Source organism: Pseudomonas sp. GW821-FHT03E01 (assembly GCF_059420765.1).
Map to the genome: position 1 here is coordinate 398,193 of NZ_JBWKUI010000001.1, position 230,686 is coordinate 628,878.

The window sequence follows — 230,686 nt, forward strand, 5'->3', positions numbered from 1 at the left end:
CATCGAAGCGCATGCGACAACCGGCCAGATCGGCCAGTTGGGTTTCCGGGCGCAAGTGATAACCCAACGCCACAGCATCACAATCCACCGTTAACGTCTCACCGCGCGCGGTACGCACCCGCACACCACTGACCCCGCTGGCTGCATCGCCTTGCACCTGAAGCGGCGAAATCCCCAGATGCACCGGAATTTTCGCCCGGTACAACTGCGCCAGTAACTTCATCCCGGTGAACAGCAATCCCGGACGCGCCATCAGCTTCGGCACTGCCGCGATGCGCTTGCTGAGGGGTGAAGTGTCGAGCACCGCCGCCACATTCGCGCCTGCTTTGACGTATTGGCTGGCGACCAGATACAGCAACGGCCCGCTGCCCATGAACACCACGCGGTGGCCGATGGAAACCGCCTGGGACTTGAGCGCGATTTGCGCCCCGCCAAGGCTGTAGGTGCCTGCCAACTGCCAGCCTTCGATCGGCATCAAGCGGTCGGTGGCACCGGTGCAGAGGATCAGCGCATCGTAATCCACCGTCGAGTGCTTGCCCTGGCTGACGCAGCACAATTGCCCTGGCGTCAGGTTCCACACCAGCGTGTCGGGGCGGTAGTCGATTTGCCCGCGCAATCGGTCGAAACTCTGGTGCAGATTCTTGGCCTTGGCCGCTTCGGTGCCATACAGGGTGGCGTAGTCCCGGGTAAAACCTTCGGGCTGGCGACGGTAGATCTGCCCGCCATCCCGGCGATTCTCATCGATCAGGATCGGTTTCAAGCCAGCCGCCAGCAGCGTTTCGGCACAGCGAATGCCGGCCGGCCCGGCGCCGACAATAACCACTCGTTGAGCGCTCAGCCGTGCAGTGGCCATATTGCCTCCGGTTGTGTGGTGACGATGTCCAGCCCTTCGCGGACTTCATTGGAACAGGCGCGCAGGCGCTCGCCGCTGCGGGTCCAGACCCAGCAATCCTGGCAAGCGCCCATCAGGCAGAAACCGGCGCGGCGGCCCGAGTCGAATTCCGATTGGCGCAGCGCCGAGCCCTGGGTCAGCAACGCGACCATTAATGTGTCGCCCTGCAACGCCTCAATGGGCGAACCGTCCACCGTCAGCTTGACGGTCGGCCGGCCCTGCTCGGCCAGCCTCACAAAACGCCCTTTCATGCATAAGCTCCCAGGCTCATGGTGGATAAACCCTGCTGTGTTTTCAGCAACTCGGCACTGTCGTGATGACAAAGAATTTCGCTACCGCCGTCGATGATCCGCCGGTTCGGCGCGGTGCGATTGCACAGGCCGTCGACCCGCACCGGGCAGCGACTGAGAAAGGTGCACAGCTCTGGCACATTGGCCTTGGCGCCAATCGGCGGTAGCGTGCCGCAGGTGGTGCCGCAGTTTTCCAGCCAGCCCTGACGCAGTTCCGGCACCGAATGGATCAACAGGTCGGTGTAGGGATGGAACGGTGCCTGGGCAAACGCCTGCCGGCTGCCGGCCTGAACCTTGTGGCCGCTGTACATCACCACAATGTCGTCGCACAGCGCGCGTACCGTGGAAATGTCATGGCTGATGAACAGATACGACACGCCCAGTTGCTGACGCAGGTCGCGCAGCAGTTCGAGAATCGCCGCGCCGACCACGGTGTCCAGCGCCGAGGTCACCTCGTCGCAGAGGATCAGGTCCGGTTTGGCCGCCAGGGCACGGGCCAGGTTGACCCGCTGTTTTTGCCCGCCGGAGAGTTCATTCGGACGGCGTTCGGCCATGGCGCGGGGCAAGCGCACCAGGTCCAGCAGTTCGCCGATGCGCTCGCGCAGCGCGGCGCCCTTGAGGCCGAAGTACATTTTCAGCGGACGGCTCAGAATAGTGCTGACGCTGTGCATCGGGTTGAGCGCGGTGTCGGCATTCTGGAACACCATCTGAATCCGGCGGAACTGCTCATCGGTGCGCTCGGACAGGCTGCCGCCCAGTGGCTGGCCATCGAAGGTCAGGCCGCCCAAGGCCGGCGTCAGCAACCCGGCCACCACCCGCGCCAGCGTCGACTTGCCGGAACCCGACTCACCGATCACGCCAATGGCCTGGCCCCGGCGCACGGTCAGGTCGATGTCTTCCAGCACGCGAATCGACGGCATGCCTTGCAGGTTCTTGTTGCCGTAACCGGCGGTCAGCCCCTGGATGGTCAGCAGCGGTGTTTCTTCAGCGATGCCGCAAGGTGGGCGGATCGTCGTGTCCGGGCGGGCCGCCAGCAGCAGGCTGCGGGTGTATTCGTGGGCCGGGGCCTTGAGCAGCGGCGCGGTGGCGCTCTGCTCGAAAATCTGTCCGCCGTTGAGCACGACGATCTGATCGGCCATTTGCGCGACGACCGCCAAATCATGGGACACATAGACCGCCGTCGCCCCACGTTCGCGGACCACCCGCTTGAAAGCGCGCAGCACGTCGATCTGCGTCGTCACGTCGAGGGCGGTGGTCGGCTCGTCGAGCACCACCAGCAGCGGATCGCTGATCAGCGCCATGGCCGCCATTACCCGTTGCAACTGCCCGCCGGATACTTGGTGCGGGTAACGCTGGCCAATGTGATCGGGATCCGGCAAGGCCAGATCGCGGAACAGTTCGATGGCTTTGGCTTCCAGCACGGCCCGGCTACCCAGGCCGTGAATCAATGCGCCCTCCACCACTTGATCGATCAGTTTTTTCGCCGGGTTGAACGCAGCGGCGGCGCTCTGGGCAATGTACGACACCCGATTGCCGCGCAGGCCTTGCAGTTCGCTTTCGCTCAACGCCAGCATGTCGTGTTCGCCGACTTGCACCACGCCGGACGCCAATCGACAACCGCGTCGGGCATAGCCGAGCAACGCCAGCGCTATGGTGGTCTTGCCGGAGCCGGACTCACCGATCAACGCCAGCACTTCACCTTTGGCCAGGGAGAAGCTCACGCCTTTGACGATCTCCACTTCGCCACGCTCGCCGCAAGCGACCACGCGCAGGTCTTCGACTCGAATCAAATCACTCATTTCAATGACCTCCCGTACGTCGACTACGCCGTGACGACAGTCGGTCGATGAACAGATTCACGCCGATGGTCAGGGTGCCGATGGCCAGCGCCGGAATCACGATGGCTGGCGCGCCCTGATTGAGGCCGCCGATGTTCTCGCGCACCAGCGAACCGAGGTCGGCATCCGGCGGTTGCACACCGAGGCCAAGGAAGCTCATGCCACTGAGCAGCAGCACGATGAAGCCGAAGCGCAGCCCCAGATCGGTCAGCACCGGGTTGAGCATGTTCGGCAGGATTTCCACACAGGCGATGTACAACCGGCGCTCGCCACGGGTGCGGGCGACTTGCACGTATTCCAGCGCTTCGATGTTCACCGCCATGCTGCGGGCGATGCGGAACGCGCCTGGGGTGAAGCTCAGCACAGCGGTGCAAATCAGCAACAGCACCGAAGAACCGAACGCCGAGACCATGATCAACGCCAGCATCTTGCTCGGGATGGATATAAAGGCATCCATCAAACGGCTGATCACTTCGTCCAGCCATTTCGGCGACACCACCGACAGCAGCGCACATCCGGTCCCCAGCGTGCTAGCCAACACCGCTGAAATCAGCGCCAGGCCCACGGTGAACCGCGCGCCGACGAGAATGCGGCTGAGCATGTCGCGGCCCAGGTAATCGGTGCCCAACGGGTAAGCCGCGCTGAGGCTGTCGAACACGTTATCGGAGACCACTTCACCCACCGGGTGCGGCGCCAGCCACGGACCGAAGATAGCCACCAGCAGCCAGATCACACACATCGCCGCCCCGACCAGGCCAAGCCACGACGGTCCATGGGCAACCTTGCCCAATGCCAGCTCGGGCCCGGCAGGCGCCGATTTCGCCATGAGATCGTTCATTGGTTTCTCAGCCTCGGATTGGAAAGAATCGCGCACAGGTCGGCAATCAGCACCAACCCCAGGTACGCCGTACAAAACAGCATGGTGCAGGCCTGAACCAGCGCCATGTCACGGTTGGTCACGGCATCGACCATCAGGCTGGCGATGCCGGGGTAGTTGAAGATCGTCTCGACGATCACCACCCCGCCCAGCAGGTACGACAGGCTCAGGGCGATGGCATTGGCAATCGGCCCGATGGCGTTGGGCAAGGCATGGCGCAACACGATCCGTACCGGGCTCACGCCCTTGAGCCGGGCCATTTCCACATAGGCGCTGTCGAGCTGATCGATCACTGCCGCCCGGGTCATGCGCGCCATTTGCGCGACAATCACGCAGCACAGAGTCATCACCGGCAAGGCGTAGGTGCGCATGAATTGCCAAGGTGAGGTGATGTCGCTGGCATAGGACAGCGCCGACAGCCAGCCCAGGTTCACCGCAAAGATCAGCACTGCCAGGGTCGCCACCAGAAACTCCGGCACGGCGACCAGGGCCAGGGTGATGAAGCTGAGGACACTGTCCATGCGCCCGCCCCGGCCCATGGCCGAGCCGATGCCGATGATCAGCGCCACCGGCACCGACACCAGCGCCGTGACGGCCGCCAGCATCAGTGTGTTGGGCACCCGCCCGGCCATCAGCTCGCTGACCGGCAAGGCATTGGACACCGATTGCCCCATGTCGCCGCTCAGCAGGTTCATCAACCAATGCAGGTAACGCACCACACCGGGTTGATCCAGCCCCAGTTTCAGGCGCAAGGCCGCCACCTGTTCCGGCGTGGCGAATTGCCCGAGTGCCTGTTGCGCCGCGTCCCCCGGCAATACCGCCGTGATCGCAAACACGACCATGGACACGATCAACAAAGTCACGATCGCCGCGCCCAGGCGCCGGCCGATCAACCACAGTGTGTTGCTATTCATCGCCCTACCCTCATGCAATAGCCCCGCTGACGCCCGTGTGCGGCCGATCAGGCATCGAGCCAGACCTGTTCGGCGAACATGTAGCCCATGAAACCGCCGAGGGGGTTGCTGCCGTAGCCCTTGATGCGCTGGTCGACACCGTCGATGTTGCTAATGAACACCGGCACGCCGATGCCACAGTGTTCATGCACCAGGGCCTGCATGTCGGCGTACATCTTGCTGCGCTTGGCGTCGTCGGTTTCACCGCGGGCGAGCATCAGCAGTTGGTCGAACTGATCGTTCTTCCAGCCCGACTCGTTCCATGGCGCGCTGGACTGGAAGAACTGCGAGAACATCACGTCGGCGTTCGGCCGAGGGTTGATGTTGCCGAAGCTCAGCGGGTGCTTCATCCAGTGGTTGGACCAGTAGCCGTCGCTGGGCAGGCGGTTGACGTCGAGCTTGAGCCCGGCCTGTTTCGCCGATTGCTGCAACAGCACGGCGATGTCCACCGAACCGGTCGCGGCAGGCGATGCCACCAGCGGCATGCTGATGCTTTCCATGCCGGCCTTCTTCAGCAGGAATTTGGCTTTTTCCGGGTCGTAGGCCCGCTGCGGCAGGTCGGCGTTGTAGTAGCGCGAGCCAGGGGAAATCGGATGGTCGTTACCGACGACGGCAAAGCCACGGAACACCGCGGACTTCACTTGCTCACGGTCCAGCAAATACTTCATCGCCTGAGTGAATTCGGCGCTTTTACCCGGCATCTGGTCCTGACGGATGATCAGGTCGGTGTAGTTGCCCGACGGCGCATCGACGACCCGGTGTTTGGCGCTGGCCTTGATCCGTGTGGTCGAGCGTGGGTTGACCTCGTTGATCATGTGCACGTCGCCCGACAGCAGCGCGTTGACCCGTGACGGTTCGTCGGCAATCGCGATGAATTCGATCTCGTCCAGGTACGGCAGGCCCGGTTTCCAGTAGCCGGTGTTGCGCGCGGCAATCGAGCGTACGCCCGGTTTGAATTCCTTGACCGTGAACGGCCCGGTGCCGATGCCCTGGTTGAAGTCGGTGGTGCCTTCGGGAACGATCAACAAGTGCGACACGGCGAGGATCGACGGCAGCTCGGCGTTCGGCGCGCTCAGGCGGATCTGCACTTCGTGGGTGCCGGTGGCCTTGATCTCTTCGAACTGCGCCATCAGCGGCATGACCTTGGAACCGGTCAGCGGGTCTTTGTGGCGCGACAGCGAGAACACCACGTCGGCGGCGCTCAGGGTCTTGCCGTTGTGGAAGGTCACGTCCTTGCGCAGGGTGATGATCCACAGCGTCGCATCGGTGTTATCGATGCGCTCGGCCAGTTCCAGTTGCGGCACCAGGTGGCTGTCGAAACGGGTCAGGCCATTGTAGAACATGAAGTGACGCACGTAGTCGGTAGACAGCGCGCCCTTGGCCGGGTCCAGGGTGTCGGCGGTGGAGCTGGACATGCCGGCGACGCGAATCCGCCCGCCCGGCTTGCCTTTGCCCGGGGTCGCCGCTTCTTCGGCGAACAGTTTGCCGGCGGCGCCGAACAGGCTGCCGGCACCCGCTGCGGCAACACCCGCCACGCCGAGCATCTGCAAGGCGTGGCGGCGTGACATGCCACGATTGAGGCCTTCGAATACCCGCAGGCTGTCCTGGCCGGAAATCAGTTTCGAGTCGATCTTGTTGTCAGTCATATCAGTTGTACCTGTCGAAAATCAGAAGATTCGAGTGCTCCGGTTGACCGGAACGTCCTGGAAACGCAAACGACGGTGACGCCACAACATCAACTCAATGCAAATAGTCCTGGAGGCGGTAGTAAGCGCCCACGAACGGCAAGAACCACGGCTTGCCGAAATGCCCGGGAATCGCCGGCCAGTCGAGTTCGCGCCAGGGATTGGCCTCGACTTTGCCGGCCATCACCTCGGCCATCACCTGGCCCATGTGCACCGACATCTGCACCCCATGGCCGCTGTAGCCCATGGAGTGATAAACCCCGCCATGCTGGCCGGCGCGAGGCAAACGGTCGGAGGTCATGTCCACCAGCCCGCCCCAGCAATAGTCGATTTTCACCTTGGCCAACTGCGGGAACATCTGCACCATCGCCGCTTGCAGCACCTTGCCGCTCTTGGCGTCGGACACGCTGTCGGACATCGCGAACCGCGCACGTCCGCCGAACAGCAAGCGGTTGTCCGGGGTCAGGCGAAAGTAGTTACCGATCATGCGACTGGTGACATAGGCACGCCGACCGGGCAGCAACTGATCGATGAGGAACTGCGGCAGCACCTCAGTGGCGATCACGAAACTGCCGACCGGCACGATCCGCCGCCGATACCAGCCCAGGCCACCGTGCTGACAAGCGCCGGTCGCCAGCAATACTTGCCCGGCGTGCAAAGAACCCTTCGCGGTGTTGACCCGATAACCGCCGGCCTGGGCCTTCCAGTCCGTCACCGACGTACCTTGATAGATCAGCGCGCCGTGACGCGCCGCAGCCTCTGCCAGACCGACGCCGAAACGCCCGACATGCATCTGCACACCGTTGCGCTGCAGCAAGCCGCCATGGAACTGGGCCGAATTCACTTCGGCGCGGGTCTGTTCGGCGTTCAGCAACTCGACCTCGGCATCGACCTCCTTGCGAATCAATTCGCAGGTGCGCGCCAGGCCTTCGTAGTGCAGCGGTTTGGCCGCCAGTTTGAGCTTACCGTTGCGCTTGAGGTCGCAAGCGATCTGCTCCTGCTCCACCAGGGACACAACGCTCTGCACCGCGCTTTCATAGGCCTGGTAATAAGCCCGCGCCTTGTCGGCACCGAGGCTGGCACTCAGCCCGGCATAGTCCTGGGCAACGCCGGTGTTGCATTGGCCGCCGTTGCGCCCGGAGGCTTCGCCGATCACTCTCCCGGCTTCCAGCACCACCACACTGGCGCCCTTCAAGGCCAGCGCGCGAGCCGCCGCCAGGCCGGTGAAACCGCCACCGACGATGGCCACGTCGACCTCCCCGGGCAATGCGCCGAGCTGAGCACCGGTAAACGCCGGTGCGGTGTCGAGCCAGTAGGATTCACTGCCCATGTCTAACCCCTTATTCCGTGAAGAGCGCCGTTACCGTTCAACTCAGAGACCGACCAGCGCCGCCAGTCCACCGATGTCGGTGATCTGCTGGTAGCCGTAGAACGCATTGCCCGGAACCTCGTGACCGCGGGCGACGAAGGCCTTGTTCTTGATCTTCATGTCGTGGGCCGGCATCAGGTCGTAACGGAAACTGGAAGACACATGCAAGATGTCTTCCGGGCCGCAGTTGAGGTTGTCGAGCATGTACTCGAACGCGGCCAGGCGCGGCTTGTAGGCCTGGGCCTGTTCGGCGGTGAAGACTTTGTGAAACGGTGCGCCGAGCTTGTCGACGTTGGACATGATCTGGCTGTTGCTGGCGTTGGAGAAAATCACCAGGGGGATCTTGTCGGCGATTTTCGACAGACCGGCCGGCACGTCCGGGTGCGGGCCCCAGGTCGGCACGGCGTCGTAATACAGCTGGCCTTCGCCACGGTATTCGACACCCCAACGCTTGCAGACCCGCGCCAGGGAGGTCTTGAGGATTTCGTCATACGGCATCCAGTCACCCATGACCTGGTCCAGGCGATAGGCCGAGAAGTCCTTGACGAACTGATCCATCTGCTCGGGCGCCACGCGGTCGGCGAACAGTTCGCGAGTCATCGTGCCCATGTGGAAATTGGTCAGCGTACCGTAGCAGTCGAACGTAATGAATTTGGGGCGTAGAAAGCTCATTGAGTGCGGTCCTGAAGTTCGTTGAGGTCATGGCGCGACAGGTATTCGCTGCGTTTCGGGAGCGGCGATGCAACGCTGCAGCACACCGTCATTACAACACCGTGAAATCAGCAGATGGCGTTAAAAGCGACCTCTGCTTGATACAAACCACCGTTTTAGCCTGCCCCCTCAGCAGACTTTGCGGCTCGCTCCAGCCTTGGGCAACCCCCGTATTTATGCGCTCTTATGGACCTTCATGGCTACGCGAGGCTGACGAACGCCCCCATTCACGGCAGAACCTGCGCCGGGCTGAACGAAAACGGGCGCTTCCCTGAGGAAGCGCCCGTTTGGGTGCGGTTTGAACCTTCTCTTGATGACTACCCGGTGTAGCAGCTGCCGAGCCTGCGAGGCTGCGTTCGGCGGCGAAGCCGTCGTGAAATCAGCTATTGCGGTGTGTCATGAAAACCTTGCAAATCGGGTTTACGACGGCTTCGCCGCCGAACGCCGCCTCGCGCTGCTCGGCAGCTGCTACGGGGGCCGTGTTATTGGACGATATCGATCAGCACGCTCTTGAAGCGCAAGTTGGCTTCGAAGGCTTCGCGCCCCAGGTCCTTGCCGATGCCGGAGCGTTTGTAGCCACCGGTCGGCAGGATGTAGTCGTTGCTGCGTCCATAGCGGTTGACCCACACCGTGCCCGCCTCCAGCCGCCGGACCAGTCGCAGGGCGCGGTTGATGTCGGCGGTGTGCACGCCCGCCGCCAGGCCGTAGGTGGCGTGCGCGGCCAGGCTCAGTGCCTGCTGTTCGTCATCGAACGCCTGCACCGTCAGCACCGGGCCGAAGATTTCTTCACAGATCGCCGGGTTCTGATTGTCCAGGCCAGCCAGCAAGGTCGGCTGGTAATAGGCACCGCCCAGCCCTTCAAACAAACCACCGCCAGTCAGCACTTCGGCCCCGGCCTGGCGCGAACGCTGGACGATGCCGTCGATACGGCTGGCCTGCAACCGGGAAATGATCGGCGACAGCGTGCTCTCGGACGACCAGGTCGGCCCCGGGCGCAATTCCTCGAAGTACGCCTGCAAGTGCGCAACGAACGGTTCCATGATCGAGCGCTCAATCAACAACCGCGAACCAGACACGCACACCTGCCCGGCATTGCCGGTGATGGCCAGCGCCACGGTGCGTGCGGTTTTCGCGATATCCGGCACGTCAGCGAACACCAGTTGCGGGCTCTTGCCGCCCAGCTCCAGGGTTACCGGTTTCGGCCCCACCAATGCGCAAGTGGACATGATGCTCGAGCCGGTCGCCGTGGAGCCGGTAAAGGTTACCTTGCCCACCCGTGGATGACGGCACAAGGCGTCGCCAGTGACGCGGCCATCGCCCTGAACCACGTTGAAAATCCCGGCAGGAATGCCCGCCTGCACCGCCAGTTCGGCAAAGCGCAGGCTGGAAAACGGCGTCAGCTCCGACGGTTTGAGCACCACGGCATTGCCGGCAGCCAGCGCCGGCGCGACTTTCCATGAAGCCATGCTCAAGGGGAAATTCCACGGCGCGATGGCGGCGATCACGCCGTACGGTTCAGCGATCTGCATGCCCAGGCGATCGGTCTGGGTCGCCGCGACTTGGCCGCCGTGCTTGTCCGCCAGTTCGGCAAAGAAACGAATGCCCTCGGCGACATAAGGAATGTCCCAGGCGATCACATCTTTATGCGGACGGGTCGAGCCCACCGCTTCCAGCGGCGCCAGCACGGCGACATCGGCTTCGATCAGATCGGCCCAGCGACGCATGACCCGTGCCCGCTCCCGGGGCGGACGGCTGGCCCAATCGCTGCGGTTAAACGCCTGCCAGGCATCGTTGACCGCCTCATCCACCAGGTCGGCATCGGCGATCGGCAACTGGGCATAGGCCTGACCGTCTGAAGGGCGAACCACCTCCAGCCCCGGTTGGGCGTCGCGGTATTTGCCAGCAATAAAGTGAGCGCTGCGCACAGCGATAAGGCGAGGATCGAAGCTATCCATGGAGCACTCCAGAAAGGGACGGCGAGGCGTTTACTCAGGCCTCCATCGTAGAAAAAAAGCCCAAGCATTTGCTGCCGACCTTATGGGGCAATTAAGTAGTAAGTGTGGTCTGCAGGCCTTTGATGTGAGGAATCTGCCGAATCCTTCCGCCCCCCTTGTCAGGCCTTCACACAGATGGGATACAGGCATCCTCGCGCCGGAAAACCGGTTGATCGCGCACACTGTAAAACGGAGATTCATCATGTCCGCCTCGCACCCTTCCGCTTATGTCTATCGGCCGATGACCGCTGCTGATTTGCCTTCGGCCCATGCCTTGTCTGTTGAGTTGAAGTGGCCTCATCGCCTGGAAGACTGGGCGATGTTGCAGCGGGTCAGCGAAGGTTTCGTGGTGCTCGATGGCCCGCGTTTAATCGGTACCGCATTCGCCTGCCGGCAAGGCGACTTCGCCACCATCGGCCTGGTGATTGTCAGTGACGACTATCAGGGCAAGGGCATCGGCCGTCGATTGATGGAGCACGCACTGGAGGCCTGCCAGTCGCGCACGCCGATGCTCAATGCGACCCTCGCCGGTGCGCCGCTTTATGCCAGCCAGGGGTTTGTCGAGTACGGACGAATTCAGCAGCATCAAGGCCTGGCCCAGGTGCCCGCGCTTGAACCACTGGCGGACGGTGAGGAATGCCGCCCGTTACAGGCGACGGATCGGGCTCCTCAACTGGCACTGGCCAACGCCGGCAGTGGTCTGGACCGGCAAGCGGTGCTCACGGAGCTGTTTGCGGTGGCCGAGCATTCGGTAGGCATCGAGCGCGACGGTCAGTTGCGTGCCTTCGCCCTGCTGCGCCCGTTTGGTCGCGGTCGTTGCCTCGGCCCGGTCATCGCCGAAAATCTTGAACAGGCCAAACACCTGATCGCCGTGTTGCTGGCCCAGGTGCCGGACGCTTTCGTGCGAATCGACATTCCAGCGGACAGTGGTTTGAGCGAGTGGCTGGAGCTGGCCGGTCTCAAACAGGTCGACACCGTGGCGCAAATGGCACGGGGTACACCGCCGCAAGCGGCCAACGGCGTACGCCAATTTGCCCTCGTCACCCAAGCCATCGGCTGATCCCGGCGCGCGATGAAGCGAGCGCCTTCCATCACTTTCTACCCCCCATTTGCAGGGAGCGTCACCCGCATGTCTCAACCCACCATTGTGCTGTTGGCCCGCGCCGACGGCAGCCGCGTTTCTACGTCTTTCAAGGCAGCGCCCTTGAGTTCCATCGATCCGTTCATGGACGGTCGTCAGATCGCCTACATTGGGTCCGACGGCGTCTCGGCGGGCCTTGTTCACACCAGCAAAACCGTCGATATCGAGCACTTCCCGCACACCGAAGTGATCGTGGTCCATGCCGGGCACGTCGTGCTGCAATCCGGGGAACAGGTGCTGGAACTGGGCATCGGTGCCAGCGCGGTGATCGGTCGCGGCACAGCGCTCAGGTTTGAGGCACAACCCGATACGTGCTGGGCCTTCTGCGCCGTCACCAGCCCCAGCGCCGAACAGAAACCGGGGCTGACAGCGCTCGACCCGCTGGCGATGCTGTCCCCTTCCGCGGCACCGGAACCGCAGATACTGATCGGGCCTACGCCGCAGTGTCGCTCGCGCAATGCCTTCGAAGATGACGCCACTGATCTGCGCGTCGGCGTGTGGGATTCGACGCCTTACACCCGCCATGGCCGAGCGCACAAACTCAACGAGCTGATGCACCTGCTCGAAGGCAGCGTGACTTTGCAGGCGCCGGATGGAACCAGCGTAACGGTCAACCCCGGTGACACCGTGTTCGTGCCGCAAGGCGCACCGTGCGCCTGGAGCAGTACGCGGTATGTGCGCAAGGTGTATGCCGTCAAATAGGGAACTGTGGGAGCGCCGTATCGCCGCTCCCACAGGTATTTGTGCTGAATTCAGCAAGATCTTTGAATCAGAGGTATTTGAGAATCGCGATGTCGCGACGGCGCTGCTTGAGGTTGGCGAACCAGCGCGTCGGGAAGAACAGCAGCACCCCGAGAATCACGCTCCACAGCCAGACCATGGGCAGGTTATCGAAGCCGTAATAGGTGCCCTGATTGGCGCCCCAGATGGCAACGGCCACCAGGTACATGGCCTTGAGCACATACAGGTGCAACAAGTAGAAGAACATCGGCGCACCACCGTAGACCGCCAGGGTCGCGGTGGACCAGCGATTCTGGGCCTTCTCGAACAGCGCCAGAAGGATCAGCCCCAGGCCGAGGGTCGGCATCAGGAACATCAGTGACGGCGGGTACTTCTTCGCGCTCATGAAACTCATGAAGGTGCGCAGCGAATCACCGGTCTGCACCCAGGGTTTCTCGCCGTAAACGTTCAGATAGCGGATGAACACAAACGCCGCCAGCAGGCCGAAGCCGACTTTGAGCAAGCGGGAAATCCGCTCTGCCGGGTCCATGTCCTTGCCGAACCACGGCCCGATGGCCCAGCCCAGCAGGATTACGCCGATCCACGGCAACACCGGGTACGTGGTGCGAGCCCGGGTGAACTCGGTGATGTCGATGAATACGCGCTGATGCAGGATCGACCACGGCACGAAGAACGGCGACTCCGGCCCCACGGTCACGCCATCGAGCAGGTTGTGCCCGGCGACAATGGCCACCCCGAGCACGATCAGCCAACCGCGCTTGAAGTGCAGCAACCCGGCAAGCACGATCATGCAAATGCCAATGCACCAGATCACTTGCAGCCACAGCGTCTTGGGCGGGAACTCGGCGTTCCAGGCAAAGCACACGAATGTGAGCTCCAGAAACACCAGGAACAGCCCGCGCTTGAGCAGGAACACCGAGGTTTCACTGGCCGTGTGTTTCTGGCTGTAGAGCCAGGCCGACAACCCGGTGAGGAAGATGAACACCGGGGCGCAAAGGGTGCTCAGCAGGCGGGTGAAAAACAGGTCCGGGGTCACACTCAACGCATCGATCGGGTCGGTGACCTGACGGTGCAGCAGAAAGGTTTCGCGCACATGGTCGATGAGCATCAACAGCATGACGAAGCCGCGCAAGGCATCGATGGCCAACATCCGGGTGTTGGTTTTGGCAACGCTGGTGGCCAGCGCAGGGGAAACACTTCCCGCCTGCCCTGCCACGCTTGTAGATAGGGTCATATCAGTCACTCATGTCTTGGTCAGTGGACTACCGCTGGCTCAGCCCTGTTTCTTCAGCCTGGCAACTTCCGATGCCGGCAGCTGCGACGGCGCCCGCGGCAAGGGTACCTGACCTTCCTTTCGATAGAACGACAGTGTTGAACTGAAGCCGTGCAACGACCTGCCCCTCTCTCTGAACGCATTACAACGCAGGCGATTTTGCGCTTTGTTCCGAATTCATCGCCCGTAACGCAAACGAAGACTGTTTTCACCGCGTAAACAGCGGTTTATACGGCCTGCGCCAGCATGAAGCGTGTTGAAGCGGTTGTGCTGCCCCGATGTCCGATTGAGGTGCATGCCCAAACCGAATTCTCCGTAGCAGCTGTCGAACAGCGCGAGGCGGCATTCGGCGGCGAAGCAGCCGCAAAATCAGTCACTGCGATCCGTCAGGTACACCGTGCATTCAGGGTTTACGACTGCTACGCAGCCGAACGCCACCTCGCGCTGCTCGGCAGCTGCTACACAGAGCCCGTCGCGCGCCTCTTTCGAAGGCGCGGCAGGCTGCAAGGGAATGGGGGGATGTGGAGTCAGCTTCAGTGCCGCAACAATTTGCGCAGCGGCACGCCGTCCTTCAGTACGGGTGACTTGATGACGATGTAGCTGAAATACTTGGAGATGCCGATGTTCTTGTCCAGCAGGCTTTCGACCACTTCCTGATAATGCTGGATGCTGCGTGTCATGAAGCGCACCAGGTAATCGTAGCCACCGCTGATCAGGTGGCATTCGAGCACTTCGTCGACCAGACGGATATTGGACTCGAACTTGGCGAAGTCTTCGCGCTTGTGGTCGCTCAAGGTGATCTCGGTGAACACCGTGACCGAGTCGGTGATCTTGGCCAGGTTCAGGTGAGCCTTGTAGCTGGAAATATACCCGGCCGACTCCAGCCGCTTGACCCGTTGCAGGCAGGGGCTGGCCGACAAGCCCACGGCATCGGCCAGGCTGACGTTGGTCATGCGCCCGTCCTTTTGCAGCTCAACCAGGATGCTGATGTCGATTCGGTCCAGTTTTACTAAACCTTCCATTGCGTACCTCTTGACTGCCGTTTGTAAGACAATCTTCTAGCAAAATCAGCGCCGTAAAGACAGCTGATGCTGAGCCACCAGATCCGCCATGCTGTTAATGCAGTAATCCGCCGCGCACGGCGACGGTTGTCTGGCCCGGCCGCGACAGATCAGGCAGACCGCCCCCGCCCCCGGTTGCCGGGCGCCAGGCCGGGTTACCTGGAGGATGGTGTTGGCATCAAGGTCATTGGCCGCCAGCCAGTCATGGTCCTGCAATGGGTCGCTTGCCAGGGAAATAAAATCGTCGGGCATAATCCCCAGGCGTTCGCACAGCAGGCCGCGATCTTCGGCGTCACGGTCGCCATGCACCAGCAGGCGATAGAACTTGCGCAAGTACAGCATGGCGCCGGGTGCATCCTCGAACAACGACCAGCCGACGACGGACCGGGCGAAGCTCATGCCCTCCTCCCAACTGGCTTTCAACGCCCAGCGCTCGGCCAATTGACGGTGGGCGAAACACAGCAAACCACTGAAGCCCAACTCGCCGAAACGCGGGTACAGCGCCCGCACCACCTCGCTGAATTCGGCCAGCACCTGTGCCTTGTCCGGGTGACCGCCACGGCTGTCGAGCAGCGGCTGCAACGCCGCCCAGACTCCGGAATCGCGATCCACCAGCACCTCATCGCAATCGATCAGCAACGCTCGATAATCAGTCAGCCCCATGGTGTGTAAAGCCTCCGATGATGCATTCCATCAATCCATGCTCCATAAATGCTCACGGGCGATGCCGTGTGGCAGCGCCCGTGAGCTGGCGTGAGCTCAGTTCAAGACTCGTGCCAGTGCCGCGTCGAGAATCTGCAACGCTTCATCGATCTGTGCTTCGCTGGTCACCAGTGGCGCGAGGAAGCGCAACACGTTGCGTTGCACGCCGCACTTGATTACCAACAGGCCACCGGCCCGGGCTTCATCGATCAGTCGTTGGTTGAGGTCGGCATCCGCGGTTCGTGCCTCGTCATCCTTGATCAGCTCGATCGCCAGCATGAAGCCGCTGCCGCGCACGTCGCCGATCCGCGGGTAACGGGCCTGCAAGCGCAACAGTCCCTGACGCAGACGCTCGCCCAACGCTTCGCCACGGGCCAGCAACTGCTCTTGCTCGTAGGCTTCGATCACCGCCAGCGCCGCCGCGCACGACAGCGCGTTGCCGCCGTAAGTACCGCCGAGGCCGCCTGGCAATGGCGCGTCCATGATCTCGGCTTTGCCGACCACACCGGACAGCGGCAAACCGCCGGCCAGGCTCTTGGCCACGGTGACCAGATCCGGCTGAATCCCGGCGTGCTGGAAACCGAACCATTTGCCGGTACGCCCGAAACCGGTCTGGATCTCATCGAGGATCAGCACGATGCCGTGCTTTTCAGTCAGCGCGCGCAGGGCCTGTAGAAACTCCGCCGGTGCCGCAAGGAAACCGCCATCGCCCTGCACCGGTTCGATGATGATCGCCGCGACCCGCTCAGGCGCCACTTGGGTCGCCAACAACTCGTCCAGTGCCTTGAGCGCCATGTCGCTGGTGACACCGCGATAGGCATTCGGATACGGGGTGTGGAAGACCTCCGGCGCGAACGGCCCGAAGTTCTGTTTATACGGCTGGCTCATGCCGGTCAGCGTGGTGCCGAGCAAGGTCCGGCCATGGAACCCACCACGAAAGGCGATCACCGCCGAGCGGTTGGTGTGGGCGCGGGCAATCTTCACCGCGTTTTCCACCGCTTCGGCGCCGGAGGTGAAGAACGCTGCTTTATAAGCGTCCTGGCCGCCGATCATTTCGCACAGGCGCTGGGCCAGGTCGAGATAGGGCTTGTAAGCCACCACCTGGAAGCAGGCGTGGGAGACTTTCTGCAACTGCGCCTGCACCGCCGCGACCACCTTCGGGTGATTGTGACCGATGTTAAGCACACCGATACCGCCGACAAAGTCCAGGTAGCGCTTGCCGTCCACGTCCCACAATTCTGAACCCTGGGCCCGATCGATCACCAACGGATGCGCGGTAACCAGGCCACGTGGCACGAATTGATCGCGCTGACGGAGCAAATGAGGGGTTTCGTCGACTTTGCTATTCATGGCATTTCCCATCGTGAGTCCGGCAACCGGGAAGTGGTTGCGATGGTGTTCAGGTTAAGGCTTGCGCGAAACGAACTACGCCGAACTTGCCCCCTGAGAAATTCGGATCGACTGTTTTCACCCCGCCAAACGGCAGATTCCTTCAGCCCGCCGAATCTGCCGATGCCGGGTCGATACAAGATCACACAACCCGTTAAAGCCGCTGCTTTCGACAGATCCTGCGCTGGTATTGCGCGATGATGGGCAGCCCCTTCACCTTTCAGGAAATGCCCATGGCCCTGCTGTATAAAGCTGACCCTGTGCGCGGCAAACAGTGGCAAGCGCTGTTTGCCGAACACGCCCCGGATATTGAATGGCGCGCCTGGCCGGACATCGGCGACCCGAAGGACATTCAATACCTGGCCGCGTGGCAGGCACCTGACGATCTCGACGTTGTGCTGCCGAATCTGCAAGTGCTGTTTGCCTTGTCCGCCGGCGTCGATCAACTCGACCTCGGTCGCTTGCCGGCGAGCTTGCCGGTGGTGCGTCTGCTGGATCCGGGCATCACCCGTGGCATGTGCGAATACGCGACTTTTGCCGTACTCAGCCTGCACCGCGACATGCTGCGCTACCGCCAGCAACAAATGGCCCGCTGCTGGCAGGCGCACTTGCTGCAACCGGCGGCCAAACGTCGGGTCGGGGTCATGGGGCTCGGTGCCCAGGCGCAGCAGATTCTGGCGACCTTGCAACCGCTGGGCTTTGCCTTGTCTGGCTGGGCGCGCAGTGCCCATCACATTCCGGGGGTCGATTGCTATGCCGGCAACGCGCAACTGTCGGCGTTCCTCAGCCAGTGCGACATTCTGTTGTGTGTGTTGCCGCTGACCGAACAGACCCAGGGCATTCTTGATCGCAACCTGTTTGAGCAACTGCCCAAGGGCGCGGCGCTGATCAACATGGGCCGTGGTGGGCATTTGATCGAAGAGGATCTGCTGGAAGCGCTGGGCAGCGGGCATTTGAGCGGCGCGGTACTTGATGTGCTGCAGCAGGAACCGGCACAGGAGGATCATCCGTTCTGGCACCACCCGCAGATTCTGCTGACACCGCACATCGCCGCGATCACCCAGCCGGAAAGCGCGTTCGGGGTGTTGCTGGAGAACATCCGCCGGCATCAACGGGGTGAGCCGATGCTCGGCAAGATCGATCGCGCGCAGGGTTATTGAACGCCGATGCAGTAACGGGCGCTCAGGGGCTAATGCCGGTCAGTTCAGCCGCAACGCACTCTTTGTGCGTTCGCCGTAGCAGCTGTCGAGCTTGCGAGGCTGCGTTCGGCTGCAGAGCAGTCGTAAAACCAGACATTGCGGTGCATCAGGCAGACCGCGTTAGCCGGATTCACGACTGCTTCGCAGCCGAACGCAGCCTCGCAAGCTCGACAGCTGCTACAGATCGCATTACGGCTTAATTGTCCGGCATTAATAGGTTTAGTGGGTGCCCGGAATGCTGTTATCGCAGGAAATGTATTGCCCGCCACGCCGAAGCAGTTGTTCCTGCATCCGCTGGCAGCGCTCCTGTTCCTGCTGCATCGAACGATCAATGCTGATGTTGCCGGTCTTCTCCGGTTGTTTGCCATCGCCCAGGCGCAACGTCACCCAGGGCTGTTCCGGCTGGAGCTGGAAGCGGCTTTTTTCTTCGATGGGCTTGGCGGTTTCGGTTGCTGGCGGTTTCGGCAGTTGATCGGAGGTGACCCCGTAACGGGTCAGAATCGAGCTCTGAGGCAGTTCTGCGGCGGCGGCTGCCGATAACAAGGCCAGCGCCAGACCGAAGGTGTACCTCTTGCTGTTACTCACGTTACTAAATCTCCTGTACTCAATGGCGGCATGCAGCACCGGCGTCATAAGGATAACGCGTGGATGGGCTGATGCTTTAGGGCCAGTTGCTGTTGAGGCAGGTATTCGAGTCCGGGAGTGGCCAGTGAGTCACGGGGACAGGCAGGATTACCGCGTTATCGTTCTTCGCGGGCAAGCCTCGCTCCTACAGGGGAAATGGATTCCAATGTAGGAGCGAAGCTTGCTCGCGAAGAGGCCCTTACCGGCGCCGCCTCACCCTCAGGCGATCACAATCGCGCTACTGGACAAACTGTCCAGCCCAACGCCTACCAGGGTCACCGAATCACTGCCAAACGTCAGCAGCGTATCCTGCCCCACCGCCGTGGCATGGGCGCGGAAGTCGTCGTTTGGCGCACCCCCCTGAACCCCGAGGAACACCAGTTTGTCGTTGGCCTGGTAGCCCACCACCCGGTCCTGGCCAAACGCGCCGCTGAACAGGAAAGTATCAATCCCGCCGCCCGACTCGATCAGGTCATTACCCGCCCCGCCGACAAACACATCGTTGCCGGCGCTGCCGATCAAGTGGTCATTGCCGTCCAGGCCAAACAACCAGTCGCCCGTTGCATGGGCCTTGAGGGTGTCGGTGCCGGTGGTGCCCTTCACGCTCGAGGCGTACTGGGTCAGGTTGCTGCCGACGGTGAGGCCATTGGCGGTGACGCTGTGGGTCACGTCATCCTTGAACAGGCCCCAGAGCAACCCCGGCTCCTTGGTGACGATGCTGCCGATGTCGCGGGTGATGCTGATGCCGCCATTGGCGTCGCGCACGTACAGGTTGCCGACACCGTCATTGGCGAAGACGAAGTTCTTCACCGACTGTTGCAGGTCCAGCACGTTGCTGCCCTTGCCGCCCAACAGGATGTTGTAGCCACCACTGTCGCGGAAGGTGTCGTTACCGTCGCGGCCTTCGATGTAGTCGTTGCCCTTGCCGCCCTGGATCAGGTCATTGCCGTCGCTGCCGATGATGAAGGTGCTGCCTTTGTGGGTTTCGGCGTGGCGGTTCAAGTCCTGGACCCAGGTGTTGGCTCGCGCCGGGTCCGAGAGGTTGGCGACGATGATCGTCGAGTCCTTGCTGGTCAGGTCGTAGAACTTGGACTCCAGCACCCGGGTCATGCCGTCGCCGTAACCGGTGGGCAAGTGTGAAATCCAGGTGGCGATGTTGGTGATGGAATACGGCAACACATTCCACGCCGTCGAGGCGTAATGGTCGTTGAAGCTGACGATGTTATCGGTCGCTGAATCCTTGGGAGCATCGTGCACGCCCACCGAAGCCAGGTTGAACGACGAGCCATCGAGCGCGCGGAACACCGGGTCGTTCTCATAACCGATGTTCAGCACTTTGTCGCTGCTGCTTTGGGTCGGTGAGGCGTAGGCGATGTAGTTGGAATCCTGATAGAATCCGGACCATTTTTCGCTGCTCAAGTCCGCCAGGCTGTTGACCGCCAACCCGCCGAGGCTGTGGCCGCTGACCAGCACGTCCTTGCCCGCAAGGCCATTGGCCTGGGCAAACGCCGCGACTTTGCCGAGCAAATTGCCGAAGGCTTCGCCCGCGTAGTTTTTCGCGTAATCCTTGGGGCCGAGCGCCGCCAGCAGATCGTTGATCACATCACCGATGGAATCGCCGATCTGGATTTCCCTTGGGCCGCTGGTGCCACGAAAGGCAATGCCGATTTCCGTGAGATGACCCTGGGCGTCGTACTTGCCGAGGATCTCCACTTGCGCGCTGGTGTAACCGGCCTTCTCGCCGAAGAAGGTTCCGCGAGCGTCGGTCTTGCCGCCATAGCCCAGTTGCGTGGCCGTGATCGGGGTCCAGCCGGCCTTTTGCACGGCGTCGAGCGCGGCCTTTTCCGAATCTGGGTTCCAGGGAATGCCGGGAATCACGCCCTGGGAGTCGGTGCCGCCGATCAGCGCGGTCACGAGGGTGGCCGGCAAGCCCAGGCCGAAACCGTTTTGCTGGTAACCGGTGGCGAAACCGTTGTCGAGGTTGTGATAGGAATACAGCGTGATCGCCATGGCGTCGCTGAACAACGCCTTGGAGTCTGCTGCGTCGAAGTTCTTGTAGTCATACACACCCATTGGTATTGCCTCTCTCTTTGTTGGAATTGTCAGAGATAGCTCACAGCCAGGACGCCTCGATCACGAGGCGCCCCGGAGCCTCTAGTGCATGCCGCCTTTACGCAAACGTAATTCCCGAAGCCGACAGGTTATCCAGTCCCACCCCCACCAGCGTCACGGCGTAATCGCCAATCTTCAGCACCGTGTCGTTGCCGGCCTGTGAAGCGTGCTGGGTGTAGTCATAGCCCTGCCCCGCGCCCTGGACGCCCATGAACACCAGTTTGTCGCTGCCCTGGTAGCCATTGATCGCGTCGAAACCGAAGGCGCCGCTGAACAAAAAGGTGTTGCCGCCGCCCGAGGCATGCATCACGTCATTGCCCGTGCCGCCGACGAAGGTCACATGGCTTTTATCGCTGCGCAGCAGGTCGTCGCCGGCATTGCCGAACAGCCAGTCACCGTCGACGCTGGCCACCAGCGTGTTGCTGAAGGCATCGCCGTTGAGCGAATGGTTGTAGTGGGTCAGTTCCGTGCCATTGAGCAAGCCATTGGCGGTGACGTTGTAGGTCACCTCCTTGCTGCCCCACCACGAGCCCGATTCCTTGCTCACCAGCGCGCCGATGTCGCGGGTCATGCTGATGCCGCCGTAGGCGTCGCGCACATACAGGGTGCCGTCGCCGTCATGGGCAAAGCTGAAGTTCTGCAACGGCTTCTGCAGCTCGAAGGTGTTGCTGCCCTTGCCGCCCAGCAGCAGGTTGTAGCCGCCGTCATCGCGGAACCGGTCGTTACCGTCTCGACCTTCGATGAAGTCATTGCCGGCGCCGCCCTTGAGCCAGTCATTACTGTCGGTGCCGATGATGAACGTGCTGCCGGTGTGGGGCTCGCCGCTGCGGCCCAGGTCCTCGACCCAGGTGGTGCCTCGGGACGACTCCGACAGGTTGGACACGATCAGCGTCGAGTCCTTGTCGGTGAGGTCGTAGAAGCGCGAGTCGATCACCCGGTTCAAGCCGTCGGCATAGCCCAACGAGCCATGGGCCGACCAGTTCAGCGGGTTGAGGATGCTGAACGGCACCAGGTTCTGCGCGGTGGACGCGTACTGGTCATTGAAGTTGACGATGTTGTTGGTCGCCGAATCCTGATGACCGTCGTGCTTGCCCAGCGAGCCACTGCTGAAAGTGGTGCCGTCGAGCACGCGAAACACCGGGTCGTTCTCGTAACCGATGTTCAGCACGTTGTTGCCGGTGGCGCTTTGGGTCGGCGAGGCAAAGGCGATGTAGTTGGCGTCCTTGAAGAAACCACCCCAGTTATTGCCGCTCAACTCCGCTAGGCTGTTGACCCCCAGCCCACCGAGACTGTGCCCGCTGACCAGCACGTCCGTTGCGCTCAGGCCGTGGGCGATGGCAAACGCGGCGACGCTTTTGAGCAAGGTATCGAAGGCGTTTTTCGCGTAGTTGCTCGCGTAATCCGCCGGTCCGACCGCGGCCAGCAGGTTGTTTTTCATGTCGCCGAAGGTGTCGCTGTAACCCAGGCCGCCAGTGCCACGGAACGCAATGCCGAGGCCGATCAGCTGCCCTGCCCCGTCGTATTTACCGAGGATTTCGGCTTCGGCGCTGGTGAAACCGTCCTTCTCGCCATAGAAGGTGCCTTGAGGCCCCACCTTGCCCTGATAGCCCAGGGCTGCCGCGCCAATCGGCGCCCAAGCGGTCGCTGGCAGTGGCTGGCCGGTGGGCGTGTACGCGTAGAGCGTCAGCGCGATCGCGTCGGAGTACAACGCCTTGCCGGCCGCACTGCCAGCATTTTTGTAATCAAACAGTCCCATGTTGTGACTTCCTTTGCGTCAAATCAGAACTGCCAGTCCAGGGTCAGGCCCACACCGTGGTCTTTTTCCCGGGAGCCGAGCAGCCCGTTGTAATCCAGGTTCAAACGGGTATCGCGGCCCAGCGCCAGTCCGGCACGGGCGCCGACCACCGCGGCATCGCGGTCCATGGACACGCTTTGCACGCTGAACGCGGTGTTGCCGTTGACGAAGGCCAGGTGGTCTTCGGAACGGGTGCTGCTCAGGTTGTGCTGCCAGCCGAGCGTGCCGGACAGTTCCAACTGATGCTGGTCGGACAGCGCAATGGCTTTGCTCGCCCGCAGACCGAGGGTCGAGAGCACCGCATCGCGGTTGTTTTCACCGCCCTTGAGTGCGGCGGCATCACCTTTTTCGCTGAAGCTGTCGCTGTTCAAATGCACGTAGGCCAGGTTGGCGAACGGCTCCAGTGCCAGCGGTTGCAGGTCCAGGCGATAGGCCGCTTCGGTGAACAGTTGTGCGGTGGTCGCATCGCGTTTGGATTTCTGCTTGCCGCTGACGTCACCGAATTGCAGGTCGCGTTTGACGTCGATGCGATGCCAGCTGTAAGCGCCGCCGACACTCAGGCGCAGCGCGTCGATCTCATGGCCCAGGTAGGCGCCCAAGTGATAGCTGTCGACCGAAGCTGAAGAGTGCGTGCCATCGCCCATGCTCAATGAGCTGTCGCTGTAACCAGTGACGAAACCCAAGCGCGTATGTTCAGTGATCAAGCCATCGACACCGGCCAGCAGCCCGCCGATGGAGCTGTTGGAACTGGCGTTGTCATGCCCGCCATCGCTCTTGCCCCAGGCGCCGAGCACTTTGAGCCAGGCATTGCTGCGGTCATCGGTCGGTGCGCCGGCGTCGAACAGATCATGCTCGCGCAAACGTTCGCCGACGGCATCGCGCAGGTAGTGGCTGTCGTTGATCAGCAGCGTGCCGATCGCCGGATGAATCTCGCCAGACAGCTGCTGGAACGCCTGTTGCGCGACAGCGGCGGTCGGCGACAGCAGCAGGGTTTCGTACAGCGGATTGCCTGCGCCCAGTTGCTCGGCGGCAGCGGCCACGGCGCGTTGGTTCGGGGTTTGGCCAACGCTGGTGAAGGACGTCGCGTTACGCTCGACGGCCAGTTGAATGCCGTTGGCCGCGTAGTCGAGGGTGCCACCGATAAACAGGTAATCCGGCAGCACTGCTCCGAAGCGCCCTTCGATTCCGCCGGCCGCTTGCAGGATGTTGTACTGATTGCCGAGCAGGGTTTTCGCCTCGCCGGTGGTCAGCAGCGTCGGGCTGTTTTCCAGCGACAGGCTGACCGTTGCGCCGTCAATGATCGCCTTGCCGCCGGCGATGATCCGGTCGCTGCTGGTGGGCGACAGTTCTACGGCGTAGGTCGAACCAGGTTCGAAGGTCACGTCGCCCGCCACCTGCAAGGTGCCGATGGAATTGCCGGGGGCTACAGTACCGCCGCTTTTCGCGGTCAGTGCCGCGATGCTGCCGTTACCGCCAAGGATGCCGCTGTTGTTGACGGTGACGGCCGACAGCAGCGAACCGTTGATCGCCAATCGGCCCTGATTGACCAGGGTCGGGCCGGTGTAGGTGTTGGCGCCGGTCAGCACCAGCGTGCCGATGCCCTGCTTGGTCAGGCCGCCATGGCCGGAAATGTCGTTACGCCAATAGTCGAGCCCGCAATGCACGTCATTGCACACACGCTCGGTGGGTTTGCCAGCGTCGATGATCGCGCCGATACCCGGCAAGTCCGCGACAAACTGGCTGGAGCCGTAGGCGCCGTTGATGCGGAACTCCTCGGGAATGTCCTGCTCGGTGACGAACATCGCCGGGCCATCGATGCCTTTGCGCAGGTTGATCATGCCCCAGCCGTACAGTGCGTCGACGCCGGGTGCGCCGAGGTCGGTGGCGGTGGTGCGCAGCACGCTGGCAACTTGCGCGCCGGTCATGTACGGGAAGCGTTCCATCAACACTGCCACCGAGCCGGCAACGTGCGGCGCCGCCATCGAGGTGCCGTTGTAGTTGGCGTAGCCGGTGGTCAGGTTATCGGCATTGGTGCCACTGATGATCGAGCTATAGATGCGGCTGCCCGGTGCCGACACGCAGAAACTCGCGGTGTAGCCGCAGCGCGACGAGAAGGTGCTGATGGTGTAGAGGTCGGGGCTGTTGATGTCCGGGTTCTTCTGCAACGCGGCGACGGTCATCCAGTTCGGCGCGATCTGGGGGACGAAGTAACCGAGGCCGGCGATAGCGTCCGGGTTGTTGAGGTTGTAATCGTTGCCGGCGGCGAAGATCGTGACGATGCCGCTGCGGGCCGCCGCAATGGCGCCGTCGTAGGCACCGCCGGGTTTGGTCCCGAGCAAGGTCTGGATTTCGTTGAATTGCAGCTGCGCGTCCTGCACGGTGAAGTGCGGGTATGCCGGGTCCCGGCCTCCGAGGTCGAAGCGGTCGGTGATGCCGATGCCCCAGCTGTTGTTGATGATCCGCGCGCCGCTGGCGATCAGGGCGTCCCAGCCGGCCTTGTACACCGCGCCGTCGTTGCCACGGATGATGCCGTCTTCCGGGCCTGGGTCGCCGTTGTCAGCGCTGATGATTTGCGCGCCAAAGGCGACGCCGTGCATCGGTCCGCCATCGCGACTGCCCGCGGCGATCCCGCCAACGTGGGTGCCGTGGGCGCCGAGTTTGCCGTTGGAACCTACTGAAGGCGAACCGTCATAGAGAAAGGCGTCCCCGGCTTTGACCGGAATGTACGGATCGGTGTACTCGCGGATGCCGCTGGTGACCAGGGTTATTACCTTGTTGGCCCCGGAAAACTCCGGGTGCAAGGCGTAGACCGGCTGGTCGAAGATCCCCAGTTTCACCCCTTTGCCGGTGTAACCGGCCGCATAGGCATCCTGAGCGTTGATCGCCCCCAGCCCCCAGTCGGCGTTGAACTCCGCGCTGCGCCAACTGTTCGGGTCACCGCCCCTGCCGTTTTCCACGTAGGGTGCCGCGTGTGCGGTGCCCAGGGTTGCCAGTGCACAGAGCAAGGCAAGTTTGTTGTACTTGTTATCCATCAAGCTACCGTCCTTAGTTGTGTTGCAAAGATCCTTGGGCCTTCAAAGGCGTGTCTTGTCCTGCTACTAAAACTGCCAATTGAGACTCAGCCCTACTCCATGGCTCTTCTCGCGGCTGGCCAGTTGGCCGGTGTAATCGAGGTTCAACCGAATATCCCGACTCAAGACCAGGCTGGCATGGGCGCCCACCAGCGCCGCATCACGAACCAGCGGCGAGCTCTGCACCGCGAACGGTGCGCCACCGCTGGCAAACGCCAGGTGTTCTTCGGAATCGGTGTTGCTCAGGTTGTGCTGCCAACCGAGGCTGCCGCTCAGGTCCAGCTGTGAAGTAGCGCGGGTCGGGGTTGGGACCGAACAGGAAACTGTCGTTCTTGTTGGTGTTGCCGACGTAGATTTGTGCGTTGTACGCCACGCCGTGCATGCCGCTGCCATCCCGGGAAGCGCCCATGGTGCCGATGACGTGGGTGCCGTGGGAGTCGTTGTTGGCGTTGAGCGTGCCGTCGACGTTGAACGCCGAGCCATCGACATAGCTGCCGCTGGCCGTCACGGCGTGATAACGGTCGGCGGCGAATTCGGGATGGCTGGAATCGAAACCGGAATCCAGCGCGCCGATTTTCACGCCTTTGCCGGTGATGTCGGCGGCATAGGCTTGATCGGCCTGCATCCGCCCCAGGCCCCAATCGCGCTGGAACTCCGCCGAACGCCAACTGGCCGGGTCACCGAGGGTGCCGGTTTCCAGGTACTGCGCCAGGGCCGAACCCGGCGCTGATGAAATCAAGAGCAGCAGCGTGCCGACCGACATCGGCTTGATCTGTACGTCCATGTGCATGAAATCTCGCTTTCTTGGCGTTTTTAGAGTTCTAGGCCCCGGTCCCAGGGGCGACGTGTTGCTGTGATTCTGTGGCGAGGGAGCTTGCTCCCGTTCGGTTGCGCAGCAACCGCCATTGGGTCTGCTTCGCAGCCCAGCGGGAGCAAGCTCCCTCGCCACACTGTTTTCTAACGGCTACTGTGCCCTCGCGCCCTGGCCGAACGCCTCATCCACCTTGGCCAAGTCCTGTTCGTTCAAGGTGCCGGCGTAGTAATGCAATTTGGTCCAGGCCATCAGATAGTCGTAGCGTGCCTGTGCCAGATCCCGGCGGGTGGTGAATAGTTGTTGTTCGGCATTCAATGCGTCGAGGTTGACCCGTTCACCACCCAGAATGCTTTGTTTGGTCGAGACCACCAGCGCTTCGGCCGAGGTCAGGGCCTTCTGATAAGCGCGCAGCTTGTTGACCCCCGACAGGCAGGCGCTGAACTGGCGGCGCAGCTGGATCAAGGTTTCCCGGGTCTTGCCGTCCAGCTCGTACTCAGCCTGTTCCATGTTGCGGCTGGCCTGCCGGGTCGAGGCCGAGACGCCACCACCGGCGTACAGCGGCATATTGACTTCAATACCGATGGTGTTGGTGTCGTAGCGCTGGTTGTAGGTGTTGCCGCTTTCCGATTCGTTCTGGCGCATCGAGGCGTAGGCGCTGACTTTCGGCAGGTGCCCGGCGCGGTTGCGTTCGACTTCATAGCGCGCCACTTCCACCGCCTGGCGCTGGGAAGCCAGGTTCGGGTTATTGGCCACCGCCATCTCGTGCCAGGTGTCGTAGTTGGCCGGTTGCAGGGTGAAGGTCTGGAAGTTCTGATCCAGTGGCGTCAGGTCGCCAATGTCGATGGCGGCTACACCCACCAGGGCGCCCAGTTCCCGCAGAGCCGCATCCTGTTCGTCCCGCGCCTCGATTTCCTCGGCGGTCGCCAGCTCGTAACGTGACTCGGCTTCGAGGATGTCGGTGCGCGTGCCTTCCCCTTGGCGGAACATCTGCTCGTTCTGCTGGAACTGCTCCTCGAAGGCTTTTTTCTTCGCGCGCGCGATGTCGATCTGGTCCTGGGCGAACAGCGCCTTGGTGTAATTCTCCAGCACGCGAACCAGCAGTTCCTGGCTCTTGCCACGGAAGTTTTCATCGGCGAACAGCGATTGCGCCACGCCTTTGCGATACGCAGCGTAAGCCTCGTAATCGAGCAACGGCTGTTGCAGGGTCAGGGTCGAGCCGTAACTGCTGTAGTTGCGATCTTCACTCTGGCTGTTACCGCGGGCATTCAGATTGGTGGCCTTGGAGGAGTTACGCCCCTTGTTGTAGTTGTAACCCAGCCTCGGCAACAGCCCGGCGCGGCCGATGTCGCGGTTTTCGAGGCCGGCATCGCGCTCCTTGATGGCACCGAGGAACACCGGATCATTGCGTAACGCTTGCTCGTAGATGTCGAACGGCCCCATGGCCATTGCGCTGTTGCACGTCAGCAACGCCAGGGTCGCTGCGAGCAGGGAAAGCTTATTCATACAACCGAACATCCTTATTCCTCGGTCAACGCGGAGCCTGCCCGGTCGAGCAGCGGTTTGAACAGATAGTTGAGGAGTGAACGTTCACCGGTGCGCACGAACATTTCTGCCGGCATGCCAGGCTTGATCACCAGGCCGTTGAGTTTTTCCATCGCCTGATCGCTGACGCTGCTGCGCAGCACGTAATACGGCGCACCGGTTTTCTCATCGACCATCTGGTCGGCGGAGATCAGGCTGACTTCGCCCGGCACTCGCGGGGTGCGACTCTGGTTGAACGCGGTGAACAGAATGTCCACCGGCAAGTGCGTGCCGACCTTGTCGATCAAGTTGATCGGCAAGTGCCCCTCCACTTCCAGGCTGGTGCCTTGCGGGACAATCTCCAGCAGGTTTTCGCCCTGGCGTACTACCGCGCCTTCGGTATGAACCCCAAGGTTGACCGCAATGCCATCGGCGGTGGCGACGATTTCGCTGTGTTGCAGGTCGAAGCCGGCGGAAGTCAGCTGCTCTTCCAGGGTCACGCTTTTGAGCTGCGCGTCGGCCAGTTGGCTGCGGACTTCCTTCTGGTATTCCTCACTGTGCTGTTGCAGCTTCAGTCGGGACTCGAGGATGCCCTGCTCCACCCGGCCGCTTTCGCCGGTGTTCTCTGCCAGTTGTTGCTGCACTTGCGACAGCTGACGCTGGTACTCCATCAAGCGGTTGCGCGGGATGTAGCCGTTGTCTGCCAAGGGCTGCAGATTGCTCAACTGTTGTTGCAGGGAACTGGCCTGGGCTGTCAGGTCCGTGCGCGCGCGGCGCATGCCGGCCAGTTGCGCGCTGGCGCCTTCGATGTTCGCGCGCAAAGCGCCTTGCTCACGGGAAAACGCTTCGCGGCGGCTGCTGAACAATTGCCGTTGGCCTTCAAGCACCAGCGCCAGGCGCGGATCGGGATCGTTGCTCAGTTCAGCGGGGAAATTCACCTGCTTGAGGTTGTCCCGTTCACTCTGCCAGCGCGCCAGGCTGGCCCACGCCATGCGGTATTGCGCTTGCAGCGATTGCACGTCGGCCGCGACCTGGGTCTGGTCGAGGCGGAACAGCGGCTGGCCTTGTTTCACCACTTGGCCTTCACGCACCAGAATCTGGCTGATCACGCCATTGCTCATCGATTGCACGGCCTTGCGCTTGCCCGAGACCACCACGGTGCCCTGCACCGGGATGCCTTGATCGAGTGGCGCGAGGCTCGCCCAAGTGAAAAAACTGCCGGCGCCGACAATCGCCAGAATCCAACCCATGCGGGCGAAGAAACGGGCATCGCGCTCAGGGCGTTCGGCAATGTAATCGTGTTCCATCGTCGCTTCGCTGTCGTGGTTCATGCGTGTGCTGCTCATACACCCGAATTCCTGGTCGTGGGCTGATACTGCCGGCTCATGCTGAGCCCGCCCGGTGCCTGCGCGGCTTTTTCACGTGATTGTTCCTGGGTAGCCGACGGGTTGCCGGCAAGCGCCTTGAGCACGTCCTGGCTTGGGCCGAAGGCTTGCAAGCGACCTTCGTTGAGCACCAGCAACTTGTCGGCCTGGGCCAGGGCCGAAGAACGATGGGTGACCAGAATCACGCTGGTGCCCCGGGCCTTCATGTGTGCGATGGCGCCGGCCAGTGCCGCTTCGCCGACGGTATCGAGGTTGGAGTTCGGTTCATCCAGTACCACCAGGCTCGGATGACCGTACAACGCACGAGCCAGGGCCACCCGTTGCTTCTGGCCACCGGATAAACCGCTGCCGTCTTCGCCGAGCACGGTGTCGTAGCCCTGGGGCATGCGCAGAATCAATTCATGGACGCCAGCCTGTTGCGCGGCTTCGACGACTTTTTGCGGGTCTGCCTCACGGAATCGGGCGATGTTTTCGGCGATGCTGCCGCTGAACAATTCGATGTCCTGAGGCAGATAGCCGATGTAAGGGCCGAGGTCGTCGCGGTTCCAGCGATGAATGTCCGCGCCATCGAGGCGCACCGTGCCGCCCAGCGTCGGCCAGACGCCGACCAGCACCCGTGCCAGGGTCGACTTACCGGAGCCGGAAGCCCCGAGCACGCCCAGCACTTCGCCGGCGCTGAGGTTGAAATTGACCATGTGCAAGGTCGCTGCCCGCTGCCCCGGCGGGCCGGCGCTGACTTGCTCGAACGTGATCTGGCCTTTCGGCGCCGGCAGCGCCATGGCCTCGTCACTCGCAGGAAAGGCTTGCAGCAAGGCGTCGAGGCGGCGGTACGCGAGTTTGGCGCCGCTCCACTGTTTCCACACGGCAATCAACTGATCGATAGGGCTCAGCACCCGGCCCATCAAAATGGAGCCGGCGATCATCATCCCGGCGGTCATGTCGCCCTTGATCACCAGCAAGGCGCCCAACCCCAAGACCAGGGATTGCAGGCACAGGCGCAGGGTTTTGCTCAAGGAACTGATGACCGCGCCGGTATCGCTGGCCTGATTCTGCAGGCCGAGAAAACGCGAGTGCACCCCGAACCAGCGCTTGCGCAATGCACCAAGCATGCCCATGGCTTGAATGGTTTCGGCGTTATGCAGATGACTGGTGGCCAGTTGGCTGGATTTCTGGGAAAACCCTGCCGCTTCGCCCAAAGGCTTTTTGGTCATGGCCTCGTTGAGGCAGGCCAGCCCGATCAGCAGCACCGCCCCTGCGGTGGCCAATACGCCGAGCCAGACGTTAAACAGGAAAATCACAAACAGATAGACCGGAAACCATGGCGCATCGAAGAAGGCAAACAGCGCCGGACCGGTGACAAACTGGCGAATATGGGTCAAGTCGCCCAGGGATTGCCCGGCGTTGCCCTCACCCTTGAACAGGTTGCGCTCGAAAGCAGCCTGATACACCCGCAGGTTGAAACGGCGCTCCAGTTGGCTGCCGATACGGATGACGATGAAACTGCGCACAGTCTCCAGCAACCCGATGAAGGCGAAGAACCCGACCACCATCAGCGACAACATCGCCAGTGTGGTTTCGTTTTGCGACGACAGCACCCGGTCATAAACCTGGAGCATATAAATCGACGGGACCAACATCAGAACGTTGATCAATGCGGTAAAGCAGCCGACGCTGATCAAGATGCTCTTATAGTCGCCCAGTGCCTTGAATAACGGTGCGGTGGCCGGGCTCTTCGCCATCTTCATTGGTTTTTCCTGAGGTATTAAACCTCGCCTCACTTGGCAAGGTTCCAATTAACTGTCCGCACACGGGTCGAGACATTCTTTTGCCGGTTATTGCTGACAGATTAATAACAACTCTTTGTGGACTTTAAAGAGTCTTGGTTATTGATCTGCTGCTTATAACTGCAACAACGGTCTTTATATTCAGTACCTGTCGTCGGTCCGACGCCTTTCGCTTATTGCGCTGCGCGCGTGAGCGTAATAATCAGCCCCGACTTCAAGGTGCTTTTATAAAGCCCCTCATGCTGTCGGCTGAAAAACACAATTCTTGAGCCTTCTTCCCCGGTCACGGCAATGCCGTCCGGCTCCGGGAACCAGCCCATCGCCGATTTGTTCAGCCAGGCACTGAAGCAATCGGCCCCCTCACCCAGGGTCTGGTCCGATTTAAGCTCTATCGTGCAGACATTCGACGGTTTGTCCTGCAGCGCCTGGGACTCGGGCGAGTCTTGCGCGGTATTCAAAATGGCTTGCCATTTGCCGGCGAGCTCCGACGGATCGGCTAATTTCAGACTGCTTGCCATGGCTACTTCTCCAAGAAACATCATCAGCGTCGCTAACAGCCACGCGGTTGTTTTGCAGGTAAAAGCGTTCTGGGTCATAGGGCGTTTTACTCTGGATCGGGGCAGAGAACGACGCGTAAAGCGCCGCCCTCCTTTATGCCTTGAATCAGGCCACGATGTCCGAGAACGCCGCCTGGCCAACGGTGCTGACCAGGAAATCAGCCACGCCGTGCCCGGAGAAGTCCACCGACAACAGGCTGTTGCCGCCCGAAGTGGTCAACACTGCATCGCCTGCCGCACCGGTGAACGAGTTCACGAAATGCAGGCCCGCGCCTTTGGTGATGCCGGTCAGGTCGATCTTGTCCAGGCCGCTGACAAAATCGAGGATCTGGTCGACCGCGCCTGGCTTGGAGTCGCTGCTGGCCGCGAACACGAAGGTGTCCGAACCCGAGCCGCCCCACAGTTTGTCTGCACCGCCCGCGCCGAAGAGGATGTCGTTGCCGGCACCGCCCTTCAGTTCGTTGGACACACTGTTACCGATCAACAGGTCGCTACCCGAGCCGCCAATCGCGTTCTCGATCGTGACGCCTTTGGCGATGGACACGTTGCCCACCAGGCCGCCAACGTCGGAGAACGAGGCTTCATTGAGGTTGATCTTCTGGTTCTGGGTAAAGCCGGAGAAATCCAGGGTGTCCTTGCCGCCCGCATCCCACACCGAAAACACGACTTTGTCCGACGAGGAAGATGCGCTCAAGAAGTCGCGACCGGCGTTGGAGTTGAAGCCGTAGGTGGTGTCACCGGTACGGGTGGTGGTGTTGGCACCGTAGAGCTTCTGGATGGCCGCGATATCGTCCATCAGCGGGCCGGAAGAATACGCTTCCACACCGCCCTTGCTGAAGTTTTGATCGGTATTGCTTTCACTCCAGTAACTCATGACGCTGTAACCGCGGGTGTCTTGCCCGTAAGTCGCGTCATTGTAGGTCGGTGCACCTTCACCGGCGTTGTAATCGCCAGGGTGGGCCAGCCCCAGAGTATGACCGATTTCGTGGGTCAGGGTCTGACGGCCGTAGTTGTTCAGGTCCGGCGTCTTGTTCGGCGTATAGCTGCTGTTGGTCAGGTACCACGAAGTGCCGTCATAACCGGCGCCCGTGCCAGGCAGATAAGCGAATGCCGCTGCGCCATCCTGACCACCGCTGTAGTTGCCGAAGGTCATGTGACCGTCACCACCGGAGGACTTCTCGGTGAAGGTGACGTTGGCCACGTCGGCCCAGGATTGCATGGCGAGCACGGCCTGGGCTTTCTGTTGCGTATTGAACTGGCTGAACCCGGTAATGCCGTGCTTGTTCATGGTGCTCGACGAGGCCGAGGTCAGGAACGTGTAGGTAAGTTCGATTTTGCCACTGCCGTCCTTGTCCTGGTAGGCAGCGCCGTCACGCAGCAGCTGGGTAGCGGCCTGGTCGACGGAGAAGGAGGGTTTGCCATTGACCGTGAGATTGCCACCCCGATCATACTGATGGCTGAAACTATCGATCTGGTTGTAGGCAGAACTGGCGGCAGCCAATGGTGCAAAGGCCTGTTCGGCAAGATCAATAGCGTTGTCTTTTACTTTCGACATAAACACACTTCCTTGTTTAGCAATGGAACAGTTTTTGTCCGATACGACAATCTCTGGCGAGATCGTCCTATCACTCGCCCAATGAAGGCATATGAAAACTGACACAATTCGAAATCAAACGTCTACATTTTTTTTGACGTCAAATTGAACTGTTTCATAGAACTCCAGCAAACATTGCTTGTGCTGTCGAAAGATTATTCTTAGTACAGGGTTTCAGCCGGATTGTCCGACAATTTCATATTTAAATATTAAATATTGGTAAGTTGTTTTTTTGTTGATTGGCTCTCTTTTTTTGGACTTATTAGTATCAGTGCCAGTGTATTGACATCAATCAAATTAAACGTCCAGTTAGTTGCCGCAGTGGACAACGACAGGGCTCCGACGACCCGTTAATCCCGGCACCGCCCTCAGACCATGCTCGTGATTGCGGCCTGCTAGACTGATTACGCTCTGGCTTGCCAGGCCACCGCATCCGAACGGCCAAAGTCCCTGTCTCCTGATCTGGAGGTATCCCATGAGCAACAGTACCGAACTCACAACTTTTACCGGCTGGGCCGCAACATCGGCAGGCGCGCCGCTGGAGCGCTATAGCTACGACCCCGGTCCATTGGGCGCCGAGGAGGTGGAAGTCGCCGTGGAGTATTGCGGCGTCTGTCACTCCGACCAGTCGATGATCGATAACGAATGGGGCCTGAGCCACTACCCGTTTATCCCTGGCCACGAAGTAGTCGGCAGTATCGTGCGAGTGGGCGCACAGGTACGCGGTCTCGAAGTGGGGCAACGGGTGGGCATTGGTTGGTACAAGGGCAGTTGCATGCATTGCTCCTCGTGCATCGGAGGCTCCCACAATCTGTGCAGCACAGTCCAACCCACCATCGTTGGCAGCAATGGAGGCTTCGCCGATCGCCTGCGTTCGCACTGGGCCTGGGCGCTTGCGATACCGGACGGACTTGACCCGGCCATGGCCGGACCGCTGTTCTGCGCAGGCTCGACGGTGTTCAACCCGCTCGTGGAATTCGACGTCAAGCCCACTGACCGGGTCGGTGTCGTGGGAATCGGCGGCCTCGGTCATCTGGCACTGCGCTTTCTCAACGCCTGGGGCTGCGAGGTCACGGCCTTTACCTCGTCGTTGAGCAAGCAGGACGAAGCCAGGCGCCTGGGCGCGCACAACGTGCTCGCCTCTACCGACAGCAACGCGCTGAAATCCATTGCCGGCACCCTGGATTTTCTCCTGGTCACCGCCAACGCCGACCTCGACTGGCCGGCCATGCTCGGCACGCTGCGCGGCAAGGGTCGCCTGCACTTTGTCGGCGTCGTGCCTGGCGCTATTCCAGTGCACGTATTCAACCTGCTGCCCCAACAAAAGAGTGTGTCCGCCTCGCCGGTTGGCTCGCCCAGTACCACGGCAACCATGCTTGAGTTCTGCGCCCGGCATCAGATCTTGCCGCAGGTCGAACACTTTCCCATGAGCCGGATCAACGACGCCATTGATCACCTACGCAGTGGCAAGGCGCGTTACCGCGTCGTGCTGGACGCCAGCAAATGACAGACTGGCGCGTCGGGTAATACCGCACGCGCCTTTTGCCATCGCTACGTAAGGCGATCCTGGAAGCAAGCGATGTTGACCTGGTCGCTTCTGGGTGCCCCAGTTGCCCCCGGACACCTGTTCGTTTCCAAAAGAGGTACCAACCCTATGAAGGACACGACTGCTGCGCAGCCGAACGCAGCCTTCGGCAGCTGCTACGGGTCCGCGCACGCCACGGCTTTTGTAGCAGCTGGCGCAGCCTGCGTTCGGCTGCGCAGCAGTCGTAAATCATCACAGCCAACACGCATCCCACAGCGGATAATCATGAACACGTATCACCAGTCCCGCCCGAACAGGATTGGCAACGACATATCGGGCAAGACCTTTCACGTCCTCCTCTTTCCGAACCGCTCGATCGTGATAGCCCTTCTGCCACAAACGCCCGCTTCGCCCTAGCGCCTGATTAACGGCCAGACTACTTCGGGACTTGATTCGACACATCAGCTCGGCCAGTGTTTTATCCCGAAGTTCTACCAAACAGTGCATATGATCTGGCATCACCACCCACGTCAAAAACTCTACCCAATGCTCCTCCTGAGCCTGATGTAATTGTTGGGCAACCAGCCTACCTAAGCGCCAATCGGTAAAAATTGGCTGCCGATCGTGAACCACAGCTGTTAACAAGTAGATGCGCCCAGGCTCCGAGTACCGCCCAATGCGTAGATGACCAGCTTTCGAACAAACAGGCATTCCATTGCCTCCCACTTACTGAAAGAGACATGGAATCTAACTCATTGCAGTCAACCCAACCGTAGCCATTGGCCACAAAAGATGACCGATCAGCTACCGGTCCTGATCTTGTTCCACACCCGCGTCCGCACCCGGTCGATGTTCAACGGCATCGCCTCAAGGGCAAACAATTTGCCCATCATTTCCGGGCTCGGATACACCTTGGTGTCGTTCTTGATCGCCGGATCGATCAGGCGGTCGGCCTGTTCGTTGCCGTTGGCGTAGTGCACGTAGTTGCTGATGCCGGCCATGACGTCGGGACGCAGCAGGTAGTTCATGAACGCGTAACCGGCTTTCTCGTCCGGGGCGTCGGCGGGCATGGCGACCATGTCGAACCAGATGGCCGCGCCTTCCTTGGGAATCGAATAGCCGATGTCCACGCCGTTCCCGGCTTCCTTGACGCGGTTTTCCGCCTGGAGAATGTCGCCAGAGAAGCCGACGGCCACGCAGATATCGCCGTTGGCCAGGTCGCTGGTGTATTTGGACGAGTGGAAATAGCTGACATAGGGCCGGACTTTCATCAGCAGCGCTTCGGCCTTTTTATAGTCTTCGGGGTTCTTGCTGTGATGCGGCAGCCCCAGGTAATTCAACGCCGCCGGCAACAGTTCGGGCCCGTTGTCGAGGATCGCCACGCCGCACTTTTGCAGTTTTGCCATGTTCTCGGGTTTGAAGATCAGGTCCCAGGAATCCACCGGCGCGTTGTCGCCCAGCACCGCCTTGACCTTGGCCACGTTGTAGCCGATGCCGGTGCTGCCCCATAAATACGGGAAGCCATGCTCGTTGCCCGGGTCGTTGGCTTGTAACGTCTTGAGCAACACCGGATTGAGGTTTTTCCAGTTCGGCAGCTGGCTCTTGTCGAGTTTCTTCAGGGCCCCGCCCTCAATCTGTCGGGCCATGAAGTGGTTGGACGGGAATACCACGTCATACCCGGATGTGCCGGTCATCAATTTGCCATCCAGGGTTTCGTTGCTGTCGAAGACGTCGTAACTGAAGGCGATACCGGTTTCTTTCTGGAAGTTTTTTGTGGTGTCCGGGGCGATGTAGTCCGACCAGTTGTAGATTTTCACGGTCTCGGCGGCCTGACTGAGGGTCGCGACGAGCGCAAGTGGAGCAAGCGTCAGTGTCTTTCGGATCATGGGTCGATTCCTGTATGGGTTGTTTTCTTTTTATTGGAGAACTGGCAGGCAATCAGAGATCAAAAAATCAAAACGTAGGTCTTGCGCACGGTTTCCTGGATGTCCCAGATGCCGAGGCTGTTGGCTGGCAACATCAGTGCATCGCCGTTCAGCGCATGAAACCTTCCATGAACCCCGCGACCCGGCAGGCCAGTTTGCGACGCCAGGGCGCGGTGGACGGATTGGCCAGGGTCTGGTCTTCGTGAACGAAGCTGCGGATGATTGCGTTGTAGCCCAGCCAGCGGCAGGGCTCCGGCTCCCAGGCCTTGAGCGCGTCGAGACCGCCCTCCGTAATCACCCACGGCTGGCGCACCAACTCGGTATCGCGCCGAAGAATCAGATCGGCCAGCGTCCGCCCGCCGAGGTTGCTGGCACCCACGCCTTCCCCGCCATAACCGCCCGACAAGGCGATGCCGCTGGCCTGATCGCAGAGCATGTGCGGCTTGAAGCGCCGGGACATCCCCAGGTTTCCGCCCCAGGCGTGGGTGATTCGCACGTTCTTGAGCTGCGGGAAGAGTTCACCGAACAGGTAGCGTCGTAACTGCACTTCGCTGGCGCTCAGCTCGAAGTCATGGCGCAACTTGCCGGCAAACTGATAGCCGCCACGGGCGCCAAACACCAGACGGTTGTCGGCCGTGCGCTGGCCGTAGGTGACCTGGCGGCTGCTTTCGCTGAACGCCTGACCATGGCTGAGGCCGATGTCGTCCCAGGTCGCGGCGGACAGCGGTTCGGTCGCCACCAGTAAACTCTGCACGGGCAATTGATAACGACCCAGCGGCGGCAACGTGACCGCGTAACCTTCTACCGCCGGCACGATCCAGCGGTTGCGAACCTGCGCGCGGGCGGTACGCAAACTGCCCGACTGCCACTGGGTGACCGGGCTGTTTTCATAAATGTTGACCCCCATGAGCTCCACCGTCCGTGCCAGACCTCGCACCAACTTTGCCGGGTGAATGGTCGCCACGTGCGGTGCATAGATACCGCCATAAGGTTTGGCAATTCGGATCTGTTGCGCCAATTGCTCGGGGCTGAGCCAGCGATAGTCGGCCTCGGTCAGCCCTTGGCGGTAGAGCGCGTCCAGATAATCGCGCAGGCTGGCTTCCTGCTCCGGGTAACGCGCCGCACAGTAAAGCGCCCCGCCCTTGCGGTAATCGCAGTCAATGCCTTCTCGTTCGAGGACGATCTCTACTTCATCAGGGATGCTGTGCAACAGATCGAAAGAGGCGCGACGTTGTTCCGCCGGTAGTCCGGCGAGCAAGCGGTCTTCACCCAGCAGATTGCCCATCAACCAGCCGCCGTTACGGCCCGACGCACCAAACCCCGCAGTTTGGGCTTCGACGATGGCGATGTTCAGTCCCGGCGCCAGGCGTTTGAGGTAGTACGCCGTCCAGAGCCCGGTGTACCCGGCGCCAATGATGGCCACGTCGACGTCCAGGTCCTGTTCCAGCGCCGGGCGCGCCAGCATCGGCTCGTCGAGTTGATCCATCCACAAACTGATCGTTCGCCACGCTGCCATGCAAGACTCCGCCACTCAATACTTCGATGGCGTCGATCCTAGTGCGTGGGCTCAGGGGCCGTCTTGCGCGCGTGCACGCAAAGAAATTTGTTTGACGTAAGCCTTGGGCGACAGACCGGTGTGCTGGCGGAAACAGCTGTAAAACGCCGACAACGAATTGAAGCCTGCGGCAAAGGCCAGCTCATCGATACGCAGTGGTGGAGTGGCGCTGTCCAGTGCCGCGAGCAAATGCCGCAACCGCGCCTGATTGACGTAACGGTAGAAGCTTTGGCCGAGCACCTGGTTCAACAGGTAGGAAATCTGATTGCGGCTGTATCCGCACTCCTTCGCCACCCGTTGCAGGTCGAGTTCGGGATCCAGGTACGGCTGCTGTCCCTGGAAATACTGCTGCAAGTCTTCGGCCATGAAGCTCAGCTGTCGCGGTGACAACCCGAGCCGACTGACCGCCGGGCGCAGGTTGCGGGCGGCTTTGCCGGATGTTTGTTCATGTACAAGGGTGGCGTATTCATTGACCCGCCAGATCAGCCCGTCACGTACGGTGATCGCCTCGCTGGTCCGAAACGACACCAGCCCTTCACCGCCGCGAAGGGTGATGCGGTATTGAATGAACGCCGTGTTGCCATCCAGTCGAATACGGTCCGAGTGCTCCAGCGCCTCATCCGGATCCCGGGGCATACTGTCGCGCACGTAGTCGCGCAACGCATCCAGCCCCATCACGCGGTTCTGGAAAAAGTCGTTGTACTGAATGTCCGGGTGATAAAGCGCCATCACACCATCCAGATCCCGGTGCTTCCAGCGCAGGTGGTAACGCATGACCGTGTCGCCCGTGGCCTGGGTTTGCGACGGACCATCATCATCGGCGTGCATAGAGGACTCGACGAGAAAAAACCGAGCTTGCCGAAGTTCTGTCCGGGCTTCAATGACCAATGGGATGCCCGGCCCGGCAATGCTGGCCCTTGGCCGAGATGCCCGTATCTCATGACCTGCATCAAAAAAACTGAACCAATCGCTGAACGGTCTGAAAAATTCCACATGATTTTCACATCCGGGTGCTACTTTTAAAGACAGTCACCGGTTGAGCCATTGAAGGCTCTTCCCTCCTAACATGAGCTAAAGGAAGCGCTCGATGAAGAAGGTGGGCAACACATGAATCAAGGTTCATTCAGCAAGGTTACTTTTCCAAATGCCTGCCAGCTGATGCGCTGGCATTTTCATCCCATGGGTTTCGAGGCGACCATGGATGCACCGGGCAGCATGGTTGCTCGCCTGTTCGACCGAGCCAGCGGCGAAACCATGATCGCCATTGCCGGCATTCCTTGTGCAACGGTCATGAACGCTGCCGATGTAGAGCGGATTATCGAAGCGGTCGAGGATGAGCTGGAAGCGTTCATTCCTCCGCAGACGCTCAGGAGTTATGCCTGACAGCCAACACCCGACAAAAAGCCCGCTTATCGATTTAGCGGGCTTTTTGTAGCAGTTGCCGAGCCCGATCGGCTTGTAGCAGCTGTCGAGCCTGCGAGGCAGCTGCTACAAGGAATGCGTCGCCGCAACTTGCATCAGCGCCTGGGCCAGATCGGCGCGTAGGTCTTCGACATCCTCCACCCCCACAGACAAACGCACCAGCGCATCGCTGATACCTAGCTGTGCGCGTGTTTCTGCGGGAATGGTGGCGTGAGTCATGATCGCCGGGTGCTCGATCAGGCTTTCCACCCCGCCCAGGCTCTCGGCCAAGGCAAAGATCCGCACACTCTCGAGAAAACGTCTGGCGCCCGTCAGGTCGCTGTTCAGCTCGACGGAAATCATACCGCCGAACCCGCGCATCTGCCGCCGCGCCAATTCGTGCTGCGGGTGCGATGGCAGGCCCGGATAATACACGCGTGCCACTTGCGGCTGACGTTCCAGCCATTGCGCCAACTCCAGCGCGTTGCTGCAATGACGTTCCATGCGCAGCGCCAGGGTCTTCACCCCGCGCAAGGTGAGGAACGCGTCGAACGGCCCGGCGATCGCCCCCACTGCGTTCTGCAGAAAGCCCAGGCGCTCGGCCAGTTCTGCATTCTGCCCGACCACTGCGATGCCGCCGATCACGTCGGAATGACCGTTGAGGTACTTGGTCGTCGAGTGCAGCACGATATCAAAGCCCAATTCCAGAGGACGCTGGATCCACGGGCTGGCGAAGGTGTTGTCCGCCACGCAGATGATGCCGCGCTCGCGACAGATGCGTGCGACGGCGGCGAGGTCAGTGAGGCTGAGCAAAGGATTGCTCGGCGTCTCGACCCAGACCATCCGCGTGTCATGCTGCAGCGCCGCTTCGAAGGCCGCCAGGTTCGTCAGATCGACGAAGCTGAAGCGATGCCCCGCGCTGCGCCGGCGCACCCGTTCGAACAGACGGAAAGTCCCGCCGTACAAATCATTGCCAGAAACGATGTGCGCACCCGCGTCGAGCAATTCGAGCACAGTGGCGATCGCCGCCAGCCCGGAGGCGAAAGCGAACGCCTGGGTGCCGCCCTCAAGGTCCGCCACGCAACGCTCCAGGGCAAAGCGTGTCGGGTTGTGCGAACGCCCGTAATCGAAGCCCTTGTGCACACCGGGGCTCTGCTGCGCATAGGTGGAGTTGGCGTAAATCGGCGGCATCAGCGCCCCGGTGGTCGGGTCCGGCGTCTGTCCGGCATGGATCACACGGGTGGCAAAGCCCCGTGGCGCGGTGCTTTCATCGTGCTGACTCATGCCAGTGATCTCCGCAAGTGATTGAGCATGTCGACGCGGGTAATCAGGCCGTGGAAGCCCGAGGTGTCGGCGATGATCGCCACCAGCCCACGGTCGAGCACCGCCTCCAGTTCAGCAAGACTGGCGCCGGGAGGCAGGGTTTCGAGTTTGTCGGTCATCGCGCTGGTCACGGTCATGCGAAAGTGCGTGGCGTCTTCATGCACGCCAAACAGAATATCGGACTCGTCGATGACCCCGACCAGCCGCTGCCCGTCCACCAGCACCGGCAGTTGCGACACATCCGCCAGGCGCATGCGCTGGAAGGCGGTGAGTAAGGTATCGTCCGGGCCGACGCTGACCACCCGGCCATCCTCGAAACGCCGCGCGATCAGGTCACGCAAATCGCCGTAGCGTTTGCGCGCAAGCAGGCCCTGATCGTTCATCCACTGGTCGTTGTAGATCTTCGACAGATAACGGGTGCCGGTGTCGCAAACGAAACTGACCACCCGCTTCGGCTCGGTTTGCTCGCGGCAATAGCGCAATGCCGCCGCCAGCAAGGTGCCCGTCGAAGAGCCGCCGAGAATGCCTTCGGCGCGCAGCAGCTGGCGGGCATGATCGAAGCTTTCCTCGTCGCTGATCGAATAGGCCTTGCGCACGCTGGAAAGGTCGGCAATCGACGGAATGAAGTCCTCGCCGATGCCCTCCACCGCCCAGGAGCCGGGCGTACCAAGGGTGCCGCTGCGGCTGTATTCCGCCATCACCGAGCCGACCGGGTCGGCCAGCACCATTTCCAGATTCGGTTGTACGCGCTGAAAGAAACGAGTCAGCCCGGTCAGCGTGCCGGCCGAACCGACACCAACCACGATGGCATCCACATCATGCTGAGTCTGCGCCCAGATCTCCGGCGCGGTGCTGCACTCGTGGGCCAGCGGGTTGGCCGGGTTGTTGAACTGATCGGCGAAGAAGGCGTCGGGAATGTCCTTGGCCAGCCGCGCAGCGACGTCCTGGTAATAATCGGGATGGCCCTTGCCGACGTCGGAGCGGGTGATATGCACCTCGGCGCCCATCGCTTTGAGGTGAAGGACTTTCTCGGTGGACATCTTGTCCGGCACCACCAGTACCACCCGATAGCCCTTGGCGCGACCGACCAGTGCCAGCCCCAGGCCAGTGTTGCCGGCCGTGGCCTCGACGATGGTACCGCCGGGGCGCAGGCGACCGTCGCGCTCGGCGGCGTCGATCATCGCCAGGCCGATGCGATCCTTGATCGAACCACCGGGGTTCTGCGATTCAAGCTTGAGGAACAGTGTGCATGGGCCGGTATCGAAGCGGCTGATACGCACCAGCGGCGTATTGCCGATCAGTTCGAGCACGGCGGGACGGGAGTTGTTCGGCATGTCGTCACCTCGCTACGGGTATCCGCACTGGATGGACAGCGACCTGAAGCGTGTCGAGCGCCTCGTCGCAATCAAAGCCTCGCTTGGACCATAGGCCGGGATCGCGCCCCTCGCAACTTTTGTGGCGAGCGAGCTTGTTGTGGCGAGGGAGCTTGCTCCCGCTTGAGTGCGCAGCGCTCACAAAAATCGGCAATGCTTGTCGCATTTTTGGGGCCGCTACGCAGCCCAGCGGGAGCAAGCTCCCTCGCCACAGGTTTTTGACTCAAGACTCTCTTGAGGTTCAGGCCTGCACTTTTCCCTGACGGTGATCGGCAAAAAACGCCTTGCCCTTGCCGATCCGGTCGGAGGCCTTGGGCATATTCGCCGCCTGGGTATCCTGGCCATCGACATACCAGTAGCAATGGCTCACCGCCCGGGTGATGCCCACGTAGGCCAGACGCAGGATCTCGTCTTTCTGTGCGCTGTCGTAGGACTCGCTGTCGCCGGCCTTGCCGAGCCCGGCCATGCGATAGACCTGGTTCTTGTAAGGCGAACTGGTCAGATGCTGGCAATCACCCAGCAGGAACACCGCATCAGCTTGCAGGCCCTTGGCGCTGTGATAGGTCAGTTGCTTGAGCCGTCGCGCGTCGTACGGCAAGCTAGAATCAACATTAACTACAGACTGAATATGCTCTTCTATCAATGACTTATCGCTACTTTTTCGATAAAGCATCAAGATTGAATCGCCTTTTCTGTAGTGCTCGATCAGGCGCTGGGCCATGCCCTGGTCATCCCGATCGAGGACGTTCACCGGCAGCAACGCCTTGGGTTCTCCGCTGGCCTTGGCCTTCTTGCCGGCGATGGCCGGTGCGGCGCGGACGATGTGCTCCGCCGCGTCGATGATGTGCTGATGGCTGCGGTAATTGTCGCTGAGCATCACCTTGGTCGTGCTCGGCGACGGGAACTCCTTGTTGAACTCCATGAAGTAGCTCGGCGAGCTGCCACGCCAGCCGTAAATCGATTGCCAGTCGTCCCCCACACACAGCAATGACGAACGTTGCGCCCCGCGCCCTACGTGCATGGCCGGGCCACGACTACGGATTTCGGCCAGGCTGGCGCGAATCCAGGAAACGATCTGCGGCGACACGTCCTGGAACTCATCGATCATCAAGTGCGACATTGGCCTGAGCAGTTCATCGCCGAGCAACTTGAGATTCTCCGGTGAATGCTCGCTGAACAGGGCAAACATCCGGTTGTAGGTCATCACGGGTGGCGATTGATCCAGCAGATGATCTTCCAGCGCTCGCCAGAACAGGCTCAAGGCCTCGAAGAAGAATCGGTCCGGGTCATCTTTGGCGAAACTCATCTGGCCCACGGCATTGGGCACATCCAGGCCGAGGTTTTCGATAAACCCGGCTGCCGCGACAAAACAGTCCAGCAACGGCGCGGAAGCCAGCTCGCCCTTGACCTTGTAATCGAAGCCCGGCCCGGCGCTGGCGTCACCGGCAAGCGACGCCAAAACACGTTTTGAAGATTCGTAACTATCGAGCCATATCAATGGTTTACGACAGAAAGCTTGAAACAAGGTGCGCTTTACAGCCCATTCCGCACGCACGGTCAGCTTGGCATTCGGGCGGCTGACCTGGGGATTTTCCCGAGGATCGAAACCCAGCACCACCCAGGCATCCAGCGCCGGAATGTAACCGTGGCAATGGAAGGTCGAACCGTTGATGTCGAAGGCCTGACGATTCGGCTCGATGCCCTTGATCGGCCAAGCGCCGGCGCGAAACCACAGGTCCTCGATGGTGTCGCACAGCTCTTCATCGCGCTTGGCCGCCAGTTCAGTCACCGCCATGCGCTTTTGCACGTCCGGGTGATCGCGCTCCAGTTCCTTGAGCTGCAAGGCGTGACGAGACAACGGCTTGATCAATTCGCGGAAACGCTCATCGCGGGTATACAGGCTGTGATAGCAGGCGTTGAGTTGTTGGCGCTGGGCATCGTTGACTCGCAGGTCGAAGGGGTTGCTGTCGACCTCCTCATCGCTGCCCTGCACGCGAAAGCTGAGGTTTTCGAAGGCTTGCAGTCGTTCGAAACCCGGCAGGCTGCGCACCATTGGCAGGATCCGCGAATGAAAAGTACGCACCAGGTCCCGCGCTTCTTTGAAGCTGAGCGCCCGGCCCCACACGGTAAACAGTTCGATCAGCTTATTGATGAAATCCTTGCGCGACTCGCGGGTGAAGGTCACCACGGTCATCGAGCTCAGCTCAAACCCCAGGTAATGACTGAGCAGCAGGATACGCAACACCAGGGTGGTCGACTTGCCCGCGCCCGCGCCGGCGATCACCGAAGTCGACGGTGTGTCACTGAAGATCATTTTCCATTGGGCAGCGCTCGGCTGGGCATGCGCAGGCAGCAGTCGCGCCACGTCGGCCTTCATGCGCTTCTTCAGCTCGGCGCTCAATGGCAGGCGCCAATCGTCGAACAGGTTGTCATCGACGTTGGGCGGTCGATGCTCGGTGGAGCGCGAGTCGCGGATCAGCAGCACTTGCCGGCCTTCTTCCAGACCCTCGAGCTTGCCTTCCTTATAGCCGTATTCCACGCCAGCGCTGTGACCGCTGCGAAAACCGTCGGCTTGCCCGTGCAGCCAGGACGCACGGTGTTGCGCGCGCAAGCGGGTCAGGCCGTGGCCAAAGAACCGGGCGGCCAGACGTTTGAGCAAAGGCATCTCGGCCAAGGGACGAAGTTCGGGCGGAAGATCGGGTGTGTGTTGCGGCACGCAGGCGGACTCCAGTGTGTGAGGCTGTCGGGGGCTATGGTGTCTGCATTTGCCGTTGAGTTCTAGTGAAATGCTTACAGGTCATTGGCTTATGCGATGAAGTGAAGGCTGGATGAGAAAAATTCGAGATTATTTGGTATCAAATAATTCGATTGTATTGAGGCATTTTTTACGCTTTTTATCGATGGGTACCTGATGGATGATACTGACCATCAACCACCGGTTCTCGTTTGTGGCTCAGACGTTCTGCCCCCATGACGAACCTTTTTCAGGAGACGATCATGCTTGAACTCAGACCTTTCAACTCCCTGGGCGGCGCGCACCATGGCTGGCTGGATGCCCATCACCACTTTTCGTTCGCCGAGTACTACGACCCCAAACGCATGAACTGGGGCAACCTGCGGGTGTGGAACGATGATGTGATTGCCCCCGGCACCGGGTTCCCGCAACACCCGCACCGGGACATGGAAATCATCACCTACGTTCGTGAAGGCGCGATTACCCACCAGGACAACCTGGGCAACAAGGGCCGTACCGAAGCCGGTGATGTGCAGGTCATGAGCGCCGGCACCGGGATCGCCCACAGTGAATACAATCTGGAAGCGACCGAGACCCGGATCTTTCAGATCTGGATCATCCCCAACGAAACCGGTCTGGCACCGTCGTGGGGCGCCAAGCCCTTCCCCAAAGGCCAACGCGAAGGCTTCGTGACCCTGGCCAGTGGCAAGGCCGGCGACGATCAAAGCCTGCGGATTCGCGCCGATGCGCGTCTGGTGGCGGCCAACCTGAAAGCCGGGGAAACGGCTGAATATCGTCTGGACAGTGGCCGTCGCGCTTATCTGGTGCCGGCGACAGGAGCGATTGAAGTCAATGGCTTGCGCGCACAAGCTCGAGACGGGGTCGCGGTTGCCGATGAGCAAGTGTTGCGGGTGACTGCGATCGAAGACAGCGAAATCGTCTTGGTAGATGTGGCTTGAGGCGGTAAATGCGCGGCAAAAAAAGGGCGACCGTTGATGGTCGCCCCTTTTTTTGGCTGAAGTCCTGTGTGACTGTATTGACGCTTTCGCGGGCAAGCCTCGCTCCTACAGGATTAGCGTCGATCGGCGCCGACCTTCTGTAGGAGCGAGGCTTGCCCGCGAAGGGGCCTTCAATCACTTCGCAGAAATTGCGCCATCTACCAGTGTCTGGGCCTCGGCCACCAGTTGTTTCAGGTGGTCATCACTGACAAAGCTTTCCGCGTAAATCTTGTAGATGTCCTCGGTGCCCGACGGCCGCGCCGCGAACCAGCCGTTCTCGGTCATGACTTTCAGACCGCCGATGGCCTGGTCGTTGCCCGGTGCATGGCTGAGGATGCTCTGGATCGCTTCGCCCGCCAGTTGAGTCGAAGTGACCTGGTCCGGCGACAATTTGCTCAGCAGTGCTTTCTGTTCAGGGTTGGCCTTGGCATCAACGCGTACCGAGAACGGCTCACCCAGTTCATCGGTCAACGCGCGATAGGCCTGGCTTGGATCACGGCCCGTGCGAGCGGTCATTTCAGCGGCCAGCAGCGCCGGAATCAAACCGTCCTTGTCGGTACTCCAGACACTGCCGTCCTTGCGCAGGAACGACGCACCGGCGCTTTCTTCACCGCCAAAACCCAGGGAGCCGTCGAACAGACCGTCGGCAAACCATTTGAAACCGACCGGCACTTCGTACAGACGACGGCCCAGGCGTTTGGCGACGCGATCGATCAAGCCGCTGCTGACCACGGTCTTACCCACGGCCGCATCGGCGCGCCACAGTGGACGGTTCTGGAACAGGTAGTCGATCGAGACCGCGAGGTAGTTGTTCGGCGCCAGCAAACCACCGGACGGGGTCACGATGCCATGACGGTCGTGGTCCGGGTCGCAGGCAAACGCCACGTCGAAACGCTCTTTCAGGCCGATCAGGCCTTGCATGGCATAGCTGGACGATGGGTCCATGCGGATCTGCCCGTCCCAGTCGACGGTCATGAAACGGAACGTTGCATCAACCTGTTTATTCACCACTTCCAGGTCCAGGCGGTAGTGCTCGGCAATCGCCGACCAGTAGCGCACCCCTGCTCCGCCCAGCGGATCGACACCCAGACGCAGCTTCGCATCGCGGATGGCGTCGAAGTCGATCACGTTGATCAGGTCAGCGACATAGGTGTTGAGGTAATCGTGACGATGGGTAGTGCTGGCCTTCAGGGCCTGCTCGTAGCTGATGCGTTTGACGCCGGCGAGCCTGGCTGCCAGCAACTCGTTGGCCTTGGCTTCGATCCACTTGGTGATGTGGGTATCGGCCGGGCCGCCGTTGGTTGGGTTGTACTTGTAGCCACCGCTTTGCGGCGGGTTGTGGGACGGCGTGATGACGATGCCGTCCGCCAGGCCTGAAGTGCGCCCGCGGTTGTAGCAAAGAATCGCATGGGAAATGGCCGGCGTCGGGGTGTACTCGTCGCCTTCGGCGATCATCACCGTGACACCGTTCGCCGCCAACACTTCCAGGGCACTGGCACCGGCCGGCGTGGACAGCGCGTGGGTGTCGATCCCGACGAACAGCGGGCCATCGATGCCCTGGGCCTCGCGATACAGGCAGATCGCCTGGCTGATGGCCAGGACATGCCATTCGTTGAAACTCAAGTCGAACGAGCTACCTCGGTGTCCGGACGTGCCGAAGGCGACGCGCTGGGTAGAAATGGCTGCATCGGGCTGGCCGGTGTAATAGGCCGTTACCAGTCGCGGGATGTCGACCAACAGTTCTGCCGGTGCCGGTTTGCCCGCAAAAGGACTGAGTGTCATGCAAAACCTCTGAGAGAGAGTGGTTCGGGATAGGAGCGCAGTTTACTGACAGTTTGGCCGTTGCGCGACGTTATCGAATGTCAGGTTCCGAGGAGCTCTGCCACCTCGGCTCAATCGATCGATTCCAGACGCAAGGCATCCCCCAGTAGCCCCAGTGCAGCGACGAGCTCGTGGTCGCCACCGAACGTATGACTCAGGCGCAAGTGCTGCGCGTGCAGGCCCTGCAAACTGAACAACTCCCCCGGTGCGATGACCACTTGCTGCTTGAGCAGTCTCTGGAACACTCGATGTACATTGACCTGGCGCAACGAGCGAATCCACACCGTCGCCCCGCCCTGGGGCTCGACGAAATGCAGCGATTCCGGCAGACGCTCCTGGAGCAGTTGGGTCATCAGCACCATGCGTTCCTTGAGCAGTCGACGCAACACCAGCAGGTGTTGATCGATGCGTCCGTTGCTGTACAGCCGCGCGATGGCTTTCTGACGAATCAGCGACAAACGGAATGCCCGCAGCAGAAAGTGCCGTTGCAGTTCGGCACGCAGTTGTCGCGAAAGCAGGTAACCAAAGGGTGCCTCCGAGCCGATGATTTTCTCGAAAGTGGAAAACACGATCAGCCGATCAGGGTCAACCAGGTCGCGAAACCGCAAGCCGCTCGGCTCGAATTCGAGCTCGCCGTAACAATCGTTTTCCAACACCCAACAGCCATGCCGTCCCAGCAGTTGCGCAGTGGACTGCCGGTTGTCGTCAGGCGCCACGCTCCCGCGCGGCATGTTCAGTCCTGATGAAAGCATCATCAGTCGCACCCGCCCGGTCTCGAGCAGCTCTCTCAGCTGTTCGAGATCCAGGCCACCACAGGCTTGCAGCGGCAGCTCGACAACCTGCACGTCGGCGTCCTGGAACAAGCGCAGAATCACCCAGTCGCACGGCGACTCGACCACCACCACCGAATCTTTGAGCTCAAGAACGGCGATCAATATTTCAAGTACGCCGCGCATATCTGCGCCGATATAGACATCATCGGCATGCCAGCAGCGTGTCGGCGAAGTGGTGTAGCGTGCCGCAAGGGCCGTGCGCAGTTCCAGCTCGCCGCAGGGTTGTGAAGACGGTTGTGGCTGGCGCGGATACTGGCGCAGCAATTCTCTCTCCAGCAACAACAACGGGCTGTCCAGGGGTTGTAACAACGCCGGTTCATCGGCGCTCAACACCAGCATGCCGGGGCGCCTGGCGTTGACATAGACCGTTTCGAGCAGGTCTTTACCGCTGCCGGGAAGACCGATAGAAGACACCGGCAGTGCGTAATAGCCTGACTTGGCAACCGAATAGATGCGTCCTTCCTTCTCCAGCAGCGAATAGGCGTATTGAATGGTCGAGATCGACACACTCAAACGATCCGCCAACTGCCGCAATGAGGGCAGGCGCACTCGCACGTCACTGCCCGGCTCATTGATCAGATTGTTCAGGTAGCGGTACACCGCCTGGTACGCGAAATCGGAATCTCGTGATCCTTTCATGGGTGATGACCGAACACGCTACGAACGTCATGACGCACTTTTGATGCATCCGCCAAACCAGGAACATTCACTGGCCCATCGACCATTCGCCAGTCACTGCTGTTTCATTCTCGGGGTCCATGTCTTCGACTTGCACGCCCGCGTCGCCGCTTTCCGTGCCTGGCACCCTACCCTCATCCCGAACCACCGGCCTCATGCGGTAAAGCGTACCGATCAGGCTGACTGGCAACCCGCTGACATCCACCATCCACTGCAGAACCTGCTCGGGTGCCGGACCTCCCTGCATCGCCCGGTGCAATTCCGGCAGCGCTACCAGCATGCCGGGATGGCATTGACGAAGAAAATGCTCCAGGGCCGCGCCGTTATCGACAAACGGGGCGAACAGCAGGCACACCAGTTGGGCTTCACTCAAACCGAGATTTTTTTGTGCCTCGGCTGTCGCCAATCCGCGCTGATCGGCCATGGTCAGCGGATTGCCGAAGGTCTCCACTGCCTGCTCGCAAAAGCGCTCGGGCAATTGTTTACGACGCATCATCACCAACGCCCGCTGCAGGTATTCGCTGACCCCCTCTTCGTAGGTGCGACCGTGTACAAAGCGCGCTTGCAAGCCGCGAAGGTGCGCGGATATCGACGGACTGACATGGTCGTTATCACTGAATTGAGCCGTCAGTTCATCAGGTTGGAAGCCGAGGAAGTCAGTGAGCAGCGGCCAGCGCTCTTCCAGGTTGCTGACCAGCATGTCGTGGATGTCGATGAAGGTCGTGCGACGGCAGGCCTCAAAGCGCTCGGCAGGACGCCACGCAGCCTGAGCAGAGTCGGGATAAAACTCGCGATAGCAGTCGCTGCCCAGTTCATCGAGCCGCGCGAACAATCCCTCGTAGCCCGTTTCATGGCGGCTCGTCGGCGCAAGCCCGGCCTTGGCTGCGGCACGGTTCAAACCCTCGATAAACTGAGCCTGCCGACGGGGTGAATCGCTGCTGACCATGACATCGACGCCGTTGTCCCAGCGGGCAATTTGTCCATAAAAATCACCTGTGGCCAGGTACCCGTCGTCCCACAACTCAAGCGGCCCGTTCCAGGCCCGACGGTGCCCGACCATCAGCAGGTTGAGCCGATTCGACTCGCGGCCGGCATCGGAGATTGGCGCCAAGTGATTGAACGGCAGGACCTCACGATTATCGACCATCAACATTTCGACCCGGGGATCGTCGTATAGAAACAATGCACTGCTGCTGCGATGGATGTTTTCCAGTGCTGTCGCAGCCGTACCACTCAAGCGCAAAGTGGCCACTCGCAGCTGAAACGTCGCCGGTGCCCGACCGGCGATACTCAGTTGCGCGGCGCGCAGCAGCGCCAGTGTGTAGCAGCTGTCACGGGACCCGGACTGGATCGCCAACACCTTGTAATCGCCGATACGCTCCATACCTCCAGCCGACACCACCAGGCGCTGAATCATCAGTTGCAATGCCGTGCGCTCGGCGCGAGAGAAAAAGCTCAGCAAGCGCTGCAGTACTTGTTGATAAACATAATTCATTGCCTGTTCATGGGTATGGGTCATCATTGTTTACCTGTTACTCATAAGTTCGACGCCACGCAAACAATTACATGCACTGCGCGACGGATTGCCTGTCATGAATGGGGTGCCGGGGTTGTTATCAAATGCTAGCACTTAAGCATTTTGTAATTATTTGAAATGGTTGCATGTCTCGAGAACCCCAAGCAGGGCAATACCGCCGCAACGCCAGGCAGGACGGGTGTTTTTCGGCCCCGAGCGATGTCCTAGGAAATTTCCGACAACATCCCACAGACGTGTAATACAAGAAATAAAGAAAGAAATTGCCAATAAATGTATGACCGCCGAGCGGCGTCGAATTATTTGTTGAGCATGTATTGCCGATGCGCGTTGAAAAGTTTCAACCTGATACCCAGCCATGACTCTTTCCTTGAGATGAAATAATCATTCAATTATCAGGGCTTACATAATGATTAGAAGATACAGATCGAGAGCAAAAACCAGTTCAGTTGCTGAACCGCCCCACCGAGGGATCGATGGGATGTCTCATTTTGGAGGTTTTGACAGCGGAAAAGTCCGTGCCTGCACGGACCTTTCCAGAGGGGTTTATACAAGGGGGCTCGTACGAAGAGCTCAGACAGGCTCGACCTCAAGGGCGACCCGTTCGCGGCATGGGCATTCGTCCATGTAGCGGTGTGCTTCGACAAACTGGGAGAACGGGAATACCCGAGTCTTGAGTGGCAGCAGCACATGGTCTGCGGTCAACTGGTTGATGTCGCGCAGGGCACGTTGCAGTGCGGCCTGATCCTGGAGGATGCCCAGCTCCGGCTTGCCGGTGAAGTTGCCGATGCAGTGCACGAAGAACTGAATGTTCTTCTGGAACGCCGCACAGGCCGGAAATGGCGTCTGGTTACCACCCTGCAGGCCATAGAGCACCAGGCTGCCGCGAGGCGCGAGCACATCGCCGAGCAGCGACATCTGCGGGCCGCCCAGGCCATCGAACACCACATCGACGCCACGGTTGTCGGTAATTTTGTTGATCCGCATCAGCAGATCTTCTTCTTCGGTGACGATGACTTTTTCGGCACCCAGCGACAGCAGGTATTCACGCTCGTCCGCGGTTTTGGTCGCAGCGATTACTCGCACACCAAGGGCTTTGCCCAGCTGTACGAACGACGGCCCGGCGCAGTGACTGGCGTCGGTCACCAGAGCGAATTGCCCGGGCTTGACGCGCGCCAGATCGGTGTAGCCAAAATAGGCGACCAATAGCGGCGTGTAATGCACGCTGGCTTCGACCGGACTGAGCACGTCCGGGTAGCGGGTCAGCGCCGTGCGCGGCAGAACGATCTGTTCGCCGTAGACCGGATAATCGTTGGGGCTTTCGGCCGGGAAGCTGGCGACCTTGTCACCGATAGCGAGGTCATCGACCCCCTCGCCGAGCGCCGTGACCACGCCGGCCATTTCATGACCCAGGCCTGAAGGCAGGCGAGCATGGGACGAGGCCAGGTTCTGGCGCCAGAGAATGTCGTACCAGCTGATGCCTATCGCCTCGACACGCACCTGCACTTCGCCCGGCGCAGGCAGAGCGGCCGCATGCTCTTCGCATTTGAGCACCTCGGCTGGACCAAACTTGTGAAAACGGATCGTGCGGGACATCGCAAACCTCGTCAAAGTAACCTCTAATGCCCTGAACTCTATCTGGGCTTTCTACCCAAGACCATCAGTGGCTATTAATAGTCGACATGCCTGTCATTGATTCCGCAGCGACGGCGACATCATCCAATGCCGTAAAAACCGAAGCAGCCTTTCAGGGAAAACTGAATTACCCTGTGCAGAGTACCAGCCTTTCCCCGTAAGATTCACGCCGGCCATTGTTCTCATATGGTCGCTCACGTCAAGTTTGCTGAATCTGCCAGGACCCCAGATGAATCGTAATGACCTGCGTCGTGTCGACCTGAACCTGTTGATCGTTTTCGAAACACTGATGCACGAGCGCAGTGTGACCCGCGCTGCGGAGAAATTGTTCCTCGGCCAGCCGGCCATCAGTGCGGCGCTCTCGCGCCTGCGCGGGCTGTTCGATGACCCGTTGTTCGTGCGCACCGGCCGCAGCATGGAACCTTCCGCCCGAGCGGTGGAAATCTTCGCCCTGCTCTCGCCGGCCCTGGATTCGATTTCCACCGCGGTCAGTCGCGCGGCGGAATTCGATCCGGCCACCAGCACCGCGGTGTTCCGCATCGGCCTGTCGGACGATGTCGAGTTCGCGTTGCTGCCGATGCTGCTCAAGCGGTTGCGCGCCGAGGCACCGGGCATCGTGCTGGTGGTGCGTCGGGCCAACTACATCCTGATGCCGAACCTGTTGGCCTCGGGCGAAATTTCCATTGGCGTCAGCTACACCGCCGACCTGCCGGCCAACGCCAAGCGCAAAGTACTGCGCCGCAGCATGCCGAAACTGTTGCGAGCCGACTCCGTGCCGGGGCCGTTGAGCCTGGATGACTTCTGCGCCCGCCCCCACGCGCTGGTGTCGTTCGCGGGCGACCTGAGCGGCTTTATAGATGAAGAGCTGGAGAAGCTGGGGCGCAAACGGCACGTGGTGCTGGCGGTGCCGCAGTTCAACGGGCTGAGCACACTGATCAGCGGCACCGACATCGTGGCCACCGTCCCGGACTACACCGCCGAAGCGTTGACCGCCGCCGGTGGTGTTCGGGCGGAAGATCCACCGTTGCCGGTGCGCAGCTTTGAATTGCACATGGCCTGGCGCGGGTCGCAGGATAATGATCCGGGTGAGCGGTGGTTGAGGTCGCGGATTCAGATGTTTTTCGGGGACCCTGAGAGTCTTTGAATCAAACCAGCGTAGCGCCTGATCGCTGGCAACCGGGCGCTATCCACAGCGGTCATGCATGGCGATTGTCCGTACCGTCCACGGTGCGACGGGCCGTGGAGGCGCCGGCACCGAAGATCGGCCAAGCGGCACGGTCTTGCGGGTTGACGACGGTGGTAAAGGCTTCCGCTCCGATCAGCAGGAGGTTTCTCGCCGAGCCCTACATCACTTCCTGATGCGGGGCGCGGCCCAGCGACCAACCGAAGTTCATGCCCGCAGCCGCCAACAGGATGGCGCTCGCGCCAATTACTTGCAGGGCGCTGAGCGGGTGGGCGAAGGCAACCCAGTCGACCAGGATGGCGACGATCGGATAGATGAACGACAGCGCCCCGACCAACGCCGTGGGGATTTTCTGGATGGCGCTGTACAGCAGGGTCGACATGAGCCCGGTATGGACCACGCCGATAATGATCAGGTATGTCCAGGCGCCCTCGACCGTATCGCCCCTGCTGAAATCCACGAACGGTGCCAGGACCAGCACGCCTACCACCATCTGGATCAGCACGATCAGGTGCGCGGGCAAGTCCTTGAGGCGCTTGGTGATCGCCGCCGCCACTGCGTAGAAGAAGGCTGAAGCCAGGGCCAGGCAAACGCCCAGCAGGTAGTCGGCGCCAGTGCCCTGCCCGCTGCCTTTGGCGGACACGATCAGCATCAGACCGGCGAAGGCCAACAGCAACCAGCCGACCTTGGCGGTGCTGAGACGCTCGGCGAAGAACAGCACACCCAGACCGACCAGCATGAACGGCTGAACGTGGTAGACCACCGTGGCAATGGCGATAGAGGAATGTTTGTAGGCACTGAACAGCAGCACCCAGTTGAGGATCAGCGCCACCCCGCCCAGGCACACCAGAATGAACTGCCGGGCGTTGATCAGGGAGCGGCGCAGCACCCCAAGCACCAGGCATGTGACCAGCATCGCCATGGCGCCGAACAAGCAACGCCAGAACACCACGGCCTCCGGGCTCTGCCCCGACATGATGACAAACCAGCCCACCGTGCCGGAGATCACCATGGCCGAAATCATTTCGAGCGTCCCACGGGTTTGCGACTTCATCACTCACTGCTTCCTTGCTGCCGGCATTGCCGTAACCTAAGCCGCCATTCGCGGGGGTTGGTTCGGCAAATAGAACTTTATAATGAACTAACGCTCACTATACTGAACAAGACGCGCTGGGAGCGTCAACTCATTTCAGGATGATTTAAAAAACGAATGACCAATATAACGAACAACCTGCTGAGAAATAACCCGAGCCGAATCGATCTGCTGGCCCTTTCAATCAAACGCGAGCGCCTGGCCGCCGGGCTTTCCTTGACCGAGCTGGCCAAGCGCGCCGGGGTGGCGAAGTCGACCTTGTCTCAATTGGAGTCGGGAATCGGTAACCCCAGCATCGAAACCTTGTGGTCGCTGGCGATGGCAATGGGCTTGCAAGTCACTCGGTTCTTCGAGCAACCCCAGCAGACCCTGCGGGTGATTCGCGCCAACGAGGGTATGACGACCTATGCCGAGACTGCCAATTATGCAGCGACACTGCTTGCCGATTGCCCGGCGGGAGTACAACGTGATATCTACCGGCTCAAAGTGCAGCCCGGCGAAGTTCGGCTGTCTCAGCCTCACCCACCGGGAACCGTAGAGCACGTGGTGTTGTGCAGCGGCAGCGCCCATATCGGCCCGGCGACTGGACCTGTATTGCTGAACGCTGGCGACTACATCAGCTACCTGGCGAATGTGCCTCACGTGTTCGAAGCACTCGAGGCGGACACCACTGCGGTGATGGTGATAGAGCATTCCTGAGGTGGGTGCCATCGACACGGTGAATCACCCTGAATTTTCTAGACGCCCTGACAGCTGCGCACGATGCCCCTGACTCTAATAGTGAGTGGGGGTAAAAGTGGGGGCATCGCCAGTTTTTTATCACCTGAAACCACCGCCCTGGAGTCAAGTCAAAATATTCTTTGGGGACCCGGATAGTCTGGCCTGATCCTGATGTTGTATTGAGGCTGATGGCCTCTTCGTGGGCAAGCCTCGCTCCTGGACCGGATCAACGATACACAAATCCCCAGTGGGAGCGAGGCTTGCCCGCGAAGGCCGCTACACGGTTTCAAGCCAAACCTTTGCATTCCCCGCAACACACAATTGTCATCATTTCATTTGATAGCCCGCTAACGAAAGGTGCATGCTAGAGGGCTTGCTTCTGGCTTATATCATTCCGAATGATAGTTACCTTTGCCTCGTTCGATTCGTTTGATACCGCCCCGCCAAGCATTATCCGCCCATCTCAATACATTGGCGGATGCATCCATGGAACAGTCACTCAAACATTTGCGCTTCCCCTTGGCCCTGTTGGCCGTGATGGTGATGAGCGCCTGCGGCAAGACTCCGGACGCTGCCGCCACCATGCCCGCGGCCAAAGTCAGCGTGGCCAAGGTGCTGGAGCAACCGGTCAACGAGTGGGACGAATTCACCGGGCGCCTGGAAGCGCCGGAAACGGTAGAGATTCGTCCACGGGTCTCCGGCCAGATCGATGACGTAACCTTCACCGAAGGCGCATTGGTCAAGAAAGGCGATCTGTTGTTCCAGATCGACCCGCGTCCGTTCCAGGCTGAGGTCCGCCGCCTCGAAGCCCTGGTTGCGCAAGCTCGCGCCACAGCCACCCGCAGTGAAAACGAAGCCCAACGCGGCGAACGTCTGCGCACCAGCAACGCGATTTCCGCCGAACTCGCCGACTCGCGCACCAGTGCCGCTCAAGAGGCTCGCGCCGCCGTCGGTGCACTCCAGGCGCAACTGGACCTGGCCAAACTGAACCTGAGCTTCACCCGCGTGACGTCCCCAATCAGCGGTCGTGTCAGCCGTGCGGAAATCACCGCCGGCAACCTGGTGACCGCCGACACCACCGCGCTGACCAGCGTAGTGTCCACCGACAAGGTTTACGCCTACTTCGACGCCGACGAGCGTGTGTTCCTCAAGTACAACCAGCTCGCCCGCCAGGGTCAACGCGGCGCCACTACCCCGGTTTACATGGGCCTGTCCAATGAAGACGGCAACCCGCACCAGGGCCAGATGAACTTCGTCGACAACCAAGTCAACCCGAAGACCGGCACCATCCGCGGTCGTGCGGTGTTCGACAACAGAGACGGCAGCTACACCCCGGGTCTTTATGCACGCCTGAAACTGGTGGGCAGCGGCACCTACTCCGCGGTGTTGATCAACGACGAAGCGGTCGGTACCGACCTGGGTAAAAAGTTCGTGCTGGTGATGGATGCCGACAACAAAACGGCTTATCGCCCCGTCGAGCTGGGTCCGAAAATCGAAGGTTTGCGCATCGTGCGCAGCGGCCTGAACAAAGACGACACCATCATCGTCAAGGGTTTGCAACGGGTTCGCCCTGGTTCGCCGGTCAGCCCTGAAGTGATCCCGATGGCCAGCAAGGAAACCCTCGCGGCCCTTGCTCAACAACGACAAGCGCTGGAAGCCAGCAACCTGCCCCAAGTCGCACCTGCCAAGGTCGCGCCGGGTACGGTTGTGAAACTGGCTGCTGCGACTCCACGCGGTTAAGGGGCAATTACTCCGATGAATTTCTCCCAATTCTTCATTTCACGGCCGATCTTCGCAGCGGTACTGTCGCTGCTGATCCTGATCGCCGGTGCTATCTCGCTGTTCCAGTTGCCGATCAGCGAATACCCGGAAGTGGTGCCACCAACCGTGGTGGTCCGTGCCAACTTCCCCGGCGCCAACCCTAAAGTCATCGGTGAAACCGTGGCCGCTCCTCTGGAGCAAGCCATCACCGGCGTCGAGAACATGCTGTACATGTCCTCGCAATCCACCGCTGACGGCAAGATCACCCTGACCATCACCTTCGCCCTGGGCACCGACCTGGACAACGCGCAGGTGCAGGTGCAGAACCGCGTGACGCGTTCCGAGCCGAAACTTCCCGAGGAAGTGACGCGCATCGGTATCACCGTCGACAAGGCGTCGCCCGACCTGACCATGGTTGTGCACTTGACCTCGCCGGACAAACGCTACGACATGCTCTACCTGTCCAACTACGCCTTGCTCAACATCAAGGATGAGCTGGCGCGTCTGGGCGGTGTCGGTGATGTGCAGCTGTTCGGCATGGGCGATTACTCGCTGCGGGTGTGGCTCGATCCGAACAAGACCGCTTCGCGCAACCTGACCGCCACCGATGTGGTCACCGCGATTCGTGAACAGAACCGTCAAGTGGCGGCCGGTGCCCTGGGTGCTCCGCCTGCACCGAATGCCACCGCGTTCCAGCTGTCGGTCAATACCCAAGGCCGTCTGGTGTCCGAGGAAGAGTTCGAGAACATCATCATTCGCTCTGGCGAAAATGGTGAAATCACTCGCCTCAAAGACATCGCTCGTGTCGAACTCGGCTCCAGCCAATACGCCCTGCGCTCCTTGCTGAACAACCAACCGGCGGTGGCGATCCCGATCTTCCAGCGCCCAGGCTCCAACGCGATCCAGATCTCCAACGACGTTCGGGCGAAAATGGCCGAGCTGAAAAAGAACTTCCCGGAAGGCATGGACTTCAGCATCGTCTATGACCCGACGATCTTCGTGCGCGGTTCCATCGAGGCGGTGGTTCACACCCTCTTCGAAGCACTGATCCTGGTTGTGCTGGTGGTGATCCTCTTCCTGCAAACCTGGCGCGCCTCGATCATCCCGTTGGTGGCGGTGCCGGTTTCGCTGATCGGTACGTTTGCCGTGATGCACCTGTTCGGCTTCTCGCTGAACGCCCTATCGCTGTTCGGACTGGTATTGGCCATCGGTATCGTGGTCGACGATGCGATCGTGGTGGTGGAGAACGTCGAGCGAAACATCGGGCTCGGGTTAACCCCCGTGGAAGCCACCAAGCGTGCGATGCGTGAAGTGACCGGCCCGATCATCGCGACGGCGCTGGTGCTGTGTGCGGTGTTCATCCCGGCCGCGTTCATCTCCGGCTTGACCGGTCAGTTCTACAAACAGTTCGCTCTGACGATTGCGATTTCGACCGTGATCTCGGCTTTCAACTCGCTGACCTTGTCGCCAGCGCTGGCCGCTGTGTTGCTCAAGAGCCATGACGCGCCAAAAGACCGCTTCTCCAAGGTGCTGGACAAGATATTCGGTGGCTGGTTGTTCCGTCCGTTCAACCGTTTCTTTGACAAGGCCAGCCATGGCTATGTCGGCACCGTGGGCCGGGTAATCCGCAGCAGCGGTATCGCCCTGCTGCTGTACGCAGGCTTGATGGTGTTGACCTTCTTCGGTTTCTCCAACACCCCGACCGGTTTCGTACCTGGTCAGGACAAGCAATACCTGGTGGCCTTCGCACAACTGCCGGATGCCGCGAGCCTGGACCGTACCGAAGATGTGATCAAGCGCATGTCCGACCTGGCCCTGAAACAGCCTGGCGTGGAAAGCGCGGTGGCCTTCCCCGGCCTGTCGATCAACGGTTTCACCAACAGCCCGAACGCCGGCATCGTGTTCGTCACCCTGAAGCCTTTCGACGAGCGTAAGGATCCGAGCATGTCCGCCGGTGCGATTGCCGGCGCGTTGAACGGCCAGTACGCCGGGATTCAGGAAGCCTACATGGCGATCTTCCCGCCACCGCCGGTACAAGGCCTGGGGACCATTGGCGGTTTCCGCCTGCAGATCGAAGACCGGGGCAACCTGGGCTATGACGAGCTGTACAAAGAAACCATGAACATCATCGCCAAGAGCCGCAGCGTGCCGGAACTGGCCGGTCTGTTCACCAGCTACACCGTGAACGTGCCGCAGGTCGATGCCGCCATCGACCGGGAAAAAGCCAAGACCCACGGCGTGGCCGTCAGCGACATCTTCGACACCCTGCAGATCTACCTGGGTTCGCTGTATGCCAACGACTTCAACCGCTTCGGTCGCACCTATCAGGTCAACGTTCAGGCCGAGCAACAGTTCCGCCTCGAATCGGATCAGATCGGTCAGCTGAAAGTGCGTAACAACCGTGGCGAGATGATCCCGCTGGCGACCTTCATCAAGGTCAGCGACACCTCCGGGCCAGACCGCGTAATGCACTACAACGGCTTCATCACCGCTGAAATCAACGGTGCGGCAGCCCCAGGCTACAGCTCCGGCCAGGCCGAGAAAGCCATCGAGAAACTGCTCAAGGATGAACTTCCGAACGGCATGACCTACGAGTGGACCGACCTGACCTACCAGCAGATTTTGTCCGGCAACACTGCGCTGTTCGTGTTCCCGCTCTGCGTACTGCTGGCGTTCCTGGTGCTCGCTGCTCAATACGAAAGCTGGAGCCTGCCACTGGCGGTGATCCTGATCGTACCGATGACTCTGCTGTCGGCCATTACCGGGGTGATTGCCTCGGGCGGCGACAACAACATCTTTACCCAGATCGGCTTGATCGTACTGGTGGGACTGGCCTGTAAGAACGCGATTCTGATCGTCGAGTTTGCCAAGGATAAGCAGGAAGAAGGTCTCGGCCCGCTGGCAGCGGTACTGGAAGCTTGCCGTCTGCGTCTGCGGCCGATCCTGATGACCTCCTTCGCGTTCATCATGGGTGTTGTGCCACTGGTTTTCTCCAGCGGTGCGGGTGCCGAAATGCGTCATGCCATGGGTGTGGCGGTGTTCTCCGGGATGCTCGGGGTGACCTTCTTCGGTCTGTTGCTGACGCCGGTGTTCTACGTACTGATTCGCAACTTTGTGGAGCGCGGTGAGCAACGCAAAGCGGCCAAGGCACTGAAATTGGAAAAGCAACTGGAGGCGCAACAATGAGCCTGAAAGCCTTCCTGCCGAGCCTGCTGGTACTGGCGCTGAGCGCCTGTGCCGTCGGCCCGGACTATAAAACCCCAGCCACCGAGGCGGCCAACATCACGGCCGCCAACGATGGCAGCGCCGGTCAGAAGAACTTTGACCGCGCCCGTTTCGAAGGCATCTGGTGGCAGCAATTCGACGATCCGACCCTCAACCAGTTGGTGAAGCAATCCTTGCAGGGCAACCGTGATTTGCGTGTGGCTTTTGCCCGTTGGAAAGCGGCCCGGGCGATTCGCGATGACGCCAGCAATGACGCCATGCCGACCATCACCAGCCGCGCGAGCAGCGATCTGGGCAAAGGGCAAATTCCGGGTCAGACCACCAAACGGGTCAACAGCGAACGCTATGACCTGGGCCTGGACATGGCCTGGGAACTGGACTTGTTCGGTCGCATCCAGCGCAACCTGGAATCCAGCGACGCTGAGCAGCAAGCGGCCGAAGCCGATCTTTACCAACTGCAAGTCACCATGATTGCCGAACTGGTGGACGCCTATGGCCAACTGCGCGGCGCGCAACTGCGAGAAAAAATCGCGCTGGCCAACCTGAACAATCAGCAGGAGTCACGCAAGATCACCGAAAGCCTGCGTGACGCCGGTGTTGGCGATCAGCTGGACGTGGTTCGTGCCGATGCGCGCCTGGCGTCTGTCGAAGCCAGCGTGCCGCAACTGCAAGCCGAACAGGTTCGTCAGCGCAACCGCATCGCCACCCTACTGGGTGAACGTCCAGACAAGCTGACCGTCGACCTGAGTCCAAAAGACTTGCCGGCGATCGCCAAGGCCCTGCCCATCGGCGATCCGGGTGAACTGCTGCAACGTCGTCCGGACATCCGCAGCGCCGAACGCAAACTGGCGGCTGCCACTGCGCGTATCGGCGTGGCCAAGGCTGATTTGTTCCCTCGGGTGAGCCTCAGCGGTTTTCTTGGCTGGACTGCCGGGCGCGGTTCGCAAATCGGCTCGTCGGCGGCCAATGCCTGGGCACTGGGCCCGAGCATCACCTGGGCGGCGTTCGACCTGGGCAGCGTGCGCGCCCGTTTGCGCGGTGCCGATGCTGAAGCCGAAGGCGCCCTGGCGACCTATGAGCAGCACGTATTGCTGGCACTGGAAGAATCGGAGAACGCCTTCAGTGATTACGGCAAACGCCAGCAGCGCCTGATTTCGCTGATTCGTCAAAGCGAATCAAGCCGCGCCGCTGCGGACCTCGCCGAAATTCGCTACCGCGAAGGCACCGTGGACTTCCTCGTCCTGCTCGATGCCCAGCGTGAGCGTCTTGCAGCCGAAGACACCCAGGCCCAGGCCGAAGTCGATTTGTATCGCGGCATCGTCGCGATCTACAAAGCCCTCGGCGGCGGCTGGCAGCCAGAGACGGTCGCCAGCAAGTAATGCTTTAACGTGCCCCTTTGGTTGGCCGCAACCCAACCAAATTCTTTGCCCCGCGCCTCATTCGGTCGCGGGGCTTTTTTTTGTCGGTCTTTAATTCAACGCATATCCCTGTGGGAGCGAGCCTTTGCGGCGAGGGGGCTTGCCCCCGTTGGGTCGCGAAGCGGCCCCAATCTACGACTGCTGCGCAGCCGAACGGGGGCAAGCCCCCTCGCCACATAAGCCCGTCCCCATATGGGGTTAGTGGGTTGCCTGATTATCCCGGTTTTCCATGACGGTCACCGTGGCCGTGGTCCCGGCACGCAGGCTGTTTTTGGCGATATAGTCGGCGTCGATCTGAATCCGCACCGGCACTCGTTGCGCCAGTTTGACCCAAGTATAGCTGGGGTTGATGTTGGCCAGCAGGCGACTGCCGGGGGAGTTCTCACGGTCGGCGATAGCAAAAGCGATGCTTTGTACGGTGCCGCCGAAAGTCTCGCCGCTCATCAACTCGATCCTGACCCGATCACCCTCCTCGATTCGCGGCAACTTGGTTTCTTCGAAGTAGCCACTAACATAAAAGGATTGACTGTCAACCAACGCCAACAGCGCACCGCCACCACTAGCGAAGTCACCCTCGCGGGTCAGCAGATTCGTCACATAGCCACTGACCGGCGCCACCACCCGGGTTCGTTGTAAATCCAGCTCGGCCTGGGTCAAGGCCGCAATAGCCAGCTGCACATTGGCTTGCGCCAAGCCAAGGTTGGCCTGGTTTCTCAACAGGTCCGCCTGAGCTACCGCCACTTCGGTACTGGACTTTTCCCACTCTTCGCCGGAGATCGCGAAACGCTGCTTGAGCGTCCTTCGCCTCTGCTCTTCGCTCTGGCGTTGTTTGAGTAAGGCCTCACTGGAAATGATTGATGCCTTCGACTGGCCCTCAGTGGCTTTCGCCACTTCGACTGAGCGCTTCGCGTGTTCGACCGCCAGTGCGTAACGCGCCGGGTCGATTTCCAGCAGCAACTGGCCCTTCTGCACATGCTGGTTGTCCTGCACCTGCAAGCTAATGATGCGTCCCGAGACCTCGGCTGATAGCGTCACCACATCGGCACGCACTCGCGCATCACGAGTCCAGGGTGATCGAGTGTAATGATCCCAAGCAAACCAACCGAGCAGCACCGCCAACCCGACTACGGCCAAAGTCACCAGTTGTGCAACGGTTTTCTTCAGACTCATGAGATACCCATCACCAAAATCACCACCGCACACACGCAAGCGTAGACGGTCATTTTCACTGAGATTTGAATATTTTCAGATAGGTTGTAATGGGCAGATGAGATTGCACAGCCAGCACAACGCGTCCGTCTCGTAGCACCGTACCGCCCCACAGCGAGCCACTGGCGCCGGTAAAAAGGAGGCTTTTCTCTCGGCATCGTCAGAAAAAGAGACGATCACACCCTTGCTTTAACCGATTCTCCAGCCCGTACCGATGGGATCAAGCTCAGATCACAGCCAAAAGGACAATCAGACTGCTTTTTCAATACTGCCTCAGACTGAGTCTCGATAAACTCGAGATAGGGTGTACCATCAGGCTCTGTCCATCAGATATTAGTCCGTCATGCCCACGCTAAGCGAAGAGAGCCGCCAGATCGTAGCTTCTCTGGCGCACCGTGTTGGTCCCGACGCGGACATTGCGAGGGTCGCCCAGGCGATCGTTTCAACCTTGCAGGATATGGACGCAGCCCTCACGCCCATCATTGGGCCGCAAGGGGTTGCCGCGCTTTACCGCCGTAGCCTCCAGCTTTGCACTTGCGCTCATCCGCGCCTGGCCGGTACCTATGACCGCGTGCAGGCCGCGCTGGATCTGGCTGCCCTCAAATCCGTACTCGTTGAACAAAGCGAAGCCGATGCGTTGTTTTTCGGTGAAGTGATGCTGATCACCTTCTACGAACTGCTGACCACGCTGATCGGGCCCTCGCTCACCGCACGGTTGCTTCGTGACGTGTGGGAACCTTCTTTGAGCGACACCCCATCGCAGGAAAATTCGCCATGAGCACCAAAGTGACTATCAACCGCTTGGCCACCGGCGTGCCAGGATTGGACGAAGTGCTGGGCGGAGGTTTGCCGGAGTTTTCGTTCAACTTGATCGCCGGCCCTCCCGGCTGCGGCAAGACTACCCTCGCTCACCAGATGATGTTTGCCCTGGCGACGCCCGAACGTCCGGCGCTGTTCTTTACGGTGCTTGGCGAGCCGCCGCTGAAGATGCTGCGCTATCAACAGCAATTCGATTTTTTCGACAGTGAAGCGATCAACCATTCGATTCGCTATATCAACCTGGCCAACGACACCCTCGCCGGAAATCTGGACGAAGTGCTGCGGCGCATCGTCAGCGAGGTGGAGGCGCACTCTCCGTCGCTGGTGTTCGTCGACTCGTTCCGTTCGGTGGTGCTGGCCAGCCAAACCCAGGACAACCCCAACAACAACCTGCCGCAGTTCATTCAGCAACTGGGCATGTTGATGACCACCTGGCAGGCGACGACCTTCCTGATCGGTGAATATTTCACCGAAACCGACACCAACCCGATTTTCACCGTGGCCGATGGCCTGATCTGGCTGCGTCAAAGCGTTCAGCGCAATTCCATGGTGCGCAAGATGGAAATCATGAAGATGCGCGGCCAACCGACACTGCCGGGGCTGCATACCTTCCGCATCGCGACGTCGGGGATCAAGGTCTTTGCGCCAACGGCCCCCAACCCGGTTGAAGCGCCGCTGGAGTTCCCTATCAAGCGCCTGAAGATGGGCGTGCCGCAGCTCGACGAGATGCTCGGCGGCGGTCTGCCCCGTGGTTATTCCTTGCTGGTAGCCGGGCCTTCGGGCTCGGGCAAAAGCATTCTGGCCGCGACATTTCTCGCTGAAGGCGCGCGCAATGGCGAAACCGGCGTGATCGCGGTGTTCGAACAGCGGCCCAATCACTCCCAGAATGCCACCCTCGCTGGCCTGATCCAGAGTGGCCAGGTCGGTCTGGTGGACAGCCGGGCCCCGGACCTCTCCATCGACGAAATCGTGCAGTTGCTGTTGAGCGAGATCACCCGGCTGAAAGCCACCCGCGTGGTCATCGATTCGCTGTCGGGCTTCGAACTGGCGCTGGCGCCGACCTTCCGCGATGACTTCCGCGAGTCGCTGTCACGCATGGTCACCGCGCTGACCGGCGCCGGGGTCAGTGTGTTGATGACCTCCGAGCTGGAAGACCGCTACACCGATCTGCGTTTCAGTCCTTACGGCACCGCCTTTCTCACCGATGCGATCATCGTTCAACGCTATATTGAAGTAGAGAGCCGCTTGTTGCGGATCATGGCCGTGGTCAAGGTCCGAGCCAGCGCCCATTCAGATCAGTTGCGCCAGTACCACATCGACGATAACGGCCTCCAGATCGGCGAAATGCTGCCGGACCAGGAGGGGCTGCTCGGTGGTCGACCGACAAAACAGAGTTCAGGAGCGGTACGTACGGGAGATAAAAATGTTTGAGCCCGACTCATGAGTAAAGCCGGTGGCAAGAAGGAACGTGAGATGGCCAATGCTGCTCACGAACTCTTCCTGCTTGGACAAAAAACTGTTGAAGCGCGCGCCGTACTGGCAGCACTGCAAAAACAGTTGAGCGACGCCAGCAGCCGGTTGGCAGATACCCAGCAGGTCGAGCAAGTGATCGAGGCCAATCAGCAGCTGGTACTGGCGATACTCTTGGCGCAATCAGACGCTGTAACCCCCCCTCGTCTGGAGGAGCAGCGTTTGTACCAGCAATTGCGCGAGGCTAATGCGCAGCTGGTAATGGCTGCGCTCAGCGCTCAAGACCTTCAGGCTACAGCCGAGCGCGCATTGAACCAGCAGAAAAACGTACTGGCGATGGTGGCCCATGAGCTGCGAAATCCGTTAACACCTATCAGCATGATTGCAGAGCGTATGGTTCGACTGCCCAGCGACCAACTACCGCGAATGCGTGAGTTGATTGAGAGTCAAGTACAGCATATTTCACAGCTGGTCGACGATCTGCTCGACGTCTCCCGCGCCAGCACGGGCAAGCTGCGAATCAATCGCCGCGATGTCGACATGATGCAAATTCTGATTGAGGCTGTTGATGCGTGTGGTCCTGTGATGATCGCCCAACAGCAGCAGTTCGATGTCCATCTTCCAGATGGCACCTTGATGGTGAATGGTGATTCAGGACGCCTCGCTCAGATTCTTCACAATCTACTGGCGAATGCGGCCAAGTACACTCCGGCCGAAGGCAGAATCAAGCTGTCTGCCACGGTAGAGGCCGACGTTCTGAAGATAAGTATTTCCGACAATGGAATCGGCGTTTCGGCTAAAGCACTCCCTTTTATTTTTGACCCTTATGTTCAAGACGAACACGCCATAGGTTTCAACGGCTCCGGTTTGGGCATCGGGTTGACCGTCGTTCGGGAGCTGGTCGAAGCGCACGGTGGCAAGGTCACCGCCACGAGCGAGGGTAATGGTAAGGGAAGTGAGTTCGTGGTGATGTTGCCGCTGGTGAGCCATTGACGCTTCTTTGCACTTAATAGCACTCACGCCTGATCGAAGCGCTCGCATCGTCTTCCTCCGTTACGCCGCTCTTCAAAGGCCTGAAAGATGACAAGGAGCCTATGGAGCCGCCAATCCTCGACGGCCGTCCAAGGGCCTGGCCCGAATTGAATGTGCCGGCAAAACCGACGGACGGCCCCATATGGCAGCGTACGGCGTGCGCCATGGATTAATCTTTAGGTATTGGAAGTCTCAACCTCGGATGCTGGCTGATATGTTTGATACACCCAAGCCACAACAGAACCATCTTCTGGCGGCCCTTCCTGCACAATCGAGGGAGCGCTTGTTGCCCTACTTCGAACTGATCACCCTGCCGCTCGGCAAGGTGCTCTACGAATCCGGGGATGTCCTGCGGCACGTCTACTTCCCCACCGACGCCATCGTGTCCTTACTGTATGTGATGGAAAACGGCGCATCGGCGGAAATTTCAGTGGTAGGCAATGAAGGCTTGATCGACATCGCCGTCTTCATGGGTGGTGAAAGCACACCAAGCCGGGCGATCGTACAGAGCGCCGGGCATGCCTTTCGGTTACCCAGCCAGCGACTCAAGGATGAGTTCAATCGCCACGGGGAGATGCTCCTGCTGATGTTGCGCTACACCCAGGCGTTGATCACCCAGATGGCGCAGACCGCCGCGTGCAACCGCCACCACTCGATCGATCAACAATTGTGCCGCTGGTTGCTGCTGTCTCTCGATCGCCTGCAAGACAATCAACTGATCATGACCCAGGAGTTGATCGCCAACATGCTCGGCGTACGCCGTGAAGGCGTGACCGATGCCGCTGGCAAACTGCAACGCCTGGGCGTCATCGAATACAGCCGTGGCCATATCAAGGTGCTGGACAGGGCCGCACTTGAGCAACTGAGTTGCGAGTGCTACGCCGTCGTCAGAAAAGAAACCGAGCGCCTGTTGCCCTATGTTCCGTTAAAACCGTCTTGCTGACCCGCACCTGCGTGTTCTAGCGAACAGACCACCCCGACGGCGTCCCTCACACTCCAGCTATGAGACGGTTCAACACTCGCCCTTCCCGAGTCCACCGTCTTCACTGGAGTCATCATGCTATCCACGCTTGAGTTGCGTCACATCATCGAGTCAGCACTCCGTCCCCTGTCCTGCGAGTGCCGAGTCGATCAAAGCGGATCACTGCAAGCTCTGATATTCGAGCCTGTCTCTGGTCGAGTAGAGCTGTTGGTTACGGGAATTAGTACAGCCAGCCTCAATTGCAATCGAGCGATAGGCAAGTTTATAGCTGAAATTCAGGAGGACCTCGAAACGACTCATGGGCAGAGGCCAACGCTCAGGATTGGGTAGAGGCTGAACGAGAAATCCCGGCGCATTGGCGGGCATTTTTTATCTGCTGGTGGAATACACGACATACCTGATGAGCGTTGGATCAAAGCGGGAACCGCGAGTAAAGGGACGTGAACCCGATGATGGATGTGGACCACAACCGAAACACCCGCGACGCGCTGAGTCCCCTTTACCTCACCAAGAGACCATCATGACCAGCAAACTCGACCAGCAATGCATCGATACCCTACGCTTCCTCTCGCTCGACATGGTGCAAAAAGCCGATAGCGGCCACCCCGGTCTGCCGCTCGGTGCCGCGCCAATGGCCTATGTGTTGTGGACGCGCTGGTTAAAGTTCAACCCGCGCAACCCGCAGTGGCCCGACCGCGACCGTTTCGTGCTCTCCGCCGGACACGGCTCGGCGCTGCTCTATAGTCTGCTGCACCTCAGTGGCTACGAGCTTGCGCTGGAGGAGATCAAGCGTTTCCGCCAATGGGGTAGCAAGACGCCAGGGCATCCCGAGCGCGGACACACGCCCGGCGTGGAGACCACTACCGGGCCGCTTGGTCAGGGCCTGGCCAACGCGGTCGGCATGGCGATGGCCGAGGCGCAACTGTCCGCGCGCTACAACCGTCCCGGTCATGCGGTCGTCGACCACCATACCTACGCCCTCGTCAGCGACGGCGACCTGATGGAAGGCGTGGCAAGCGAGGCCGCCTCGCTCGCCGGCCATCTCGGGTTGGGCAAGCTCACCTGCCTGTACGACGACAATGCCGTTACTCTGGCCGCCGGCACCGCCATGACCTTCTCCGAGGATCGTGCGCGGCGATTTGAGGCCTACGGCTGGCACACAGTGTCGGTGGCAGATGGCAATAACCTATTGGCGATAGATGCCGCGCTGCAGGCGGCACGGGCGCAAAGCACGCGGCCATCGTTAATTCTCGTTCGTACACATATCGGCTACGGCTCACCCGAGCAGGACACCTTCAAGGCCCACGGCTCGCCGCTCAGCGTGGAAGAGGTGCGCAAGACCAAGGAGAAGCTGGGCTGGCCCACCGAGCCGGACTTCCTGATACCCGACGCTGCCTTGGCGCATTTCCGCAAGGCCGTGGAACACGGGGTGCGGAGCGAGGCTGCCTGGCACATGCGCATGGACGTCTACACCAAGGCCTTTGCAGAACTGTCCCATGAATTGGAGCAGCGCCTGAACGGGGAACTGCCGCCGGGCTGGGATGCAGACATTCCGGTGTTTCCCACCGATGCCAAGGGGTTGGCCACACGCGACGCCAGCGCCATGGTGATCAATGCCATCGCGCCCCGTCTGCCAGCATTGAGCGGAGGCTCCGCCGACCTCGATCCCTCAACGAAAACCGCGCTCAAGGGCCTTGGCGACTTCAACCCGCCGCCTACCACGGGCACGGATCAACAAGGCTCTGACGTGGGCGGCTGGAGCAAAGCGGGTCGCAACTTGCACTTCGGCGTGCGCGAACATGCAATGGGCGCCATCGTCAACGGCCTTGCCGCACACGGCGGCTTCATTGCCTTTGGTGCGACCTTCTTGATCTTCTCTGACTACATGCGCCCACCGCTACGCCTCGCGGCACTGATGGGCCTGCACGTGGTGCATGTGTTCACCCACGACAGCCTGGCGCTCGGCGAGGACGGCCCTACCCATCAGCCTGTCGAACAACTGGCGAGCCTGCGCGCCATCCCGAATCTGGTGCTGATCCGCCCCGCCGACGCCAATGAAGCCGCAGTCGCCTGGCAGGTTGCGGTGACCACCCGTGACCGCCCTGTGCTGCTGGTCTTGACCCGGCAATCGTTGCCAACCCAGGATCGCAACCGCTATGCCCCGGCAGATGGATTGCGTCGCGGCGCCTATGTGCTGAGCGATGCGGCGAACAGCGAGCCCGAACTGATCCTGCTCGCCAGTGGCTCGGAAGTCGCCTTGATCCTGGCGGCGGGCGAGCGCCTGGAACGCGAAGGCATTGCCGTGCGCTGTGTCTCGATGCCCAGTTGGGAGTTGTTCGAGGCCCTGCCGCAGGCCGAGCGCGACGCGGTACTGCCGCCGTCAGTCGGCGCGCGGCTGGCGGTCGAGTTGGGTGTGCGGCAAGGCTGGGAGCGCTACATTGGCGCGCGGGGGGACATGCTCGGGGTAGAACACTTCGGCGCCTCGGCACCGGCCGACGTACTGCTGCGCGAATACGGCTTCAGCATCGACAATGTCTGTGCACGCGCCAAGGCGCTGCTGGGACGGCTTCAGGCTACTGACTCAGCGCTCCATCCAACGCGCCAAACGTGACCTGACGCGAGGAGGCAAGCGGGTACGATTGTAGGCATCGGCGGCCTTGCGGATCGCCTCCGCCTGCGTGGGATAGGCATGGATCACCAGGGCCAATGTGCGCAAGCCGACGCCCGCCACCATGGCCAGGGTGATTTCGTTGATCATGTCGCCGGCATGGCGAGCGACGATGGTGGCACCGAGAATCTGGTCCGTGCGCTCCCTGACGTGGATTTTCACGAAACCCTCCTCCTCACTGTCAGTGACCGCACGATCGACCTGATGCATGGGAATGGTGAAGGTTTTCACCGGAATATCCCGACGGTTGGCCTCACGCACATACAAACCGACGTGAGCAATCTCCGGATCGGTGTAGGTACACCAGGGGATTACCAGCCGGCTCATCCGCTCGCGACCGCGCAGCAGGGCGTTCTGCACGACAATGCGGGCTGAAGCCAGGGCGGTATGGGTGTACTTGTGCTCAAGGCAGACATCCCCGGCAGCGTAGATAAGCGGATTGCTGGTGCGCAGGAAGTCATCGACACGGATTCCCTCACTGGCGTCGTAGTCGACACCGGCGGCTTCCAGGTTCAGGCCCTGGACATTCGGCGAGAGGCCGATGCCGGCGAGGATCGCATCGACGGCAACCGTACTGCGGTAATCGTCGCTGACCAGGTCGACCAGTTTCTGCCCACCCTCTACGCGCACGGCAACGACCTGGGTGTTCAGACGGACCTCGATGCCGTCGCGAGCGAAGGCATCCGAGAGCAGTTGCGCGGCGTCCCGTTCCTCGTTGCCGAGGAACAGCGGCATGTCTTGCACGATGGTGGTTTGTGCGCCAAGCCGGGAGAAGGCCTGGGCCAGTTCACAGCCAAGGGGGCCACCACCAATCACCAGCAGGCGGCGCGGCAACTCGGTCAGATCGAAAACGTTTTCATTGGTTAGGTAACCGGCTTGCGCGAGACCGGGAATCAGCGGGATATTCGGGGCCGCGCCAGTCGCAATCAAGGCTTTGCGAAAGCGCAGGGTCTGCCCATCGACGGTCAGCGAATCAGCCCCCGTGAAGCGCACTTCGCCGAAGAACATATCCACGCCAATTGCGCTCAATCGTGCCGCCGAATCGCCGCCGCTGAGGTGACTGCGGATACGCCGTACGCGCTCCATCGCGGCAGCGAAGTCGACCTGAATGTCGCTCGGCACTTGCGCGCCATAGTGCCGGGCATCGCGCATTTCGGCATACAACTGCGCCGTCCGGATAATCACCTTCGACGGTACACAACCATTGTTCAGACAATCGCCGCCGATCAACCTGCATTCAATCAACGCCACCCTGGCGCCGAGCGCTACAGCGGTTTTCGCGGCGCCCAGACCCGCAGGCCCCGCACCGACTATCACCAAGTGGTAGCGCTCGGCAGCGTGCGGATTGACCCAGCGCGGCGGATGCACACTGGCCAGGCGTTGACGCTCATAAGCATCCTGCGGCGTGGTGATCGACCCATCGTAGTCTTGCGTCATCAGCCTGCTCCCGCAAATGGCGGTTGCTGCAACCAGCCGCCGTGGAACCCGGCGCGCTGCAAACCGTCGCGGATGTAGGGGCAGGCGCGCATCAGCTCCCAAATCCGTTGGCTACGATGGTTCTCGATCATCATCAGTACAATGCCCTGATCGAGCCCGTAGTGCCCTGGGGACACCCAGGCGCGCCCGTTGGCATCGGCGAGGCTCGGATTGAAGCTGCTGGAAAAGCGCCCTTCGACGCACATTTCCGGGTAGCGCTCCATCATATGCCGCACCGCGTCGAGGACAATTTCCGGCGCAAACGGCAACGACGCCACCACCGAGGGGGCGCACAGTGTGCCGTCATCCGGCCCGTACGGTACGCCACGAGCGGCATAACCGAACAATCGCCGCGGCTCATTGGACAGCTGCGGCTGCTCATCGCTCGGCCCATCGCAAGCGGACAAGCCCCAGCAATTTTCAGCGTAGCCGGCGAACTCTTGCGGGTTACGCCGCGCGTACTCACGCTGGATGTAAGCGGCGCGTCGGCTGTTCTGGAAGTAGTCCGAGCACTTCTCACGCATGAAACCATCGTGGATGCCGCGAAAATCTATCCATGCATGGGAGAAATGGTGGACAAACAGCGGCCCGGCATAGAGATAGTCATGGTCGTAGAGGTTTTCCCACTGATAGGTGGAGGTCCATGCCCGGTAGCAGTCGCCCACGATGGCACAGCTTGGCGAGCCGAGCGCCAACACATACAGCAGGATGGCCTCGCTGTAGCCCTCCCAGCCGTAATGCAGGAACCCGCATTCGGGTTTCCAACCCTGCCTTATCGTCTCACCACTGTCCTGTGCCCAGCGCCAGTCGATGCGCCGATAAAGAAAGTCGGCCAGGCCCCGCAACTCGTTCTCGTCAGCGGTATCCGCGCAAAAATACAGGCTTGCTGTCAACACGCCGGCGATCAGCAAAGCGGTGTCGATCATCGACAGTTCCGAGCGCCAAACCCGCACACCCGTATGGATATCAAGGAAGTGATAATAAAACCCTTTATATCCTGTCGCCCCGGGGCTACCGCTTTGATCGCTGGCCTGGAAGAAACGCAGTGCGGCGAGGCTGAACCGCAGCGCGTCGGCCCGTGTCAACCAGCCCCGATCTACGGCCAGCGGATACACTGACAGGGCGAATCCGACCACCGCGATACTGACGGGCGAACCGGGACGCGAGGTATCGGCCACCAGTCCGTTAAACGGATTCAATGTCTGCAGGAAATAACCCAAGGCGGCACGCTGCAGGCGATCGAAAAGCGCTTCATCGGCGAGTGTGGACTGTACTGTCCGCGAGCGGCGCTCAACCCTGTTCATCGGCAGGACCGAAGAGGCTTATGAGCGCCTGCTCTGAAAGAAACTGACCGCCAGCAAAATCAGCGCCACGATCAACAGGACATGAATGAAGCCGCCCAGGCTGTACGACGTTACCAGCCCAAGTAACCACAGGACGATCAGGACGACCACGATTGTTTGTAGCATGACGATTCTCCGATTGTGATCCAGGACTTTCTGAACACCTCCAGATTGAACGCATCGGCAACGTAGTTCTGTGCGCCAGCGTACCCATTAGAGAACAAGCTCAAGACGATGCGCACATCCGTCCAGCGGCACGCGAACGGCCCCTTGCTCGCAGGTCTGCGGTACACCATCGAGCAGCGCCTGCTCGAGGTCCCGGCAACGTCGTCCCGCCGACTTCAGGCTGATCGTGTAGTCGCTGCCGTCCAGCCTCAGACGGGCTTCAAAACCTGGCCAGTGACGCGGGATGCAGGGATCGACAACGAGAAACGCCCCCTCTCGGCGCAACCCCAGAATCCCCTCTACGCCGGCGCGGTACATCCAGCCGGCCGAGCCGGTGTACCAGGTCCAGCCACCCCGGCCTATATGCGGCGCAACGGAGTAGACATCCGCGGCGATCACATAAGGTTCGACCTTGTAGCGCTCGACCTGCTCTGGCGTGCGCGCATGGTTGATCGGATTGAGCAGCGCGAACAGTTCGACGGCCTTGTCGCCCTCCCCGAGTCGGGTCAACGCCAGGATCGTCCACATCGCCGCATGGCTGTACTGCCCGCCATTCTCGCGCAGGCCTGGCGGGTAGCCTTTGATATAGCCGGGGTCGAGCGAAGTGTGCGCGAACGGGGGTGCGAACAGTAACGCCAGGTTGTCGTCGCGGCGGATCAGCAGACGCTCCAGCGAGGCCATCGCCAGCCTCGCGCGGGCGGGATCGGCGCCACCTGAGAGTACCGCCCAGGACTGCGCAATGGAGTCGATCCGACATTCCTCGCACGCCGCCGAGCCGAGCCACGTACCATCGTCGAACGTCGCCCGGCGATACCAGTCGCCATCCCAGGCCTCACGCTCCAACGCTTTGCGCAGCAACCCCGCATGCGCCCGCCACCGCTTGGCACGCTGATCGTCGCGGCCGTCGGCCAAAGGCGCAAAACTGTTCAAGGTGCTCAACAGCAACCAGCCGAGCCAGACACTCTCGCCCTGCCCGCCCACGCCAACCCGGTTCATACCGTCGTTCCAGTCGCCGCTGCCGATCAGCGGCAAGCCGTGGGCACCGGTCAGCGTCAGACACTGGTCGAGACCGCGGGCGCAATGTTCGAACAGCGAAGCCGACTCGTCCGCGGGCATCGGCTGGAAGAACGCGTCGCTTTCGCTGGGGAGCAACTGCCGCCCTTCGATGAACGGCACGCTCTCGTCCAGCACCCCGGCATCCCCGGAAGACGTGACATAGGTGGCGCAGGCAAAGGCCAGCCAGACACGATCATCGGAAATCCGCGTACGGACCCCCTGCCCCGAATGCGGTAACCACCAGTGCTGCACATCGCCCTCGACGAACTGCCGGGCGGCAGCACGCAGCAGATGAGACCGGGTTTGCGCTGGGTGTGCGAATGCCAGTGCCATGCAGTCTTGCAACTGGTCACGGAAACCATAGGCACCGCTGGCCTGGTAGAACGCCGAACGAGCCCAGATGCGGCAAGCCAGAGTCTGGTAGAGCAGCCAACCGTTAAGCAGGATATCCAGGGCGCGGTCGGGCGTGCGTACCTGCACTGCACCGAGCACTTCGTCCCAGTGCCGTTTGACCGCTGCAAGTACCTCGTCCAGGTCACGCTCGCGGTAACGCATAACCATCTCCCGGGCAGCATCGGTCGATACGGCCTGCCCCAGCAAAACCAGCACCTCGACAGACTCGCCGGGGGCCAGCTCGACGACGCACTGAAGCGCCGCGCATGGGTCCAGACCGGCACCGCAGGCCGCGGACAACGGAGCTCTACCAAGCAGCGCCCGAGGCGCCGCCGGCCCGCCATGGCGACCGAGGAATTCGCGGCGGTCGGCGGTCCAGGCGCTTTGCCGGCCGCCGAGATCAGCAAATGCCACACGGCCCGGGAAGGCGATACTCCATGGGTTGTGCGCCAGCAGCATGCCGCTGGCGGCGTCGATCTCCGTTTGGATGAACGGCCCGTTGGTCCCGCGCGAGGTGCCGAGCACCCATTCCATATAGGCCGTCACCGACAGTTGACGCGACCGCCCGGACAGATTGCGCAGGGTCAGTCGGGAGATTTTCAATGGGTCGTCCAGCGGCACATACTGCAGCAATTGCGTGTGAATGCCGTGTGCCGAATGGTTGAAGCGGCTGTAGCCGAAGCCGTGCGCAGCGCGGTAGACGCCGTCGTCGCGGATCGGCTGCGCGGTAGGGCTCCAAAGCTGGTGACTCTCCTCGTCGCGGATATACAGCGCCTCGCCCCCCGGGTCAGCGACCGGGTCATTGGACCAGGGGGTGAGTTGGTTTTCACGGCTGTTCTCGGCCCAAGTGTAGCCACTGCCGTGCTCCGAGACCTGGAAGCCGAACGCCGGGTTAGCGATCACATTGATCCACGGCGCGGGCGTCGTCTGGTCGCGCTCAAGCGTGATCAGGTATTCCCGCCCGTTGCGATCAAAGCCGCCCAGGCCATTGAAAAACTCCAGGCCGTCATCCCCGACCGGTGCCTCCGGCAACGGCCACACTGGCATTGACGGAGGCTGGCGGGCGGCAAGCCAGTTGCGCGGCGCAGGCTTTGGCAGGCGCTCGAGCTGGTCTGCAATGGAACCACGATGGGCGATCAACTCGACTCGCGCCACGGCCTGCAGCAACGCCCGTGTTTCTACGGTCATGAGGTCGGTGCGCAATGTGTAGACCGCACCGCGCCTGCGCTCCTCGCCAAAGTGCAGGCGAGACTGAGTGCTGCGTACTGCGGTTTCTATCGCCTCCTGCAGGTCCTGCACATAGGACGACGCCCGTTCGTTGAGGATGACCAGGTCGACGTGCAGGCCCTTTATCCGCCAGTATTCACGGGCACGCAGCAACTGACGGACCTGGGCGAGGTCCTCGACCTCGTCGATGCGCAAGAGAACCAACGGCAGATCACCAGAAATCCCCAGCGGCCATAGCCCCGACTGGCACCCCGCCCCTCGTATGATGGCCGGCGCCGAAGCGCGAAAACGTGGGTCAACATAGAGAATCGGCGCGGCCAGGCGCTGGAAGTCCGCCGCCTCCTCGGAGTCGATGCCAAGGTCGCGCAATTGCACCTGGGCCTGGGTCCAGGCCAGGGTCTTGGCGCGCTCGAAGGCATTGCGTTCATGGTGCTTGTCGATCAGATCCAGTAATTCCTCTCGCGAGCTTGCGACCACCGTCCAGAAGGCTACCCGCGCAACTTTGCCGGGCCCAACCCGCAGACGTTGACGCAAGGAAAAGATCGGATCGAGGACCGTCCCCTGGCTGTTCGACAGCGCCCGATGCCCGGTGATCGCCAGCGCCTCGCGCACGCTACGGTTGCGGCCAAGGAAACGCGCGCGGTCGGACTCGTATTGCGGATCAGCGATCAGCTCACCTTCCACCACCACGAAGTGCGCCGCCCATACCGGCGTTTCCTCCGGTCCACGCGGGCGGCGAGTGGCGACCAGTGCCGTGAACTCGGCAAGGTATTCAGTCTGCACGAACATTCGCGAGAACACTGGATGCGCGCTGTCAGCGGCCCGAGTCGCCAGGACCACCTCGGCATAGGAGGTCAGTTCGATGTCGCGTGGCCTGCGCCCGTTGTTGACCAGCGAAACTCGCCGCACTTCGCCGTTGTCCTCGCCGGACACCAGTACTTCCAGGCTGGTGACCAGCGAGCCTTGGCGATGAATGAACTCGGCCTGATCCTCGTGGAACAGCACCTCGCCGTTTTCAACGTCGCGGCCACTGGGCTGCAGCGTCGCCGACCAGGCTTCCCCACTTTGGGTGTCACGCAGGAAGATGAAGCTGCCCCAGTCATCGCGGGTGGCATCCTCACGCCAGCGCGTCACGTCGATATCCCCCCAGCGACTGTAACCGCCGCCTGCCGAGGTGAGCATCAGCGCGTAGCGGCCATTGGAGAGCAGATGGGTGATCGGCGCGCCGCCTCCCGCATCGATGCGCCGCAGGGTTTCGCTGCGGCCCTCGGTCGCGGAAACAGTCACCTCTTCGGCTCGTGGATGCGCCAACAGTACGTCCCGTGGCACGCGCTCCTGCAGTAGCAAATCGCAGGCCTGAATCATCGGCTCGCGGTGGAAACGGCAGCGCATCCTGCCATCGTGCAAGGCATTGGCGATGGCAACGATGGTCATGCCCTGATGGTGGGCCATAAAGCAGCGAACGATCGCCACATTCTCGTCATCCGGCAGCCGTGAGCGGGTGAAGTCCAGCGCCTCGTAGAAACCATAGCGGCCCTGCGCGCCCATCCCGGCCAGCCGCTCGTAATTGCGGCGCGCCGCCTGCGGATCGATCATCGCCGCCAGACCGGTCGCATAAGGCGCGACCACCACGTTCTCGGACAGCCCGCGCTTGAGGCCAAGCCCGGGCACACCGAAATTGGAGTACTGGTAGGTGAACTCCAGATCGCGGGCGTTGTAGGCGGACTCCGAGATCCCCCAGGGGATGCCCAACGAACGGCCGTAGGCTTCCTGTAACGCCACCACCAGACGAGTGCTCTGTTCCAGCAGGCTGCCAGCCGGCGCTCGCATCACCAGCGACGGCATCAGATATTCAAACATCGAGCCGGACCAGGAGATCAGCGCCGAGCCGCCGGGGACCGGCGTTGCGATGCGTCCGAGGCGGAACCAGTGACGAGTCGGGACATCCCCCTTGGCAATGGCGAACAGGCTGGCCAGTCGTGCTTCCGAGGCGAGCAAGTCATAGCAGCTCGGATCGAGGCGATTATCGGTTTGGGAGTAGCCGATCGATAGCAGCTTTCGTTCGGGGTCGAGCAGAAAACTGAAGTCCATCGCCCCGGCCATCGCCCGGGCCATATCGGCGAGCGCTTGCAAGCGCGGCGCCAATGTAGACCGCGCCTCGTCCGGCAGCGTGCGGTCGCGCAGGTGTTCAGCCACTGCCTTGCGCAGCGCTTCGACCCAGAACAGCAGGTCATCACCCTCGCCGACCGGAACGACCCTGACGGCCACCTTGGCGGCCTTCTCGGTCAGCCGCTTCAGACTCGGCAGCAGTCCGTCGAATGCTTGCAGCCCCGCCAAGTGGACGCGGACTTCCTCCAGATCGTCGCGCAGTTGCCGCAGCGGCTCGCCACCGGCGCCCGACAGCCCGCCGATGGCCTCCTGGACCAGCCACAGGTCGTCCATCAGGCCACGACAGGCCTCCTGCGCCAACGGGCTTTCCCGCCACTCATCGCAGGCGTTGGCGAGCACGATCAGGTGCCCGGCGAAGTTACCACTATCGACCGACGACACGTAGGCCGGATGCAAGGCTCGTAGGTCTTGGGTCGCATACCAGTTGAAAAAATGCCCGCGATAGCGCGGTAGCTTCTCCAGGGTTGCCATGGTCGCTTCCAGGCGCTCGAGCGTCTCAATGCTGCCGGCCCAGCCAAAGTCGCGGGCAGCGACTGCCGAGAGCAGATAGAGCCCAATGTTAGTCGGCGAGGTGCGATGTGCGAGTACCGGTTTGGGCTGTTCCTGGAAATTGTCCGGCGGCAGCAGGTTATCCTCCGCTGTAACGAAGGTTTCGAAGAAACGCCAAGTGTGTCGCGCGGTCAAGCGCAGGGCATGCGCGTCCAGCGGCGAAGCCGTGCGCTGGCGGGCGACCTTCGATGGCCGGCTGCTCAGCAGAGCCAGCGCCGGCGCCGCCAACCAGAGCAACGCTAGTGGCCCGACTAACGGCCAGGAGCTGGGCGCGAAGGCCAGCCCGGCGGCGCTCATCAGCAGCGCAAGCGCGGTGCCACCAGCCATCTGCCGGTAACTGCCGCGCAGGTCTGGTAAAGGGCAGCCGGAGGCCTGCGCGGCGGTGGTCCATTCGAGCAGGTGATCGTGGCTGGAGAACATCCGCACCAAGGTGCGCCCGATAGCGTCTCCCATGCGCCATGCAAGGTCCGCCAAAAAGGCCAGCGAGAGCACAATCTGCAGAGCCGCGCGACGCAGGTCGGCACCTAACATGCCGAAGTGATTGCGCAGACGGATGCCGCGCCGCTGCGGCAGCAGGGAGCAGACGGTTGGCAGCAGGGCCGGAATCATCAGGGTCGCCAGCACGAACAGTGTAGCGAGCAGCGCCAGCGGCAACGGCAGCCACCAGCAGAACACCAGACTGGCCAGGGCGAAGGGCGCGAACAACGAGCGACGCAGGTTGTCGAGCATCTTGCAGCGGCCGATCGGCGGTACCGCCTGAGCCCCCCTCCAGTGCCCGAATACCCAAGGAAGCAATTGCCAGTCGCCGCGCGTCCAGCGGTGCAGACGTTTGGCGGTGACATCGAAGCGCGCCGGGGATTCTTCGATCACTTCGACATCCGAGGCCAGGCCGGCGCGGGCGAAGATGCCCTCGAATAGATCATGACTGAGCAGCCGGTTGTCGCCGACCCGGCCACCGAGCGCGGCTTCGAAGGCATCCACATCATAGATACCCTTACCGGTGTAGGAACCTTCGCCGAAGAGGTCCTGGTAAACATCCGAAACCGCCGACGCGTAGGGATCTATGCCGCCGGGACCGGAGAACACCTGCTGGTAAAAGGAGCCCTCGCCGCCCAGCGGCAGAGAGGGCGTGACCCGTGGCTGGAGGATCGCGTAGCCGCTGACAATGCGCTTCAGCGCGGCGTCGAAACGTGGGTGGTTCAATGGGTGAGCCATCTTGCCAATCAGCCGCAGCGCCGCCTCCCGCGGCAGGCGGGTATCGGCGTCAAGGGTGATCACGTAGCGCACCCCGGCCGGCACTTTCGGTGCCTCGCCGAAGATGGACATGAAACTCGTCTCGCCATCCCCACGCAACAGGCGGTTTAGCTCGTGCAGTTTGCCGCGCTTGCGTTCCCAGCCCATCCAGCACTGCTCGCGGGCATTGAACAAGCGCCGCCGACAGAGCAAGAAGAAGCGCTGGCCGCCGGGCCCAGGCCCATAGCGGCGATTCAGCTGTTCGATCGCCTCGGTTGCTACCGTCAGCAAATGCGCATCGCTGTCGAGCTCCTCTTGCTGCGCATCGACGCCATCGGCCAGCAAGGCAAAGGCCAGATCGCCGCCGATGCCCGCCAAATGGTGGACCTCCAGTCGCTCGATCTGCTCCAACAGATCGGCTTCGCTGGTCAACAGCGTCGGCACAGCGATCAGCGTACGTAGCGCCTGCGGCACGCCGGCGGACAACTCCAACCCCGGCAGAGTAATGGCGCCGAAACTCCAGGTGACTATGCGATTGACCAGCGCCGTGGCCACCTCGGTGACCGGCACGCACATCGACAGCAGGAACAACAGGATCCAGCCAACAGCCACGGACGGCACCGCCAAGGCCCAGGCCATTAGCGCCAGTAGCAGCGTGGTCAGCAAGAAAATGCTGCCAACATAGCCGCCGATGCCCAGGCGAATGTTGAAGCGGCTGATGCGCAAGCGCAGAGGTGCGCGAAAGCCCATGGCCCGCTCCAGCGCCGGGCGTCCCTCGGCGATCAGGTGGTAGCCAGGATCGCTCGCTCGCCCACCCCACTCCTCGCCCTGCTCGGCGCTCTCAGCCAGGCGGGCAGCCTCCAAGGCCCGGTCGGCGACCTCCAGTTCCGAGAGAGCCGAGCCACGCGCCAGTTGCTCGATGGCGCTGCGGTACAGGTTGCGCGTCGGGAAGTCCATAAGGGCAAACGCACTGCCCGCGCGCAAGCGCGCATCGACCAGGCTGACACTTTCAAACAGCTTGGCCCAGTCAATATCGGAAATCAGCCGCATGCTGGTGATGATGTTGCGCACCGTGACATTGGAGGCACCCTGGCGTTGCTGGGCGTGCTGCACCACCTCCTCGACGCAAACACCCTGTGCTTGCAGACGTTCGTCCAGCCAGCCCAGCGCCGGGGTCGTACGCGGATCCTGGTCGCGCAGGCGTTTAGCGAGTTGAGCGGCGAACAGCTCGGGCAACCGCCCGAGCGGACGCGCGGCGATGTCTGCCAGCGCCGAACGGGCGCTGGCAGGTACGAGCAAACGATCGGCCAGTTCGTCGGCGTCCGCGCGGGCCATACGACCGTCGTCGATCTGCTCGGCGAGTCGGCGCAGGTTCTCGATCAGGACGATACGCAGGGTGATCGCCACAGCCCACAACTCACCGATGGTCAGCGGCTGGACCCGCTGGTACGCATCGATGAAACACCGCAGCATGTCGAGGTCGAGATGACTGTCGGTATGCGCAACGAAGGCCCAGGCCAGGCCAAAGACCCGCGGGTAGCCAGCGAACGGTCCCTCGGCGAGCTTCGGCAACTGGCGGTAGTAGCCAGGTGGCAGATCATCGCGAATTTCCCGGATCTGTTCCTCGACGATATGGTAGTTATCCAGCAGCCATTCGGCGGCGGGCACCACGCTGTGGCCGCTCTCAAGCTCCGCGGCGCTCGCCCGGTAGGCGGCGAGCAGGACCGAAGCGTTGTCGTCGAGGCGTACATGCAAGGAAAGCACAGTGGGCGGCCTGGGTGTCACCTGCTGGGCGATGGCCAGACTCTCGGCATGCTGCTCAAGTCGCTCGATACCGAAAAGCGTCTCCCGTACCGGCGCATGGTCACTCCAGGGGGGTGATAGAACGCGCTGCCCAAGTGCCCGGCGGAAGATTGAATGCATAAATAACGTTCCGAGACGCGCATCGGTCTCATCAGCAAGCTAGGTAGCGAACCTCAGACAAGGCGGCAAGGGGCTCGAAACAGCAACATGCCGCTGTTCAGTCAAGCCCGGCGCCAGTCAATCAAAGCCGCCCCATTAGCAGCAGCACGATGACGATGATCACCACAATGCCCAACCCACCGCTTGGCCCGTATCCCCAGCTCCTGCTATGCGGCCAACTCGGGAACGCACCGATCAACAGCAGGATGAGAATAATTAACAGAATTGTGCCCAAGCTCATGGCTATCTCCTCGGACGCATGAAGAAACTGGCTGGTTGACTATCGCTCAAAGCGCGTCCAGCAATCTGACAGAGCCCAGATTGAGTGTATTCACAGGCACGAGTCTGTACGCCAACGCACAGAGTCCGCTCAGAAGCTGATGCGCGGTTCAACGTTAATGGCCCCAGTTGAAATTACAGCTCAGGCGCCCATCACCAGAATCAACGTTGCGCATACGCAGGCATACAACGCGCCTTCGAACAGGGCTTCATGCCAGACAAATCGCAATACCCCCAGGCGGCGCAAGGTCCAGTCCAACAGCAGAAAAATCGGCAAGGCCAGCAACAGCGCCTGGGCGATTGGCGGCAGATAGACGCCCCCCACTTCCAGATCAATGGGCAAGGGCTGGCACTCCTTCCTTGTCTGCGGGTTGAAAGTATTTGCGATGGCGCTCCAGAAACGACACCACGATCAACAACGCCACGCGCATCCTGAATACCGACCACAGGTGTTCATGTACGTCTAGATGCAAGTCGTCCATTTCATCGCCCAAGACATGCAAGCTTCCGAGCAACTGCACAAGGTCAACCCCGGGTCGCCCGGCGATCAATCGCCCTGTCTCTCGGACTGCCGCCAGCAAACGGTTCTGTTGTTGCGTACTCAACAACGCATTGCTCTGCCCCTGCTGCCTGAGCTGGTTCAATGCCACCCCCAGTGCCATGCACCCGAGGCTGACTTCGAACAGCTCGCGAGAGTGCTTGTCGCTGGTCGCCGGCAATAGTCCCAACATCATGGTCAGGCGATCGACCATACGGCTTTCAAACGCAAATTGCTGTTCATCGGTGGCCGGCGTCTTCAACAAAGCGTAGACCTGCTCGCAGCTTTCATTGAACAGCCGGCGCATTCGTAAATCGGGCCTGAACGGGAAGATCAAGGCATACACGCTGAGCGCCATCGCGGCCGCGCAGATATACGCACCGGCAAACTCGAACCACTGAATGGCATTGTTTTGGCCGATTCCTGCGTTTTGCGGCCCCAGCAACAGCATGGTCGTCAGTCCAAGACCAATGCCTGTGCCAGTGGTTGGCGGACTGGCCAGCCCCACCGCGACCGCGTACAGCAATGGCGTAAACAACAAGGCGAGCAACTCGAAGTCACTGATCATCGGCATCAGCATGAACAGATAGAACGCCGACACCACCAAGGCCAGACCCAGCCCCCTGGCAAAGCTTTGACTGGCCAGCAACGGTCGCGGAAAAGTCGCCATCAGCGAACAGAGAATCCCCACTACAATCATCCCGCCACGGGCCCCATCCCAAGCAGTCTCGATCCAGATCAGCCCCGCCACCAGCAACGCGGTAAATGCCCGGATTGCGTTCATTGCTGCCAACGTGAAGTCCAGATGCAACGGGTTGTCCTGGCCGCGGAACACGCAACTGGCTTCCCGTCCTTCCTGGATCGCGTCACTCAGTTCCAGAATCTGCCCCAGTTGCTCCAACATCCGTGCCTGCTCCCAGCGCAGTGCCCAGGCCAATGAACGCAGCGTGGCAGGCATCGTCTCGGTGAGTTGTTCGGCCTTGTAGGCCTGGTCATCGAAACGCTGTTGCAGCGTCAAAAAATGATGCCGCGCCTCAATCGACAATGAGCGACCTTGCACGGCCAGCTCATCAAGGAATGCCAGTTCCTCGCTGCGCAAACGCTGTATCTCTTCCGGCAGCGCGCCTTCCCAACGTTCGGTGAGTAATTGCCGCTGGTGACGCAAAGCCGTCAGCCGCGAAGTCAGCAGCACCAGTTGATTGCCAAGCAATTGCACCAGGCTATTGGAACTGCGCAACCGTGGTGCATCGAAGTACAAATGTCGACGCAGCCCTTCAAGGGCGCTGATCTCGCCCAACAGTTGCATTTGCCGCTTGTGGAAATCGGCCTCGCTTTCCTCGGTTCGAATCACCGCTGCCGCGTGAGTCGCGAGCAGTTTGATCACTTGATCGATCTTGGCGAAGTAACCCTTGGCCACCGCCTCCGGTCGCGCCGTCAGAAGGCTGACAACGCACACGCAGGCCACCGCCAGCAATGTTTCTGTCACGCGAGTGACTGCCAGCAGGAACGTACCCTCCTGATCGGGTTGCGCCAGCAGTGCCACCACCACCGCCGTGTAACCGCTCAGGACAAACGCTTGGGAACTGGTGTAGCGCAACAAGGTGCCGCCGGCGGTACACAGCGCCAACCACAAGGCCAGGGTGATGATGAAGGGCAGCGGCGCCTGGGGGAAAATGGCCATGATCAACACCGCGACTGCCGCGCCCAACGTGGTGCCGATGATCTGGCCGAAACTTCGGGCCAGGGCCATGCCGCCCAATGGCTGACTGACAATGATCACCGCCATGATCGACCACTTGGGCTGGTCGAGGTCGAACACAAAGGCCAGGTACAGCGTCAGCAACCCGGCCACGATGGTTCTCAGGGCAAACAGCAGCACCTCGCGTCCGGGGTTGAGAATCGCCTTGAAGTATTGAAGCAACGGTTGCATGAGTGCGCTCATCGAGTAGTCTCCTGCAAGCGTAGTCATTGCTTCCTTGCTTCGACGAGTTTCAATGTCGACAAGACCTGTAGGCCATTTCGCCGATGGACACGCCTGCGCTGATAGAGCCCGTCGATCACTTCGTCAGCCAAAGCGATTGGACAGGATCCCCCCATGCCCCTAGGCTGAAATCGCTGCGCATGCATCACTCTCTCTATAAAGCCCCTGCCCATGATTGTGCGTCCCAAGCCGAATCTGCTCGGCATGTTGTTTTCCCTTAAAGGCTCGATTGCCAAGCGCATTGCCTTGCGCAGTCTGTTGGTGACGCTGCTGGCGTCGGTAATCGTGCTGGTGGAGATCTGGCACCCGGCGTATTTCTCCAAGGTCAACGCCACGCCGTTCACCCTGCTGGGTCTGTCGTTGTCGATCTTCATGAGTTTTCGCAACAATGCCTGCTACGACCGCTGGTGGGAGGGCCGCAAGCATCTGGGGCAGTTGATCATCGAAGTGCGATCGTTGATTCGTCAAACCCAGGGGCTGATGGCGGCGGCCGAACGTGAACTTATGCTGCGTGAACTCTGCGGGTTCGCCCATGGCCTGATCGCCCGCCTGCGCGTTGAAAACGAGATGGGCGCCATCAAGCCGTGGACGCAGGATGCCGTGGACGCAGCGCATCCGAACATCACTGACGCGCTCTTGCAGCGGATTGGCGTCCGGTGCTCGGCACTTGCCGAGCGCGGCCAGATCAGCGAATGGCGTTACACCCAACTGGAAACGCGACTGGTCAGCCTCAGTCAGGTCCAGGCCAGTTGCGAACGCATCAAAAGTACGCCGCTGCCCTTCCCCTACACCCTGTTGCTGCACCGCACCATCTACCTGTTCTGCATCCTGTTGCCGTTCGCCATGGCCGAACCTCTTGGCTGGCTGACACCGGTGATTACCGCCATTGTCAGCTACACCTTTTTCGGCCTCGACGAAATCGGCGACGATCTGGAAGACCCGTTCGGCTTCGATGAGAACGATCTGCCGTGCAATGCGATTTTGCGCACGCTGGAGCGCGAAGTGCTGGCAGCGCTGGGGCAAACCGACTTGCCACCGGCCCTTGAGCCCGATGACTACGTGCTGAACTGAGCCAGGGTTTGACTCACAGCCCGGCCTGACCGAAGCTGGTGACCTTGTAAAAGCCTGTCAGCTCCCGGATTCCTGCATGCCTCAGTCCCGCCGCTATCTGCTCATCAGCCTCTGTGCACTGTTTGCCCTCGCCCTTGCCTGGTTTTTTTTGCGCAGCACGACGCCCGTGGTGCCGGAGGCAATTCGACGCGGCTACAGCGAAGCGCTGACCCAGGCACGCACGGGTCAACCGGGGGCGGCGCGGGTTCTTTACCAGCAATTGGGCCGCCCTGACCTGTCCGACAAACGCCGCGTTTGGCTGCATGCCGAACTGCCCAACTACCCCAGCCCGCAAGCCTTGAAACTGGCGGATGCGGACCTGCAACATCCATCGGCGGAGGTACGCATCGCGGCGATCAAAAGCATCAGCGGTTTAGTGCCCAATGGACAGCGAAGTCTGTTGCTCGGGCCCTTGCTCGATGACAGCGACCCAAGCGTCCGGTTTGCGGCGGTCAACGCCTTGCTGGGGCTGTCTCCGGATGAGCTGGGGTTGTATTTCGGCCCCCTGGAGCAAGCCATTGACGCTTGGGAGCAGGTCCTCAAGCAGCAGCCGGAAAGCGCCGACACCCAGTACCAACTGGCGCGCCTGCATTTGCATAATGCCGAACTGAAGGACGCGCAGCAGGCATTGGAGCGCACGTTGCAACTGGCGCCCGGCAACTTGCCGGCACTGGTGATGCAGATTGACGTGCTGGATCGACTGGGCCAAAGCGATGCCGCCCAGCAATTGTTGGCGAAGCAGTTAAAGGCCCAGCCCGATTCGGCCTACTTGCAACATGCGTTGGGGCTCTGGTTGCTGCATCACGGGCAAAGTGAGTTCGCCTTGCTCGGGCTGTCCAAAGCCGTGGAGCTTGAACCCGACAATAAGGATTACCGCTACGACCTGGCCACCACGTTGCATGGTGAACAAGAGCTGGAGGCCGCGCAGAAACAGCTGCAGGAAATCGTCCAGCGCCACCCGGCCGATCGCAAAGCGCGCGTGCTGTTGATCAACTATTGGAAGGAAAGCGGACAGTTGCAGAACGTACAGATCCTGTTGGCGCAGCTCGAGCAGCTCAATCCGGATGATCCGGCATTGCAGCAAGGGCTTTAATCAAGATCAAAAGATCGTCCGAACGCGGCCCGAGCCTTCGGCAGCCCCTAAAGGGGGCCGTACGACACAACCGTCGACGCAGCTTCAGGAGAGCATGTCCTGCATGATCTGTTGCAACACATCCAGATCGAATGGCTTGGCCAGGATCGGTGCCTTGCGGGTGATCGGGCTGTCGGTCTCGCGGATTTCCTGCGGGTAACCGCTGATGAAGATCACCTTGAGTTCCGGTCGCAGCTTCACGGCTGGTTCGGCGATTTGCACGCCAGAAATCCCGCCAGGCAGGCGGAAATCGGTGATCATCATGTCCAGGTTTGGTTTGCTCGCCAGGATCTCAAAGGCCTGCTCACCATTTTCGGCTTGCAGCACCCGGTAACCTTCACCCGACAAATAAGCGGACAGCACCATCAAAATCGAAGGGTCATCTTCAACGATCAGTACCACGTCTTGTGCATCTTCACTCATGGAAAACCTTTGTTCGGTCAATAGCTGCTGATACGACCATGTGGTCAATCAGAGGTTGCGTTCATCGGGCTGTTTTCCTGCAGCGGCAGACAAACGCGAAACAAGGCGCCTTCGCCAATCCGGCTCTCGACGGTAATGGAGCCACCATGGGCGGCGACAATCTGCTGCGAAATAAACAACCCCAGGCCCAGCCCCGCCACCACGGCCCTGGTGGAAACCCGCTCGAACTGCTGAAAAATGCGCTGTTGATTCTCTACACCGATCCCGATACCGCGATCCTGAACCTCAACCCGCGCTTGCCCGTGGTGATTGTACACGCGAACGTCGATCGCGCTCTTGGCACCATAGCGCAACGCATTAGTCAGCAGATTGCAAATCACTTGTTCGATACGAAACTCGTCCCAGTCGCCCATCACGGGCTGGTCGGCGATCAAGCTGACTGACGACTCTGCGGCCTCAACCTGCGGTGCGAAGTTCTGCAAAAGATTGTGCACCAGTTGCACCAGGTCAAACCGACTGGGGCGGATAGACAGCTTGCCGGTGCGGATCCGCGACACATCAAGCATGTCTTCGATCAGGCGGATCAAGCTTTTGATCTGCCGTTCGTCGCGCTCGACCATGGCGTGCATTTTGTCCAGGGTGAACGCCGCGGCGTTATCCCGGGCCAGGTGCATTTTGCGCAACTGGGTTTCGAGGATCAGGCCATTGAGCGGTGTACGGACTTCATGCGCAACGATGGACATGAAGTCATCGCGCATGCGCACCGCCTGCTTCAGTTCTTTCTGGGTGTTCTGCAACTGTTCGAGCAACGCCCCCTGTTCGCGGCGACTTTGCTCCAGGGCTTCGACCTGTTGCTTCATCGCCTTGCTCTGGCGATACAGATCGACGAAGACATTGACCTTGCTCTTGACCGCGTGAACATCCAGCGGCTTGTGCAGAAAGTCCACGGCTCCGCTTTCGTAGCCCTTGAATGCGTAGTTGAGATCACGGCCAGCGGCACTGACGAACACAATCGGGATGCTTTTGGTTTTTTCCGTGCCGCGCATCAACTCGGCCAACTCAAAGCCGTTCATGCCGGGCATCTGCACATCGAGAATGGCCAGCGCGAATTCGTGCTGCAACAACAACGACAAGGCTTCGTCGGCGGACAAGGCCTTGTAGACGATGAGGTCCTGCCGCTTGATCAACGCCTCAAGCGCCAGCAGGTTCTCCGGCAGGTCGTCGACGATCAGCAATTTGGCCTGGATGTTACTTAGCATGGGATTTGTTCCCGCTCGACACGAAGACGGCCGAAGCGCCGATCACGATAGCTTCTACACAAGGAATACCTGCACGGTTCATGATTTGCGGTAGATCCTTTCTTGTTTGACCAACGGCTCAAACTGATTGCCATAGGCCGAAAAATCCAGGGTTTCCTTGCTGCCCAGTGCCAGAAAGCCCCGATGACACAAAGATTCGTGAAACAAGCCGAACGTTCGATCCTGAAGCTTTTTGTTGAAGTAAATCAGCACATTACGACACGAAATCAATTGAGTTTCGGAGAATACGCTATCAGTGGCCAGGCTGTGATCGGCGAACGTTACGTTGTCGCACAGGCTCTTGTCGAAAATCGCGTAGTCATAAGCCGCCGTGTAGTAATCGGCGAACGAACGCTGACCACCGGCCTGCTGATAATTGTGAGTGTAGGCCCGAACATTCTGCAGGGAGAAAATCCCCTGCCTGGCTTTATCCAGCGAGCGCGGGTTGATGTCGGTGGCGTAGATGATGGTGCGCTCCAGCAAGCCTTCTTCGCGCAGCAGGATCGCCATCGAATAGACCTCTTCGCCGGTGCTGCAACCAGCAATCCAGACCTTGATCGACGGATAGGTCTTGAGCAGCGGCACCACTTCCTGACGCAGCGCCAGGAAGTGCGAAGGGTCGCGAAACATTTCGCTGACCGGAATCGTCAGCAATTGCAGCAGCTGCATGAACGCGGTTGGGTCGTGCAGGACCTTCTCTTGCAGCGCCGAGATGGTATTGCACTCGAATTGGCTCAATGCATGGTTGACCCGACGCTTGATCGACGCGCCGGAGTAATCGCGAAAATCGTAGCTGTATTTGAGGTAGATCGCTTCGATCAACAACCTCAGTTCGATTTCGCTGCGCTCCATTAGAGGCGTTCCATCTTCGGTAACCACACACGAATCAGCGAGAACAGGCGATCCAGGTCGATGGGCTTGGCCAGGTAGTCGTTGGAGCCGGCCTGCAAGCAGCGCTCCTGATCGTCCTTCATCGCCTTGGCCGTCACCGCAATGATCGGCAGCTTGCGCCAGCGCAGATCCTTGCGGATTTCCAGAGTGGCTTCGAAACCATCCATTTCCGGCATCATCACGTCCATCAGCACCAGGTCGATGTCCTCGACTTCATTTAATCGCTCAATTGCTTCACGACCGTTACGGCCAATCACCACCACCGCACCCTTCTGCTCCAGCGCACTGGTCAGGGCGAAGATATTGCGTACATCGTCGTCCACCAGCAGCACTTTGCGCCCCTCGAACACCTTGTCGCGGCTGCGGGCGGTCTTGAGCATGGTCTGGCGTTCATGGGATAAGCGGGATTCGACCTTGTGCAGGAAGAGTGTCACTTCATCCAGCAACCGCTCGGGCGAACGCGCGCCCTTGATGATGATCGAGCGCGAATACTTGCGCAGCTCGGCCTCTTCGTCCCGGGTCAGGTTGCGTCCGGTATAGACGATCACCGGTGGAAACGAGCAGATATCCTCGCAGGACATGCGCTTGAGCAAGTCGTTGCCAAGCATGTCCGGCAGTTTCAGGTCGATGATCATGCAGTCGAAAATCGTGGTGCGCAGCAAATCGAGTGCATCCTGCGCCAGGCCGACGGCAGTGATTTCGACGTCCTCGTCGCCGATCAATCGGGCGATGCTGTCACGCTGCAGATCGTCGTCTTCGACCAGCAATATGCGTTTGACCTTCTGGGTCAGTTTGGCTTCGAGGCGGGCAAACACCTCCTTGAGCTCCTCGCGCGTAGTCGGTTTGACCGCGTAACCGATGGCGCCCATGTGCATGGCGGCCTCGACACGGTCTTCGACCGAGATCACATGCACGGGAATGTGCCGGGTTTCGGCTTGCTCTTTCAGGCGCTGCAACACCGTCAGCCCGGAATGATCCGGCAGGCGCATGTCCAGCAGGATCGCGTCGGGGATGAATTGCCTGGCCAGGTCGTAGCCTTCATCGGCGCCGTAGGCCACCAGGCACTGATAACCCAGTTCATGGGCCAGATCGTAGAGGATGTGCGCAAAGTCCGGCTCATCTTCCACCACCAGGATGCAACGAGTGGCGAACGGCGCCCCGTAGCGATCATCATCGAAACGCGCGATTTCGACCTCGGCAACCAGCGGCACAGGCGCGGTAACCACGATGGCTTGCGGCATGGTCACCGGCGTAGCTTTCATCGTTTCGACAGGCGCATCGCCCGGTTCGATGTAGTGCTGCGGCAACACCAGGGTGAACACACTGCCCTGCCCCGGCGTGCTGGTCAGGCTGACGGAGCCGCCCAGCAAGGTGGCCAGATCACGAGAAATCGACAGGCCCAGGCCGGTTCCGCCGTAACGACGGTTAGTAGTGCCGTCGGCCTGACGGAAGGCTTCAAAAATGCTGTCCTGATGATCCGGCGCAATGCCGATCCCGGTATCACGGACGATAAAGGCGATGCCCTCGCCTGGCTGAGCCGCGACAATCAGGCTGACTGTGCCCTTTTCGGTGAACTTCACCGCGTTGGACAACAGGTTCTTGATCACTTGCTCCAGGCGCTGGCGATCGGTGAACAGCATCAGCGGTGCGTCAGCACGCAATTCGACTTCAAAATCCAGTTTCTTGTCCGCGGCCAACGGCTCGAACATTCCTCGCAGGCCTTCCACCAGGCGCGCAACGCTGGTGTTCTCCGGACGCACCTCAAGCTTGCCGGCCTCAACCTTGGAAATGTCGAGAATGTCGTTGATCAGGTTGAGCAAGTCGTTGCCGGCGGAATAGATCGACTCGGCGAACTTGACCTGCTCGGCGCTGAGGTTTTCCTGCGGGTTTTCCGCCAGCAATTTCGCCAGAATCAACGAACTGTTCAGCGGCGTGCGCAATTCGTGGGACATGTTGGCAAGGAATTCGGATTTGTACTTGCTGGCACGCTGCAATTCTTCGGCGCGGGCCTCGAGCTCAAGCTGGGCCTGATTCAGCTGGCTGTTCTTCAGGTCCATGGCATCGCGTTGCTCGGCCAGGATCTGCGCCTGTTCGGCGAGTTGCTCGTTGGTTTGCTCCAGCTCGATCTGCTGGGTTTCCAGGTGAGCCTGGGACTCCTTGAGAACCCGCGACTGCTCTTCCAGCTCTTCATTGGCGCTCTTGAGTTCTTCTTGCTGAACCTGCAACTCTTCATTGAGTTGCTGGGTTTCGGCCAGCACTTCCTGTAAGCGCTGGCGATAGCGCGCCGCTTCGATCGAGGTGCCGATGTTGCCGGCAACCAGTTCGAGCAACTCGATGTCACGATCTGTCAGCGGTCGCAGGAAACCGAGTTCGATCACCCCGTTGACGCGATCGTCATCGCTGGTCGGCACCGCCAGTACACTGCGTGGTAAACCTTCGCCCAGGCCGGAGCTGACTTTGAAGTAGTCCCCTGGCACCTCATCAAGACGAATCAGGCGCGCCTGTTGCGCCACCTGGCCGACAATCCCTTCGCCATTGTAAATCTGCTGCTCAAGTGCTTCCTGTTCCCGGGAGAAACCGTAAGACGCGATGCGCTTCAGGCCACCATGCTCCTCACGGACATAGATCGCCGCGACGGCGCTGCCCAGGTATTGCGCGCAGAACTGCAGGATATTGCGGCCCAACAGATTGAGCGATAACTGCCCCAGGACTTGCTCGGCCAGTTCGGTCTGGCCATTGCGCAACCAGGCCTGCTGTTCCAGACGCCGGGCGCTGGCCTGTTGCGCGGCGAGGTTGACGCTGTAGCTGCGGGACAGATTGAGTAGATCCCGGCGGCCGACATAGGCCAGCAATCCGCTGATACCGGCTACGAACAACAGATAAAGGGCGATGCTCCAGATTGTGGCGCTTCGCACTTCTTCATTGCGCGTGGCACGCAACTGCTGCTCCATGTCGATCACGTCTTCGAATTGCTTGCGGATCTCATCGGTCAACCGTTTGCCGCGCCCGACCTTGACGACGCTGCGGTAATCACCGCCTGCGCGCTGCAAATCGATTATCGATTGCGCGTAATTGGCCCATTCCGTCTGCAAGGCCTGGAGCCGGTGCAGGCGGTCGGTTTGCACCGAATTGTCCGCGGTCAGTTCGAGCAAGGTATTGAGGGCGACCGTTATTCTTGGCTTGGCCGTCTCATAGGGCTCGAGAAATTGCTCGTCGCCACTGAGCAGGAAACCGCGCATACCGGTTTCCAGATCGACGGTCAGTTTTACCGCTTCATTGGCATTATTGATCACCCGGTCCGAGTGCTGGACCCACTGGATCACCGACAGCAGATAGGTGATCAGCAAGACAAAGAACGCCGCGCTGATGACACCGACACCCAACGGCAGGCTGACGTTGCGGCTCAGGAGTTTACGGAATCGTTGCTCATCAACCGCAGGCGCAGAGGTCATGGGAAGCCTTGTCGAACTGTTGGATGCCATCGAGTCTGCCCCAAATCGGCCGAGGGGATCCATTTTTCTGACACGTTTTTCGGCAATACCCTGCATTTCACTGCTCCGGCGCAAAGGAGCGGTTATTCTTCGCGGCTCTTGTGCGGCTATTGTTCTTTGTAACGCCTCGGGAACTTGTCGTGATCCGTCCCATACTCATGCAAGAGCCCGGCGATTTCGATCGACGCTATCGTAAATCCAACCTTTGAGAGCCCCACTATGTCCACCAACACATCCACCATCCTGGTCGTCGAAGACGATGCCATCGTGCGCACGCTGATCGTCGATGTGCTGGAGGAACTGGAATACCGGGTACTTGAGGCCGATGGCTGTGAAGAGGCGCTGGATTTCATCAACGATGAGGACCAGCACATCGACCTGCTGATGACCGATGTGGGGCTGCCGGTCATGGACGGCCGGGAATTGGCGAAACAGGCACGCCTGCTGCGCCCCGAGTTGCCGATCCTGTTCGCCAGCGGTTATGCCGAAAGCATCGAGGTGCCTGACGGCATGCATGTGATCGGCAAGCCGTTCTCGATTGATCAACTGCGGGATAAGGTCAAGGACATACTTGAAGTGTAACTAAGCGCTTAAGCCGCACCGAGCACCTGCTCCTGAAAAGAGCGGTGCTTTTTAGTTTTTCCGCAACGGAACAGTCCGCGCCCTCAACAACTTTATGACCCCATCTGAAACAAGCACTAATACAATGCCAGTTGCCCAATAACTTAAACTAAAAGAGGATCCCCACACCTTTAAGCAACAACCAGTAGAAGGAACTACTAATGGACCAACAGCACACAGCTGTGAATTATAATTTGCAACTATCCAACCCTCAAGACATCACCCCTCGACTTAAACAAGGCATTGAGAGCGATAAAATCGAGCGAGGCGAAATCATCGCACAGCTTAAAAAGGCTATTTCCGGAAAAGAAAACAATGAGCAGATAGACTGGGAAGAGCTATTCATTACAGTGACCGAAGGTTCTTCGTTCGAACAGGCGCTGCGCCCCGGCGCTGTCATGTTACAGAGCATGATCGACAAGCCCGCCTTTAAAGAAGTGCTCGCCTACTATTCCGTCCATCCCGATGCTTCGTTCTATGTTGTCGATGCAGGTCACATCATCGCCTCCCATAATGGCCGCGAAATACGATTGACCGCAAAGACCAAACTTGATCCGGACCTCAATGATGATTTGGTTGCAATCGCGGATATTGCAGCAACCATCGACAGAGTGGTGTTCTTCGACAATCGGCTGGGTGTTGCTCAATGGATCACATTCCACGAATACGAACTGCCCGAAGATGTAAAACGCATAAAAAACCTGATCAAACATCTAGAGTTTGACTACCACCCTTCCCCTGCATTGGGTAACTACTGGGAAGCCATCACGAGCAGTGAGGACAGGGCTTTGGTGTTGTCGGCGGATGACAGGCAAACAATTCGTACCTTGACCGCTCAGCACATCGGCGGACGCGGAAAACTGCTGGTGGACCTGTGTAGCATTGCATTGGGAAATCGTTCGAAAACAGCAAACCGATTGAATTGCCGCGAACTGCTGCATGAATTGGGTGTACACCCCTATTTCAAAAGCTGGTCCGAAAGTTACTTAAAAGCGCTTGACTGGTACGGATCCAAATCAGGTGAGTCCGTCTCAGAGTTGAACCTCGAGCAGGTGCTCATGACTGCAATTATTCTCGACATTTACCCGGACGCGGGAGGCGACGAGCGTCGAAATCACATCGCGGGTTACAACCTTTATGCACCTGAAAACATAGAGAAATCGGTTCCAGAGGTTTTCACTGAACTGGAACGGCATCTTGAGAATGAGCATGACATTCCTTCTAACACCAGTACGCTCGCCGCCTACTTGCTGCTGGCAGGCAGGGCACCCGAATTTCTGGTAAGAAATCTGCCCGAATCATTGCGACTGGGCACCCCCGAATGGATTACGTTCTGTCGGGGTGTTGCCATAGCAGAAGCCAACGCTTGCGGCTCCGTGCTTTCCATGACATTTGCAAACGTCATGCAACTTGAAGCGATTGAGCCAGTCAACAACGAGCAGGAAATTCTGCACAGCGTGCTATCAGTAGACCCGATTATTGACTGGGCGCTGTTGAACAACGTGATTACTCTTGAGCAGGTGATCAGTGACTATAAAGGTTCTGGTGATCGTGCCATTGAGGCTTATCAGACCTTTGCGGATGCCTATTCGCAAGCAGTCGCCACGTTATCGACCCCACTGCCCAGCCGAAAAGCGATTTCCCGGGAGATACTTGAGCAGATCGTGCCGGACTGCGATTTCATCGACGAAAAAATACTGTTCGAGAAACAACGGGGTTGGCACGAGTTCAACAATTTCGAGCCGTTAGCCATGTCCATGGTAGAGCTCAACATGTCCAACCATCTGGGGACACTGAACTGGGATTTGAAAAGAAGCCCTAGTCTCTACCAGAGATTTCCGCACCTTGTGCCTAATCTGGTCTCTACGGAGGGGATTTTCAAACGTCGTTTTGACCAGGCTTATGCGCCATTGGAAAAAGCGATGGCCAGTATTGTCAAGCTGGCTTTGTCGGCGTTACCGCCGGCTGACCGGGTTCGTTTGCTGTGCGGTGAAGTCACTTTCTTCACTATCCGGCCCTCGGTTGCCATCATCCAGCCTCCCGATTTGTTTCCTCAGGAAAAACAGAAAGCCAAAGATGAAGCCACGGGTCGCTATGGCGTCGTGATGTGCTCGAAATATGAAGGCCGGTTGTATTGTTATGAACTGTTCACCTTGCACGGTGAATGCAGGGAGAACCCTCAACTGGCAGCACTTGTGCAAAAAGAAGGTCTGCTGGCACAACCTGCGAGACTGGACTTTACCGATCACATCAACAGTTTGAGCAAAGCCGAAAAAATCCACAATTTGCCAACTGATATAGAGAGCTATACCCATGGAGTTCCACCCGGCAACACCCGGTCCAGTCATGGGGTAATTGAAAAACTGGGATCATTGAACGCATCGGTAAAAACAACACGCACTATTAAGCCTGGTTATTATGAGAGCTATCAAAGCGAAGAATTCAGCCCCCTGACAAATTTCATTTTGAAGCATCGCCCCCTCTGGACGTATGACGAACTGATAGAAGACGCACGGGGCCGAACAGAACTGGAGCAAAGACACTCAAAGGAAGAACAACAATTCGAGACATTCATTAATATTATTGTGCCTTTTAAATCCTGCATCGAAGACTTCTTCTCCGACGATCCGGACCGTAACAGGGGCAGTACGTTGTCCTGCACGCTTGAACTAGCGATGACCGTTTTGCTGGTTGTTGGCGTCGCCGCAAAAGCCGCTAGCGTTGCGGCAAAGGCCGTTTCCACGGCCTCGAAGACCAGAGCGCTAGCCAAGTTGGGCCTAGGGTTTCTCCACTCTGTGTTCAACCCGCTGGACGGTACGCAAGAGCTGATCCTGGGCGTCGGAAAGTATTTAAAGAAAGGTGTATTGGGTATCAGTCGGGCTGGCTTGAACTCTTTGGAAAGTGCAACCCATCAACTTCGAAGACTGACCGGCAGTGCTGACGCTTATGACTTGATCAAAGCGGCGCAACGAACTGATATCGGACAAGGAACCTGGCGTCCGCTGGGTAGCTCTGGAGATTCTTTCGTCGTGTCTGCGGTCCGCATGCAGGATGACTGGTACGCTCTCAACCGGCTGGGGCAGCCGTGGGGAAAGAAACTCAAAAACTTCGACTTGAGTTTCAAGTCCTACGTTCGCAAGAAACTCCTGCCGGATAGCTTCGTCTCCGCCTATGTCAAAAGAAGCTTACCGATCGCCCAGACAAAAATTGACACCGCACTGCATCAACTGGTGGCGAACAGTGCTGATTTCGAAGTAAAAGCAGTAATAAAGTATTTCTTCGGCAACAGTTCCGCTCAAACTGTTGAGCACCTGACCGAAGCATTACGCAAAATGAAAAAAGACCTCAATCACATCTCCCTGAAGAACATAGATATTGTAAAAAAACCTTCGGACGGCGCGCTGGCGGCAATGCTTCCCGAGACCTTCGCGCGATGGAAAGCAGCGAATTACCCTGCCGATTCAGTTAACAGTCGATTCATTAAGATCTACTCGGACAATATGACTGACTTTTTCCAAAAGGAAAGGTTCGACAGAGGACGGATCGCTGATGGCGTGGTGCATGAGATGTCTCATGGCTCACAACGTACGATTGACCTGATGTATGGCAACCCGGATCCCGCATTTGGTAAGGCCGGCGATGTCGATGTGACTCAGTTGATGAATCTGGCGAAGCATCCGGAAGGATTAGATCCTTTCACATTGCGGGATGCCGATCACAAGGGGTTCCGTGAGTTTAACCAGCTTAAAAAAGACTTGCCCAAGATCGTTGCCGAGGCTCCTGCACTCCTGAACGCCGACTCTTACGCCCTGGCTATTGGCTTGCTGAATCAACGATCGGCCAATTACCCGCGCTTTCTCGAAAACCTGGGCCGGATGAGGAGCAAGTTCGACACCGCAACCGGTAAGCACATCACGGAGGCTGTGATCATTAATCTGTCTACACTCGCCTAGATGCCTGGAACAGAAAATCTCTGTCAACGGGGGCGCTGACCTCCCGTCGACTCAAGTAAACGGCCGCAAACTCACAGGAATCGCCTCCTGTGGTTTAATTGCGGCCTTTTCTTCGTCCCTCCTCGCCTACACCAAGGAACACTGTCATGAGTCAGCTCAACGCAACCAAAGTCCTGGTCATTGGTTACGTCTGGCCCGAGCCCCGTTCTTCAGCGGCCGGTGGGCACGTCATGCAAATCCTTGAAACATTCTTGCAGCAAGGCTGGGACGTCACCTTCAGTAGCCCGGCCGGCACCGGCGAACATCGGGCTGATCTGACGGCGTTGGGCATTCGTGAAATTCCGATTGAATTGAACAACAGCAGTTTCGACGACTTCGTCAGTGAACTTGCTCCGGACATAGTGCTGTTCGATCAGTTCATGATGGAGGAGCAGTTTGGCTGGCGGGTCGAAAAATACTGTCCCGATGCCCTGCGTGTCCTCGAGACATCGGATCTGCAAAGCTTGCGGCACGCCCGGCATCAGCGCCTCAAGGATCGCTTGAAGGTCAGTGACGACAATAATGATTTCAGCGACTTGTTCGCGCCGGCGTTGCGCGAAGAGTTCGAACTGATGGCTGATACCGATCTCGCCAAACGGGAGATTGCTGCGCTGTACCGTTGCGACTTGAACCTGATGATCTCTGAAGTGGAGATCGAATTGCTGGTCGAGCAATTCAAGCTGCCGCGCAACTTGTTGCACTGGTGTCCGCTGATGGTCGAACCTGAGCTCGTGCCGCCGACAGCCTTTGAAGATCGGGCGCACTTTCTCAGCATCGGCAATTTTCGACATGCGCCGAACTGGGATGCGGTGCTCTGGATGAAAACAGCCATCTGGCCGTTGATCCGCGAGCAACTGCCCACGGCTCAGTTGCATATCTACGGTGCTTACACCCCCCCCAAAGCTACCGCGTTGCACAACCCGGCCCAGGGTTTTCATGTCATGAACTGGGCAGAAGATGCTTTGCAAGTGATGTCGGCGGCACGCATTTGTCTGGCGCCTCTACGCTTCGGTGCCGGTATCAAAGGCAAGATCGTCGACGCCATGTTATGTGGCACCCCCACGGTGACGACGCCCATCGGCGCCGAAGCCATGCATGGCAATCATCCCTGGCCTGGGACCGTGGCCCGCACGGCACGGGAACTGGCTGACTGTGCGGTGCGCCTGTATAAGGATGAAGCGCTTTGGGCGCAGGCCCAATCCCACGGACAGAGGTTACTGGCCGATCGATATAAAATGTCGGAACATGGCCCGGCATTGATCAAGAAGTTGTTGCACTGCCAACAGCACTTGACTCAACTTAGACGCGATAATTTTACCGGTAGTATGTTGCGTCATCACCACCATAAAAGTACGCAATACATGGCGCAATGGATTGAGGCGAAAAACCGAAACCCTGCTTAAGTTACGCACAACCAAATACACATATCTTGCATTATCACAACGATTGATCGCCCCGCTCTTTCCCTTTATAAATTATTGACCGAAGTGAGTAACAGCCACTCACTTCGGCCAACCGATAACACCTATCAAACTATGCAAGGAAGCATTAAATGGACAATACTGTTCAGAACAACTACGTACTTAGAAACTGGATGGCCAGCACGCCGGCAATCGATACACTGTCGCTCAATGAGTTGACACTGCCAGGCGCCCATAACGCCGGAAGCGACTGGAAAGCCACTTGGCTGCAAGGCCCGGGAGCCCATTGGCTGGCCTGTCAGCATAAATCGTTTTATTCCCAGCTACACAACGGTTCCCGCGCGCTGGATATTCGCCTGACTTACGACGCCCGCGCGCCGGGACTTGGAAAATTTCGCTGTCATCATAACAATTATCGCAATGACCGAACCCTGGGCCAACTTGTAACCGATGTAGAAAAATTCCTTCAGGAAAACCCCAATGAATTCATCATCCTGGACTTTCACGATCTGAGCGGAAGCACGTTTGACTTCGCTTATTTTAATGACATGATGATCCACTTTCTCGGTCATCGGATCATTCCCAGCAAAAACCGGTCGCTGAGTCTGCGTCAACTCAAACAAATCAGTTCTTTGCAAAGAATACTGGTCGCAGCCCCCAGGAACAGAGCCCTTGATCAAAACCTATTCATTGAACAGATCGAGCACAAATGGTCTGGCAACGGCCTCACCAGTGCCTCCGAGTTGGAACAGCACATTACAAAAGTGCTGAAGTTTCCGCCAGGCACATGGGCACCATGGTCCCTGTCCGCGACCAGTTATAGCGCTCTCGGTGGTCCGGTAGATATTCACGATGAGCTTAATTCGTGGTTTGACCCGAATAAAAGCGACTGGGCAACACGGTGCAACATTATCAATGTCGACTTCATTGAAGAAAGCAACATCGTTTCGTATTGCCTGACCGCAAACCTGAGTAAAGCGGCCAAGCGCGCCAACTAGCGCAGAGCCATTAAAGGATTAATTCTTATGCAAGTATTTCCGTGACTGGCGATGCAGTCGCGCGCTTCTATGCTGGGTCATGAAAGCCTTTCTACGCAGGCGAGCAATAGAGGTATGGCACGCAGCCACACCCTAAACATGGACCTCGTCCCCTCCATGGAAGGGACGAGTCTACGACAAGGAACTGTCATGACCCATAACGCAGTAATCACGCTGGATAAACAAAAATGGATGAGTAATGCCCTCGACATCGATCGTATAAAACTGACTGATGTTATCTGGCCCGGCGCCCATAACGCCGGCATGGATAAACAGGCGCCTAATTATGAGGTGGTCGTCGGCAACTGGACGACATGTCAAAACGGTTCATTTGCATGGCAATTGTCCAATGGCGCACGGGCATTCGATATCCGCCTGGGCTACACCGAGGGGGCTGAGCAGTCGATTTTCTATTTCCATCACCATGGATATCAATCACATCGGGTTCTCGATGAACTCATCAGCGCAGTTTCATCTTTCCTGGACCGAAACCCGGATGAATTCGTGGTTTTGGACTTTCATCAGCTAGGGGACGGTAACAATCGCTTTGACTATCAGAAACTCAATGAGCTTCTGGTCAGCCAACTCGGACAGCGAGTGATACCGCCCGACAACGCCACAAAAACGATCGGCGAGCTCAAGCGGATCAGTGCTCGCCGCCGGGTGATATTAGCGGCGCCCGTACGGCGGGAACTGGATGAGAATTATTTCTGGCCGCGTATTACACACAAGTGGATCAACAAGCGGTTTACCGACACCGAGGATTTGAAAACCCATATTTCCAACACACTCAAAGACGCGCCATACGAAACATTTCTATGGTCGTTATCGGCCACCAGCTACGCGTTTCTGGGAGGGCCTCAAGACATCAAAAACCACATCAATGACTGGTTCAATCCCACCCGGGACTGGGTGACGCGCTGCAGCATCATTAATACCGACTTTTTCGATGAATCCGAAATCGTTCGTTACTGCTGGAGTGCCACCAGCATGAAAGCGGTATACGGTGATGCCTTGCATGCCCCCGCCTGAGCACAGTCGCGTTGCAAGCTGGCCTTAGGCATCCCGAAAGAGGCATGATCAAGGGGCGATAACAATCAAAGCGCCCTGACATGACCCGAACAGCCAGAGTCACCGATCCTTCCTACGAATTGATGGACGACCACAACGGGTTGTCCATCATCTATCGCCAACACGGATTCCCCTGCCCCCTGGTGCGCTGGCATTTCCACAAGGAATACGAACTGCACCTGATCATCGCCAGCTCCGGCAAGGTGTTCATCGGTGACTACATCGGTAACTTCTACCCGGAAACACTGTTCCTGACCGGCCCCAACCTGCCCCACAACTGGATCAGCCAGGTGGCCGAAGACGAAGTGGTGCCCGAGCGCGACATGCTGGTCAATTTCACTGACGAGCTGTTCGAAAGTGGCCATCAGGTATTCGCTGAACTCAAGACAATTGCGCCCTTGCTGGAGCGCGCGCAGTACGGCATCGAGTTTCGCTGCAAGCGCACCATACGCCAGGCCATGACCTTGATGCAGCGCATCGCCGACACCCAAGGCATGACCCGGCTTGGGCATTTTTTCATTCTGCTGGAGTTGCTGGCGGCGTCCGATGACTACCAGTTGCTGTCCGGTGCCACAACGCCGCAATTGGCCGATGAACACAATATCGACCGTACCAACCGGGCGGTGGATTACATCTTTGCCCATTACGCCAGGGATTTAACGCTGGAAGAGGTGGCCGAGCATCTGGGTCTGAAGCCGACCTACTTCAGCCGAGTGTTCAAACAGGCCACCGGACGCTGCTTCATCGAGTTCGTCAATCGCCTGCGCATCAGCAAATCCTGCGAGCTGCTGGCCGATGGCGACAAAACGGTGACCGATGTGTGTTTCGAGTCGGGCTTCAACAACATTTCCAACTTCAACCGGCGTTTTCAGCAACTCAAGGGCATGACGCCGTCGCACTATCGGCGGCTGGCGGTGCAACGGTTGACTGAGCAGAATCAGCACTGACTTATCCTGTACCACGGATCCCTGTAGCAGCTGCCGAAGGCTGCGTTCGGCCGCGCAGCAGTCGCAAACCCGGCCACTCCACCTCTTCTGTATCGCCGCAGCTTCGGACCCGGCGAGGGCTTCGCCCTCGAACGCAGCCTGACGGCAGCTGCTACAGCGCGGCATGCAGCGACACCAGCCCCTGACTTCCCAGTGCAAAAAAGTATCGATCACAGTGCGATGGATGATTTGTCAGCCTGTCAATTGAAGGCTGTAATCGCTGCACATTCTTCCCTCCGCAGGAAGACACAAAAACAATAACTGTCCTTCTGTAACCCCCGGGTGCAGAAAAGGAGTGCACGATGCAACCTTCGGTAAAAGCTCTGCTTGCCCTCACCTGCATGACCCTCAGCAGCGTCAGCCTCGGCGCTCAGACCCTGACCATCGCCACCGTCAACAACAGCGACATGATCCGCATGCAAAAGCTCTCGAAAACCTTCGAAGCCGAGCATCCGGACATCAAACTCAATTGGGTGGTGCTTGAAGAAAACGTCCTGCGCCAACGCCTGACCACCGACATCGCCACCCAGGGCGGGCAGTTTGATGTGTTGACCATCGGCATGTACGAAGCCGCACTCTGGGGTGCCAAGGGTTGGCTGGAACCGATGAAGGACTTGCCGGCCAACTACGCCCTCGACGACGTTTTCCCTTCGGTGCGTGAAGGTCTTTCGGTCAAGGGCTCGCTCTATGCCCTGCCGTTCTACGCTGAAAGCTCCATCACCTATTACCGCACCGACCTGTTCAAGGACGCCGGGCTGACCATGCCGGAACGCCCGACCTGGGAACAGATCGGCGAATTCGCCAGCAAACTCACCCATAAAGATAAAGAACAGTACGGCATCTGCCTGCGCGGCAAGGCTGGCTGGGGCGAAAACATGGCGCTGATCACCACTGTCGCCAACGCCTATGGCGCGCGCTGGTTCGATGAGAAATGGCAGCCGGAATTCACCGGTGCTGAGTGGAAAAATGCGCTGAATTTCTACGTCGACACCATGAAAAAGTCCGGCCCGCCCGGCGCATCGAGTAACGGTTTCAATGAGAACCTGGCGCTGTTCAACAGCGGCAAGTGCGCGATCTGGGTCGATGCCAGTGTGGCCGGCTCGTTCGTGACCGACAAAACCCAGAGCAAAGTCAGCGACCACGTCGGCTTTACTTACGCACCGCATCAGGTCACCGACAAAGGTTCGGCCTGGCTGTATTCGTGGGCACTGGCCATCCCCACCAGTTCCAAGGCCAAGGAAGCGGCGAAAACCTTCAGCGCCTGGGCCACGTCCAAGGAGTACGGAGCCCTGGTCGCGGAAAAAGACGGCATCGCCAACGTGCCACCAGGCACTCGCGCCTCGACCTACACCGAGGCATACATGAATGCCGCGCCGTTCGCCAAGGTGACGCTGGAATCGCTGAAAGCCGCGGACCCGAGCCAACCGTCGCAAAAGCCCGTGCCCTACATCGGCATCCAACTGGTAACCATTCCTGAATTCCAGGCCGTGGGCACCCAGGTTGGCAAGCTGTTCTCGGCGGCGCTGATCGGCCAGACCACGGTCGACCAGGCCCTGACCGCCGCCCAGTCAACCACCGAACGTGAAATGAAGCGCGCCGGTTATCCCAAATAACCAGCGCCCCATGTGGGAACAGGTTTGTGTGGCGAGGGGGCTTGCCCCCGTTCGGCTGCGAAGCAGTCGCAAAGTGTTTTTGGGGCCGCTTCGCGACCCAACGGGGGCAAGCCCCCTCACCACACAAGCCTCGCCCCTACAGTTGATCTTCATTTGTCTGTTCCCAATCGGTTCTGATCGCCATGAATACTTCAACCACTGTCAAAGCTCACATGGACATCCCGCAACCGCTGCGTAAAAGCCGGTTGACCAACCCCGGCTGGTTTCTGGTCAGCCCCTCGGTGGCGTTGCTACTGCTGTGGATGATCGTGCCGTTGGGCATGACCATTTACTTTTCGATGATCCGCTACAACCTGCTCTACCCTGGCGAAAACGAATTCGTGGGGCTGGAGAACTTCAGCTACTTCCTGAGCGATTCGGGTTTCCTGCCCGGCGCCACCAATACCCTGTTGCTGGTGGGCAGTGTGTTGCTGATCAGCGTGGTGTTCGGCGTGTTGATCAGCGCGTTGCTGGAGGCCAGTGAGTTTCTCGGTCGCGGCATCGTGCGGGTGATGTTGATCTCGCCGTTCTTCATCATGCCCACCGTCGGTGCGCTGATCTGGAAGAACCTGATCTTTCACCCGGTCTCGGGGATTCTCGCCTACATCTGGAAGCTGTTCGGCGCGCAGCCGGTGGACTGGCTGGCGCACTACCCGCTGCTGTCGATCATCATCATTGTGTCCTGGCAATGGCTGCCCTTCGCGATCCTGATCCTGATGACCGCCATGCAGTCCCTCGACCAGGAACAGAAAGAAGCCGCACGCCTGGACGGTGCCGGCCCGATCGCGATTTTCTGGCACCTGACCTTGCCACACCTGGCCCGGCCGATTGCGGTGGTGGTGATGATCGAAACCATCTTCCTGCTGTCGGTGTTCGCCGAAATCTTCACCACCACCAACGGTGGCCCCGGTTACGCCTCGACCAACCTCGCCTACCTGATCTACAACCAGGCGCTGGTGCAGTTCGACGTCGGCATGGCCTCCGCCGGTGGCTTGATCGCGGTGGTGATTGCCAACATCGCGGCCATTGTGCTGGTGCGCATGATCGGCAAAAACCTGACAGACAAAGCCTGAGGCCCGCGCCATGACTCTTCAACAATCCCGTCGTCTGCAAAGCCTGCTGCTCGGCACCCTGGCCTGGGCCATCGCGATCCTGATTTTCTTCCCGATCTTCTGGATGGTGCTGACCAGTTTCAAGACCGAAATCGACGCCTTCGCCACGCCACCGCAATTCATCTTCACGCCGACGCTTTCGAACTACCTGCACATCAACGAGCGTAGCGATTACTTCAGCTTCGCCTGGAACTCGGTGGTGATTTCCTTCAGCGCCACCGCTTTGTGCCTGCTGATCGCGGTGCCGGCCGCCTACTCCATGGCGTTCTACGAAACCCAGCGCACCAAAGGCACGCTGCTGTGGATGCTCTCCACCAAGATGCTGCCGCCAGTGGGCGTGCTGATGCCGATCTACCTGTTGGCCAAGAGCTTTGGCCTGCTGGATACGCGAATCGCGCTGATCGTGATCTACACGCTGATCAACCTGCCGATCGTGGTCTGGATGGTTTACACCTACTTCAAAGACATCCCCAAGGACATCCTCGAAGCCGCACGCCTGGACGGCGCCACCCTGTGGCAGGAAATGGTCCGGGTGCTGCTGCCGATCGCCAAGGGCGGCCTGGCCTCCACAGTGTTGCTGTCGTTGATCCTGTGCTGGAACGAGGCGTTCTGGTCGCTGAACCTGACCTCGTCCAAAGCCGCGCCACTGACCGCACTGATCGCCTCTTACTCAAGCCCCGAAGGTTTGTTCTGGGCCAAGTTGTCGGCGGTGTCGACCCTGGCTTGCGCGCCGATCCTGATCTTCGGCTGGATCAGCCAGAAACAGCTGGTCCGCGGCCTGTCGTTTGGCGCCGTGAAATAGCCCTCAAAGAATAAACATAAAGGAGCGCCATCATGGCCAACCTGAAAATCAAAAATCTGCAAAAAGGCTTCGAAGGTTTTTCCATCATCAAAGGCATCGACCTGGAAGTGAACGACAAGGAATTCGTGGTGTTCGTCGGCCCGTCGGGTTGCGGCAAGTCGACCCTGCTGCGGCTGATCGCCGGCCTTGAAGAAGTCAGCGGCGGCACCATCGAGCTCGATGGCCGCGACATCACCGAAGTCAGCCCGGCCAAGCGCGACCTGGCGATGGTGTTCCAGACCTACGCCCTGTACCCGCACATGAGCGTGGGTAAAAACATGTCGTTCGCCCTCGACCTGGCCGGTGTAGCGAAAGCCGAAGTCGAGAAGAAGGTCGGCGAAGCAGCGCGCATTCTGGAGCTCGGGCCGATGCTCGAACGTAAACCGAAACAGCTGTCCGGCGGTCAGCGTCAGCGCGTAGCGATCGGCCGGGCCATCGTGCGTAACCCGAAAATTTTCCTGTTCGACGAACCGCTGTCCAACCTCGACGCCGCCCTGCGGGTGCAAATGCGCCTGGAACTGTTGCGCCTGCACAAAGAACTGCAAGCCACCATGATCTACGTGACCCACGATCAGGTCGAAGCCATGACCATGGCCGACAAAGTCGTCGTGCTCAATGGCGGTAAGATCGAGCAAGTCGGTTCGCCACTGGACCTGTATCACCAGCCGGCCAACCTGTTTGTCGCAGGTTTTCTCGGCACACCGAAAATGGGCTTCCTCAAAGGCAAAGTCACCCGTATTGAAAGCCGGGGCTGCGAAGTGCTGCTGGACGCCGGCACCCGCATCACTCTGCCGCTGAGCGCGGCCAACCTGAGCGTCGGCGGCGCGGTGACCCTGGGCATTCGCCCGGAACACCTGGAATTGGCGCAACCTGGCGACTGCACGTTGCAAGTCACCGCCGATGTCAGCGAACGTTTGGGCAGCGACACCTTCTGCCATGTGCTGACGTCGTCCGGCGAAGCGTTGACCATGCGCGTTCGCGGCGATCTGGCCAGCCGTTATGGCGAAACCCTGAGCCTGCACCTGGACGCCGAACACTGCCATTTATTCGATGCCAACGGCGTGGCGCTGACTCGTCCACTGCGCGCCGCAGCCTGATATCAGAGAACATGCGATGAAACTGAACAAGTCCAACCTCAACCGCCTCGCCCCCGAGGTGGCCCTGCCCACCTACACCCTGAGCGACACCCGCCAGGGCATCGCGCACATTGGCGTCGGCGGTTTCCACCGCGCACATCAGGCGTACTACACCGACGCCTTGATGAACACCGGCGAAGCACTGGACTGGGCCATCTGCGGGGTTGGCCTGCGCGCCGAAGACCGTCGTGCCCGGGACGATCTCAAAGAACAGGATTACCTGTTCACCTTGTTTGAACTCGGCGATACCGACGACACCGAAGTGCGAGTCATCGGCGCGATCCGCGACATGCTGCTGGCCGAAGACGGCGCCGAGGCGCTGATCGATAAACTGGCCAGCCCCGAGATCCGCATCGTCTCGCTGACCATCACCGAGGGCGGCTACTGCATCGACGACAGCAATGGCGAGTTCATGGCGCATCTGCCACAGATCCAGCACGACCTGAGCAATCCGAACACGCCGAAAACCGTGTTCGGCTTCCTCTGCGCCGCGCTGGCCAAACGGCGTGCCGCCGGCACGCCCGCGTTCACGCTGATGTCCTGCGATAACCTGCCGCACAACGGCGCGGTGACCCGCAAAGCCTTGCTCGCATTCGCCGCCCTGCGCGATGCCGACCTGCGCGACTGGATCGAGCGCAACGTCAGCTTCCCCAACGCCATGGTCGACCGCATCACGCCGATGACCAGCATCCAGCATCGCCTGCAATTGCACGACAAACACAGCATTGACGACGCCTGGCCAGTGGTCTGCGAACCGTTTGTGCAGTGGGTGCTGGAAGATAAATTCGTCAACGGTCGCCCGGCCTGGGAAAAAGTCGGCGTGCAGTTCACCGACGACGTCACGCCTTACGAAGAGATGAAGATCAAACTGCTCAACGGTAGTCACCTGGCCCTGACTTATCTGGGTTTTTTGAAGGGTTACCGCTTCGTTCACGAAACCATGAACGACCCGCTGTTCGTGCGCTACATGCGCGCCTACATGGACCTGGACGTGACGCCGCAACTGGCGCCGGTGCCGGGCATCGATTTGACCGAGTACAAAAACACCCTGGTGGCGCGCTTCTCCAATCAGGCGATTGCCGATCAACTGGAGCGGGTGTGTTCGGACGGCTCATCGAAGTTTCCGAAATTCACCGTGCCGACCCTCAACCGCTTGATCGCCGACGGCCGCGAGACCAAACGTGCGGCGCTGGTGGTGGCGGCCTGGGCGCTGTACCTCAAAGGCGTGGATGAGAACGGTCAGACCTATGCAATTCCGGATCCGCGGGCGGCGTTCTGTCAGGCGCTGGTGGCCGATGATGCATTGATCACCCAGCGGCTGCTGGAGGTTGAGGAGATTTTCGGCACGGCGATTCCGCGTTCGCCAGAGTTCGTCGCGGCGTTCGAGTGGTGCTGTAACAGCTTGCGGGAAGTTGGCGTGACGCAGACGCTCGAACGAGTGCTGGCCGTCTGATTATTCCCACGCTCTGCGTGGGAATGCAGCCCGGGACGCTCCGCGTCCCATCCAGAAGCGGACGCAGAGCGTCCATTGATGCATTCCCACGCAGAACGTGGGAACAATCTTCGGTAGGGTGTTTCCATGGCAAACCAACAACTATTCCTGGGCATCGACTGCGGCACCCAAGGCACCAAAGCCGTGATCCTCGACGCACACAGCGGTCAGGTCCTCGGTCAGGGCGCTGCTGTCCACAGCCTCATCAGCGGCCCCAATGGCCGTCGCGAGCAAGACACTGCCCAGTGGCTGGAAGCCTTTACCCAGGCCACCCGTCGCGCGTTGCTCGCCGCGGATGTCGATGGTCAGGCCATCCTCGGCATCGGCGTTTCCGGCCAGCAGCATGGTCTGGTGCTGCTCGACGATCACGGCCAGGTACTGCGCCCGGCCAAGCTCTGGTGCGATACCGAATCCACCCCGGAGAATGATCGTCTACTGGCTCATCTGGGCGGTGAAAAAGGCTCCCTGGAGCGCCTCGGCATCGTTATCGCGCCGGGCTACACCGTGTCCAAGCTGCTCTGGACCAAAGAACAACACCCGGAAATTTTCGCCCGCATCGCCCGTATCCTGCTGCCCCATGACTACCTCAACTATTGGCTTACCGGCCGCAGTTGCAGCGAGTACGGCGATGCGTCGGGCACCGGCTATTTCAACGTACGTACGCGCCAGTGGGACTTGCAACTGCTGCGCGACATCGACCCCAGCGGGCGCCTGCAAGCCGCGCTCCCGGAGCTGATCGATGCCCACCAGCCGGTCGGTACGATCCTGCCGGGCATCGCCGAGCATCTGGGCATCAACCCCAAGGCCCTGGTCTCCAGCGGCGGTGGCGACAACATGATGGGCGCGATCGGCACCGGCAACATCAAGCCCGGCGCGATCACCATGAGCCTCGGCTCTTCGGGGACGGTCTACGCCTATGCCGAGCAAGCGCACGTCAGTCCGGACGCCTCGGTGGCGACGTTCTGTTCCTCCAGCGGCGGCTGGCTGCCGCTGATTTGCACCATGAACCTGACCAATGCCACCGGCGCGATTCGCGAGTTGTTCGAACTGGATATCGAGCAGTTCAACGCCTTGGTCGAACACGCGCCGATTGGTGCTGAAGGCGTGTGCATGCTGCCGTTCCTCAATGGCGAACGCGTTCCCGCCCTGCCCCATGCCAGCGGCAGCCTGCTGGGGTTGACCATGACCAACCTGACCCGGGCCAATCTGTGCCGCGCCGTGGTGGAAGGCACCACCTTCGGTTTGCGTTACGGGCTGGACCTGCTGCGCCACAATGGCTTACAAAGCCGCAGCATCTGCCTGACCGGCGGCGGCTCGAAGAGCCCGGTGTGGCGGCAAATCGTCGCCGACATCATGAATACGCCAGTGATTTGTACCGAACAGAGCGAGGCCGCGGCGCTTGGCGCAGCGATTCAGGCGGCGTGGTGCAAGTCTTGGGCAAACGGCCACGAAGACAGCCTGGCGGACTTGTGCGAGCGCTGCGTGAAGCTCGACCTGGCCAGTGAAACCCTGCCGATTGCAGAAAATGTACAGGCCTGTCAGCAGGCCTACGAACGCTATCAACAGCATGTCGCAACCCTTTAAAGAGCGAGCAACTATGTATCTGGTGTGTGGTGAAGCGCTATTCGATTTCTTCAGCGAAGACGATGCCAGCGGCCTGGCATCCAAAGTGAATTTCAAGGCAATTGCCGGCGGCTCGCCGTTCAACGTTGCAGTGGGGTTGCGCCGCTTGGGCGTGGATGCCGCGCTGTTTGCCGGACTGTCGACCGACTACCTCGGCCGCCGCTTGCAGCAAGTGCTGCAGGATGAAGGCGTGCGCCCGGATTACCTCGTGGACTTCGCCGCGCCGACCACGCTGGCGATGGTCGCGGTCGGTGCCAACGGCTCGCCTCACTACAGCTTTCGCGGCGAAGGCTGCGCGGATCGGCAGTTGAGCCTTGCTCATCTGCCGCAACTGGGGCCTGAAGTGCGCGGCTTGCACATCGGCTCGTTCTCGCTGGTGGTGCAACCGGTTGCCGATACCTTGCTGGCGCTGGTGCAGCGCGAAAGTGGCAAACGCCTGATCAGCCTCGACCCGAACGTGCGCCTGAATCCCGAGCCGAACATCGAGTTGTGGCGTTCACGGATCGCCACCCTGGTGGAGCTTGCCGACCTGATCAAGGTCAGCGACGAAGATTTGAGCCTGTTGTATCCCGAGCAGGATCCGCAGCGCGTGATCGAAGGCTGGCTGGACCATCGTTGTCAGTTGGTGTTCCTGACCCGTGGCGGTCAGGGGGCGACAGTGTTCAGCCGGGCTCATGGCACATGGTCGGTGCCGGCCTGTTCGGTGAAGATTGCCGACACCGTTGGGGCTGGCGATACCTTCCAGGCGGCGCTGATTACCTGGCTGACCGAGCAGCAGCTGGATTCGGTTGCGGGTGTGCAGCGGCTGAGCCGTGAGCAGATTGACGGGATGCTCAGGTTTGCGGTGAGTGCCGCCGCGTTGACCTGCAGCAAGACCGGGCCGGATTTGCCGTATCGGCGGCAGTTGAGCTGAAATACACCCCCCATACCTCCTCTACTATGGCGGGTCCTGATTTCAGGGCCTGCCGCAGGACTTGAATAAAAGACAGCTTGCATATCTTGCTTCATTGGGCGCTACATCTTTTCTCCCATTATATTTTTTAGATATAGTCTTATTGCAATTTAAAAAATAAAACCCGTACAAAAGATAAGCGGCCATTGACAGCTTTATATTTTTTATACCTGAGAAAATTTATAGCGATTTATACTTGCAACTATTCCAAAAAAATAATCACATGCAGCCAACTACAACCAGTTAGTTACTTGACCGCTACATACCTTCAACTAGTATCTTTTCCACGCACGGCGCAGGTAAGGACAATTGCTGTGCGAATCCTTATACCACCACAACAGGAAAAGGAACTCCAACATGGAAAGTGTCGCTATCTCAGCTGCCCAAATTAACTGGAACGGCGGACAACGCATTACGCTCACCGCAGGTGATACAGCCACCTGTACCGCGCTTAGCCCAGGCCAGCTGTATGGGATCTTTATCTACAACTCCGCGCAAAATGACAACAACTCGACTGTCTCCGTGAACTGGAGCAACAGCCAACCGCCCGTACCGATCACGGTACCTGGCACCACGGCCAATGCAGGCCTGGCATCGTTGGGTTTTGTCTCGGGCACCGATACTCAAACCGTTTCGGTCTCACTGTCCAGCAACGCCGGTAAATCACAGGTCGAAATCTGGCTGGGAAGTGTCAGCATGCCGACCAACACATCGGGGCTCAGCAACTATCCGCTGCCGGCCGATGGTGAGCAGCATCCGTTCAACAAGTACACCCGCTACTATGCGGTCCCTCCATCGAAATGGATGAACCTGACGATCACCAGCACCATTACACAGTTTCTCTCATGCCAGTTCCGTGAGGCGCAAGCGACCGTGTTCGTCGTCAACGAGACGTCGAACGGCCTGCTCTCCGGCCAGGTCACCACGATCGGGCCTACTGCAAGTGAAGTTGGGGCCGTCAAGATCAGTTACTCGCAGATTCAGAGTATTTCCAATAATCTGCAAGGCGACGGTACGCAGTGGGTCTGGATGGATGCTGACAGCCAGCAAAACTCTCAGAGCGCGACCATTTCCCTGCAATCGCTTTGAATTTATTGGCTGAGTCATAAACGAAGGCCCCATCTGTGGGGCCTTCTTTTTTATATGGCGTAGCGGTCAATTGCCTCGAAAAGTGCCTGTATTCATCGTGCAAAACCTCAGCTATAGGGGAAAGCCCTACAAGCGTCAGGCCCCTGACCTAGGGCATTTTCGCCTTGAACATGGCCATTTAATACTGCACCATCCGCCCCCTGCTTTTTCAAAGGACGGAATTCAAGGCATGCTGGACGCAAACGCAATCCATATCTCCCTCACCCTCGAAGGCGTTTCCGTCGACCTTCAGGTGCTCAGCTTCATCGGCCGCGAGGCCCTCAACCAGCCGTTCTGTTTCGACATCGAACTGGTCAGCACCCGCCCCGACCTGAAACTCGAAGAGCTGCTGCACAAGCCCGGTTGTCTGACCTTCGGCGCCACCGGCCAGGGCAAAATCCATGGTCTGGTGTACCGCATCGAGCAAGGCGATTCCGGCAAGAGCCTGACCCGCTACAGCATCAGCCTGGTGCCGCAACTGGCTTACCTGCGCCACAACCACGACCAACAGATTTTCCAGCAACTCAGCGTACCGAAGATCATCGCCCAGGTCCTCGAAGCCCGCGGCATTCTGGCCGACGCCTACAGCTTCCAGCTCGGCGCGATCTACCCGGAGCGCGTGTACTGCGTGCAGTACGACGAATCCGACCTGCATTTCATCCAGCGCCTGTGCGAAGAGGAAGGCATCCATTTCCACTTCCAGCACTCGGCCAGCGGCCACAAACTGGTGTTCGGCGATGACCAGACGGTGTTCCGCAAACTGGCGCCGGTGAGCTACCAGCAGGACTCCGGCATGGCCGCCGAAAAACCGGTGATCAAGCGCTTCAACCTGCGCCTGGAAACCCGCACTACCCGCGTCAGCCGCCGCGACTACGACTTCGAAAAACCCCGGCTGCTGCCGGAAAGCGCGGCCAAAAGCGCGTTCGCCCCGGACCTCGAAGACTACGACTACCCCGGCCGTTTCACCGACCGCGCGCGCGGCAAGCAACTGGCAACCCGTGCCCTCGAGCGCCATCGCAGCGACTACCAACTGGCCGAAGGCAAAGGCGACGAGCCGACCCTGGTCAGCGGCCACTTCCTGGTTCTCAGCGAACACCCGCGCGCCGAATGGAACGACCTGTGGCTGCTGCTGGAAATCGTCCACGAGGGCAAACAGCCGCAAGTGCTCGGCGAGAACACCACCAGCGACGTCACCGACAACAAGGACGACTTCCACCAGGGCTACCGCAACCGCTTCCTCGCCACCCCGTGGGACGCGCACTTCCGCCCGGCCCTGGAACACCCGAAACCGCAAGTGCTGGGCAGCCAGACCGCCATCGTCACCGGCCCGCCGGGGGAAGAAATCCACTGCGATGAATACGGCAGGGTCAAGGTGCAATTCCACTGGGACCGCGACGGCCAGGCCGACGACAAGACCAGCTGCTGGCTACGCGTCGCCAGCGGCTGGGCCGGCAACGCCTACGGCGGCATCGCCATCCCGCGGGTCGGCATGGAAGTGCTCGTCACCTTCCTCGAAGGCGACCCCGACCAGCCGCTGATCACCGGCTGCCTGTACCACAAGGAAAACGTCGTCCCCTACGACCTGCCGGCGAACAAGACCCGCAGCACCATCAAAACCCTCAGCTCGCCGGGCGGCAAGGGCTACAACGAGTTTCGCATCGAAGACAAAAAAGGCGCGGAACAGATCTACCTGCACGCCCAGCGCGACTGGGATGAAAACATCGAACACGACCAGAAAATCCGCGTCGGCAATGAACGGCATGACACGGTCGAAGCCAACGTGTTCAGCGAGTTCAAGGTGGAAGAGCACCGGATTACCCATCTGGACCGCAAGACTGAAGCGCGGGCGGATGATCACCTGACCGTGGGCGTGACCCAGCATGTGAAGGTGGGCACCGCGCAGTTTGTCGAGGCCGGTCAGGAGATTCATTACAACGCTGGCGAGAAGGTAGTGGTTGAGGGTGGCATGGAGCTCACGGCCAAGGCTGGCGGGAGTTTTGTGAAGATTGATGCGGGGGGTGTGACGATCAGTGGGGCTGAGGTGAAGGTCAACTCGGGTGGTGGGCCAGGTTCCGGCACCGGAATCGCCATCCTTGCCCCGCTTATTCCAGGACTTGCTGCTGCCGACATCGCCGGTCGCCTGATGAAAGAAGCCAAGACCGATCCGACCTGGCTGGAATTGAACCTGCATTACGACAACCTTGAGCCTGTGCAGGGCGCGTCGTATCGAGTTGATTTTGCCGACGGGTCGACCCGTGAAGGCGTGCTGGACGACGACGGCTTTGCTCGTTTGGAGGATGTCCCGAAAGGACCGGCCAAGGTGTATTACGGCGAGGATCCAAGGCCGTACAACCGTGAATCAATCAAGGTTGTCGAAAGCTCCGACGATAAGATCAACGAAGACTTGCTCAAATTAGGATATGACCCGAACGAGGTCGATTTACAGGCTTTGGTTGAACAAGCTGCAGGGAGGCTGGCATGAGTGAAGTAGCACAAAATACCGAGGTCACAGACGACACAGACCGTAAGGCCGCTTATAAGGAAGCAGCTGTCGAGTTGGCCAAAGGTATCGCCATGGGCGCCGTGCCTTTCCTCGGCCAGGCCATCGACGCCTATGACACTATCGAATCGTCCATTACTTTGTATAACGCAGAAAGCGCAGACGGAAAGGAAGACGCCAAATTTGACCTTTTAATGGCAGTGATAGGCTGGATACCAGGCCCAGGCGATGGGTTGAAGAAAAGCATGCGCATCGTTAACCGCGACCCACAGCGATTTGCACCGGTTTTGTTCGATCTGTTGCGCTTCGTTCTTCAGGAGTGTGGGATCAAAACCAGTCCCGAGGAGCTGCTCAAGCAGGTTTTCGATGCGTCAAAATTGAGTGCTGAGCTAGACGCTATCATTAGCGCGGTCAAAGGCTCGTCGACATTTCAGAGTTTGCCTAATTGGGCAAAATCCGCGGTCGTTACCGTCTTGGCGACGTCTCGCGACAACATGCCGGAAATGCTCGCTATTGTCGAAAGACGCTTGCTCAAGTGGAAAGGCATGCAACGCAACAGCTCTGCGATGGCGGCGTCAAGCAAGCCGGCAACAACAAAGAAACCCGCGGGCAAAGATGCTTCAGTGGCGAGTCAAGGTGCGGACGGCGCGAGCGGCACACATTCCAACAAGATTGACCAGCAGAACGCAGCCACCAAGGTCTACCATATTGCCAATGATGCACTTGGCGTCAGTGGAGAGCATATCGCCGACTATTACTGCGCGGAAACTCTAGGCTGGGGTAAACATTGGGATGGCCATGATAAAGGCGCAGAGGGACGTTGGCTTAGTGGCAATCCTGACGAAAATACGTTAGGCAAACTTTCAATGGGTGGCAACCCAAAAGAATGGCACGCCCTGTATAAATTATCTGATGGGGCGAACGGTACTGGTATCGACGCAGTATGGCGCGCCGATCCTGCAACGAATGATTCAAAAAAGTTTGCGATTGTCGAAGCTAAAGCAAGCAGAGACGAAGACACTCCAAAATTTATAAAAGATCAATACAGAAAAAAAGAAGAAGAGGATAAGGCAGCTAAGCACTCAAAAAAACCGGCGGCTTCAGGCCCACAACCAGAACCTCGTAAACCCAGCATTGTTTCCAAACTGGGTGTTTCGGGTGATATTGCAGTTGAAGAGTTACTCGAACCTGTTGATCAATCAGACACGACTGCAGAAACAACCGCGCCGAAAAAATCCCGACCGGGAAAAAAACACAATAGTACGACTACTAAAAATGCATCGACGAGCAGTAACAGAAAAAAAGCCACCAATGATAACGCACCAAAAGAAAAAGCTAAAACAATAGAAAAAACAGAGCAAAAAAAAGAAATTGACTCTGCTCAACCTACCGAAAAATCGGGCAAGGTTGTATTGGTACAAATGAGTATCGAATGGATTCACCAGAACATAGACAAAGCTCTACGTGAGAAAATTTCAAAGAACGTTCTTAGTTCATTCAGTCGGCATTTATTTTTCACACCTCTTTACAGCGTTCTCAATGGTCCTCGCGAACACGCAAAAGCTCGAAAAAATATGACGGGGCCGGAGACTCATACTGCGCACGAGGCTATTCACTACAAAGAAAACAAAGTTAAAGAAGCCGTCAATAAAAAGAAGGCGTCACTCACCAAAAAATACGGCAAATTGAGCTCCCTGAAGGAGGAGGAATGATCATGAGCAGAAGACAACAATTCTTAAGCGAAGCTCGCTTCGATAATTTTTTTATCAACTACAAAGATTCGATTGAATTCTTCAAAGAAAATACGTTTCAGGCGGACTCTGACGAGCAAGAAAAATCGCTCAGAGCCAGATACTTTCAGAAGCTGATACTCAAGGAAATACTGATACGCTACACCGCTGGCAATGAGATCGTAGTCCTGATCCCATTATTGGAAAAGCTTGTAAAAAGTTACGAGCTTCTTCAGGAGAAGCTGGCGAATTACGAAAAAATCCCGAACATTACACCATTAACGATTGATGACTGGCCTGATCAGTACGAAGAATGCGTTCAAGTGTTCAGTCTGTGTATTCTTCTACATCGCACCGACCTGCTAAAACGATTCGTTGCCTTAATAGATCCAGCAGGTTACGCAGGCGATGACACCCTCTATGAGGATTTGCTTTGCAAACTGCTGCCTGACCGATACGACGTCGATCGCTGGTATCACGATGTTTACTCGCCTCTGGTATACGCCACCTATGAGGAGGACAAGGAAGAAGCTTCCAAACTATTGCAAAAATATTGCAATGATTGGTATCCCGCGTTTGAGCAGGCCTCATGGCACGACTCTCACAAACAAGGGGATGAAGGAGGCTACTTTGGATATTGGGCGCTGGAGGCTGGTGCTATTGCTTTTCTGTACGGTATCGACGACAGCAAAATTAATCATATGGTTTATCCAAAAGACTTGGTCGAATACGCGAGAAATTACCAACCGACCGACACTGCCCAGATTGCTCGTATAAATGCAGGGCAACCTTGCAGTAAAGCAGGCTATTGGTTTACACCTGCACAAGCAGAATCTCGTCGCTATTTCGAACAGGGCGAAATCATGCCGAGCTTCAGCGACTCGAGATGGGGCGATACTATTTGGTATTGGTCAGGTGAAGAATAATAGCGGCGGCAGATTGACTTGACTTCAGCCAATCATTGTTCGGATGGGCGAACAAGCCAGCGTCCGCAAGAGGCTGGCTTGTGTGTAATACCGTATCCGTCAGACCGGCGCTTTCCAGCCCATCATCCGCTGCTGCGCAACTTGCAGCAGGTCGCAACCATCCTGGGTCAACAAATAAATCGCATGGGTAATGTGCGGAATGTCCTGAACATCACCGTGCTTGAAGCATAGGCAGTGAAGTGTTTCAAGTAACTGGCTGGAGGCCCGGATGCGCTGGAGGCCCGGATGCGCTGGAGGGCGGATTCGAGGATGTCCTGGGGATTGGCTTCTGTGTCGATTACCAAGGGATTTGAGTTGGTGACGCTGCTTTTGATTGAACGATAACGATCTGGAAACGGGTTAAAAGTTTGCATATGGATTACTCGATTGTTTGTAAGTAACCACCAGCACCGTGACCAAACGATGGAGGCGGACTGTGTACAGGCTTGGTCAACCGATAACAACCAACCGGCTCGCCCGAAGGCGTCCCGCACACAGCCGCCATAGCAACGCACTGTGAGGACATAGATGTCCGCAGCGCGAATGATGGCACATATGTGCGTTGTTATCAGGTGACCAAACCTGTTCGCTGATTTTGCAGCGACGCCAAACAGTAACCGCTGGAAACCAGCCGGCGAAAGACAACAACACGCCCGAGCCTGTAGGAACGGGACGAAGCTTTCTTAGGATTTATCACGACTCACGGGCAGTAACGTAGGACCCGACAACCGAAGGGATTTCCCCGAATGCAAACACCATGGAAGTACATCATCGCGGCACTGCTAGCCGCCCCGGCCTACGCGCAACCACTCCAGACAATCCTCACCTGCCCTTTGGCCGATAGAACTCAGGTGTCCTTGCTGGCGGAAACGAATGCGCAAGGCCAGCGCCTGTTTGTGAAACTCGACAGCAAAATCCAACCGGCCTTTACCGACATCCCGGATTTCGACTTTTTCGGCGAAGTCTTCCTGGCAAAGTGTGTTTCTTCCAGCCTGATATTCGCCTTCGCATACGGCTCGCCGTATTTAAAAGGCGTCGTTTTACGCAAGAACCCTGTCACTCACACCGTCGAGCGAATCGATTTTGCCGAGAAGGCGTTACCACGTTGGCTGTACCTCGGACGAGAGCAGATCCGGCTGGTCATTCCTAATATTGGGTATGAAGTGTCGGCGAAGTTTTTGGTCTATGACTATGTTGCTGGAAGGGGGCAGTTGGAAGGACCCGCTGGTATAGAGACGCCTCCAGATCGACGTGGGTTCAAGGTTGTGCACCTCGAATAGATAACCGCACAACCGGCTCGCAACAACCATTAGCCCGCTACTTAACCTTCGATTAATCCTGCGGTCCAAAACTTTACTGGACCGCACTCCCTCAGCACCCTCTGACGCCCAGTGCGGCAGGTTCGACGCTCTTGCATCGAACTGGCTTCCCCTCTGCACTGGAGACCCATCATGAACATGCGAACACTGCTGATGACCACCGCCCTCGCCTGCACCGCACTCGCCGGTTTTGCTCAGGCCAACGATACGTCGTCCTCCCAGGCCGTGCCTTATCACTACGGTATGCCTATGAATGTGGGCAAGGTCATTTCCATGACCGAACCGTCGACGCTGGACTGCGAAGTAGTCACGGCGGACATGAAGTACATCGATAGCACCTCGGGCAAGCCTGTGGAAATTACCTATCGAAAACTTTCTGACGCGTGCAGTTATCAGAGCTGACAGACGATTCTGATTCGGCACTTGGCGGTAGGCCTGCGGGGATTCTGACGCTATGCTTTGGCGTCCCCTCTACCGCCGAAAGGATTCGCCATGCCGTTCTCGTTTCGCACGCTTTCAACGTTCACCGCCGCGCTTTGCTTTCTGCTGGCGCTGGTGTGGGGTTTGATGCCGCAATGGTTGCTGGCGATCTGGAGTATCGAGTATTCGCCCGCAGCGGGGTTTGTGGCCAGGCGCAGTGCGGTGCTGTTCGGTGCGCTTGGGGTGATGTTTTATCTCGTGCGGCAGGCACCGCCCTCGGCGGCGAGAAGTGCGATATGCAGCGGCTTTATGGTTGGCTGTTTCGGCTTGGCAGCGCTGGGCTTCGGCGAATGGCTCAATGGTCATGCCGGGCCGGGTATCTTACTGGCGATCCTGGTGGAGTTGGCGCTGGGTCTGGGGTTTATCCAGACCCGGCGCGTGTCGCTTGAACTGGGTGAAACGGCCGGTTAATGGGCTTTTGACTTTGGGCTGAACATTTGGCTATGGGTTTTTTGCTCAAGGTCGGTGCGTAACCCGGCGATCAGATTATTGATCTCCCGACAACCGTTGAGGTGATGGGCGTCTATGCCAGTGACGCACAGGTCGAGATGGTCAGTCTCGTTGTCCGAATACACCTTGACGGTCATCGACAGATCCGGAGATAGCGTGCATTGGCAGCGTTTCGGAAGAAAACTGCTTTCAACGATATTGCGTAGTTCCAAGGCAGAAAGAAACATGGCCACCCTCTCGGTATTGTGAGATTGCCAATCGAAAATCAATTGTCGGTCGGAGCTCAGATCACCCGTTCTTTTCTTCCTTGCGGGCTTCATCGTTCCAACGTCCGACCGTTTTTTTGTTTCAGCGCTGACTCAACGGGACCGTGGTCAGCTCAAGACAGCTTCAGCATAAAACATGCCCGGAATTTCGCCCTGCGGCTCGTCGGCAAATCAAGGTTTTAGAGAAGATGGCAACACATTGCGTCATGCAAAATGCAAGAAAGGTCAGTTTTCAATACCTGCATTTTGCAACCCATCTCTGATGGCGGGTTTGCATTGACCGAGGACGGCAGTGAGAATGCGGCCATCTGTTCAGTATCCGCTGACCCCACGCGCACGCAAGGAGGCATTATGGGTGCTTTGCCCTTTAATACGACCGTCGGGCTGATAGTTACCGTTCTGTCGTCCGTTGCCCAGGCCGCGACACTCGAAGACGTCGCGCCGTATCCCAAACCAGAGAGCGGCTTTACCCGCCAGGTCATTCATCTCGCCCCGCAAAAACAGGAAGACGCCTACCAGGTCGAAATTCTGGCCGGCAAGACCCTGACCGTCGACTGCAACCGTCAGCGTCTAGGCGGCATGCTTGAGGAAAAGAACCTCGAAGGCTGGGGCTACCCGTTTTACCGGCTGGAAAAAGTCACCGGCCCGATGAGCACCCTGATGGCCTGTCCTGACGGCAAGCACAAACAGGACTTCGTGCCGGTGGTCGGTGACGGTTTCAAGCTGCGCTACAACAGCAAACTGCCGATCGTGCTCTACGTGCCCAGTGATGTCGAAGTGCGCTACCGGATCTGGTCGGCGTCGAGCCGCGTCGAGAACGCCGTTCAGGAATAACTGGTCCATCCCTCACGCCGGGGCGCCGCTCAATGCGGCGCGCTCGGCCACATGACGCAAGCTGTCGAAGTTGATATTCGCACCGGAGTCGATGGCCACCAGGGTCTGCCCTCGGGTGCCGGTTTTCGCCACGTACTGTTTGATGCCCGCCACGGCCAGGGCGCCGGAAGGTTCGGTGATCGAGCGGGTATCGTCGTAAATATTCTTGATCGCGGCGCAGAGTTCGTCGTTGCTGACGGTCAGCACTTCATCGACGCAAAACCGGCAGACCTCGAAACCATGCGCGCCGATCTGAGCGACGGCCACACCATCGGCGAAGGTGCCAACGGTCGGCAGCACAACCCGTTCGCCGGCCTGTAAGGCCGCCTGCAAACAGGCGGAATGTTCCGATTCGACACCGATGATCCGCACTTCCGGGCGCAGGTATTTGACGTACGCGGCGATACCGGCGATCAAGCCACCGCCGCCCACAGGCACAAAGATCACATCCAGCGGCCCTTGGTGCTGACGAAGGATCTCCATGCCGACGGTGCCCTGCCCGGCGATCACGTCCGGGTCGTCGAAGGGCGAGACAAAGGTGCGGCCGGTTTGCTGTGCCAGGTCCAGCGCATAGGCCAGGGCAAACGGAAAACTTTCGCCGTGCAGCACCGCATCGGCACCCCGGCTGCGCACACCCAGCACCTTTAATTCCGGCGTTGTGCAGGGCATGACGATAGTGGCGGCAATCCCCAACTCGCGAGCCGCCAACGCTACGCCTTGGGCATGATTGCCTGCCGATGCGGTGATCACGCCCCGAGCCTTCTGTTCATCGCTCAGGTTCACCAGCTTGTTGTAAGCACCACGGATCTTGAAGGAAAAAGTCGGTTGCAAGTCTTCGCGCTTGAGCAGGATCTGATTACCCAACGCCTCGGACAAGGCCGGTGCCGCTTGCAGCGGCGTGCGCACGGCGAGTTCGTAGACCGGCGCGGCGAGGATCTTTTTCACGTAATGCTCAAGCAAACTCTGCTGGGTGGGGGTGCTGTTCATGGTCGTCTCCTGACGTTGATCGGAGCCCAAGAGACAGAAACTAAAAACCCGCCTCTAGGGCGGGTTGGGTGCTGCAGTCGTGAGCTAGCCCGCCAAATAAGGAATGGCGGTAATAATGCTTGGCTGGCAGCGCAATACGGTGGAAGTCATGGCTGGAAATTAGCCGGACGCTGATGGCAAGTCAATGGCCAAATTTCAACAAGCTCGGTAGGTTGAGGCCACTCACCAAGCCTGACCACGGCGTTTGAGCTCCAGCCGCCGGACGAACTCTTCCAGCACCAGCGTGTACAGATCGTCCTGCAGGTACGCGTCTTCGATGCCGGCGTCGATGTTCGGGTTGTCGTTGACTTCGATCACAACCACTTTGTCGCCGGACTGTTTGAGGTCGACGCCATAGAGTCCGTCGCCAATGAGATTCGCGGTTTTCACCGCCAGTTCAACCACCGCGCGCGGCGCTTCGTGAACCGCCAGGGTGCGGCATTCGCCGTTGATGTCCTGGCCTTTGGCCTTGTGGTTGTAGATCTGCCAGTGGCCCTTGGACATAAAGTACTGGCAGGCAAAAATTGGTTTGCGGTTGAGCACACCAATGCGCCAGTCGTACTCGGTGTAGAAGAACTCCTGGGCCAGCAGCAACACCGAGTGTTCGAACAGTTCGGCGGTGGCCTTGAGCAAGGCTTGCTGGCTTTCGACCTTGATGACGCCCCTTGAGAAACAGCCGTCGGGGATTTTCAACACCAAAGGAAACCCCAGACGCTCGCCTACCCGCTCAAAGTCTTCCGGTCGCTCCTTGTAGAGGATTTCAGTGGCCGGCATGCCCAGTTGATGGCTCTTGAGCAAGTCAGTCAGGTAAACCTTGTTGGTACAGCGCAGGATCGACGCCGGATCGTCCATCACCACCAGGCCTTCACTCTCGGCTTTTTTCGCGAAACGATAGGTGTGGTTGTCGACGCTTGTCGTCTCGCGTATCAGCAGCCCGTCGTATTCGGCGATTCGGGCGTAGTCTTTGCGTTCGATCAGCTCAACGTCGATGCCCAGCATCTTGCCGACCCTGACAAAGTTGTCCAGAGCCTTGGGGTTGGAGGGCGGCAATGCTTCTTGCGGGTCGTGCAGAATGGCCAAGTCATAACGGGCCAAGCGCCGAGAGCGTGGCAGGCGCCAGATCTTGCGACTGAAACTATCTAGCGCGTTTGCAAACTGATCTTCCTGATCTTCACGCAACTTATGCAGGGTGCCGAACTTTACACCTTCGATGTGCCAACCGTTAGTTCGACGAAATTCAACTAACAATATCGGACAAGGAAAAACCTCGAATAACTGTCGAGCCAATTCCTGTAATGGCTCGATTGAGGTCTGGCCGAAGTACAGGGTCAAGGTGAAACCTTCGGTATCGCTGTAAACATGATGACTTAAGGCTTTTTCCAGGGTTTTATCCAGATCGTCCAAGGCCAGGCCATACAGGGACTTTCGGGTCAGCTCGCTGATGGTCCGCACCGACGGAATCACCTTGTGCCCCCGCGCTTCGGCCAACAGCGAGCAGTAATAACCGTGCCCGAGGTACTTGTAACTGCGGCACAGGTTGATCACCTGAACCCGTTTGCCCTGCTCGTTGTTACGGGTCTGTTCGAGGTATTCCTGGGCGGTGACGATGTCTTCACTGGGAAAGTATGAGGCCCAGTCTTCCTTGCGTTCGACGATTATCATCAACGGACTGGAAGTTCTGATCGAGGCATTTAAATAGTTTGCAGAAGTTATTGCCGTCGGCAACGTTTGTTCGGATACTTCGCGCCAATGACCTTGTACCGCTGACATAGTGATTGATCCGTTGGAGAACAAGACCTTTCCTATTAAGCACGAACTTTTTCGAAAGTCCCGTTTCGTTACGCAACTTTTACGGCGGTCATATGAATCCTGTTTTTCGCCTGGCGGTCATTGAAGACCTTCCAGCACTGCTGGCACTCGAACAGCAATGCTTCACCACCGACCGGCTCAGCCGGCGCAGTTTTCGATGGATGATCAGCCGGGCTCACGGGCAACTGCTGGTGGCCCAACGTGGCGAGCGATTGGTGGGGTATGCGCTGGTGTTGTTTCACCGGGGTACTTCACGGGCACGTCTGTACTCGATTGCGATCGCCGTTGATGCTCGCGGCAGTGGGCTGGGCAAGCAATTGCTCGAACGCGCCGAAGCCTGCGCCCTTGAGCACGATTGCGCCTGCCTGCGACTTGAAGTTCGCATCGACAACCCGATGGCAATCGCTCTGTACGAGCGCAACGGTTATCGGCGATTCGGGCTGATTCATGACTATTACCAAGACCATGCCGACGCGATGCGACTGGAGAAACACGTTCTGTAGCAGCTGCCGAACACAGGCTACGCCAGCAGCTACAAAGGTTGTGCGAGTCTGTTTACTTCAACCCAACCTTGTACAACGCACCATCGTCTTCATCGGTCAGTACATACAGATAACCATCCGGCCCCTGCCGCACATCGCGAATCCGTTTGTTCAGCTCACCCAACAGCCGCTCTTCGTGAACAACCTTGTCGCCGTCGAACTGCAGGCGGATCAGCTCCTGGCCCACCAGCGCGCCGATAAACACGTTGTGCTGCCAGGCCTTGAAGCGATCGCCATCGTAGAACGCCATGCCGCTGAGGCCGGGGGATTTTTCCCAGACATGCTGTGGACCTACGGTGCCTTCGACGATTTTGCCCTTGGCTTCCGGGATCGGCAGGCCGGAATAGTTGATGCCGTGGGTTGCTATCGGCCAGCCATAGTTCTTGCCACGCTCGATGATGTTGACTTCGTCACCGCCCCGGGGGCCGTGCTCATTTTCCCAGAGCGTGCCGCTCCAGGGATTGAGCGCCGCGCCTTGCGGGTTGCGATGGCCGTAGGACCAGATTTCAGGGCGTACGCCTTTTTGCCCGACGAAGGGGTTGTCCTTCGGCACCTTGCCGTCCGGATAGATCCGCACCACCTTGCCTTGCAGCTTGTCGAGGTCCTGCGCCGTGGGTCGATCGTTGTTCTCGCCCAGGGTGATGAACAGATAACCGTCGCGGTCGAACACCAGACGGGAGCCGAAGTGATTGCCAACCGAAAGCTTGGGCTCCTGGCGGAAGATCACATTGAAATCCTTGAGGGCCGTCAGGTCTTCCGACAACCGTCCGCGACCGACCGCCGTACCCGCCTTGCCGCCCTCACCGCCACCTTCGGCATAAGACAGATAGACCATGCGGTCTTGCTTGAAGTCGGGCGACAACACCACATCGAGCAACCCGCCCTGCCCCTTGGCCCAGACCTGAGGCACACCGCTGAGCGGGCTCGAAAGTTTGCCATCGACACTGACCACCCGCAGGTTGCCCGGCCGTTCGGTCACCAGCATCCCTTGGCGACCGGGGAGGAACGCCAGCGCCCAGGGATGCTCCAGACCTTTAACGATCGGCGTGACCTCAAGGGTGCCCTCCTCACTTTTCAATTCCTGGGCAGGCGCAGCAAACACGGGCGCACTGATGATCAGTACGCCGGCAAATAGTGTAGTCAGGAGGGTCTTACGCAACATGCACGATTCCTTTTGTGGTCAAAATGGCTGGCAAGACCTCTGTCCTGCCGTTCAACGGTTGCTGGTGTCTGCGTCCCGATGAGGTGGATTGGGTATGAATGTCGGTGGGCTGGCGGGAGCCTGGCGATCCTGCGGATAACGGTTGCCGATACCGCCGTTCTCCAGGGTCGGTGGTCGCGGCGCAGGCGCCGTACTCGGCCCGCGGATCACCGGGATGCCGGGTCGCGTGCCTTGCATGCTGTTGGGATTGGCCCGGCGGATCGGGTTGTTGTAAGGATTGTTATTGGTGCTGCCCGGCAGGTTCTGGGCCAGCAGCAAGGGCGAGGATGGCGGCGCGGCGGCATCGGCCAGGGCCAGGCTGCTTAGCACGCCACTCAACGCCAGTGCGATGACGCCGAACACACATCGGTTCATGGAAACCTCTCTAAAAGCGCGTGCAACGCTTCATGGATGAATAGAGCCACGCTACGCCCGGGGTTCGAATTTGTTAACTAAAACCTCCTTCAGAAGATGTAACACCAGTTGACTGCACCGTCGATCAGCCCGCAAAAGCGGGTCGCAGCCGACTGAAACTTTCCTCCGGGCAATAGGTCACCTGAACATCAATGGGCTGACGAGAACACGACGATGGCACGGGCAATCTGGAAAGGCGCAATCAGTTTCGGTCTGGTGCACATCCCCGTGGCGCTGGTCTCGGCGACGTCTTCCCACGGGATCGATTTCAACTGGCTCGACAGTCGCAGCATGGAGCCGGTGGGCTATAAACGCATCAATAAGGTCACTGGCAAGGAGGTCACCCAGGCGCACATCGTCAAAGGGGTCGAGTACGAAAAGGGTCGTTACGTGGTGCTCAGCGAAGAGGACATTCGCTCGGCCCATCCACTGTCGACCCAAACCATCGACATTTTTGCCTTTGTCGACAGCAAGCAGATCCCCCTGCAAAACATCGACACACCCTATTACCTGGCGCCGGACAAACGCGGTGGCAAGGTCTATGCGCTGTTACGCGAAACCCTCAGCAAAACCGGCAAGGTCGCCCTCGCCCGTGTGGTGTTGCATACCCGCCAGCACCTGGCGGCCGTCATGCCGCTGGAATCGGCCCTGGTTCTGGTGATGCTGCGCTGGCCGGCCGAAGTGCGCAGCCTGGATCAATTGGAGTTGGGCAGTGAAGTGACCAGGCCGGACCTGGCCAAGGGCGAGCTGGAGATGGCCAAACGGCTGGTGGAGGACATGAGCGCCGACTGGACACCCGAGGAGTACCGCGACAGCTTTGAAGACAAGATCATGGCGCTGGTTGAGCAGAAGGCGAATGAAGGCAAGATCGAAATCGTCGAAACCGCTACGGGAGAGGACGAACGCAGGACCGCGGATGTGATCGATCTGACTGAACTGCTCAAGCGCAGCCTCGGTGCCAGGAGTGCCGGTAAAACGGCAGAAAAAGCCAAAGCGAGCACAGATAAAAAAGCCACGAAGCGTTCTCGTGGCTGATCGGTTAGTGGAGTGCCTATACGTTATGCGGTGAAAATCCTGGCCTGCTTGCAATGACTAAATGCGCCGCAAAGCAAAACTCAGATCAGCACAAAAATCGCCAGCAACCCGCCAAAAATCGCCCACTTCTCCAGGTAATAGCGAGCGCGGTTACGCTTTTTGAGTGCTTTGCCGCGCAGGCGAACCGTGTAGATTTTGGCAAACAATCGGTTGATAGCACCGGTCTTGTCACCCGCATCGTTCGGTGCCCCCGCCGCCGCCATCACTGTGCGGCTGAACCAGCGGTTGAACGCCGCCGCCCAGCGATACTTCATCGGCCGTTCGACGTCGCAGAACAGGATGATGCGGTTCTGCTGGGTGCTGTTTTCAGCGTAATGAATGAACGTTTCATCGAACATCACCGCTTCGCCGTCACGCCAATGGTAGCTTTCACCGTCGACGTTGATATAGCAACCGGCATCGTTCGGCGTTTCCAGCCCCAGGTGATAACGGTACGAGCCGGCATACGGATCGCGGTGGCGGACCAGTTTGGAACCCGGTGGCAGTTCGGCAAACATCGCTGCCTTGATCGAGCCAATGCTTTGCACCAGTTCAGTAGTACGCGGGCAGAGCTTCGCGGCCGATGGGTGACTGTCGCCATACCACTTGAGATAGAAACGCTTCCAGCCACTTTTGAAAAACGAGTTGAAACCAACGTCGTCGTACTGATTCGAGCGCTTGATCTCCCCGGCCTTGAGCAGGTTCTGGCCTTCGGCGCGAATCTCTTCCCAATGAGCCTGCAAAGGGCTCAAGTCAGGAAAGTCCGCCGGATTGAGATAAGGCCGATTGGGGATTTTCGAGAACATATAAAGGAAGCAATTGATCGGCGCCAGAAACGTCGAGTGGTCGCTTAGTTGGCGGCCTGGTTTGTGGCGCACCTTACCGCGCAAGTGGACATACGCGATGGAGATGACATAGATAGCGGCAATAATGAGTTTCACGGAAATCGTCACACGTCTGAAATGAACAAAGTGCGTCCCGATGGCGCGTTCTTGAGCCATGCCGACAATCGACATGGGGGCGAAAGATGTCATTTTAGCCATACTTTGTAACCAATAGTTAACCTTCAACTGTGAAAATGTGTCTACTCATGCCCGCCAAAATGCCACGCGGCTTTAACGCCCTATTAGTTCAAAGGATCGTCTAAGCTCAGATGTAAGCATGAGGGCTCAGCCATGTGCGGACGACTTTCGCAGTACCGAGGCATTCACGACTTCGTCAAGGCGCTGAGCATGCCCAACGCCTTGGTCAACAATGCCGGCGATCAGCCATTCGAGCTCTACAACGCCGCACCGACGACTCAGCTCGCCCTCTTCCACCAGGAAGGCGACGTGCTGCACGCCGACAGGGTTCGCTGGGGCTGGCGGCCGCATTGGTCCGAAGAACACCCTATGCCGATCAATGCCAGGGTCGAGAAAGTCAGTCACGGCCCATTTTTCAAAGCCATATGGCCGCACCGGGCGATCGTTGCCATCGATAACTGGTTTGAATGGGTTTACGAGGGCGGTCCGAAGAAGCAGCCCTACCTCATCCGCCGCAAGGATCGCGCACCGATCCTGTGCGCGGCGATCGGTCAATACCCAAGGTACGAACATCAGCCGGACGAACATGACGGCTTCGTGATCATCACCGCCGACAGCAAGGGCGGCATGGTGGATGTTCATGATCGCCAGCCGGTGGCGCTGAATGCCGAACTGGCCCGGGAATGGCTGGACCCGGCCACGCCGAAAGAGCGAGCCGAGCAGATAGTACTGTCGCAGGGCGAGCCGGCCGAGACATTCGAGTGGTTCAAGGTTGATCAAGCCGTGGGCAATGTGCACAACGATGGCCCTGGACTGATCGAACCTATCTGAACATCGCGCGACACCATTCGTCGCATGGAAAGCGTGGCGCGGAATACGCGTCAATGTCTGGCTTAGGGTTTGCACATGCCGGCGATAGCGGCCCCAGAACGACGTAATTCTGACGCGGCGGCATTCACATTAACGTTTAAGGACTCCAGCGATACGCTTGGTCAGTCACCGGGAGATGTAACGTGTCAACTCTCAACGAAATCGCAGCGAACCACGCGAGAATGGCTAAGGCAAAGGAAGAAGAGTCGACCGGGCTGAGTGAGCGCCCCCCTCAAATAGTGGGCAGTTTCGAAATCACATGCATTGATGAGCAACAGCACATTCCACTGCACCTGATCACTGGCGTACAGGACAACCACCATCATTACAATGGGCAGATAGCAACAACGTCATAACCACTGTCTGGAGAAGTGATCTGCACAGTCCAGCCTTGCGTAAAAGTCATCTCGTGATACTCGACGATGGCGCTGATTTCCGGGCAAAGCTTTTTGGCGTCCTCTGGAGAACGGTCTACCGAGATATTGACCGTACGATCCTCGGCCGAGAATTCGGAGGCCTGGGTCAAGGCATCATTGCCATCGAGGATTTTGCAGAGCAATGAGGCGTTTTCGGCGGACTCATCCGTAGCGCTGGAGTCAGCGTATTGAGCCGTCACAATCGTCAGGAAACAGAACATACCTGCTGCGAATTTGTTTCTCACTTCCATGTTCCTTGGGTGGGGGATGGAATACTAATTCAAGAGTCGATCAATCGTTATCGGTTTCGAGGGCCGGTGTTTTTCTTTACCCGCTCACGGCTTGCAAAGGTTATGTGATTGGGGCTAGATCGTTCTCAAACGCCAGTTCGCCCAGGATCTATTTATGCCGCTGAGTTTTCATAAAATGCACGCCAATGGCGATGACTTCGTCATTGTGGACTCGCGAAACTCGGCCAATCCAGTGACAAGTAGTTTGGCTCGGCGAATGGGTGATCGGAACCGAGGCGTCGGATTCAATCAACTCGCAGCAGTGCTTGATTGCGATGATGCCGATGCCCGCTTGATGTTTTGGAATGCAGATGGCTCCACGCTGGATGCTTGTGGCAGCGCAACGCGGGGTGCCGCGGACATGCTGATGCGCGAATCCAATATGACTTCGATAGCGCTGCGAACCAACCGTGGCCTACTCACTTGCGAACGAACTTCAGCCGGCGCAATTTCGGTCAACATGGGCGAGCCGCTTTTCGGCTGGTCGGATATTCCCCTGGCTCAGGAACTGGACACTGCTGTTTTGCCACTGGCTGGTGGCCCGGCAGCTTGCAGCATGGGCAATCCTCACTGCACCTATTTTGTGGATGATCTGACAGCCATTGATATAGCGACCATCGGACCGACCATTGAAACCGACCCACTGTTTCCTCTCAGGACGAACGTGCATTTCGTCCAGATCATTAACCGACAACACATACGGTTGCGCATTTGGGAGCGCTGGGGTGGTATTCCGCTTGGTTCAGGCTCTTGCTCTTGTGGCGCCGCTGTCAGCGGAATTCGTCGTGGTTTATTAGACCATTCCGTTGAGGTTGAATGTGATGGCGGCACCGTAACGGTTCAATGGGATGGCGTGGGCCCGGTCTTTCTCATCGGGCCGGTAAAGACTATTTTTTCGGGAACAATCACGGACAACTTATTACAAGTTTTGTAGCCGTCAGGCCCGTTTATTCCCCTTGTCCCGCGGCAAAAGTCATTGGCACCACTGCGACTCACAGGGCACGCCATCGTTGTCGCCATCCATTTTCATTCCCGGACAATTTTGCAGAAATTTTTTGGCCTCTGCACACGAGGTCATCTGCGAGCAATATTGGCGTCCGTCACATTTGAATGGCGCAGAAACAGGTTTCGGCGCAGTCGCGACTGTAGGGGTTACTTTCGGGGGCGGTAGCTTGGCTTCAACCCAAGGTTGTAACTCGGGGGAAAGCTTCCAGGCCAACAAACCAATGATTAACACGACCAAAATCAGTTTCATTTGATTCATCCGTGACTAGAGGCCGTTTATATTCTAGTCGCTTAGAACGAATCATCTGGCAAGAGCAACCAAAGCCTCGATGCCCTGGAGAGAGACTGCCGCCTCATGCGGCGTGGAGAGATAAATCCGGATAGGTGCCCACCCTGACCAAGTGCTGGCCATTCAGCAATCCTTCTGAAAGACACCTGGCCGGGCAAGCGCTGCCGACTTTACCCAGAGCAGCGCCCAGTGTCCCTAACACAACGCTGAACAAAAATAACATTGGCGTGTAATCAAGGATTTGCGCAGCGTTTCGCCACCCACCAGGACGAACCATCCCCTCGGGCAGACCCAAGCAGCGGGGCCAACCTGAAGAAGCTCGCGACACGTTATCGCGCGCCGTACAACTGCCGTCACACTTATGCGACAATATGCAGAATGTCTGGCATGAATCCCGCCTTTATTGCCCAACAGCTTGGACAAGCGTCCAGATGCTGCTCTCGACTTATGCGCGCCGGTTGAAGTCTAGCGGTGACTGGGGAGAGATGGAGAAACTCCAAAACGCCCCAGGTATGGCCCAAGCGCCAAAATGCGCAGCTCGCAACCCATTGATAGGTAAAGTAATTGATCTCCACAGCTAACATCACGATGCAGTTCGGCGCCAAGCCGCTATTCGAAAACGTTTCGGTCAAATTCGGCGCGGGCAACCGCTACGGCCTGATCGGCGCCAACGGTTGCGGCAAGTCGACTTTCATGAAAATCCTCGGTGGCGATCTCGAGCCGTCCGGTGGCCAGGTCATGCTTGAGCCGAACGTGCGTCTGGGTAAATTGCGTCAAGACCAGTTCGCCTACGAAGAATTCACCGTGATCGATACCGTGATCATGGGTCACGAAGAGCTGTGGAAGGTCAAGGCCGAGCGCGATCGCATCTACTCGCTGCCGGAAATGACCGAAGAAGACGGCATGGCCGTGGCCGAGCTGGAAACCGAATTCGCCGAAATGGATGGCTACACCGCCGAGTCCCGTGCCGGCGAGCTGTTGCTGGGCCTGGGTATCGGCATCGAGCAGCACTTCGGCCCGATGAGCGAAGTGTCGCCGGGCTGGAAACTGCGCGTGTTGCTGGCGCAGGCGCTGTTCTCCGATCCTGAAGTGCTGTTGCTCGACGAACCGACCAACCACCTGGACATCAACACCATCCGCTGGCTGGAAAACGTGCTGACCCAGCGCTCCAGCCTGATGATCATCATCTCCCACGACCGTCACTTCCTGAACAGCGTGTGCACCCACATGGCTGACCTGGATTACGGCGAGCTGCGCCTGTTCCCAGGCAACTACGACGAGTACATGACCGTGGCGACCCAGTCCCGCGAGCAACTGCTGTCGGACAACGCCAAGAAGAAAGCGCAGATCTCGGAACTGCAATCGTTCGTCAGCCGCTTCTCGGCCAACGCCTCGAAAGCCAAGCAGGCAACTTCCCGCGCCAAGCAGATCGACAAGATCCAGCTGGCCGAAGTCAAACCTTCGAGCCGTGTCAGCCCGTTCATTCGTTTCGAGCAGACCAAAAAGCTGCACCGTCAGGCGGTCATCGTCGAGCGCATGGCCAAAGGCTTCGACGGCAAGACCCTGTTCAAGGACTTCAGCTTCACCGTTGAAGCCGGCGAGCGCGTGGCGATCATCGGCCCGAACGGTATCGGTAAAACCACCCTGCTGCGCACCCTGGTCAACGAACTGACCCCGGACGCCGGCACCGTGAAATGGACCGACGCCGCCGAGCTGGGCTACTACGCCCAGGACCACGCGCACGACTTCGAAGACGACTGCAACCTGTTCGACTGGATGGGCCAATGGACCCAGGGCGGCGAGCAACTGGTTCGCGGCACCCTCGGGCGCATGCTGTTCTCCAACGACGAGATCCTCAAGTCGGTCAAGGTCATCTCCGGTGGTGAGCAAGGTCGCATGCTGTTCGGCAAGCTGATCCTGCAAAAGCCGAACGTGCTGGTAATGGACGAACCGACCAACCACTTGGACATGGAATCCATCGAGGCGCTGAACCTGGCGCTGGAGAACTACCCGGGCACGCTGATTTTCGTCAGCCACGACCGTGAGTTCGTATCGTCCCTGGCCACCCGCATCATCGAGTTGAGCGCCGATGGCGTGATCGACTTCAGCGGCACCTATGACGACTACCTGCGTAGTCAGGGTGTGTTGATGTAAGGCGGCTTCTGGCTGCAAATGGAAAGCCCCGTTCTGGTGACGGGGCTTTTTGCATTTCAGGTTGATCCACTTACAGCCGATCTGTCATCCACATCGTTAGCCTGCTTTCTTTTATTTCACGCCCGCGCCATGATGCAGTTCTCCTACCGCCGCCCGCGATCGAGCTCTCATGTCTGTGCAGCAACTGCCCCCGCAAAGCTCCATGGCGATCACCCTGCAGATCGTTTCCATCGTTTTCTATACCTTTATTGCCTTCCTCTGCATCGGCCTGCCGATTGCCGTGTTGCCGGGGTATGTGCATGAACAGTTGGGGTTCAGCGCCATCGTTGCGGGGCTGACCATCGGTTCGCAATACCTGGCCACCCTGCTCAGCCGTCCGATGGCCGGGCGCTTGTCGGACAGCGTCGGCACCAAACGGGCAATTGTTTACGGGTTGTCGGGGATTGTGTTGAGCGGCGTGCTGACGCTGCTGTCGACCCTGCTGCAAAGTTTGCCGCTGTTGAGCCTGATCATCCTGATCGCTGGCCGGTTGTTGCTGGGGATCGCCCAAGGGTTGATCGGAGTCGGCACCATCAGTTGGTGCATGGGCCAGGTCGGTGTCGAGCACACGGCACGTTCGATTTCCTGGAACGGGATTGCCTCATACGGCGCCATTGCCATTGGCGCACCGTTGGGCGTGGTGATGGTCGCTGAATTGGGCTTCGCCAGCCTCGGGATCGTGCTGTCGTTACTGGCCCTGTTGGCACTGCTGTTGATCCGCAACAAACCCTCGGTGCCAGTGATTCGCGGCGAGCGGCTGCCGTTTTGGGCGGTATTCGGGCGCATTGCCCCTTTCGGCGCGAGCCTGAGCCTGGCGTCTATCGGCTACGGCACGCTCACCACTTTTATTACCCTGTATTACGCCAGTCGTAGCTGGACGGGAGCGGCTTACTGCCTGACGGTGTTTGGGGTGTGTTTTATTCTGTCGCGGCTGTTGTTCATTTCCAGCATCAGCCGTTTCGGCGGCTTCACCTCGGCCATTGCCTGCATGAGCATTGAAACCTTGGGGCTGATCCTGTTGTGGCTGGCGCCCTCGACCGTTTACGCCTTGATTGGCGCAGGCCTGACCGGCTTCGGCCTGTCGCTGGTCTATCCGGCGCTGGGCGTGGAAGCGATCAAGCAGGTGCCCAATTCCAGTCGCGGCGCGGGTTTGAGTGCTTATGCGGTGTTTTTCGATCTGGCGCTGGCGATTGCCGGGCCGTTGATGGGCGCGGTGGCGTTGAACCTGGGGTATGCGTGGATTTTCTTCAGTGCGGCGTTGTTGTCCGTGACCGGGCTCGGTTTGACCCTGTTACTGAAACACCGGGCGATGGTCTAAAGCCTGCTGTAAATCTCTTGCGGGAGTTTATTGATCGGCAGTTTGCATGCCGGCCCGACTCGGTTTGCCCAGGGCATGGGAGAAGAAACGTCCGGCTTCGGAGATCAGGTTGCGGTGAATGTCCTTGCGGTCGACGCCGTCGGCATCGGTGCACAGCGCCGGCATGGCGGCGATCTGTTCTTCGTTGCACGGTGCCAGGAACACGAAATGCCCTGCCCCGGCCAGCAATTTGAAATCCGGTGCAGTCGGCAGTTTGCGCGCCAGCGCTGCGGCGTTTTTGTCGAACGCCACCAGTTTGTCGCCATCACCGCTGTATAGCAGCACCGGCACATGCACGTCGGCCAGGGTCTGGCGGCCGAACTTCAGACTCAGCGGTGCCATCAACAACAAGGCATGCACTCGTGGGTCTGGCACAGGCTGCAAGTCATCGCGGTCGACGATCAATTCACCTTGCGTGTTGCAGGCATCATGATCGTCCGGGCGCTCATGACAATAACGGCGCAGACGGTCCAGGTCCGGCGTGGCGCCGGACAGGATCAACGCGGTCTCACCGCCCGCCGAATAGCCGATCACCCCGACCTGATCGGCATTGACGAAGGGCGCCAGCATACGGTCGCCCAAGGTCGCGGTAATGGCTTCGGAAATCTGGATCGGCCGCCCGTAAAGATTGCTCAAGGTGCCGAGGCGGCTGTGGTCTTTGGAGTTGTCGCCGGGATGGATCACCGCCACCACCACAAACCCCTTGCGTGCCAGCGAGGTGGCCAGATCGTGCAGGGCCAGCGGGGTTCCGGTGTTGCCATGGGACAGCATCAACATCGGGAAGCGTCCGATGGCGACTTTGGTGTCTTCACCGGCTTCGACCGTGTAACCCTCGAGCTTGCTGGAATGTTCCCTCTCACTGGACGGATAAAAGGCGATGGCGCGCATCGGCTGCAAGTCCAGCGGATCGAGGAACGTCATCTCATGGAAACCGACGCTCCAGTGAGGAAACAGCACAGGCGCGGCGTGCACTGAATTCAGGCTGCCGAACAGGCAAATCAGTAATGTTGCACAAAGACGCACCATGGGATGCCCCACCTTATTACCTGACCGCAGATATTAACCCTCGACTGCATAACCTGGGCCAGAAACTGATCGCCGCCAGAAACAAAAAACTCTGTACCTGGCCATCACGATGACCAGAATACAGAGTTTCAGGGGTATTGCCCGAGCTGTTTACGACTTTACGCAAGCCTTACGCGGCGGCGAACAGTTGTTCGCTGATTTGCGCCTGAGCGTCGCTCATGGCTTTGCTGCGCACTTCATCACCGTAGGCCAGGCCATGGGCGCGGACGAACTCGATGTCGGTGATACCGAGGAAGCCGAACATCACCTTCAAGTACTCTTCGTGAGCAGTGCCGGTCGGTTGGCCAGCGTGCAAACCGCCAGCCGTCGAAACGATCACCACTTTCTTGCCGCCGCACAGGCCTTCAGGGCCGGCTTCGGTGTAGCGGAAAGTCTGGCCGGCTACGGCGATGCGGTCGATCCAGGCCTTGAGTTGGGTCGGGATAGTGAAGTTGTACATCGGCGCTGCAATCACGACGGCATCGGCGGCGAGGAATTCGGCCAGGGCCTGCGCACCCAAATCGGCTTCATGCTGTTGCGCGGCGTTGCGCAGCTCAGCGGCGGTGCCAGCGGCGACCAGCGTGGCGGCGGAAAAATGGCTGATGGCATCGGCGGCCAGGTCGCGGTAAGTCACCACAACGCCAGGCTCGGCGGCTTGCCAGGCTTTGACGACTTCACCGCTCAACTGACGGGAAGCCGAGTTGTCACCCAGAATGCTCGAATCGATATGCAGTAATTTCATGTGGGATCTCCAAGGTGAGGATCGCCACCCGGCGATCTGATGGAAACAATCCTACCAACGAAACCAATAGCTGATTAGCTGGCAATAATGCGATAGTTCGTCCCACTGATAGAACAGCTGGATTTAAATCATGCAAGATCTCAACGACCTCTACTACTTCGCCAAGGTGGTCGAGGCCGGCGGCTTCGCGGCGGCCGGGCGTTTGCTCGGGATTCCCAAGTCTCGGTTGTCACGACGCATCGCCGAACTGGAAGAACGCCTGGGCGCGCGTCTGTTGCAACGCACCACCCGCCAACTCAACCTGACCGCTGTGGGCGAGCGCTACTTGCGGCACTGTCAGGCGATGCTGCTGGAGGCCGAGATGGCCGACGAAGCGGTGGCCAGCATGTCCAGCGAACCCCGGGGGCGGCTGCGGGTTTCCTGCCCGGTGGGGTTGGCCCACGACATGTTCCCGTCGGTGATCAGCAAGTTCCTGGAGAAATTCCCGCAGGTTCAGCTGGAGATGCTGCTGCTCAATCGCCGGGTTGACCTGGTGACCGAAGGCGTCGATGTCGCCTTGAGAGTGCGGGAACTGGGAGATGAAGACCCACTGCTGGTCACCCGCCGCTTACGTCAGGCGCAGACTGTCATGGTCGCCAGCCCGGCGTTTCTTCGCGAGCGGCAGATCAAGACCCCGGACGACTTGAAAAACGTACCGATATTGGGCGCACTGGAAGCCGATCGGCTGGTGCATCTGCGGATGCTCGACCAGCAGGGCAAGGCCTGTGAAATGACATTCGAAGCCCGATTGGGCATCGACGATTTTCTCGTGCGCAAGGCGTGTACCCTGTCCGGGCTGGGTTTCACCGTGTTACCGATGATGTATTGCGAGCAGGAACTGGAAAACGGCTCACTGGTGCAGCTGCTACCTGACTGGTCATTGCCGGGCGGTTGGCTGCAAGCGGTCTACCCTCATCGGCGCGGGGTAATGCCGGCAGTACGCGCCTGGATCGACCATTTGATCGAATCATTCAATGCCTGTGGGGACCGACTGTTATGAAGGCAAGACCAATGAGCGAAGAGGATGTCGCGCAATTCTGCCTGGCGCTGCCCGGCGCGCGGGAGGATTACAAGTGGGGGGGCGTAAGGGTGTTTTCGATTGCCGGGAGCAAGATGTTCGCCTTGCAGAACCTGCGGGGTCAGTCCCTGGCCTTCAAGGTCGACAAGGACCTGTTCCTGGGCCATTGCGACCGACCGGGCATTCACCCGGCGCCGTATCTGGCCCGGGCGCAGTGGATCATCATGGACACGCCCTACCCGCTGGGTACCGAAGAGCTGCAAGGCTTGCTGCAACGTTCCCACCAACTGGTGGTGAGCAAGTTGCCCAAACGCACGCAGATCGGCTTGCTGCTTTAAAACAGCTTTAGAACAGCTTTAGAACAGCGCGAACAGCTGAGCACCCAGAAACAACTGGTCGATCCAGAACACCTGATGCATCAGCACGATGAGCCAGAACACCAGTTGAAACGAAACCTTGCGGGTTTTGTGCCGAAACACTTGCTGGGCCAGCAAGGCACCCGGCCAACCGCCCGCCAGTTCCACCGCGTGCAAGACGTTCTCCGGCGTGCGCCAGCTGTCGGCGCGGGCCTTGTGCTTGTCGCCCCAGTACAGGAAAAACGCCAGCACGCTGACGATGCCATAGGCGGCCAGGGGAATCACCGACACCCCGCGCAGCCACAGCGACACCGAGCCAAACAACGGCACTGCGCACAGCAAAACGAACACCAGCAATTTCAACCGCAGGTTTTGAATCGCTCCCCCGGGCTTGCGCCCGGGGTTGTTGCGTGCGGCGGCGTCGCTCATGGCTTGGCCGCGGTCCAGTCGACCCAACCGAACTGCCAGGTCGCCAGAATCACCAGGCCAAACACAATGCGATACCAGGCGAATGCCGCGTAGCTGTGGCTGGCGATGAACTTGAGCAGGCCCCGGACGGCGATCATCGCAAAGATAAACGCGGTGACGAAGCCGATGGCGAACACCGGGAAATCAGCCGGCACAAACAGATGGCGGTATTTGTAGCCCGAGTAAACCGCTGCGCCGACCATGGTTGGCATGGCAAGGAAGAACGAGAATTCGGTGGCCGTCTTGCGCGACAACCCGAACAGCAAACCGCCGATGATCGTCGAACCGGAACGCGAGGTCCCCGGGATCATCGCCAGGCACTGGGCGAAACCGACTTTCAGGGCCTCTTTCCAGGTGATGTCATCGACGCTTTCGGCATGCACGACATGCTGCCGGCGTTCAGCCCACAACATGATGATCCCGCCCACGACCAATGCGCTGGCCACAGTGATCGGGTTGAACAGGTACTTGTGGATCAGGTCGGCGAAAATCACCCCCAATACCACGGCCGGCATGAAGGCGATCAACAGGTTCGCGGTAAAGCGTCGAGCGCTGGGCTGCGTCGGTAAACCGATGATCACGTCGAGGATCTTGCGACGGAACTCCCAGACCACCGCAAGAATCGCGCCGAGCTGAATGATGATGTTGAAGGCCATCGCCCGCTCGCCGCCGAAGTCGAGCAGGTCCGCCACAATGATCTGGTGCCCGGTACTGGAAATGGGCAAGAACTCGGTCAGCCCTTCTATAACGCCTAAAATCAATGCCTGAAAGGCTGTCCAAAGATCCATCATTCCCCCAAGAAGCCATGCCCCCAGGCATGCCCCGTTAATAATTTGTAGAGCGTTATTCGCGATCAGCGTGCGCTGAAACCCCGCGCGCACAAGATCCACACAAAACCGTAAAAATTCCGTGAAAAATCGACTCGGACTCAGGTTTTTCCGCGCGGGGCCGAAATCCTATCAGACAAGCCTCATTTACGCTGCCGCGTAATAAGACCTGAGTCGGATAGGCCCCGATCGGCAACGTGTGGTTGGATGCTGGCGATCGTTTATGACAAGAACAAGAAAACGGAGTAACAGCGTTATGAACAGCTTGCGCAGTGTGTCGATCAGTCGACGCTTGTGGCTTATCTTGATCGTGGCCGTGGTGATGCTGTTGACGTTGGGTGCGTTGATGCTCAAGCAGATCCACGACGACCTCTATCAGGCCAAGGCCCAGAAAACCCAGCACGTGGTGCAGACCGCCAGTGGCATTCTGACCTACTACCACGGCCTGGAAACCGCCGGCACCCTCACCCGCGCCGCCGCGCAACAGCAGGCACTGACCGCCGTGCGGGGTTTGCGCTACGACCAGAATGACTATTTCTGGATCAACGACCTGACGCCGGTCATGGTCATGCACCCGACCAATCCAAAACTTGAAGGCCAGAACCTCTCGACGATCCGCGACCCGGATGGCTTTGCACTGTTCAACGAAATGGCCGCCATCGCCAAGGCCAAGGGCGCAGGCATGGTCAACTATCGCTGGCCGAAACCGGGTGCCAGTGCGCCGGTGGAAAAAACCTCCTACGTCAAACTGTTCGAGCCCTGGGGTTGGGTGATCGGCTCAGGCGTGTACATCGACGACATGCAGGCCGAGTTTAATGCGCAGGTCTGGAAGGCGTCTTTCGTCGGCCTGGTGATTGCCCTGATCATGGCGCTGCTGGTGATCATGATTGCCCGCAGCATCGTGCGCCCGTTGCAGGAAACCGTGAATGCCATGGCCAATATCGCCAGCGGTGAAAGCGACCTGACCCGCAGCCTTGATACCCACGGCCAGGACGAAGTCACGCAACTGGCCCGACACTTCAACGCCTTTACCGCCAAGCTGCGCCTGGTGATCAATCAGTTGCAAGTGTCCGCCGGCGCGCTGGGCCAGTCTTCCAGCGAACTGGGCAACGACGCCGCACAAGCCCAGCAACGCAGCCAGCAGCAGTCCCAGCAAATGGAACTGGTGGCGACCGCGATCAACGAAGTGACCTACGGCGTGCAGGATGTGGCGAAAAACGCCGAGCACGCGGCCAGTGAAATGCGCGATGCCGAATCTCAGGCACAGCAGGGACAGATCAATATCGATGGCAGCCTGCAGCAGATCGACAAGCTGTCTTCGACCATCGATCAAGCGGTGGAAGTGATTCGTACGCTGGCCGACGAAAGCACGCAAATCGGCAGTGTCCTGGAAGTGATTCGCTCTATCGCCGAGCAAACCAACCTGCTGGCCCTCAACGCTGCCATCGAAGCCGCCCGGGCCGGTGAGCAAGGTCGAGGGTTCGCGGTGGTCGCCGATGAAGTGCGCCTGCTCGCCCAGCGTACCCAGAAGTCGACGGCAGAAATCCAGTCGATGATCGAACGCCTGCAAAGCCATTCCGAAGCGGCGGTCAAGGTCATTGGCGACAGCAGCCGCGCCTCGCAACTGACCATCGAGCAGGCCGGCCTGGCCGGTGCCAGCCTGAATGCCATCGGCCAGGCCTTGCGCAACCTCAACGGCTTGAATGCCTCGATTGCCAGTGCAACCTTGCAGCAGGCGCATGTGGTGGAAGACATCAATCAGAACGTCACCCAGGCCGCCGGGTTGTCCCACAGCACGGCATTGGCGGCCGAGCAGTCGAGCGTGGCCAGTGTTCATCTCAAGGAATTGAGCGAACAGTTGAACGGGTTGCTCAAGCAGTTTCGCGTCTGATCACTTGTAGCAGCTGGCGCAGCCTGCGTTCGGCTGCGCAGCAGTCGTGAAATCAGGCGACGCCGGTTCCAGATAGACCGTGTGCGCAGAATTTACGACGGCTTCGTCCGAATGCGGCCCACACCGAACGCAGCCTCGCAGGCTCGGCAGCTGCTACACCGGACTGCGCAAGCCGGTTCTACTTGGCCGCGCCTGCCGCTACAATCCTCCCCCCTTTTCGTCTTCCCCAAGGATCCTCCATGTCCGGGCTTGAACTGTTTGCCGCCGCCCTCGGTGTGATTGCCGTCTGGCTGACGGTCAAACAGAACCCCTGGTGCTGGCCGGTCGGTCTGGTCATGGTGCTGCTGTACAGCTGGATCTTTTTTGAGGTGAAGCTGTATTCGGACATGCTGCTGCAAGTGATCTACGCCGCGTTGCAGCTTTACGGCTGGTGGCAGTGGACTCGCGCGGGCGTGACGCATGACGGGCGGCACGTCAGCCTGCTCGATGGCCAATCCGTCGCGATCGGTCTGGCCGTGGGCGCGGTCGGCAGCCTGCTGCTGGGGGCTGCGATGGCTCACTGGACCGACGCCGCCCAACCCTGGCTCGACGCCGCCTTGACCGGTTTCAGCCTGGTAGCCCAGCTATGGATGGCGCAAAAACGCCTGCAATGCTGGCCGCTGTGGGTCGCGCTGGACGTCATCTTCGTCGGCCTGTTCATCTACAAAGAGCTGTACCTGACCGCAGCCCTCTATGGGGTTTTCGCCCTGCTGGCGGTGCAAGGCTGGCGGACGTGGCGCGCCGACCCGGCGTTGCGCACATGAAAGTCCTGGTGCTCACGGGCCCCGAATCGAGCGGCAAGAGCTGGCTCGCCACCGAGCTGCAACAGCAATTCGGCGGCGTTCTGGTGGGTGAATACGTGCGTTGGTTCATTGAACAGGAGGCACGGGACACCTGCCTCGCGGATATCCCCGAGATCGCCCGCGGCCAGTTGCAATGGGAAGATGATGCCCGCGCCCTTGCGCCACCGTTGCTGATTCTCGACACGCACTTGCTGAGCAACATGCTTTGGAGCCAGACCCTGTTCAGCGATTGCCCGGCCTGGCTCGAACAAGTGCTGCTGGCCCGGCATTACGACTTGCACTTGCTGTTGTCGCCTGAACTCGTCGACTGGACCGACGATGGCCAGCGCTGTCAGCCGCAGCTGGATCAACGCCGGGCTTTTTTCAACGCGACTCAAGCGTGGCTGGAGCAGCATCGGCAATCTGTTCAAGTGATCCAGGGTGACTGGGCAGAACGCCGAGCCCAAGCGTTGCAGGCCGTCACTCTGCTGCTTGAGCGCTGACCTGTATCCCGCTGTAGCAGCCTCGCAAGCTCGACAGCTGCTACAGTCGCCAACACCCCAGCACCCGGCATTTGTTGCGGTAATTTTGCAAATACGTCCGCTTCTGAAACACACCTCTGCTCCCTAACCGCCCGTCTAAGCGTCGTTCATCATCCTGTCATGCCATGTGTTAAAGCGCTGATACATCACAGCGCAAACCACGGATCCAGAGCTCTATCCCGCTTTTTTCCCGTTGCAGCTCCAGATTTTGTCTCAGGCCTGAAACAGCTCAACCATCGATCCACCTTGCTTGATCGATAACCCCTTGAATCAAAACAACAATCAAAAAGCGGCACGACTTTCGCTCTCTCCTTCACAACGCTGATTAGGGCCAGCGCACAACAGAAGGAATCGCAGTCGTGGGGACTTTTCGTAAAGGCTTTACGCGCTTGATGCTGCTCGGATGTGCCGCCGTCTCGGTACTCAGTTTTGATGTTCAGGCTGAAGGCAATGGCGTCATCGTGCTCACTCGCGATGTACAGCCCCACACCATCGGCAGACCGCCATTCCAGAAAGACCCCTACCCGATCACTGTCAACGCCAACCCTTCGGATCGTGTCACCTCGACACTCAACAGCACCGAACTGAGCGATGGTGAGTTCGCCAGCGTGGCCAGCGGTTCGTCCATCAGCAACAACATCAATCAGAACGGGAGCGTACCCGGCAGCCTCAATGTCGTGACCAATCCCAATGGCATGCCCGGCATGAGCGTCGGTCACGGCGGCGGTAGCGGTGGCGCGATTTCGGGAACGATCAACCATGCCATGAGTTCCGGCCTCGCGCCGTTGGGCAGACTGGCGGGAGGTCAATGACATGAGCCGCTCCCTGATCCTTCTCGCCCTGGTCATCGGTGCCAGTGTGAGCCCAGGCGCCATGGCCGACTCCAGCGTTCCGGTGGTCAACACCGCCAACATTCTGGATTCCGGCGCCCGGTACAACGGCAACTTCAACGTCAACCAGGCCTCCGGCGATCAACAGCAACAGGCCAATACCCGCGCCATCGCCATCGGCACCACTGATGCCTCGGCGACCACCCGCGTCATCCAGAAACTCGACACGCCCGCCAACCCGTCGATGAACGCGACGGCCACCATCGGCGGCAACTCTTTCAGTCAAGGCAACGGTGCACTGGGTGTCAACCAGGGCGCCGGGGCCAACAACCAGATGGCCAACGCAATGCGCATCAGCATCAGTGCTGCGCCGCAAAGCGTCGACGATAGCGCCCTTTCTCAACAGAACGTGGCGTTGTTACCAAGCTCAGGGGCAACTGACGCTTCAAAAGGCAGTCGCCAGGTCGTGACAAGCGACCAGGCCTTCACCGGCAGCCGAGGAGTGATTCAGGTGAACCAGAGTGCCGGGGTGGGGAACCGAATGGCTAACACCCTGAGCATACGGGTCGCTGACTGACCCGAACGCAGTGCGATTAGAAAGTAACCAACACTTAACCAACTAATAAGCACGGAGAATCACCATGAAACCCACAATGGCTCTCAAGCCTCTGGTCTTCGCCTTGGCATCCGTCATGGCGATGGCTGCACAGGCCAGCGACAACGATCGTGGTCACCACCATCATCACGGCCCCAAAGGCCCCACCTGGGAACAACAGCTGTCAATCGACTCAGCCGCCAACGCCTATGTAGGGGACACACAGGACAGCAGCGGCAACTCGGTACTTAACCAGGGCACCAAAAACACTGCCAATGCCGACAACTCACTCAACGGTTCCAATGGCAACATGGGCGCCAACGTGGCTGGCGGTGACGGCAACCAACAAGACAACGCCGCCGCGCTGGCGACCGCCGATGAAAGTTTCATCTTCGGTTCTGCCACTGCAACGTCCAACGCCTATCAGTACAACACCGACAACTACGTCAAAAACCGCTCTACCCAAAATAACGCCACGCTCAACAATGCTGGCAACAACGGCTCCGGCAACATTGGCATCAACGTGACTGCCGGCAACTTCAACCAACAGAAAAACAACCTGGCGATTGCCGTGTCTGGCGGCCGGGTAGCAACAGCCTCGGCTGACGCTTACCAATCCACCACCGGCCTGGATGTCGACAACAAGGCTGACCGGACCCACGTCACCACCACCCTCACCGATACCACCACGTCCTCGGGCACCTTCAAGGCCAAAGGCACCGGGACGATCGACGACAGTGGCTGGGGTCACAGAGGCGATGACAAGTTCAAATTCAGCGCCGTGGGCACCTTCGATCTGGCTGGCGTCACCACCCATCAAGTGCTGACTCCAGACGGCTGGAAAAACCCGGTTGTGAACAACGCCTCCATGACCAACTCGATGAACAGCTTCTCCGGCAACGGCGGTGCCAACGTGTCGGCGGGTGTGGGCAACCAACAAAGCAACTCTCTGTCCATTGCTGCCGGCTGCAGAGCCTGCATGTAATCGCGATCGAAATGAAAGCCCCGGCAACGGGGCTTTCTTTCCACGGTTCACCAAAGGCGTATCGATCATGCGTACGACAGCTTGTTTCGCCCTGCTGTGCCTGTGCGGCCTGACTCAGGCGGCGCAGATGCCGGTGGCCGCCTTACCGGGCGGCATGCTGGTTTACAAGCAGGTGCAAAGCGTGCGTGAGCGCAAGTTCAGCGACATCGTCGAACAAAAAACCGACTTCAGCTGCGGCGCTGCCGCACTGGCTACGGTGCTACGCCAGGCTTACTGGCTCGATGTCGATGAGGAACACATCATCAAAGGCATGCTGATCAATGCTGATCAGAACCTTGTCCGTACTCAAGGTTTCTCCATGCTGGACATGAAGCGCTACATCGAAGCAATCGGCATGCGCGCGCGTGGCTACCGGATACCGCCCGAGAAACTCGAAGCGGTGACCATTCCGGTGGTGGTGCTGATGGAAATTCGCGGCTACAAGCATTTCGTGGTGATGCAGCGGGCGGACAAGAACTGGGTCTATATCGGCGACCCGGTGCTTGGGCACAAACGCTATTCCCATGATGACTTTGTCAAAGGCTGGAACGGCATCGTCTTCGCTATCGTGGGTCCCGGGTACGACAAAACCAATGCATTGCGTAGCCCTCCGGAACCGCTGACGGCCAAGAACAAACTGGACACTTTCAACCCGGTCAAAGATGCCGAATTGATGGACTTTGGCTTCATTCAGAGCGACTTCTTCTAATCGCCCACTGATGATAGAGAGGGCTGGATGCCCTGGGAGCAGCAGATGAAAACCTCATACTGGCTGGCCGCCGCTTGCCTGGCAGCAAGCGCATCGGGTTATGCCAATGCAGGATTCAAACCCATCGAACTCAAGGACCATGAGCTCGCCGAGCTACGCGGTCGTTATGTCATGCCAGGGCGGATCATCAGCTTCGGCATCATCATGAGCAGCACCTGGCGCAATGCCAGCGGAGACCTGATCGGGGTGGCGACGGCCATGCAGATCCAGGCCTCTACCGTAAAGCCGCAACTTTACGTGTCGACCATTAAAGAAACCGGTAACGGCAGTACGCCGCCATCGGGCACCGGAAATGTGATCGGTGGCGCAGGACTGACCACTACCCAGGGAGTCACCCAAACTGTTCGCGCCGCTGGTGACGGCAATACCGCCTACAACAATGTCGCCATCAACGTCAAAGAGGCCAACCAGGCGCCGGCGCCGAGTCCCGTCCAAGGGCAGGTGCTGACAAGCGGGCAAACCATTACCGACAGCAATGCCGCCGGTAGCGTCGCGGTGTCGAACACCGGTGGTGGCGTGCAAATGGCCATCCAGGCCAGCAACAATCAAGGTACGGCCATGCAAAAAGCGGCTCAGGGGGGGCTGGTGCAGAACACCCGGCTTCTGGGCAACAGCAACAGGGTCAATAACCTGACGCAACTTAATGTAGTGCTTAACAACAACGGCCGAAATGCCGGAGCAGTCAACTGCAATCTGAGTCAACTCAACGCACTACGCAGCCTGGGATATTGAACTACGCTGATGTTCGATCATTGGGCTTCATGGGGGACGGCTTATCATGTATCGGTCAGTACCACTGCGCGCGATCGTTTGTCTGAGCACTTTGTTCCCGTCGGCGCTGCTGCAAGCAGCGCCCGATGCGGACGTGGCGGCTTTGAAACAGGAGCTCATGGAGCTCAAACAACGATACGAAGTACAACAAAAAGCCCTGGCAGTACTCGAACAACGAGTCCGCCAAGTGGAGGAGCAACCGGCGGCGCCGCCGCCTAAACGCCTGGCCAAGTCACCAGCCGACATGAAAGGCAACCCGCAAGTGGCCACCAGGACGGGAGCGGCCGCAGCTTCAGGCGGCGCCGCGGGCAGCGGCAGTTCCTATGGACAATCGCTGGCCGATGACTCTCAACCGGCACAGAGTGTTTCCAACCTGTATGACGAGGCCAGCGGATTCTTCGGCGGCGGCAAGTTCAGCCTCGAAACCGGGCTGACCTATTCACGTTACGACACCCGCCAGCTGATCCTCAACGGCTTCCTCGCACTGGACTCGATCTTTCTGGGCAACATCAACCTGGACCGGATCAAGGCCGACACCTGGACGCTGGACCTCACCGGGCGCTACAACTTCGACAATCGCTGGCAGTTCGACCTAAACGTACCAGTGGTGTACCGCGAATCGACGTATCAGTCCGGCGGCGCCAACAACGGTGCGGCGGGAGTGACCAGCGAAGAAAGCGTCACCCGCGATCCGACACTGGGCGATGTCAACTTCGGTATTGCCTACAAATTCTTGGACGAATCGGTCAACACCCCGGATGCAGTAGTCACCTTGCGCGTCAAGGCGCCGACCGGCAAGGACCCGTTCGGCATCAAACTGCGCCAGAGCGACGCCAATACCAACCTGTTCGTGCCTGACACCTTGCCAACCGGCAACGGCGTCTGGTCGATCAGCCCCGGTATCTCGCTGGTCAAGACCTACGATCCAGCGGTTCTGTTCGGTAGCCTGTCCTACACCCACAACTTCGAAGGTTCCTTCGACGACATCAGTGCCACCGTCAATCAGAAAGTCCCGGGCAAGGTGCGGATCGGCGACAGCTTCCAGATTGGCGCGGGCATCGCGTTCGCGCTGAACGAAAAAATGAGTATGTCGTTCTCGGTGTCTGACCTGGTGCAACGCAAAAGCAAGCTCAAGCAGGATGGCGGGGATTGGGAGTCGGTGGTGTCCAGCGACGCCAACGCCGGTTACTTCAACGTCGGCATGACCATCGCGGCCTCCGACAACCTGACGATCGTTCCCAACTTGTCCATCGGTATGACCGACGATGCGCCGGACTTTTCCTTCAGCCTGAAATTCCCGTACTACTTCTAAACCGCACCCCGCAATAGAAAAGGCCCACTACGATAGTTGTCGTAGCGGGCCTTTTTTGTTGCACCGCCCTAGCGGATCTGGTGCTTGTGCAGCAATCGGTAAAAAGTCGGCCGTGACACGCCCAGGACTCGGGCGGCAACACTCAGGTTGTCGCTGTGCCGGTTCAACACATCGCACAGCGCCTGGCGTTCGGCGCGGGTCTTGTAGTCTTCAAGGGTGCCCATCGGCGTGGCGAAGGCGTGTTGACTGAGCAGCCCCAGGTCTCGCGCCTCGATCTGTCGTCCTTCGGCCAATACCAGCCCACGACGTACCCGATTGGCCAGCTCGCGGACATTGCCCGGCCAGTCGTGCTTGCCCATGGCGACCAACGCATCCTCGCTGAAGCTGCGCGGACGACGGCCGGTTTCACTGCTGTAGAAATGGGAAAAGTGGTTGGCCAGCATCAATAGATCACCATGGCGCTCACGCAGCGGCACGGTGACTACTTGCAGGACGTTCAAACGGTAGTACAAATCTTCGCGAAAGCGTTTGTTCTCGATGGCCTCTTCAAGGTCGACGTGCGTCGCCGCCAATACCCGCACATCCACCGGAATAGGTTGATGGCCGCCAACCCGCTCGATGTGTTTTTCCTGCAGGAAGCGCAACAGATTGGCTTGCAGCTCCAGGGGCAGATCGCCTATTTCATCGAGAAACAGGGTGCCGCCGTTGGCGGCTTCTATCCGCCCGACCTTGCGCTGATGGGCGCCGGTAAAGGCCCCCTTCTCGTGACCGAACAATTCGGACTGGATCAAATGTTCGGGAATCGCTCCACAGTTGATCGCCACGAATGGCTTGCTGTGACGCTGGGATTGTTGATGCAGGGTACGGGCGACCAATTCCTTACCGGTGCCGCTTTCGCCGCGGATCAGCACCGGCGATTCGGTGGGCGCCAGCTTGCTCAGTAGTTTGCGCAGCTCGCGAATCGGTTTGCTGTCGCCGAGCAGTTCGTGTTCAGGCTGATCGATATGAACCGTGCCCTGCCCGCGCAGGCGCGCCATGCCGAACGCTCGGCCCAGAGTGACCTGAACCCTTGAAACATCGAACGGCAAGGTATGGAAGTCAAAAAACCATTCGCAGACGAAATCCCCGACATTCTGCATTCGCAGGACATCCTGATCGAGCACGGCGATCCACTCGGTACCGCTACGGGTGATCAGTTCCTTGACGGCTTCCGGACGCTCCAGATGAAATGGCTGCAAGCGCAACAGGCCGACGTCGCAGGTTCGTTCCGCGGCGTTTTCCAGGGTACAGCTGTCGACATCCCAACCCACAGCGCGTAAACCCGGCAGCAAACGGTGGCAGTCGTCGCAAGGATCCACTACTAAAAGACGTCGTAAAGCAGGCGCTTCGATCATGACTGTTCCTTGGCGCCAAATTTTAGGAAATATTATTAAAAACAGTCATTTGGCGGGCTTCGGTGTAACACTAGCAAAATATTGACGCGGGCTTGTATCGATTGCTTATAGGGACGTCGGCTTATTAGTTATAAAAAATCACTTAATGAGTTGCCTAACGAATTGAACCTTTCATTCAGCTTTCAGCAACTGCCTGAATCGCCGGCGAATCAAAGAAAGTTGAAATTTCTTTTGATTGTGTGTGACCCAACCCCCGGTTGCGGACATCAGTACAAGTAACCAGCCGAACGGTAAGCCCAACCGACGGCACATCACTTGATTGGGCACACAGAGAGAAGACCCCATGAACGCCCCGCTCCGTATCAACGAAGCTCTTTTGATTGCCGACCGCGCATTCCAACCCCTTCAATGCGTGGCCTGGGCCCCACAAGACGGTAATGGCGAGCTCAGCCTGGCCATCATTGATCGCACTTACACTCGCATCAGCAGCAAACAAATCCCCAGCAGTGCCTATTCCGATCCGCAGCAACTTGCACACTTGCTGGAACAAGCCCGCGCCGAGCTGAGCGAGGAAGGTTACACACTGCAATCGTGGTCCATGCCGCATTAATCTTTTTCGCGGATTACCGCCCGGTAATCCGCGTCCCTTCTTCTCCTTAGTTGACGGTTTTCTACGGTCAGCTGCATAACGCCATTTTCGTTTTCCAACTTCTAGCCGCCAGATTACTTGGCAGGCTTGTCAGTGGATCGAGAAGACACTGTTCTGGCACAAAACGCCGCTCCTCCCGAGCGTAATGGCAGTTGCGCATCATCGCATTCAGGGATTGAATGTTCTTCTCATGCAGTCAACCTCCGGGCACCCGGACAAGGACGACTGGCAAGGAGATGCGTGCATGTCACTCCAGACTGCTTTTGCCATACCGGCAGCGGTGAAAGACGCCGGGCAACTCGATAGCCATTTCGCCGGCAGCGGCAAGACTCAAGTGTATTTCGCCGGCAGTACCTCCAGCAGGGTCAATGGCGTGGCGATTGACCACACCGGCCGAATATTGGTGGTAGCCAAGGTCGGCACGCCAGGTGGCAGCCGCTTTGGCCTGGCCCGCCTGCGTGAGGATGGTTCGGCGGATCTGGCCTTCGGCAAACAAGGCAGCGTCATCGGGCAATTCGCCCACGGCTACGAGGCCATGGCGGGCACAGTGCGGGTGCTGGCCGACGGGAACATTCTGGTGGCCGGCCTGCACTACGAAAATGCTCATCGTACGTTGCCCACCGTGGCGATGTTTGATCAACGAGGCTGCCCGATACAGGGTTTTGGTGAGCACGGCCGCTGCGTGGTGCGCCTGCCGGGGAAGCTTTCCGAAGGCGCTCGCGACGCCTGGTTACCACCCGGCGTACCGGGTACCGAGGCCTGTGATATCTGGGTGCAGGACGATGGTCGAATCCTGCTGCTGGCCAATCATCACTTTGAATTGACCGATCACGTCGGCATGCTGATTCGACTCAATGCCGACGGCTCGCTGGACAGCACCTTCAATGGTCGTGGCTTTGTCATGGTCCGGCACTTATTGATGAACACCTGGCTGAACAGTCTGATGGTGCAACATGACGGCCGAATCCTGGTGGGCGGATCGATCAACTTCCCCGAGGAAGGTTTGCTGGCGCGTTATCACGCCGATGGCCAGTTGGATGACGGCTTCGCCGTGGATGGCTTCATGACCTTCAAGGCCTGGGGTCAGAGTGCCCAGGTCTGCCAGATCGTCCAGCACGAAAATGGTGATTTGCATTGTTTTGGCAGCAGTCGCGACCCGATGCACTGCCTCGCCCTGAACGTTCACAGCAACGGCCGACCTGACATGCATTGCAATAGCGGCCAGCCACAACTGTTGGAAATCAGCCACAGCGGCTGCCAGTGGACCGCCGCCCAGATACAACCGGACGACTGTGTGCTGACGGTCGGAGCGACGGGCGGCGGGCTCGAAGGCGATTTCATTCTCGCCCGGTACTTACCCAATGGGGCGCTGGATCGCAGCTTCGCCAATGGCATGGGCTGGGTCCGCACACGCCTGAGTCGAGGCCCGGACACCGCCACTGCATTGGCCGTGCAGGCCGATGGTTGCATCGTCGTCGGCGGCTATTCACTGGATGGCAACTACCGCGCCGTCGTCGCCCGCTATCAACCCTAGTTCCCTGCACTTGATCTTCCCTTCCGCTTACGGCAAGTTGCGCGCTTCTTAATACAAGGAGTAGCCGATGTCCGGCTCAATGGCCCAGGCCTTCGCACACAATTTTCTTGGGCATTCACCCCGCTGGTACAAAGCCAGCATTATCGGATTCCTGATTCTCAACGCCCTGGTGTTGTGGACGATCGGTCCGGTGGCGGCCGGCTGGTTGTTGGTGCTGGAGTTCATCTTCACCCTGGCCATGGCGCTCAAGTGTTACCCGCTGATGCCCGGCGGGTTGCTGCTGATCGAAGCTCTGCTGCTGAAAATGACCACGCCCCAGGCGCTCTATGACGAACTGGTGCACAACTTCCCGGTGATCCTGCTGCTGATGTTCATGGTGGCGGGCATCTACTTCATGAAGGACCTGCTGCTGTTTCTGTTCTCGCGCCTGCTGCTGGGAGTTCGCTCCAAGGCGCTGCTGGCGTTGATGTTCTGTTTCCTGTCAGCGTTTCTCTCGGCGTTTCTCGATGCATTGACCGTGACCGCGGTCATCATCAGCGCGGCCGTGGGGTTTTACTCGGTGTATCACCGCGTTGCCTCGGGCAACGATCCGCGTCAGGACAGTGAGTTCGGCGATGACCGGCAGTTACCGACATTGCACCATGCCGACCTCGAACAATTCCGCGCCCTCCTGCGCAGCCTGCTGATGCACGGCGCGGTCGGCACAGCGTTGGGTGGCGTTTGCACGCTGGTTGGCGAGCCGCAAAACCTGCTGATCGGCCATGAGATGGGCTGGCACTTCGCCGAGTTCTTTCTGAAGATCGCCCCGGTGTCGTTGCCGGTGCTGGCAGCGGGCCTGGTGACCTGCGTACTGCTGGAGAAACTGCGCTGGTTCGGTTATGGCACGCTGCTGCCGGACAACGTGCGTGCGGTGCTGGCCAACTACGCCGCTGAAGACAACGCCGAGCGTACTTCGCGTCAGCGCGCTGCGCTGCTGGTTCAAGGGGCGGCGGCACTGATTCTGATTGCCGGGCTGGCGTTTCACATCGCCGAAGTCGGCCTGATCGGCTTGATGGTGATCGTGCTGATCACCGCGTTTACCGGTATCACTGACGAACACCGCCTCGGCACCGCCTTCAAGGACGCCATGCCGTTCACCTCGCTGCTGGTGGTATTTTTCGCCGTGGTGGCGGTGATTCACGATCAGCAGCTGTTCGCGCCGCTGATCCAGTGGGTATTGACGCTGCCGGCGGACCAACAGCCGGGCATGCTGTTTATTGCCAACGGCTTGCTGTCGGCCATCAGCGACAACGTGTTCGTGGCGACCATTTACATCACCGAAATAAAACAGGCATTCATCTCCGGCCACATGAGCCGCGAGCACTTTGAAACCCTGGCGATTGCGATCAATACCGGGACCAACCTGCCGAGCGTGGCGACGCCTAATGGTCAGGCGGCGTTCCTGTTCCTGCTGACCTCGGCGATTGCACCGCTGATTCGTCTGTCGTACGGGCGGATGGTGTGGATGGCGCTGCCATACACCGTGGTGATGGGAGGGCTTGGCTGGTACGCGGTAAGTTACTGGCTGTAACCCAGAACAAAAATGTGAGAGCGGGCCTGCTCGCTCCCACATTGGTTTTGTGTGCTTATCGAGGGAGGATGTATCGCTCGATCGCCTGGGCCGCGCCGTCTTCGGTATTGGCCCCGGTCACCACGTCGGCCTGACGCTTCACCGCCTCTTCCGCCTGCCCCATGGCGATCGACAGCCCGGCACGATGAAACATCGCCGGGTCATTGCCGCCGTCGCCCATGGCGGCGGTCTGTTCCAGCGACACCCCGAGAAACTCGGCCAGCGTCGCCAGTGCCGCGCCCTTGTTGGCCTGCACCGCCGTCACATCCAGATAGACCGGTTGCGAACGCGACACCTGCGCCTGCCCTTCGACCTTGGGCAGCAACCGCGCCTCCAGCTCGATCAACAGTTCGGTGTTGTTGCTGGCAGCGACGATCTTGTCGATGCGTGCCAGGCAAGGCTCGAAACTCTCGACCACCACCGGCGGATAACCCAGGCCATGTTGCTCTCGCGGGACCATCGGGCCGTACGGATCCTTCAACAGCCAGTCACCACCGCTGAACACCCAGACTTCAATGTCCGGCTGATCGGCAAACAGTGCCAGCGCCGTCAGCGCTGCGGTTGCCGGCAAATAATGCGCCACCAGCAAACTGCCATCCGGGTTGACGATCGTGCCGCCATTGAACGCCGCCGTCGGCAGATCAACGCCCAGGGCTTCGATCTGCTGCAACATGGCTTTAGGTGGACGCCCGGTGGCCAGGCTGAACAGCACGCCGGCGTCACGCAAGGCGCGAACGGCATCGATGGTGCGCTGGCTGAGGCTGTGATCGGGCAGCAACAAGGTGCCGTCCATGTCACTGAGCAGAAAACGGATGGGTTGTTGCGTGACGTCCATCATCCGAGGCTGTGCCAGACGCGACCGTCGCGGGTCAGCAGTTCGTCAGCGGTCTTGGGTCCGTCTTCGCCGGCTGCATAGCTCTCCACGGTTGCATCCTGCTGCCAGGCGTCGAGGAACGGCTGCACGACGCGCCAGCCGTTCTCGATGTTGTCGGCACGCTGGAACAGCGTCTGATCGCCGGTGAGGCAATCGTAGATCAAGGTTTCGTAGCCGGTGGAAGGCTGCATTTCAAAGAAATCCTTGTAGGCAAAGCCCAGCTCGATATTGGCCATGTTCAACGCCGGTCCCGGCCGTTTGGCCAGCAGGTCGAACCACATGCCTTCGTTGGGCTGGATCTGGATCCGCAGGTAGGTCGGCTGCAATTCTTCGACCTCGGTGTCACGGAACTGCGCATACGGCGCCGGCTTGAAGCAAATGACGATCTCGGTGTCGCGCACGCTCATGCGCTTGCCGGTACGCAGGTAGAACGGCACACCGACCCAGCGCCAGTTGTCGATCATCACTTTGAGCGCGACATAGGTTTCAGTGGTGCTGTCGGGCGCGACGTTGGTTTCCTGACGATAACCGGGCAACCGATTGCCATCGATCTCGCCGGCGGTGTATTGGCCGCGCACTGAGTTGGCTCGCGCTTCCTCGATCGACCAGGGGCGAATCGCGCCGATCACTTTGGCCTTCTCGCCACGTACCGCATCGGCGCCAAACGCCGCCGGCGGTTCCATGGCGACCATCGCCAATAATTGGAACAGGTGATTAGGCACCATGTCCCGCAGGGCGCCGGTGACCTCATAAAAACTGCCACGGGTTTCAACGCCGACGGTTTCAGCGGCGGTGATTTGTACGTGGTCGATGTAATGGTTGTTCCAGAAGGCTTCGAACAGGCTGTTGGAGAACCGGCTGACCAGAATGTTCTGCACGGTTTCCTTGCCCAGATAGTGATCGATCCGGTAGATCTGCTTTTCCGTCATCACTTTGAGCAAGCACGCGTTCAAGGCTTCGGCGGTATACAGATCCGAGCCGAAAGGCTTTTCGATCACCACCCTTCTGAACGCTTCAGGGGCTTCTTGCAACAATCCGGCAGCCCCGAGACGTCGCACCACTTCACTGAAAAAGCGCGGAGCGGTGGCCAGGTAGAAAACGGCGTTGCCGGTGCCGCTGGCGTCGATTTTCGCCGCCAGCGCGTCATAAGTGCGCTCATCCAGGAAATCGCCCTGGACGTAGCTGATGTGTTTGGCCAATTTGGCCCACAACGCCGGATCAAGGGCGTGATCGCCCTTGCCGACCTTGGCTGCCACTTCCGCCCGAATGAAATCTTCGAGTTTTTTGGCAAAGGCTTCGTCACTGATGGCGTTGTGATCAACGCCGACGATCCGCAGTCCATTCCCCAGCAAACCATCGCGACTCAGGTTGTACAGCGCCGGCATCAGCAGGCGCTTGACCAGATCACCATGGGCACCGAACAAAAACAGCGTGGTGGGCGGTGCGGGTTCTGCCTTGGATTTCCTGCGGATCACGTGGGTCATTTTTTCGCAGTCTCCACATGGCCGCCGAAGCCGAAGCGCTGGGCCGAGAGAATCTTGTCGCCAAAGTTGCCTTGCCCGCGCGAACGGTAGCGAGAGAACAGCGAGTTCGACAGCACCGGTACCGGCACCGCTTGTTCCATGGCGGCTTCGATGGTCCAGCGCCCTTCACCGCTGTCCGCCACTTCACCCGAGTAGCCGTCGAGTTTCGGATCGGACGCCAGCGCATCGGCGGTCAGGTCAAGCAGCCAGGACGAGACCACGCTGCCACGACGCCAGACTTCGGCGATGTCGGCCACGTTCAGGTCGAAACGCTGATCTTCCGGCAGGTTGGTGCTGGCTTTGGTCTTGAGGATGTCGAAGCCTTCGGCGAAGGCCTGCATCATTCCGTATTCGATGCCGTTATGGATCATCTTGACGAAGTGGCCGGCGCCGGCGGGGCCTGCGTGGATGTAACCGCGCTCGGCGCGATCGTCATCGGACTTGCGATCCTTGGTGCGCGGAATGTCGCCCATACCCGGGGCCAGGGACTCGAACAACGGGTCAAGACGCTTAACCGTCTCGGCATCGCCGCCGATCATCATGCAGTAGCCACGTTCCAGGCCCCAGACGCCGCCGGAGGTGCCGACGTCGATGTAATGCAGACCTTTTTCCGACAGGGTTTTGGCCCGACGGATATCGTCCTTATAGAAGGTGTTGCCGCCATCAATGATGGTATCGCCCGCTTCAAGCAAGGTGCTCAGTGTGTCGATGGTGTCTTCGGTCGGTGCGCCGGCGGGCAGCATGACCCACACCGCGCGCGGCTTGGCCAGGCCAGCGACCAGGGCTGGCAAGTCGGCGACGCCGGTGGCGCCCTCTTCGGCCAGGGTATCGACAAAAGCGGTATTGCGGTCGTAAACAACGGTGGTGTGCCCGTTGAGCATCAGGCGCCGCGCAATATTACCGCCCATGCGGCCCAGTCCAATAATCCCGAGTTGCATGTACTGATGCTCCCTACTACAAATAAAGTGTGTCTAAGGTTATAGCCCAACGCGACTAGTGAAGGTTAGTCCAGAGCGGCGGGATGAAGTTTCCGGGCATTGTGCCCGATCCAGACTGATAACGTCGGGAATCGTGCCGAAGACACAACGACCATGAAAAATAAAAAAGTTCCCTTCAGGGGCAAAAGAAATCAAAATTGGCGCCGATAGTAAGTGAGCACCCGATTTCGGGAGTCGACTTACAGTTGATACCGCCATTTGCGAGGTGAGCAATGGGCACCGTACACACAGCACTGCCAGCACAAACCCTTTACGTCACGATCCGTCGCGATGAACTGCGCCAGTTGAAAGAGGAGCGCGATCAGTTGAAGCGGGAAGTTGCGCAATTGCGCCTGCTGACCCAAGGCAATCAGGCTCAGCCCTTGCCCGTCACCCAACGTGCTCCTCACGCCTGATCTCCTCGCTTGAGTCGGAAGCGGCCCAGCGCTGTTTCTGACTCGCTGCAATCCTGTCCGCTGCGACAACTCACAAAGTTTTCACACTTGCTTGGCGATACTCCGGCCCTTTGTGGCTGCTTGCTTTGCGAGCGGCATCCGTTCGTCTGCGACAAGGAGAGTGCCGACGGCCGATCATCAGGCTGGAGTGTTGAATGGCTTTGCTTAAACGCAGCAAAACGTCTGCGAATGGTTTTGATTGGGCAGGATTACTCTGGTTATTTCTGTTCTTCTGGTATTTCTCCGGTATCACCCAACTACTGATTCAACTGACGGGCACCTCCGGTTTTAGCGGGTTCCGCCAGGCTTTTGTGATGAGCGCCATTTGGCTCGCGCCGATGCTGTTGTTCCCCAGACAAACCCGTGTGATGTCCGCGCTGATCGGTGTGGTGCTGTGGGCCTGTTCGATGGCCAGCCTGGGTTATTTCTTCATCTATCAGCAGGAATTTTCCCAGAGCGTCATCTTCATCATGTTCGAATCGAACGTGTCTGAAGCCGGCGAATACCTGACGCAGTATTTTGCCTGGTGGATGGTGCTGGCGTTCCTCGCCCACACTGCATTCGCGTACTTCCTTTGGACCCGCGTGCGTCCGGTGTACCCGCCACGCGTCCAGGCGCTGATCGCAGCGACGGCGATCGTGCTGGCCGTGATCGGTTACCCGCTGATCAAGCAGACCGCGCACACCGGCAGCCTGGCGGAAGGCTTCGAGAAATTCGAAACCCGCATCGAGCCCGCGGTGCCATGGCAGATGGCCGTGGCCTATCACCGTTACCTCGGGACCCTGGGCAGCATGCAAGGCATGCTCGACAGCGCCAGCAAAATCCCGCCGCTGAAGAACTTAACCGACTCGATGGCCAATCAGCCGGCGACCCTGGTGCTGGTGATCGGCGAGTCCACCAACCGTCAGCGTATGAGCCTGTATGGCTACCCGCGGGAAACCACCCCGGAACTGGATAAGCTCAAGGACCAACTGGCGGTTTTCAATAACGTCATTACCCCACGCCCCTACACCATCGAAGCGCTGCAGCAGGTGCTGACGTTCGCCGACGAAGAAAACCCGGACCTCTACCTGACGACGCCGTCATTGGTCAGCATGATGAAACAGGCGGGTTACAAAACCTTCTGGATCACCAACCAGCAGACCATGACCAAGCGCAACACCATGCTCACGACCTTCTCTGAACAGGCCGACGAGCAGGCGTACCTGAACAACAACCGCAACCAGAACGCCGCCCAGTACGATGGCGATGTGATCGAGCCGTTCAACAAGGCGCTGGCCGATGCGGCGCCACGCAAACTGATCGTCGTGCATTTGCTCGGCACGCACATGAGCTACCAGTACCGTTACCCGCCGACGTTCAACAAGTTCACCGACCGCAAAGGCGTGCCGGACGGCGTGCGTGATGATCAAGTGCCGACGTACAACAGCTATGACAACGCGGTGCTGTACAACGACTTCGTGGTCTCGAGCCTGATCAAGGACTACGCCAAGACCGATCCAAACGGCTTCCTGCTGTACCTCTCCGACCACGGCGAAGACGTGTTCGACTCCGCTGGCCACAACACCCTGGGCCGCAACGAGAACAAGCCGACCGCGCCGATGTACACCATTCCATTCGTGGCCTGGGCCTCGCCGAAATGGCGCGAAACCCATGACTGGAGTTTTGCCGCTGATCTGGGTCGGCCGTACAGCAGCTCCCAGCTGATTCACACCTGGGCGGATCTGGCCGGCCTGAGTTTCGATGAACTGGACCGCAGCAAAAGCCTGGTCAGCGACAGCTTCAAGCCTCGGCCATTGATGATCGGCAACCCTTACGAGCGTGAGCAGCGGCCGTTGATCGACTTCAGCCTGATAAAACCCAAGGTCGCGCCTGTCGCCCCGGCGGTCGTTCAGCAGTAGTTTTGAGGGGCCGACAAATGACTTAAGGGCGTCCTGATCGACGCCCTTTTTTATGGCTCGGAGGACTAAAGCGCTTTGGTCCAGAACAGCATCCGGCCGTGCGCCGGGTCGAACATGCCGGGTGAAAAACCGAATTTGCCATAAGACGCCTGGGCCACTGGATTGCCCTCCAGCACTTCCAGGGTGATTTTGCAGCAGCCGCGCTGACGTGCGATGTCCTCGACTTTGTGCAGCATTTTCTGGCTCAGTCCCAACCCGCGAAACTTCGACACCACGACCACATCGTGCACGTTGACCAATGGCCGACAGGCAAAGGTCGAAAAGCCTTCGAAGCAATTGACCAGCCCTGCCGGCTCGCCACCGACAAACGCCAATACACTGAAGGCATGGGGCCGCTTGGCCAGCTCCCCCGGCAGTTGTTGCAACACATGGGTGGGCAACGACTTACCGCCACCCATCGGGTCTTCGGCGTAATGGTTCAATACAAGACAAATCGCCTCGGCATGTGTCGGGTTGCTGTAACTGGCCTGAAGCACAAGAATTTCTGCGGATTCCATTTCCACCCTCGATCACACATGAAGTTGCCCCAGTTCGCTTCTTGCGCACTGAAAGGTCCTGCGACCTTATCGCGAGCGCCAGGGTGCCGACAACTGGATCCTCTCGCCCCGTTGCACCTTCTTCCGGACATCAAGCCTCGGCAAAACGTTTTAGCTGCATCTCCTGCAAACGGCTGAGGGTGCGGCGAAACGGGAATTCCAGATAACCCTCGGTGTACAACGCCTCCATCGGTACCTGCGCTTCGAGGTACAGCGGCACCTTGCGGTCGTAGCACTCGTCCACCAGGGCAATGAACCGCCGCACACCGTCGTCATGCACCGACAATTGCGGCAACTCGCGATCCCCCGCCGCCACCCGCTCGACACCGTCTTCAGTGCCGCGGGCGATGCGCCCTTCACGTTTTTGCGCGCTGAGATTGGGCACGTCACTCAACAGAATAGCGCTGAAGGTGTCGCACAGGGCCATGAAGTCCATGGCGGCAAAAGGCTGCTCGCAGACCTCGGCGTAACGGCACCAGAGCACGGTTCGACTGGCCTGCATGACATTGACCGAACGGTAGCCGATCTGCACCGGATCGCTGGACAGCGTCTGGCCGACGGTCAGGGCCTTGAACACGTCGCCAAGGGCACCGGGCTGACCCGGAACGTTCACCCAGTAACGCTGCAGGCCGGCGCCGGGGTGCAGACGATGATCTTCTCCACCGTCCACCGCAATCACCTGCATGTGTTGCTTGATCGCGCTAATCGCCGGCACAAAGCGGTCGCGGTTGAAGCCATCGGCGTACAGCTGATCCGGCGGTTGGTTGGAGGTGCAGACCACCACCACGCCCTGCTCGAACATCACCTGAAACAAACGCCCGAGAATGATCGCGTCACCGATGTCGTTGACGAACAGTTCATCGAAACACAGCACCCGCACTTCCTGGCTCAGCTCGCGGGCCAGGGCCTTCAGCGGGTCGGCGGTACCGGTCAACTGGAAGGAGCGCTGATGCACCCAACCCATAAAGTGGTGAAAGTGCTGCCGCCGGGCCGGGACGCGCAGGTTTTGATAGAACTGATCCATCAACCAGGTCTTGCCCCGCCCGACCGGGCCCCAGAGGTACACGCCGGTGATGGGCGCGCGGCCTTCCTGCAAGGCTTCGTGGCATTTTTGCAGCGCCCACACGGCATGTTCCTGGGCTTCGTCCTGGACGAAGCCCTTCTGTTCGATGGCGTGTTGCCAGGCGGTTAAGGGAGAGTCGACATTCATGCGCGGCAGTATACGTCTCTATAGCGGCTCGCCAAGCCCGGGCCGTAGCAGCTGCGTCGCGGTGCTCGACAGCTGCTACATAGGCCGGTGGTTACAGCGAGATGTCCAGCCGGGCGATCTTGCCCTGTTCATTGAGGCGGAACATATAGCGCAGTTCCAGCGGGCTGCCGGGAAAAGTGCCGGAGATCAGGTTGTGCACCAGCACTTTGCCAGTGCGCTGTTGAACGTCAAGCACCTCGACCCGCGGCTGATAACGTTGCGCAGTGTCTTGCATCCATTGGGCGATGGCTTGCGTGCCGACCTGATGCTGCCCCTCATCGAACACGTTGGCATCCTCAGCGAAAAAACTGGCGACCCTCGAGGTGTCGCGAGCATTGGCGGCAGCAATGTAGGCGGCAATGGCGGGGGCCAGTGAAGAGGCTGGATTGGACATGTTTACGGCTCCTTGTGAGTTGTTTCTGGAGCCATGCTAAAACAAGCCAGTGTCAGTTCTTGTCAGGAGTGAAACGCCCTGCTTCGTCCAGTTGCATCTGCTTGCGCCAGGTGCGCAACAGGTCGCTGCGCCGCCCCGGATAGCGCTCACCCTGTTCACTGGCGGCGGAGATCCGGTCGGTGCGGAACGTGCGATAGGCACTGCGCAACTCACACCAAGCGACGATGATCCGCACCTCATTGAGAAACCCCAGGGCCAGTGGCCAGATCAAACGTTGGCTGGGCACCTGGTTGGCGTCTGCGTAATCGATATGCAACTTGGCTTGATCGCGGATGGCTTGGCGAAACACATTCAACGGCACGGCGTTTTGCGGATAGCCACAACCCGGCGGCCCCGGCAACACCGTCGGGTTGCGCAAGGCGTCCTGGGCCGTCGGGTCGAGCACCGCGGCGATTTTTGCCAGGGCATCGGCCGCCGCTTTGCTCAACACCTCATCACCCCGCTGATCCACGTAGCGCAAACCGAGCACGATGGCTTCGGTCTCATCGGCATTGAGCATCAAGGGCGGCAGAAACAGACCGCTGCGCAACACATAGCCGATCCCCGCCTCGCCAAAAATCGGCGCGCCGAGTGCGGTGAGTTCAGCGATATCGCGGTACAGCGTGCGTTCGGAAATCTCCAGCTCGCTGGCCAATGTCGCGGCAGTCACCGGACGACTTTTGCCGCGTAGCACTTGTAACAAGGTCAGTAAACGAGTGGTACGCGACACGGTCGGCAGGCTCCTTGCTGGAAGTCGCCGGAGCTTAGCAGAGGCTGCTGTCAGAAAGTGGCAGGAGCTATAGCCGATTTTGAAAAATTTCCCACTCTGTGGCGAGGGAGCTTGCTCCCGCTGAGCGGCGAAGCGGCCCCAAAATCGGTGATCCAACTCACTGGCGTGGCCAGCCGTTATGTGGCGTTTTTCATTGCCGGCCTGTTGGTGCTGCTGGGCTTGTTCCCGATGATCGGCGCGGTGCTGCAACTGATGCCAAAACCAGTGCTCGGCGGTGCCGAACTGGTAATGTTCGGCACTGTGGCCGTGGCCGGGATCAAGATCCTCGCCGAGGCCGGCTTGCATCGGCGCAACATGCTGATCGTGGCGATTTCCCTCGGCATGGGCCTGGGCGTCGCGGCGGTGCCTGAAGTCTTGCGCGAGCTGCCGAAGGCGCTGCACAACATCTTCGAATCGCCGATCACTGTCGGTGCGTTGTGCGCTATCGTGCTGAATATCTTCCTGCCCGAAGAGTTCATCGAGCTGGAAGAAGACGAGTTCGACCCGGAAGCCTCGGTGCTTCAGGTGATGCATTACCCGGATGTTGCGGCCAAGGGTGAACCCGCGTCACCTGTGGCTGTCGCACAGTTGAACCGTCCGTAATGCTCGAAGGCCGAGCTTTGAGCGGTTCGGCCTTTTTCTTTACGAGAATATGTTCATGCGCAGATTGCTGGCCCTGTCCCTATCCCTTCTATTGCTGTCTCTGAGCGCCTGCGCCCTGTTCCCCAGTCGCGACCCGCTGCACATCAACGTGGTCGGTATCGAGCCGCTGCAAAGCCAGGAGCTGGAAGTGCGCTTCGCGGTAAAACTGCGCGTGCAAAACCCCAATGAAACCGCGATCGCCTATAACGGCGTGGCGCTGGACCTGGAGGTTAATGGCCAGCCACTAGCTTCCGGCGTCAGCGATCAGTCGGGCTCGATCCCGCGGTTCTCCGAAGCAGTGATCGTGGTGCCGGTGAGCGTTTCGGCCTTCTCGATGCTGCGTCAGACCCTCGGACTGAGTCAGACGCAGACACTGGACAATCTGCCTTACGTACTGCACGGCAAACTGGCCGGAGGGGCGTTCGGCACCATGCGTTTTGTCGATAGCGGCAAGCTCAGCCTGCCGGGCTCGATCTCTGGCACCTGGTAACGCGCTAGTAACGTAATTCTGTTCACTTACGCCGTAATGCGATCTGTAGCAGCTGTCGAGCCTGCGAGGCTGCGTTCGGCTGCGAAGCAGTCGTGAGTCCGGCTGCCGTGGTGTATCTGATGCACCGCATTGTCTTATTTACCGACTGCTTCGCAGCCGAACGCAGCCTCGCGAGCTCGGCAGCTGCTACAAGGAATGCGTCGCGGCTGAAATCGCTTAAGTGAACCGCAGAACGCTATGTAACGGGGTCGATCACCTGCGTCACACTATGCTTCAGACCTTCTACGTGCCAGTTGGCCCATAGTCGGGTCTTGCCGTTGCCGCCTTCATCCGGTTCTATCGCCAGCCAGTTTCGAGCGGCGATCAGGTAACGCCCCCTTGCGCCGACAGGCAACATGGTTCCGGTGATGCCGTAGTCGATCTGTTCCTGGTTCGCACCGATGGACTCCAGAAAGTGCACCGCCAACACTGGCGGCGCAGGATGCACGACGCCGGTGGAAATCAATTGGTAGATTTTCCCCGCGCCATCGCTGCCATGCCGGGGCAACTTCGATTCGATCACACAGGCCCCGGCCACATGAACGTCACCAGACACCAGCGTGACCTTGCATGATTGGGCTTTGGCGAAATCCAGCAGCCGCATGATCAACCGCTTGCGTTCACTTCGGTGCGGCAGGCTTCGCCAGTGGTCGCGTAAATCGTCCTCGAGCTCCTGTTGCCCCACCATCACGTCCAGCGCCTTTTCGGCCGCCTGTAAATCAAGGTAACCCACCGGAATACTCGACATCAGTAACAGATGCTTGTGCGCAGGGACCTTGTCCAGCCAGGCATAAATCGCATCCCAACTGACCGGGGAAATAACCCGGGTTTGTTGGGCCTGCGGGGTGGTCAAGTCCGGCGCACGTTCGCTGCGTAGATCGGGAACCAGCAAGGCCAACTCGCCCAGGCCGGTGAACCCCAGGTGAAAGCCATCGGCGGTTCCGGGAATCGCGCAGGGATGGGTATCAGCGGACGGCTTGAGGTGAGGATGCGTCTGGATCAGTTGCTGCTGGAAAATCCTGAAATAGCGTTTGGCTGTGGCAAACAGCCCCTGGAACACCGGGCTTGAATGCAATATCTCATCGTAGGAACCCCAGCCATCGATGATGTCATGGTCATCCCACATCATCACCGTCGGAATGGCGCCGAACACCTTGGCCATCTCGGGCTGTTTCCAGCATTCCAGGTAGAGCCTGGTGAAAAACTTGTCCAGATCGGCTTCGATCACCTTGGTGTAAGCAGCCTTTTGCCGGTCGGCGAAGGGTTTGGCGAACCATGCTTTCATCGACGGCACACTGCTGCGCATGTCGTCGCTGTAAACCTGATCGCCGCCCATCAACAGCAGATGATAGGGCTCGCCCTGGTGAGCACCCCACATGTGCTCCCAACGCTCGTTGTTCCGGTCTACCTTCTCCATCTCCTTGGGGTCGGAGAAACCGTTGCACGACACATACGCAATGCGCGGCGACTGGCCCTTGGCCGGAACGACGAAGTTGGCCTGCGCACCGTCTACGGAAACCGTGTAACTGGTGGCAACGGCCTGATCCTGCGCCGCCTTGAAATCGATGCGCCAGACCCGGGAATTAGGGTTGAGCAGCGGGATATCGGCGATGGCCAAGGGTGTGTCGGCAGTCACATCCTTGGGCACTTTTACCGTGGGAGGTGGCTCGCCCAAGGGTGAAACCACCAGGGCAGACACGTTGTAGACATTATTATTGATGCCACGAAACTGCAGAATCGGGCCTATTAACAAACTCATGGCGAGTCCATCCGTTGACGGGGGTGTGAACGCCTGGAGACTAGACGACAATCACACCCCCCGACGGATTATGTGTTGAACCGCACGCCCGGTTTGGCTCGCTCATCCACCGTCAACTCAAACACGTCCGGGCGCGCATAGTGCCCGACCACGTCGTAGTCGTACCGGGCGCGGATCAGGTCATCGGTGTCGATTTCGGCGGTCAGCAATCCCGCCTCGCCACGCAGCGGCCCGGCGATAATGTCGCCCATCGGCCCGACAATCACGCTGCCGCCGGCAATCAACGGGCGCTCCGCCGGCCAGTTGGCGATGTCCACGCCCAAGGCTTGTGGCGAGTCCTGAACCTGACAGGCACTGACCACAAAGCAGCGTCCTTCATGGGCGATGTGACGCATGCTGACCTGCCACATCTCGCGCTCGTCCACAGTCGGCGCGCACCAGACCTCCACGCCCTTGGCGTACATCGCGGTGCGCAGCAACGGCATCATGTTTTCCCAGCACACCACCGCGCCGATCCGCCCGACCTGGCTGTCGATCACCGGCAAGGTCGAGCCATCGCCCTTGCCCCAGATCAGTCGCTCGGTGCCGGTGGGCATCAGTTTGCGGTGCTTGGCAACCAGCCCTGCCTGCGGGTCGAAATACAGCGCGGTGCAGTACAAGGTGCTGCCGGCGCGCTCGATCACGCCGATCATCAGGTTGGCCCCGGTGCGGGCCGACAACCCGGCCAAGGCGTCGGTCTCGGTACCAGGCACGTCGATGGCATTGGCGAAATACCGGGCAAACGCTTCACGACCTTCCGGCAGTCGATAGCCGAGTTGCGTGCCGAAGCTCTCGCCTTTGGGGTAGCCACCGAGCAACGCCTCGGGCATGACCACCAACGCCGCGCCGGATTCGATAATGGCGGTTTCCCAAGAGAGGATTTGATCGAGGGTGTCGGCCTTGCCGCCGGGCAAGGCGCCGATTTGCAGGGCAGCAACGATTGACTTGGGCATTACGGTGGCTCCGTCAGGAATGAGGTGTTGCTCATTCTCCGGCGCCACAGGATCATGAATAAAGCCCGAATCACTGCTGAATGATATGAACCAAATGAATATCGCCACCGTCGATCTCAACTTGCTCAAAATCTTCGAAGCGCTACATGAGGAGTCCAGTGCCAGCCGCGCCGCGCTGCGTCTTGGCGTGACGCAATCGGCGGTCAGCGCGGCGTTGCGCCGGTTGCGCGAGGTGTATGGTGATCAGTTGTTCGTGCGCACTGGCCGAGGCCTTGCGCCGACGCTCAAGGCCAACCAGCTCAAACCGGTAATCAGCGATGCGCTGAACAAGTGCCGCCAGAGCCTGGCGATGGTTGACCCGGCGGCCCATCAATACGACGGACGCTCGGTAACCGTGGGTTTGTCGGATGATTTCGAAATCGCCTACGGGCGACGATTGATCGAGGAAATCGCTCACCGAGCGCCGAAACTGCGGCTGATCTTTCGCCAGACCCATAGCCAGATCGTCGCCCGGGCCTTGATGGAACGCAGCATCGATCTGGCGATCACCGCAGGCGGGTTTGCCGAGCGTTTGCTCAGCCGCCAAGTGCTGGGTGAAGGGGGTTATCTGTGCCTGGTGGATCCCCTCAGCCTGGCCGAAGGACAACAGAGTCTCAGCCTTGATGAGTTCGTCGCCCGCGAGCACATTCTGGTGTCCTCGGGCGGTTTTATCGGGATTACCGATGAAGGTCTGGCGGCGCTGGGATTGAGTCGGCGGGTATGCGCGTCGACCACCCACTTTGCCGCGTTGCCGTATCTGCTCAAGGGCAGTCAGGCGGTGGCGACCATTCCGGCCCATGCGGCGCAAAGTATTGCAGCACTTTGCGGATTGGCGCTGCTGCCCTGCCCTCTGGCACTGCCGCGCTACCCGATCGAGCTGGGCTGGCGCACCAATGCTCAGCTCGATCCGGTGGTATTGAAAGTGCGTGAAGCGATTGCCGCGATTTTTTCCGGGGCGTTTATTTAGCGGCCATCAAGCGATTGACTTCACTGCGCACCATGTTCGCGAATTCCGGCGGCGACATGCCGTCGAGTTCGGCGCGTACCCACTCGGCCCATTTGCCTTTGCGCTTGGCGCGCTCACCGAACAACCGAGCGGCTTCGCCCTTGGCTTTGCCCAGGTTGTTTTGCCAGAGTTCGAACAGACGGGATTTTTCATCTTCAAGCGCCGCGCGCTCGGCGAGGGGTTTGTCGGCCAGATTGAAGCTCATGGGGAATTACCTGCTGCGTAAAATAGGCGACATCTTACACTGTAGGAAGAAATGTCCTGCGCTGGATTTTTCGTCAGGAGTGAGTCACCGCGCAAAATGGCTGCAACTTTTGCCACGGCGGCAGACTCCATTGCTCACTGTCCATTCACTGTAAGGAGTACACCAAATGGCTCGCAAAACCGTCGATCAAGTCGCCGATGATCAAATCAAGGATCAGGTCTTCAGCGAACTTCAGGCCCTGATCGAAGAGTCGGAAAAACTGCTGAAAAGCAGTGCCTCACTGGTCGGAGAAGAAGCGGACACCCTTCGCGGGCAAATCGCCCAGAAACTCCAGCAGGCCCGAAGCTCGTTATCCAGTGTTCGTGACCGGACCCAACCCGCGGTCGACGCCACCGAAACCTACATTGGCGGCCATCCATGGCAAACCGTGGCCATCTCTGCGGGTTTCGGCCTGGTGGTTGGTCTGTTGTTGGGTCGGCGTTGAACCATTGATCTGTGGGAACGGGCTCAGGACCCGGCCAGTTCCCGCAGATTCGCCAGCGTCTGTGGATCGAGCGCAATGCCTTCAACATTGGCTTTGGCGCGTTGCAGGTGACGCCGATCCCCCGGTAAACGCTTGAGCCCCACACCATGCATCTGCCGGACCAGTTCCTGACTGCGTTCGGCAAAATTCTGCCCCGCCGATTTGCTCGGATCGATCACGATCAGCAGTTGCCCGGTCCAAGGGGTTTTGGCCCCCGGATGGTTCGACCAGTCGAACTCGAAAGAAAAGTTGCCACCGGTCAACGCCGCCGCCAACAACTCCACCATCATCGACAGCGCCGAGCCCTTGTGCCCGCCAAACGGCAGCAACGCGCCACCTTCGAGAATGGCTTTCGGGTCCTGAGTCGGCTGGCCGAGGCTGTCCACACCCATGCCCGCTGGCAAGCGTTCGCCTTTGCGCGCGGCGATCTGCACGTCGCCATGGGCGATGGCGCTGGTCGCCAAGTCGAAGACTATCGGCGCACCGCCGGCCCTGGGCGCGGCGAAGGCAATCGGGTTGGTGCCGAACAACGGACGATCGGCACCGTGCGGCACCACGCAGGTCATGCTGTTGACCACGCTCAGCGCCACCAACCCTTCATCGGCAAACGGCTCGACGTCCGGCCACAAGGCGGCGAAGTGATGGGAATTGCGGATCGCCAACACCGCAATGCCGGCGCTGCGGGCTTTTTCCACCAGCAAGGGCCGCGCCGCCGCGAGGGCCGGTTGGGCAAATCCATTGCCGGCGTCAACCCGGACAAAACCCGAGGCCACGTCCTCGACCACTGGCACGGCCTGGCCATTGACCCAGCCACTCTGCAACGTCGACACATAACCGGGAATACGGAAAACGCCGTGGCTGTGAGCCCCGTCACGTTCGGCGCTGGCGCAGTTGAGGGCCAGGGTTCTGGCGACATCGGCCGAGGTGCCATGGCGCAGGAAAATCTGTTCGAGCAATTGAACGAGCGCGTCGAAGTCGAGGTTCTGTGTGTTCGAGTTGACGGCCATTTCAGGCGATGCGGTCATCTGAAGCTCCGGTTTTATTATTGGGTATGGGCAACAGGTCAAGCGAGGTTGCAGGACAACCGAAAAAAGTCGTCGATTAAGCGCTGTTTTACCGGCGTCCTGTCAAGCCTGCGACAAAGGATAAGCTCAAGCAATATGTACCGCACCCGGGCTTTTCATTGGCCCTACTGTTTTCCCTCGAGCCAACGACCTGCGATCGCCATCGATCGCAGCCCATCGAGGAAAAATCATGACTGCTCCAGCACTGCCGTATTTTTTCGACGAGGCAGAACGTGCATCCAATGCCAAACACCCCGGTGATCGCGAGAAAGCGCTGCATCTCACTCTCGACGATTTGAAATGGTTGAGGGGTGGTGTCTATCTCGCCACCCACGAGATTCGCGCAGCCCAAAAGACTCCGATGCAGATAGATCGGGTGATGTTGAAGATGCCCGATGGGACTGATATTCCATTGGCCGGTGCGTTTTGCATGAGTCACCCCAAAGTCGAGGACGATGTCAAAAACGAACACAAGGCCAACGGCGAAGTCATCCTCTACACACCGTGGAAAGGTCTCGTCAAATACGCGGACATGACCGACCTCACCAAGAAACTCGAGGAACTGCTGAGCCAGGACGACGGCAAGCAGGCGCTGTTGCGCTATCTCTCCATCGAACAGCGGGCGACTGCATTGGCTGCCACGGGTTTGACAGTGACGCCGCAAAAAATCGAGGGGGCGGGGTTTCAGGACCAGGAGCAGATCCTCGACCGCAACCAGACGCAGAACATCCAGACGATGCTGGCTGAACTGGTGAAAATTCCGTCGCTGCAATCGATGCTGGACGAGCTGCTCAACATCGCCCTGGCCAAGCGTTTTCCCAAACTGGACCAGCGCCGTACGCAACTGGATAGTTTTATCGACAGCGCTTCTCCCACCTCCAATGGCACCAACCCGGAAAACCGGCGCAAGCTTTCTTCGCTGTCTTTGAGCGATGCCCTGCTGCACCTCTACCTGACCAATCAATGGCCGGATGGCGACATCAGGACCTTCTCCAACCCCGGCCACGGTGTGAGCAGCGACGCTGATAACCAGGCCTGGGAACTCGAGGTAAAAGAGATCGCGCAAAGCTTCACGCCCCATCTGCAGAGTCTGCTCGAAACCTTCTGGAATTCTCCCATGAGCAGCGGGCAGTCCCGTTCCGAATTTTTCGCCGAGGGCATGCGGGATGCCTACCATGTGGATCTTCTGCGAAAACGTCAGCAAGGTATTTTGAACACCACTGAATATCTGGAGTTGATGAGCGTCAGCGGCGCCGCGCCTGCGCCAGCCCTGCCGTTACGGGTCGAGACCGTACGTGTCAGCGCCCTCTACAAACATTACGTAGAGCTCGCATCCACCTTTATGTGCGGTAACTCAGACACCTTGGGCTACCTGTACACCCACTCCTCAGGCATCCAGGCCAGTACCGATCTTGCAGCGATAAAAGACACGATACTGACCATGCTCAAAAGTGAAGGTCACGAGGACAATCTGCTTAATTTCATGTCCCTCGAGGAACGCGGCACCTTCCTGTCGCTTGAGCCACAGGAGCGCCTGATCATTGCTGAACCGATTAGCGGCCAGGTGTTTGAGCGACTCATGGAAGATGTCCGGGCCAAGCAATGGCAGAACCTGACCTACGCCCTGAGCCGGTACCGGGAAAGCGAGGGCACGCTCAATGTGCATGCGTTGCTCGACAATGCGCTGGATGTACGGGGCCTGATCGACAATCGCCTGTTGACCGGCGATGCAAACGGCCGCTGGAGCACCCGGGCCGATCAGCGATGGAGTGCCCGACCGGCCACCGTGCGGGCTGAATCGGCAAAAGAACAACTGGAAAGTCTCTCCACCGTCAAGCAGGCACTCGAGCAACAGCTGGATAAACACCCGTCCATTTCGGTTAAAACGTTAGCGGCGGCACAAACCCTCACCCGTTCGTCCCTTGAGCAACTGCAACCCAAGTTTGTGCATACCCTGACCACCGCATTGCGTAGCGAGCACAAGCTGCTGGGTGTCATCCGCGCGCTTGGGACGACGGAACTGGCGATAATCAAGACGGTGCTTGAGACGCCGGTCCGGCTGCAACGCGCAGCGCTGAACGGTTTTCTGCCGGATGTCTTTTCCCTTGCGCTGAAGGCCGGCGACTCCAGTGACTTGCTCGATCTCGCCAGTTGTTTTGTGCTCACCGAACGCGGCGGCCTGGACCCGACCCACTCCGGCAAGGCGATTTTATGGACCCCCGCCTCGGGATTCGAAGCCTTTTCCGCCCTCACACCGCTGCTGACAGCGTTCAATAAACGTTTGCAGAGCGAGGACGATCGCCCAGCGATTCTGGAGAATATCGAAAGAAGCCAGCGAACATCAGGGCGCACCTTTACCCTCGCGCCATTACAGCTGATTCATGAGAATTTTCTGGATCACGTACAAAAACCATTTGTTCGGCTGGATCAACTGTCCGTCGAACGCGCATTGGCCTCCCCCCTGACCGAACCGGTCCTGAAGAATCTACTGAGCCTGGTGGCATTGCATAAACCGATGACGGGGCTGCGTCGGGCAACAGACCTCGCGCGCTCTCTGACGACACAACAAAAGCTTCCGGCATGGTTGGCCAAAGCGTCCATACAGGATCAGAGACTGCATGCAGAACTGCTTCAGCAATACCGGAGCAATGCCCAAGACGATAAGGATTACCTGAGCGGCGTGCGCTCTCTTGAACGCACGGCACAGTTCGAGTTGAAAGAGTTACTCAAGGCCGATGAATTGACCATTGATCCGGACAACGTCCAGGTGCAGGTTGCCTCGCGCCTGATGTCCACGGCAAAGACGTTAACGCTGTCGGCTTTTGCATTGACTCACTTTGATGAACTGGACAGTGCCGACTTCAAGTTGAAGTCACTCACCTCAGCCGCCATCCCAGCCAAAATGGACAAGCCTTACATCAAGAGCCTGATACGAAAGCTGAATGTCGGTCAGTTCCACAAAAAATTTGTGGAGGCGGCGCTTGCCGAAACCAGCACCACTGCGAAATCCTGCAGGCAGCTGTTCGCCGCACAATTGCCCTGGCAACTGCTGCACTACGCGCATTCGCTAAAACTGCAGGAACGCCTGAGCGAAACCGGGTTCGACCTCGTTCGGCAGGTCATGGACATGCCCGATGCAATCGCCCGCGAGGCCGTCAGCGGTACGAATGCGATAATCCGTCCACTTGAGCTTCTCTTCGGTAAAGACCAGTCGATCAAAGTCCCGGGAATGTATTTGATCGGCCCCAAACAGAACACCCCGGGACCCGAGGTGCTTATCGCACCCTATAGCCCTGAGCATGGCGTGAAGGAATATGAAAACGAAAAGCTGTTGCTGACCGAGCTCAAGTCACAAGGGCCATTACAAAGTTGGGTGCGCAACAGGCTGTCGGACACCGGCCGCACGCATTACGACACCCATGTGACGGGTACGAAAGCGTCCGGCAAGATCAGTCTGGCCTCCAACCCCATCAAGGGCCATCTGTTCAGGCACCTGTTCAACGAAAATATCAAACTCCTCGCGCGACTGTTGGGCACCCAGTCCAACAAAGACGCTCAGGGCGAGTGGGAAACCGTAAAACGTGTACTGGGTGACGATCTGGAACAGGCCTATACGTTCCTGATGGGCAAACTGGCCTACCCGATTGTCGTGTGGCGCAGCTATCGTGAGGTCAAGCAGTCTGCGGAGGAGCTTCAACAACACAAATGGGGCCCGGCGATAACATCCTTTATCAGCGGCATCACGCAACTGGCGATGTTGCGCCAGTCAATGGAAGGCCCGGCAGAGCCCTCTGCAGCGGCCAGCGAGGCTTCCCCCTCCCCAGCCAGTGCCAGCCTTAAATGGCAGGACATCGCCACTACCGATCCCGCACGCACCGGTTTGCAGAACCACGAGCACGTTGATGTCAACCTTGGCTCAATGACCCGGGACACCGCCCTTGGGCTCTACACGCACCCGACCACACAGAAAAAATACGGTGCGGTTGAAGGAAAGGTCTATCAACTCGAAAAACGTGGCCTGCGCTGGCGCATCAGCGGTCCGGACGGAAGCGGCCCCCATGTTGCTCGAAACGCTTCAAAGCAGTGGGTGCGGGAACCGGATGAGCTGGTTCGTCAGTACAGCCTGATCAAGAGGTTGAAAACGTGGAACGCTGTCCGTGGCGGGATGAACGTCGAAGCCAACGGAATGGCTCAAATACGCCGGCTCTTCCCTGTGCGGGCGCGGCTGATCGACGAAGGCCTTGACTTCGCAACCACCTATGCGTGGAACGGTTTTCGTAACTTGCAACTGTTGAAAAATTCAGGCGACACAGAGACACCGGTTCATCAGCTCGTCAGGAGGTTTCTTGATGTGTCGGAGATATCGCCCGAGCATGTGACGATGATCCAGAAGGTCGTAGAGGACATCCTCGGTGCCTTGTTGGATCCGACCCTCAGGAACGAGCAGTCGGAACGCTTCGTCACCGGGAGAGCTCATCCCGGTGACCGGGACCATATGTTTGCCTTCACGATCCCTACCGATCAACAGAAAAAAATCTACCTGGCAGAGAAGTATTTTATGCCTTACATGGATCACTACCGTAATTACATGACCGATGCCGCGTTCCCGATCCGTGCCCACGCCCGCGCAACGACGTTGATCCACGAGCTGTCGCATGTGATTTGTGACACGGAGGATATTGCTTATATGGATGCAAGCAGACCGTTTGTCGACCTGATTGATACCACTACGCCCCGTGGCAACCATTTGAGCAAGGCGCTGACACAGCTTCAGAAGGAAGCACTTTCAATCCATACCCCCTTATCCGAACTGTTCGCCGTTTTGAATGACGATACAAATGTATGGGAAGATTTTGGTCAAACCTTCTACGAGGAAACCAACCGTACACGTGACCGGATTTTGAGTTTGACCGGAAAAAAAAACCTGGCCGAAGCCCGCACGCATTTCAAAAAGGATGCGACGACAAGACTGGCTGTCCAGCTGGCCAATGCTGACTCTGTCGCTTGGCTTATCTCTCATTTGGGACGTCAACTTCACGTCGACCCCCCCTGAAACGCGGTCACCAGGCACTGGCGCAATGTCAGTGCCCTGAAAATAACTTCGACTTTGATGGGGAAATGCCATGACGATTGTTCTCGCAGGCTTCCCCTCAAGGTTAGAATGCAGGAAATCAGGATGAGTCAATGACCGACCACTCTCTCTCGCAAGCCCAATACGACGCCATCACCGATGCCGCTGCGCACTGGTGCATGCGTCTGCACGCCAGCGACTGCACGGCAGAGGAACGCCTGGCGTTCGAGCAATGGCGTGATGCCCATCCGCTGCACGCCTTCGAGTACGAAGCCATGCTGGATATCTGGGATGTTGCGGGGGATTTGCCTCGTCCCGAATCCGCTGCGCCGGTTGTTCGGGTCAAACCGACAACACCCTGGCGCACTTTCGGCATCGCAGCCGCGATCTGCGCCCTGGCGCTGCCACTGGCCGCGTATACCGGATGGAACCTGGGGTGGCTGCCCAATGCCTACCAGCATTTCGAGGCGACCGATAGTGTTCGTCAGGTCACGCTGGGTGACGGCAGCCAGGTGGAGCTGAACCTGGGCAGTGAACTGATGTTCAGCAACTACAAGGATCAACGTCGTGTCACGCTGAAAAAAGGCGAAGCCTTCTTCAGCGTCAGCCACGACCTGCAGCACCCGTTCATTGTCAGGGCGGGCGACGGCAGGATTCGCGTCACCGGCACCCAATTCAATGTCTGGATGTATGAAGACCAGGTACGCGTGAACCTGATCGAGGGTTCCGTGCTGGTGACCAGCAACGATGCCCTGCCCGGCGACGGTCTACGCCTGGAACCTGCGATGCAGGCACGTTACAGGCACGGCGACTTCACGCCACAAATCAGCCAGACCTATGCCAACGACCAGTCGCTGGCCTGGCGCAGCGGCAAACTGGTGCTTGATAATCTGGCGCTGACCGATGCCCTGCCCTTGATCAATCGTTATCTGAACAAACCGGTGATGCTCGCGGACCACAGCGCTGGTTCGATTCGCCTCGGCGGTATCTACAACATCAAAGAGCTCAATAACCTGGTGGCTTCGCTGCCCAAGGTGCTGCCGGTCTACCTGACCCGCAACCAGGACGGCAATCCGGTCCTCAACTCAATGCCTCAACAAGCCCCAAAAAGCTGAAGGCCGCGACCCTTGCGGGGTACGGCCTTCACCTTTTCATTTAAACGCTATCGCTGTTACTGCGCGGCGATCTTCCCCACCTTTTCATCCTGCTCGCGGATCGTCTGAGCCTGATACTGCGGATCAGCCGTGATCTGCTGCTCGGTGAACGGCAACACACTCAACTGTTTGTTCGAAAAGGCCTGTGTCTGGTCCCGGGAATACTTCGACGCCGGGTCACTGGACAACGAAAACGCCAGCAAACCCTGAGCCTGCGGCCCCTTGTCATCGAACGTCACCACCTGCAAATAGCTGGTGCCACTGACGACTTCACGTTTGCCGTCGGTTCTCGGCACGCTTTGAATGGCGTTATACACCCCCAGCGTGCCCGGCCCGCCGTGGATCGGCGTTTGCTGCCCGCCACTGCTGGCCACCTGGATATCGCCCCAGCGGCTGTCGGCCTTCAGGCCAAGGGTCTCGACCTTTTCTACCGAAGCCAGCATCGCCGCCCGAACCGCTTTGGCGACTTCCGGCCGTTCGGTGGCCAGGCCACTCGGGGTGTGTTGCGGATCCTTCGGATCGAACGCCACACGCCAGAAGTCAGGGGTTTGCTGCAACGCCAGCATGACGTTCTGAAAATGCAAAAAGCCCAGCCCACTGTCCAGATTCACTCGGTGATCCCAAGCCTTGAGACTGGCACACAAGGGCGTCAGCGTCGGCGCATCGGTGCCGAGGTCCGCGGCACAGAATTGCAGCAGGTCCGGCATCACCAGGGCCGCCTGATACACCTGATCGTCCATCACCATGTGTTGCAGATCCGCCGCCGCGATAGGACCCGCCTTGTTCAAAAAGCTCAGGCGCTCCAGGGCGAAGCGCGAACGCAGCCCCAATGGCTGGCTGTCCTGACTGATCAATGGCGAGAAACCGGTGAGCGGTTGTGCCGGGTTGGCCATCCAGGCCGAATCGTTGGAATGCTGCACAAAATCCTTGCGCAGCAGTTGCGGCAATTTGTCTGCGGCATAAATGCCTTTTTGCGCGGCGTGCGGGTCGACGTCCCAGGCACAAGCACTGTTGGAGCCGTCGAGCAGGATCATCTGTAACCCCGCTCGCGGGTCGCTGCACTTGGCCAACTTCTCGGCACTGACGTTCGGCACCACTGACAGGTTCATGTAAAGCGTCTGCCCCTGATCGTCCACTGCCAGGGTGTTGACCCACGGGATCCCCTGAATCTTGTGCACCGAGGCCTGTAAATCCTTGACGCTGGCGGCACGATTCATCGCGTACCACTGCTGCAAGACCCGGTCGTTATCCAGGTTGGCATCACGCAGGCTGTAGGCAAACTGATTGTTCCAGTCCAGTTTTCCAGGCCATTGCACAATCGGCCCGAACGCCGAGCTATAGACCACATGGGAAATCTGCCGGGTCTGGCCATCGGGTTGCTTCACGCTGACTGTCAGCGTCTGCTTTTTCATTGGCAAAGACTTGCCATCGAGCAGGTAGCGGGTCGGCTCCTTCGGATCGAGTTGCAGGCGATACAAGGTGAAGTGTTTGGACGAGTCTACGGTGTGGGTCCATGCCAGATGCTGGTTGAACCCGATGTTGATCATCGGCAGACCGGGCAACGCGGCGCCCATCACATCCAGTTTGCCGGGAATGGTCAGGTGCATCTGATAGAAACGCATCCCGCCCACCCAAGGAAAATGCGGGTTGGCCAGCAGCATTCCGCGACCGTTGAACGAACGCTCGCTGCCAACCGCCACGGCATTGCTGCCGCGATCCAGAGCAAAGCGTTGCATGCGTGAAGTCGCCAACTGGAACGACGCCGGGTCGCCTGCCGCATGAGCGACGGCTTTAGGCGGAGTCGCGCCGGCCAGTGCTTCGGCAAACTGGCCCACGCCGCCTTCGACCAACAATCGACGAGTCAACTTGACCAGGTCCTGGGCGGTAATTGCGCGCACCCATTCGCCCTGGCATTGCTGCGGTAAACCCTGCGCTCGACGCTCTGTCAGCGAACGGTTGTAACCCGCCACATAGCCTTCAATGAGCTCACGGACTTCAGGAGTTTGCGCCTGCCAGAAACCGGCGACAGCCTCGGGGGTGTTCAGCCAGTTGAAAAACAGATCGCTGGCCAGGTTACCGCGCTCCTCGAGCGTCACCTGCTCCGGGCCAAAATACTGCGAACGCTCGCCATTGACGGTGACGATCTCATTGGCCAGCAAGCACAAGTTGTCTTGGGCGTAGGCATAACCAATGCCATAGCCGAGCCCGCGCTCGTTTTCGGCGCGGATATGCGGTACGCCGAAACTGGTTCGACGGATGTCGGCCGTCGCCTGCTCTGGCTGACTGCGCGCGTTTGCCCCAAGGCTCAGCCCCAGAAACACACCCGCCAGGCTCAACCTGGTTAACTGCCTGGAAATAATCACGCTCGCTCCTGATCGAAAAGACGTATGACACGCAATGCGCCTTCCAGAAAAACGAAGCGAACACCAAAAAAATTAGGTCTTCGAGGGCATCCCCAAATGCCCTTCTCACAGAGCGCTGACGTCGCGGCGACAAATTTTCTACATGCAGGTCTTCATTATTTCCCGGCTCGTTCGTCTTATTGATCAAGAGCACCCATCACATTTTCATGATCAGGCTCTGGAAAGGAGTTTTTGCATGTACAACCCGCAACTGCCAACGGATGGTAGCCATGCATCAAAGGGCAGCGCCATGAGCTCCGGTGCTTGCAATCAACAGACCGAACGCCAGGGCAACGAACGGATCAGGTTTTTGCTCAAGTGCTTTGGCCTGCGGACCAGCCTGATTCGCCTGAAAGTCATCGACGCCTTGCTAAGCGCCGCCGAAGGCGACCGCAGCCTGGGTGTGCGCGGTGTGCACAGTCATTTGCTGGACCTGGACATTCCCCTGTCCTTTCTCAGTGTCCGCGAAGTGTTGAAACGCCTGTGCAGCGAAGGCGTTATCACGCTCAATCCAGACAAAAGCTACAGCCTGCATCCACAGGCTGTCGCCGTCCTTCATGGCGAGCAATCAGGCCAGCAGGCGTCGCTCAAGGCTTGACCTTGCGACGCATCACGCCATTGATCACCACCACGACCACCGCCACGCCAATGGCGATGTACTGGAACAGCTTCTCGCTGATGAACCCTGCGTTCTGCAGCCAGGAAAGGCCGAACATGATCCCCAGTACCACCAGGGAAATCAGAATCGAGTATTTCAAACGTTGCGACTGGGTCATTACGGGTTCCTGAACCAAAAAAATGTATCCGGTTTGTATCCGATTGCATACCAAACCCCTACAGTTCTGCGCGAATGCGGGGCTGCAAACGGGGTCTCATGTTACAGCCGATGAAGAGTTTTGACTTCATTGCGGCGATAACCATGAGGATTTTTAAAATGTTCCGTCGAATCACAAAGCTGATTCCACTGCTCGCCCTCCTGACCCTGAGTGGCTGCATCATTTTTCCTACGGCTGGCATGGCGGCCACCATTACGACCGTGACGGACACGGCTACTACCAGCGTCGATAACGTTAAACTGCTTTCTTGACCAGTGAATAACTTACCATTCACTCACAAGACGAAGAAATCACCCCTACATGTCGCGTACAAATGCCTGCTCTATAGCGGGCATTTTTGTGTAGGACTATTCTTATTTCTCTGTAATTTTATTTACAAAACCCCACTCCTCTTTCCCCTGAACTTCCAGCCAGACACATAACGAAAAGTATTGAAACTCTTAGCCTCACATAAGCACATGTAATTATTCATGAGCCATGGTTACTCTTGCTCTGCTGCCTTATCCAACTCCAGCACCAACGGGAACGCCATGCGCAAACCTTTGATAGATATAAGTCCGCCTCGATTATTCGGTTTTTGTCTTGCAATCACTCTTTTCGAACTGCTGACTTATATGGCCAGCGATATGATTATGCCGGCCATGTTGACCGTCACCCATCAACTGGATGCCAGTACGAGTCACGTTCCATATGCCTTCAATCTTTACTTGATTGGCGGCGTTCTTCTGCAGTGGCTTATCGGACCATTGTCCGATCACTTCGGTCGTCGCAGGCTGTTGCTCATCGGTTGTGCGGTGTTCGCCCTGGCCTGTGCCGTGGCGTTCTACGTGCAGAGCATTCTTGCCTTCAACGGCTTGCGCCTGATTCAGGGCATCGGATTGGGATTTGTCATTGCAGTCAGTTATCCAGCCCTGCAAGAAGTCTTCTGCGAAGCCGACGCGGTAAAAATCATGGCGTTGCTGGGGAACGTTGCGCTGCTCTCCCCGCTGCTCGGCCCCCTGCTCGGCAGCCTGGCGCTGGAATGGCTTTCCTGGCGGGAGCTGTTTTTAGTGTTGGGTGTCGGCGGCGCGACGGTCTGGCTCGGGCTTTACCTGTTCATGCCGGAAACCGTGGGCACCGCGCGCCAGGACGGTCAACAATTGGCCGCAGTGCCCTTTGAATGGAACGGCACCGTGCGCCGATACGCCGCGTTGCTCACCAACACACAATTCCTGAGCGCTACCGTCGCCCTGGGACTAATGAGCCTGCCGTTGATTGCCTGGATCGGCTTGGCGCCAATCTTGCTGATCCAGAGCCAGGGACTTTCTCCTCTGCAGTATGGCCTGTGGCAAATCCCGGTATTTGCGGCCGTCATTTTCGGCAATCTGATACTCAACCGATTGATTGCCAACACTGAACTGCCTCAACTGATTCGATATGCGCTCTGGCCATTTTGCGGCGGGCTCATTGCATTGATCACCATAACGTTCACCGGTGCTTCAACGGTGCTGTTGGTCAGTTGCCTATCGCTTTACGCCATCGGTCTCGGCATGAGCAATGCCGCGCTGTACCGGCTCGCCCTGTTCTCCAGCGACGACAGCAAAGGCCTGGTCTCGGCCATGATCGGCATGATCTCCATTGCCGTCATGGGTGGCGGCGGCTCAATTATCGCCGCACTGGGTGCCGGTGACAGCCTTGAAGCCTTCGCCCTGATGGCCGGCCTCACGGGACTCTTGTGCCTGGCGCCCTTACGACTGTTTCTGCGTCGCTCTCATATCACGCTTGCCGTCTGATACCACCCCATAGGTCTTTTGATGATCCATCCACCCCACGCCGATGCGCTTTGCGCGTTAACGCAACCCTATTGCCTGGAATCCATGCCAGAAGGTCTGTTCGATCAGGCAATGGGTGAAATCAGCCTGTTTCATTGTCATCACACGCCCGGATATGAACGCTGGCTGAACGCCAATGGCCTTGATGCCCGCACTCTCGAGACGCTGGATGACTGGTCAAGGTTGCCGCCGATTTTCGCCAATTACTTCAAACGTCATCTGCTGATCAGTCCCACAGGCGAAGGCGCGCTGGAGATGACCTCATCCGGCACCAGCGGTCAGAAGAGTCGCATGCGCTACGACCATCGCAGCATGGTCGCCGCCCAAGGCATGGTGAGCCACATTTTCCGGCACTACGGCTGGGACACCCCGGACAGCCCCTGCAATTATTTGCTTCTGAGCTACGAACCCGAGGCGGTCATTACCCTGGGCACGGCCTATACCGATCAATTTCTGTGTAGCTATGCCCCCGTCAACCGAGCCGCTTACGGCTTGCGCCTGACCGGCAAAGGCCACGAGTTCGACCTCTTCGGTGTCATTCGCGCCCTGCAGGAGTTTGCCGAGGAAGGATTGCCCGTTCGCATTCTCGGTTTTCCGGCGTTCCTTTCCCATGCACTGCAGCACATGGAGGACACAGGCGTGGCCGACTTGCAGTTGCCTGCCCAGTCACTGGTGTTGCTGGGGGGCGGCTGGAAAACCCAGGCGGCACAGGAGACTCCCCTGCATCAGTTGTATGCCCGCATCAACCGGCAATTGGGTATCGACCTGTCCCGCTGCCGGGACGGCTACGGCGCCGTAGAGCATGCCGTGCCCTATATCCAGTGTGCCCACCATCATTTTCATGTACCGATTTACTCGAAGGTTTTCGTGCGCAACCCATCCGATTTCACTGTCCAGCCCTACGGCCAGCGCGGTTTGCTGGAATTCGTCTCCCCCTACATTTCCTCAAGCCCTGCTCATGCTGTGGTCATGGGAGATCTGGCAACGTTGCACCCCGGCGCCAGTTGCGGATGCGGCCTGACGACCGATTGGTTCGAGCTGCATGGACGTGCCGGCACCAGCGCCAGTCGTAGCTGTGCCATGGCCGCTTCAGAACTGATCGGGGGAGCTTGATATGTACCTGATCAATGGCCAACTGCGCGACGACATCTCTGCCCAAAGCGCCCTCGACCTCCTTCAGCAACCGCTGCCCCGGCTGCTGGCTACGCCGATCGACAGCGATATCGTGATCGAGTCCGCCGCTTGCTTTGCCACGCAGTTGCAAGCTCGCAGCCTGGATCTGCCCCTGGACGACGACCAATGTCAGGGGCTTATCGACTTCTGCCAGCGCAGCAACCTGAGCACCAAGCTTGAACGGGAATTGGGCCCGCAACCGCGTTCACTGCGGCGTATCGACTACCGCCAGCCAAGCTTCGAAAGCTGGCATCCATTGGGGCTGGTGGTGCATATCACCCCGGGCAATGCGCCGATGCTGGCGTTTTGCGCGATCCTCGAAAGCCTGCTGGCCGGCAACATCAACTGGCTGCGCCCCAGCTCCAGCGATCAGGGTTTGACCGCACAATTGCTCGCCGCCCTTTTGCGTTGCGACACCAGTGGCAGACTGGCCGAATTCGTAGCGGTTCTGCCGGTGGACACCTCCTATATCGCTCAACTCTGCGCCAAGGCCGATGGGGTATCCGCCTGGGGCGCAGAAGTGGCGCTTAAATCGATCCGCCAGCAGATCCCGTCCGGCTGTCGCTGGATCGATTGGGGACACAAGATCAGCTTCGCCTACCTGTCACCTGATGCGGCGTCGCCTTCGGCGCTCGATGCCCTGGCGGATGAAGTCTGTCGACTGGATCAACAAGCGTGTTCCAGTCCTCAATGGGTGCTGGTGGACAGCAACGATCCGGCCGTCCTGCAGAACCTCGGAGATCGACTGGCCGAAGCCTTCAACCGTCGCGCCCCACACTGGCCGGCATTAACGCCGACAGATCAGGAAGCATCGGAAATCACCACCCGCACCGCCATGGCACGGCTCGATCAGTGCTTTGCCAATCAGACCGGCCAAGTGTGGACTGGCCTCGGATGGCGCGTCATCTGGGAGCACCATCAAAAGCTCGCGCCGTCACCGCTGTTTCGTACGATTGTGCTCAAACCGGTTCCTCAGTATCTGCTCGCCGAGACGCTGCAGCCCTGGCGCAACTTCCTGCAAAGCTGCGCGTTGATGTCCCCCTCGGCAAAAACGCCTGAGCTCGTTCGAACATTGGTCAATGCCGGCGTCAGTCGCATTGCACCTTGCGAATCGATCCATGACGGATACACCGGCGAGCCCCACGATGGCGTCTACGCGCTGTCGCGTCTGAGTCGCCGCCTCTCGGTGAGTTTGCCCCAGCATGTCTTAACAGGTCGTGCAACGCTCGACCCAGTTCCGCCCGCCCCCGACACATCCCGTGACCCGATCATGGACAAGGACACTTTTATGGCCCAGCCGATCGGGTCCGCAGCACAGCTGTACTTCCGCTCCGGCGGTAGCAGCGGGACCCCGGCGCTGGCTGGCTTCAGCTATCAAGACTTTCATCGACAAATGCGCGCCTCGGCCGACGGCATGTTCTGCGTCGGGCTCGATCCGTCACTGGACCGGGTGATGAACCTGTTCTACGGCGGCAACCTTTATGGTGGTTTTTTCAGTTGTTCCAACATTCTTGAACGGATGGGGGTTGTGCATTTGCCCATGGGGGCTCCCCAGGACGATGACTTCAGCGAAATCGCCCGACTGATCGTGGAGCAGCGTGTCACCGTGCTGATCGGCATGCCCAGCACGTTGCATCGGCTGTTTCTCAAAGAGCAGGCCCGACTTCGCGCTTATGCCGGTATCGGCAAAGTATTCCTTGGCGGCGAACATCCGGGAGAAGCCAGTCGGCGCCTGATGGAAAGCTGTGGGGTGTCGACGATTCGCTCCGCCATGTATGGCTCCGTCGATGCAGGCCCCCTGGGGCATGCCTGCCGGGCAACGGCGGACGGCGTATTCCACTTGATGAGCGAAATCCAGCATCTGGAAATCGTCCAGCTCGAACAGGATGCGCCGGTACAAGCCAATGAGATCGGCCGCCTGCTGTTTACGTCACGCGCCCGGCAGGGTCAGCACGTGCGCCGATATGACATCGGCGACACCGGCCGCTGGATACCCGGAACCTGCCCTTGCGGACTGGAGACGCCGCGATTCGAACTGCTGCAGCGACACGACAAACTGGTGCGCATTGGCACGGAGTTCATTTCGCCCGCGGCGCTGGAACTCAGTGTGGGATCCCCCATTCAAGTGGTCCTGGACCACACCGCCAACGGGGTCGAACGCATGTACGTTCTCGCGGATGCAGACGCCGAGTGGGTACACGAAAAACTGCTGACCCACGAAGCCTTGGCGAATGCGGTGCGCGCTGAACTTTTAATTGTGGAGGTGACAACATGCGTTGAACAAGCATTCACCCGAAACAAACACAGTGGCAAAACCCCCTTAGTTATCGATCAACGAAAATAAGAGAAGTCGACGCAAGACGCCCACTATAAAAGAGAATCCCGTGAAGCCAACTTATTCGCTTGAACAACTTGTACCTTATATAAGACAACACTCCAACTTCTACCATAAACATCTGGAACACTTGCCCGAGAACGGGCTTACTTTAAAAGATCTGCCATTAACCCATGTGGCCGACTATTGGTCCGGTAGCAACGACTTGAGTCATTGGTCAGTCCTGACCGGAGATGTCGATGATGCACTGGTATTAAAAACCGGAGGCTCGACCAGCCAAGGCAAACTTGCGGTTTACTCCTACGAGGAATGGCAAGCCTTGGTCAGCACGTTCGGCGCCAGCCTCTCAGCTCAACTGAACAATGGCGACCGGGTTGCCAACCTGTTTTTTTCAGGGGATCTCTACGCCAGCTTTCTGTTCGTCCACGACTCCCTGGCCTATGTCGAGCGATCCATCTGCGAATTTCCGTTCACCGGAAACGTCGAGCCGGACGTATTGGCGGATGCCATAGAGCGGCATCGGATCAACGTTCTGGCCGGCGTACCGGCACAACTGCTGCAATTCTGCGCCTACCTGGCGCAGCATCGGCGTGTGTTGTACGGGGTTGAGACGCTGTTATATGCCGGCGAAAGCCTGTTTGCTCCGCAGTTGGCAATCCTTGGGGAAATGTTCCCCAATGCCCGTATCGCCTCGATCGGCTACGCCAGCGTAGACGCCGGGCTGATAGGCGCCAGCGATCGCGACTGCGCATTGGGCGAGCATCGGGTGTTCGATCAACAAACCCTGCTGGAAATCGTCGACGAACACACCGGTGAAGTGATTGAAGAGTGCGATCGCACCGGGTTGTTGGTACTGACCAACCTGACACGCCGGCTTATGCCGCTGCTGCGCTACCCAGTGGGCGACCGTGCCTGTTGGCGTGAGCCGGCCGCAACCCCGAGGCGTAAATTCGCGCTCAAAGGGCGCAGTGCCCACAGTCAACGAGTACGAGTCGGTGTGTTGTCGCTGTTCACTGAAGAAATACACGAGATCGTCCAGCGTGTAGCGCACAGCGAACAATGGCAATTGCTGATCGAGCAGACCGGCCCCAAGGATCTGCTGAGCGTGAAGTGGGTGCCCGAACCTCAGTTACAAGCCGTCGAACCGGTGCTCCGCGAATTGCGTGAAGCGCTGCTCGCCCACTACCCCGCCATCGACGACCTGAGCCGCGAGGGTCTGCTGGAGTTTCGAGTACTGCCTTGCGCAACCACAGACCTGAAACTCCACCCTCGCTCGGGCAAACAACTGCGGGTGCTGGATTTGCGAGTGTATGACGTTCCCTTGCAGGAGTTCGTGTGATGACCCCGTTGATAATTCGCGCCTACCGCCCTTCCGATGCAAACGCAGTGAGTCGATTGTTTCAAGAAGTCTACGGCGATCATTACGCTCAGCCGGATGTTTACCTGCCGAACATGATCAATCAGCACAATGCCGAGGGTCACTGGCAATCAATGCTGGCTGTGGATGACACAGCCGTCCTCGGTCATGCCGCGTTGCGACGCGACACACCTTCGAATACCGCGGAACTGGCCCTCACCGTGGTACATCCCGCCGCGCAGGGGCAGGACATCGCCACTCGTCTGGGCCGCGAACTGCTGAGACAGGCAGGTTCTCTGGGGCTTAAAAGCGCCTCGATCATGCAAGTGACCCACCATCCCTACACGCAACGCATCGCAAAAAAACTCGGTTTCCACAACACTGGACTGCTTCCCGACTACGTCCCCTCGCCATTTGGCGAACCACTTCCGGAAACCATGGTGATGTGTTGCCACATGATCGAAGGACACACACGACCACTCCCCGATATCCAATGGCCCGAAAGCTGCCGGGCGCTTATGCAGCACCTGTGCTCGGTGTTCGGAACCCACCAGGACACTCCGCGCCTCGCCACGTCCTTGCAAATTGAACAACATCAGCATCGGGTCGACATTATCATTCAGCATTTGAACGATGATTTACTTGAGCAACTCCGGCAACTGCCCGGGCACTGGGTGATCTCGGCACGGCTCGAACTGTCCCGGCACTTCGCCTGGGACTTGTGCAGTTTTTCGGCGCTGGGCTTCGCCTTTACCGGCTTGATGCCTACGTCAGGTGACAATGGCTGGTTCGCCCTGTTTCATCGGGGCGTGCAGGTTCGATCCCTCGATCTGGGCTGCGTATACATGCAACAGTTGCATGACGATTTGCAGCAGAACGCGAGCGCCACGAGAAGCCAGCGCTGCGCCGATGCATCCATTGGAGCCCGCTCAGCCGCGTGAGGGTTTCCTGTAAAAGTCATTACCCGGCTGAGCGCAAAGTTCCACCAGCCAGTCGACAAATACCCTAACCCGCCGGGATAACTGGCGGTGAGGAGGATAGAGCGCCGTCAGCGGCATACCCGGTGGCGGCACATCCCTCAGGACCTCGATCAAACGTCCCTCCTTCAATTGACGGGCAACGTGATAATACGGAGCCTGGACCAAGCCATATCCCGCCTCACACGCCGCCAGATAGCCATCGGAGCTGTTGACCGCGACGTGCTTGGGCAGGTCGATCAACCGCAACTGCCCATCGACGACAAACTCCAGTCCGTAGCGTTTGCCCGTGCTATTGGAAAAGTACTCCACCATCCGATGCCCCTTCAGATCCTCCAGACACCGCGGAGTCCCGCAACGTTGCAAGTATTCGGGACTCGCACACGTGACCTGATCCAGTGTGGCCAGCGGTCGCGCCACCAGTGATTCGTCCAGGGCCGAGCCGCCCCGCAACACGCAATCGACACCTTCGCGGATCAGATCCACAGTCCGGTCATTCAAACCGATTTCCAGCTCGATCAAGGGATAGCGTGCAGTGAATTGCGGCAATGCCGGGATCACCATCAAACGCCCCACTCCCGCCGGCATATCCACTCGCAACAGGCCTTTGGGGTTGTGGCGAGCAGCGGAAAACACGGCTTCGGTTTCCTCCAGATCCGCCAGCAACCGCACGCAACGCGGGTAATAGGCTGCGCCATCGAGCGTCAGGCTGATTTGCCGGGTGGTGCGTTGCAGCAGTTGCACGCCCAGGTGGGCCTCAAGTTGCTTGATCAGAATGGTCACGGAGGCACGCGGTAATTGCAGGCTGTCCGCCGCCTTGGCGAAGCCGCCCAGTTCGACGATTCGCGTGAATACACGCATGGCGTTTAAACGATCCATGGTCAGGACTCGATGATTATTTAGAAATTACGAACAGTGATAGCACTTTTAGCCGGTTTATCTTCGTTCTGTCGAGATCGACACTAAGCGCCTACATCCACAGGGAGTTCATTTCATGCAAACACGTCAACTGGGCAAGAACGGACCACAGGTGTCAGCCATCGGTCTGGGCTGCATGGGCATGACCGATTTCTACACCACCGGCGTGGACACCCGCGAAGCCACGGCAACGCTGCATCGCGCGCTGGAGTTGGGGATCAACCTGCTCGACACGGCAGACATGTACGGCCCACACACCAACGAAGAGCTAATCGGCAAGGCGATTGTCGGCAAGCGCGACCAAGTGTTCCTGGCCAGCAAGTTCGGCATTGTCCGCGACCCGTCCAACCCCGGCGCGCGTGGCGTCAACGGTCGCCCGGAATACATTCGCGAAGCGATCGACGGCACCCTCAAGCGCCTGGGCGTGGAAACCCTGGATTTGTATTACCAGCACCGCATCGATCCGCAGGTGGCCATCGAGGAAACCGTCGGCGCCATGGCCGAACTGGTGAGGGCCGGCAAGGTGCGTTACCTGGGATTGAGTGAGGCCTCGGTCGATACACTGGAGCGAGCGCACAAGGTTCATCCGATCAGCGCCCTGCAAAGTGAATATTCGCTGTGGAGCCGCGATCAGGAAGAGAACGGTTGCCTGGCCGCATGCCAGCGCCTGGGCGTGGCCTTTGTACCTTATAGCCCGTTGGGCCGGGGCTTTTTGACCGGGGCACTGAAAAGCCCGGATGACTTCGCCGCAGACGACTACCGTCGCTTCAGCCCGCGTTTCCAAGGGGAAAACTTTTCCAAAAACCTGTTGCTGGTGCAGCAGGTACAAACGCTGGCCGCCGACAAAGGCGTGACAGCCGGCCAATTGGCCTTAGCCTGGGTCTTGGCTCAAGGGGATTACCTGATCCCGATTCCGGGCACCAAACAACGTAAATACCTGGAGGAAAATGTGGCCGCGCTGGAGGTGAAACTGAGCCGCGAAGAGTTGCAGGCCCTTGAAGCGATATTCCCGGCCAATGCCACCGCTGGCTTGCGCTATCCGGAAGAGGTCATGAAGTTGCTCGACCGGTAGCCGTTGCCCTTGCCGTAGGCTTGCAAATTTTACAGTTCGTAAGTCCCCCTGAGCGCCGGTTTTCGACGCTCAGACGGCACACCTGACATTTTTGTCATTCCTCGCTCATTCAGCTGACAGCATCAACCTGCGATGATCTGGCCAGCCGACCTTGTATAACTTAGAAACACTCGCGCAATGCCCAGTCGGATAAAAGAGTCAAAATGCACCTTTTTGGCCGTAACCCGAGACGAGACTCCCATGCGAACCCACCTGCGTCTGGCCGCCCTGAGCGCCCTCTTCATCTCCTCCCTGGCCCAGGCCGCCGACCTGATCCCGATCGAAGTGCACCGCGACGCCAATTGCGGCTGCTGCAAAAAATGGGTCAGCCATCTGGAAGCCAACGGCTTCAAGGTCGAAGACCACGTCGAAGCCGATATGAGCCAGTTCAAGCAACAACACGGCGTACCGCCTCGCCTGGCGTCGTGCCACACCGCCTTGATCAACGGCAAGTTCGTCGAAGGCCATGTGCCGGCCGACCAAGTGCTGGCCTTGAGCAAACGTGACGATCTGTTGGGAGTTGCTGCCCCCGGTATGCCGATGGGCTCGCCCGGGATGGAAATGGACGGCATGAGCGATGCCTATCAGGTGATCGGCCTGCAAAAGGATGGCACTGACGTGGTGGTGGCGGACTACCCCGCCCATTGATGTTCGGTGCCTACATCGGGTTGTTTCTCGCGGCGTTCGGCGCCGCGAGCCTGCTGCCCTTGCAGTCCGAAGCGGTGCTGGTGGGGTTGTTGCTCAGCGACCGGTATTGGCTCTGGTCGCTGTTGGCAGTGGCAACGCTGGGCAACGTGCTGGGGTCGCTGCTGAACTGGTGGCTGGGACGCGGCATCGAGCGGTTTCGCGAGCGGCGCTGCTTTCCGGTCAGCCCTCGTCATCTTCAACAAGCCCAAATACATTATCTGCGCTACGGTCATTGGTCCTTGCTGCTGAGTTGGGTACCGATCATCGGCGACCCGCTGACGCTGGTGGCCGGCGTCATGCGCGAACCGCTGGGGCGTTTCCTGATGATCGTGACCCTCGCCAAGGGTGCCCGCTATGGCGTACTGGCAATGGCCACGTTGGGCTGGATGGGTTGAACGAAAGGCCCCGTGTATCGGCGTTCGCCGTAGCAGCTGCTACAAAAAGAGTGCATCGCGAGGGGAATGGCTTGACTGCGTTTAATGTCACCCTAATCACGCCAATCCAGCATCGGCGGATTTCCTGTGGAGTTTCCCCATGTCGCCCATCCTTTCCCGCTGGTTACCCGGCCTGCTGCTAACGGCGGCACTGCCGGTTCTCGTTTATGCCCAGAACCAGGCCCAGGCCGAAACACCAGAATACGGCCTGGAACTCCAGGGCTTTGACTACCCCTACACGGTCAAGCATTTCGCCTTTCAATCCCAGGGCAAATCCTTGCAAATGGGCTACATGGACGTTGCCGCCCAAGGCAAGGCCAACGGCCGCAGCGTGGTGTTGATGCATGGCAAGAATTTCTGCGCAGCCACCTGGGACAGCTCGATCAAGGCACTGAGTGAGGCCGGTTACCGGGTCATCGCCCCGGACCAGATCGGCTTCTGCACCTCCAGTAAACCGGACCACTATCAGTACAGTTTCCAGCAACTGGCGAGCAACACTCAGCAACTGCTCAAAGCCCTCGGCATACAAAAGGCGACCCTGCTCGGCCACTCCACCGGCGGCATGCTCGCCACCCGCTATGCGCTGCAATACCCCGATCAGGTCGAACAACTGGCGCTGGTCAACCCCATCGGCCTGGAAGACTGGAAAGCCCTCGGCGTGCCATATCGCTCGGTCGATCAATGGTATGAGCGCGAGCTGAAAGTGACCGCGCAAGGTATTCATGACTACCAACGCACCACCTATTACGACGGCCGCTGGAAGCCCGAGTTTGACCGCTGGGTGAACATGTACGCAGGCCTGGCCAAAGGACCGGGCAAAACAGCGGTGGCGTGGAACTCGGCGCTGATTTACGACATGATCTTCAACCAGCCGGTGTACTACGAGTTCAAGGACCTGAAAGTGCCGACCCTGCTGTTGATCGGCACCTCCGACACCACGGCCATCAACAAAGACATCGCACCGCCCGAGGTCAAGGCGAAAATCGGTCATTACGATGTACTCGGCAAGCAAGTGGCGAAGCTGGTCCCCCAGTCGACACTGATTGAATTCCCGGGTCTGGGCCACGCGCCGCAGATGGAGGAGCCGGCGAAGTTTCATCAGGCGTTGCTCGGCTGGCTGAACAAAACCAATCCCGTTCGTTGATGAGGTAAGGCTGATGGCGGTGCAGATTGCGGTGATCGATGACTGGCAGGACGTGGCGCGCGACGTGGTGGACTGGTCAGTGCTGGACAGCATCGGCCAGGTGAGTTTTATCCATGACTACCCGGCCGATAACGAAACCCTGGCCGAGCGCCTGGGCGCATTCGAGGTGATCTGTGTGACGCGCGAGCGCACCCGGTTCGACGAAGACCTGCTGCGCCGCTTGCCCACCCTCAAACTGTTGGTCACCGGCGGCATGCGCAACGCCGCCCTGGACCTTAAGGCCGCCGCCGCGCTGGGCATCCAGGTCTGCGGCACCGACAGCTACAAACATGCCGCGCCAGAACTGACCTGGGCACTGATCATGGCCGCGACCCGCAACCTGGTGGCCGAAGCCAACGCCTTGCGCGCGGGCTTTTGGCAGCAAGGCCTGGGTGGCGACTTGCAGGGCAAGACGCTGGCGATCCTCGGCCTGGGCAGTATCGGTCAACGGGTTGCCCAATTCGGCCAGGTGTTCGGCATGCGCGTCATTGCGTGGAGCGAAAACCTCACCAGTGAACGGGCCGCTGAAGTCGGCGTGACCTATGTCAGCAAGCAGGAACTGTTCGAACAGGCTGATGTGCTGTCGGTCCATCTGGTGCTCAGCGAGCGCAGCCGAGGGCTGGTGGACGCTCAGGCGCTGGACTGGATGAAGCCCACGGCATGGCTGGTCAATACCGCGCGCGGGCCGATTGTCGATGAAGCGGCACTGATCAAGGCCCTGCAGAAAAAACGCCTGGCGGGCGCAGCTCTGGACGTGTTCGAGCACGAGCCGTTGCCCCGCCATCATCCGTTCAGAACCCTGGACAATGTGTTGGCCACGCCCCATGTCGGGTACGTCAGCCGACAGAACTATCAGCTGTTCTTTTCGCAGATGATCGAGGACATTCAGGCTTGGGCGACCGGAGCGCCGATTCGGTTGCTGGGCTGAGACGGCGTTATCGTTCTTCGCGGGCAAGCCGCGCCCCCACATGTGAAATGCATTCCCCTGTGAGAGCGAGGCCTGCCCGCGAAGAGTCCCTCAAATCCACCACACCCTCCTAAATCCTGCGCACCGAAATGGTGCAACCCCTATTCCATCGCGCCCAACTATCGTGACTTCCCGGTCCCGATTTGACCCACCCAAAAAAACAAACCTGCCCTTCGTCGGTGCGCTCCCCCATAAACCCCGTGTGTTTTGTACCCTCCCCCAACCGATTGTCGAACAATTTGTCCGGTTGACCACCCCGCTCTAGGTTCTGGCCTAGACTGTTTTCGGGGAATAAAACCGACTGGTCATTCGGTGAAATAAATAGAAACTTTTCGTATTGGCTTCAGGTCAGCTGAAAGGTAGGGCACAGCGACTGGTGCATTCCTTGCAACAGCCACTTCACCCATTGAGCTTCAGCGCATGGGCAGCACTTGCTCACCGATGCGTAGCGCGTTTGCGCCCGGCCACAGGAATTGGCCAACACCGTTTGTGCCAGGTTTGGAATCAGATCAACAACACGGGGAGATGCATATGATCAATACGGCGTTAGATGTTCAGGGAGAACGTGCTCATCAACAGGTCGGCGAAGCCAACACCGTGGGAGCCCTTACCGCCAAATCGGTCAGCGTCCCGGTCACCAAAGCGTTGGCACCGGTAGTCCGTCAGAATCCCAACAAGAAGAAAGTGTTGTTCGTCACCTCGGAGATTGCCGATCTGGTGAAGACCGGTGGCCTGGGAGACGTTTCCGCCGCGCTGCCGCGAGCCATGGCTCACCTGCACGATGTCCGGGTGTTGATCCCCGGTTACCCGCAAGTGCTGAACAGCGAAAATCCAATTCATATCATCGGTGAACTGGGCGGGCACGCCGCGTTGCCGCCCTGCAAGATCGGGCGCATGGACATGCCCGACGGCCTGGTCATTTACGTGTTGATCTGCCCTGAACTGTACGAGCGCGAAGGTTCACCCTACGGCGCCAACAACGGCCGTGACTGGCCAGACAACCATATTCGTTTCGCCCGCCTGGGCCTTGCGGCCGCCGATATCGCCGCCAACCTCGCTCAAATTCACTGGTGCCCGGATCTGGTGCACGCCCACGATTGGCCCGCCGGCCTGGCCCCTGCCTATATGCACTGGCGTGGCCAACGTACCCCGACCCTGTTCACCATCCATAACCTGGCGTACCAGGGCGTGACCAGCCTCGGCTCATGCCCGGAACTCGGTATTCCCGTGCATGCCTTGCAGCAGGAAGGCATGGAGTTTTACGGCAAGATGTCGTTCCTCAAGGCTGGCATGGCCTACTCGAGCCACATCACCACCGTCAGCGCCACCTATGCCCAGGAAATCACCACGCCGGCCTTCGGCTGCGGCCTCGACGGTTTTCTCGCCGCCAAGACCCAGCAAGGTCTGCTCAGCGGGATTCCCAATGGCATCGATGAAAGCTGGGACGCAGCCACCGATCCGCACCTGTTCCACCCGTTCGGCATCGGTGACTGGGACGGCAAAGCGGTCAACGCGGCGCACGTTCGCCGGTTATTCGGCCTGGATGATTCCGAAGGCCCGCTGTTCGCCGTGGTCTCGCGACTTGTCTACCAGAAAGGCCTGGACCTGACCGAAGCGGTGGCCGAATACATTGTCGCCAATGGCGGCCAGATTGCGATCATCGGCCGCGGCGAACCGGAAGAAGAACAAGCCATGCGTGAGCTGGCGTTGCGCTTCCCCGGGCAAATCGGCGTGCACATCGGCTTCAATGAAACCGACGCCCGCCGGATGTTTGCCGGCAGTGATTTCCTGCTGATGCCTTCGCGTTACGAACCTTGCGGCCTGAGCCAGATGTACGCCCAGCGCTTCGGTTCATTGCCGGTGGCGCGCAATACCGGCGGCCTGGCCGACACCATTGAAAACGGCGTGACCGGTTTTCTTTTCGACGAATCCACCGTGGAGAGCTATCGCGAAGCCCTGAGCCGCGCGTTCAAGGTGTTCGCCTTCCCCGGCCTGCTCAACGCCATGCGTTGCCGGGCCATGGCGGCGCCTTTCAACTGGTGCAAGGCGGTCGAACCCTACGCCGAACTCTACGAACAACTGGTGGCTAAAGCGCTGGGTAAATCGGGCAAACAGTAAGAGGTTTTCAACGATGCCGTTACGGACTCTTGAAACCTGGCCCCACGGCGCAATCATGCTGGACGCTGAACACACGCGTTTTGCCTTGTGGGCGCCAGATGCGTTTTACGTCAGTCTTGAACTGGAAAACGGACAATCCCTGCCGCTGCTGCCTCAGGCCGACGGCTGGTTTGTGATCAAGACCCGCTGTCCCGCGGGTACCCGCTACCGCTACAACATCGATGGCGAACTGGAGGTGCCGGACCCGGCCTCCCGCGCCCAGGCGGGCGATATCGACAGCCCCAGCGTGGTGGTCGATCCCCTCGCCTATCGCTGGCAGCACAGTGCCTGGCAAGGTCGGCCATGGAACGAGGCGGTGATCTACGAACTGCATGTCGGTGCGCTCGGCGGTTTCAGCGAGGTCGAGCAGCATCTGGCGCGCTTGGTCGAGTTGGGGATTACCGCCATCGAACTGATGCCGTTGGCGCAGTTTCCCGGCGAGCGCAATTGGGGCTATGACGGGGTTCTGCCTTACGCACCGCAGGCCTCCTACGGTTCGCCCGAACAACTCAAACACCTGATCGATACGGCCCACGGCTATGGCCTGGCGGTGATTCTCGACGTGGTCTACAACCACTTCGGCCCGGACGGCAATTACCTGCATCGCTACGCCAAAGGTTTTTTCCGCGAAGACCAACACACGCCGTGGGGCGCAGCCATCGACTTCCGCCGGCGCGAGGTGCGTGACTTCTTTATCGACAATGCGCTGATGTGGTTGCTGGAGTACCGTTTCGACGGCCTGCGCCTGGATGCAGTGCATGCCATCGAAGACCCGGACTTCCTTCAAGAGCTGGCGCAACGGGTTCGCCAACATATCAATCCGGCGCGGCATGTGTGGCTGATGGCGGAAAACGAGCACAACCAGGCCAGCCTGCTGGAGCAAGGTTTCGACGCGCAGTGGAACGACGACGGCCATAACGCCCTGCACGTGTTGCTTACCGGTGAAACCGATGCCTATTACGCCGACTATGCCCAAAACCCCACCGAACAACTGGCCCGTTGCCTGAGCCAGGGCTTCGTGTTTCAAGGCCATATCACCCGCCACGGTACGCCGCGCGGTGAGCCGAGCGGTCACTTGCCGCCGACGGCCTTCGTGCTTTTTTTGCAGAACCACGACCAGATCGGCAACCGCGCCTTTGGTGAACGCTTGCATCAACTGGCCCGGCCTGAGGCCCTCTGTGCTGCCACCGTGTTACTGCTGTTGTCGCCGATGATTCCGCTGATGTTCATGGGCGATGAGTTCACCGCCGAACAACCGTTCCTGTTCTTCACCAGCCACCACGGTGAGCTGGCGGAGTTGGTGCGCGAAGGTCGACGCAACGAATTCGCGGCCTTCAGCGCCTTTGCCGACCCGCACAAACGCGAGCAGATTCCCGACCCGAACGCGATGCAGACTTTCGAAGCGTCGCGGCCGAAGCTGACCGCCACCCGGCAACCGGCCATTCATGAGCTGTATCGTCGACTGCTGCAAATCCGCCATCAACACATCATCCCGCAGTTGCCCGGCGCCCACGCGCTGGGGGCGCAGGTACTGGCCGAGGGCGCGGTGACGGCCCGCTGGCGGTTGGGCGATGGCAGTCAGCTGCGCATTGACCTGAACCTCAGCGACGCACCCGTGGTCCACTCCCCACAGGCCGACGCGACACTGCTGTTCGAATACCCGCCGCACTCGGCCGGTCTGTTGGATCAGGGCACCCTTGCCCCGTATTGCGCGCTCGTCAGCCTCACAGCCGCAGCCCCTTTGCTACCCCCGGATGGAGAGCGACCATGAGCGATGCGCAACTGGAAATACTGGCCAGCCAAGCCGGCCTGGCCGTCGACTGGATCGACGCCAATGGCCGTCCACAGAAAGTTACCCCGGCGGTGCTGCGTTCAGTGCTGGCCGGGCTTGGCCATCCCGCCAGCACCGCCCAGGAAATCGACGCCAGCCTGCTGCAACTGCAGGAGGCACAGCAAACCCGGCACCTGCCGCCGCTGCTGACCTGCGACGTTGGCGTCGGTCTTGATCTGGCCCACTACTTTGCACCGCAAACCCCGTGTGAGATCCATCTCGAAGACGGCTCGCGGCTCAACCTCAAGCTCGATGACAACGCTGTTTTGCCCGGTTTGGTGCCGGTGGGTTATCAGCACGTCAGCATCGACGATCAGTCGTTCACCCTGGCGGTGGCGCCCGAGCGCTGCTACAGCGTCGGCGACGCGGTTGACAGTCAAACCCCGCGCGCCTGGGGCCTGAGCGTGCAGTTGTATTCGCTGCGCCGCCCCGGCGATGGCGGTTTCGGCGATACCCAGGCGCTTGAGGACCTGGCCCGGGTGGCCGGCGAACGGGGCGCCGAAGCACTAGCGATCAGCCCGCTGCATGCGATGTTCAGCGGCGACACCCAGCGCTACAGCCCTTACTCGCCGTCCAGCCGTCTGTTTCTCAATAGCCTGTACGCAGCGCCCGGCGCGATTCTCGGTGAGCGTGCCCTGCGCACCGCAATCGACGCCACGGGCCTGGCTGGCGAACTCAAGCATCTGGAAACCTTACAGCTCATCGACTGGCCCACCGCCGCCGAGGCCAAACATCGCTTGCTGGAAGCCTTGTACGAAGGATTCACCCACGGCGCACACCCCTTGCATGCCGACTTCAGCAGCTTCCGTCACGCCGGTGGCGAAGCGCTGGAAAATCATTGCCGCTTCGAAGCGATCCAGGAAGCCCGTGCAAGGCGCGGTGAAAGCCTCGACTGGCGCGAGTGGCCCGAGCAATGGCGTAACCCATGCAGCGCCGCTCTGGCGCAATTTGCCGAAGAGAACTCGGCCCGCATCGGCTATTACGCATTCTGCCAATGGCTGATTGCGCGCAGCCTGGAGCGCGCACAAACCTCCGCCCGTGGTGCCGGCATGGGCATCGGCCTGATCGCCGACCTGGCGGTGGGCGCTGACGGCGGCGGCAGCCAGGCCTGGAGTCGCCAGGACGAATTACTCGCCTCGCTGACCGTGGGTGCGCCACCCGACATCCTCAATCGCACTGGCCAGGGCTGGGGGATTTCCGCGTTTTCACCCGAAGGCCTGGTGCGTAACGGCTTTCGCGCGTTCATCGAAATGCTGCGGGCCAATTTCGCCCATGCCGGCGGCCTGCGCATCGATCACGTCATGGGCCTGCAGCGGCTGTGGGTGATCCCTAAAGACGCACCGCCCAGCGACGGAGCGTACCTTTATTATCCGGTGGATGATCTGCTGCGCCTTCTGACCCTCGAATCCCATCGGCATCAGGCCATCGTCCTCGGCGAAGACCTCGGCACCGTGCCTGATGGCCTGCGCGAAAAACTCATCGCGCGCTCGATCCTCGGCATGCGCGTGCTGTTGTTCGAACAGGACAACACACACTTCAAACCGATTCTCGACTGGCCGGACAACGCCCTGGCCACCACCAGCACCCACGACCTGCCGACGCTCAATGGCTGGTGGCATGGCCGCGATATCGACTGGAGCGCACGCCTGGGCCTGGTCGACGCCACGGGTGAAATCGAATGGCGTCAACATCGCGAACGCGAGCGCGAAGGCTTGCGCCGGGTGCTGAGCCAGGACCCGCAAAATTTCCGTGAAGAGTCCCATGAAACCGATCAGGTGCTCGACGCCGCCATCCGCTTCCTCGGTCATACCCGCGCGCCGCTGGTGTTGCTGCCACTGGAGGATGCCCTGGGTATCGAACAGCAGGCCAACCTGCCCGGCACCACCGACACCCACCCCAACTGGTCCCGCCGATTGCCCGGCGACAGCGAAAGCCTGCTCGATGATCCGGACGCCGCCCGCCGCCTGGAACTGCTCGCCTGTGCGCGACTTCAGGCGGCCGAGCGTGACCAATGAATCAACCGCTCAGCCAGCCGCTGCGGGCGACCCTGCGGCTGCAATTTCATAAAGGCTTCACCCTGGATCAAGCGGTGCCACTGGTGCCGTATTTTTCCAGCCTGGGCATCAGCCATCTCTATGCCTCACCGCTGCTCGCCGCCCGCGCCGGCTCCATGCACGGCTACGATGTGGTAGACCCGACCACGGTCAACCCTGAACTTGGCGGCGAAGCGGCGTTACGCCGTTTGGTCGCAGCGTTGCGCGAACAGAACATGGGGCTGATCCTCGATATCGTTTCCAACCACATGGCCGTCGGCGGTGGCGACAATCCCTGGTGGCTCGACCTGCTGGAATGGGGGCGGCTGAGCCCTTACGGCGAGTTCTTCGACATTCAGTGGCACTCGCCCGACCCGTTGATGGAAGGCCAGTTGCTGCTGCCTTTTCTGGGCAGCGACTACGGCATCGCCTTGCAGGACGGCACCCTGCCCTTGCGTTTCGATGCCCGGCGCGGCGCCATTCATGTCGAGCACTATGAACACCACTTCCCGATATGCCCCACCGACTACGGCGAACTGCTCAAGGCCAATGACCAATTGAATGCCAAGCAGGCTGAACGGCTCAAATCCCTGGCAGACCGCTTCGACACCTTGAGTTATCAGTCCGACGTGTACAGCCTGGCGATTCCACTGAAAGCCGAGCTGCGGGAACTGGCCAGTGATCCGGCCATTCTGCACGCCATCCAGCACACCCTCGACACTTACGACTCGCTCACTCCCGACGGTTTCCAGCGCCTGCATAACTTGCTGGAGCGCCAGAGTTATCGCCTGGCCAGTTGGCGCACCGCGGCGGACGACATCAACTGGCGGCGCTTTTTCGATATCAATGAACTGGGCGGCCTGCGCGTCGAGCGGCCGGCGGTGTTCGAAGCGACCCATGCAAAAATCTTCGAGCTGGTGGCCGAAGGTCTGGTCGACGGCCTGCGTATCGATCACATCGACGGCCTCGCCGACCCGCGTGGCTACTGCCGCAAACTGCGACGTCGAGTTGATCGACTGGCACCCGGCCGACACCTGCCGATCTACGTCGAAAAGATCCTCGGCGAAGGCGAAACCCTGCACCGCGACTGGTGCGTCGATGGCAGTACCGGTTACGAATTCATGAACCAGTTGTCGCTGCTGCAACACGACCCCGAAGGCACCCAGGCCTTGGGTGAACTCTGGAGCCGGCACAGCGAACGGCCCGCCGATTTCCGCCAGGAAGCACAACTGGCGCGCCAGCAGATTCTCAACGGTTCCCTCGCCGGGGATTTCGAAAGTGTTGCCCACGCCCTGTTGCAAGTGGCCCGGGACGACCTGATGACCCGGGACCTGACCCTCGGCGCGATCCGACGGGCCTTGCAGGAACTGATCGTGCACTTCCCGGTGTACCGCACTTACATCAGCCCGTTGGGTCGTGCGGCCCAGGATGAGGTGTTTTTCCAGCAGGCCATGGCCGGTGCCAGGCAAACCCTTGGCGAGGCCGACTGGCCGGTGCTCGATTGCCTGGCCGGCTGGCTCGGTGGCCAACCCTGGCGCAAGCGCCCGGTGGGCCGTCCACGCAAACTGCTCAAGCATGCCTGCGTGCGCTTCCAGCAACTGACCTCACCGACGGCGGCCAAAGCGGTGGAAGACACCGCGCTTTATCGCTCGGCGGTGCTGCTGTCGCGCAACGATGTCGGCTACAACACCGAGCAGTTCAGCGCCCCGGTTGCCGACTTCCATGCCGCCTGCGCCAATCGCCTCGCCGAATTCCCCGACAACCTGCTGGCCACCGCGACCCACGACCACAAACGCGGTGAAGACACCCGCGCGCGGCTGGCGGTGTTGAGCGAGCGCAGCGCCTGGTACGCCGAACAGGTCGAGCACTGGCGAACCCTCGCGGGCGAACTGCGCAGCGACCCCGGCGCGCCCTCGGCGGGCGACGAGCTGATTCTCTATCAAGCAATCCTCGGCAGTTGGTCACTGGAATTGTGTAGCGACGATCAACCTGCGCTTGCGGACTACGCCAAACGCCTCTGGCAGTGGCAACGCAAAGCCCTGCGCGAAGCCAAGTTGCAAAGCAGCTGGAGCGCGTCAAACGAAGCATATGAACAGGCGACCCACGGTTTTCTCGAACGCCTGCTGCTGAGCCCCGAAGGTCAGCCATTGCGCGCGGCCATCGAGGCAGCCGCTCAACGCATTGCCGTCCCGGGTGCACTGAATGGATTGGCGCAAACCTTGCTGCGAATGACCGTGCCGGGAGTGCCGGATCTCTATCAGGGCAACGAGTTCTGGGACTTCACCCTGGTCGATCCGGATAACCGCCGGCCGGTGGATTACGTCAGCCGTCAGCAGGCCATGCACCTACCGCTGGACCTGCCCGATCTGTTGGCGAACTGGCGTAACGGGCGCATCAAGCAAACCCTGATCGCCCGGGCGCTGAACCGGCGTGCCGAGCATGCCGAAATATTTCAAAAAGGCACTTATCAAGCCCTTGAAGTGATTGGCAGCCAGGCTCACCGGGTACTGGCGTTTGCTCGAGAATGGCAGGGAAAACGGGCAATCGTGGCCGTACCGATACGTTGTGCCGGACTGCTGGAAAACAGTGCCGCCCCCCGGATTGACGCGTCGCTGTGGGGCGATACCCGAATCAAATTGCCGTTCACCGCCACCGAAGAAAATCTGAAGGGACTTTTTACCAGCGTCGCAGTCACAAAACACAAGGAGCTGATGGTCGGCGCCGCGCTGGGGGATTTCCCGGTCAATCTCTTTACCCAAACTTGAGTTCAGTTCAGGAGCATTGCGATGAGTACCGACGAAAAACGCATCCGCGAATTTGCCTATCAAATCTGGGAGTCCGAAGGAAAACCCGAGGGCCAGGAAGCCCGCCATTGGGAGATGGCCTGCAAACTCGCCGAGGCCGAAGCCCTGGCGCCCGGCAAACCAGCCAAAGCGAGCAGCAGCAAAACCGCAAGCAAGCCCGCGGCCGGCAAGCCCGACGGCAAGCTGGTCAATGCCAAGGGCATCGAAACCAAACCCCGCACCAAGCCCAAAGCCAAACCCGCTGCCGCTTCGGCAGTGATCCCGCCGGGCGAAAAAACCACCGTGAAAAAGCCGCGCACCGCGCGTAAACCACCCGAGGTCTGACGCTTCACTGTCTTGTCCTGATTGACTTCGTGGCGAGCCCGCTCGCCACCGAGAGCGCATTCGCCCTCGAAAAATACCGTTGCAGGAGCAGCTATGACCAGTCCAAAGAAAACCGCGCCCGAACCTCACGAGGCCTCGCGAATCCGTGAAGGCTTGCCCTTCCCGCCAGGCGCGACCTGGGATGGCCTGGGGGTCAATTTCGCGCTGTTTTCGGCTAACGCGACCAAGGTCGAACTGTGCATCTTCGACGATGCCGGTGAAGTGGAACTTGAGCGCATCGAGCTGCCGGAATACACCGACGAGACCTACCACGGCTACTTGCCCGACGCCCATCCGGGGCTGATCTACGGCTATCGCGTGTACGGGCCGTACGACCCGGCCAACGGTCATCGCTTCAACCCGAACAAACTGCTGATCGACCCCTATGCCAAACAGTTGGTCGGCCAATTGAAATGGTCCGAAGCGTTGTTCGGCTTCACCATCGGCCACCCCGACGCCGACCTCAGTTTCGATGAGCGGGACAGCGCGCCCTTCGTGCCCAAGTGCAAAGTGATCGACCCGGCCCACACCTGGGGCCATGACCATCGGGTCAGCGTGCCATGGGACAAGACGATCATTTATGAGACTCACGTGCGCGGTTTCAGCATGCTTCACCCCGCCGTTCCCGAGAACCTGCGCGGCACCTTCGCCGGGTTGATGGTCGATGACGTGCTGGAACACATCCGCAAGCTCGGCGTATCGACTGTGGAGTTGCTGCCGATCCATGCCTTCGTCAACGACCAGCATCTGCTGCACAAAGGCATGACCAATTATTGGGGTTACAACAGCATTGCGTTCTTTGCCCCGGACCCGCGCTACCTGGCCAGCGGCAAGATCGCCGAGTTCAAGGAGATGGTCGCGCACCTGCACGACGCCAATCTGGAAGTGATCCTCGACGTGGTCTACAACCACACCGCCGAGGGCAACGAACAAGGCCCGACCCTGTCCATGCGCGGCATCGACAACGCCTCTTACTACCGCTTGAGGCCCGACGACAAACGCTACTACATCAACGATTCCGGCACCGGCAACACCCTGGACCTGAGCCACCCGTGCGTGCTGCAAATGGTCACTGACTCGCTGCGTTACTGGGCCACGGAAATGCACGTGGACGGTTTCCGTTTCGACCTGGCAACCATCCTCGGCCGCTACCATGACGGCTTCGACGAACGGCACAGCTTCCTCGTCGCCTGTCGCCAGGACCCGGTGCTGCGTCAGGTGAAGTTGATTTCCGAATCCTGGGACTGTGGCCCCGGCGGTTATCAGGTCGGGAACTTCCCGCCGGGCTGGGTCGAATGGAACGACAAATTCCGCGACACCGTGCGCGCGTTCTGGAAAGGTGACGACGGCCAGCTCGCCGACTTCGCCAGCCGCATGACCGCCTCCGGTGAGATGTTCAACCAGCGCGGCCGTCGACCGTATGCTTCGCTGAACTTCGTCACCGCCCATGACGGCTTCACCCTCAACGATCTGGTGTCGTACAACGACAAGCACAACGAGGCCAACGACGAGAACAATCAGGACGGCAGTAACAACAACCTGTCGTGGAACCACGGCGTCGAAGGCCCCACCGACGATCCCGAGATCAATGCCCTGCGCCTGCGGCAGATGCGCAACTTCTTCGCCACGCTGCTGCTGTCCCAGGGTACGCCGATGCTGGTGGCCGGCGACGAGTTCGCCCGCACCCAGAAAGGCAACAACAATGCTTATTGCCAGGACAGCGAGATCGGTTGGGTCAATTGGGACATGAGCGAAGACGGCAAGGCGCTGCTCAAGTTCGTCAAACGCCTGATCAAGTTGCGCCTGGCCTATCCGATCCTTCGGCGCGGGCGCTTCCTGGTGGGTAATTACAACGAGGACATCGGCGTCAAGGACGTGACCTGGCTGGCCCCGGACGGCAGCGAAATGTCCAATGAGCAATGGGAAGAAGGCCACGGTCGCTGCATGGGCATACTGCTCGATGGCCGCGCCCAGGAAACCGGCATTCGCCGCAAGGGTGCCGACGCAACCCTGCTGCTGGTGGTCAACGCGCACCATGACATCGTCAACTTCCTGCTGCCGGAAGTGCCTGACGGTGGTTTCTGGACTTGCATGATCGATACCAATCAACCGTCGATTCGGGGCCAGGAACGCTTTGAATTTGGTCGCCAATATTCGGTTACTGGCCGTTCGCTGCTGTTGTTTGAACTGCAGCATGAGGAAGAAGAGTGAGAGTGATCACCATAATATCTGTAGCAGCTGCCGAGCCTGCGAGGCTGCGTTCGGCTGCGCAGCCGCCGTAAAACCTGAGTGCACGGTATATCTGCAAGATCGCATCGTTTGACTTCACGACTGCTTCGCAGCCGAACGCAGCCTCGCAAGCTCGGCAGCTGCTACCAAGGGACGGTTTCGGTGACTTTTTGCGAAGCCTGACACAGCCTGGGTTAAAAAAAACGCATCAGACCAAAGGCTGAGGCGACGAATAGCGTTTCATGAGCAATACTCTGAACGCGGCAATCCAGGGTTCGGAGCGCCGCACATTGCTATCTACCCGCCTTCACGGGTCTGCCAGGCTTGCTCCCGTAAGCATTGCGCACGACTGAGGGCCAGACAGAACAAGGACGTAGCGCCTATGAGACCGGTTTCCATCAGCGAAAACAGCTTGCCTGCGCAGATCTGGAACAGCGCCCCACAACTGGACAACATCCCCGTCATCAACACCGAAACACTGGTCCCTGCTGGAGCTCGCGCGGTGGTGATCGCCCCGCATCCCGGCGATGAAGTGGTGACTTGCGGCGGCCTGCTGCAACTGTTGTGCTCCCTCGGTCATCCTCTGCAACTGATCTCGATTACCGACGGCAGCGCCAGCCATCCGGGGTCGCGTCAGTGGTCGGAAAAGCGCCTGAGCGTGTTCCGCCCCCAGGAAAGTGTCGAAGCCTTGCGTCGACTCGGCTTGCCGATGCACAGCCTGAAGTGGATTCGCGGCGGCTTCACCGACAACGCTCTGGCCGAGCGAGAGTCTGAATTGACCCAATTCATCGTCCGCTACCTGCGCCCCGGCGATGTGGTGTTCACCACCTGGCGCGAAGACGGCATCGTCGACCACGACGCTGTCGGCCGGGCCAGCGCCAGGGCTGCCGCCCTGGTCGGGGCGACGCTCAACGAAATACCGGTCTGGGCCTGGCACTGGCCGATGCGCGAGCACGGGCTGATCCCCTGGCATCGCGCGCGCAAGCTACGCCTCGACACCTGGACTGTCGCGCGCAAAAGCCACGCCACCTATGCCTACGCCAGCCAGCTCGACGGCGAACCGGCGATCGGCATCGCCCCGCTGCTGCCACGAGTGATTCTGGAACGCATGCGGTTGCCGTATGAAATTGTGTTTGTCTGATCGGACTCGCTCGTAGCAGCTGCCGAGCCTGCGAGGCTGCGTTCGGCGGCGTAGCCGTCGTAAAACCGGAACTTACGGTGCATCAGGCAAACCGCGTCAGCCGGATTCACGACGGCTACGTCCGAATGCGGCCCACACCGAACGCTGCCTCGCGGTGCTCGACAGCTGCTACGGGTGTGGTGAATGTGTTTGAACTGCTCGCCCACGCATCAGTCGCATACATACAGCAGCCCTGATTCAGAGGAGTGAACGTGACCCACGATGCCGAACGCCAAGCCGTCGAATCAGTGCCATCGAACACGCCCCCGGCGATTCGCCGACTCAGAGTACTGACGGTCAATACTCACAAGGGTTTCACCGCCCTCAACCGACGTTTCATCCTCCCGGAACTGCGCGAAGCGGTACGCAGTACGTCGGCGGACCTGGTGTTTCTGCAGGAAGTGGTCGGTGAGCATGACCGGCATTCTTCCCGTTACAACGACTGGCCACCGACCTCGCAGTACGAATTCCTGGCCGACAGCATGTGGAGCGATTTCGCTTACGGTCGCAACGCGGTCTACCCCGACGGCCATCACGGCAATGCCCTGCTGTCGAAATACCCGATCCGCGAATTTCGCAACCTCGATGTCTCGATCACCGGCCCCGAGCGGCGCGGTTTGCTGCACTGTGTGCTGGATGTGCCGGGCCATGCTGAAGTGCATGCCATTTGCGTGCACCTGAGCCTGTTGGAAAGCCATCGACAACTCCAGCTGCAGTTGCTCTGCCTGTTACTCGAATCGTTGCCAGAGGACGCCCCGGTCATCATTGCCGGCGACTTCAACGACTGGCAGTTGCAAGGCAATGCCACCCTCGCCCGACGCGACTACCTGCATGAAGCATTCGAACGCCACCACGGCCGCCCGGCGAAAACGTACCCGGCACGGTTTCCCCTGCTGCGCCTGGACCGCATCTACCTGCGCAATGCCAGCAGTCATGAGCCACGCATACTCGGCTACAAGCCCTGGACGCACCTATCGGACCATTTGCCGCTGGCGGTGGAGGTGCGCCTGTAAGACCGTCAAGCGACAGGCGCCAAGAACTGCTGCCTGAAGCAGAAAAAATGACAGTAATCACGTCACGGACTTGCTCATGGATTTTGCACTGTTCATCCGTCACGCAACCGATAGCCCACTACCCAATACGTCTGGATTGCACCTTTCAGGATGATTTTTCGTACAAACAACAACTTAGATCGGCGCCAATAATCAGTCACTTACAGAGTCTGAAATAGCCGTACCACTTATCGGCCATTTTCTTGACGCAGCGTCATCGGTCTTCTTAGCTAGTCCTTACTACCCCCGGAAATCCATCAGGGGCAAGCCTCCAGACACCCGTAAAACGGGCGGGTCGGACCTTGCCTCAATCCATTCGGTCGCCCCTCATTCGGGGTAGGAGAGACGCCACAGCGAGATACGCATGCGATTGCAAGGTAGACCTCCATGAGAACTTCATTCACCCCACAAGAGATAAAATTCACTTTTTGCGTCGTCTCCGGTTCACTCCTGCTGTGCTCATCCATGGAGGTGCGAGCGTCGTCTGCCGAGGACGAAACAACGCCCTGGTACAGCCAGCAACTGCCGACAATTACCTTGCCCTTCGGCGTCGCCACATATCCTGACCGTTTACGCGTCAACTCAGACTTACCCAGCTCACGCCTGACGATCGAAGACGCCGCGCCCTTGGCCTGGGACCACGCCTATGGCCCGACGTCGCGGCAGGCACAAACCGATTATCTGACCCAGGGCACGATCCCCGGAGCCAGCGAATTCAAAGGCCCGGCACTCCTGACCGTGCAAAGCAACAGCGGTAGTATCCAGCGGGTCGGACTGATCGGCGGCACCGCTCAATTCCAGGGCAACGACAACGGCCTGCTGACCAGCCGCGCCCTCGCCGACCCCAGCCATGACACGCTCAACCTTCAAGGCCAAAGCCTTGGTGCCTACTGGAGCCTGACCGGGGCGCAAGGCTGGCACGTCGACTTGACGGCCAGCGGCGGCCGGGTCAGCGGTTTTAGCCGCAACGACCAGGGCGTGCGACAAACCACCGAAGGCAGCGCGATGACAGTGTCGGTGGAAGGTGGTTTCCCGATTGGCCTGGGCGACAACTGGGTGGTTGAACCCCAGGCGCAGTTGATCAATCAACGCATCACGCTGGATACGCCATATGCCGGGTCAGGCAACGCCTCGTCCAGCGACCTGACCTCCTGGAGCGGTCGGGTCGGTGCACGCTTGAAAGGCAATTACGATATCAACGGCCTGCCGGTCGAACCCTATGTGCGGACCAATTTGTGGCACACGGTGTACACGGGCAACACAGTGAGCCTGGATCAGGTCGACAAAATCAGCAGCAGTCGCAATTCATCGACAGTAGACGTGGGTCTGGGGTTGGTGGCCAGAGTGACGCCTTCGGTCAGCCTGTATGTCAGCGCCGACTACAGCAGCAATGTGGTTGAAAATGATTTGAACGGGTTGATTGGCAGCCTTGGGGTGCGGATGCGTTGGTAAAAAAATCAAAAGATCGCAGCCTTCGGCAGCTCCTACGGTTCAACGTTGTCCCGCCCACCTGGGGCGACCCGATCCTGTAGGAGCCGGCGAAGCCGGCGATCTTTTCGATCAACCCTCCGGTCGCAGAATCAACACCGCCAACGGCGGCAAATTCAACACCAGGGAAAGTGCCTGCCCATGGCTCGGTTCTTCCTCGGTGAACACCCCGCCACCGTTACCGTAATTGGACCCGGCATAGGTGTCGGCGTCGCTGTTGATCAACTCGACCCAGCGCCCGGCAAACGGCACGCCGACGCGGTAAGACTGACGCGGCACCGGGGTGAAGTTGGCCACCACCAACACCGGCCTGCCCTCCTTGCTCCAGCGCAGCCAGGCGTAGACGCTGTTGATCGCGTCGTCGCCGATCAACCACTGGAAGCCTTGCGGGACATCGTCCTGATCGTGCAGGGCCGGCTCTTCGCGATACAACCGATTCAAGTCGCCGACCAGCTTGCGCACCCCCTGGTGTTCCGGGTATTGCAGCAGATACCAGTCCAGTTGCTGATCGTGATTCCATTCGCGCCACTGGCCGAATTCGCAGCCCATGAACAACAGCTTCTTGCCGGGATGGGTCCACATGAAGCTCAGGTAAGCCCGCAGGTTGGCAAATTTCTGCCAGCGATCGCCAGGCATCTTGTCGATCAGCGAATGCTTGCCGTGCACCACTTCATCGTGGGAAATCGGCAGGATGAAACGCTCGGACCAGGCATACACCAGGCCGAAACTCAGTTCGTTGTGATGATGGGCGCGGTACACCGGATCCTGCTGAATGTAATGCAGCGAATCGTGCATCCAGCCCATGTTCCACTTATAGGCAAAACCCAGCCCGCCCTGTTGCGTGCTCTGGCTGACACCCGGCCACGCCGTGGATTCTTCGGCAATCACCAGTGCGCCCGGTGCTTCCAGTGCCACTACGTCGTTGAGATGGCGCAGAAAATCGATGGCTTCCAGGTTTTCCCGACCGCCGTGACGGTTGGGCACCCACTCGCCGGCCTTGCGCGAATAATCGCGATACAGCATCGACGCCACCGCATCGACCCGCAGGCCATCGACGTGGAAATGCTTGAGCCAGTGCAGCGCCGACGCCAACATGTAGCCGTGTACCTCGGTGCGGCCCAGGTTGTAGATCAGCGTGTCCCAGTCCTGGTGAAAACCCTCCATGGGGTTGCCGTATTCGTACAACGCCGTGCCGTCGAATTGCGCCAGGCCATGGGTGTCGGTGGGGAAATGCGCCGGCACCCAATCGAGGATCACGCCGATTTCGGCCTGGTGGCAGGCGTTGATGAAAGCAGCGAAGTCATCCGGCGAGCCGTAACGGGCGCTCGGGGCGAATTGCGACAGCAGTTGATAACCCCAGGAGCCACCGAACGGATGTTCCATGATCGGCATCAGTTCGATGTGGGTGAAACCCAGCTCTTTGACGTACGGAATCAGCCGCTCGGCCAACTCGGGCCAGGTGTACTGACGGGCGACTTCGCCCAGGTCATCCAGCTCGCATTGCCAGGAACCGGCATGCAACTCATAGATCGACAGCGGTGCACTGGTTCGCTGACGCTCGCCCCGCGACTGCATCCAGTCCTGATCCTGCCAGTCGACTTGCAGCGGCGAAGCGACTTTCGACGCGGTGTCTGGCGGCAGCGCTGTGGCCAGGGCCACCGGGTCGGCCTTGAGCGGCAGAATGCCGTGGGCGCCGAGGATTTCGTATTTGTAGGCCTCCCCCGCTTGCAGGCGCGGGATGAACAACTCCCAGACCCCAGTGGGATGGCGCAGGCGCATCGGATGCCGACGACCGTCCCAGACGTTAAAATCGCCGACCACCGAGACCCTTCTGGCGTTCGGCGCCCACACGGCGAAGCGCACACCCTCCACGCCATCGACTGTCTTCAGTTGCGCACCGAGGCAACTGCTCAGATCCCGGTGATTGCCCTCGGCGAACAGGTACAAATCCATCTCGCCGAGTAACGGGCCAAAGCTGTAGGGGTCTTCGGCCAGTTGCTCGCCGCCGGCCCAACGGGTTCGCAATAAATAGGGCCGGGCCTGCTCGAAGTGCCCGACGAACAACCCCGGCGTCTGGGTCGCCTCAAGGCTGCCGAGTTCTTCACCGGAGGCCTTGTCCACCACCTGCACGCTCAAGGCGTCCGGCAGATAGGCCCGAATGAATTGCCCGCCGGCGCCATCGCCGTGCGGGCCGAGAATTGCAAAGGGATCCTGATGTTCGGCGCGTACCAACGCGTCGATATCCCGCGCCCTGGGCAGCAGCGCCTCTTTAACGTGCCCCTGTTCCTTGTTCGAGATACTCATGACTACTCTCCACCAAGATCGGAAAAGGGTTTAAGCCCACTCAATAATCCATATAAGCCGTGCAACGGCACGGGCAGCCAGGTGGGGCGATTTTCCGCCTCATAGGCCACTTCGTAAGCCGCCTTCTCCAGCCCGAACAACGCCAGCGCAGCGTCCTCGCCTTCGGGATCTTGCCATGCATGAGCAAGACTAGCTGCCGCCAGCCGATAAGCGTCGACAAATGATTGTCGCGCCTCTCTTAAATAACGCTCGGCAACCCTTTGACGCGCCGCCTGAGCATCCGCCGTGTTATCGACGTTGTGCACGTTGATCGCCATCGCCGCGGCGTAATCGAAGGAGCGCAACACGCCGCTGACGTCTTTATAGGGGCTGTGTTTACTGCGGCGCTCACGCAGCGGCCGCGCGGGTTCACCCTCAAAATCGATCAGATAAGCATCACCCTTGATCACCAGCACTTGCCCCAGGTGCAAGTCACCATGGACGCGGATACGCAAGCCGCCAGCGGCCTTTTTGCCCAACTCCTGGATATGTCCGAGGATGGCTTTCTTGTTGTCCAGCAAACGGCTGACCAATGTCTGGTCCGCCGCGCTCAGTTCGGTTTGATGTTGCTTGAGCAGCTTCAGTGCATGCTCCAGCTGCGCCGCCACGTCCTTGGCCGAGGCCAGGGCATCTTTCTGACTCATGATGTGTGGGGCAAAGTCCGGGTTGGCGCTCGGGGTCGCCAGTACCTGATGCATCTCCCCCAGGCGCTGGCCGAGCATGCCGGCAAAATCCTTCAACTCGCCGAGAGCGTTGTAGTGCTGTTCCTGCTCGGACACGGCATCGGCGAGCTCGTCACGAAGCGCCCGTTCGAGGTTGTTCTGGGTCCATTCCCACGCGTCGCCCTGATTGCTCAAGTAACCTTGGGCGATCATCAACAGCGTGTCCTCGCCCGCCGCATCGCGACGAATCACCGCTCCCAACAGCGGCGAAATATTTTTGAAACCGGCGTGGGTCAGGTACGCGCTCATTTCCAGTTCCGGGTGCACCCCTGACGCGACCTTGCGGATTAGCTTCAGCACCAGGCTGGCGCCGATCACCACCGAACTGTTGGATTGCTCGGCAGACAGGTAACGCACCTGCGACTCGGCACTCAGCCCCAGTTTGGCCAATTCATCAGTAGGCTCGAAACGGATCTCGCCACCGTCCGAGGGCAACACCGTACTGGCCTGCATGCCCTGCAACACTGCATGAACAAAGCTGTCGAGGCTGAAGGCGTCGGTGATCAGGCCGACCTGACGACCGCGACGGACCCTGGCCAGCGCCAATTGCTGCGGCAACGCGGCGCCAACCTGTTCCTCGGAAATAAAGCCAAACGGCAATTGATAGCGGCTGGTCTGGCCAGCGCTGGTGACGTCGATTTCACTCAACAGCACCGGATGCTGCGGGTCGCCGAAGCGCACGCCGTAAGCGAGGTTGACGCTGTCGATGGTGCCGTCCTTGCCGGCGAACCAGCGACGATTCTGCAACCAGCTCGGCAAAATGCCCTGCTCCAGTGACTGCCGAGACGGCGCTTCGAGCAGCTCTTCCATGCGCTGCTTCAGCACCAGCGTGGTGAAGTCCGGCAGGCTTTGCGCCGGCTCCACGTGCCAGCTCGGCATCTGGTTCTCCGCCGCCAGGCCGAACCAGTAGAACCCGTAAGGCGCCAGCGTCAGCAGGAAATTCAACTGACCGATGGGCGGGAACGCGTTGCCGCCGAGCATCTCCACCGGAACCATGCCGACATACGCCGACAAATCCAGCTCCGCCGCTTGCGCGCTGCGGGACACGTTGGCCACGCACAGAATGATCTCGTGCTTGCCGTCCGCGCCGGTGAATTCACGGGTGTAAGCCAGGATCCGGCGATTGCTCGGCGACAGCATCTTCAGCGTGCCGCGACCGAAGGCCTTGGACTGCTTGCGTATCGCGAGCATGCGCCGGGTCCAATTCAACAATGAATGAGGGTCGCCGGCCTGGGTTTCGACGTTGACCGACAGATAGCCATACTGCGGGTCCATGATCGGCGGCAACACCAGACTGGCCGGGTCGGCGCGGGAGAAGCCGCCGTTACGGTCGATTGACCATTGCATCGGCGTGCGCACACCGTCGCGGTCGCCGAGGTAGATGTTGTCACCCATGCCGATTTCATCGCCGTAATACAGGGTCGGCGTGCCGGGCATCGACAGCAACAGACTGTTGAGCAGCTCCACGCGACGACGATCGCGTTCCATCAACGGCGCCAGACGCCGGCGAATCCCCAGGTTGATCCGCGCCCGACGGTCGGCCGCGTAGTAATTCCACAGGTAATCGCGCTCCTTGTCGGTGACCATTTCCAGGGTCAATTCATCGTGGTTGCGCAGGAAAATCGCCCACTGGCAGTTGGCAGGGATTTCCGGAGTCTGGCGCAGAATGTCGGTAATCGGGAAACGATCTTCCTGGGCCAGCGCCATGTACATGCGCGGCATCAGCGGGAAGTGAAACGCCATGTGGCATTCGTCGCCGTTCTGGCCTTTGGCGTCGGTGTTACCAAAATACAGCTGAGTGTCTTCCGGCCACTGATTGGCCTCGGCCAGCAGCATGCGATCGGGGTAATTGGCGTCGATCTCGGCGCGGATCTGCTTGAGGACGTCGTGGGTCTCGGGGAGGTTTTCGTTGTTGGTGCCGTCGCGCTCGATCAGGTACGGGATCGCGTCCAGCCGCAGGCCGTCGATGCCCATGTCGAGCCAGTAGCGCATCACCGACAGCACCGCTTTCATCACTTGCGGGTTGTCGAAATTCAGGTCCGGCTGGTGGGAATAGAAGCGGTGCCAGAAGTACTGACCGGCCACCGGGTCCCAGGTCCAGTTGGACTTTTCGGTGTCGAGAAAGATGATGCGGGTGCCGTCGTATTTCTGGTCGTTATCGGACCAGACATATAAGTCGCGGGCCGCCGAGCCGGGCTTGGCCTTGCGCGCGCGCTGGAACCACGGGTGCTGGTCCGAGGTATGGTTGATGACCAGCTCAGTGATCACCCGCAGGCCGCGTTCGTGGGCCTCGGCAATGAAACGCTTGGCATCGGCCAGGGTGCCGTAGTCGGGGTGCACGCCACGGTACTCGGCGATGTCGTAGCCATCGTCGCGTCGTGGCGAGGGGTAGAACGGCAACAGCCAGATGGTGTTGACGCCCAGATCGGCAATGTAATCGAGCTTGGCGATAAGGCCGGGAAAGTCGCCGATCCCGTCATTGTTGGAGTCGAAAAAAGACTTAACGTGAACCTGGTAGATCACCGCATCCTTGTACCAGAGCGGGTCTTTGATGAAGGTGGCTGACCTGGGTTTCTTCGCCATTTGAAACTCCTGTTTAATTCGAATAAAACCGCCGGACCTGTGGCGAGGGAGCTTGCTCCCGCTCGGCTGCGAAGCAGTCGTAAAACCTGCAAATGAGGTGTGACTGACATATTGTCTGGGGCCGCTGCGCGCCCCAGCGGGAGCAAGCTCCCTCGCCACAAAAGCCCCCTCGCCACAGTCAAGAAGCGGTGATCCGCCAAATCCCGAACGGCAGATGCCACGGTTCGATCCGCATGAACTGGTACTTGCCGTGCCAGGTCCAGCGGTGACCGTTCATCAAGTCTTCGCCTTGGGTGCTGGCATCGTCGGGCAGGCCCATTTCCCACAGCGGCAATTCAAAATTCGCTTCCTGGGCGTTATTCGGATCGAGGCTGACGGCCACCAGAATGAAATTGCTGCCATCCTCACTGCGCTTGCCGAAATACAGAATGTTGTCGTTCCAGGCGTTGTAGACCTTCAGGCCCAGATGCGTGTGCAGCGCCGGGTTCTGCCGGCGGATGCGGTTGAGCTGGGCGATTTCGGCAATGATGTTGCCCGGCGCGTTGAAGTCCCGCGGGCGGATCTCGTACTTCTCGGAATTGAGGTACTCCTCCTTGCCCGGCACCGGCGCCGCTTCACACAGCTCGAAGCCCGAATACATGCCCCATAACCCGGAACCCATGGTCGCAAGCGCCGCGCGAATCAGAAAACCCGGGCGCCCGGAGTCATGCAGGAATGCCGGGTTGATGTCCGGCGTATTGACGAAAAAATTCGGCCGGTAGCATTCACGCCATGGCGACTCGTTGAGTTCGGTGAAATAAGTCGCCAGTTCGGTCTTGGTGTTGCGCCAGGTGAAATAGGTGTAGCTCTGGGAGTAACCGACCTTGCCCAGGCGCGCCATCATCGCCGGCGTGGTAAAGGCTTCCGCCAGAAAAATCACCTCGGGGTACAGCGCCCGCACATCGGCGATCAACCACTGCCAGAACGGCAACGGTTTGGTGTGGGGGTTATCAACGCGAAACAGCTTCACGCCCTCTTCGACCCAGCCCACCACGATGTCGCGCAATTCAACCCACAGGCTGGGAATCGCATCCACGGCATAGAAATCGACGTTGACGATGTCCTGATATTTCTTCGGCGGGTTCTCGGCGTATTTGATCGTGCCGTCCGGGCGCCAGTTGAACCAGCCCGGATGCTCTTTGAGCCAAGGGTGATCCTGGGAACACTGAATCGCAAAGTCGAGGGCCACTTCCAGCCCATGTTCGGCGGCCGCCGCGACGAGCCGGCGAAAGTCTTCGCGGCTGCCCAGTTCCGAGTGAATCGCCTCATGCCCGCCTTCTTCGCTGCCGATGGCGTAAGGACTGCCCGGGTCGTCGGGGCCGGCGGTCAACGAGTTGTTCGGGCCTTTGCGATAGCTGCGGCCGATCGGGTGGATCGGCGTGAAGTACAGCACGTCGAAGCCCATGTCCTGAATCATCGCCAGCCGCGTATGCACGTCATTAAAGGTGCCATGACGGGCCGGATCATCCGTGATCGAGCGTGGGAACAATTCATACCAACTGGCGAACTGCGCCAACTCCCGCTCCACGTCCACCGGAAATTCAGGACTCAGACTCACGAAGGGACGATGATCGGCCTGGGCCATCAAATCCGCGCTGCGTTGGTGCAGAAACAAGGCAACCTGCTCGGTTTCGAGCAGACCGGACAACTCATGGTGCAACGCCGCCAGCTGCTCGCTGAGGAGGCCTTCACTGCGTTCCGCTGCCTGCTTGACGTGCAGGCGCCCTTCCTGCAATTCCAGGCTGACCGACATGCAGGCCCCGTGCTTCTTTTTCAGCTCATAACAAAAACTGGCGTACTGATCGATCCAGGCTTCGATACAGAACGCATAGCGGCCCTGCTTCTTGACACGGAACTGGCCCTGCCAGCCGTTATTGCCCAACTCGGCCATCACCTCGCTCTGCCAGGTGTCGTCGCCTTCGGCACGCCAACGGATGCGCACGGCCAGTTTGTCATGACCGTCGGCAAACACTTTGCTGGTCACCACCACGTCCTGATCGACCACGGCTTTAACGGCAAATTGCCCGCCGTCGAGGGTCGGCATGGTGTTTTCGATCACGATACGCGGCAGCAGCAACGCCTGGGACAGCGGTATATGCGGGTTGTAGCTCAGTTCTGTGGGTTTTTCAGCGGTCATCGAGCATCTCTCCTTACGCCCCAAGGACGCTCTTGTGCCTGGTCATCACTCACACGAAGCGATCTGCCCCAAGATGAACTCAAGGGTATGAACACACATAAGTTCCGAGCCACAGGCGCCGGCAAAGTTCAGAGGGATTTGCCAGGTCCTTCGAGGAATCAATCCCCCGGGCACGGGTCAACCAACTTAAGCACGACTCACGCCATCTATCGGTTGCACAGAACAATCACCGGCAAATGCGCCCTAACACTTAATGAATCCGCAAAAAGGCCTCCTCCATGACCGTGCGCATCGACAACCAGACCTGCTTCTTCATCACCGAAAACGGCGAAGAAATTCGCCTTTGCCCTGATATCACCATAATCACTGACGAGGAAAAATCCATGTCGGCAGTAGAACTCGACGGCCAGCGCTTCTACATCACCGAAGCAGAAGCCGACGCATTGACCGTAGCAGGCGCCGTGGACGGTCGCCGGCATTTGAAGGCCACGAACAGTGATTCGGTGATTTGACTGACCGGCATCAACACACCCCACCAGCGCCTGACATAGGTACTCGCAGCCCGCCCTTGCGGGTGCATCAAGTTGTCGCAGGCGGGTGTGGGCAGCCCATCTGATCCGCTTTTTATTGCGTTAGCTGAGTCTGTTATGCAAACAGATCGCTGGTCATAGTGCTCAGGCCTGATGGAGGCTGATGAGCGAAAGACCATGAGCGATAGAATCCCCGTCCGAACCGTTGAACCTGCCTCGTTTATAAAAAACAATGAGCCTTCGCGTCCAAAGATGAAGGCCAAGTCCAGTGACAACCTGATCCACACCCGCAGCTTCACCGGCCTGTTCCGCACTCTGCGCATGAGCGGCGCGGGGTTTCTGTTTCTACTGTTCTTCGGCACGGTGTGGCTGAACTGGGGCGGCCGCCAGGCGGTGCTCTGGGACCTGTCCGAAAGCAAATTCCACATCTTCGGCGCGACCTTCTGGCCGCAGGACTTCATCCTGCTGTCGGCGCTGCTGATCATCGCCGCCTTCGGTCTGTTTGCGATCACCGTGTTCGCAGGCCGGGTCTGGTGCGGTTACACCTGCCCGCAGAGCTCCTGGACCTGGATCTTCATGTGGTGCGAGAAGATCACCGAAGGCGAGCGCAACCAGCGGATCAAGCTGCAAGCCGCGCCCTGGGGCCTGAACAAACTGCTCCGTCGCTCGGCCAAACACACCTTGTGGCTGGCGATCAGCCTGCTCACCGGCCTGACCTTTGTCGGCTACTTCACACCGATCCGGCCCCTGGCCGAAGAGCTGCTGACTTTGCAAATCGGCGGTGTCAGCCTGTTCTGGGTGCTGTTTTTCACCGGTGCCACTTACATCAACGCCGGCTGGCTACGTGAAGCCGTGTGCATGCACATGTGTCCATACGCAAGGTTCCAGAGCGTGATGTTCGACAAGGACACCCTGACCATTTCCTACGACGTGGCTCGCGGCGAAAACCGTGGCCCGCGCAAACGTGAAGTGAAACCCGCCGAGGTCGGACTGGGCGATTGCATCGACTGTCAGGTGTGCGTCCAGGTTTGCCCGACCGGCATCGACATCCGCGATGGCTTGCAGATGGAATGCATCGGTTGCGCCGCGTGCATCGACGCCTGCGATTCGATCATGGACAAAATGGGCTACGCCCGAGGGCTGATCAGCTACACCTCGGAACATCAATTGCAGGGTGGCAAGACCCACCTGCTGCGCCCGCGCCTGATCGGTTACACCGCGGTGCTGCTGGTGATGATCGGCGCGTTCGCCCTGGCCTTGGTGGAGCGGCCGATGGTGTCGCTGGACGTGAGCAAGGACCGTGGCCTGTTCCGCGAGAACAGTGAAGGTCAGATCGAAAACATCTACAGCCTGAAGGTCATCAACAAGACCCAGCAACGTCAGGAGTACCGTCTGACACTGGTCGACGACGACGGCTTCCAGTTGCAAGGCAAGACCGAACTGAGCCTGGCCCCCGGTGAAATCGTCGATGTACCGGTGTCGGTGGCGATGACCACGGAACGGCCGAGCAGCAGCTCGCAGACAATCAGCTTCAAGATTGTCGACAGCGATGAGCCAGACATCTATAGCGTGGCCAAGAGCCGGTTTGTTGCACCGATGAACCGCTGAGCCTTTAAGATGCAATCCTTTGTCCTGTGGCGAGGGGGCTTGCCCCCGTTCGGCTGCGAAGCAGTCGCAAAACCAGACAACTCGGTATGTCTGAAAAATGTAGGGGGCCGCTTCGCGACCCAACGGGGGCAAGCCCCCTCGCCACAAAATGCACAACTCACTAACCGGGCACTCGATGAAACGCTACGAAAAATTCGCCGACGATATCGCTGAACTGATCCGCTCCGGCGTACTTGGCCCCGGCCATCGGGTGCCGTCGGTGCGCTACGCCAGCCAGACCTACGGCGTCAGCCCGTCCACAGTGTTCCAGGCCTATTACCTGCTCGAACGTCGCGGCCTGATCCGCGCGCGACCGCGTTCCGGCTACTTCGTCAATGCGCATGCACCAAGCCCGTTCTCGGAGCCGGTGATCAGCAGCCAGGTCAACGAGTCCACCGAAGTCGACGTCAGCGAACTGGTGTTCTCAGTGCTGGACTCGATCAAGGACCCCACCACCGTGCCCTTCGGGTCGGCCTTCCCCAGCCCCATGCTGTTCCCGCTGCAGCGCTTGTCCCGCTCGCTGGCCAGTGCTTCCCGGGAGATGGACCCGCGCATGGTGGTCACCGACATGTCGCCGGGCAACCCGCAACTGCGTCGGCAAATCGCCCTGCGCTACATGGTCGGCGGGCTGATGCTGCCGATGGAGGAACTGCTGATCACCAACGGTGCGCTGGAAGCGCTGAACCTGTGCCTGCAAGCCGTCACCGAGCCTGGCGATCTGGTGGCCATCGAAGCCCCGGCCTTTTACGCCAGCCTGCAAGTGCTGGAACGGCTGAAGCTCAAAGCCGTGGAAATCCCCGTCCACCCGCGAGACGGCATCGACCTCGGCGTACTCGCCCAGACCCTGGAACGGCACCCGATCAAGGCGTGCTGGTGCATGACCAGTTTCCAGAACCCCATGGGCGCGACCATGCCCGAGGCGAAGAAACAGGAACTGGTGGAGTTGTTGCGCAGCCATCAGGTGCCGCTGATCGAGGATGACGTTTACGCCGAGCTCTATTACGGCCAACAGGCGCCGAAACCGGCCAAGGCGTTCGACACCGAAGGGCTGGTGATGCATTGCGGTTCGTTCGCCAAGAGCCTGGCCCCCGGTTACCGCATCGGCTGGGTCGCCGCCGGGCGCTATGCGCAGAAAATCGAACGGCTGAAACTCATGACCTCGCTGTGCGCTTCGATGCCCGCCCAGGCCGCCATCGCCGATTACCTGCAACACGGCGGCTACGACCGGCACCTGCGCAAACTGCGTTACGCCCTGGAAGAACAGCAAAGTGCGATGCTCGCCGCCATCGCCCGCTACTTCCCGGCCCAGACCCGCGTCAGCCAACCGGCCGGCGGTTACTTCCTGTGGCTGGAACTGCCACCGCAGATGGATTCGTTGAAGTTGTTTCAGATGGCATTGGCGCAGGGGATCAGCATTGCACCGGGGCCGATTTTTTCACCGACCCAGCGGTTCAGGAATTGTATTCGGTTGAATTATGGCAGCCCGTGGACCGAGGATTCGGAGAAGGCGATGGAGACGTTGGGGCGGATTGTCAGGTCCTTTTAACAGCAAAAGATCGCGGCGCCCACAGGCGCGTGGGAGCTGCCGAAGGCTGCGATCTTTTGATCTTGCTTCTGATCTTTACCGCCCACCACCAAGATCGACGAAAGTCCCGGTCGCATACGACGCCTTATCCGACAACAACCACACAATCGCCTCCGCCACTTCATCCGGCCGCCCACCGCGGGCCATCGGAATCGCCGACTCAAGTTTGCTGACCCGGTCCGGATCGCCGCTCAATGCATGGAAATCGGTGTAGATGTAACCCGGACGCACCGCATTGACGCGAATCCCCTCGCCCGCCACTTCCTTGGACAGGCCGATGGTGAAGGTGTCCAGCGCCCCCTTGGACGCGGCGTAATCCACGTACTCGTTGGGTGAACCCAAACGCGAGGCGACCGAGGAGACGTTGACGATGCTGCCGCCCTGCCCGCCGTGTTTGGGCGACATGCGCAAAATCGCGTGTTTGGCGCAGAGGATCGGCGCCAGAACGTTGGTCTTGAGGATTTTCAGAATGCGGAATTCCGACATTTCGTCGATCCGCGACTTTTGCCCGACGGTGCCTGCGTTGTTCACCAGCGCGGTGACCCGACCCAGTTCGGTGTCCACCCGATGAAACAGAGCGATCACTTCGTCTTCGATGCTGACGTCGGCACGCACGGCGATGGCTTGGGCACCGCGTGCGCGGACTTGCTCCAGCACACTGAGCGCCGCCTGTTCGTCGGACTGATAATTGATGCAGATCCGATAACCTTGTTCGGCGGCCAACAGGGCCGTGGCGGCGCCGATTCCACGGCTGCCGCCGGTGATGACGATAACTTTGTCCATGCTGGCTTTCCCCCGTTCCTAGCGTAAGCAGTCGGGGCCAAGAATAACCGCCATTGCGCGGTTTTGCATGGACCTGCATCAACCCTGTGATGACAAACCTGTGGCGAGGGAGCTTGCTCCCGTTCGGCTGCGAAGCAGTCGTAAATTCAGGCAACCTGGTAGGTCTGAAGAAATGAGGGGGCCGCTTCGCTGCCCAGCGGGAGCAAGCTCCCTCGCCACAGGTATTCACCATCAGTTCAGGGGTCCGTCAGCCGGTAGCCGATTGCTCCCCGCGGTGTATGTCGACCATGAAGCGATCGGCCGGTAGCGGGTGCCCGAGCAGGTAGCCCTGCAACGAGTCGCAGCCCAGCTGGGTCAGGAAGTCTTGCTGGACACCGGTTTCCACCCCTTCGGCGACGATCCGCAGGCCCAGCGCCTGGCCAAGGGCGACGATGGCCGAGACAATGGCCGCGTCGTCGCTGTCGTGCTCCAGATCGCGGACGAAACCCCGGTCGATCTTCAGTTCATTGGCCGGCAGGCGCTTGAGGTACATCAAGCTCGAATAGCCGGTACCGAAGTCATCGATGGACAGATCGACGCCCATTTCCGACAGCTCCTGCAACACCGTCATGCTCGCATCGGCGTCGCTCATGGCGGTGGTTTCGGTGATTTCCAGGGTCAGGCTGTTGGCCGGCAGATGATGGGTGGCCAGGGCCTTGGCAACGCTCTGCACCAGCCCCGCGTGGCAGAATTGCAAGGCCGAGAGGTTCACCGCGATACGCCAATCGGTGTAACCGAGCACGTACCACTCGCGCATCTGCCGGCAGGCCTCGTTGAGCACCCACTCGCCAATCGGAATGATCAGCCCGGTCTTCTCCGCAAGGTCAATGAACGTGTCCGGCTGCAGCAGGCCCAGGGTCGGATGCTCCCAGCGCAGCAACGCCTCGGCGCCCACTGGCCGGCCATGACCGGCGTCGAATTTGGGCTGGTAATAAAGCTTGAACTGTTGCTGATCGACGGCACTGCGCAAGTCCTGGAGCAATTGCAGCTGTTTGCGCGCGTTGCTGTTCATCGAGGCGTCGAAGAAGCGATGACCGTTTTTCCCGGCGCCTTTGGCGTGGTACATCGCGGCATCGGCGTTCATCAGCAACTCATCGGCCGTCTGACCGTTGCCTGGATAGAGCGCGATGCCGACACTGGCGGAAATCTGCAAGTCATGTTCGGCGACCCGGAACGAGCGCGCAATCAACCCGACCTGACGCTCCGCCAGGCTCAGCGCATCGTTCGGCTCGTTCAGGCGCACCAGCAACACGAACTCGTCGCCGCCGATCCGCGCCAGGGTGTCCTGGCTACGCAGGTCTTCGCGCAGGCGCAGTGCAACTTCACGCAACAGCTGGTCGCCCATGTGATGGCCGAACGCATCGTTGACCGGTTTGAAGCCGTCCAGATCAATGAACATCAACGCAAAACAGCTGCCCTGCTCCTGCACTTTCGATATGGCCTGATCGATACGGTCGGCCAGCAACATGCGGTTGGGCAAACCGGTCAGGGTGTCGTGCAAGGCCAGTTGAGTGAGTTCACGGTTGGCCACGGTCAGCGAGTGGGCGAGGTCCGCGGTGCGAGCCTCCAGGCGGGCATCGAGGATCGACGTCAGCAAGGCGATGCTCAATATCGCCAAGGTGGTGATCAGCACCAGGCTGTCCAGCCCCTTGCCGTTCAAACCACTGACCGCCGCACCACAGAAACTGCCGGCGGCAAAGCGCGCCGCGGCCATGCCGGTGTAGTGCATGCCGACGATGGCAATGCCCATGATGACTGCAGCACCCGCACGGAACAGGCGAACATGCGGCGTGTGCTGGCGCAGGCGGAAAGCGATCCATAACGCCGCGCCCGACGCGCCGACGGCAATCAGCAACGACGCGCCAAACAGAGTCGGGTCGTAATCGATGCCCGGCTGCATGCGCATGGCGGCCATGCCGGTGTAATGCATGGCACTGATACCCGCGCCCATGATCAGCGCGCCGAACGCCAGTTGCCAGGCCGGCAGCCGTGGCTGACTGACCAGCCAAAGGGCAAAGCCGCAAGACAGCACCGCGATCAACAGCGACAGTGCCGTGAGGGTGGTGTCGTAGCCCAGGTCGATCGGCAATGTGAACGCAAGCATGCCGATGAAATGCATCGACCACACGCCGATGCCCATCGCAAAAGCGCCGCCCGCCGTCCATAAATGCACCGCTCGGCCCTTGGCCGTGGCGATGCGTCCGGTGAGGTCAAGCGCGGTATAAGAGGCCAGTATCGCCACGCACAGCGATATGAAAACCAGCGTAAGGGAATAACTACCAATGAGCATGGGATTTCTCGCAACAGCCCCCGCCATACTGTGTTTGTTCTCGGGGAGCAAAGCCGGCGATTGTACTGATTCCGCGGACGAACGCACTCACAAAGTAATCAAAAGGCCATCAAGATGATTGTGGCGAGGGAGCTTGCTCCCGCCGGACGGCGAAGCCGTCCCAAAGATGCTCACGCGTACATTCAGTCAAAACGCATCAATCGGTTTGCGACTGCTTCGCAGCCGAGCGGGAGCAAGCTCCCTCGCCACAGGGATGGGGTTATTGCTTGTCACTCACCTGAAGCTGCCCGTCCCACCCACCGCCCAGCGCGGCAATCAACTGCACGCTGGCAATCAGCCGGCTCTGCAACAGGCTCAGCGCGTTGCGTTCGTTGTTCAACGCCGTAGCCTGAACCACCACCACATCCAGATAGGCAATCAACCCGGCCTTGTACTGATTCCGGGTCAAGCGAAGAGACTCGCGCGCCGCATCCAGAGCTTCCTGGCGCACGACGGCTTCGTCTTCCAGCACCTTGAGCTGCACCAGATAGTTTTCCACTTCGCGGAAACCATCGAGCACGGTCTGGCGGTATTTGGCGACAGTCTCGTCGTAGGCCGCTTCACTGCGATCGACTTCCGCCGAGCGCTGGCCACCGTCGAACAGGGTCATGGCCAGCTGTGGGCCGACCGACCAGAAACGGTTCGGCAGGCTGATCCAGTTGGCGTAAGTGCTACTGCTATAGCCGCCGTTCATGCTCAGGGTCAGGTCCGGGTAGTAGGCCGCCTTCGCCACGCCGATGTTGGCGTTGGCGGCCATCACCGAGCGTTCGGCGGAGGCGATGTCCGGACGGCGTTCCAGCAACTGTGAAGGCAGGCTCAGCGGCACTTGGGGCAACGCCGGGATGTCTTTGGTTTCGGCCAGGCTGAATTCGGCCGGCGGCAGGCCGATCAGCACGGCGATGGCGTTCTCGAACTGCGCGCGCTGCCAGATCAGGTCGACCATCTCCGCCTGGGTGGTTTTGAGCTGAGTGGTGGCCTGGGCCACCGCATCCTTGCCGGAAACTCCGGCGCGGTACTGGTTTTCGGTCATTTTCAGCGAGCGCTGATAGGCCTCGACTGTCGCTTCCAGCAGGCGTTTCTGCTCATCGATCACCCGCAATTGCAGGTAGTTCTGCACCAGCTCCGATTGCTGGCTCAGGCGCATCGCCGCCAGGTCGGCAAAACTCGCCTGGGCGTTGGCCGTGTCGGCTTCCAGGCCTCGACGCAATTTGCCCCAGATATCGGCTTCCCAACTGACCCCGGCCTGTGCCGAGTAAGTGTCACGGATGCCGCTGGACGAACTGCTCAGGCTCGAACTGCTGCTGCCGGTGCCCTGGCTGGAGCGGTTCTTGCTGACGGTCAGGTCCACCGTCGGAAAAAACGCCCCACGGGCACTGCGCACCAAGGCCTGGGCCTGACGGTACTGGGCCTCGGACTGGGCAACGGTCTGATTGGCGCTGTTGAGCTTTTCGATCAGGCCGTTGAGCTGCTGATCGCCATACAGCTCCCACCAGGCACCACGCGCCAACGAATCGCTGGGGTTGGCCTGACGCCAGCCGGCCGCCTCTTTGTACTGCGCAGGTGCGGCGGCTTGCGGGCGCTGGTAATCCGGGCCGATGGCGCAGGCACTGAGCATTGCCACGCACAGCGACAGGCTCAGCAAACGCGAGCCTCGGGCCGTGATCAGCGGTGCAGCCAGGTTGAGAAGCGAACGGTCAGTCATAGCGGAGTTTCCAGAGCAGCATCGGTACGCACCCCACGCCAGCGGTTGAAACGATGGCGCAGTTTGTCGAGATAGAGGTAAACCACCGGGGTGGTGTAAAGGGTCAGCACCTGGCTGAAGACCAGCCCGCCGATGATGGTCAGGCCCAGCGGCTGACGCATTTCCGCCCCTTCGGCGCGGCTCAGCAGCAGCGGCAAGGCACCGAGGATCGCCGCCAGGGTGGTCATCAGAATCGGTCGCAGCCGTTGCAGGCAGGCGCTGCGGATCGATTCCAGCGGCTCCAGGCCTTGGTGCCGTTCCAGTTGCAGCGCCAGGTCGATCATCAGAATGGCGTTTTTCTTCACTACACCAATCAACAGGAACAGCCCCAACAAGGAGATCAGGCTGAACTCACCGCCCAGCACATAGATCGACAGCAGCGCGCCGACCCCGGCCGATGGCAAGGTCGAAAGAATGGTCAGCGGATGAATGTAGCTTTCATACAGCACACCCAGCACCAGATACACCGCGACCAGCGCGCCGAGGATCATCCACGGCTGGCTCTTCTGTGCGGCGGCGAAGGCGTCGGCGGTGCCGGCCATTTTCGCGATCACGTCTTCCGGCAGGCCGAGTTTGGCAATCGCCCGCTCGATGGCCGCCGAGCCCTGCTCCACCGTCACCCCTTCGGCCATGTCGAAGGCGATGCTTTCCGAAGCGAACTGGCCTTCGTGGCTGACCCGATCGTTTTCCAGGCTGCTCTCATAGTGGGCGATGGTCGACAACGGAATTCGCGCGCCGTCGGCAGTGATCACTTTGACCTGGTTCAGGGTGACTGGGTCCTGGGCGTATTTCGGATTGACCTCCATCACCACCTGATACTGGTTGAGGCTGTCGTAGATCGTCGAAATCTGCCGCTGGCTATAGGCGTTGTTCAGCACCGCCGTGACCATGTTCATGTCCACGCCCAGCCGCTTGGCCTGGTCGCGATCGACGATCAGCGTCACTTGCTGGGCGCCACGGCCTTCACGGGCGTCAATCGCCGTCAGCTCAGGCAGGGCCTTGAAGGCGGCAACGACTTTCGGATACCACTCGCGTAACGCACCGAGATCGCCACTTTGCAGGATGTAGGAGTACTGCGAGGTGGTTTGCTCGCGACCGCCGCCGAATTGCAGGTCCTGGTCGGCCATCAGCATCAATTGCGCACCGGGCACCTTGGGCATTTCCTTGCGCAAACGCTCGATGACTTTCTGCGCGGACAGGTTGCGTTCCTTGATCGGCTTGAGCCGCACCAGCATGAACGCGTTATTGGTGCCATTGTTGCCACCGATGAACCCTGCAACGCTTTGCACCGCGTCGTCCTTGAGCACGGCGCGGCGGAAGGTTTCCATCTTCGGCTGCATCACGCTGAACGACAGGCCATTATCGCCACGCACGAAACCGATCAGCTGGCCGGTGTCTTGCTGGGGAAGAAAGGTTTTAGGAACAACAACATACAGCGCAATGTTTACGCCAATCGTCACGAACAGACTGAGCAAGGTCAGTCGGCGATGACGCAGCACCCAGTCGAGGCTGGTGGCGTATTTGCCGACCATCCACTCATTGGCCCGCTGGCTCCAGCGTTGCAAACGGTTTTCCTGCCCCGGCGTATGCGGCTTCAGCCAGCGCGCACAAAGCATTGGCGTCAGCGTCAGCGACACCAGCAGCGACACCACGATGGCCGCCGCCAGGGTGATGGAAAACTCGCGGAACAGGCTTTCGATGATCCCGCCCATGAACAGGATCGACAGGAACACCGCCACCAGCGAGACGTTCATCGACAGCAGCGTGAAGCCGACTTCCTGCGCCCCGAGGTACGCGGCCTTCATCGGCGGTACGCCCTTGTCGATGTGCCGGGAAATGTTCTCCAGCACCACGATGGCATCGTCCACCACCAGCCCGGTGGCCAGAATCAGCGCCATCAGCGACAGGTTGTTCAGGGAGAAGCCGTAGAGGTACATCACCGCAAACGTGCCCACCAGTGACACCGGCACCGCCAGGGTCGGAATCAAAGAGGCGCGAAAGTTACCGAGGAACAGGAACACCACCAGAATCACCAGCGCCACGGCAATCAACAGGGTCATTTCCGCTTCGTGCAGGGTGGCCTTGATCACCGGCGAACGGTCCATCGCCAGGTTCAGCTTGACGCTGGCCGGCAGCACTGCCTGCAATGCCGGCAACTGCGCCTTGATCTCGTTGACCGTCTCGATGATGTTGGCGCCGGCCTGGCGGTTGATCACCAGCAAGACTGCCGCGTCATCGTTGAAGAACCCGCTGTTGTAGCGGTCCTCGACGCTGTCGCTGACCTTGGCCACATCCTTCAGGCGCAAGGCTGCGCCGTCCGCGTAGTGAATGATCAGCGACTCGTAATCCTTGGCCTTTTCCAGCTGATCGTTGGCCTGGACCTGCCACAGCCGCCGGCCGTCTTCGACCGAGCCCTTGGGCCGGCGCACGTTGGCGTTGGCGATGGTGGTGCGCACATCGTCCAGTGCCACGCCGTACTGGTTGAGCGCCTGGGGTTCGAGCTCGATGCGCACCGCCGGCAACGAACTGCCGCCGATCTGCACTTCACCTACGCCCTGCACCTGGGACAGGCTCTGGGACAGAATGGTCGAGGCCAAATCGTAGAGCTGGCCTTTTTCCAACACATCCGAGGTCAGCGACAGCACCATGATCGGCGCTTGCGATGGGTTGACCTTCTTGTAGGTCGGCATGCTGCGCATCCCGCTGGGCAGCAGGTTGCGCGAGGCGTTGATCGCCGCCTGCACTTCCCGCGCCGCGCCGTTGATGTCGCGGTCCAGGTCGAACTGCAGAATCACCCGGGTCGAGCCCTGGCTGGAACGGCTGCTCATGGTGTTGACCCCGGCGATGGTGCCGAAGGAACGCTCCAGCGGCGTGGCCACGGTTGAGGCCATGACCTCCGGGCTCGCACCAGGCAGACTGGCCTGAACCACGATCACCGGAAAATCCATCTGCGGCAGTGGCGATACCGGCAACAGGCCGAAGCTCACGCCGCCCAGCAGCATGATCGCCAGGCTCAGCAACATCGTCGCGACCGGGCGCTTGATGAAAGGTCCGGACAGGTTCATGGCTGCTCTACCGGGTCCACGGACTGGGTCTTACGGCCCCAGCGCCGCCCGAGGCGGTCGAAGTACAAGTAGATAACGGGCGTGGTGAACAGCGTCAGCACCTGACTCACCAGCAAGCCACCGACCATTACCAGACCCAGCGGCTGGCGCAATTCCGCGCCGGAGCCGGTGGCGAGCATCAGCGGCACCGCGCCGAACAACGCCGCCAGGGTGGTCATCAGAATCGGCCGGAAACGCAACAGCGCCGCCTGATAGATCGCAGCCTGCGGGTCCATGCCCTGATTACGTTCAGCCTCGAGGGCGAAGTCGATCATCATGATCGCGTTCTTTTTCACGATACCGATCAGCAAGATGATGCCGATGATCGCGATCATCCCTAGGTCATTACCGCTCAACAGCAACGCCAGCAAGGCGCCGACCGCCGCCGAGGGCAAGGTCGAGAGGATGGTGATCGGGTGAATGTAGCTCTCGTAGAGCACGCCGAGCACGATGTACATGGTCACCACCGCCGCCAGGATCAGCAGCAAGGTGCTAGACAGCGACGCCTGGAACGCTTCGGCCGCGCCCTGGAACTGGGTCTGCACGCCAATCGGCATGCCGATGTCTTTCTGCACCTGATCGATGATCTGCACCGCATGCCCCAACGCCACGCCGGGCGCCAGGTTGAACGACATCATCACCGCCGGGAACTGGCCGATGTGGGTGATCGCCAGCTGCGCCTGACGCTCCTCGACATGCGCCAGGCTGGACAGGCGCACTTGCCCGCCATCGGTGGTCTTGACGTGAATCTGGTTCAGCGCATCGGGGCCGATCTTCTCGCCGGACTGCGATTGCAGCACCACGCGGTACTGGCTGGCCTGGGTGTAAATGGTGGAAATCTGCCGCTGGCCGAAGGCGTCGTAGAGCGCGTCAGTGATGTTCGACACCGATACGCCAACCCGCGACGCCGCATCGCGGTCGATCACCAGATAAACCTGCAAACCCTTGTCCTGCAAATCGCTGGCGACATCGGTCAGTTCCGGCCGTTGCGCCAGGGCTTCGACCAGACGCCCGCTCCACAAGCCAAGCAACTCGGCATCCGGCGACGACATGCTGAACTGGTACTGCGTACGGCTGACCCGATCTTCGATGGTCAGGTCCTGCACCGGCTGCATGAACAGGCGAATGCCGACCAGCTTGTCCAGCTCCGGTTGCAAGCGGGCAATGACTTGGGTGGCGCTCAGGTTGCGGTGGCCGTGGGACTTGAGGTTGATCAGTAACCGGCCGCTGTTGAGCGTCGAGTTATCACCATCGACGCCAATATAGGACGACAGGCTTTCGACCGCAGGGTCAGCCAGAATCACCTTGGCCAATTCCTGCTGGCGCTCGCTCATCGCCGCGAAGGAAATCGACTGTGGCGCCTCGGAAATCCCCTGGATCACCCCGGTGTCCTGCACCGGGAAGAAACCCTTGGGTACCACCATGTACAGGAATACGGTCAATGCCAGCGTGCCGATGGCAACCAGCAAGGTCAGCGGCTGATGCTTGAGCACCCACTGCAACTTGCGCCCGTAGGCGGCGATCATCCAGTCGATGGTCGCGCCACTGGAGCGGTAGAACCAGCCCTGATCTTTTTCCTTGGGCTCACGCTTGAGCAACCGCGCGCACATCATCGGCGTCAGGGTCAGGGACACTACCAGCGAAATCAGGATCGCCACCGCCAACGTGATCGCGAACTCGCGGAACAAACGCCCCACCACGTCGGCCATGAACAGCAACGGAATCAGCACCGCGATCAACGACAGGGTCAGGGAAATCAGGGTGAAGCCGATCTGCTTGGCACCCTTGAGCGCCGCTTGCAGCGGGCTGTCGCCCTCTTCGATGAAGCGGGAAATGTTCTCCAGCATGACGATCGCATCATCCACCACGAAACCGGTGGCGATAGTCAGCGCCATCAGGGTCAGGTTGTTGACCGAAAACCCGGCGAGGTACATCACGCCGAAGGTGCCGATCAACGACAGCGGCACCGCCACCGACGGAATGATCGTGGCACTGGCCCGCCGCAGGAACAGGAACGTGACCATCACCACCAGGGCGATGGCGATCAGCAGTTCGTGTTGCACGTCGGTGACCGAGGCGCGGATGGTCTGGGTGCGATCGGTGAGCACCGTGACGTCGAGGCCGGCCGGCAGGTTGTCGGTGATGCTCGGCAGCAAGGCCTTGATCCGGTCGACCACCTCGATGACGTTGGCGCCGGGCTGACGCTGGATGTTCAGCAGCACGGCCTGGTTTTCATTGGCCCATGCCGCCAGGCGTTCGTTCTCGGCGCCATCGACGATTTGTGCCACGTCCTTGAGCCGCAACGGCGCGCCGTTTTTATAGGCCAGAATCAGGTTGGCGTAGTCCTTGGGCGACGTCAGCTGGTCGTTGGCGTCGAGCATCGACACCCGGGTCGGGCCGTCGAAGTTGCCCTTGGGCTGGTTGACGTTGGAGGCACCGATCAAGGTGCGCACGTCCGACAGGTTCAGGCCGTTGGCCGCCAGGGCCTCGGGGTTGACCTTGATCCGCACCGCCTGACGCTGACCGCCGGCAATAGTGACCATGCCGACGCCGCTGATCTGGGCGATTTTCTGTGCCATACGGGTGTCGACCAAGTCATTGAGCTTGGGCAGCAGCATGGTTTTGGAGGTGATGGCCAGGGTCAGCACCGGGGTATCCGCCGGGTTGACCTTGTTGTACACCGGCGGCGCTGGCAAATCCTTGGGCAGCAAATTGGTCGCGGCGTTGATCGCGGCCTGCACTTGCTGCTCGGCGACGTCCATGTTGATGTCGAGGCTGAACCGCAGGGTCAGCACCGAGGCACCACCGGAACTGGTCGAGGCCATCTGGGTCAGGCCGGGCATCTGGCCGAACTGACGTTCCAGCGGCGCAGTCACGGCGCTGGTCATGACATCCGGGCTGGCGCCGGGATAGAGCGTCATGACGCGGATGGTCGGGTAATCGACCTGAGGCAATGCCGACACCGGCAGCAGCCGATAAGCGATCACCCCGGCCAGAATAATGGCCAGCATGCTCAGGGTCGTGGCGACCGGGCGAAGGATGAACAGCCGCGAGATGTTCATGCGCCGCCCTTTTTCGCCTTGTCGGTGGCCGCCGGCTCGCCTGGGGTCGCCGCCGATTTGCCTTGCAGATGTTCGGTCGGAGTGGTCGGTACATCCTTGCTGTCGTTGACCACCTCCACTTCACTGCCGTCCTTCAGGCGGTCGGTGCCTTCCAGCACCACCCGATCACCGATGGCCAGGCCTTCGGTGATCACGGTGTTTTCCCCGTCACTGGCGCCGACTTTCAACTGGCGGATGGTGACCTTCTTGTCGCCGTCCAGCGCATAGACGAATGTGCCGTTGGTGCCGAACTGGATCGCCGCCGAGGGTGCAAGCACCACATCTTTAAGGGTATCGGCCAGCAGGTGCACGTTGACGAACTGATTGGGGAACAGCGCTTGATCGCGGTTCTCGTAGCGGGCCTTGAATTTCAGGGTGCCGGTGGTGACGTCGATCTGGTTATCGAGGCTCTGCAACACGCCGGTGGCCTGCAATTGGGTGTCGCCGCGGTCCCAGGCTTCGGCGGGCAGCTTGGCGCCGGTGCGATAGCGGGTCAGCACGGTGTCCAGGCTGTTTTCCGGCAAGGTAAAGGCCACGCTGATCGGTTGGGTCTGGGTGATGATCACCAGCGCCGTGGTGTCGTTGGCCGCCACAAGGTTGCCGACGTCCAGCTGCCGCAGACCCACACGCCCGGTGATCGGAGCGCGGATCTTGGTGAATTCCAGATTGAGCTTGGCGTCGTTGACCGCCGCCTGATTGGTCTTGACCGTACCCTGATACTGGGCGACCAGCGCTTCGGCGGTGTCCAGGGTTTGCTTGGCGATACTGTCTTCGCGGTACAGGCCACGATAACGCTCGACGTCGACCTGGGCGTTTTTCAATTGCGCCTGATTCTGCAGCAAGGTGCCTTCGGCCTGGAGCAAGGCATTCTGATAAGGACGTGGATCGATCTCGGCCAGCAGGTCACCCGCCTTGACCATCTGCCCTTCTTCGAAATAGACCTTGACCAGTTCGCCACCGACGCGGCTGCGCACATTGATGGTGTTCAGCGCCGTGACCGTGCCCAGCGCCTTGTAATACAGCGGAAAATCGCCTTTGACCACCGGCGCCACGCGCACCGGAACCGGTCCCGTCGCCCCGCCGAATCCCGGACGCATCCCCCCCGACCGACCGGTATGCCCGGCAACGGCTTTCTGCCCTGCGCCCTCCTTCGGGCTGCTGCCAGCGGGCCAGAATTTCCAGCACAGGCCGACGATGACCAACAGGACAAGCAGGCCGAACAGCCAGCGACGAGGATTGCGGGAAGCGGAGGATTGCATGGAATGATCAACCATTGGGCGCGTGCGCTTTTTTCTACGGGAGGCTGAACGATAAGCACTGGCGGGTATTAAGCAAAGCGCCTTTACCGGCAATTTACCTTTGGCTTACGTAACAGGAAGTTAGGACACAAATGAAAACGGCCTGGACAGGGCCAGGCCGTTAACAATTGTAAAACTTTGCTTACTTCAGAACGGCGAGCGCTGCGTCGTAGTTCGGTTCTTCAGCGATTTCCTTGACCAGTTCGCTGTGCAGGACCTTGTCGTTTTCGTCCAGAACCACGACGGCACGGGCGGTCAGGCCTTTGAGTGGACCATCGGCGATGGCCACGCCGTAGTTTTCCTTGAACTCGGCACCGCGCAGGGTCGACAGGTTCTGCACGTTTTCCAGGCCTTCGGCACCGCAGAAGCGGGCTTGGGCGAACGGCAGGTCAGCCGAGATGCACAGCACCACGGTGTTGGCCACGTCATTGGCCTGGGCATTGAACTTGCGCACGGAGGTGGCGCAGGTCGGGGTGTCGACGCTTGGGAAGATGTTCAACACTTTGCGCTTGCCGGCGAAGCTCGCCAGGGTCACGTCGGACAGATTGCCGGCAACCAGGGAAAAGGCTGGCGCCTGGGAACCGGCTTGTGGCAGTTGGCCGTTGACTTGAACCGGGTTGCCTTTAAGAGTGACTTGAGCCATGAACGGAGTCCTTCTGAACGTTGATGTAGAGAATTTTGACGAGGCCGAAGTTAACCACGAAATGAGCCGGGGACCTATGCAAAAACACAAATTGTCATGAGTGGCGGGAGAGGCAAACCTGCAATTCCACAGGGCTGGATGCACGTGCACTACCCGAGCAACCGCAGCATATTGCGGTGCCGCGCCGCGAAAATCCGCCGCATGCAGGCATTCACCAGCAGCCCTTCAGTCAAAGCACCGCCAATCGCCGCATAGGTCACGCGGTCGGTGTACAGCGTACCGCCCTCTCCCGCCGCCACCCGATGTTCATGACGAAAGGCGCGCAGCGGCCCCTTGAGCATTTCATCGATGAAATGCGTATCGCCGACCTCCCGGATCACCACCGTCCAGTTCGACGGGATCAGGTTGAACATCCAGTGCCTGAAGCGGAACTGGGGGGCACCTTCCGTTGGTCGTTGGATGGGTCTCACAGGAATATTTGATCGCGAGGAGGATGTCGAAAATACATCTGTTCTCTACAACATCGACTAAAACGAAAAGGACAATTTTTGTTTAGGTG

At 59.6% G+C, this 230,686-nt stretch carries 173 protein-coding genes and 10 pseudogenes (1 of these 183 running past the window's edge); 93 read left to right on the forward strand and 90 right to left on the reverse strand.

The genetic code is table 11. From position 1 onward, the window contains the following. From AC07VO_RS01870 to AC07VO_RS01910, 9 genes are all read right to left on the reverse strand, one after another. A protein-coding gene (locus AC07VO_RS01870; RefSeq protein ID WP_064617981.1) for an FAD/NAD(P)-dependent oxidoreductase crosses the window boundary here: on the reverse strand, window positions 1-853 show its 5' portion. 539 nt of this gene lie to the left of the window's left edge; the window shows 853 of its 1,392 coding nt (coding positions 1-853); it begins with the start codon at window positions 851-853; the stop codon falls past the left edge of the window. After that, complete coding sequence (locus AC07VO_RS01875; protein ID WP_018925981.1) at window positions 835-1,143, reverse strand: (2Fe-2S)-binding protein; 309 nt, start codon at window positions 1,141-1,143, stop codon at window positions 835-837. Before AC07VO_RS01875 ends, AC07VO_RS01870 begins: the two co-directional genes overlap by 19 nt. After that, on the reverse strand, window positions 1,140-2,981 hold the full coding sequence (locus AC07VO_RS01880) for an ABC transporter ATP-binding protein (protein WP_064617983.1): 1,842 nt from the start codon (window positions 2,979-2,981) through the stop codon (window positions 1,140-1,142). The genes AC07VO_RS01875 and AC07VO_RS01880 overlap by 4 nt, the downstream gene beginning before the upstream one ends. 1 nt (window position 2,982) lies before the next feature. Continuing rightward, window positions 2,983-3,858 (reverse strand): ABC transporter permease, encoded by an 876-nt coding sequence (locus AC07VO_RS01885; protein ID WP_018925983.1) that lies wholly within the window; start codon window positions 3,856-3,858, stop codon window positions 2,983-2,985. Beyond that, window positions 3,855-4,811, reverse strand: coding sequence for an ABC transporter permease (locus AC07VO_RS01890; RefSeq protein ID WP_018925984.1), 957 nt, complete (start codon window positions 4,809-4,811; stop codon window positions 3,855-3,857). Before AC07VO_RS01890 ends, AC07VO_RS01885 begins: the two co-directional genes overlap by 4 nt. 47 nt (window positions 4,812-4,858) lie before the next feature. Continuing rightward, window positions 4,859-6,496, reverse strand: coding sequence for an ABC transporter substrate-binding protein (locus tag AC07VO_RS01895; protein WP_064617986.1), 1,638 nt, complete (start codon window positions 6,494-6,496; stop codon window positions 4,859-4,861). Window positions 6,497-6,590: 94 nt separating this feature from the next. Further along, window positions 6,591-7,865, reverse strand: coding sequence for an NAD(P)/FAD-dependent oxidoreductase (locus tag AC07VO_RS01900; RefSeq protein WP_192350541.1), 1,275 nt, complete (start codon window positions 7,863-7,865; stop codon window positions 6,591-6,593). A 42-nt stretch (window positions 7,866-7,907) separates the two neighbouring features. Further along, a complete protein-coding gene (locus tag AC07VO_RS01905; RefSeq protein WP_018925987.1) occupies window positions 7,908-8,576 on the reverse strand; it encodes a haloacid dehalogenase type II in 669 nt (222 codons plus the stop codon). 521 nt (window positions 8,577-9,097) lie between these two features. Further along, entirely contained in the window at window positions 9,098-10,570 is a 1,473-nt protein-coding gene (locus AC07VO_RS01910; protein ID WP_111453370.1) for an aldehyde dehydrogenase family protein, read from the reverse strand. A 241-nt stretch (window positions 10,571-10,811) separates the two neighbouring features. Between AC07VO_RS01910 and AC07VO_RS01915 the strand changes: the two genes are divergently transcribed. Together AC07VO_RS01915 and AC07VO_RS01920 are read left to right on the forward strand one after the other, a co-directional pair. Beyond that, entirely contained in the window at window positions 10,812-11,669 is an 858-nt protein-coding gene (locus AC07VO_RS01915; RefSeq protein WP_192350543.1) for a GNAT family N-acetyltransferase, read from the forward strand. A gap of 69 nt (window positions 11,670-11,738) precedes the next feature. Further along, window positions 11,739-12,452, forward strand: coding sequence for a cupin domain-containing protein (locus AC07VO_RS01920; RefSeq protein ID WP_192350545.1), 714 nt, complete (start codon window positions 11,739-11,741; stop codon window positions 12,450-12,452). A 67-nt stretch (window positions 12,453-12,519) separates the two neighbouring features. On the opposite strand, the gene AC07VO_RS01925 is transcribed toward AC07VO_RS01920, so the two are convergent. The 4 genes from AC07VO_RS01925 to gabT form a co-directional block, all read right to left on the reverse strand. After that, the gene (locus AC07VO_RS01925; protein ID WP_192350547.1) at window positions 12,520-13,725 is read right to left on the reverse strand and encodes an acetyltransferase domain-containing protein; all 1,206 of its coding nucleotides are present in this window, start codon (window positions 13,723-13,725) and stop codon (window positions 12,520-12,522) included. Window positions 13,726-14,297: 572 nt separating this feature from the next. Beyond that, window positions 14,298-14,786, reverse strand: a complete 489-nt coding sequence (locus tag AC07VO_RS01930) for an Lrp/AsnC family transcriptional regulator (protein WP_003174918.1) — start codon at window positions 14,784-14,786, stop codon at window positions 14,298-14,300. 45 nt (window positions 14,787-14,831) lie between these two features. After that, on the reverse strand, window positions 14,832-15,488 hold the full coding sequence (locus tag AC07VO_RS01935; RefSeq protein WP_064617999.1) for an HAD family hydrolase: 657 nt from the start codon (window positions 15,486-15,488) through the stop codon (window positions 14,832-14,834). A gap of 96 nt (window positions 15,489-15,584) precedes the next feature. Next, the gene (gene gabT / locus AC07VO_RS01940; protein WP_192350549.1) at window positions 15,585-16,877 is read right to left on the reverse strand and encodes a 4-aminobutyrate--2-oxoglutarate transaminase; all 1,293 of its coding nucleotides are present in this window, start codon (window positions 16,875-16,877) and stop codon (window positions 15,585-15,587) included. Window positions 16,878-17,149: 272 nt separating this feature from the next. Here gabT and AC07VO_RS01945 point away from each other — a divergent pair, with 272 nt between their 5' ends. Beyond that, window positions 17,150-18,076, forward strand: coding sequence for a 2-hydroxyacid dehydrogenase (locus tag AC07VO_RS01945; protein WP_192350551.1), 927 nt, complete (start codon window positions 17,150-17,152; stop codon window positions 18,074-18,076). A gap of 258 nt (window positions 18,077-18,334) precedes the next feature. Here AC07VO_RS01945 and AC07VO_RS01950 read toward each other — a convergent pair whose 3' ends face one another. The 11 genes and pseudogenes from AC07VO_RS01950 to AC07VO_RS02000 form a co-directional block, all read right to left on the reverse strand. Continuing rightward, entirely contained in the window at window positions 18,335-18,700 is a 366-nt protein-coding gene (locus AC07VO_RS01950; protein ID WP_138867576.1) for a hypothetical protein, read from the reverse strand. 258 nt (window positions 18,701-18,958) lie between these two features. Then, the gene (locus AC07VO_RS01955; RefSeq protein WP_192350553.1) at window positions 18,959-20,812 is read right to left on the reverse strand and encodes a polyurethane esterase; all 1,854 of its coding nucleotides are present in this window, start codon (window positions 20,810-20,812) and stop codon (window positions 18,959-18,961) included. Window positions 20,813-20,909: 97 nt separating this feature from the next. Beyond that, a complete protein-coding gene (locus AC07VO_RS01960; protein ID WP_192350555.1) occupies window positions 20,910-22,607 on the reverse strand; it encodes a polyurethane esterase in 1,698 nt (565 codons plus the stop codon). Window positions 22,608-22,630: 23 nt separating this feature from the next. Then, entirely contained in the window at window positions 22,631-25,678 is a 3,048-nt protein-coding gene (locus AC07VO_RS01965) for an autotransporter serine protease (RefSeq protein WP_192350557.1), read from the reverse strand. Window positions 25,679-25,744: 66 nt separating this feature from the next. Further along, window positions 25,745-26,005: pseudogene (locus AC07VO_RS01970) on the reverse strand (autotransporter domain-containing protein); the annotation flags it as partial. Next, window positions 25,998-26,501 (reverse strand): annotated as a pseudogene (locus AC07VO_RS01975) (S8 family serine peptidase); the annotation flags it as partial. The pseudogenes AC07VO_RS01970 and AC07VO_RS01975, both read right to left, overlap by 8 nt. A gap of 180 nt (window positions 26,502-26,681) precedes the next feature. Next, a complete protein-coding gene (locus AC07VO_RS01980) occupies window positions 26,682-28,046 on the reverse strand; it encodes a TolC family outer membrane protein (protein WP_138867582.1) in 1,365 nt (454 codons plus the stop codon). A 2-nt stretch (window positions 28,047-28,048) separates the two neighbouring features. Beyond that, on the reverse strand, window positions 28,049-29,398 hold the full coding sequence (locus tag AC07VO_RS01985) for an HlyD family type I secretion periplasmic adaptor subunit (protein WP_064618013.1): 1,350 nt from the start codon (window positions 29,396-29,398) through the stop codon (window positions 28,049-28,051). Then, a complete protein-coding gene (locus tag AC07VO_RS01990) occupies window positions 29,395-31,182 on the reverse strand; it encodes a type I secretion system permease/ATPase (protein WP_192350561.1) in 1,788 nt (595 codons plus the stop codon). Before AC07VO_RS01990 ends, AC07VO_RS01985 begins: the two co-directional genes overlap by 4 nt. 212 nt (window positions 31,183-31,394) lie before the next feature. Further along, window positions 31,395-31,817, reverse strand: coding sequence for an AprI/Inh family metalloprotease inhibitor (locus AC07VO_RS01995; protein WP_018926003.1), 423 nt, complete (start codon window positions 31,815-31,817; stop codon window positions 31,395-31,397). 67 nt (window positions 31,818-31,884) lie between these two features. Then, window positions 31,885-33,333 carry a serralysin family metalloprotease gene (locus tag AC07VO_RS02000; RefSeq protein WP_018926004.1) on the reverse strand — a complete coding sequence of 483 codons (1,449 nt, stop codon included), beginning with the start codon at window positions 33,331-33,333 and terminating at the stop codon, window positions 31,885-31,887. A gap of 514 nt (window positions 33,334-33,847) precedes the next feature. On the opposite strand from AC07VO_RS02000, the gene ahr reads away from it, so the two are divergent. After that, on the forward strand, window positions 33,848-34,879 hold the full coding sequence (ahr, locus tag AC07VO_RS02005) for an NADPH-dependent aldehyde reductase Ahr (RefSeq protein WP_192350563.1): 1,032 nt from the start codon (window positions 33,848-33,850) through the stop codon (window positions 34,877-34,879). 270 nt (window positions 34,880-35,149) lie between these two features. Here ahr and AC07VO_RS02010 read toward each other — a convergent pair whose 3' ends face one another. From AC07VO_RS02010 to AC07VO_RS02030, 5 genes and pseudogenes are all read right to left on the reverse strand, one after another. Next, the gene (locus tag AC07VO_RS02010) at window positions 35,150-35,608 is read right to left on the reverse strand and encodes an REP-associated tyrosine transposase (protein WP_192350564.1); all 459 of its coding nucleotides are present in this window, start codon (window positions 35,606-35,608) and stop codon (window positions 35,150-35,152) included. An 89-nt stretch (window positions 35,609-35,697) separates the two neighbouring features. Beyond that, window positions 35,698-36,783, reverse strand: a complete 1,086-nt coding sequence (locus AC07VO_RS02015; protein WP_310392386.1) for a polyamine ABC transporter substrate-binding protein — start codon at window positions 36,781-36,783, stop codon at window positions 35,698-35,700. A 59-nt stretch (window positions 36,784-36,842) separates the two neighbouring features. Continuing rightward, window positions 36,843-36,929: pseudogene (locus tag AC07VO_RS02020) on the reverse strand (cupin domain-containing protein); the annotation flags it as partial. Between the two features lie 2 nt (window positions 36,930-36,931). Continuing rightward, entirely contained in the window at window positions 36,932-38,338 is a 1,407-nt protein-coding gene (locus AC07VO_RS02025) for an NAD(P)/FAD-dependent oxidoreductase (protein WP_192350566.1), read from the reverse strand. A 51-nt stretch (window positions 38,339-38,389) separates the two neighbouring features. Continuing rightward, the gene (locus AC07VO_RS02030) at window positions 38,390-39,205 is read right to left on the reverse strand and encodes a helix-turn-helix transcriptional regulator (RefSeq protein ID WP_310392390.1); all 816 of its coding nucleotides are present in this window, start codon (window positions 39,203-39,205) and stop codon (window positions 38,390-38,392) included. Window positions 39,206-39,484: 279 nt separating this feature from the next. Between AC07VO_RS02030 and AC07VO_RS02035 the strand changes: the two genes are divergently transcribed. Continuing rightward, window positions 39,485-39,760: a DUF1652 domain-containing protein gene (locus AC07VO_RS02035; RefSeq protein WP_018926009.1), complete on the forward strand. Its 276-nt coding sequence runs from the start codon at window positions 39,485-39,487 to the stop codon at window positions 39,758-39,760. A gap of 105 nt (window positions 39,761-39,865) precedes the next feature. On the opposite strand, the gene AC07VO_RS02040 is transcribed toward AC07VO_RS02035, so the two are convergent. The 3 genes from AC07VO_RS02040 to AC07VO_RS02050 form a co-directional block, all read right to left on the reverse strand. Beyond that, the gene (locus AC07VO_RS02040) at window positions 39,866-41,062 is read right to left on the reverse strand and encodes a cystathionine gamma-synthase (protein WP_018926010.1); all 1,197 of its coding nucleotides are present in this window, start codon (window positions 41,060-41,062) and stop codon (window positions 39,866-39,868) included. Then, complete coding sequence (locus AC07VO_RS02045) at window positions 41,059-42,435, reverse strand: pyridoxal-phosphate dependent enzyme (RefSeq protein ID WP_064618027.1); 1,377 nt, start codon at window positions 42,433-42,435, stop codon at window positions 41,059-41,061. Before AC07VO_RS02045 ends, AC07VO_RS02040 begins: the two co-directional genes overlap by 4 nt. 280 nt (window positions 42,436-42,715) lie before the next feature. Next, window positions 42,716-45,190, reverse strand: a complete 2,475-nt coding sequence (locus AC07VO_RS02050; RefSeq protein ID WP_192350570.1) for a UvrD-helicase domain-containing protein — start codon at window positions 45,188-45,190, stop codon at window positions 42,716-42,718. Window positions 45,191-45,471: 281 nt separating this feature from the next. Between AC07VO_RS02050 and AC07VO_RS02055 the strand changes: the two genes are divergently transcribed. Continuing rightward, window positions 45,472-46,167, forward strand: a complete 696-nt coding sequence (locus tag AC07VO_RS02055) for a pirin family protein (protein WP_018926013.1) — start codon at window positions 45,472-45,474, stop codon at window positions 46,165-46,167. Between the two features lie 174 nt (window positions 46,168-46,341). Here AC07VO_RS02055 and pgm read toward each other — a convergent pair whose 3' ends face one another. The 5 genes from pgm to AC07VO_RS02080 all read right to left on the reverse strand — a co-directional run bounded on the left by pgm (window position 46,342) and on the right by AC07VO_RS02080 (window position 52,668). Continuing rightward, window positions 46,342-47,988 (reverse strand): phosphoglucomutase (alpha-D-glucose-1,6-bisphosphate-dependent), encoded by a 1,647-nt coding sequence (gene pgm, locus AC07VO_RS02060; protein ID WP_064618030.1) that lies wholly within the window; start codon window positions 47,986-47,988, stop codon window positions 46,342-46,344. A gap of 110 nt (window positions 47,989-48,098) precedes the next feature. Further along, window positions 48,099-49,499 carry an aminotransferase-like domain-containing protein gene (locus tag AC07VO_RS02065; RefSeq protein ID WP_064618032.1) on the reverse strand — a complete coding sequence of 467 codons (1,401 nt, stop codon included), beginning with the start codon at window positions 49,497-49,499 and terminating at the stop codon, window positions 48,099-48,101. A 67-nt stretch (window positions 49,500-49,566) separates the two neighbouring features. Then, window positions 49,567-51,057: a hypothetical protein gene (locus AC07VO_RS02070; RefSeq protein WP_192350572.1), complete on the reverse strand. Its 1,491-nt coding sequence runs from the start codon at window positions 51,055-51,057 to the stop codon at window positions 49,567-49,569. 126 nt (window positions 51,058-51,183) lie between these two features. After that, on the reverse strand, window positions 51,184-51,432 hold the full coding sequence (locus AC07VO_RS02075; RefSeq protein ID WP_155944799.1) for a hypothetical protein: 249 nt from the start codon (window positions 51,430-51,432) through the stop codon (window positions 51,184-51,186). 213 nt (window positions 51,433-51,645) lie between these two features. Further along, entirely contained in the window at window positions 51,646-52,668 is a 1,023-nt protein-coding gene (locus AC07VO_RS02080) for a zinc-dependent alcohol dehydrogenase family protein (protein ID WP_018926017.1), read from the reverse strand. Window positions 52,669-52,936: 268 nt separating this feature from the next. On the opposite strand from AC07VO_RS02080, the gene AC07VO_RS02085 reads away from it, so the two are divergent. Next, window positions 52,937-53,851, forward strand: coding sequence for a LysR family transcriptional regulator (locus tag AC07VO_RS02085; protein WP_086944243.1), 915 nt, complete (start codon window positions 52,937-52,939; stop codon window positions 53,849-53,851). A gap of 52 nt (window positions 53,852-53,903) precedes the next feature. Here the strand turns inward: AC07VO_RS02085 and AC07VO_RS02090 are convergent. Both AC07VO_RS02090 and AC07VO_RS02095 read right to left on the reverse strand, forming a co-directional pair. Next, window positions 53,904-54,038: pseudogene (locus tag AC07VO_RS02090) on the reverse strand (beta-ketoacyl-[acyl-carrier-protein] synthase family protein); the annotation flags it as partial. 12 nt (window positions 54,039-54,050) lie between these two features. Further along, the gene (locus AC07VO_RS02095; protein WP_192350731.1) at window positions 54,051-54,944 is read right to left on the reverse strand and encodes a DMT family transporter; all 894 of its coding nucleotides are present in this window, start codon (window positions 54,942-54,944) and stop codon (window positions 54,051-54,053) included. Window positions 54,945-55,100: 156 nt separating this feature from the next. Between AC07VO_RS02095 and AC07VO_RS02100 the strand changes: the two genes are divergently transcribed. From AC07VO_RS02100 to AC07VO_RS02115, 4 genes are all read left to right on the forward strand, one after another. Then, window positions 55,101-55,682: a helix-turn-helix domain-containing protein gene (locus AC07VO_RS02100; protein ID WP_192350575.1), complete on the forward strand. Its 582-nt coding sequence runs from the start codon at window positions 55,101-55,103 to the stop codon at window positions 55,680-55,682. Window positions 55,683-56,189: 507 nt separating this feature from the next. Then, the gene (gene mexE, locus AC07VO_RS02105) at window positions 56,190-57,443 is read left to right on the forward strand and encodes a multidrug efflux RND transporter periplasmic adaptor subunit MexE (protein WP_111455248.1); all 1,254 of its coding nucleotides are present in this window, start codon (window positions 56,190-56,192) and stop codon (window positions 57,441-57,443) included. Between the two features lie 15 nt (window positions 57,444-57,458). After that, a complete protein-coding gene (locus AC07VO_RS02110; protein ID WP_018926020.1) occupies window positions 57,459-60,650 on the forward strand; it encodes an efflux RND transporter permease subunit in 3,192 nt (1,063 codons plus the stop codon). Further along, entirely contained in the window at window positions 60,647-62,068 is a 1,422-nt protein-coding gene (locus tag AC07VO_RS02115) for an efflux transporter outer membrane subunit (protein ID WP_018926021.1), read from the forward strand. The genes AC07VO_RS02110 and AC07VO_RS02115 overlap by 4 nt, the downstream gene beginning before the upstream one ends. A gap of 237 nt (window positions 62,069-62,305) precedes the next feature. Here AC07VO_RS02115 and AC07VO_RS02120 read toward each other — a convergent pair whose 3' ends face one another. Further along, window positions 62,306-63,277: an HlyD family secretion protein gene (locus AC07VO_RS02120; RefSeq protein ID WP_374727782.1), complete on the reverse strand. Its 972-nt coding sequence runs from the start codon at window positions 63,275-63,277 to the stop codon at window positions 62,306-62,308. A 382-nt stretch (window positions 63,278-63,659) separates the two neighbouring features. On the opposite strand from AC07VO_RS02120, the gene AC07VO_RS02125 reads away from it, so the two are divergent. The 6 genes from AC07VO_RS02125 (at window position 63,660) to tkt (ending at window position 70,230) form a co-directional block, all read left to right on the forward strand. Then, window positions 63,660-64,094 (forward strand): hypothetical protein, encoded by a 435-nt coding sequence (locus AC07VO_RS02125; protein ID WP_225609192.1) that lies wholly within the window; start codon window positions 63,660-63,662, stop codon window positions 64,092-64,094. Continuing rightward, window positions 64,091-65,566, forward strand: coding sequence for an ATPase domain-containing protein (locus AC07VO_RS02130; protein ID WP_111453638.1), 1,476 nt, complete (start codon window positions 64,091-64,093; stop codon window positions 65,564-65,566). Before AC07VO_RS02125 ends, AC07VO_RS02130 begins: the two co-directional genes overlap by 4 nt. A 9-nt stretch (window positions 65,567-65,575) precedes the next feature. Beyond that, window positions 65,576-66,598 (forward strand): sensor histidine kinase, encoded by a 1,023-nt coding sequence (locus AC07VO_RS02135; protein WP_457327051.1) that lies wholly within the window; start codon window positions 65,576-65,578, stop codon window positions 66,596-66,598. Window positions 66,599-66,851: 253 nt separating this feature from the next. Then, window positions 66,852-67,580: a Crp/Fnr family transcriptional regulator gene (locus AC07VO_RS02140; RefSeq protein ID WP_495007467.1), complete on the forward strand. Its 729-nt coding sequence runs from the start codon at window positions 66,852-66,854 to the stop codon at window positions 67,578-67,580. Window positions 67,581-67,694: 114 nt separating this feature from the next. Then, complete coding sequence (locus tag AC07VO_RS02145) at window positions 67,695-67,949, forward strand: DUF1652 domain-containing protein (RefSeq protein ID WP_111453637.1); 255 nt, start codon at window positions 67,695-67,697, stop codon at window positions 67,947-67,949. Between the two features lie 190 nt (window positions 67,950-68,139). After that, window positions 68,140-70,230: a transketolase gene (gene tkt / locus AC07VO_RS02150; RefSeq protein WP_192350735.1), complete on the forward strand. Its 2,091-nt coding sequence runs from the start codon at window positions 68,140-68,142 to the stop codon at window positions 70,228-70,230. Here the strand turns inward: tkt and AC07VO_RS02155 are convergent. The 7 genes from AC07VO_RS02155 to AC07VO_RS02185 all read right to left on the reverse strand — a co-directional run bounded on the left by AC07VO_RS02155 (window position 70,201) and on the right by AC07VO_RS02185 (window position 84,619). Beyond that, entirely contained in the window at window positions 70,201-71,724 is a 1,524-nt protein-coding gene (locus tag AC07VO_RS02155; RefSeq protein WP_111453635.1) for a mercuric reductase, read from the reverse strand. The genes tkt and AC07VO_RS02155 overlap by 30 nt on opposite strands. Next, window positions 71,724-73,067 carry a glucoamylase family protein gene (locus tag AC07VO_RS02160; protein ID WP_111453634.1) on the reverse strand — a complete coding sequence of 448 codons (1,344 nt, stop codon included), beginning with the start codon at window positions 73,065-73,067 and terminating at the stop codon, window positions 71,724-71,726. The genes AC07VO_RS02155 and AC07VO_RS02160 overlap by 1 nt, the downstream gene beginning before the upstream one ends. A gap of 18 nt (window positions 73,068-73,085) precedes the next feature. After that, a complete protein-coding gene (locus AC07VO_RS02165; RefSeq protein WP_105341819.1) occupies window positions 73,086-73,232 on the reverse strand; it encodes a lmo0937 family membrane protein in 147 nt (48 codons plus the stop codon). A gap of 87 nt (window positions 73,233-73,319) precedes the next feature. Next, a complete protein-coding gene (locus AC07VO_RS02170) occupies window positions 73,320-81,821 on the reverse strand; it encodes a glycoside hydrolase family 94 protein (protein ID WP_192350579.1) in 8,502 nt (2,833 codons plus the stop codon). A 121-nt stretch (window positions 81,822-81,942) separates the two neighbouring features. Next, window positions 81,943-82,101 (reverse strand): DUF3309 family protein, encoded by a 159-nt coding sequence (locus AC07VO_RS02175; protein ID WP_105341824.1) that lies wholly within the window; start codon window positions 82,099-82,101, stop codon window positions 81,943-81,945. A 180-nt stretch (window positions 82,102-82,281) separates the two neighbouring features. Beyond that, window positions 82,282-82,482, reverse strand: a complete 201-nt coding sequence (locus tag AC07VO_RS02180) for a DUF1656 domain-containing protein (protein ID WP_008026537.1) — start codon at window positions 82,480-82,482, stop codon at window positions 82,282-82,284. Beyond that, the gene (locus AC07VO_RS02185) at window positions 82,472-84,619 is read right to left on the reverse strand and encodes an FUSC family protein (RefSeq protein ID WP_192350581.1); all 2,148 of its coding nucleotides are present in this window, start codon (window positions 84,617-84,619) and stop codon (window positions 82,472-82,474) included. Before AC07VO_RS02185 ends, AC07VO_RS02180 begins: the two co-directional genes overlap by 11 nt. Window positions 84,620-84,829: 210 nt before the next feature. Between AC07VO_RS02185 and AC07VO_RS02190 the strand changes: the two genes are divergently transcribed. Together AC07VO_RS02190 and AC07VO_RS02195 are read left to right on the forward strand one after the other, a co-directional pair. After that, on the forward strand, window positions 84,830-85,729 hold the full coding sequence (locus AC07VO_RS02190; protein WP_018926025.1) for a bestrophin family protein: 900 nt from the start codon (window positions 84,830-84,832) through the stop codon (window positions 85,727-85,729). A 76-nt stretch (window positions 85,730-85,805) separates the two neighbouring features. Then, the gene (locus AC07VO_RS02195) at window positions 85,806-86,861 is read left to right on the forward strand and encodes a tetratricopeptide repeat protein (RefSeq protein ID WP_192350583.1); all 1,056 of its coding nucleotides are present in this window, start codon (window positions 85,806-85,808) and stop codon (window positions 86,859-86,861) included. 84 nt (window positions 86,862-86,945) lie between these two features. Here the strand turns inward: AC07VO_RS02195 and AC07VO_RS02200 are convergent, their stop codons facing one another. The 4 genes from AC07VO_RS02200 to AC07VO_RS02215 form a co-directional block, all read right to left on the reverse strand. Further along, on the reverse strand, window positions 86,946-87,323 hold the full coding sequence (locus tag AC07VO_RS02200) for a response regulator (protein WP_018926027.1): 378 nt from the start codon (window positions 87,321-87,323) through the stop codon (window positions 86,946-86,948). A gap of 44 nt (window positions 87,324-87,367) precedes the next feature. Further along, on the reverse strand, window positions 87,368-88,582 hold the full coding sequence (locus tag AC07VO_RS02205) for a hybrid sensor histidine kinase/response regulator (RefSeq protein WP_018926028.1): 1,215 nt from the start codon (window positions 88,580-88,582) through the stop codon (window positions 87,368-87,370). Window positions 88,583-88,660: 78 nt separating this feature from the next. Next, window positions 88,661-89,473, reverse strand: coding sequence for a CheR family methyltransferase (locus tag AC07VO_RS02210; RefSeq protein WP_018926029.1), 813 nt, complete (start codon window positions 89,471-89,473; stop codon window positions 88,661-88,663). Then, window positions 89,473-92,964: a response regulator gene (locus AC07VO_RS02215; protein WP_192350585.1), complete on the reverse strand. Its 3,492-nt coding sequence runs from the start codon at window positions 92,962-92,964 to the stop codon at window positions 89,473-89,475. The genes AC07VO_RS02210 and AC07VO_RS02215 overlap by 1 nt, the downstream gene beginning before the upstream one ends. A 258-nt stretch (window positions 92,965-93,222) precedes the next feature. Between AC07VO_RS02215 and AC07VO_RS02220 the strand changes: the two genes are divergently transcribed. From AC07VO_RS02220 to AC07VO_RS02300, 17 genes are all read left to right on the forward strand, one after another. Then, on the forward strand, window positions 93,223-93,585 hold the full coding sequence (locus AC07VO_RS02220) for a response regulator (RefSeq protein WP_018926031.1): 363 nt from the start codon (window positions 93,223-93,225) through the stop codon (window positions 93,583-93,585). A gap of 200 nt (window positions 93,586-93,785) precedes the next feature. Further along, window positions 93,786-97,577 carry a M35 family metalloendopeptidase gene (locus tag AC07VO_RS02225; protein ID WP_495007468.1) on the forward strand — a complete coding sequence of 1,264 codons (3,792 nt, stop codon included), beginning with the start codon at window positions 93,786-93,788 and terminating at the stop codon, window positions 97,575-97,577. Between the two features lie 146 nt (window positions 97,578-97,723). Next, a complete protein-coding gene (locus AC07VO_RS02230) occupies window positions 97,724-99,019 on the forward strand; it encodes a glycosyltransferase (protein WP_018926033.1) in 1,296 nt (431 codons plus the stop codon). A 149-nt stretch (window positions 99,020-99,168) separates the two neighbouring features. After that, window positions 99,169-100,035 (forward strand): phosphatidylinositol-specific phospholipase C domain-containing protein, encoded by an 867-nt coding sequence (locus AC07VO_RS02235; RefSeq protein ID WP_192350589.1) that lies wholly within the window; start codon window positions 99,169-99,171, stop codon window positions 100,033-100,035. Window positions 100,036-100,224: 189 nt separating this feature from the next. Further along, window positions 100,225-101,106, forward strand: coding sequence for a phosphatidylinositol-specific phospholipase C domain-containing protein (locus tag AC07VO_RS02240; RefSeq protein ID WP_018926035.1), 882 nt, complete (start codon window positions 100,225-100,227; stop codon window positions 101,104-101,106). Window positions 101,107-101,186: 80 nt separating this feature from the next. Continuing rightward, window positions 101,187-102,092 (forward strand): AraC family transcriptional regulator, encoded by a 906-nt coding sequence (locus AC07VO_RS02245; RefSeq protein ID WP_018926036.1) that lies wholly within the window; start codon window positions 101,187-101,189, stop codon window positions 102,090-102,092. 341 nt (window positions 102,093-102,433) lie between these two features. Further along, the gene (locus AC07VO_RS02250; RefSeq protein ID WP_111453622.1) at window positions 102,434-103,744 is read left to right on the forward strand and encodes an ABC transporter substrate-binding protein; all 1,311 of its coding nucleotides are present in this window, start codon (window positions 102,434-102,436) and stop codon (window positions 103,742-103,744) included. Window positions 103,745-103,926: 182 nt separating this feature from the next. Beyond that, on the forward strand, window positions 103,927-104,856 hold the full coding sequence (locus tag AC07VO_RS02255) for a carbohydrate ABC transporter permease (RefSeq protein WP_192350591.1): 930 nt from the start codon (window positions 103,927-103,929) through the stop codon (window positions 104,854-104,856). A gap of 10 nt (window positions 104,857-104,866) precedes the next feature. Further along, window positions 104,867-105,697 carry a carbohydrate ABC transporter permease gene (locus AC07VO_RS02260; RefSeq protein WP_018926039.1) on the forward strand — a complete coding sequence of 277 codons (831 nt, stop codon included), beginning with the start codon at window positions 104,867-104,869 and terminating at the stop codon, window positions 105,695-105,697. A 32-nt stretch (window positions 105,698-105,729) separates the two neighbouring features. Continuing rightward, a complete protein-coding gene (locus AC07VO_RS02265; RefSeq protein ID WP_192350593.1) occupies window positions 105,730-106,833 on the forward strand; it encodes an ABC transporter ATP-binding protein in 1,104 nt (367 codons plus the stop codon). 16 nt (window positions 106,834-106,849) lie between these two features. Further along, window positions 106,850-108,325, forward strand: a complete 1,476-nt coding sequence (locus tag AC07VO_RS02270; RefSeq protein ID WP_192350595.1) for a mannitol dehydrogenase family protein — start codon at window positions 106,850-106,852, stop codon at window positions 108,323-108,325. Between the two features lie 126 nt (window positions 108,326-108,451). After that, window positions 108,452-109,948 carry a xylulokinase gene (xylB, locus tag AC07VO_RS02275; protein WP_064618060.1) on the forward strand — a complete coding sequence of 499 codons (1,497 nt, stop codon included), beginning with the start codon at window positions 108,452-108,454 and terminating at the stop codon, window positions 109,946-109,948. Between the two features lie 13 nt (window positions 109,949-109,961). Further along, the gene (locus tag AC07VO_RS02280; RefSeq protein ID WP_111453617.1) at window positions 109,962-110,900 is read left to right on the forward strand and encodes a carbohydrate kinase family protein; all 939 of its coding nucleotides are present in this window, start codon (window positions 109,962-109,964) and stop codon (window positions 110,898-110,900) included. A gap of 396 nt (window positions 110,901-111,296) precedes the next feature. Next, window positions 111,297-112,028, forward strand: coding sequence for a hypothetical protein (locus tag AC07VO_RS02285; protein ID WP_018926045.1), 732 nt, complete (start codon window positions 111,297-111,299; stop codon window positions 112,026-112,028). A gap of 229 nt (window positions 112,029-112,257) precedes the next feature. Further along, window positions 112,258-114,549, forward strand: coding sequence for a type VI secretion system Vgr family protein (locus tag AC07VO_RS02290; RefSeq protein WP_495007469.1), 2,292 nt, complete (start codon window positions 112,258-112,260; stop codon window positions 114,547-114,549). Then, window positions 114,546-116,279, forward strand: a complete 1,734-nt coding sequence (locus AC07VO_RS02295) for a hypothetical protein (RefSeq protein ID WP_064618067.1) — start codon at window positions 114,546-114,548, stop codon at window positions 116,277-116,279. Before AC07VO_RS02290 ends, AC07VO_RS02295 begins: the two co-directional genes overlap by 4 nt. Beyond that, the gene (locus tag AC07VO_RS02300; RefSeq protein ID WP_064618069.1) at window positions 116,276-117,223 is read left to right on the forward strand and encodes a PoNe immunity protein domain-containing protein; all 948 of its coding nucleotides are present in this window, start codon (window positions 116,276-116,278) and stop codon (window positions 117,221-117,223) included. Before AC07VO_RS02295 ends, AC07VO_RS02300 begins: the two co-directional genes overlap by 4 nt. A gap of 99 nt (window positions 117,224-117,322) precedes the next feature. On the opposite strand, the pseudogene AC07VO_RS02305 reads toward AC07VO_RS02300, so the two are convergent. Then, window positions 117,323-117,636, reverse strand: a pseudogene (locus tag AC07VO_RS02305) (hypothetical protein). 372 nt (window positions 117,637-118,008) lie between these two features. Between AC07VO_RS02305 and AC07VO_RS02310 the strand changes: the two are divergent. The 3 genes from AC07VO_RS02310 (at window position 118,009) to AC07VO_RS02320 (ending at window position 119,472) form a co-directional block, all read left to right on the forward strand. Continuing rightward, the gene (locus tag AC07VO_RS02310; protein ID WP_018926050.1) at window positions 118,009-118,542 is read left to right on the forward strand and encodes a hypothetical protein; all 534 of its coding nucleotides are present in this window, start codon (window positions 118,009-118,011) and stop codon (window positions 118,540-118,542) included. A gap of 171 nt (window positions 118,543-118,713) precedes the next feature. Next, window positions 118,714-118,983, forward strand: coding sequence for a DUF2790 domain-containing protein (locus AC07VO_RS02315; protein WP_192350599.1), 270 nt, complete (start codon window positions 118,714-118,716; stop codon window positions 118,981-118,983). A 90-nt stretch (window positions 118,984-119,073) separates the two neighbouring features. Next, on the forward strand, window positions 119,074-119,472 hold the full coding sequence (locus AC07VO_RS02320; RefSeq protein ID WP_192350601.1) for a hypothetical protein: 399 nt from the start codon (window positions 119,074-119,076) through the stop codon (window positions 119,470-119,472). On the opposite strand, the gene AC07VO_RS02325 is transcribed toward AC07VO_RS02320, so the two are convergent. Beyond that, entirely contained in the window at window positions 119,469-119,738 is a 270-nt protein-coding gene (locus tag AC07VO_RS02325; protein WP_192350737.1) for a DUF1652 domain-containing protein, read from the reverse strand. The genes AC07VO_RS02320 and AC07VO_RS02325 overlap by 4 nt on opposite strands. Window positions 119,739-120,128: 390 nt before the next feature. Between AC07VO_RS02325 and eco the strand changes: the two genes are divergently transcribed. After that, complete coding sequence (gene eco, locus AC07VO_RS02330) at window positions 120,129-120,611, forward strand: serine protease inhibitor ecotin (RefSeq protein WP_086944229.1); 483 nt, start codon at window positions 120,129-120,131, stop codon at window positions 120,609-120,611. A gap of 30 nt (window positions 120,612-120,641) precedes the next feature. Here the strand turns inward: eco and ilvA are convergent. Further along, window positions 120,642-121,637: pseudogene (ilvA, locus tag AC07VO_RS02335) on the reverse strand (threonine ammonia-lyase, biosynthetic); the annotation flags it as partial. A gap of 222 nt (window positions 121,638-121,859) precedes the next feature. Continuing rightward, on the reverse strand, window positions 121,860-123,338 hold the full coding sequence (locus tag AC07VO_RS02340) for a RimK family ATP-grasp domain-containing protein (protein WP_173861192.1): 1,479 nt from the start codon (window positions 123,336-123,338) through the stop codon (window positions 121,860-121,862). Window positions 123,339-123,538: 200 nt separating this feature from the next. Between AC07VO_RS02340 and rimI the strand changes: the two are divergent. Beyond that, a pseudogene (gene rimI / locus AC07VO_RS02345) lies at window positions 123,539-123,985 on the forward strand (ribosomal protein S18-alanine N-acetyltransferase); the annotation flags it as partial. 55 nt (window positions 123,986-124,040) lie between these two features. Here the strand turns inward: rimI and AC07VO_RS02350 are convergent. Together AC07VO_RS02350 and AC07VO_RS02355 are read right to left on the reverse strand one after the other, a co-directional pair. Then, on the reverse strand, window positions 124,041-125,189 hold the full coding sequence (locus AC07VO_RS02350) for a PQQ-dependent sugar dehydrogenase (RefSeq protein WP_192350605.1): 1,149 nt from the start codon (window positions 125,187-125,189) through the stop codon (window positions 124,041-124,043). Window positions 125,190-125,240: 51 nt separating this feature from the next. Continuing rightward, a complete protein-coding gene (locus AC07VO_RS02355; protein ID WP_138867625.1) occupies window positions 125,241-125,603 on the reverse strand; it encodes a hypothetical protein in 363 nt (120 codons plus the stop codon). A gap of 213 nt (window positions 125,604-125,816) precedes the next feature. On the opposite strand from AC07VO_RS02355, the gene ku reads away from it, so the two are divergent. After that, window positions 125,817-126,677: a non-homologous end joining protein Ku gene (gene ku, locus AC07VO_RS02360; RefSeq protein WP_192350607.1), complete on the forward strand. Its 861-nt coding sequence runs from the start codon at window positions 125,817-125,819 to the stop codon at window positions 126,675-126,677. Between the two features lie 80 nt (window positions 126,678-126,757). Here ku and lpxO read toward each other — a convergent pair whose 3' ends face one another. After that, complete coding sequence (lpxO, locus tag AC07VO_RS02365; protein WP_026286412.1) at window positions 126,758-127,657, reverse strand: lipid A hydroxylase LpxO; 900 nt, start codon at window positions 127,655-127,657, stop codon at window positions 126,758-126,760. Window positions 127,658-127,891: 234 nt separating this feature from the next. Between lpxO and AC07VO_RS02370 the strand changes: the two genes are divergently transcribed. Together AC07VO_RS02370 and AC07VO_RS02375 are read left to right on the forward strand one after the other, a co-directional pair. Next, window positions 127,892-128,569, forward strand: a complete 678-nt coding sequence (locus tag AC07VO_RS02370) for an SOS response-associated peptidase family protein (RefSeq protein ID WP_192350609.1) — start codon at window positions 127,892-127,894, stop codon at window positions 128,567-128,569. Window positions 128,570-128,751: 182 nt separating this feature from the next. After that, window positions 128,752-128,964, forward strand: coding sequence for a hypothetical protein (locus AC07VO_RS02375; protein ID WP_081626507.1), 213 nt, complete (start codon window positions 128,752-128,754; stop codon window positions 128,962-128,964). On the opposite strand, the gene AC07VO_RS02380 is transcribed toward AC07VO_RS02375, so the two are convergent. Beyond that, window positions 128,934-129,275: a hypothetical protein gene (locus AC07VO_RS02380; protein ID WP_064618085.1), complete on the reverse strand. Its 342-nt coding sequence runs from the start codon at window positions 129,273-129,275 to the stop codon at window positions 128,934-128,936. The genes AC07VO_RS02375 and AC07VO_RS02380 overlap by 31 nt on opposite strands. 154 nt (window positions 129,276-129,429) lie before the next feature. On the opposite strand from AC07VO_RS02380, the gene dapF reads away from it, so the two are divergent. Beyond that, window positions 129,430-130,248, forward strand: a complete 819-nt coding sequence (dapF, locus tag AC07VO_RS02385; protein ID WP_064618087.1) for a diaminopimelate epimerase — start codon at window positions 129,430-129,432, stop codon at window positions 130,246-130,248. Window positions 130,249-130,287: 39 nt separating this feature from the next. Here dapF and AC07VO_RS02390 read toward each other — a convergent pair whose 3' ends face one another. Beyond that, window positions 130,288-130,569 (reverse strand): excalibur calcium-binding domain-containing protein, encoded by a 282-nt coding sequence (locus tag AC07VO_RS02390; RefSeq protein ID WP_081626508.1) that lies wholly within the window; start codon window positions 130,567-130,569, stop codon window positions 130,288-130,290. 348 nt (window positions 130,570-130,917) lie between these two features. On the opposite strand from AC07VO_RS02390, the pseudogene AC07VO_RS02395 reads away from it, so the two are divergent. The 3 genes and pseudogenes from AC07VO_RS02395 to AC07VO_RS02405 all read left to right on the forward strand — a co-directional run. Continuing rightward, window positions 130,918-131,189 (forward strand): annotated as a pseudogene (locus AC07VO_RS02395) (hypothetical protein); the annotation flags it as partial. After that, window positions 131,173-132,762 (forward strand): ABC-F family ATPase, encoded by a 1,590-nt coding sequence (locus AC07VO_RS02400; RefSeq protein ID WP_026286413.1) that lies wholly within the window; start codon window positions 131,173-131,175, stop codon window positions 132,760-132,762. The pseudogene AC07VO_RS02395 and the gene AC07VO_RS02400, both read left to right, overlap by 17 nt. Before the next feature lie 169 nt (window positions 132,763-132,931). Further along, window positions 132,932-134,119, forward strand: a complete 1,188-nt coding sequence (locus tag AC07VO_RS02405) for an MFS transporter (RefSeq protein ID WP_018926066.1) — start codon at window positions 132,932-132,934, stop codon at window positions 134,117-134,119. Window positions 134,120-134,146: 27 nt separating this feature from the next. On the opposite strand, the gene AC07VO_RS02410 is transcribed toward AC07VO_RS02405, so the two are convergent. Both AC07VO_RS02410 and AC07VO_RS02415 read right to left on the reverse strand, forming a co-directional pair. After that, window positions 134,147-135,184, reverse strand: a complete 1,038-nt coding sequence (locus AC07VO_RS02410; RefSeq protein ID WP_018926067.1) for an alpha/beta hydrolase family protein — start codon at window positions 135,182-135,184, stop codon at window positions 134,147-134,149. A 169-nt stretch (window positions 135,185-135,353) separates the two neighbouring features. Beyond that, window positions 135,354-135,965 carry an FMN-dependent NADH-azoreductase gene (locus AC07VO_RS02415; RefSeq protein ID WP_064618091.1) on the reverse strand — a complete coding sequence of 204 codons (612 nt, stop codon included), beginning with the start codon at window positions 135,963-135,965 and terminating at the stop codon, window positions 135,354-135,356. A gap of 130 nt (window positions 135,966-136,095) precedes the next feature. Here AC07VO_RS02415 and AC07VO_RS02420 point away from each other — a divergent pair, with 130 nt between their 5' ends. Together AC07VO_RS02420 and AC07VO_RS02425 are read left to right on the forward strand one after the other, a co-directional pair. Then, entirely contained in the window at window positions 136,096-137,004 is a 909-nt protein-coding gene (locus AC07VO_RS02420; protein WP_018926069.1) for a LysR substrate-binding domain-containing protein, read from the forward strand. Beyond that, window positions 137,001-137,360 carry an MmcQ/YjbR family DNA-binding protein gene (locus AC07VO_RS02425; protein WP_026286414.1) on the forward strand — a complete coding sequence of 120 codons (360 nt, stop codon included), beginning with the start codon at window positions 137,001-137,003 and terminating at the stop codon, window positions 137,358-137,360. Before AC07VO_RS02420 ends, AC07VO_RS02425 begins: the two co-directional genes overlap by 4 nt. Window positions 137,361-137,378: 18 nt before the next feature. Here the strand turns inward: AC07VO_RS02425 and AC07VO_RS02430 are convergent, their stop codons facing one another. Both AC07VO_RS02430 and AC07VO_RS02435 read right to left on the reverse strand, forming a co-directional pair. Next, a complete protein-coding gene (locus AC07VO_RS02430) occupies window positions 137,379-137,807 on the reverse strand; it encodes a DUF1294 domain-containing protein (RefSeq protein ID WP_086946410.1) in 429 nt (142 codons plus the stop codon). Next, window positions 137,804-138,634, reverse strand: a complete 831-nt coding sequence (locus AC07VO_RS02435) for an undecaprenyl-diphosphate phosphatase (protein ID WP_192350611.1) — start codon at window positions 138,632-138,634, stop codon at window positions 137,804-137,806. The genes AC07VO_RS02430 and AC07VO_RS02435 overlap by 4 nt, the downstream gene beginning before the upstream one ends. Window positions 138,635-138,929: 295 nt before the next feature. Between AC07VO_RS02435 and AC07VO_RS02440 the strand changes: the two genes are divergently transcribed. The 9 genes from AC07VO_RS02440 to fapF all read left to right on the forward strand — a co-directional run bounded on the left by AC07VO_RS02440 (window position 138,930) and on the right by fapF (window position 147,228). After that, the gene (locus AC07VO_RS02440; RefSeq protein ID WP_192350613.1) at window positions 138,930-140,564 is read left to right on the forward strand and encodes a methyl-accepting chemotaxis protein; all 1,635 of its coding nucleotides are present in this window, start codon (window positions 138,930-138,932) and stop codon (window positions 140,562-140,564) included. A gap of 239 nt (window positions 140,565-140,803) precedes the next feature. Further along, window positions 140,804-141,367, forward strand: coding sequence for a nicotinamide riboside transporter PnuC (gene pnuC, locus AC07VO_RS02445; protein ID WP_192350615.1), 564 nt, complete (start codon window positions 140,804-140,806; stop codon window positions 141,365-141,367). Beyond that, window positions 141,364-141,888: an AAA family ATPase gene (locus tag AC07VO_RS02450; RefSeq protein ID WP_192350617.1), complete on the forward strand. Its 525-nt coding sequence runs from the start codon at window positions 141,364-141,366 to the stop codon at window positions 141,886-141,888. Before pnuC ends, AC07VO_RS02450 begins: the two co-directional genes overlap by 4 nt. Window positions 141,889-142,286: 398 nt before the next feature. Continuing rightward, complete coding sequence (gene fapA, locus AC07VO_RS02455) at window positions 142,287-142,739, forward strand: functional amyloid chaperone FapA (RefSeq protein ID WP_192350619.1); 453 nt, start codon at window positions 142,287-142,289, stop codon at window positions 142,737-142,739. Window position 142,740: 1 nt separating this feature from the next. Continuing rightward, window positions 142,741-143,334, forward strand: coding sequence for a fibril amyloid subunit FapB (gene fapB, locus AC07VO_RS02460; RefSeq protein WP_018926077.1), 594 nt, complete (start codon window positions 142,741-142,743; stop codon window positions 143,332-143,334). A gap of 64 nt (window positions 143,335-143,398) precedes the next feature. Further along, window positions 143,399-144,337: an amyloid-like fimbrin subunit FapC gene (gene fapC, locus AC07VO_RS02465; protein ID WP_086946101.1), complete on the forward strand. Its 939-nt coding sequence runs from the start codon at window positions 143,399-143,401 to the stop codon at window positions 144,335-144,337. Window positions 144,338-144,404: 67 nt separating this feature from the next. Beyond that, complete coding sequence (fapD, locus tag AC07VO_RS02470; protein ID WP_138867630.1) at window positions 144,405-145,085, forward strand: fibril amyloid maturation endopeptidase FapD; 681 nt, start codon at window positions 144,405-144,407, stop codon at window positions 145,083-145,085. A 45-nt stretch (window positions 145,086-145,130) separates the two neighbouring features. Beyond that, window positions 145,131-145,877 carry a fibril amyloid subunit FapE gene (gene fapE / locus AC07VO_RS02475; protein ID WP_086946102.1) on the forward strand — a complete coding sequence of 249 codons (747 nt, stop codon included), beginning with the start codon at window positions 145,131-145,133 and terminating at the stop codon, window positions 145,875-145,877. Window positions 145,878-145,923: 46 nt separating this feature from the next. Next, complete coding sequence (fapF, locus tag AC07VO_RS02480; protein ID WP_192350621.1) at window positions 145,924-147,228, forward strand: fibril amyloid transporter FapF; 1,305 nt, start codon at window positions 145,924-145,926, stop codon at window positions 147,226-147,228. A gap of 68 nt (window positions 147,229-147,296) precedes the next feature. Here the strand turns inward: fapF and AC07VO_RS02485 are convergent, their stop codons facing one another. Further along, complete coding sequence (locus AC07VO_RS02485) at window positions 147,297-148,622, reverse strand: sigma-54 dependent transcriptional regulator (RefSeq protein ID WP_007937802.1); 1,326 nt, start codon at window positions 148,620-148,622, stop codon at window positions 147,297-147,299. A gap of 343 nt (window positions 148,623-148,965) precedes the next feature. On the opposite strand from AC07VO_RS02485, the gene AC07VO_RS02490 reads away from it, so the two are divergent. From AC07VO_RS02490 to nhaB, 3 genes are all read left to right on the forward strand, one after another. Then, window positions 148,966-149,232, forward strand: a complete 267-nt coding sequence (locus tag AC07VO_RS02490) for a DUF1652 domain-containing protein (RefSeq protein WP_192350623.1) — start codon at window positions 148,966-148,968, stop codon at window positions 149,230-149,232. A 283-nt stretch (window positions 149,233-149,515) separates the two neighbouring features. Further along, window positions 149,516-150,805, forward strand: coding sequence for a hypothetical protein (locus AC07VO_RS02495; RefSeq protein ID WP_495007470.1), 1,290 nt, complete (start codon window positions 149,516-149,518; stop codon window positions 150,803-150,805). A gap of 67 nt (window positions 150,806-150,872) precedes the next feature. Beyond that, window positions 150,873-152,375 (forward strand): sodium/proton antiporter NhaB, encoded by a 1,503-nt coding sequence (gene nhaB, locus AC07VO_RS02500; RefSeq protein ID WP_495007471.1) that lies wholly within the window; start codon window positions 150,873-150,875, stop codon window positions 152,373-152,375. Window positions 152,376-152,430: 55 nt separating this feature from the next. Here the strand turns inward: nhaB and AC07VO_RS02505 are convergent, their stop codons facing one another. From AC07VO_RS02505 to gnd, 3 genes are read right to left on the reverse strand one after another with little or no spacing between them, the layout of a single operon-like run. Continuing rightward, a complete protein-coding gene (locus AC07VO_RS02505) occupies window positions 152,431-153,252 on the reverse strand; it encodes a Cof-type HAD-IIB family hydrolase (RefSeq protein ID WP_192350629.1) in 822 nt (273 codons plus the stop codon). After that, window positions 153,249-154,772: a glucose-6-phosphate dehydrogenase gene (zwf, locus tag AC07VO_RS02510; RefSeq protein ID WP_018926086.1), complete on the reverse strand. Its 1,524-nt coding sequence runs from the start codon at window positions 154,770-154,772 to the stop codon at window positions 153,249-153,251. Before zwf ends, AC07VO_RS02505 begins: the two co-directional genes overlap by 4 nt. Beyond that, window positions 154,769-155,749, reverse strand: a complete 981-nt coding sequence (gnd, locus tag AC07VO_RS02515) for a phosphogluconate dehydrogenase (NAD(+)-dependent, decarboxylating) (RefSeq protein ID WP_018926087.1) — start codon at window positions 155,747-155,749, stop codon at window positions 154,769-154,771. Before gnd ends, zwf begins: the two co-directional genes overlap by 4 nt. 272 nt (window positions 155,750-156,021) lie before the next feature. Between gnd and AC07VO_RS02520 the strand changes: the two genes are divergently transcribed. Both AC07VO_RS02520 and AC07VO_RS02525 read left to right on the forward strand, forming a co-directional pair. Next, window positions 156,022-156,204, forward strand: coding sequence for a DUF6026 family protein (locus AC07VO_RS02520; protein WP_018926088.1), 183 nt, complete (start codon window positions 156,022-156,024; stop codon window positions 156,202-156,204). A 194-nt stretch (window positions 156,205-156,398) separates the two neighbouring features. Beyond that, entirely contained in the window at window positions 156,399-158,144 is a 1,746-nt protein-coding gene (locus AC07VO_RS02525) for a phosphoethanolamine transferase CptA (RefSeq protein WP_192350631.1), read from the forward strand. A gap of 65 nt (window positions 158,145-158,209) precedes the next feature. Here the strand turns inward: AC07VO_RS02525 and AC07VO_RS02530 are convergent, their stop codons facing one another. From AC07VO_RS02530 to AC07VO_RS02545, 4 genes are all read right to left on the reverse strand, one after another. Beyond that, complete coding sequence (locus AC07VO_RS02530) at window positions 158,210-158,701, reverse strand: GNAT family N-acetyltransferase (RefSeq protein ID WP_018926090.1); 492 nt, start codon at window positions 158,699-158,701, stop codon at window positions 158,210-158,212. 130 nt (window positions 158,702-158,831) lie between these two features. Continuing rightward, entirely contained in the window at window positions 158,832-159,950 is a 1,119-nt protein-coding gene (zapE, locus tag AC07VO_RS02535) for a cell division protein ZapE (protein WP_192350633.1), read from the reverse strand. Window positions 159,951-160,041: 91 nt separating this feature from the next. Beyond that, complete coding sequence (locus AC07VO_RS02540) at window positions 160,042-160,383, reverse strand: nuclear transport factor 2 family protein (protein WP_008010768.1); 342 nt, start codon at window positions 160,381-160,383, stop codon at window positions 160,042-160,044. Between the two features lie 52 nt (window positions 160,384-160,435). Next, entirely contained in the window at window positions 160,436-161,152 is a 717-nt protein-coding gene (locus AC07VO_RS02545) for a helix-turn-helix transcriptional regulator (protein WP_018926092.1), read from the reverse strand. Window positions 161,153-161,293: 141 nt separating this feature from the next. On the opposite strand from AC07VO_RS02545, the pseudogene AC07VO_RS02550 reads away from it, so the two are divergent. Continuing rightward, a pseudogene (locus tag AC07VO_RS02550) lies at window positions 161,294-161,794 on the forward strand (solute carrier family 23 protein); the annotation flags it as partial. A gap of 55 nt (window positions 161,795-161,849) precedes the next feature. Further along, complete coding sequence (locus AC07VO_RS02555; RefSeq protein WP_086946164.1) at window positions 161,850-162,323, forward strand: LEA/WHy family protein; 474 nt, start codon at window positions 161,850-161,852, stop codon at window positions 162,321-162,323. Between the two features lie 235 nt (window positions 162,324-162,558). Here AC07VO_RS02555 and AC07VO_RS02560 read toward each other — a convergent pair whose 3' ends face one another. Continuing rightward, the gene (locus AC07VO_RS02560) at window positions 162,559-164,121 is read right to left on the reverse strand and encodes an alkaline phosphatase D family protein (RefSeq protein WP_192350635.1); all 1,563 of its coding nucleotides are present in this window, start codon (window positions 164,119-164,121) and stop codon (window positions 162,559-162,561) included. A gap of 68 nt (window positions 164,122-164,189) precedes the next feature. Continuing rightward, window positions 164,190-165,113, reverse strand: coding sequence for a carbon-nitrogen hydrolase family protein (locus AC07VO_RS02565; protein WP_192350637.1), 924 nt, complete (start codon window positions 165,111-165,113; stop codon window positions 164,190-164,192). 85 nt (window positions 165,114-165,198) lie between these two features. Here AC07VO_RS02565 and AC07VO_RS02570 point away from each other — a divergent pair, with 85 nt between their 5' ends. Continuing rightward, window positions 165,199-166,119 carry a LysR family transcriptional regulator gene (locus AC07VO_RS02570; protein WP_192350639.1) on the forward strand — a complete coding sequence of 307 codons (921 nt, stop codon included), beginning with the start codon at window positions 165,199-165,201 and terminating at the stop codon, window positions 166,117-166,119. Here AC07VO_RS02570 and AC07VO_RS02575 read toward each other — a convergent pair. Continuing rightward, complete coding sequence (locus AC07VO_RS02575) at window positions 166,112-166,363, reverse strand: hypothetical protein (protein ID WP_007983592.1); 252 nt, start codon at window positions 166,361-166,363, stop codon at window positions 166,112-166,114. The genes AC07VO_RS02570 and AC07VO_RS02575 overlap by 8 nt on opposite strands. Before the next feature lie 166 nt (window positions 166,364-166,529). On the opposite strand from AC07VO_RS02575, the gene AC07VO_RS02580 reads away from it, so the two are divergent. Continuing rightward, the gene (locus AC07VO_RS02580; protein WP_018926101.1) at window positions 166,530-166,847 is read left to right on the forward strand and encodes an ElaB/YgaM/YqjD family protein; all 318 of its coding nucleotides are present in this window, start codon (window positions 166,530-166,532) and stop codon (window positions 166,845-166,847) included. A gap of 23 nt (window positions 166,848-166,870) precedes the next feature. Here AC07VO_RS02580 and AC07VO_RS02585 read toward each other — a convergent pair whose 3' ends face one another. Then, a complete protein-coding gene (locus AC07VO_RS02585) occupies window positions 166,871-167,911 on the reverse strand; it encodes an Ldh family oxidoreductase (RefSeq protein ID WP_018926102.1) in 1,041 nt (346 codons plus the stop codon). Between the two features lie 229 nt (window positions 167,912-168,140). Here AC07VO_RS02585 and AC07VO_RS02590 point away from each other — a divergent pair, with 229 nt between their 5' ends. Together AC07VO_RS02590 and AC07VO_RS02595 are read left to right on the forward strand one after the other, a co-directional pair. Continuing rightward, on the forward strand, window positions 168,141-173,003 hold the full coding sequence (locus AC07VO_RS02590; RefSeq protein WP_310392528.1) for a dermonecrotic toxin domain-containing protein: 4,863 nt from the start codon (window positions 168,141-168,143) through the stop codon (window positions 173,001-173,003). Between the two features lie 131 nt (window positions 173,004-173,134). Beyond that, entirely contained in the window at window positions 173,135-174,136 is a 1,002-nt protein-coding gene (locus tag AC07VO_RS02595) for a FecR family protein (protein ID WP_064618132.1), read from the forward strand. 56 nt (window positions 174,137-174,192) lie between these two features. Here AC07VO_RS02595 and pvdQ read toward each other — a convergent pair whose 3' ends face one another. After that, entirely contained in the window at window positions 174,193-176,538 is a 2,346-nt protein-coding gene (gene pvdQ, locus AC07VO_RS02600; RefSeq protein ID WP_192350643.1) for a bifunctional acylase PvdQ, read from the reverse strand. 235 nt (window positions 176,539-176,773) lie between these two features. Between pvdQ and AC07VO_RS02605 the strand changes: the two genes are divergently transcribed. Further along, window positions 176,774-177,175, forward strand: coding sequence for a hypothetical protein (locus AC07VO_RS02605; RefSeq protein WP_018926106.1), 402 nt, complete (start codon window positions 176,774-176,776; stop codon window positions 177,173-177,175). On the opposite strand, the gene AC07VO_RS02610 is transcribed toward AC07VO_RS02605, so the two are convergent. Then, complete coding sequence (locus AC07VO_RS02610) at window positions 177,165-177,353, reverse strand: hypothetical protein (RefSeq protein WP_018926107.1); 189 nt, start codon at window positions 177,351-177,353, stop codon at window positions 177,165-177,167. The genes AC07VO_RS02605 and AC07VO_RS02610 overlap by 11 nt on opposite strands. Before the next feature lie 590 nt (window positions 177,354-177,943). On the opposite strand from AC07VO_RS02610, the gene AC07VO_RS02615 reads away from it, so the two are divergent. Genes AC07VO_RS02615 through AC07VO_RS02635 form a run of 5 tightly spaced genes read left to right on the forward strand, consistent with a single transcriptional unit; the run spans window position 177,944 to window position 185,030 of the window. Further along, entirely contained in the window at window positions 177,944-179,185 is a 1,242-nt protein-coding gene (locus tag AC07VO_RS02615; RefSeq protein ID WP_086946114.1) for an MdfA family multidrug efflux MFS transporter, read from the forward strand. 21 nt (window positions 179,186-179,206) lie between these two features. Further along, window positions 179,207-180,337, forward strand: a complete 1,131-nt coding sequence (locus AC07VO_RS02620) for a LuxE/PaaK family acyltransferase (protein WP_192350645.1) — start codon at window positions 179,207-179,209, stop codon at window positions 180,335-180,337. Window position 180,338: 1 nt separating this feature from the next. Further along, window positions 180,339-182,741, forward strand: a complete 2,403-nt coding sequence (locus AC07VO_RS02625; RefSeq protein WP_192350647.1) for an aldehyde dehydrogenase family protein — start codon at window positions 180,339-180,341, stop codon at window positions 182,739-182,741. Window positions 182,742-182,781: 40 nt separating this feature from the next. Then, window positions 182,782-184,071, forward strand: coding sequence for a phenylacetate--CoA ligase family protein (locus AC07VO_RS02630; protein WP_167331179.1), 1,290 nt, complete (start codon window positions 182,782-182,784; stop codon window positions 184,069-184,071). Then, window positions 184,071-185,030, forward strand: coding sequence for a GNAT family N-acetyltransferase (locus AC07VO_RS02635; RefSeq protein WP_192350651.1), 960 nt, complete (start codon window positions 184,071-184,073; stop codon window positions 185,028-185,030). The genes AC07VO_RS02630 and AC07VO_RS02635 overlap by 1 nt, the downstream gene beginning before the upstream one ends. On the opposite strand, the gene AC07VO_RS02640 is transcribed toward AC07VO_RS02635, so the two are convergent. Continuing rightward, on the reverse strand, window positions 185,019-185,945 hold the full coding sequence (locus AC07VO_RS02640) for a LysR family transcriptional regulator (RefSeq protein WP_064618143.1): 927 nt from the start codon (window positions 185,943-185,945) through the stop codon (window positions 185,019-185,021). The two genes, AC07VO_RS02635 and AC07VO_RS02640, sit on opposite strands and share 12 nt — an antisense overlap. A 115-nt stretch (window positions 185,946-186,060) precedes the next feature. Here AC07VO_RS02640 and AC07VO_RS02645 point away from each other — a divergent pair, with 115 nt between their 5' ends. The 14 genes from AC07VO_RS02645 (at window position 186,061) to AC07VO_RS02710 (ending at window position 205,467) form a co-directional block, all read left to right on the forward strand. Next, window positions 186,061-187,056 (forward strand): aldo/keto reductase, encoded by a 996-nt coding sequence (locus tag AC07VO_RS02645; protein ID WP_192350653.1) that lies wholly within the window; start codon window positions 186,061-186,063, stop codon window positions 187,054-187,056. 240 nt (window positions 187,057-187,296) lie between these two features. Continuing rightward, window positions 187,297-187,743: a DUF411 domain-containing protein gene (locus AC07VO_RS02650; RefSeq protein ID WP_018926116.1), complete on the forward strand. Its 447-nt coding sequence runs from the start codon at window positions 187,297-187,299 to the stop codon at window positions 187,741-187,743. Beyond that, window positions 187,743-188,177, forward strand: a complete 435-nt coding sequence (locus AC07VO_RS02655; RefSeq protein ID WP_192350657.1) for a YqaA family protein — start codon at window positions 187,743-187,745, stop codon at window positions 188,175-188,177. The genes AC07VO_RS02650 and AC07VO_RS02655 overlap by 1 nt, the downstream gene beginning before the upstream one ends. 139 nt (window positions 188,178-188,316) lie before the next feature. Beyond that, window positions 188,317-189,360, forward strand: a complete 1,044-nt coding sequence (locus tag AC07VO_RS02660; protein ID WP_018926118.1) for an alpha/beta fold hydrolase — start codon at window positions 188,317-188,319, stop codon at window positions 189,358-189,360. Between the two features lie 13 nt (window positions 189,361-189,373). Next, window positions 189,374-190,327 carry a D-2-hydroxyacid dehydrogenase family protein gene (locus tag AC07VO_RS02665; protein ID WP_192350659.1) on the forward strand — a complete coding sequence of 318 codons (954 nt, stop codon included), beginning with the start codon at window positions 189,374-189,376 and terminating at the stop codon, window positions 190,325-190,327. A 570-nt stretch (window positions 190,328-190,897) separates the two neighbouring features. Next, entirely contained in the window at window positions 190,898-192,484 is a 1,587-nt protein-coding gene (glgA, locus tag AC07VO_RS02670) for a glycogen synthase GlgA (protein ID WP_457327045.1), read from the forward strand. Between the two features lie 13 nt (window positions 192,485-192,497). Beyond that, window positions 192,498-194,294, forward strand: a complete 1,797-nt coding sequence (gene treZ, locus AC07VO_RS02675; RefSeq protein ID WP_192350663.1) for a malto-oligosyltrehalose trehalohydrolase — start codon at window positions 192,498-192,500, stop codon at window positions 194,292-194,294. Beyond that, on the forward strand, window positions 194,291-196,369 hold the full coding sequence (gene malQ, locus AC07VO_RS02680; RefSeq protein WP_495007472.1) for a 4-alpha-glucanotransferase: 2,079 nt from the start codon (window positions 194,291-194,293) through the stop codon (window positions 196,367-196,369). Before treZ ends, malQ begins: the two co-directional genes overlap by 4 nt. Further along, window positions 196,366-199,152, forward strand: coding sequence for a malto-oligosyltrehalose synthase (locus AC07VO_RS02685; protein WP_192350667.1), 2,787 nt, complete (start codon window positions 196,366-196,368; stop codon window positions 199,150-199,152). Before malQ ends, AC07VO_RS02685 begins: the two co-directional genes overlap by 4 nt. Before the next feature lie 21 nt (window positions 199,153-199,173). Then, window positions 199,174-199,515, forward strand: a complete 342-nt coding sequence (locus AC07VO_RS02690; RefSeq protein ID WP_192350669.1) for a DUF2934 domain-containing protein — start codon at window positions 199,174-199,176, stop codon at window positions 199,513-199,515. Between the two features lie 93 nt (window positions 199,516-199,608). Next, a complete protein-coding gene (glgX, locus tag AC07VO_RS02695; RefSeq protein ID WP_018926125.1) occupies window positions 199,609-201,765 on the forward strand; it encodes a glycogen debranching protein GlgX in 2,157 nt (718 codons plus the stop codon). A gap of 400 nt (window positions 201,766-202,165) precedes the next feature. Next, entirely contained in the window at window positions 202,166-202,924 is a 759-nt protein-coding gene (locus AC07VO_RS02700) for a PIG-L deacetylase family protein (protein ID WP_018926126.1), read from the forward strand. Window positions 202,925-203,175: 251 nt separating this feature from the next. After that, window positions 203,176-203,976: an endonuclease/exonuclease/phosphatase family protein gene (locus tag AC07VO_RS02705; RefSeq protein WP_018926127.1), complete on the forward strand. Its 801-nt coding sequence runs from the start codon at window positions 203,176-203,178 to the stop codon at window positions 203,974-203,976. Window positions 203,977-204,402: 426 nt separating this feature from the next. Beyond that, window positions 204,403-205,467 carry an autotransporter domain-containing protein gene (locus tag AC07VO_RS02710; RefSeq protein ID WP_086946121.1) on the forward strand — a complete coding sequence of 355 codons (1,065 nt, stop codon included), beginning with the start codon at window positions 204,403-204,405 and terminating at the stop codon, window positions 205,465-205,467. Between the two features lie 108 nt (window positions 205,468-205,575). On the opposite strand, the gene glgB is transcribed toward AC07VO_RS02710, so the two are convergent. The 3 genes from glgB to AC07VO_RS02725 form a co-directional block, all read right to left on the reverse strand. Further along, on the reverse strand, window positions 205,576-207,807 hold the full coding sequence (gene glgB, locus AC07VO_RS02715) for a 1,4-alpha-glucan branching protein GlgB (protein ID WP_192350671.1): 2,232 nt from the start codon (window positions 207,805-207,807) through the stop codon (window positions 205,576-205,578). A gap of 2 nt (window positions 207,808-207,809) precedes the next feature. Then, complete coding sequence (gene treS, locus AC07VO_RS02720; RefSeq protein WP_495007473.1) at window positions 207,810-211,151, reverse strand: maltose alpha-D-glucosyltransferase; 3,342 nt, start codon at window positions 211,149-211,151, stop codon at window positions 207,810-207,812. 178 nt (window positions 211,152-211,329) lie between these two features. Beyond that, entirely contained in the window at window positions 211,330-213,327 is a 1,998-nt protein-coding gene (locus AC07VO_RS02725) for an alpha-1,4-glucan--maltose-1-phosphate maltosyltransferase (protein ID WP_064618169.1), read from the reverse strand. Window positions 213,328-213,605: 278 nt separating this feature from the next. On the opposite strand from AC07VO_RS02725, the gene AC07VO_RS02730 reads away from it, so the two are divergent. From AC07VO_RS02730 to mapR, 3 genes are all read left to right on the forward strand, one after another. Beyond that, on the forward strand, window positions 213,606-213,839 hold the full coding sequence (locus AC07VO_RS02730) for a DUF3203 family protein (RefSeq protein ID WP_018926132.1): 234 nt from the start codon (window positions 213,606-213,608) through the stop codon (window positions 213,837-213,839). 195 nt (window positions 213,840-214,034) lie between these two features. Then, window positions 214,035-215,465, forward strand: coding sequence for a cytochrome c oxidase accessory protein CcoG (gene ccoG, locus AC07VO_RS02735; protein ID WP_192350676.1), 1,431 nt, complete (start codon window positions 214,035-214,037; stop codon window positions 215,463-215,465). Between the two features lie 175 nt (window positions 215,466-215,640). After that, window positions 215,641-217,050 (forward strand): GntR family transcriptional regulator MpaR, encoded by a 1,410-nt coding sequence (mapR, locus tag AC07VO_RS02740; RefSeq protein ID WP_192350678.1) that lies wholly within the window; start codon window positions 215,641-215,643, stop codon window positions 217,048-217,050. A gap of 75 nt (window positions 217,051-217,125) precedes the next feature. On the opposite strand, the gene AC07VO_RS02745 is transcribed toward mapR, so the two are convergent. The 8 genes and pseudogenes from AC07VO_RS02745 to AC07VO_RS02780 all read right to left on the reverse strand — a co-directional run. After that, on the reverse strand, window positions 217,126-217,872 hold the full coding sequence (locus tag AC07VO_RS02745) for an SDR family oxidoreductase (RefSeq protein WP_018926135.1): 747 nt from the start codon (window positions 217,870-217,872) through the stop codon (window positions 217,126-217,128). 247 nt (window positions 217,873-218,119) lie between these two features. Further along, on the reverse strand, window positions 218,120-220,201 hold the full coding sequence (locus AC07VO_RS02750) for a putative bifunctional diguanylate cyclase/phosphodiesterase (RefSeq protein WP_192350680.1): 2,082 nt from the start codon (window positions 220,199-220,201) through the stop codon (window positions 218,120-218,122). Between the two features lie 259 nt (window positions 220,202-220,460). Next, window positions 220,461-221,942: an efflux transporter outer membrane subunit gene (locus AC07VO_RS02755; RefSeq protein ID WP_192350682.1), complete on the reverse strand. Its 1,482-nt coding sequence runs from the start codon at window positions 221,940-221,942 to the stop codon at window positions 220,461-220,463. Then, on the reverse strand, window positions 221,939-225,046 hold the full coding sequence (locus AC07VO_RS02760) for an efflux RND transporter permease subunit (protein ID WP_192350684.1): 3,108 nt from the start codon (window positions 225,044-225,046) through the stop codon (window positions 221,939-221,941). The genes AC07VO_RS02755 and AC07VO_RS02760 overlap by 4 nt, the downstream gene beginning before the upstream one ends. Next, complete coding sequence (locus AC07VO_RS02765; RefSeq protein WP_192350686.1) at window positions 225,043-228,147, reverse strand: MdtB/MuxB family multidrug efflux RND transporter permease subunit; 3,105 nt, start codon at window positions 228,145-228,147, stop codon at window positions 225,043-225,045. The genes AC07VO_RS02760 and AC07VO_RS02765 overlap by 4 nt, the downstream gene beginning before the upstream one ends. Beyond that, a complete protein-coding gene (locus AC07VO_RS02770; protein ID WP_019020895.1) occupies window positions 228,144-229,460 on the reverse strand; it encodes an MdtA/MuxA family multidrug efflux RND transporter periplasmic adaptor subunit in 1,317 nt (438 codons plus the stop codon). Before AC07VO_RS02770 ends, AC07VO_RS02765 begins: the two co-directional genes overlap by 4 nt. Window positions 229,461-229,626: 166 nt before the next feature. Beyond that, window positions 229,627-230,127: a thiol peroxidase gene (tpx, locus tag AC07VO_RS02775; RefSeq protein ID WP_018926141.1), complete on the reverse strand. Its 501-nt coding sequence runs from the start codon at window positions 230,125-230,127 to the stop codon at window positions 229,627-229,629. Between the two features lie 149 nt (window positions 230,128-230,276). Further along, window positions 230,277-230,573: pseudogene (locus AC07VO_RS02780) on the reverse strand (polyketide cyclase); the annotation flags it as partial. Window positions 230,574-230,686 lie beyond the last annotated feature (113 nt).

What these genes read in the sequence shown, in the direction of transcription:
- AC07VO_RS01875 (WP_018925981.1), bottom strand. Translation starts at nt 1,143, where the DNA reads ATGAAAGGGCGTTTTGTGAGGCTGGCCGAGCAGGGCCGGCCGACCGTC.
- AC07VO_RS01880 (WP_064617983.1), bottom strand. Translation starts at nt 2,981, where the DNA reads ATGAGTGATTTGATTCGAGTCGAAGACCTGCGCGTGGTCGCTTGCGGC.
- AC07VO_RS01885 (WP_018925983.1), bottom strand. Translation starts at nt 3,858, where the DNA reads ATGAACGATCTCATGGCGAAATCGGCGCCTGCCGGGCCCGAGCTGGCA.
- AC07VO_RS01890 (WP_018925984.1), bottom strand. Translation starts at nt 4,811, where the DNA reads ATGAATAGCAACACACTGTGGTTGATCGGCCGGCGCCTGGGCGCGGCG.
- AC07VO_RS01895 (WP_064617986.1), bottom strand. Translation starts at nt 6,496, where the DNA reads ATGACTGACAACAAGATCGACTCGAAACTGATTTCCGGCCAGGACAGC.
- AC07VO_RS01900 (WP_192350541.1), bottom strand. Translation starts at nt 7,865, where the DNA reads ATGGGCAGTGAATCCTACTGGCTCGACACCGCACCGGCGTTTACCGGT.
- AC07VO_RS01905 (WP_018925987.1), bottom strand. Translation starts at nt 8,576, where the DNA reads ATGAGCTTTCTACGCCCCAAATTCATTACGTTCGACTGCTACGGTACG.
- AC07VO_RS01910 (WP_111453370.1), bottom strand. Translation starts at nt 10,570, where the DNA reads ATGGATAGCTTCGATCCTCGCCTTATCGCTGTGCGCAGCGCTCACTTT.
- AC07VO_RS01915 (WP_192350543.1), top strand. Translation starts at nt 10,812, where the DNA reads ATGTCCGCCTCGCACCCTTCCGCTTATGTCTATCGGCCGATGACCGCT.
- AC07VO_RS01920 (WP_192350545.1), top strand. Translation starts at nt 11,739, where the DNA reads ATGTCTCAACCCACCATTGTGCTGTTGGCCCGCGCCGACGGCAGCCGC.
- AC07VO_RS01925 (WP_192350547.1), bottom strand. Translation starts at nt 13,725, where the DNA reads ATGACCCTATCTACAAGCGTGGCAGGGCAGGCGGGAAGTGTTTCCCCT.
- AC07VO_RS01930 (WP_003174918.1), bottom strand. Translation starts at nt 14,786, where the DNA reads ATGGAAGGTTTAGTAAAACTGGACCGAATCGACATCAGCATCCTGGTT.
- AC07VO_RS01935 (WP_064617999.1), bottom strand. Translation starts at nt 15,488, where the DNA reads ATGGGGCTGACTGATTATCGAGCGTTGCTGATCGATTGCGATGAGGTG.
- gabT (WP_192350549.1), bottom strand. Translation starts at nt 16,877, where the DNA reads ATGAATAGCAAAGTCGACGAAACCCCTCATTTGCTCCGTCAGCGCGAT.
- AC07VO_RS01945 (WP_192350551.1), top strand. Translation starts at nt 17,150, where the DNA reads ATGGCCCTGCTGTATAAAGCTGACCCTGTGCGCGGCAAACAGTGGCAA.
- AC07VO_RS01955 (WP_192350553.1), bottom strand. Translation starts at nt 20,812, where the DNA reads ATGGGTGTGTATGACTACAAGAACTTCGACGCAGCAGACTCCAAGGCG.
- AC07VO_RS01960 (WP_192350555.1), bottom strand. Translation starts at nt 22,607, where the DNA reads ATGGGACTGTTTGATTACAAAAATGCTGGCAGTGCGGCCGGCAAGGCG.
- AC07VO_RS01965 (WP_192350557.1), bottom strand. Translation starts at nt 25,678, where the DNA reads ATGGATAACAAGTACAACAAACTTGCCTTGCTCTGTGCACTGGCAACC.
- AC07VO_RS01980 (WP_138867582.1), bottom strand. Translation starts at nt 28,046, where the DNA reads ATGTTCGGTTGTATGAATAAGCTTTCCCTGCTCGCAGCGACCCTGGCG.
- AC07VO_RS01985 (WP_064618013.1), bottom strand. Translation starts at nt 29,398, where the DNA reads ATGAGCAGCACACGCATGAACCACGACAGCGAAGCGACGATGGAACAC.
- AC07VO_RS01990 (WP_192350561.1), bottom strand. Translation starts at nt 31,182, where the DNA reads ATGAAGATGGCGAAGAGCCCGGCCACCGCACCGTTATTCAAGGCACTG.
- AC07VO_RS01995 (WP_018926003.1), bottom strand. Translation starts at nt 31,817, where the DNA reads ATGACCCAGAACGCTTTTACCTGCAAAACAACCGCGTGGCTGTTAGCG.
- AC07VO_RS02000 (WP_018926004.1), bottom strand. Translation starts at nt 33,333, where the DNA reads ATGTCGAAAGTAAAAGACAACGCTATTGATCTTGCCGAACAGGCCTTT.
- ahr (WP_192350563.1), top strand. Translation starts at nt 33,848, where the DNA reads ATGAGCAACAGTACCGAACTCACAACTTTTACCGGCTGGGCCGCAACA.
- AC07VO_RS02010 (WP_192350564.1), bottom strand. Translation starts at nt 35,608, where the DNA reads ATGCCTGTTTGTTCGAAAGCTGGTCATCTACGCATTGGGCGGTACTCG.
- AC07VO_RS02015 (WP_310392386.1), bottom strand. Translation starts at nt 36,783, where the DNA reads ATGATCCGAAAGACACTGACGCTTGCTCCACTTGCGCTCGTCGCGACC.
- AC07VO_RS02025 (WP_192350566.1), bottom strand. Translation starts at nt 38,338, where the DNA reads ATGGCAGCGTGGCGAACGATCAGTTTGTGGATGGATCAACTCGACGAG.
- AC07VO_RS02030 (WP_310392390.1), bottom strand. Translation starts at nt 39,205, where the DNA reads ATGCACGCCGATGATGATGGTCCGTCGCAAACCCAGGCCACGGGCGAC.
- AC07VO_RS02035 (WP_018926009.1), top strand. Translation starts at nt 39,485, where the DNA reads ATGAATCAAGGTTCATTCAGCAAGGTTACTTTTCCAAATGCCTGCCAG.
- AC07VO_RS02040 (WP_018926010.1), bottom strand. Translation starts at nt 41,062, where the DNA reads ATGAGTCAGCACGATGAAAGCACCGCGCCACGGGGCTTTGCCACCCGT.
- AC07VO_RS02045 (WP_064618027.1), bottom strand. Translation starts at nt 42,435, where the DNA reads ATGCCGAACAACTCCCGTCCCGCCGTGCTCGAACTGATCGGCAATACG.
- AC07VO_RS02055 (WP_018926013.1), top strand. Translation starts at nt 45,472, where the DNA reads ATGCTTGAACTCAGACCTTTCAACTCCCTGGGCGGCGCGCACCATGGC.
- pgm (WP_064618030.1), bottom strand. Translation starts at nt 47,988, where the DNA reads ATGACACTCAGTCCTTTTGCGGGCAAACCGGCACCGGCAGAACTGTTG.
- AC07VO_RS02065 (WP_064618032.1), bottom strand. Translation starts at nt 49,499, where the DNA reads ATGAAAGGATCACGAGATTCCGATTTCGCGTACCAGGCGGTGTACCGC.
- AC07VO_RS02070 (WP_192350572.1), bottom strand. Translation starts at nt 51,057, where the DNA reads ATGACCCATACCCATGAACAGGCAATGAATTATGTTTATCAACAAGTA.
- AC07VO_RS02075 (WP_155944799.1), bottom strand. Translation starts at nt 51,432, where the DNA reads ATGGCTGGGTATCAGGTTGAAACTTTTCAACGCGCATCGGCAATACAT.
- AC07VO_RS02080 (WP_018926017.1), bottom strand. Translation starts at nt 52,668, where the DNA reads ATGTCCCGCACGATCCGTTTTCACAAGTTTGGTCCAGCCGAGGTGCTC.
- AC07VO_RS02085 (WP_086944243.1), top strand. Translation starts at nt 52,937, where the DNA reads ATGAATCGTAATGACCTGCGTCGTGTCGACCTGAACCTGTTGATCGTT.
- AC07VO_RS02095 (WP_192350731.1), bottom strand. Translation starts at nt 54,944, where the DNA reads ATGAAGTCGCAAACCCGTGGGACGCTCGAAATGATTTCGGCCATGGTG.
- AC07VO_RS02100 (WP_192350575.1), top strand. Translation starts at nt 55,101, where the DNA reads ATGACCAATATAACGAACAACCTGCTGAGAAATAACCCGAGCCGAATC.
- mexE (WP_111455248.1), top strand. Translation starts at nt 56,190, where the DNA reads ATGGAACAGTCACTCAAACATTTGCGCTTCCCCTTGGCCCTGTTGGCC.
- AC07VO_RS02110 (WP_018926020.1), top strand. Translation starts at nt 57,459, where the DNA reads ATGAATTTCTCCCAATTCTTCATTTCACGGCCGATCTTCGCAGCGGTA.
- AC07VO_RS02115 (WP_018926021.1), top strand. Translation starts at nt 60,647, where the DNA reads ATGAGCCTGAAAGCCTTCCTGCCGAGCCTGCTGGTACTGGCGCTGAGC.
- AC07VO_RS02120 (WP_374727782.1), bottom strand. Translation starts at nt 63,277, where the DNA reads ATGAGTCTGAAGAAAACCGTTGCACAACTGGTGACTTTGGCCGTAGTC.
- AC07VO_RS02125 (WP_225609192.1), top strand. Translation starts at nt 63,660, where the DNA reads ATGCCCACGCTAAGCGAAGAGAGCCGCCAGATCGTAGCTTCTCTGGCG.
- AC07VO_RS02130 (WP_111453638.1), top strand. Translation starts at nt 64,091, where the DNA reads ATGAGCACCAAAGTGACTATCAACCGCTTGGCCACCGGCGTGCCAGGA.
- AC07VO_RS02135 (WP_457327051.1), top strand. Translation starts at nt 65,576, where the DNA reads ATGAGTAAAGCCGGTGGCAAGAAGGAACGTGAGATGGCCAATGCTGCT.
- AC07VO_RS02140 (WP_495007467.1), top strand. Translation starts at nt 66,852, where the DNA reads ATGTTTGATACACCCAAGCCACAACAGAACCATCTTCTGGCGGCCCTT.
- AC07VO_RS02145 (WP_111453637.1), top strand. Translation starts at nt 67,695, where the DNA reads ATGCTATCCACGCTTGAGTTGCGTCACATCATCGAGTCAGCACTCCGT.
- tkt (WP_192350735.1), top strand. Translation starts at nt 68,140, where the DNA reads ATGACCAGCAAACTCGACCAGCAATGCATCGATACCCTACGCTTCCTC.
- AC07VO_RS02155 (WP_111453635.1), bottom strand. Translation starts at nt 71,724, where the DNA reads ATGACGCAAGACTACGATGGGTCGATCACCACGCCGCAGGATGCTTAT.
- AC07VO_RS02160 (WP_111453634.1), bottom strand. Translation starts at nt 73,067, where the DNA reads ATGAACAGGGTTGAGCGCCGCTCGCGGACAGTACAGTCCACACTCGCC.
- AC07VO_RS02165 (WP_105341819.1), bottom strand. Translation starts at nt 73,232, where the DNA reads ATGCTACAAACAATCGTGGTCGTCCTGATCGTCCTGTGGTTACTTGGG.
- AC07VO_RS02170 (WP_192350579.1), bottom strand. Translation starts at nt 81,821, where the DNA reads ATGCATTCAATCTTCCGCCGGGCACTTGGGCAGCGCGTTCTATCACCC.
- AC07VO_RS02175 (WP_105341824.1), bottom strand. Translation starts at nt 82,101, where the DNA reads ATGAGCTTGGGCACAATTCTGTTAATTATTCTCATCCTGCTGTTGATC.
- AC07VO_RS02185 (WP_192350581.1), bottom strand. Translation starts at nt 84,619, where the DNA reads ATGAGCGCACTCATGCAACCGTTGCTTCAATACTTCAAGGCGATTCTC.
- AC07VO_RS02190 (WP_018926025.1), top strand. Translation starts at nt 84,830, where the DNA reads ATGATTGTGCGTCCCAAGCCGAATCTGCTCGGCATGTTGTTTTCCCTT.
- AC07VO_RS02195 (WP_192350583.1), top strand. Translation starts at nt 85,806, where the DNA reads ATGCCTCAGTCCCGCCGCTATCTGCTCATCAGCCTCTGTGCACTGTTT.
- AC07VO_RS02200 (WP_018926027.1), bottom strand. Translation starts at nt 87,323, where the DNA reads ATGAGTGAAGATGCACAAGACGTGGTACTGATCGTTGAAGATGACCCT.
- AC07VO_RS02205 (WP_018926028.1), bottom strand. Translation starts at nt 88,582, where the DNA reads ATGCTAAGTAACATCCAGGCCAAATTGCTGATCGTCGACGACCTGCCG.
- AC07VO_RS02210 (WP_018926029.1), bottom strand. Translation starts at nt 89,473, where the DNA reads ATGGAGCGCAGCGAAATCGAACTGAGGTTGTTGATCGAAGCGATCTAC.
- AC07VO_RS02215 (WP_192350585.1), bottom strand. Translation starts at nt 92,964, where the DNA reads ATGACCTCTGCGCCTGCGGTTGATGAGCAACGATTCCGTAAACTCCTG.
- AC07VO_RS02220 (WP_018926031.1), top strand. Translation starts at nt 93,223, where the DNA reads ATGTCCACCAACACATCCACCATCCTGGTCGTCGAAGACGATGCCATC.
- AC07VO_RS02225 (WP_495007468.1), top strand. Translation starts at nt 93,786, where the DNA reads ATGGACCAACAGCACACAGCTGTGAATTATAATTTGCAACTATCCAAC.
- AC07VO_RS02230 (WP_018926033.1), top strand. Translation starts at nt 97,724, where the DNA reads ATGAGTCAGCTCAACGCAACCAAAGTCCTGGTCATTGGTTACGTCTGG.
- AC07VO_RS02235 (WP_192350589.1), top strand. Translation starts at nt 99,169, where the DNA reads ATGGACAATACTGTTCAGAACAACTACGTACTTAGAAACTGGATGGCC.
- AC07VO_RS02240 (WP_018926035.1), top strand. Translation starts at nt 100,225, where the DNA reads ATGACCCATAACGCAGTAATCACGCTGGATAAACAAAAATGGATGAGT.
- AC07VO_RS02245 (WP_018926036.1), top strand. Translation starts at nt 101,187, where the DNA reads ATGACCCGAACAGCCAGAGTCACCGATCCTTCCTACGAATTGATGGAC.
- AC07VO_RS02250 (WP_111453622.1), top strand. Translation starts at nt 102,434, where the DNA reads ATGCAACCTTCGGTAAAAGCTCTGCTTGCCCTCACCTGCATGACCCTC.
- AC07VO_RS02255 (WP_192350591.1), top strand. Translation starts at nt 103,927, where the DNA reads ATGAATACTTCAACCACTGTCAAAGCTCACATGGACATCCCGCAACCG.
- AC07VO_RS02260 (WP_018926039.1), top strand. Translation starts at nt 104,867, where the DNA reads ATGACTCTTCAACAATCCCGTCGTCTGCAAAGCCTGCTGCTCGGCACC.
- AC07VO_RS02265 (WP_192350593.1), top strand. Translation starts at nt 105,730, where the DNA reads ATGGCCAACCTGAAAATCAAAAATCTGCAAAAAGGCTTCGAAGGTTTT.
- AC07VO_RS02270 (WP_192350595.1), top strand. Translation starts at nt 106,850, where the DNA reads ATGAAACTGAACAAGTCCAACCTCAACCGCCTCGCCCCCGAGGTGGCC.
- xylB (WP_064618060.1), top strand. Translation starts at nt 108,452, where the DNA reads ATGGCAAACCAACAACTATTCCTGGGCATCGACTGCGGCACCCAAGGC.
- AC07VO_RS02280 (WP_111453617.1), top strand. Translation starts at nt 109,962, where the DNA reads ATGTATCTGGTGTGTGGTGAAGCGCTATTCGATTTCTTCAGCGAAGAC.
- AC07VO_RS02285 (WP_018926045.1), top strand. Translation starts at nt 111,297, where the DNA reads ATGGAAAGTGTCGCTATCTCAGCTGCCCAAATTAACTGGAACGGCGGA.
- AC07VO_RS02290 (WP_495007469.1), top strand. Translation starts at nt 112,258, where the DNA reads ATGCTGGACGCAAACGCAATCCATATCTCCCTCACCCTCGAAGGCGTT.
- AC07VO_RS02295 (WP_064618067.1), top strand. Translation starts at nt 114,546, where the DNA reads ATGAGTGAAGTAGCACAAAATACCGAGGTCACAGACGACACAGACCGT.
- AC07VO_RS02300 (WP_064618069.1), top strand. Translation starts at nt 116,276, where the DNA reads ATGATCATGAGCAGAAGACAACAATTCTTAAGCGAAGCTCGCTTCGAT.
- AC07VO_RS02310 (WP_018926050.1), top strand. Translation starts at nt 118,009, where the DNA reads ATGCAAACACCATGGAAGTACATCATCGCGGCACTGCTAGCCGCCCCG.
- AC07VO_RS02315 (WP_192350599.1), top strand. Translation starts at nt 118,714, where the DNA reads ATGAACATGCGAACACTGCTGATGACCACCGCCCTCGCCTGCACCGCA.
- AC07VO_RS02320 (WP_192350601.1), top strand. Translation starts at nt 119,074, where the DNA reads ATGCCGTTCTCGTTTCGCACGCTTTCAACGTTCACCGCCGCGCTTTGC.
- AC07VO_RS02325 (WP_192350737.1), bottom strand. Translation starts at nt 119,738, where the DNA reads ATGTTTCTTTCTGCCTTGGAACTACGCAATATCGTTGAAAGCAGTTTT.
- eco (WP_086944229.1), top strand. Translation starts at nt 120,129, where the DNA reads ATGGGTGCTTTGCCCTTTAATACGACCGTCGGGCTGATAGTTACCGTT.
- AC07VO_RS02340 (WP_173861192.1), bottom strand. Translation starts at nt 123,338, where the DNA reads ATGATAATCGTCGAACGCAAGGAAGACTGGGCCTCATACTTTCCCAGT.
- AC07VO_RS02350 (WP_192350605.1), bottom strand. Translation starts at nt 125,189, where the DNA reads ATGTTGCGTAAGACCCTCCTGACTACACTATTTGCCGGCGTACTGATC.
- AC07VO_RS02355 (WP_138867625.1), bottom strand. Translation starts at nt 125,603, where the DNA reads ATGAACCGATGTGTGTTCGGCGTCATCGCACTGGCGTTGAGTGGCGTG.
- ku (WP_192350607.1), top strand. Translation starts at nt 125,817, where the DNA reads ATGGCACGGGCAATCTGGAAAGGCGCAATCAGTTTCGGTCTGGTGCAC.
- AC07VO_RS02370 (WP_192350609.1), top strand. Translation starts at nt 127,892, where the DNA reads ATGTGCGGACGACTTTCGCAGTACCGAGGCATTCACGACTTCGTCAAG.
- AC07VO_RS02380 (WP_064618085.1), bottom strand. Translation starts at nt 129,275, where the DNA reads ATGGAAGTGAGAAACAAATTCGCAGCAGGTATGTTCTGTTTCCTGACG.
- dapF (WP_064618087.1), top strand. Translation starts at nt 129,430, where the DNA reads ATGCCGCTGAGTTTTCATAAAATGCACGCCAATGGCGATGACTTCGTC.
- AC07VO_RS02390 (WP_081626508.1), bottom strand. Translation starts at nt 130,569, where the DNA reads ATGAAACTGATTTTGGTCGTGTTAATCATTGGTTTGTTGGCCTGGAAG.
- AC07VO_RS02405 (WP_018926066.1), top strand. Translation starts at nt 132,932, where the DNA reads ATGTCTGTGCAGCAACTGCCCCCGCAAAGCTCCATGGCGATCACCCTG.
- AC07VO_RS02410 (WP_018926067.1), bottom strand. Translation starts at nt 135,184, where the DNA reads ATGGTGCGTCTTTGTGCAACATTACTGATTTGCCTGTTCGGCAGCCTG.
- AC07VO_RS02415 (WP_064618091.1), bottom strand. Translation starts at nt 135,965, where the DNA reads ATGAAATTACTGCATATCGATTCGAGCATTCTGGGTGACAACTCGGCT.
- AC07VO_RS02420 (WP_018926069.1), top strand. Translation starts at nt 136,096, where the DNA reads ATGCAAGATCTCAACGACCTCTACTACTTCGCCAAGGTGGTCGAGGCC.
- AC07VO_RS02425 (WP_026286414.1), top strand. Translation starts at nt 137,001, where the DNA reads ATGAAGGCAAGACCAATGAGCGAAGAGGATGTCGCGCAATTCTGCCTG.
- AC07VO_RS02430 (WP_086946410.1), bottom strand. Translation starts at nt 137,807, where the DNA reads ATGAGCGACGCCGCCGCACGCAACAACCCCGGGCGCAAGCCCGGGGGA.
- AC07VO_RS02435 (WP_192350611.1), bottom strand. Translation starts at nt 138,634, where the DNA reads ATGGATCTTTGGACAGCCTTTCAGGCATTGATTTTAGGCGTTATAGAA.
- AC07VO_RS02440 (WP_192350613.1), top strand. Translation starts at nt 138,930, where the DNA reads ATGAACAGCTTGCGCAGTGTGTCGATCAGTCGACGCTTGTGGCTTATC.
- pnuC (WP_192350615.1), top strand. Translation starts at nt 140,804, where the DNA reads ATGTCCGGGCTTGAACTGTTTGCCGCCGCCCTCGGTGTGATTGCCGTC.
- AC07VO_RS02450 (WP_192350617.1), top strand. Translation starts at nt 141,364, where the DNA reads ATGAAAGTCCTGGTGCTCACGGGCCCCGAATCGAGCGGCAAGAGCTGG.
- fapB (WP_018926077.1), top strand. Translation starts at nt 142,741, where the DNA reads ATGAGCCGCTCCCTGATCCTTCTCGCCCTGGTCATCGGTGCCAGTGTG.
- fapC (WP_086946101.1), top strand. Translation starts at nt 143,399, where the DNA reads ATGAAACCCACAATGGCTCTCAAGCCTCTGGTCTTCGCCTTGGCATCC.
- fapD (WP_138867630.1), top strand. Translation starts at nt 144,405, where the DNA reads ATGCGTACGACAGCTTGTTTCGCCCTGCTGTGCCTGTGCGGCCTGACT.
- fapE (WP_086946102.1), top strand. Translation starts at nt 145,131, where the DNA reads ATGAAAACCTCATACTGGCTGGCCGCCGCTTGCCTGGCAGCAAGCGCA.
- fapF (WP_192350621.1), top strand. Translation starts at nt 145,924, where the DNA reads ATGTATCGGTCAGTACCACTGCGCGCGATCGTTTGTCTGAGCACTTTG.
- AC07VO_RS02485 (WP_007937802.1), bottom strand. Translation starts at nt 148,622, where the DNA reads ATGATCGAAGCGCCTGCTTTACGACGTCTTTTAGTAGTGGATCCTTGC.
- AC07VO_RS02490 (WP_192350623.1), top strand. Translation starts at nt 148,966, where the DNA reads ATGAACGCCCCGCTCCGTATCAACGAAGCTCTTTTGATTGCCGACCGC.
- AC07VO_RS02495 (WP_495007470.1), top strand. Translation starts at nt 149,516, where the DNA reads ATGTCACTCCAGACTGCTTTTGCCATACCGGCAGCGGTGAAAGACGCC.
- nhaB (WP_495007471.1), top strand. Translation starts at nt 150,873, where the DNA reads ATGTCCGGCTCAATGGCCCAGGCCTTCGCACACAATTTTCTTGGGCAT.
- AC07VO_RS02505 (WP_192350629.1), bottom strand. Translation starts at nt 153,252, where the DNA reads ATGATGGACGTCACGCAACAACCCATCCGTTTTCTGCTCAGTGACATG.
- zwf (WP_018926086.1), bottom strand. Translation starts at nt 154,772, where the DNA reads ATGACCCACGTGATCCGCAGGAAATCCAAGGCAGAACCCGCACCGCCC.
- gnd (WP_018926087.1), bottom strand. Translation starts at nt 155,749, where the DNA reads ATGCAACTCGGGATTATTGGACTGGGCCGCATGGGCGGTAATATTGCG.
- AC07VO_RS02520 (WP_018926088.1), top strand. Translation starts at nt 156,022, where the DNA reads ATGGGCACCGTACACACAGCACTGCCAGCACAAACCCTTTACGTCACG.
- AC07VO_RS02525 (WP_192350631.1), top strand. Translation starts at nt 156,399, where the DNA reads ATGGCTTTGCTTAAACGCAGCAAAACGTCTGCGAATGGTTTTGATTGG.
- AC07VO_RS02530 (WP_018926090.1), bottom strand. Translation starts at nt 158,701, where the DNA reads ATGGAATCCGCAGAAATTCTTGTGCTTCAGGCCAGTTACAGCAACCCG.
- zapE (WP_192350633.1), bottom strand. Translation starts at nt 159,950, where the DNA reads ATGAATGTCGACTCTCCCTTAACCGCCTGGCAACACGCCATCGAACAG.
- AC07VO_RS02540 (WP_008010768.1), bottom strand. Translation starts at nt 160,383, where the DNA reads ATGTCCAATCCAGCCTCTTCACTGGCCCCCGCCATTGCCGCCTACATT.
- AC07VO_RS02555 (WP_086946164.1), top strand. Translation starts at nt 161,850, where the DNA reads ATGCGCAGATTGCTGGCCCTGTCCCTATCCCTTCTATTGCTGTCTCTG.
- AC07VO_RS02560 (WP_192350635.1), bottom strand. Translation starts at nt 164,121, where the DNA reads ATGAGTTTGTTAATAGGCCCGATTCTGCAGTTTCGTGGCATCAATAAT.
- AC07VO_RS02565 (WP_192350637.1), bottom strand. Translation starts at nt 165,113, where the DNA reads ATGCCCAAGTCAATCGTTGCTGCCCTGCAAATCGGCGCCTTGCCCGGC.
- AC07VO_RS02570 (WP_192350639.1), top strand. Translation starts at nt 165,199, where the DNA reads ATGAACCAAATGAATATCGCCACCGTCGATCTCAACTTGCTCAAAATC.
- AC07VO_RS02575 (WP_007983592.1), bottom strand. Translation starts at nt 166,363, where the DNA reads ATGAGCTTCAATCTGGCCGACAAACCCCTCGCCGAGCGCGCGGCGCTT.
- AC07VO_RS02580 (WP_018926101.1), top strand. Translation starts at nt 166,530, where the DNA reads ATGGCTCGCAAAACCGTCGATCAAGTCGCCGATGATCAAATCAAGGAT.
- AC07VO_RS02585 (WP_018926102.1), bottom strand. Translation starts at nt 167,911, where the DNA reads ATGACCGCATCGCCTGAAATGGCCGTCAACTCGAACACACAGAACCTC.
- AC07VO_RS02590 (WP_310392528.1), top strand. Translation starts at nt 168,141, where the DNA reads ATGACTGCTCCAGCACTGCCGTATTTTTTCGACGAGGCAGAACGTGCA.
- AC07VO_RS02595 (WP_064618132.1), top strand. Translation starts at nt 173,135, where the DNA reads ATGACCGACCACTCTCTCTCGCAAGCCCAATACGACGCCATCACCGAT.
- AC07VO_RS02605 (WP_018926106.1), top strand. Translation starts at nt 176,774, where the DNA reads ATGTACAACCCGCAACTGCCAACGGATGGTAGCCATGCATCAAAGGGC.
- AC07VO_RS02610 (WP_018926107.1), bottom strand. Translation starts at nt 177,353, where the DNA reads ATGACCCAGTCGCAACGTTTGAAATACTCGATTCTGATTTCCCTGGTG.
- AC07VO_RS02615 (WP_086946114.1), top strand. Translation starts at nt 177,944, where the DNA reads ATGCGCAAACCTTTGATAGATATAAGTCCGCCTCGATTATTCGGTTTT.
- AC07VO_RS02620 (WP_192350645.1), top strand. Translation starts at nt 179,207, where the DNA reads ATGATCCATCCACCCCACGCCGATGCGCTTTGCGCGTTAACGCAACCC.
- AC07VO_RS02625 (WP_192350647.1), top strand. Translation starts at nt 180,339, where the DNA reads ATGTACCTGATCAATGGCCAACTGCGCGACGACATCTCTGCCCAAAGC.
- AC07VO_RS02635 (WP_192350651.1), top strand. Translation starts at nt 184,071, where the DNA reads ATGACCCCGTTGATAATTCGCGCCTACCGCCCTTCCGATGCAAACGCA.
- AC07VO_RS02640 (WP_064618143.1), bottom strand. Translation starts at nt 185,945, where the DNA reads ATGGATCGTTTAAACGCCATGCGTGTATTCACGCGAATCGTCGAACTG.
- AC07VO_RS02645 (WP_192350653.1), top strand. Translation starts at nt 186,061, where the DNA reads ATGCAAACACGTCAACTGGGCAAGAACGGACCACAGGTGTCAGCCATC.
- AC07VO_RS02650 (WP_018926116.1), top strand. Translation starts at nt 187,297, where the DNA reads ATGCGAACCCACCTGCGTCTGGCCGCCCTGAGCGCCCTCTTCATCTCC.
- AC07VO_RS02655 (WP_192350657.1), top strand. Translation starts at nt 187,743, where the DNA reads ATGTTCGGTGCCTACATCGGGTTGTTTCTCGCGGCGTTCGGCGCCGCG.
- AC07VO_RS02660 (WP_018926118.1), top strand. Translation starts at nt 188,317, where the DNA reads ATGTCGCCCATCCTTTCCCGCTGGTTACCCGGCCTGCTGCTAACGGCG.
- AC07VO_RS02665 (WP_192350659.1), top strand. Translation starts at nt 189,374, where the DNA reads ATGGCGGTGCAGATTGCGGTGATCGATGACTGGCAGGACGTGGCGCGC.
- glgA (WP_457327045.1), top strand. Translation starts at nt 190,898, where the DNA reads ATGATCAATACGGCGTTAGATGTTCAGGGAGAACGTGCTCATCAACAG.
- treZ (WP_192350663.1), top strand. Translation starts at nt 192,498, where the DNA reads ATGCCGTTACGGACTCTTGAAACCTGGCCCCACGGCGCAATCATGCTG.
- malQ (WP_495007472.1), top strand. Translation starts at nt 194,291, where the DNA reads ATGAGCGATGCGCAACTGGAAATACTGGCCAGCCAAGCCGGCCTGGCC.
- AC07VO_RS02685 (WP_192350667.1), top strand. Translation starts at nt 196,366, where the DNA reads ATGAATCAACCGCTCAGCCAGCCGCTGCGGGCGACCCTGCGGCTGCAA.
- AC07VO_RS02690 (WP_192350669.1), top strand. Translation starts at nt 199,174, where the DNA reads ATGAGTACCGACGAAAAACGCATCCGCGAATTTGCCTATCAAATCTGG.
- glgX (WP_018926125.1), top strand. Translation starts at nt 199,609, where the DNA reads ATGACCAGTCCAAAGAAAACCGCGCCCGAACCTCACGAGGCCTCGCGA.
- AC07VO_RS02700 (WP_018926126.1), top strand. Translation starts at nt 202,166, where the DNA reads ATGAGACCGGTTTCCATCAGCGAAAACAGCTTGCCTGCGCAGATCTGG.
- AC07VO_RS02710 (WP_086946121.1), top strand. Translation starts at nt 204,403, where the DNA reads ATGAGAACTTCATTCACCCCACAAGAGATAAAATTCACTTTTTGCGTC.
- glgB (WP_192350671.1), bottom strand. Translation starts at nt 207,807, where the DNA reads ATGAGTATCTCGAACAAGGAACAGGGGCACGTTAAAGAGGCGCTGCTG.
- treS (WP_495007473.1), bottom strand. Translation starts at nt 211,151, where the DNA reads ATGGCGAAGAAACCCAGGTCAGCCACCTTCATCAAAGACCCGCTCTGG.
- AC07VO_RS02725 (WP_064618169.1), bottom strand. Translation starts at nt 213,327, where the DNA reads ATGACCGCTGAAAAACCCACAGAACTGAGCTACAACCCGCATATACCG.
- AC07VO_RS02730 (WP_018926132.1), top strand. Translation starts at nt 213,606, where the DNA reads ATGACCGTGCGCATCGACAACCAGACCTGCTTCTTCATCACCGAAAAC.
- ccoG (WP_192350676.1), top strand. Translation starts at nt 214,035, where the DNA reads ATGAGCGATAGAATCCCCGTCCGAACCGTTGAACCTGCCTCGTTTATA.
- mapR (WP_192350678.1), top strand. Translation starts at nt 215,641, where the DNA reads ATGAAACGCTACGAAAAATTCGCCGACGATATCGCTGAACTGATCCGC.
- AC07VO_RS02745 (WP_018926135.1), bottom strand. Translation starts at nt 217,872, where the DNA reads ATGGACAAAGTTATCGTCATCACCGGCGGCAGCCGTGGAATCGGCGCC.
- AC07VO_RS02750 (WP_192350680.1), bottom strand. Translation starts at nt 220,201, where the DNA reads ATGCTCATTGGTAGTTATTCCCTTACGCTGGTTTTCATATCGCTGTGC.
- AC07VO_RS02755 (WP_192350682.1), bottom strand. Translation starts at nt 221,942, where the DNA reads ATGACTGACCGTTCGCTTCTCAACCTGGCTGCACCGCTGATCACGGCC.
- AC07VO_RS02760 (WP_192350684.1), bottom strand. Translation starts at nt 225,046, where the DNA reads ATGAACCTGTCCGGACCTTTCATCAAGCGCCCGGTCGCGACGATGTTG.
- AC07VO_RS02765 (WP_192350686.1), bottom strand. Translation starts at nt 228,147, where the DNA reads ATGAACATCTCGCGGCTGTTCATCCTTCGCCCGGTCGCCACGACCCTG.
- AC07VO_RS02770 (WP_019020895.1), bottom strand. Translation starts at nt 229,460, where the DNA reads ATGGTTGATCATTCCATGCAATCCTCCGCTTCCCGCAATCCTCGTCGC.
- tpx (WP_018926141.1), bottom strand. Translation starts at nt 230,127, where the DNA reads ATGGCTCAAGTCACTCTTAAAGGCAACCCGGTTCAAGTCAACGGCCAA.